The 230,686-nt window shown below is 54.9% G+C and carries 207 protein-coding genes, 3 tRNA genes and 2 pseudogenes (2 of these 212 running past the window's edge); 93 read left to right on the forward strand and 119 right to left on the reverse strand.

Annotated features, from left to right (window positions below):
- From FMF02_RS04610 to FMF02_RS04620, 3 genes are all read right to left on the reverse strand, one after another.
- Nucleotides 1-2,483: the 5' portion of a TonB-dependent receptor gene (locus FMF02_RS04610; RefSeq protein WP_026074992.1), read on the reverse strand. 1,033 nt of this gene lie to the left of the window's left edge; only the first 2,483 of its 3,516 coding nucleotides appear in the window; its start codon is at nucleotides 2,481-2,483; the stop codon falls past the left edge of the window.
- A 128-nt stretch (nucleotides 2,484-2,611) separates the two neighbouring features.
- Nucleotides 2,612-3,613, reverse strand: a complete 1,002-nt coding sequence (locus FMF02_RS04615; protein WP_141412359.1) for a FecR family protein — start codon at nucleotides 3,611-3,613, stop codon at nucleotides 2,612-2,614.
- A gap of 684 nt (nucleotides 3,614-4,297) precedes the next feature.
- Complete coding sequence (locus FMF02_RS04620) at nucleotides 4,298-6,796, reverse strand: excinuclease ABC subunit UvrA (protein ID WP_141412360.1); 2,499 nt, start codon at nucleotides 6,794-6,796, stop codon at nucleotides 4,298-4,300.
- 773 nt (nucleotides 6,797-7,569) lie between these two features.
- Here FMF02_RS04620 and FMF02_RS13770 point away from each other — a divergent pair.
- The 9 genes from FMF02_RS13770 (at nucleotide 7,570) to FMF02_RS04675 (ending at nucleotide 11,418) form a co-directional block, all read left to right on the forward strand.
- Entirely contained in the window at nucleotides 7,570-7,911 is a 342-nt protein-coding gene (locus FMF02_RS13770; RefSeq protein ID WP_227962251.1) for a hypothetical protein, read from the forward strand.
- Nucleotides 7,912-8,072: 161 nt separating this feature from the next.
- Nucleotides 8,073-8,288 (forward strand): hypothetical protein, encoded by a 216-nt coding sequence (locus tag FMF02_RS04640; protein WP_004291535.1) that lies wholly within the window; start codon nucleotides 8,073-8,075, stop codon nucleotides 8,286-8,288.
- A gap of 11 nt (nucleotides 8,289-8,299) precedes the next feature.
- Nucleotides 8,300-8,521, forward strand: a complete 222-nt coding sequence (locus FMF02_RS04645) for a hypothetical protein (RefSeq protein WP_004291534.1) — start codon at nucleotides 8,300-8,302, stop codon at nucleotides 8,519-8,521.
- A gap of 13 nt (nucleotides 8,522-8,534) precedes the next feature.
- The gene (locus FMF02_RS04650) at nucleotides 8,535-8,951 is read left to right on the forward strand and encodes a PcfK-like family protein (protein WP_004291533.1); all 417 of its coding nucleotides are present in this window, start codon (nucleotides 8,535-8,537) and stop codon (nucleotides 8,949-8,951) included.
- Nucleotides 8,948-10,279 carry a PcfJ domain-containing protein gene (locus FMF02_RS04655; protein WP_004291532.1) on the forward strand — a complete coding sequence of 444 codons (1,332 nt, stop codon included), beginning with the start codon at nucleotides 8,948-8,950 and terminating at the stop codon, nucleotides 10,277-10,279. The genes FMF02_RS04650 and FMF02_RS04655 overlap by 4 nt, the downstream gene beginning before the upstream one ends.
- A 24-nt stretch (nucleotides 10,280-10,303) precedes the next feature.
- Nucleotides 10,304-10,561 carry a DUF8466 domain-containing protein gene (locus FMF02_RS04660; protein ID WP_004291531.1) on the forward strand — a complete coding sequence of 86 codons (258 nt, stop codon included), beginning with the start codon at nucleotides 10,304-10,306 and terminating at the stop codon, nucleotides 10,559-10,561.
- A gap of 19 nt (nucleotides 10,562-10,580) precedes the next feature.
- Nucleotides 10,581-10,814 (forward strand): DUF3873 domain-containing protein, encoded by a 234-nt coding sequence (locus FMF02_RS04665; protein WP_004304291.1) that lies wholly within the window; start codon nucleotides 10,581-10,583, stop codon nucleotides 10,812-10,814.
- Nucleotides 10,811-11,056, forward strand: a complete 246-nt coding sequence (locus tag FMF02_RS04670) for a DUF6956 domain-containing protein (RefSeq protein WP_004291529.1) — start codon at nucleotides 10,811-10,813, stop codon at nucleotides 11,054-11,056. Before FMF02_RS04665 ends, FMF02_RS04670 begins: the two co-directional genes overlap by 4 nt.
- Before the next feature lie 53 nt (nucleotides 11,057-11,109).
- The gene (locus tag FMF02_RS04675; RefSeq protein WP_004304290.1) at nucleotides 11,110-11,418 is read left to right on the forward strand and encodes a hypothetical protein; all 309 of its coding nucleotides are present in this window, start codon (nucleotides 11,110-11,112) and stop codon (nucleotides 11,416-11,418) included.
- A 33-nt stretch (nucleotides 11,419-11,451) separates the two neighbouring features.
- On the opposite strand, the gene FMF02_RS14005 is transcribed toward FMF02_RS04675, so the two are convergent.
- The 3 genes from FMF02_RS14005 to erm(F) all read right to left on the reverse strand — a co-directional run bounded on the left by FMF02_RS14005 (nucleotide 11,452) and on the right by erm(F) (nucleotide 14,839).
- Complete coding sequence (locus FMF02_RS14005) at nucleotides 11,452-11,655, reverse strand: hypothetical protein (RefSeq protein ID WP_004316914.1); 204 nt, start codon at nucleotides 11,653-11,655, stop codon at nucleotides 11,452-11,454.
- Between the two features lie 342 nt (nucleotides 11,656-11,997).
- Entirely contained in the window at nucleotides 11,998-13,293 is a 1,296-nt protein-coding gene (ltrA, locus tag FMF02_RS04685) for a group II intron reverse transcriptase/maturase (protein ID WP_007567572.1), read from the reverse strand.
- A 745-nt stretch (nucleotides 13,294-14,038) separates the two neighbouring features.
- Entirely contained in the window at nucleotides 14,039-14,839 is an 801-nt protein-coding gene (gene erm(F) / locus FMF02_RS04690) for a 23S rRNA (adenine(2058)-N(6))-methyltransferase Erm(F) (RefSeq protein ID WP_141412361.1), read from the reverse strand.
- A 190-nt stretch (nucleotides 14,840-15,029) separates the two neighbouring features.
- Between erm(F) and FMF02_RS04700 the strand changes: the two genes are divergently transcribed.
- A complete protein-coding gene (locus tag FMF02_RS04700) occupies nucleotides 15,030-16,316 on the forward strand; it encodes an IS1380-like element IS615 family transposase (protein WP_007567149.1) in 1,287 nt (428 codons plus the stop codon).
- A gap of 396 nt (nucleotides 16,317-16,712) precedes the next feature.
- Here FMF02_RS04700 and FMF02_RS04710 read toward each other — a convergent pair whose 3' ends face one another.
- The 19 genes and pseudogenes from FMF02_RS04710 to FMF02_RS04805 all read right to left on the reverse strand — a co-directional run bounded on the left by FMF02_RS04710 (nucleotide 16,713) and on the right by FMF02_RS04805 (nucleotide 33,094).
- Nucleotides 16,713-17,240: a glycoside hydrolase family protein gene (locus FMF02_RS04710; RefSeq protein WP_004291526.1), complete on the reverse strand. Its 528-nt coding sequence runs from the start codon at nucleotides 17,238-17,240 to the stop codon at nucleotides 16,713-16,715.
- Nucleotides 17,237-17,740: a DUF3872 domain-containing protein gene (locus FMF02_RS04715; protein WP_004291525.1), complete on the reverse strand. Its 504-nt coding sequence runs from the start codon at nucleotides 17,738-17,740 to the stop codon at nucleotides 17,237-17,239. Before FMF02_RS04715 ends, FMF02_RS04710 begins: the two co-directional genes overlap by 4 nt.
- Nucleotides 17,737-18,639, reverse strand: coding sequence for a DUF8464 domain-containing protein (locus FMF02_RS04720; protein WP_004291524.1), 903 nt, complete (start codon nucleotides 18,637-18,639; stop codon nucleotides 17,737-17,739). The genes FMF02_RS04715 and FMF02_RS04720 overlap by 4 nt, the downstream gene beginning before the upstream one ends.
- A 7-nt stretch (nucleotides 18,640-18,646) precedes the next feature.
- The gene (locus FMF02_RS04725) at nucleotides 18,647-19,222 is read right to left on the reverse strand and encodes a conjugal transfer protein TraO (protein WP_004291523.1); all 576 of its coding nucleotides are present in this window, start codon (nucleotides 19,220-19,222) and stop codon (nucleotides 18,647-18,649) included.
- Nucleotides 19,223-19,224: 2 nt separating this feature from the next.
- Entirely contained in the window at nucleotides 19,225-20,211 is a 987-nt protein-coding gene (gene traN / locus FMF02_RS04730; RefSeq protein WP_004291522.1) for a conjugative transposon protein TraN, read from the reverse strand.
- Nucleotides 20,212-20,245: 34 nt separating this feature from the next.
- Nucleotides 20,246-21,598: a conjugative transposon protein TraM gene (traM, locus tag FMF02_RS04735; RefSeq protein WP_004291521.1), complete on the reverse strand. Its 1,353-nt coding sequence runs from the start codon at nucleotides 21,596-21,598 to the stop codon at nucleotides 20,246-20,248.
- The gene (locus tag FMF02_RS13775) at nucleotides 21,579-21,866 is read right to left on the reverse strand and encodes a TraL conjugative transposon family protein (RefSeq protein ID WP_018697145.1); all 288 of its coding nucleotides are present in this window, start codon (nucleotides 21,864-21,866) and stop codon (nucleotides 21,579-21,581) included. The genes traM and FMF02_RS13775 overlap by 20 nt, the downstream gene beginning before the upstream one ends.
- 27 nt (nucleotides 21,867-21,893) lie before the next feature.
- A complete protein-coding gene (gene traK / locus FMF02_RS04740; RefSeq protein WP_004291519.1) occupies nucleotides 21,894-22,517 on the reverse strand; it encodes a conjugative transposon protein TraK in 624 nt (207 codons plus the stop codon).
- A 31-nt stretch (nucleotides 22,518-22,548) separates the two neighbouring features.
- Nucleotides 22,549-23,553: a conjugative transposon protein TraJ gene (gene traJ / locus FMF02_RS04745; protein ID WP_004291518.1), complete on the reverse strand. Its 1,005-nt coding sequence runs from the start codon at nucleotides 23,551-23,553 to the stop codon at nucleotides 22,549-22,551.
- Between the two features lie 3 nt (nucleotides 23,554-23,556).
- A complete protein-coding gene (locus FMF02_RS04750) occupies nucleotides 23,557-24,186 on the reverse strand; it encodes a DUF4141 domain-containing protein (RefSeq protein ID WP_004304283.1) in 630 nt (209 codons plus the stop codon).
- Nucleotides 24,187-24,209: 23 nt separating this feature from the next.
- Nucleotides 24,210-24,590: a DUF3876 domain-containing protein gene (locus tag FMF02_RS04755; RefSeq protein ID WP_004291516.1), complete on the reverse strand. Its 381-nt coding sequence runs from the start codon at nucleotides 24,588-24,590 to the stop codon at nucleotides 24,210-24,212.
- A gap of 260 nt (nucleotides 24,591-24,850) precedes the next feature.
- On the reverse strand, nucleotides 24,851-26,674 hold the full coding sequence (locus tag FMF02_RS04770; protein ID WP_007840013.1) for a reverse transcriptase domain-containing protein: 1,824 nt from the start codon (nucleotides 26,672-26,674) through the stop codon (nucleotides 24,851-24,853).
- Between the two features lie 580 nt (nucleotides 26,675-27,254).
- A pseudogene (locus FMF02_RS04775) lies at nucleotides 27,255-29,642 on the reverse strand (TraG family conjugative transposon ATPase); the annotation flags it as partial.
- Nucleotides 29,639-29,971, reverse strand: coding sequence for a DUF4133 domain-containing protein (locus FMF02_RS04780; protein ID WP_004291514.1), 333 nt, complete (start codon nucleotides 29,969-29,971; stop codon nucleotides 29,639-29,641). The pseudogene FMF02_RS04775 and the gene FMF02_RS04780, both read right to left, overlap by 4 nt.
- Before the next feature lie 10 nt (nucleotides 29,972-29,981).
- Nucleotides 29,982-30,299, reverse strand: coding sequence for a DUF4134 domain-containing protein (locus FMF02_RS04785; RefSeq protein WP_002560983.1), 318 nt, complete (start codon nucleotides 30,297-30,299; stop codon nucleotides 29,982-29,984).
- A gap of 201 nt (nucleotides 30,300-30,500) precedes the next feature.
- Nucleotides 30,501-31,229, reverse strand: coding sequence for a hypothetical protein (locus tag FMF02_RS04790; protein ID WP_004304280.1), 729 nt, complete (start codon nucleotides 31,227-31,229; stop codon nucleotides 30,501-30,503).
- Between the two features lie 16 nt (nucleotides 31,230-31,245).
- The gene (locus FMF02_RS04795) at nucleotides 31,246-31,599 is read right to left on the reverse strand and encodes a DUF3408 domain-containing protein (protein WP_004291505.1); all 354 of its coding nucleotides are present in this window, start codon (nucleotides 31,597-31,599) and stop codon (nucleotides 31,246-31,248) included.
- A 2-nt stretch (nucleotides 31,600-31,601) separates the two neighbouring features.
- The gene (locus tag FMF02_RS04800; RefSeq protein WP_004291503.1) at nucleotides 31,602-32,042 is read right to left on the reverse strand and encodes a DUF3408 domain-containing protein; all 441 of its coding nucleotides are present in this window, start codon (nucleotides 32,040-32,042) and stop codon (nucleotides 31,602-31,604) included.
- 2 nt (nucleotides 32,043-32,044) lie between these two features.
- The gene (locus FMF02_RS04805; protein WP_004291492.1) at nucleotides 32,045-33,094 is read right to left on the reverse strand and encodes a ParA family protein; all 1,050 of its coding nucleotides are present in this window, start codon (nucleotides 33,092-33,094) and stop codon (nucleotides 32,045-32,047) included.
- A gap of 421 nt (nucleotides 33,095-33,515) precedes the next feature.
- Between FMF02_RS04805 and mobA the strand changes: the two genes are divergently transcribed.
- From mobA to mobC, 3 genes are read left to right on the forward strand one after another with little or no spacing between them, the layout of a single operon-like run.
- The gene (gene mobA, locus FMF02_RS04815) at nucleotides 33,516-33,944 is read left to right on the forward strand and encodes a conjugal transfer protein MobA (protein WP_010538257.1); all 429 of its coding nucleotides are present in this window, start codon (nucleotides 33,516-33,518) and stop codon (nucleotides 33,942-33,944) included.
- Entirely contained in the window at nucleotides 33,923-35,170 is a 1,248-nt protein-coding gene (mobB, locus tag FMF02_RS04820) for a conjugal transfer protein MobB (protein WP_010538256.1), read from the forward strand. The genes mobA and mobB overlap by 22 nt, the downstream gene beginning before the upstream one ends.
- 29 nt (nucleotides 35,171-35,199) lie before the next feature.
- Entirely contained in the window at nucleotides 35,200-37,209 is a 2,010-nt protein-coding gene (gene mobC, locus FMF02_RS04825; RefSeq protein ID WP_010538255.1) for a conjugal transfer protein MobC, read from the forward strand.
- A gap of 52 nt (nucleotides 37,210-37,261) precedes the next feature.
- Here the strand turns inward: mobC and FMF02_RS04830 are convergent, their stop codons facing one another.
- The 13 genes from FMF02_RS04830 to FMF02_RS04890 form a co-directional block, all read right to left on the reverse strand.
- Nucleotides 37,262-38,017, reverse strand: a complete 756-nt coding sequence (locus FMF02_RS04830; RefSeq protein WP_004293874.1) for a UU032 domain-containing protein — start codon at nucleotides 38,015-38,017, stop codon at nucleotides 37,262-37,264.
- Entirely contained in the window at nucleotides 37,986-38,465 is a 480-nt protein-coding gene (locus tag FMF02_RS04835) for a Panacea domain-containing protein (protein ID WP_010538250.1), read from the reverse strand. The genes FMF02_RS04830 and FMF02_RS04835 overlap by 32 nt, the downstream gene beginning before the upstream one ends.
- A 103-nt stretch (nucleotides 38,466-38,568) precedes the next feature.
- Complete coding sequence (locus FMF02_RS04840; protein WP_010538249.1) at nucleotides 38,569-39,174, reverse strand: RteC domain-containing protein; 606 nt, start codon at nucleotides 39,172-39,174, stop codon at nucleotides 38,569-38,571.
- Between the two features lie 238 nt (nucleotides 39,175-39,412).
- Nucleotides 39,413-39,835, reverse strand: coding sequence for a dihydrofolate reductase family protein (locus tag FMF02_RS04845; RefSeq protein ID WP_004291474.1), 423 nt, complete (start codon nucleotides 39,833-39,835; stop codon nucleotides 39,413-39,415).
- A gap of 279 nt (nucleotides 39,836-40,114) precedes the next feature.
- Entirely contained in the window at nucleotides 40,115-41,437 is a 1,323-nt protein-coding gene (locus tag FMF02_RS04850) for a sigma-54-dependent transcriptional regulator (RefSeq protein WP_042987695.1), read from the reverse strand.
- Entirely contained in the window at nucleotides 41,430-43,748 is a 2,319-nt protein-coding gene (locus tag FMF02_RS04855; RefSeq protein WP_004291467.1) for a hybrid sensor histidine kinase/response regulator, read from the reverse strand. The genes FMF02_RS04850 and FMF02_RS04855 overlap by 8 nt, the downstream gene beginning before the upstream one ends.
- On the reverse strand, nucleotides 43,748-45,673 hold the full coding sequence (gene tet(Q), locus FMF02_RS04860; RefSeq protein WP_004291466.1) for a tetracycline resistance ribosomal protection protein Tet(Q): 1,926 nt from the start codon (nucleotides 45,671-45,673) through the stop codon (nucleotides 43,748-43,750). The genes FMF02_RS04855 and tet(Q) overlap by 1 nt, the downstream gene beginning before the upstream one ends.
- Nucleotides 45,674-46,329: 656 nt before the next feature.
- Complete coding sequence (locus FMF02_RS04865) at nucleotides 46,330-52,170, reverse strand: helicase-like domain-containing protein (protein ID WP_141412363.1); 5,841 nt, start codon at nucleotides 52,168-52,170, stop codon at nucleotides 46,330-46,332.
- Entirely contained in the window at nucleotides 52,160-52,612 is a 453-nt protein-coding gene (locus FMF02_RS04870) for a DUF1896 domain-containing protein (protein WP_029425574.1), read from the reverse strand. Before FMF02_RS04870 ends, FMF02_RS04865 begins: the two co-directional genes overlap by 11 nt.
- Nucleotides 52,613-52,774: 162 nt before the next feature.
- Nucleotides 52,775-54,862, reverse strand: coding sequence for a type IA DNA topoisomerase (locus FMF02_RS04875; protein ID WP_010538243.1), 2,088 nt, complete (start codon nucleotides 54,860-54,862; stop codon nucleotides 52,775-52,777).
- 62 nt (nucleotides 54,863-54,924) lie between these two features.
- Nucleotides 54,925-56,493 carry a DUF3945 domain-containing protein gene (locus FMF02_RS04880; protein WP_129732733.1) on the reverse strand — a complete coding sequence of 523 codons (1,569 nt, stop codon included), beginning with the start codon at nucleotides 56,491-56,493 and terminating at the stop codon, nucleotides 54,925-54,927.
- A gap of 20 nt (nucleotides 56,494-56,513) precedes the next feature.
- Entirely contained in the window at nucleotides 56,514-56,864 is a 351-nt protein-coding gene (locus tag FMF02_RS04885) for a helix-turn-helix domain-containing protein (protein WP_010538241.1), read from the reverse strand.
- 3 nt (nucleotides 56,865-56,867) lie between these two features.
- Nucleotides 56,868-57,224 carry a helix-turn-helix domain-containing protein gene (locus FMF02_RS04890; protein WP_029425573.1) on the reverse strand — a complete coding sequence of 119 codons (357 nt, stop codon included), beginning with the start codon at nucleotides 57,222-57,224 and terminating at the stop codon, nucleotides 56,868-56,870.
- A 280-nt stretch (nucleotides 57,225-57,504) separates the two neighbouring features.
- On the opposite strand from FMF02_RS04890, the gene FMF02_RS04900 reads away from it, so the two are divergent.
- Together FMF02_RS04900 and FMF02_RS04905 are read left to right on the forward strand one after the other, a co-directional pair.
- The gene (locus FMF02_RS04900) at nucleotides 57,505-57,804 is read left to right on the forward strand and encodes a helix-turn-helix domain-containing protein (protein WP_004291426.1); all 300 of its coding nucleotides are present in this window, start codon (nucleotides 57,505-57,507) and stop codon (nucleotides 57,802-57,804) included.
- A 31-nt stretch (nucleotides 57,805-57,835) separates the two neighbouring features.
- Nucleotides 57,836-58,141, forward strand: coding sequence for a helix-turn-helix domain-containing protein (locus tag FMF02_RS04905; RefSeq protein ID WP_004293861.1), 306 nt, complete (start codon nucleotides 57,836-57,838; stop codon nucleotides 58,139-58,141).
- Between the two features lie 77 nt (nucleotides 58,142-58,218).
- Here FMF02_RS04905 and FMF02_RS04910 read toward each other — a convergent pair whose 3' ends face one another.
- Together FMF02_RS04910 and FMF02_RS04915 are read right to left on the reverse strand one after the other, a co-directional pair.
- Complete coding sequence (locus tag FMF02_RS04910) at nucleotides 58,219-58,581, reverse strand: hypothetical protein (protein ID WP_004293860.1); 363 nt, start codon at nucleotides 58,579-58,581, stop codon at nucleotides 58,219-58,221.
- A gap of 11 nt (nucleotides 58,582-58,592) precedes the next feature.
- Nucleotides 58,593-59,828 (reverse strand): site-specific integrase, encoded by a 1,236-nt coding sequence (locus FMF02_RS04915; RefSeq protein ID WP_010538237.1) that lies wholly within the window; start codon nucleotides 59,826-59,828, stop codon nucleotides 58,593-58,595.
- 475 nt (nucleotides 59,829-60,303) lie between these two features.
- Between FMF02_RS04915 and FMF02_RS04920 the strand changes: the two genes are divergently transcribed.
- The 6 genes from FMF02_RS04920 to FMF02_RS04950 all read left to right on the forward strand — a co-directional run bounded on the left by FMF02_RS04920 (nucleotide 60,304) and on the right by FMF02_RS04950 (nucleotide 68,941).
- A complete protein-coding gene (locus FMF02_RS04920) occupies nucleotides 60,304-60,513 on the forward strand; it encodes a hypothetical protein (RefSeq protein WP_141412364.1) in 210 nt (69 codons plus the stop codon).
- Between the two features lie 410 nt (nucleotides 60,514-60,923).
- Nucleotides 60,924-61,121 carry a hypothetical protein gene (locus tag FMF02_RS04925; protein WP_141412365.1) on the forward strand — a complete coding sequence of 66 codons (198 nt, stop codon included), beginning with the start codon at nucleotides 60,924-60,926 and terminating at the stop codon, nucleotides 61,119-61,121.
- Nucleotides 61,122-62,589: 1,468 nt separating this feature from the next.
- Entirely contained in the window at nucleotides 62,590-63,762 is a 1,173-nt protein-coding gene (locus FMF02_RS04935) for a hypothetical protein (RefSeq protein WP_141412367.1), read from the forward strand.
- A 7-nt stretch (nucleotides 63,763-63,769) separates the two neighbouring features.
- Nucleotides 63,770-65,437, forward strand: a complete 1,668-nt coding sequence (locus FMF02_RS04940) for an ATP-binding protein (RefSeq protein ID WP_141412368.1) — start codon at nucleotides 63,770-63,772, stop codon at nucleotides 65,435-65,437.
- A complete protein-coding gene (locus FMF02_RS04945) occupies nucleotides 65,430-67,031 on the forward strand; it encodes an ATP-binding protein (RefSeq protein ID WP_141412369.1) in 1,602 nt (533 codons plus the stop codon). The genes FMF02_RS04940 and FMF02_RS04945 overlap by 8 nt, the downstream gene beginning before the upstream one ends.
- Nucleotides 67,032-67,207: 176 nt before the next feature.
- On the forward strand, nucleotides 67,208-68,941 hold the full coding sequence (locus tag FMF02_RS04950) for a radical SAM protein (RefSeq protein ID WP_244611633.1): 1,734 nt from the start codon (nucleotides 67,208-67,210) through the stop codon (nucleotides 68,939-68,941).
- A gap of 174 nt (nucleotides 68,942-69,115) precedes the next feature.
- Here the strand turns inward: FMF02_RS04950 and FMF02_RS04955 are convergent, their stop codons facing one another.
- The gene (locus FMF02_RS04955; RefSeq protein ID WP_141412371.1) at nucleotides 69,116-70,333 is read right to left on the reverse strand and encodes an IS256 family transposase; all 1,218 of its coding nucleotides are present in this window, start codon (nucleotides 70,331-70,333) and stop codon (nucleotides 69,116-69,118) included.
- 390 nt (nucleotides 70,334-70,723) lie between these two features.
- Nucleotides 70,724-71,053, reverse strand: coding sequence for a plasmid mobilization protein (locus FMF02_RS04960; RefSeq protein WP_244611634.1), 330 nt, complete (start codon nucleotides 71,051-71,053; stop codon nucleotides 70,724-70,726).
- Nucleotides 71,054-71,665: 612 nt separating this feature from the next.
- On the opposite strand from FMF02_RS04960, the gene FMF02_RS04965 reads away from it, so the two are divergent.
- Entirely contained in the window at nucleotides 71,666-72,061 is a 396-nt protein-coding gene (locus tag FMF02_RS04965; protein ID WP_162502272.1) for a DUF3408 domain-containing protein, read from the forward strand.
- Between the two features lie 149 nt (nucleotides 72,062-72,210).
- Here FMF02_RS04965 and FMF02_RS04970 read toward each other — a convergent pair whose 3' ends face one another.
- On the reverse strand, nucleotides 72,211-72,459 hold the full coding sequence (locus FMF02_RS04970; protein ID WP_141412373.1) for a helix-turn-helix domain-containing protein: 249 nt from the start codon (nucleotides 72,457-72,459) through the stop codon (nucleotides 72,211-72,213).
- Between the two features lie 731 nt (nucleotides 72,460-73,190).
- On the opposite strand from FMF02_RS04970, the gene FMF02_RS04975 reads away from it, so the two are divergent.
- Entirely contained in the window at nucleotides 73,191-73,853 is a 663-nt protein-coding gene (locus FMF02_RS04975; RefSeq protein WP_141412374.1) for a hypothetical protein, read from the forward strand.
- Between the two features lie 52 nt (nucleotides 73,854-73,905).
- On the opposite strand, the pseudogene FMF02_RS04980 reads toward FMF02_RS04975, so the two are convergent.
- From FMF02_RS04980 to FMF02_RS04995, 4 genes and pseudogenes are all read right to left on the reverse strand, one after another.
- Nucleotides 73,906-75,124, reverse strand: a pseudogene (locus FMF02_RS04980) (site-specific integrase).
- A 251-nt stretch (nucleotides 75,125-75,375) separates the two neighbouring features.
- A tRNA-Gly gene (locus FMF02_RS04985) sits at nucleotides 75,376-75,448 on the reverse strand.
- Between the two features lie 150 nt (nucleotides 75,449-75,598).
- On the reverse strand, nucleotides 75,599-76,096 hold the full coding sequence (locus FMF02_RS04990; RefSeq protein ID WP_141412375.1) for a hypothetical protein: 498 nt from the start codon (nucleotides 76,094-76,096) through the stop codon (nucleotides 75,599-75,601).
- Between the two features lie 99 nt (nucleotides 76,097-76,195).
- On the reverse strand, nucleotides 76,196-77,779 hold the full coding sequence (locus FMF02_RS04995) for a beta-N-acetylhexosaminidase (protein WP_141412376.1): 1,584 nt from the start codon (nucleotides 77,777-77,779) through the stop codon (nucleotides 76,196-76,198).
- 326 nt (nucleotides 77,780-78,105) lie between these two features.
- Between FMF02_RS04995 and FMF02_RS05000 the strand changes: the two genes are divergently transcribed.
- Entirely contained in the window at nucleotides 78,106-79,197 is a 1,092-nt protein-coding gene (locus tag FMF02_RS05000; protein ID WP_141412377.1) for an SGNH/GDSL hydrolase family protein, read from the forward strand.
- Between the two features lie 190 nt (nucleotides 79,198-79,387).
- Here FMF02_RS05000 and FMF02_RS05005 read toward each other — a convergent pair whose 3' ends face one another.
- Both FMF02_RS05005 and FMF02_RS05010 read right to left on the reverse strand, forming a co-directional pair.
- Nucleotides 79,388-80,176, reverse strand: coding sequence for a glycerophosphodiester phosphodiesterase (locus FMF02_RS05005; RefSeq protein WP_141412378.1), 789 nt, complete (start codon nucleotides 80,174-80,176; stop codon nucleotides 79,388-79,390).
- 10 nt (nucleotides 80,177-80,186) lie between these two features.
- Entirely contained in the window at nucleotides 80,187-81,455 is a 1,269-nt protein-coding gene (locus tag FMF02_RS05010; protein WP_019130862.1) for an aminotransferase class I/II-fold pyridoxal phosphate-dependent enzyme, read from the reverse strand.
- Between the two features lie 632 nt (nucleotides 81,456-82,087).
- On the opposite strand from FMF02_RS05010, the gene FMF02_RS05015 reads away from it, so the two are divergent.
- The 4 genes from FMF02_RS05015 to FMF02_RS05030 are packed head-to-tail and all read left to right on the forward strand — an operon-like array spanning nucleotide 82,088 to nucleotide 85,253.
- Nucleotides 82,088-82,858 carry a radical SAM protein gene (locus FMF02_RS05015; protein WP_019130861.1) on the forward strand — a complete coding sequence of 257 codons (771 nt, stop codon included), beginning with the start codon at nucleotides 82,088-82,090 and terminating at the stop codon, nucleotides 82,856-82,858.
- 23 nt (nucleotides 82,859-82,881) lie between these two features.
- A complete protein-coding gene (locus FMF02_RS05020) occupies nucleotides 82,882-83,955 on the forward strand; it encodes a metallophosphoesterase (RefSeq protein WP_162502273.1) in 1,074 nt (357 codons plus the stop codon).
- A gap of 33 nt (nucleotides 83,956-83,988) precedes the next feature.
- Nucleotides 83,989-84,690 carry an immunoglobulin-like domain-containing protein gene (locus FMF02_RS05025; protein ID WP_141412379.1) on the forward strand — a complete coding sequence of 234 codons (702 nt, stop codon included), beginning with the start codon at nucleotides 83,989-83,991 and terminating at the stop codon, nucleotides 84,688-84,690.
- Nucleotides 84,691-84,737: 47 nt separating this feature from the next.
- Nucleotides 84,738-85,253 carry a lipocalin family protein gene (locus tag FMF02_RS05030; RefSeq protein WP_141412380.1) on the forward strand — a complete coding sequence of 172 codons (516 nt, stop codon included), beginning with the start codon at nucleotides 84,738-84,740 and terminating at the stop codon, nucleotides 85,251-85,253.
- 56 nt (nucleotides 85,254-85,309) lie between these two features.
- Here FMF02_RS05030 and dxs read toward each other — a convergent pair whose 3' ends face one another.
- On the reverse strand, nucleotides 85,310-87,187 hold the full coding sequence (gene dxs / locus FMF02_RS05035; RefSeq protein ID WP_141412381.1) for a 1-deoxy-D-xylulose-5-phosphate synthase: 1,878 nt from the start codon (nucleotides 87,185-87,187) through the stop codon (nucleotides 85,310-85,312).
- 193 nt (nucleotides 87,188-87,380) lie between these two features.
- Here dxs and pyrH point away from each other — a divergent pair, with 193 nt between their 5' ends.
- Genes pyrH through frr form a run of 3 tightly spaced genes read left to right on the forward strand, consistent with a single transcriptional unit; the run spans nucleotide 87,381 to nucleotide 89,298 of the window.
- The gene (gene pyrH, locus FMF02_RS05040) at nucleotides 87,381-88,088 is read left to right on the forward strand and encodes a UMP kinase (RefSeq protein ID WP_141412382.1); all 708 of its coding nucleotides are present in this window, start codon (nucleotides 87,381-87,383) and stop codon (nucleotides 88,086-88,088) included.
- Between the two features lie 27 nt (nucleotides 88,089-88,115).
- Nucleotides 88,116-88,718 carry a TlpA family protein disulfide reductase gene (locus FMF02_RS05045; protein WP_141412383.1) on the forward strand — a complete coding sequence of 201 codons (603 nt, stop codon included), beginning with the start codon at nucleotides 88,116-88,118 and terminating at the stop codon, nucleotides 88,716-88,718.
- A gap of 19 nt (nucleotides 88,719-88,737) precedes the next feature.
- Complete coding sequence (gene frr / locus FMF02_RS05050) at nucleotides 88,738-89,298, forward strand: ribosome recycling factor (protein WP_141412384.1); 561 nt, start codon at nucleotides 88,738-88,740, stop codon at nucleotides 89,296-89,298.
- Between the two features lie 73 nt (nucleotides 89,299-89,371).
- Here frr and FMF02_RS05055 read toward each other — a convergent pair whose 3' ends face one another.
- A complete protein-coding gene (locus tag FMF02_RS05055) occupies nucleotides 89,372-90,724 on the reverse strand; it encodes an MATE family efflux transporter (RefSeq protein WP_141412385.1) in 1,353 nt (450 codons plus the stop codon).
- 568 nt (nucleotides 90,725-91,292) lie between these two features.
- Here FMF02_RS05055 and FMF02_RS05060 point away from each other — a divergent pair.
- Nucleotides 91,293-92,972, forward strand: coding sequence for a PL29 family lyase N-terminal domain-containing protein (locus FMF02_RS05060; RefSeq protein WP_141412386.1), 1,680 nt, complete (start codon nucleotides 91,293-91,295; stop codon nucleotides 92,970-92,972).
- A gap of 95 nt (nucleotides 92,973-93,067) precedes the next feature.
- Here FMF02_RS05060 and FMF02_RS05065 read toward each other — a convergent pair whose 3' ends face one another.
- The 34 genes from FMF02_RS05065 to rpsL all read right to left on the reverse strand — a co-directional run bounded on the left by FMF02_RS05065 (nucleotide 93,068) and on the right by rpsL (nucleotide 113,749).
- Nucleotides 93,068-93,868: a DeoR/GlpR family DNA-binding transcription regulator gene (locus tag FMF02_RS05065; protein ID WP_019130851.1), complete on the reverse strand. Its 801-nt coding sequence runs from the start codon at nucleotides 93,866-93,868 to the stop codon at nucleotides 93,068-93,070.
- 518 nt (nucleotides 93,869-94,386) lie between these two features.
- Nucleotides 94,387-94,962, reverse strand: coding sequence for a 50S ribosomal protein L17 (gene rplQ / locus FMF02_RS05070; RefSeq protein WP_019130850.1), 576 nt, complete (start codon nucleotides 94,960-94,962; stop codon nucleotides 94,387-94,389).
- 2 nt (nucleotides 94,963-94,964) lie between these two features.
- On the reverse strand, nucleotides 94,965-95,957 hold the full coding sequence (locus FMF02_RS05075) for a DNA-directed RNA polymerase subunit alpha (RefSeq protein ID WP_026074984.1): 993 nt from the start codon (nucleotides 95,955-95,957) through the stop codon (nucleotides 94,965-94,967).
- Between the two features lie 21 nt (nucleotides 95,958-95,978).
- A complete protein-coding gene (gene rpsD, locus FMF02_RS05080) occupies nucleotides 95,979-96,587 on the reverse strand; it encodes a 30S ribosomal protein S4 (protein ID WP_019130848.1) in 609 nt (202 codons plus the stop codon).
- A 53-nt stretch (nucleotides 96,588-96,640) separates the two neighbouring features.
- On the reverse strand, nucleotides 96,641-97,030 hold the full coding sequence (rpsK, locus tag FMF02_RS05085; protein WP_019130847.1) for a 30S ribosomal protein S11: 390 nt from the start codon (nucleotides 97,028-97,030) through the stop codon (nucleotides 96,641-96,643).
- Between the two features lie 15 nt (nucleotides 97,031-97,045).
- Complete coding sequence (gene rpsM, locus FMF02_RS05090) at nucleotides 97,046-97,426, reverse strand: 30S ribosomal protein S13 (protein ID WP_019130846.1); 381 nt, start codon at nucleotides 97,424-97,426, stop codon at nucleotides 97,046-97,048.
- Between the two features lie 32 nt (nucleotides 97,427-97,458).
- Nucleotides 97,459-97,575: a type B 50S ribosomal protein L36 gene (gene ykgO, locus FMF02_RS05095; RefSeq protein WP_010262443.1), complete on the reverse strand. Its 117-nt coding sequence runs from the start codon at nucleotides 97,573-97,575 to the stop codon at nucleotides 97,459-97,461.
- Nucleotides 97,576-97,596: 21 nt separating this feature from the next.
- The gene (gene infA, locus FMF02_RS05100; RefSeq protein ID WP_004329489.1) at nucleotides 97,597-97,815 is read right to left on the reverse strand and encodes a translation initiation factor IF-1; all 219 of its coding nucleotides are present in this window, start codon (nucleotides 97,813-97,815) and stop codon (nucleotides 97,597-97,599) included.
- Nucleotides 97,816-97,830: 15 nt separating this feature from the next.
- Nucleotides 97,831-98,607: a type I methionyl aminopeptidase gene (gene map / locus FMF02_RS05105; protein ID WP_019130845.1), complete on the reverse strand. Its 777-nt coding sequence runs from the start codon at nucleotides 98,605-98,607 to the stop codon at nucleotides 97,831-97,833.
- 29 nt (nucleotides 98,608-98,636) lie between these two features.
- Nucleotides 98,637-100,022 (reverse strand): preprotein translocase subunit SecY, encoded by a 1,386-nt coding sequence (gene secY / locus FMF02_RS05110; protein WP_019130844.1) that lies wholly within the window; start codon nucleotides 100,020-100,022, stop codon nucleotides 98,637-98,639.
- Nucleotides 100,023-100,046: 24 nt separating this feature from the next.
- Nucleotides 100,047-100,493, reverse strand: coding sequence for a 50S ribosomal protein L15 (gene rplO, locus FMF02_RS05115; protein ID WP_019130843.1), 447 nt, complete (start codon nucleotides 100,491-100,493; stop codon nucleotides 100,047-100,049).
- A gap of 25 nt (nucleotides 100,494-100,518) precedes the next feature.
- Entirely contained in the window at nucleotides 100,519-100,701 is a 183-nt protein-coding gene (rpmD, locus tag FMF02_RS05120) for a 50S ribosomal protein L30 (protein ID WP_141412387.1), read from the reverse strand.
- Between the two features lie 17 nt (nucleotides 100,702-100,718).
- The gene (gene rpsE / locus FMF02_RS05125; RefSeq protein WP_019130841.1) at nucleotides 100,719-101,237 is read right to left on the reverse strand and encodes a 30S ribosomal protein S5; all 519 of its coding nucleotides are present in this window, start codon (nucleotides 101,235-101,237) and stop codon (nucleotides 100,719-100,721) included.
- Between the two features lie 5 nt (nucleotides 101,238-101,242).
- On the reverse strand, nucleotides 101,243-101,605 hold the full coding sequence (rplR, locus tag FMF02_RS05130) for a 50S ribosomal protein L18 (RefSeq protein WP_026074981.1): 363 nt from the start codon (nucleotides 101,603-101,605) through the stop codon (nucleotides 101,243-101,245).
- A gap of 18 nt (nucleotides 101,606-101,623) precedes the next feature.
- Nucleotides 101,624-102,211 carry a 50S ribosomal protein L6 gene (gene rplF, locus FMF02_RS05135; protein WP_026074980.1) on the reverse strand — a complete coding sequence of 196 codons (588 nt, stop codon included), beginning with the start codon at nucleotides 102,209-102,211 and terminating at the stop codon, nucleotides 101,624-101,626.
- A gap of 49 nt (nucleotides 102,212-102,260) precedes the next feature.
- Nucleotides 102,261-102,659 (reverse strand): 30S ribosomal protein S8, encoded by a 399-nt coding sequence (rpsH, locus tag FMF02_RS05140; protein ID WP_026074979.1) that lies wholly within the window; start codon nucleotides 102,657-102,659, stop codon nucleotides 102,261-102,263.
- A 938-nt stretch (nucleotides 102,660-103,597) separates the two neighbouring features.
- Nucleotides 103,598-103,894 carry a 30S ribosomal protein S14 gene (gene rpsN / locus FMF02_RS05145; protein ID WP_026074978.1) on the reverse strand — a complete coding sequence of 99 codons (297 nt, stop codon included), beginning with the start codon at nucleotides 103,892-103,894 and terminating at the stop codon, nucleotides 103,598-103,600.
- A 5-nt stretch (nucleotides 103,895-103,899) separates the two neighbouring features.
- Complete coding sequence (gene rplE / locus FMF02_RS05150) at nucleotides 103,900-104,460, reverse strand: 50S ribosomal protein L5 (protein WP_019130836.1); 561 nt, start codon at nucleotides 104,458-104,460, stop codon at nucleotides 103,900-103,902.
- Nucleotides 104,460-104,783 carry a 50S ribosomal protein L24 gene (gene rplX / locus FMF02_RS05155; RefSeq protein ID WP_019130835.1) on the reverse strand — a complete coding sequence of 108 codons (324 nt, stop codon included), beginning with the start codon at nucleotides 104,781-104,783 and terminating at the stop codon, nucleotides 104,460-104,462. Before rplX ends, rplE begins: the two co-directional genes overlap by 1 nt.
- Nucleotides 104,784-104,805: 22 nt before the next feature.
- Complete coding sequence (gene rplN / locus FMF02_RS05160; RefSeq protein ID WP_026074977.1) at nucleotides 104,806-105,171, reverse strand: 50S ribosomal protein L14; 366 nt, start codon at nucleotides 105,169-105,171, stop codon at nucleotides 104,806-104,808.
- 2 nt (nucleotides 105,172-105,173) lie between these two features.
- The gene (rpsQ, locus tag FMF02_RS05165) at nucleotides 105,174-105,428 is read right to left on the reverse strand and encodes a 30S ribosomal protein S17 (RefSeq protein ID WP_026074976.1); all 255 of its coding nucleotides are present in this window, start codon (nucleotides 105,426-105,428) and stop codon (nucleotides 105,174-105,176) included.
- Nucleotides 105,429-105,436: 8 nt separating this feature from the next.
- Entirely contained in the window at nucleotides 105,437-105,631 is a 195-nt protein-coding gene (gene rpmC, locus FMF02_RS05170) for a 50S ribosomal protein L29 (protein ID WP_019130832.1), read from the reverse strand.
- A gap of 11 nt (nucleotides 105,632-105,642) precedes the next feature.
- Nucleotides 105,643-106,071 (reverse strand): 50S ribosomal protein L16, encoded by a 429-nt coding sequence (gene rplP / locus FMF02_RS05175; protein WP_026074975.1) that lies wholly within the window; start codon nucleotides 106,069-106,071, stop codon nucleotides 105,643-105,645.
- Between the two features lie 32 nt (nucleotides 106,072-106,103).
- On the reverse strand, nucleotides 106,104-106,853 hold the full coding sequence (rpsC, locus tag FMF02_RS05180; RefSeq protein WP_019130830.1) for a 30S ribosomal protein S3: 750 nt from the start codon (nucleotides 106,851-106,853) through the stop codon (nucleotides 106,104-106,106).
- A gap of 4 nt (nucleotides 106,854-106,857) precedes the next feature.
- Nucleotides 106,858-107,268: a 50S ribosomal protein L22 gene (gene rplV, locus FMF02_RS05185; RefSeq protein ID WP_026074974.1), complete on the reverse strand. Its 411-nt coding sequence runs from the start codon at nucleotides 107,266-107,268 to the stop codon at nucleotides 106,858-106,860.
- Nucleotides 107,269-107,275: 7 nt separating this feature from the next.
- Complete coding sequence (rpsS, locus tag FMF02_RS05190; RefSeq protein ID WP_009597568.1) at nucleotides 107,276-107,545, reverse strand: 30S ribosomal protein S19; 270 nt, start codon at nucleotides 107,543-107,545, stop codon at nucleotides 107,276-107,278.
- Between the two features lie 16 nt (nucleotides 107,546-107,561).
- A complete protein-coding gene (gene rplB, locus FMF02_RS05195; RefSeq protein ID WP_019130828.1) occupies nucleotides 107,562-108,386 on the reverse strand; it encodes a 50S ribosomal protein L2 in 825 nt (274 codons plus the stop codon).
- 5 nt (nucleotides 108,387-108,391) lie between these two features.
- The gene (rplW, locus tag FMF02_RS05200) at nucleotides 108,392-108,682 is read right to left on the reverse strand and encodes a 50S ribosomal protein L23 (protein ID WP_019130827.1); all 291 of its coding nucleotides are present in this window, start codon (nucleotides 108,680-108,682) and stop codon (nucleotides 108,392-108,394) included.
- A 13-nt stretch (nucleotides 108,683-108,695) separates the two neighbouring features.
- Complete coding sequence (rplD, locus tag FMF02_RS05205) at nucleotides 108,696-109,322, reverse strand: 50S ribosomal protein L4 (RefSeq protein WP_026074973.1); 627 nt, start codon at nucleotides 109,320-109,322, stop codon at nucleotides 108,696-108,698.
- Nucleotides 109,323-109,324: 2 nt separating this feature from the next.
- Entirely contained in the window at nucleotides 109,325-109,939 is a 615-nt protein-coding gene (rplC, locus tag FMF02_RS05210) for a 50S ribosomal protein L3 (RefSeq protein WP_026074972.1), read from the reverse strand.
- A 475-nt stretch (nucleotides 109,940-110,414) separates the two neighbouring features.
- Nucleotides 110,415-110,720 carry a 30S ribosomal protein S10 gene (gene rpsJ / locus FMF02_RS05215; protein ID WP_019130824.1) on the reverse strand — a complete coding sequence of 102 codons (306 nt, stop codon included), beginning with the start codon at nucleotides 110,718-110,720 and terminating at the stop codon, nucleotides 110,415-110,417.
- 10 nt (nucleotides 110,721-110,730) lie between these two features.
- Nucleotides 110,731-112,845, reverse strand: coding sequence for an elongation factor G (gene fusA, locus FMF02_RS05220; RefSeq protein WP_141412388.1), 2,115 nt, complete (start codon nucleotides 112,843-112,845; stop codon nucleotides 110,731-110,733).
- A 15-nt stretch (nucleotides 112,846-112,860) separates the two neighbouring features.
- Nucleotides 112,861-113,337, reverse strand: coding sequence for a 30S ribosomal protein S7 (gene rpsG / locus FMF02_RS05225; protein WP_026074970.1), 477 nt, complete (start codon nucleotides 113,335-113,337; stop codon nucleotides 112,861-112,863).
- Between the two features lie 28 nt (nucleotides 113,338-113,365).
- The gene (rpsL, locus tag FMF02_RS05230; protein ID WP_026074969.1) at nucleotides 113,366-113,749 is read right to left on the reverse strand and encodes a 30S ribosomal protein S12; all 384 of its coding nucleotides are present in this window, start codon (nucleotides 113,747-113,749) and stop codon (nucleotides 113,366-113,368) included.
- Between the two features lie 523 nt (nucleotides 113,750-114,272).
- Here rpsL and FMF02_RS05235 point away from each other — a divergent pair.
- A tRNA-Ala gene (locus FMF02_RS05235) sits at nucleotides 114,273-114,349 on the forward strand.
- 1,169 nt (nucleotides 114,350-115,518) lie between these two features.
- Here the strand turns inward: FMF02_RS05235 and FMF02_RS05245 are convergent.
- On the reverse strand, nucleotides 115,519-117,450 hold the full coding sequence (locus FMF02_RS05245; protein WP_141412389.1) for a SusE domain-containing protein: 1,932 nt from the start codon (nucleotides 117,448-117,450) through the stop codon (nucleotides 115,519-115,521).
- Nucleotides 117,451-117,893: 443 nt separating this feature from the next.
- On the opposite strand from FMF02_RS05245, the gene FMF02_RS05250 reads away from it, so the two are divergent.
- The 14 genes from FMF02_RS05250 (at nucleotide 117,894) to FMF02_RS05315 (ending at nucleotide 138,697) form a co-directional block, all read left to right on the forward strand.
- Nucleotides 117,894-119,870 carry a retaining alpha-galactosidase gene (locus FMF02_RS05250; RefSeq protein WP_141412390.1) on the forward strand — a complete coding sequence of 659 codons (1,977 nt, stop codon included), beginning with the start codon at nucleotides 117,894-117,896 and terminating at the stop codon, nucleotides 119,868-119,870.
- A 26-nt stretch (nucleotides 119,871-119,896) separates the two neighbouring features.
- Entirely contained in the window at nucleotides 119,897-121,087 is a 1,191-nt protein-coding gene (locus FMF02_RS05255; RefSeq protein ID WP_019130816.1) for a glycoside hydrolase family 130 protein, read from the forward strand.
- The gene (locus tag FMF02_RS05260; RefSeq protein WP_141412391.1) at nucleotides 121,084-122,526 is read left to right on the forward strand and encodes an MFS transporter; all 1,443 of its coding nucleotides are present in this window, start codon (nucleotides 121,084-121,086) and stop codon (nucleotides 122,524-122,526) included. Before FMF02_RS05255 ends, FMF02_RS05260 begins: the two co-directional genes overlap by 4 nt.
- Nucleotides 122,526-123,731 carry an AGE family epimerase/isomerase gene (locus tag FMF02_RS05265; RefSeq protein WP_141412392.1) on the forward strand — a complete coding sequence of 402 codons (1,206 nt, stop codon included), beginning with the start codon at nucleotides 122,526-122,528 and terminating at the stop codon, nucleotides 123,729-123,731. The genes FMF02_RS05260 and FMF02_RS05265 overlap by 1 nt, the downstream gene beginning before the upstream one ends.
- 19 nt (nucleotides 123,732-123,750) lie before the next feature.
- Nucleotides 123,751-124,644, forward strand: a complete 894-nt coding sequence (locus FMF02_RS05270) for an AraC family transcriptional regulator (RefSeq protein WP_019130813.1) — start codon at nucleotides 123,751-123,753, stop codon at nucleotides 124,642-124,644.
- A gap of 26 nt (nucleotides 124,645-124,670) precedes the next feature.
- Complete coding sequence (locus tag FMF02_RS05275; RefSeq protein WP_244611635.1) at nucleotides 124,671-125,774, forward strand: glycoside hydrolase family 26 protein; 1,104 nt, start codon at nucleotides 124,671-124,673, stop codon at nucleotides 125,772-125,774.
- A gap of 26 nt (nucleotides 125,775-125,800) precedes the next feature.
- Nucleotides 125,801-126,958: a glycoside hydrolase family 26 protein gene (locus FMF02_RS05280; protein ID WP_141412393.1), complete on the forward strand. Its 1,158-nt coding sequence runs from the start codon at nucleotides 125,801-125,803 to the stop codon at nucleotides 126,956-126,958.
- A 12-nt stretch (nucleotides 126,959-126,970) separates the two neighbouring features.
- On the forward strand, nucleotides 126,971-128,311 hold the full coding sequence (locus FMF02_RS05285; RefSeq protein WP_141412394.1) for a trehalase family glycosidase: 1,341 nt from the start codon (nucleotides 126,971-126,973) through the stop codon (nucleotides 128,309-128,311).
- Nucleotides 128,312-128,323: 12 nt separating this feature from the next.
- On the forward strand, nucleotides 128,324-131,401 hold the full coding sequence (locus FMF02_RS05290) for a SusC/RagA family TonB-linked outer membrane protein (protein ID WP_141412395.1): 3,078 nt from the start codon (nucleotides 128,324-128,326) through the stop codon (nucleotides 131,399-131,401).
- 9 nt (nucleotides 131,402-131,410) lie between these two features.
- Nucleotides 131,411-132,895 carry a RagB/SusD family nutrient uptake outer membrane protein gene (locus tag FMF02_RS05295; protein WP_141412396.1) on the forward strand — a complete coding sequence of 495 codons (1,485 nt, stop codon included), beginning with the start codon at nucleotides 131,411-131,413 and terminating at the stop codon, nucleotides 132,893-132,895.
- Between the two features lie 4 nt (nucleotides 132,896-132,899).
- Nucleotides 132,900-133,808 (forward strand): hypothetical protein, encoded by a 909-nt coding sequence (locus tag FMF02_RS05300; protein WP_141412397.1) that lies wholly within the window; start codon nucleotides 132,900-132,902, stop codon nucleotides 133,806-133,808.
- Between the two features lie 373 nt (nucleotides 133,809-134,181).
- The gene (leuS, locus tag FMF02_RS05305) at nucleotides 134,182-136,935 is read left to right on the forward strand and encodes a leucine--tRNA ligase (RefSeq protein ID WP_141412398.1); all 2,754 of its coding nucleotides are present in this window, start codon (nucleotides 134,182-134,184) and stop codon (nucleotides 136,933-136,935) included.
- Nucleotides 136,935-137,822, forward strand: coding sequence for an alpha/beta hydrolase (locus tag FMF02_RS05310; protein ID WP_141412399.1), 888 nt, complete (start codon nucleotides 136,935-136,937; stop codon nucleotides 137,820-137,822). Before leuS ends, FMF02_RS05310 begins: the two co-directional genes overlap by 1 nt.
- A 2-nt stretch (nucleotides 137,823-137,824) precedes the next feature.
- Nucleotides 137,825-138,697, forward strand: coding sequence for an alpha/beta hydrolase (locus FMF02_RS05315; protein WP_141412400.1), 873 nt, complete (start codon nucleotides 137,825-137,827; stop codon nucleotides 138,695-138,697).
- 73 nt (nucleotides 138,698-138,770) lie between these two features.
- Here FMF02_RS05315 and FMF02_RS05320 read toward each other — a convergent pair whose 3' ends face one another.
- Both FMF02_RS05320 and FMF02_RS05325 read right to left on the reverse strand, forming a co-directional pair.
- The gene (locus tag FMF02_RS05320; protein ID WP_019130802.1) at nucleotides 138,771-139,148 is read right to left on the reverse strand and encodes a DUF2023 family protein; all 378 of its coding nucleotides are present in this window, start codon (nucleotides 139,146-139,148) and stop codon (nucleotides 138,771-138,773) included.
- Nucleotides 139,149-139,161: 13 nt separating this feature from the next.
- On the reverse strand, nucleotides 139,162-139,656 hold the full coding sequence (locus FMF02_RS05325; protein ID WP_141412401.1) for a flavodoxin: 495 nt from the start codon (nucleotides 139,654-139,656) through the stop codon (nucleotides 139,162-139,164).
- A 232-nt stretch (nucleotides 139,657-139,888) separates the two neighbouring features.
- Here FMF02_RS05325 and prfA point away from each other — a divergent pair, with 232 nt between their 5' ends.
- On the forward strand, nucleotides 139,889-140,974 hold the full coding sequence (gene prfA / locus FMF02_RS05330; protein WP_141412402.1) for a peptide chain release factor 1: 1,086 nt from the start codon (nucleotides 139,889-139,891) through the stop codon (nucleotides 140,972-140,974).
- 291 nt (nucleotides 140,975-141,265) lie between these two features.
- Nucleotides 141,266-143,092: a YgiQ family radical SAM protein gene (locus FMF02_RS05335; RefSeq protein ID WP_141412403.1), complete on the forward strand. Its 1,827-nt coding sequence runs from the start codon at nucleotides 141,266-141,268 to the stop codon at nucleotides 143,090-143,092.
- Between the two features lie 142 nt (nucleotides 143,093-143,234).
- Here FMF02_RS05335 and xerD read toward each other — a convergent pair whose 3' ends face one another.
- The gene (gene xerD, locus FMF02_RS05340; protein ID WP_019130798.1) at nucleotides 143,235-144,131 is read right to left on the reverse strand and encodes a site-specific tyrosine recombinase XerD; all 897 of its coding nucleotides are present in this window, start codon (nucleotides 144,129-144,131) and stop codon (nucleotides 143,235-143,237) included.
- A 111-nt stretch (nucleotides 144,132-144,242) separates the two neighbouring features.
- Here xerD and prmA point away from each other — a divergent pair, with 111 nt between their 5' ends.
- From prmA to FMF02_RS05360, 4 genes are all read left to right on the forward strand, one after another.
- Nucleotides 144,243-145,070, forward strand: coding sequence for a 50S ribosomal protein L11 methyltransferase (gene prmA / locus FMF02_RS05345; protein WP_141412404.1), 828 nt, complete (start codon nucleotides 144,243-144,245; stop codon nucleotides 145,068-145,070).
- A gap of 102 nt (nucleotides 145,071-145,172) precedes the next feature.
- On the forward strand, nucleotides 145,173-145,898 hold the full coding sequence (recO, locus tag FMF02_RS05350) for a DNA repair protein RecO (protein ID WP_019130796.1): 726 nt from the start codon (nucleotides 145,173-145,175) through the stop codon (nucleotides 145,896-145,898).
- A gap of 105 nt (nucleotides 145,899-146,003) precedes the next feature.
- Nucleotides 146,004-146,480, forward strand: coding sequence for a hypothetical protein (locus FMF02_RS05355; protein ID WP_141412405.1), 477 nt, complete (start codon nucleotides 146,004-146,006; stop codon nucleotides 146,478-146,480).
- A 135-nt stretch (nucleotides 146,481-146,615) separates the two neighbouring features.
- Nucleotides 146,616-147,689 (forward strand): porin, encoded by a 1,074-nt coding sequence (locus FMF02_RS05360; RefSeq protein ID WP_141412406.1) that lies wholly within the window; start codon nucleotides 146,616-146,618, stop codon nucleotides 147,687-147,689.
- A gap of 68 nt (nucleotides 147,690-147,757) precedes the next feature.
- Here the strand turns inward: FMF02_RS05360 and FMF02_RS05365 are convergent, their stop codons facing one another.
- The 5 genes from FMF02_RS05365 to FMF02_RS05385 all read right to left on the reverse strand — a co-directional run bounded on the left by FMF02_RS05365 (nucleotide 147,758) and on the right by FMF02_RS05385 (nucleotide 154,535).
- A complete protein-coding gene (locus FMF02_RS05365; RefSeq protein ID WP_141412407.1) occupies nucleotides 147,758-148,663 on the reverse strand; it encodes an endonuclease/exonuclease/phosphatase family protein in 906 nt (301 codons plus the stop codon).
- Nucleotides 148,664-148,666: 3 nt separating this feature from the next.
- On the reverse strand, nucleotides 148,667-150,037 hold the full coding sequence (locus tag FMF02_RS05370; RefSeq protein WP_141412408.1) for an FAD-dependent oxidoreductase: 1,371 nt from the start codon (nucleotides 150,035-150,037) through the stop codon (nucleotides 148,667-148,669).
- 126 nt (nucleotides 150,038-150,163) lie between these two features.
- Complete coding sequence (locus tag FMF02_RS05375; RefSeq protein ID WP_141412409.1) at nucleotides 150,164-151,525, reverse strand: FAD-dependent oxidoreductase; 1,362 nt, start codon at nucleotides 151,523-151,525, stop codon at nucleotides 150,164-150,166.
- Between the two features lie 22 nt (nucleotides 151,526-151,547).
- Nucleotides 151,548-152,846 (reverse strand): MFS transporter, encoded by a 1,299-nt coding sequence (locus tag FMF02_RS05380; RefSeq protein WP_019130789.1) that lies wholly within the window; start codon nucleotides 152,844-152,846, stop codon nucleotides 151,548-151,550.
- A gap of 15 nt (nucleotides 152,847-152,861) precedes the next feature.
- Nucleotides 152,862-154,535, reverse strand: a complete 1,674-nt coding sequence (locus FMF02_RS05385) for a ribulokinase (protein WP_141412410.1) — start codon at nucleotides 154,533-154,535, stop codon at nucleotides 152,862-152,864.
- Nucleotides 154,536-155,004: 469 nt separating this feature from the next.
- Here FMF02_RS05385 and FMF02_RS05390 point away from each other — a divergent pair, with 469 nt between their 5' ends.
- Complete coding sequence (locus FMF02_RS05390) at nucleotides 155,005-155,895, forward strand: DMT family transporter (protein ID WP_141412411.1); 891 nt, start codon at nucleotides 155,005-155,007, stop codon at nucleotides 155,893-155,895.
- Nucleotides 155,896-156,054: 159 nt separating this feature from the next.
- Here FMF02_RS05390 and FMF02_RS05395 read toward each other — a convergent pair whose 3' ends face one another.
- From FMF02_RS05395 to FMF02_RS05405, 3 genes are all read right to left on the reverse strand, one after another.
- A complete protein-coding gene (locus FMF02_RS05395; protein WP_019130786.1) occupies nucleotides 156,055-156,495 on the reverse strand; it encodes a PepSY-like domain-containing protein in 441 nt (146 codons plus the stop codon).
- 125 nt (nucleotides 156,496-156,620) lie between these two features.
- Entirely contained in the window at nucleotides 156,621-157,892 is a 1,272-nt protein-coding gene (locus tag FMF02_RS05400) for a sensor histidine kinase (protein WP_019130785.1), read from the reverse strand.
- Nucleotides 157,893-157,940: 48 nt separating this feature from the next.
- Nucleotides 157,941-158,627, reverse strand: a complete 687-nt coding sequence (locus FMF02_RS05405) for a response regulator transcription factor (protein WP_141412412.1) — start codon at nucleotides 158,625-158,627, stop codon at nucleotides 157,941-157,943.
- A gap of 680 nt (nucleotides 158,628-159,307) precedes the next feature.
- On the opposite strand from FMF02_RS05405, the gene FMF02_RS05410 reads away from it, so the two are divergent.
- From FMF02_RS05410 to FMF02_RS05450, 9 genes are all read left to right on the forward strand, one after another.
- On the forward strand, nucleotides 159,308-160,039 hold the full coding sequence (locus FMF02_RS05410; protein ID WP_141412413.1) for a TIGR04255 family protein: 732 nt from the start codon (nucleotides 159,308-159,310) through the stop codon (nucleotides 160,037-160,039).
- Complete coding sequence (locus tag FMF02_RS05415; protein WP_141412414.1) at nucleotides 160,032-160,328, forward strand: hypothetical protein; 297 nt, start codon at nucleotides 160,032-160,034, stop codon at nucleotides 160,326-160,328. Before FMF02_RS05410 ends, FMF02_RS05415 begins: the two co-directional genes overlap by 8 nt.
- The gene (locus FMF02_RS05420) at nucleotides 160,328-160,960 is read left to right on the forward strand and encodes a hypothetical protein (RefSeq protein WP_141412415.1); all 633 of its coding nucleotides are present in this window, start codon (nucleotides 160,328-160,330) and stop codon (nucleotides 160,958-160,960) included. Before FMF02_RS05415 ends, FMF02_RS05420 begins: the two co-directional genes overlap by 1 nt.
- A gap of 544 nt (nucleotides 160,961-161,504) precedes the next feature.
- Entirely contained in the window at nucleotides 161,505-162,107 is a 603-nt protein-coding gene (locus tag FMF02_RS05425; RefSeq protein ID WP_141412416.1) for a metallophosphatase domain-containing protein, read from the forward strand.
- A gap of 241 nt (nucleotides 162,108-162,348) precedes the next feature.
- On the forward strand, nucleotides 162,349-163,863 hold the full coding sequence (locus FMF02_RS05430; protein WP_179952785.1) for a tyrosine-type recombinase/integrase: 1,515 nt from the start codon (nucleotides 162,349-162,351) through the stop codon (nucleotides 163,861-163,863).
- Between the two features lie 63 nt (nucleotides 163,864-163,926).
- Entirely contained in the window at nucleotides 163,927-164,853 is a 927-nt protein-coding gene (locus tag FMF02_RS05435; RefSeq protein WP_141412417.1) for a hypothetical protein, read from the forward strand.
- 114 nt (nucleotides 164,854-164,967) lie between these two features.
- Complete coding sequence (locus FMF02_RS05440; RefSeq protein WP_018695626.1) at nucleotides 164,968-165,240, forward strand: helix-turn-helix domain-containing protein; 273 nt, start codon at nucleotides 164,968-164,970, stop codon at nucleotides 165,238-165,240.
- Between the two features lie 5 nt (nucleotides 165,241-165,245).
- Nucleotides 165,246-166,604: a DUF3987 domain-containing protein gene (locus FMF02_RS05445; protein ID WP_162502274.1), complete on the forward strand. Its 1,359-nt coding sequence runs from the start codon at nucleotides 165,246-165,248 to the stop codon at nucleotides 166,602-166,604.
- Nucleotides 166,605-166,714: 110 nt separating this feature from the next.
- Nucleotides 166,715-167,584 (forward strand): DUF6371 domain-containing protein, encoded by an 870-nt coding sequence (locus tag FMF02_RS05450; RefSeq protein WP_141412419.1) that lies wholly within the window; start codon nucleotides 166,715-166,717, stop codon nucleotides 167,582-167,584.
- Nucleotides 167,585-167,631: 47 nt separating this feature from the next.
- Here FMF02_RS05450 and FMF02_RS05455 read toward each other — a convergent pair whose 3' ends face one another.
- A complete protein-coding gene (locus FMF02_RS05455; RefSeq protein WP_141412420.1) occupies nucleotides 167,632-167,880 on the reverse strand; it encodes a helix-turn-helix domain-containing protein in 249 nt (82 codons plus the stop codon).
- 106 nt (nucleotides 167,881-167,986) lie between these two features.
- On the opposite strand from FMF02_RS05455, the gene FMF02_RS05460 reads away from it, so the two are divergent.
- The 13 genes from FMF02_RS05460 to FMF02_RS05520 all read left to right on the forward strand — a co-directional run bounded on the left by FMF02_RS05460 (nucleotide 167,987) and on the right by FMF02_RS05520 (nucleotide 184,790).
- A complete protein-coding gene (locus tag FMF02_RS05460; RefSeq protein ID WP_141412421.1) occupies nucleotides 167,987-168,403 on the forward strand; it encodes a toxin-antitoxin system YwqK family antitoxin in 417 nt (138 codons plus the stop codon).
- A 36-nt stretch (nucleotides 168,404-168,439) separates the two neighbouring features.
- The gene (locus FMF02_RS05465) at nucleotides 168,440-169,549 is read left to right on the forward strand and encodes a toxin-antitoxin system YwqK family antitoxin (RefSeq protein ID WP_141412422.1); all 1,110 of its coding nucleotides are present in this window, start codon (nucleotides 168,440-168,442) and stop codon (nucleotides 169,547-169,549) included.
- An 85-nt stretch (nucleotides 169,550-169,634) separates the two neighbouring features.
- Nucleotides 169,635-169,946 (forward strand): hypothetical protein, encoded by a 312-nt coding sequence (locus FMF02_RS05470; protein ID WP_141412423.1) that lies wholly within the window; start codon nucleotides 169,635-169,637, stop codon nucleotides 169,944-169,946.
- Between the two features lie 513 nt (nucleotides 169,947-170,459).
- On the forward strand, nucleotides 170,460-171,776 hold the full coding sequence (locus FMF02_RS05475; protein WP_141412424.1) for a site-specific integrase: 1,317 nt from the start codon (nucleotides 170,460-170,462) through the stop codon (nucleotides 171,774-171,776).
- Nucleotides 171,777-171,831: 55 nt separating this feature from the next.
- Nucleotides 171,832-173,673 carry an RNA/DNA-binding domain-containing protein gene (locus tag FMF02_RS05480; protein WP_141412425.1) on the forward strand — a complete coding sequence of 614 codons (1,842 nt, stop codon included), beginning with the start codon at nucleotides 171,832-171,834 and terminating at the stop codon, nucleotides 173,671-173,673.
- A gap of 6 nt (nucleotides 173,674-173,679) precedes the next feature.
- Complete coding sequence (locus FMF02_RS05485) at nucleotides 173,680-174,090, forward strand: MerR family transcriptional regulator (RefSeq protein WP_141412426.1); 411 nt, start codon at nucleotides 173,680-173,682, stop codon at nucleotides 174,088-174,090.
- The gene (locus FMF02_RS05490; protein WP_141412427.1) at nucleotides 174,083-175,186 is read left to right on the forward strand and encodes a competence protein CoiA family protein; all 1,104 of its coding nucleotides are present in this window, start codon (nucleotides 174,083-174,085) and stop codon (nucleotides 175,184-175,186) included. The genes FMF02_RS05485 and FMF02_RS05490 overlap by 8 nt, the downstream gene beginning before the upstream one ends.
- Nucleotides 175,187-175,391: 205 nt before the next feature.
- Complete coding sequence (locus tag FMF02_RS05495) at nucleotides 175,392-175,682, forward strand: helix-turn-helix domain-containing protein (protein ID WP_010262055.1); 291 nt, start codon at nucleotides 175,392-175,394, stop codon at nucleotides 175,680-175,682.
- Between the two features lie 2 nt (nucleotides 175,683-175,684).
- A complete protein-coding gene (locus FMF02_RS05500; protein WP_179952786.1) occupies nucleotides 175,685-176,569 on the forward strand; it encodes a DUF8464 domain-containing protein in 885 nt (294 codons plus the stop codon).
- 245 nt (nucleotides 176,570-176,814) lie between these two features.
- Nucleotides 176,815-178,239 carry a MobV family relaxase gene (mobV, locus tag FMF02_RS05505; protein WP_141412428.1) on the forward strand — a complete coding sequence of 475 codons (1,425 nt, stop codon included), beginning with the start codon at nucleotides 176,815-176,817 and terminating at the stop codon, nucleotides 178,237-178,239.
- 116 nt (nucleotides 178,240-178,355) lie between these two features.
- Entirely contained in the window at nucleotides 178,356-183,290 is a 4,935-nt protein-coding gene (locus FMF02_RS05510; protein ID WP_141412429.1) for a DEAD/DEAH box helicase, read from the forward strand.
- A gap of 4 nt (nucleotides 183,291-183,294) precedes the next feature.
- Entirely contained in the window at nucleotides 183,295-184,293 is a 999-nt protein-coding gene (locus tag FMF02_RS05515) for a hypothetical protein (protein ID WP_141412430.1), read from the forward strand.
- A gap of 26 nt (nucleotides 184,294-184,319) precedes the next feature.
- Entirely contained in the window at nucleotides 184,320-184,790 is a 471-nt protein-coding gene (locus FMF02_RS05520; RefSeq protein ID WP_141412431.1) for a hypothetical protein, read from the forward strand.
- Between the two features lie 143 nt (nucleotides 184,791-184,933).
- On the opposite strand, the gene FMF02_RS05525 is transcribed toward FMF02_RS05520, so the two are convergent.
- The 3 genes from FMF02_RS05525 to FMF02_RS05535 all read right to left on the reverse strand — a co-directional run bounded on the left by FMF02_RS05525 (nucleotide 184,934) and on the right by FMF02_RS05535 (nucleotide 187,161).
- Entirely contained in the window at nucleotides 184,934-186,067 is a 1,134-nt protein-coding gene (locus FMF02_RS05525) for a hypothetical protein (RefSeq protein WP_141412432.1), read from the reverse strand.
- 3 nt (nucleotides 186,068-186,070) lie between these two features.
- The gene (locus tag FMF02_RS05530) at nucleotides 186,071-186,601 is read right to left on the reverse strand and encodes a hypothetical protein (RefSeq protein WP_141412433.1); all 531 of its coding nucleotides are present in this window, start codon (nucleotides 186,599-186,601) and stop codon (nucleotides 186,071-186,073) included.
- A gap of 489 nt (nucleotides 186,602-187,090) precedes the next feature.
- Nucleotides 187,091-187,161: transfer RNA gene (locus FMF02_RS05535), tRNA-Cys, on the reverse strand.
- A gap of 289 nt (nucleotides 187,162-187,450) precedes the next feature.
- Between FMF02_RS05535 and FMF02_RS05540 the strand changes: the two genes are divergently transcribed.
- The 8 genes from FMF02_RS05540 to FMF02_RS05575 all read left to right on the forward strand — a co-directional run bounded on the left by FMF02_RS05540 (nucleotide 187,451) and on the right by FMF02_RS05575 (nucleotide 193,540).
- Nucleotides 187,451-188,548 (forward strand): DNA-processing protein DprA, encoded by a 1,098-nt coding sequence (locus FMF02_RS05540; protein ID WP_019130775.1) that lies wholly within the window; start codon nucleotides 187,451-187,453, stop codon nucleotides 188,546-188,548.
- 162 nt (nucleotides 188,549-188,710) lie between these two features.
- Complete coding sequence (locus tag FMF02_RS05545) at nucleotides 188,711-189,547, forward strand: TatD family hydrolase (protein ID WP_141412434.1); 837 nt, start codon at nucleotides 188,711-188,713, stop codon at nucleotides 189,545-189,547.
- Complete coding sequence (locus FMF02_RS05550) at nucleotides 189,544-189,846, forward strand: TIGR04076 family protein (RefSeq protein ID WP_141412435.1); 303 nt, start codon at nucleotides 189,544-189,546, stop codon at nucleotides 189,844-189,846. The genes FMF02_RS05545 and FMF02_RS05550 overlap by 4 nt, the downstream gene beginning before the upstream one ends.
- 14 nt (nucleotides 189,847-189,860) lie before the next feature.
- Nucleotides 189,861-190,901: an asparaginase gene (locus tag FMF02_RS05555; protein WP_141412436.1), complete on the forward strand. Its 1,041-nt coding sequence runs from the start codon at nucleotides 189,861-189,863 to the stop codon at nucleotides 190,899-190,901.
- Nucleotides 190,902-191,195: 294 nt separating this feature from the next.
- The gene (locus FMF02_RS05560; RefSeq protein ID WP_141412437.1) at nucleotides 191,196-192,008 is read left to right on the forward strand and encodes a MotA/TolQ/ExbB proton channel family protein; all 813 of its coding nucleotides are present in this window, start codon (nucleotides 191,196-191,198) and stop codon (nucleotides 192,006-192,008) included.
- Nucleotides 192,009-192,036: 28 nt separating this feature from the next.
- Nucleotides 192,037-192,456, forward strand: coding sequence for a hypothetical protein (locus FMF02_RS05565; RefSeq protein WP_019130770.1), 420 nt, complete (start codon nucleotides 192,037-192,039; stop codon nucleotides 192,454-192,456).
- 14 nt (nucleotides 192,457-192,470) lie between these two features.
- The gene (locus tag FMF02_RS05570) at nucleotides 192,471-193,070 is read left to right on the forward strand and encodes an ExbD/TolR family protein (RefSeq protein WP_019130769.1); all 600 of its coding nucleotides are present in this window, start codon (nucleotides 192,471-192,473) and stop codon (nucleotides 193,068-193,070) included.
- Nucleotides 193,070-193,540 carry an ExbD/TolR family protein gene (locus tag FMF02_RS05575; RefSeq protein WP_026074960.1) on the forward strand — a complete coding sequence of 157 codons (471 nt, stop codon included), beginning with the start codon at nucleotides 193,070-193,072 and terminating at the stop codon, nucleotides 193,538-193,540. The genes FMF02_RS05570 and FMF02_RS05575 overlap by 1 nt, the downstream gene beginning before the upstream one ends.
- Nucleotides 193,541-193,945: 405 nt before the next feature.
- Here the strand turns inward: FMF02_RS05575 and rnhB are convergent, their stop codons facing one another.
- Entirely contained in the window at nucleotides 193,946-194,542 is a 597-nt protein-coding gene (gene rnhB / locus FMF02_RS05580; RefSeq protein WP_026074959.1) for a ribonuclease HII, read from the reverse strand.
- A 90-nt stretch (nucleotides 194,543-194,632) separates the two neighbouring features.
- Between rnhB and FMF02_RS05585 the strand changes: the two genes are divergently transcribed.
- The 3 genes from FMF02_RS05585 (at nucleotide 194,633) to FMF02_RS05595 (ending at nucleotide 198,714) form a co-directional block, all read left to right on the forward strand.
- Nucleotides 194,633-195,616 (forward strand): hypothetical protein, encoded by a 984-nt coding sequence (locus FMF02_RS05585; RefSeq protein ID WP_141412438.1) that lies wholly within the window; start codon nucleotides 194,633-194,635, stop codon nucleotides 195,614-195,616.
- 159 nt (nucleotides 195,617-195,775) lie between these two features.
- Nucleotides 195,776-196,672: an AraC family transcriptional regulator gene (locus FMF02_RS05590; protein WP_026074958.1), complete on the forward strand. Its 897-nt coding sequence runs from the start codon at nucleotides 195,776-195,778 to the stop codon at nucleotides 196,670-196,672.
- A gap of 392 nt (nucleotides 196,673-197,064) precedes the next feature.
- A complete protein-coding gene (locus FMF02_RS05595) occupies nucleotides 197,065-198,714 on the forward strand; it encodes a hypothetical protein (protein WP_141412439.1) in 1,650 nt (549 codons plus the stop codon).
- 93 nt (nucleotides 198,715-198,807) lie between these two features.
- Here the strand turns inward: FMF02_RS05595 and polA are convergent, their stop codons facing one another.
- From polA to FMF02_RS05630, 7 genes are all read right to left on the reverse strand, one after another.
- Entirely contained in the window at nucleotides 198,808-201,687 is a 2,880-nt protein-coding gene (gene polA, locus FMF02_RS05600) for a DNA polymerase I (protein ID WP_141412440.1), read from the reverse strand.
- 65 nt (nucleotides 201,688-201,752) lie between these two features.
- Entirely contained in the window at nucleotides 201,753-202,205 is a 453-nt protein-coding gene (locus tag FMF02_RS05605; protein ID WP_141412441.1) for a 6-pyruvoyl trahydropterin synthase family protein, read from the reverse strand.
- A 119-nt stretch (nucleotides 202,206-202,324) separates the two neighbouring features.
- Nucleotides 202,325-202,798 (reverse strand): Lrp/AsnC family transcriptional regulator, encoded by a 474-nt coding sequence (locus FMF02_RS05610; RefSeq protein ID WP_019130761.1) that lies wholly within the window; start codon nucleotides 202,796-202,798, stop codon nucleotides 202,325-202,327.
- A 15-nt stretch (nucleotides 202,799-202,813) separates the two neighbouring features.
- Nucleotides 202,814-204,001, reverse strand: coding sequence for a glycine C-acetyltransferase (gene kbl / locus FMF02_RS05615; protein ID WP_019130760.1), 1,188 nt, complete (start codon nucleotides 203,999-204,001; stop codon nucleotides 202,814-202,816).
- 669 nt (nucleotides 204,002-204,670) lie between these two features.
- A complete protein-coding gene (locus FMF02_RS05620; RefSeq protein ID WP_141412442.1) occupies nucleotides 204,671-206,818 on the reverse strand; it encodes a S46 family peptidase in 2,148 nt (715 codons plus the stop codon).
- 82 nt (nucleotides 206,819-206,900) lie between these two features.
- Nucleotides 206,901-207,830 carry a quinolinate synthase NadA gene (nadA, locus tag FMF02_RS05625; RefSeq protein ID WP_141412443.1) on the reverse strand — a complete coding sequence of 310 codons (930 nt, stop codon included), beginning with the start codon at nucleotides 207,828-207,830 and terminating at the stop codon, nucleotides 206,901-206,903.
- A gap of 404 nt (nucleotides 207,831-208,234) precedes the next feature.
- On the reverse strand, nucleotides 208,235-209,293 hold the full coding sequence (locus tag FMF02_RS05630; RefSeq protein WP_141412444.1) for an Mrp/NBP35 family ATP-binding protein: 1,059 nt from the start codon (nucleotides 209,291-209,293) through the stop codon (nucleotides 208,235-208,237).
- A 267-nt stretch (nucleotides 209,294-209,560) separates the two neighbouring features.
- On the opposite strand from FMF02_RS05630, the gene FMF02_RS05635 reads away from it, so the two are divergent.
- Together FMF02_RS05635 and sppA are read left to right on the forward strand one after the other, a co-directional pair.
- Complete coding sequence (locus FMF02_RS05635) at nucleotides 209,561-209,926, forward strand: MmcQ/YjbR family DNA-binding protein (RefSeq protein WP_141413578.1); 366 nt, start codon at nucleotides 209,561-209,563, stop codon at nucleotides 209,924-209,926.
- Nucleotides 209,927-210,127: 201 nt separating this feature from the next.
- Nucleotides 210,128-211,903 carry a signal peptide peptidase SppA gene (sppA, locus tag FMF02_RS05640; RefSeq protein ID WP_141412445.1) on the forward strand — a complete coding sequence of 592 codons (1,776 nt, stop codon included), beginning with the start codon at nucleotides 210,128-210,130 and terminating at the stop codon, nucleotides 211,901-211,903.
- Nucleotides 211,904-211,979: 76 nt separating this feature from the next.
- Here sppA and FMF02_RS05645 read toward each other — a convergent pair whose 3' ends face one another.
- The 5 genes from FMF02_RS05645 to FMF02_RS05665 form a co-directional block, all read right to left on the reverse strand.
- Complete coding sequence (locus FMF02_RS05645) at nucleotides 211,980-213,230, reverse strand: BACON domain-containing protein (RefSeq protein WP_141412446.1); 1,251 nt, start codon at nucleotides 213,228-213,230, stop codon at nucleotides 211,980-211,982.
- Nucleotides 213,231-213,458: 228 nt separating this feature from the next.
- Nucleotides 213,459-214,013 (reverse strand): PepSY-like domain-containing protein, encoded by a 555-nt coding sequence (locus tag FMF02_RS05650; RefSeq protein WP_141412447.1) that lies wholly within the window; start codon nucleotides 214,011-214,013, stop codon nucleotides 213,459-213,461.
- 104 nt (nucleotides 214,014-214,117) lie between these two features.
- Complete coding sequence (locus FMF02_RS05655; RefSeq protein WP_141412448.1) at nucleotides 214,118-214,990, reverse strand: CE1 family esterase; 873 nt, start codon at nucleotides 214,988-214,990, stop codon at nucleotides 214,118-214,120.
- 153 nt (nucleotides 214,991-215,143) lie between these two features.
- A complete protein-coding gene (locus tag FMF02_RS05660; protein ID WP_179952787.1) occupies nucleotides 215,144-217,186 on the reverse strand; it encodes a M13 family metallopeptidase in 2,043 nt (680 codons plus the stop codon).
- A gap of 79 nt (nucleotides 217,187-217,265) precedes the next feature.
- Nucleotides 217,266-218,519, reverse strand: a complete 1,254-nt coding sequence (locus FMF02_RS05665) for a phosphoglycerate kinase (RefSeq protein WP_019130748.1) — start codon at nucleotides 218,517-218,519, stop codon at nucleotides 217,266-217,268.
- 768 nt (nucleotides 218,520-219,287) lie between these two features.
- Between FMF02_RS05665 and metG the strand changes: the two genes are divergently transcribed.
- The 3 genes from metG (at nucleotide 219,288) to FMF02_RS05680 (ending at nucleotide 223,107) form a co-directional block, all read left to right on the forward strand.
- A complete protein-coding gene (gene metG / locus FMF02_RS05670; protein ID WP_141412449.1) occupies nucleotides 219,288-221,330 on the forward strand; it encodes a methionine--tRNA ligase in 2,043 nt (680 codons plus the stop codon).
- A 24-nt stretch (nucleotides 221,331-221,354) separates the two neighbouring features.
- On the forward strand, nucleotides 221,355-222,368 hold the full coding sequence (locus FMF02_RS05675) for a branched-chain amino acid aminotransferase (RefSeq protein WP_019130746.1): 1,014 nt from the start codon (nucleotides 221,355-221,357) through the stop codon (nucleotides 222,366-222,368).
- A gap of 166 nt (nucleotides 222,369-222,534) precedes the next feature.
- On the forward strand, nucleotides 222,535-223,107 hold the full coding sequence (locus FMF02_RS05680) for a GNAT family N-acetyltransferase (protein ID WP_141412450.1): 573 nt from the start codon (nucleotides 222,535-222,537) through the stop codon (nucleotides 223,105-223,107).
- Between the two features lie 106 nt (nucleotides 223,108-223,213).
- Here the strand turns inward: FMF02_RS05680 and mnmG are convergent, their stop codons facing one another.
- From mnmG to pheS, 5 genes are all read right to left on the reverse strand, one after another.
- Nucleotides 223,214-225,097 (reverse strand): tRNA uridine-5-carboxymethylaminomethyl(34) synthesis enzyme MnmG, encoded by a 1,884-nt coding sequence (gene mnmG, locus FMF02_RS05685; RefSeq protein WP_141412451.1) that lies wholly within the window; start codon nucleotides 225,095-225,097, stop codon nucleotides 223,214-223,216.
- Nucleotides 225,098-225,195: 98 nt separating this feature from the next.
- Nucleotides 225,196-225,633 carry an rRNA maturation RNase YbeY gene (gene ybeY, locus FMF02_RS05690; RefSeq protein ID WP_019130743.1) on the reverse strand — a complete coding sequence of 146 codons (438 nt, stop codon included), beginning with the start codon at nucleotides 225,631-225,633 and terminating at the stop codon, nucleotides 225,196-225,198.
- 21 nt (nucleotides 225,634-225,654) lie between these two features.
- The gene (locus FMF02_RS05695) at nucleotides 225,655-226,785 is read right to left on the reverse strand and encodes a murein hydrolase activator EnvC family protein (protein ID WP_019130742.1); all 1,131 of its coding nucleotides are present in this window, start codon (nucleotides 226,783-226,785) and stop codon (nucleotides 225,655-225,657) included.
- Nucleotides 226,782-228,596 (reverse strand): tetratricopeptide repeat protein, encoded by a 1,815-nt coding sequence (locus FMF02_RS05700; RefSeq protein ID WP_244611636.1) that lies wholly within the window; start codon nucleotides 228,594-228,596, stop codon nucleotides 226,782-226,784. The genes FMF02_RS05695 and FMF02_RS05700 overlap by 4 nt, the downstream gene beginning before the upstream one ends.
- Nucleotides 228,597-228,664: 68 nt before the next feature.
- Entirely contained in the window at nucleotides 228,665-229,693 is a 1,029-nt protein-coding gene (gene pheS, locus FMF02_RS05705; protein WP_141412453.1) for a phenylalanine--tRNA ligase subunit alpha, read from the reverse strand.
- 72 nt (nucleotides 229,694-229,765) lie between these two features.
- Here pheS and FMF02_RS05710 point away from each other — a divergent pair, with 72 nt between their 5' ends.
- Nucleotides 229,766-230,686 carry the start of a patatin-like phospholipase family protein gene (locus FMF02_RS05710; RefSeq protein ID WP_019130739.1) on the forward strand. It continues 1,401 nt past the right edge of the window, so 921 of the gene's 2,322 nt are visible here — the first part of the coding sequence; it begins with the start codon at nucleotides 229,766-229,768; its stop codon lies off the right edge, out of view.

The following is a 230,686-nucleotide window of genomic DNA, read 5'->3' on the forward strand; positions in this document are numbered from 1 at the left end:
AGACGGTTGTTCAGGAAGCTCATGTCTACGCCCAGATTGTTGTGGATCGAGGTTTCCCACGAGAGGTTCGAGGCCACGGGGGCCGAAATGGTGGCCGTCGTGGGTTTGTCGCCGCCGAACAAATAGTTCTGGTTGCCGATCGAGATTTTGCGGATATAGTCGTAGTAGCCTACGTTCTGGTTACCCAGCTGTCCGTACGAATACCTGATCTTGAAGTTGTTGAATTTTTCGCGGATGCCCTCGAAGAAAGGCTCTTCCGAGATGCGCCATCCGAGCGAGAACGAGGGGAAGAAACCCCAGCGGTGACCGCGCTTGAAGCGCGACGTGCCGTCGTAGCGGCCGCTCACCTCCACGAGGTATTTGCCTTTGTAATCGTAGTTCAGACGGCCGAAGAAGCCCATCAGGGCGTATTCGTTCTGGCCGCCGCCGACCTCCATGCGTTCGTTGCCGTCGGCGTCCTGTCCCACCAGATTGAGGTCCATCAGCGTTTCGGAGAGCAGGTTGTAGCCCGTGGCCGATACGTCTTTGAGGTACTTGGTCTCCCAGTTGAAACCGGCCATCGCCTTGAAGTTGTGCTTCTCGTTCCACGTGTGTGCGTAGGTGGCGTAGACGTTGGCCTGATAGTAGTTGTGCATCATGGTCTTTTCGTAGAGCTTGTCTTGGAAGCGGCTGCCCGTCGAGAGGGTTTGCACTTCGCCCGGATACTGCGAGTATTCGGTATTGACCTGACGGTTGAGGTTGTGCTGGGTGTTGAACATGTAGGTGAAGTTACCCTTGATCTCCAACCCTTTGACCGGGGTCCACGTCAGCTCCGTGGTGGTCGACATGTTGTCGGTCTTGTCCTTGTTGTAGTGGCCGCCCTTGTTCATGATCGTGGGCAGGCCGTCCATGATCGAGTATTTCGACAGCGAGGTGTAGTAGACGCTCGTGCCGTCGGGGTTATAGGGCATCATCGAGGCCAGTGCGTGTACCGTGCCGAGCGAGAAGGCTGTATTGACTCCGCTGGGGCCGGGGTAGTAGTACTGGTAGTTGTAGTAGCTGGTGTTATTGCTGATTTTTAGCCACTTGTTGATGTCGAACGAAATTTTCGAACGGAAGTTGATCCGCTGCAAGCGGTCGGGGTCCTGACGGAAGAGTCCCTCTTCGCTGTAATAGTTGCCCGAAAGCATGTACTTCACCTTCGAGTTGCCGCCCGACAGCGAGACGCTGTGGCTCGTGCTGGGATGCTCGTCCTTGAACAGGTAGTGGTACCAGTCGAAGTTGGCGTAATAGACATATGTGTCGCGGCCGTCGCGCTGGTCGATCTTCACCCACGGACGTTCGGGATTTTCGACCTTGTCGTTGCGGCGGGCCCATAATTCCATCATGTCCTGCTCGGTATAGTTGGTGTAGTTGGTACCTGCATCGGCATGCCAGAACAGGTCGTTGACGTACACCGAATAGTAGCCGCGGGTCTCGTAATCGGTCGAGGTGGTGGGGGAATTCCACCCCCAGCGTCCGCTGTACGACACGCGGGTTTTGTCCGAATCGTCGCCCTCCTTGGTAGTCACCAGTACGACGCCGTAAGCCGCGCGTGCGCCGTAGATGGCGGCGGCCGAGGCATCCTTGATCACCGAGATCGAGGCCACGTCGTTGGGGTTGAGTTTCATCAGGTCGCCTTCGGCGCCGTCGATCAGCACGAGCGGCGAACCGCCGTTGATCGAGGTGATACCGCGGATGTTCAGGTCGGCCGAGTTGCCCGGACGGCCCGACGAGGTCGAGATCGTCAGACCCGGAACCGCACCTTGAAGCATGTGGGCTACGGACGGCGCCGAACGGTTTGCAAGCTGCGTGTCGTCCACCGTGGTGATGGCTCCCGTCAGATTGACCTTCTTCTGGGTGCCGTAACCTACTACTACGACGTCCTCCATCCTCACGGCGTCTTCTGCGAGGAATACCTCGAGACTGTTCTGCGAGACGGGCACCGAGACTTTCTTGGAGATGTAGCCCAAGTAGGTGAAGCTGAGCACCGCATCGGCGTCGGGAACGGTGATGGTGAAACTGCCGTTGTTCCCGGAAACGGTGCCGCGGGTATTATCGCCCTCCAGCGTGACGGCGACGCCGGCCAACGGCAGTTCGTGGGAGTCGTTGACCGTACCGGTGATCGTGCGCGATCCGGCCGGAGCCTTGCGTGCCGCGGGAATCAGGGCGATCTGGCGTTCGGATATCGTGAAGTCGAGACCCGTCGGGGCGAGCATCTGGCGCAGGGCGGCGGAGATCGGCAGCTGTTTGGCGTGAAGGCTGACGCGCAGGGTCAGATCGGTCTGTTTGGCGTCGTAGAAAAACGTGTATTTGCTGCTCTTCTCGATGCGCGATATGGCTTCCGAAAGGGGTATGTCGGTGAACTCTATGTTGATCGCCGGCTCCTGCGTCTGGCCATGTGCAACCGTTGTCCATTTGCAGACGAGCAGCAATAGAATTGCGAAGAGTCTAAAATGTTTCATGGTTGGAAGTTTTAAGGTTAGCGAGTGTTTGCAGCGGCGGGTGCTGCCGCTGGAGAAATTGCGTGCGATTCAGCTCTGTTCGGTCATAGGCATTCGGGGTTTGGTTGGAGTTTGGTCGGTTTACGGTTTTATTCTACCTCGGAGATGGACACCGAGCGGTTGTCCGAGAAGGTGTAGACGATCGGATTGATGCGGCTCATGATGCGCAGAATCGCTTCGAGCGGTTCGTCGGTAATGGTGAACGTGTAGGCGTAGTTGCGGGCGAGTGCCGGAGAGATGTCGATCCGGATGTCGTACCAGCGAGACAGGTAGCGGCAGATTTCGCCCAGCGACTGCCGCTCGAAGACCAGTTTGCCCGCGGCCCAGCAGGATTCCAGCTCCACGTTGCCGCGACGGATGTCCAGCTTTTGTGTGGCGGTGTTGTAGCGGGCGATTTCACCGGGGTACAGCTGGCGCTGTTCGCCTTTGCCGGAGTCGAGGGCCACCGAACCCTCTACGAGCGATACGGCGACGGTCCGGTCTTCGAGCGAGGTGTTCACGTTGAATTTGGTGCCGTGAACCCGTATGCGCAACCCTTCCACTTCGACCGTGAAGGGGCGTTCGGGATCTTTGGCAATGTCGAAAAATCCCTCTCCGCGAAGCTTTACGTTGCGGCTTTCGGCGCCGAAGGAGCCGTCGCAGGCAAGCGTCGAGCCGCTTTGAAGCCATACGGTCGAACCGTCGGCCAGGTGTGCCAGCGATTTACCGCCGAAGGCGCAGAACTCCTGTCGGGCCGGACTCGGTGTGAGGGCGGCGTCGGGACGGACTGCGAAGAGCGTGACGACGACGCCCGCGGCGACGGCAGCCGCCGTGCGAAGTATCGGCACCCAACGGCGTTTCGGCGCGGGCCGTTCCGTAGGCTGCGGCGATCCGGAAACTCCGATACGTGACTGCAACTGTTCCCAGAGCCGATCGCGGTCGGGAGTGTAAGCTGCGGCGCGGCGCTGTGTGTCGTCCCATATGCGGAGGGCGTTTTCGTAGATGCGGAGGTTGTCCGCATTCGAGACCCACAGGTCGAATTCGCGGCGCGATGCGGTGTCCAGCGTGCCTTTCAGCGCACGGATCAGAAGATCCCTGTTATGTTTGTCCATGACGGTATTCGGGTTTTATCCGAAGACACGAAAAAGGCGGCCGACCCTTACGGGCCGACCGCTTTTTTTGCGATTTCTTAGCGGAATGTCTCCGGATATTCCTCCGCGGACGCTTCGTATGTGCCGGTAACGGCGACTATCGACCCAAAACATGTGGTCGTTCGACACAACGACGCGTTTCGTGATCGTTTAAGGGAATGTTTCGAAATCGACGCATATGAAAGTGTTCTGAAAACGGTCATACGAAATCGCCTGAAAAAGTCTATTACGAGTACCAATGGTAAATACCATACAGAACCCTCGGCCGAAGCATTGAAGGATTTCGACAGACGGCTGTCGGTGCAGGATACGGAGGACAGGCCCGTATTTGATGCTTTGATAGCATATTCCAGAAGCTCGACTTCTCAACGTATACATGACCAAGATATTATCGAAGGATTTACGAAATTCCTTTTGACGGATTTCAGGCAGGATGCCGGACACATATTTTCCCGTTTCATGCTTTCCGAAGAAAACGATAAGGAGTCTGAACCAAATTATATCATTTCCGGACTGAAAGACATTACCGAATCGACAGATCTAAATACGATAGGCAGTCGGACGACCAACCGACGATCTATCTCGATACGGAAGAACCGTTCAGTGCATATGAATAAGGTTGGAATGGGTACCCTGTTTTAAGTTTCAATACAGATATTGTCCTGTTATGCTTTCCTTATTGGCGGCTACCGCTTCGGGAGTGCCCGTCGCGACGATACGTCCGCCGTCGGCTCCTCCGCCCGGGCCGAGGTCGACGATGTAGTCGGCGTTGCGTATCATGTCCAGATCGTGTTCGATGACGACCAGGGTAGCCCCTGCCGAAAGCAGATGCCGGAAGACTTCGAGCAATGTCCTGACGTCGAGCGGGTGGAGCCCGATGGTGGGCTCGTCGAAAACGAAGAGCGAGTCGCTTTGCCGGCGTCCCATCTCCGAGGCGAGTTTCAGCCGCTGCGCCTCGCCGCCCGAGAGACTGGGCGTGGCTTCGCCGAGGGTGAGGTAGCCCAACCCGAGGTCGCTCAGCGTCGCAAGCCGCGGTGCGACGCTCTTGAATCCGGCGCACAACTCCGCTGCATGGGCCACGTCGGTCTCCATGACCTGCGGCAGCGTGAACGAACGGCCGTTCCCGACCGTACAGGCGATTCGTCCCGCAGGTTTCGCATAGCGCGAGCCGCGGCATTCGGGACACGGAATATCGACGTCGGGCAGGAACTGCACGTCGAGGCTGACCGTGCCAGTGCCGTCGCACACGGGGCAACGCAGCCGTCCGGTGTTGTAGGAGAAGTCGCCCGCCTTGTAACCGGCGGCCCGGGCATCGGGCGTGCGGGCGAAGATCTTGCGCAGCTCGTCGTGAATATCGGCGTAAGTAGCCACCGTGGAGCGCACGTTGGCACCGATGGGTGTCGAATCGATAAGCTTGACGTGTTCGATACCCGACGCATCGATATTTTTCACATGGGGTGGCAGCGGCGTGCCCGCTATCGCCGCTTCGAGCGCCGGAACGAGGCTTTCGAGAATCAGCGTGGTTTTGCCAGACCCCGATACGCCCGTCACCACCGTGAGGCGGCCTTTGGGAATGACGACTTCGAGCGGTTTTACGGTGTGAATCTCGGAGGTGGAGAGGCGGATCGCCCCTTGTGCGAAGAGTTCGCCTTCCGGCACGACGGGCAGCACGCGGGATTCGACCTTGCCTGCCAGAAACGGGCCGATGCGCGACGCCGGACTGCGTTCGATCTCCCCGACCGTCCCCTGCGCAATGACCCTTCCGCCGTCGGCCCCCGCTCCGGGGCCCATCTCGACGATATGGTCGGCATGGCTCAGTATCTGCGTGTCGTGGTCGACCAGCACGACGGTGTTTCCGTCGGCGACCAGGTCGTCCATAACACCCGTGAGACCTGCGATGTTGGCCGGATGAAGGCCGATGGAGGGTTCGTCGAGCACATACATCACGCCCGTAGTACGGTTGCGCACTGCGCGGGCCAGCTGCATACGCTGCCGCTCGCCGGTGGATAGGGTCGAAGCCGCCCGATCGAGCGCGAGGTATCCCAACCCCAAGTCCAGCAGACGGCGCGAAGCGGCGAGGAACGACTCGCAGATGCTCTCGCCCATGGGGCGCATCTCCTCCGGCAGCGAAGCGGGGACGCCGCGCACCCACCCGACGCACTCCGCGAGCGTCATGCGGCACGCCTCGTCCAGCCCGATGCCGCGAAGCCGCGGCGCCCGGGCCTCGTCGGAGAGTCGCGTGCCGCCGCAAGCCGGACAGACGTCCTGACGCAGGAACTTCTCCACGCGCTTCATGCCCTTCTCGTCGGTCACTTTGGCGAGCGCATTCTCGACCGTATAGACGGCGTTGTAGTAGGTGAAATCGAGCTCTCCCGCCTGATTGGAATTTTTGGCTTTGTAGAGGATATGTCTCTTTTCGGCCGGTCCGTCGAAGACGATGGCGCGCTCGGCAGGCGTCAGCTCGCTGAACGGCACGTCGGTACGCACGCCCATCGCCCGGCACACGTCGGTCATGAGCGACCACATCAGGCTGTTCCACGGAGCCACGGCCCCTTCGTCGATCGTCTTCGATTCGTCGGGCACGAGCGTCGCACGGTCTACGGTCATGACCGTACCCGTACCGCCGCACCGGCGACATGCTCCGCCGCTGTTGAACGCGAGCTCCTCGGCCCCGGGCGCATAGAACCGATGGCCGCAGTTCGCGCAGACGAGCTCCTTCTCGGCCGCGACGGCCAGCGTCGGCGCATGGTAATGCCCGCAGTTCGGACAGCGGTGCGAAGCCAGGCGCGAGAACATAAGCCGCAGGCTGTTGAGCAGCTCGGTGCCGGTGCCGAAGGTGCTGCGGATACCCGGCACGCCTGGCCGCTGGTGGAGTGCGATGGCGGCGGGAACATATGCTATTTCATCGACCTGCGCCTTGGGAGCCTGCGTCATGCGCCGGCGCGTATAGGTGGACAACGCCTCCAGATAGCGCCGCGACCCTTCGGCGTAGAGCACCCCGAGCGCCAGCGACGATTTGCCCGATCCCGACACGCCGGCGATGCCGACGATGCCGTGGAGCGGAATATTTACATCCACGTTTTTGAGGTTGTGGACGCGCGCACCGCGGATTCTTATTTCGTTCGGTGTTTTCTTCATCTCCATAAAGTCTCGTATCAAACATACAAAAGTACGGAACGGCAAATAACATGCATTGTCACAAATCGGGCGAAACGAAACGCTTTTCGGGACTTATCCCGCCCGCTCCCTGAATCGCAGCGGCGTACAACCGACCGGCCTGCGAAAATAACGGATGAAACAGGAGACGTCCTCGAAACAAAGCCGGTCGGGGATCTCCGTTACGGCCGAATCCGTATAACGCAACAGGCGTTAGGTATTGATTGCATTTTAATTTCATATTCTTGCGTCGCGAAGTTACGAAAAGAGTGTAATTTATTGGAAATGAGCGTAGGTTAATTGCTCTTGATAGTAATAGGTTACGATTTAGTTAGTTATCTACTGCATTATCCTTCTGCGCGTTGCGTAACCTTCAAAGAACTCTTCGTATGCAAAAGTAGCTATTTAATTCGAGATTTTGATATAAACTCCCGTTTTTTATCCCCTCATTCATAAGAATTTTCCGTAAAAGCGGTATTGTCCGTCGGCACACCATTGCCCAAAACGAGTTTGGAACAAACGTGTGCCGACTACCGCATAGCTGGAGAAAAGGGCATTGCCTCACGCCTAAACGATGTTTAGACAGATGAAGCAATGCCCCTTTCTTTTGCGCCTATGCCAAGAGGTGCTTTTACGGGTTTTCAAATGATTTTTCTTTTTTCGCTGTCTCTTTTGCCGGAAGCGGAAAGTGAATGCAGAGTGTGTCAGCCTGCCCCATGAATGAAACAGGCGCCCACACACAGCCGGACAAACCGGGAAGAATGATTGTTGCCACCCGGCTGAACAAGTTCCGTCGGATCGGAAACAATCATACTTCCTTTGTTGTGGTTTGCCCTTTTCACGCTTCCGGTGATGTCTTTTTCCTTTTGGTGATTCTTTTTTTTACGGATTTTCCCCTGAAGTTTTTTTCTACACAATCTGCCTCTGTTTTCGTTTACCTCCATTTTGCGCCTTTCAGTAAGCCGCATCAGTCAGTCATTTTCGTTCTGGGCGCAAAGGTAATTCCGGGATTGGACGGGAAAGCAAGGTCAAGCCTCCTGTTTTCGGTAAAAATCTCCAGCCCTGCGGGTAGTATTTTGACCGAAAAACCTTGCATTCCCTAATCCCTACCTTTTCAAGCACCCGAAACGAAAACGACCGATGCGACAGAAAGACGCATAAAAAAAATGTCGGATAAACGAGAGGCAGATAAGATAGTTTGAAACTCAACTCCCTCAGCTCTTGAATCCGCATTAAAAACAAAAAAATCAAAAACAGCGAAGATATGACGGCAACGGCAAATTTCAGACAAATGGCGCAACACATCGGGTTGGCGATATGCGGCTTGATGATGCGCACCGCCTTCGGGGTGTTCGGCATCCTTTGGGGCATCATCAGAGAGATTGTAAACGGAGTGTTCCGAGTGGCGATAGGTGTAATCGTGGCTATCCTTTCCACCATTGCCTTCTTTGGCTTCATCCTTTGGTTATTCACCCTTTAACCCTTACCGACATGGCAAAAAGAAACAGCAAGACGGCAGCGCAGCAGTGCAGATATTACGAGGTGGACAACATCTTCGTGTATATGGTGGAAACGTACATCAACGGCAATTTTGAAACTTTCCGAAGATTGTACCACGAACTGAACAAGGACGCACGGAGGGATTTCATGGACTTCCTTCTCAGCGAGGTAGAGCCGACCTATTGGAGAGAGATACTGAAACAGATAATCTAAAAATGACAGCGATATGAAAGGAACAGACCATTTCAAGAGAACGATATATATGTACTTGGAACAGCGTGCGGAGGAAGATGCGCTATTTGCAAAGAAGTACCGCAACCCTGCCAAGAACATGGACGAGTGCGTGACCCACATTCTGAACTATGTGCAGAAAAGCGGTTGCAACGGTTTCACGGACGGAGAAATATTCGGGCAAGCCATCCACTACTATGAGGAAAACGAGATAGAGGTGGGCAAACCGATGGACTGCCAAGTGGTTGTGAACCACGTTGTGAAACTCACGGCAGAGGAAAAGGCGGAGGCACGTCAGAACGCTGTCCGCAAATACCAAGAGGAGGAACTCCGCAAGTTGCAGAACCGCCACAGACCGTCAGCGAGAAAAGAAAACCAACCCCAACCCTCATTATTTGATTTAGGCTTATGAAACCGAAGACCAAGATACAGAAAGAGGTGGCAAGACTTTCCGCCAACCTTCGCCCCATATCAGCGACACAAATAGATTGGGCATACCGCCACTGCGTTGAGCATATCGGCTACCGCACCAAGAAAGGGAACATCACCTGTTCCGACTGCGGTCACGAGTGGCACAGCGACAGCGGACTATGCGACACCCTTGAAGGCTGCACCTGCCCCAAATGCCATGCCGAACTCAAAGTGCAGGACACACGCAGACGCATCTACAAGGAAACGCAGAATTTCAGCGTGATAACCACCTGCAAAGGGTATCAGGTAATCCGCGTGGCGCAGGTCAGATGCGAGAGCAGGAAAGGCGAACCGATGCGTTTCTACTGCCACGAGGTCGTGCAGCGTTGGATTTCACCCGACGGCAAGGTTACGGACATGGCGTTGCTCCGTGGCTTCCTTTTCTGCTATTGCGATGTGTGGGCATTAGGCAGCGATATGGAGGTAAGACCGCACAACAGCCTATACGATGATGTGGTGGCAAGAAGCTGTGCATATCCAAAGATGAGGATATTGCCCCAACTCAGACGTAACGGCTTCAAGGGCGATTTCCACGGCATCTCCCCCGTGCGTCTTTTCAAAGCCTTGCTTTCAGACCCAAGAATTGAAACCCTTATGAAAGGCGGTGAGATTGAGGTCATGAAACACTTTCTTTTCAATACCCGTACTGCCGATGAATGTTGGGCATCATATCTGATTGCCAAGCGTCACAAGTATCAGATAGACAACCTCTCAATGTGGTGCGACTATCTGCGTATGCTCAAAAAACTCGGTCAAGACCTCCGTAACCCGAAGAACATCTGTCCCGAAGATTTCATGGCGGCACACGACAACGCAACCCGAAAAATTGAAGCCATACACGAGAAGGAAAGAGCCGCAGAGCAACGCCGTTGGGAGATTGAAAGGCGTGAGCGTGAGCAACAGCGACAACTCCAACGAAAGAAAGATGCGGAGGATTTCATCGCCAACAAATCCAAATTCTTCGGCTTGGTAATCACGGACGAGGAAATAATCGTCAAGGTGCTTGAAAGCATAGACGAGTATTACAACGAGGGCAAGACGCAGGGCATCTGCGTGTTTGGCAGTGGATACTACAAGAAAGCCGACACCCTCATACTATCGGCAAGGATTGGCGATGAGATTATTGAAACCGTAGAGGTGGACTTGCGAACCCTCGAAGTGGTGCAGTGCCACGGCAAGCACAACCAGGACACCGAATATCACGAGCGCATCATAGACCTTGTGAACAAGAACGCCAACCTTATCCGTGAGCGGATGAAAGCGGCATAGCATAACCCCTAAAACAACATTGATATGGAAGTAAGAATTGAAAGTATGATTTGTGTGTGGGATGATGCAATCCCCACGATGTTCCTTGAATTTGTGAACCTCCTCACTCTCACAACGAGTGAGGGGGAATTGAGAAAGAGCGTAAAGGAGTTTGCCGAGAAGCACGAACTTGACAAGTTTTTCCTTTACGGCTTCGGCTCACACCATTTCTACCTGCACCAACGCTACACAAGCAACCCCGAAATGGTGATGAAGAACAGAGTTCTGTCAGTACATTTTTAACCATCTAAAAAGCAACATTATGACAACACGAATGACCATCAACGGAGTAAGCACCTGCGCGGAAGCAGGTACGGAGAAATACGAGCGTTTCCAATCGGGTATCGGAAGACGCAGGCGGACACTTGTGCAGTACGACTACCGCCACCCCATAGACAGAGAATTGTTCTCTTGTGTCAAACCCACGTTGGACGAGTGCCGAGCCGCACGGGACAAGTGGCTGAACGCAAAGAAGGGAAAGGAGGACAGACTATGAACACGACCTATCAAACGCTGATAGTCAAGTTCAGCGAACCTATCACGGCATTGGACGGTATCTTTGACGATACCGGAGCGTGGGGAACGGACACCCTCAAGGGGTGGATAGATGATTACGAAAGCACACGTTTCACCGCCACCGACAGCCATACGGCAGTCATCACGAGCGAGTACAATATGGAATGTGTGAAAGAGTGGCTACAACGGCAGACCCCCATTTCCGAAATGCGAGAATTTTGAACGGGATGGCGGTGTCCGCACCGCCAATACTTAAAACCCTAAAAACAAAAGATATGATAGCCAAGACGATATTACAGCAGATAGGCGGAAAACGCTTCACCGCCATGACAGGTAGCCGTGATTTCATAGATATGGGCAACGGCTTACGGATGAGCCTTGCAAGGAACAAAACAAGTGCCAACCGCCTTGACATCATCTATGACGAAGGGGCAGACCTCTACAATATGCGCTTCTACCGCAGGACGTTCAGCAAAAAGACCTTTGAGTGCAAGACAAAGGACATTGCCGTACACGAGGGTATCTATTTTGATATGCTGGAGGAAATGTTCACGATGGTGACGGGACTTTACACACGCTTTTGAGTGGCGGGGCGGCGAGAGCCGCCCTACTTTCTTTCAGTGAGCATGATGGCGGACAAAGAAAGTAGCAAAGAAACCTTTGTCCAATCTGCGATAACTAAAAAATCCGCAAGTAAAACTTGCGGAGGCTATATATTGGGTCGTTATTTTTTGGTGGAGGGGAATGATAATCTCGAACCGTTGAACTACACATTTCTGCTTCGTCTCCATTTCCCCCAACGATTTGATACGTTCAATCATTTTTGTTGTTGAAATCGTGGAGAAGTGAATAGACAGTATTACCCGACAGAGCAACTATGACAACGTAACGCCTTTACAAAAAAGTCGGTACACGAAACCCATAGACTAATTGTCTTGACCTAAAAGAGATTGGAATTTTCAGGACTGCCTATCACTTAGATAGAAGTCCAAGGTCTGCTGAAATACATAATTCAAAAATTGAAATTGCTTGACTGCAAATTTAGTAACTTTGCTTGACAAATTAACGAGAAAGAAGAGAAAATGAAAACCGACCGCATAATCGAGTAGACGGCTCCGCCAGTAACTGACGGAGTGCGCCTCTCACACCACCGAGCGTACGGGTCACGTACTCGGCGGTTCGCAAAGAGATGGGTTAAGTTGTAAATGTAATTCAGTTAAGGAAACATATCCTCTTTTCTTCAAGCGTTGTAAAGTAATGGTAGTGCCTAGAATAGGACTTTGTGCTATTGCCCAACCGCCTTTCCGTGTTCTGCTCCAAGCGTAGGCATGGTCTTGGTCTACACCTAATCGAATCAGGTTTTTCCTTTTCCTTTCGGGTTTTTTCCAATGATGCCAAATGCAATAGCGCAGTCGGTTGCGAAGCCAACCATCTAAATCTCGTAATTTGCCCAAAATACTCGTGCCTTGGAAATAGTTCAACCATCCGCGTTGCACTTCTTTTATCTTGGCAATACGCTCTTCAAATGTGGCTGGTGTGGTTTTTCGGGTGATTGTTTTAAGTCGTTCTTTTAGTTTCTTCCATGCTTTTTCCGATACAATAAGTTGGTATTGATTTTTACTTCCTTTCTCGTACGTAGGTACGAATCCGAAACCCAAAATTGTGAAGTGGATTGGTTTTCTGATACCACTCTTTTCTTCATTTATAGTTAATTTGAGTTTGTTTTTCAAAAACTTTTCAATTACCACTCTTGTTGCCTTGGCTTGATTGTGGCTTTTGCAATAAATACTAAAATCATCCGCATAACGTACAAATTTGTGTCCTCTTCGAGTCATTTCCTTATCCAGTTGATGTAGTAAAATGTTCGACAATAATGGACTTAAAGGGCTTCCTTGCGGAACGCCTTTTCTTCTCTTTCGTAGCTTTCCGTTGATTTTAATAGGTGCTCTGAGCCATTTGCGTATGAGTTGCATGGTAGCTTTGCATTTCACTTTTTGATAGATTAAATTCAGTAATAAACAGTGGTCAACTTCATCAAAGAAGTTTTTCAGGTCAATATCCACAATGTGGTTTAATCCTGAATGGATGTAATCCCGAGATTGTCCAACGGCTTGTCGGGCATTCTTGTGAGGTCTAAATCCATAGCTGTAATTACTAAATTCGGGCTCAAAAAGTGGTGCAATAGTTTGTGCTAAGGCTTGTTGCAACACACGTTCTGTAGTGGTGGGAACACCCAATAATCGAGTTTTCCCATTTCCTTTCGGAATTTCAATACCTAAAATGGGTTGTACTTGATAGTTGCCTTGTTTGATTGCTTCAATCAGTTGTAGTTTCTTTTCAGAAAACACCTTGCGGAGCTCTCTTATAGAAACACCATCAACACCCGCACTACCTTTATTGGCAATCACGTGTTCCAATGCTCTTTGAAGATTAAACGGATGTACTACTCTTGTTATCATTTTAGTTGTTTTTAACCTGTTTTCGTTAAGTAGGGCTACTATGTGTTCCGTTACCTATTGAAAACCTCTTTACGTTCAGTCCTTCCTTGTTTGTGAGACCTATGCGGTATCTATTCGCACCTCGTTTGCCCTCAAGTACTATGACCTCTGCTGACTTCTTGGATTGATTAACTCGTAATCGCCAAGACCTCCCCTGGTAAATGCTTTTTCCTTCCGTCTATCGCCGGTACATCTACATAACAATAATCTGATTTAATAGCATGTTCAGAACACTGTTTTGGACTTCGTATTGCTGTGGATACTCATCCTTATTGTTATGCCTCTTATGTACTTTCTGTTCGTCGGTACAGACTTTTGCAGTTCTGCTTCCTTCAGTGCATACCTCACGATAAACCACCTTGCAGCTTGCTAACGATTCGGGGTTTCAATCCGCTCGTAAGGGACTTGCACCCTCTGGAAAAATAACACCCCGAAAACTTGGTTCGTAAAACTAAATTTGTATTTTTGAACTATTTGAAAAGCTTTCGGGGTGTGTCCTGCATATGCAGGGCACACACATATGGTAGCCGATAATTGCCGGCTTTCGTGCCAACTTGATACTTTGGTGCTTTTAACGAACCGAAGTGCTAAATTGATACGAAAGTGCTGTAAATCCGGCAACTACGGCTACCATTTTTCGTTATGCGGCAGCTTAAAAGACGACACCAAACCAGAAAAATCATCTTGACAACCACCCGACTTTGAACTACGAAGGATGAAATTTTTCAGGGACAACTTCCAGCATTTCCAAAAAACAGTTTACCCATTGACTTGGAGACAAACAAACAATTTGAGCATTAAGGTTTAAACCGAATTTTTCCGAAATTGACCTGACCTGACTTTTCCTGAAAATCGACTTTAAAGCTGTTTTTACAGATAAATCAGGTTTCTCTAACAGACAGGAAATAAATGCTAAGTATTTGGCTTTAAACTTAAAATCAAAAAATAACTGTTTTCTTTTAATGTTTAACAGGGCTGATTTGACAGTTGGCGGTGGAAAGAAACTTTCAGGACCTACCTCATAGACAAGTTTCAAATCAAAAAAAGTATGATAGAAAACGGTATATGGATTGTAAAGCTTCCTCGAAAATAACTTTTGTGTAGGTTCTAACTGAAGGATAATGGAACCTCCCAGAAAATTTCCAAGACTCTCAAACATCAGGATTTTGAAAATATCGGAAGTAATGCCATAAGGAATATTTGACACCACTTTGAAAGGAAATTTCGGAACTGCAAAATTCCTAAAATCACAACCGACAACTTGAACATTTCGGGCATCAGAAAATAATTTTCGTAAATGTTCAACCAAAGCTGTGTCGTTTTCAATAGCAACAACATTGTTGGCGATTTTTAATAAATGAACAGTAAGAAACCCCTTGCCTGCCCCAATATCTAAAACCGTATCCTGATTACTTATATTTGCTTGTCTTATTGCATCTTTTATTAGCACTTTATCAATAGTAAAGTGCTGACCCGTAAAACGAACGGGCAATTTCTTTTTTGTCATTAGTAACTTCTTACAGGTGAATACTTGAATTGTTCCTTTCTGAATTTTCCTAAACCTTAATTCCGCAACATAATTGATAATTATTTTTATAAGTTCCTGAGCAACATTTTGTTGCCCAGGTTTTTGCCATGTCAGCGTTTTCACTTACCTTAGTGTTGCGAATCCAAAGACAAAGAAAACCGCAACAGGCATGGCAAAGGTAGCAATAAAATCCGAAAGACTCACTCCTTTTGGAGGCATATTTCCAATCATGGAGCAATTTACCTCCCTTCTCTCCTCTACAATTGACTCAACACTTGGGTTGAGATGCAAACTCTATGGTTATCAATACAGCGAAATCATCCGCTCCCTCCTATGCGTTTACTTCTGCGGCGGTTCTTGCGTTGAGGATGTCACCGCCCACTTAATGAGTCATCTTTCCCTTCACCCCACACTCCGCACCTGTAGCGCCGACACCATCCTTAGGGCAATAAACGAACTGACCCGGGAAAACATCTCATACACGTCTGATGCCGGAAAGTCCTATGATTTCAATACGGCAGACACACTCAACACATTGCTCCTGAATTGCCTGTTGTCCACAGGGCAGTTGAAAGAGGGCGGGGAGTATGACGTTGACTTTGACCACCAGTTCATTGAGGCGGAGAAGTACGATGCAAAGCCCACGTACAAGAAATTTCTTGGTTACAGGTCCGGTGTGGCCGTTATCGGCGACATGATTGTCGGCATAGAGAACAGCGACGGCAACACCAATGTACGCTTTCACCAGAAGGACACGCTAAAGAGGATTTTGGAGAGACTTGAAGAGAAGAAGCTGACAGTCAAACGCTTCAGGGCCGACTGCGGCTCATGCTCTGAAGACATTGTGGATGAGGTCAGGAAGCATTGCAGGACATTCTACATACGCGCCAACCGCTGCTGCTCGCTCTATGATGACATCTTCGCGCTCAGAGGGTGGAAGAAGGAAGAGATAAACGGCATCGTGTTTGAGTTGAACTCCATTCTCGTTGAGAAGTGGAAGGGCAAACCGTATCGCCTGGTAATCCAGAGACAGAGACGCATGGGCAGTGGACCGGACCTGTGGGAGGGGGAATATACATACCGCTGCATCCTGACCAACGATTACGAATCATCCATGAGGGACATCGTGGAGTTCTATAACATGCGCGGTGGCAAGGAACGCGTCTTTGATGACATGAACAATGGGTTTGGATGGGACAGACTGCCTAAATCCTTCATGGCGGAAAATACCGTGTTCCTGCTCCTGACGGCACTGATACGCAATTTCTACAAGGCCATCATGCAAAGGATTGAAGTGAAGAAGTTCGGGCTCAAGGAAACCAGCCGTATCAAGACGTTTGTCTTCAAATTCATTTCAGTACCTGCCAAGTGGATTAAGACCGCAAGGCAATGTGTGCTGAATATCTACACCGACAACCATGCATATGCAGAAGCCTTCAAAACTTCTTCCGGATGATTTACATCACTTGATGGCCACTGATTGCGTATTGCCTCAAGTCGCTTTATGGGGTAAGGGGATGGTATGCGCATTGAAACGGACGCGAGGACTTAATGGTTATCTTACGAATCAAAAGTCCATTTCTCTTTATGTAGGTAGCACTTCGGGAATGGAGTTGCGGATTTAAGGCTAAATACTTTCTTCATAATTTCGCTATACTTTTTATGGTTAATAACTATGTTTTGTATTGCTCTCACAACACTTACAACTTGAAGTGTTATTTGGAAACCGATAGGCAAAAATGGCTCAACGATGTCAATTAACGAGAAAATCCTACGATAATCTATCAAGTGATAGAGCAAAAGACGTGCCAAGTTAAATATGGCACGTCTTTTGCCAGTTTTGTCAGTCCTTTTATGGGATATACAACAGCGCAAACTCCGCCTTTCTCCGTTTGAGCAGCATGGCGTGGCGTTTTCCTTTGTAGTTGCAGAAGGCTATATACTCACGGTAGATGTTCCTGTCACCAGCTTCCAGCTTCTTGATTAAGGTGCTTTTGGGGATTGTTTTGCTGCCTAACAGCTTCGCCGGTCCCACATTGTAAGCTAACGTGCCAAGCAAAATCGAATCAACCCCGAATTTACGGAACATGGCGACAAATTTGCGCAGGTCTTTCCGCAAAAGTTCATCCGCATCCCGTTTTGTCATGGTTCGTGCCGAATACTTCTCGTTTGGCAAAAGTTTGTGACCCCAACCGACGTATGGGTAGTGTTTTTCTGAGTGCCAGCCTTCAAAGTAGCGGCAGCATAAAAAAGCACGTTCCATAAGCGGCAGTCGGTAGATTGCCGCCTGCCCGTCCGTTCCCTCTTGGCGGCTGATCTGCGCGGACACAGAACAGACCGTCAGAAGTGAACAGAGCATTGTCATGAATACACGCATCATTTCAACAAGGGGCTGAAGTTGCCGATGGGAACGATGGTAAGATCGTCGTCCTTTACATTCCTGTTGTTGAAGTCAAATTCCAGTTCGTAGGAGTTGCTAAAGTTATCCTCCACCACCACGATGAAATTATGCGCCTCATCACCCGCCGCCGTGTAGTACAGGCGGAATTTTTCGTTCTCCAGCAGGTAGCGGTCGTTAGGCAGGAAGGTGATGCCGTTATCCATTTTGAGCGAGCCTTCCCCCTCGAACTGGAAATAGCGGATGGTATAGAGCGTACCCGAAAAGTCGCCCTCCTTTTTCAGTTCACAGCGGATTTCCACTGTCTGCCCCTTTACTACCTTGTTCGGCACGGGCATGACCTCCACCGTGAAGGGATAGGACTGCTGGATGTCCATGTCATCGTCACATGACACGAGGGTGAATGACATGGCGGCTATCAGGCATAACGCCACTGCCTTGAATATTGATGTTCTCTTGTTTCTGTTGTTCAGTATGTTCATTGTTCTTCGATTTTTAGATGGTTGTTTTTCTGTTTTTTCGTTGTCAGTTGCAGGTACTCGTTCAAGTCCTTGCAACCGTCATAGAGGGAGGAACGGTCGGTGACACGTTCCCCGTATCGCATGGTAAGTGCGGCAAGCGTCCGCCGTCCGGCTTCGTCACGGTCGAGGAAGCAGCCGATGCGCCCGTATCCGTCCAGCAATCCCGCCGCCTTCTCCACGTTGGCGACTGAGTTCAGCACAAGACAGTCAGCGTTACCGGTTACACCAAGCGTCACGGCAGAGAGAAAGTCCATGAAGCCCTCGAACACGAGGCACTCGTCAGCCGGGATGTCATTCGCCTTTACCAGTGATACAGACTTCGGAGGTATGCAACCCTTGAAATATCGGCTTCTGACTTCATAGCCACCTGCCATGTTCGGAAAGCCAACGGCAAAATACCGTTTTCCACGCACACCGTAGTTCAAGCGGCAGCAGTGACGGGATGCGATGGCGTAAGGGATGCCCCGTTCCTCTAAATACTCCGTCAGCAGTGAGCGGAGCAGCGGAGCGACCTCCACATCCTCAAAAACGGATTCGGTCGGCTTCGAGAGATAGACGGGCTTTTCCCATCCGGCAACCGTCATATTGGCGGCTTCCGCTATGAACTTCGCTTGCTTCATGAAGTCATCGCTTTGCAGAAACTCCCCGGCAAGCGTGAAGATGTCGCCGCCCTTGCCCAAACCGAAGTCGTACCAGAGCTGTTTCGCCACGTTCACACGGAAAGAGGATGTGCGCTCGCCCCTGTACGGGGCAAGATACCACAGCTCGTTACCGCTCCTTCTGACAGGCTCATGCCCCAGCCGTGCGAGAAAATCCGCAAGCGGCATCCTTCTGACAGCATCTATTTCCGTCCTTTCCATGCCCGTGTCAGTTGATGATGAACTTGATACCGACCCCGAACTGCGTGTGGAACTTCCGTGTGTCGCCACCCCAAAGGCAACGCTCCCGCAGGTTGGCAAGCAGGGCGATACGGTCTGCCACGTAACACTCCACATCGAGCGTCAGCGCACCGCCGTAGATGAAGGCGTCCCGGTCGTGCAGCGTGGAGCCGTCATGCAGCACCTTCTTCCCCCAATTTACCGCCTCATATCCGGCGAGAGCCGAAGCCCCGGCATAGACGAAAACAATCTTTCGGGCGTCCGACAGTATCTTGAAGTAATAGCCGCCCTCCGCCGTGAACTGCGCCACGGGTATCTTGGTGTCCTTGTAGGGATTGTTCTTCAACAGGTATTCGCCACCGAACACCCACTTGTTCCCCTTCTTCGTGTAGGTGGAGAGAGCCGCCCCGAAGCTGTACCCGCCGTCCTTGCCGCCGAGATTGAAGCCGTCCGCCATGTCCGCCCTCACCTCGATGCCCTGCATCTTCGGCAGACACCGCTGGGCGTGCGCCTGCCCTGTAAAAAGGGCAAGCGACGCGATGATTATTGCGATGTACTTTCTCATGGTCAGCGTACTTGAAGTTCGTTGATGGTACCCGCGCGTACCAAATCCTCGTTCTCAATCACGAAGGACTGGTGACGGCCGCCGTTCTTCTCGTTCAATTCCACCACGAGGCACTTGTCATCGGGGATGGTGAACTTCGCCATCGTGAAGACCGTGCGCTCGCTCTTTTTGCCCGGCACGAGGGTGGCGTAGTTCTGCGCGCGGAGCGGCAGAATAATCTGCTCCTGCACGGCAGTACGCTTCGCAACCTTCTTGTCCACGATTTTCCAAGTGATGTAGTCCACATCGAAAGGCACGTTGCTCTGGTTCTTTATCTCCGTGTGGAAATAAAGCAAGCCGTTGTGCGTGTAGATGCCTTTCAACAGGTATTGGATGCCGAAACGCTTGCAGCCGATATGCTTCACCTCGCGCTTGTTCTGTTTGTGGATGGACTTCATGATAAGGCGCACCAGCATCGGGCTTTCGCTGCCCAGCTCTTTCAGATAGATTTCCTGCGCGTTGTTCGGGCGGTTCACCGTGCTGCCGTCATGGATGAAGTCGCACATCTCCACGTTGAGCAACAGCGGTTCGGCGGCGTACTTCACGTTGAAGGTGTAGAAACTGCCGTCCTCCGTGATGACGGACATATTCGTTTCGTTGGGAAAATTCCTTACGGTAGCCTTCACACGGATGATGTTCTCCGCTCCGTCGGCTTTCCCGGCAATCAGGTCGGGCGAGCCTAAATCGACATAGCGCACCTCCGCCGGAAAAATGACGTGGACGGTCTTGTCGTAGGTCACTTCCAGACCGTGCGGCGGTATCATGCGGTCGAAGGTCAGCTTGCGTGACAGCCCGTGATATAGGTCGCCGTCCGCCTCCTTCTGCGGATAGACCTCCTTCGTCAAGGTCGGTTGTTCACTTCCGTTGGTCGTTTCAACGGTTACATTCTCCTGCGCGTTGGCAGTTATGATGCCCATAGCGAGGGCAAACATGATGATTACTTTTCTCATTACTTTTGGATTTTAGTGGTAATTTTTATTGTTTTCAATATTTTTCTTGGTAAAGCATGACCCTGTACCCGGCTTTCAGATGCACCTTGACGGTTCGCATCTTTTTGGCGATGTACTGGCTCGTGCCTTGTATCAGCCCCTTGCCCAAGTCGGAGGCGAGCTGCGCCCCGGCATTGGTGGAGATGTTGATGCTGCTTCCCAGCGAGCCGCCCATGTTGGCGGCGACCTCCCGGACGGCGTTCATCTCCATCGAGTTCGGGATGAAGATGCCGGGCTGTCCGTCCGTGTCATAGACCGCAAGCTCCACGGGGATAATCGTGCCGTCGTATTCCAGCGAGGTAATCTCGATGTCGAGCCGCTCACCCTGTATCTTGCCCGTGCCGACCACCACCGCACCCCGGGGTATTGTCCTGCCTGCCACCGCCATAGGCTCCAGCAGGCGCAGCCTTACCGTCTGCCCGTCCGTCACGCTCTGCGCCCCATGCACGCACGCCGGTATGGTGTTCCTGTCCAATACCTCCGCCGTGCCGACAGCCGTGTTGAAACCCCGGTTGCGTTCCTGCGATAAGGCGGCGACAAACTCCGCGTTACTCATAGGCTGTGAGAGTGAAGAAACTACTTGATGCTCCACCTGTCTGATAGGCATTGCCTTGTTCTTCTTCCCTTTCTGCACGGTAGTTGGCTCTGCCCTCTGTTCCGCCGATGGCTGTCCTCCGTTCTGACCGCCCATGTACTTTGCCGCCAGCTCGTAGGACTTCTCCATAAGAGCCACCTGCTCGTCCATAGAGGAAGCCTTGCCCCTCTCGCTTTCCAGTTCCGACTCCAGCGATGCGATGCGCTCCAACAATTCGTCCATCTCCGCATTGTCGTTTTTCGGCTGGTCGTAGAAGTTTCCGAGCGTGGCGTTCAGGTCACGGTAGGCGGCTGCGGAGGACTGGATGGTCTGCGGCGTGGCTGGCTTTGCCCTTTCTTCCTTGCCGCCCGGATTGGCGAGGTCGAAGTCCACTCCGTTCTCCGTTCCCGCTATCTCGCGGTCGAACATGTCGCCCAGCTGCCCGATGGCACGGTTGCGGCTCTCCTGACGCTCTTCCATCTCCCCATGCTCGTAGGCTTTCAGCTTGTCGCCGATAATCTGCCGGTTCGCCTTGTCAGCGTCGGGCATCTCGGTGTTGTATCCGTCCGTTCCCGGCGGTTGCTCCTTGCCGGAGGACGGGGCGAATATCAGCCACATCGCCCCGATGAACACCAACACCATAGCGGGCAGCACGATCATCTTCTGCCGTTTCAGCCGTTGCGCCTCTGTCAGCGGTTCGCGCTCCTTTTTCGGTTTCCCCGTTTCGGGAGCAGCTTTGTTCTCTTTCGTCGGTTCATTCTTTGTCTGTTCCATATAAATAAGGTGTTAAGTGATTGCCTGTTTCCGCCGGGGTCGGCAGTTCCACCCGTCCGGCGTGTCCCGTTTCCATATGTGAGCCGTCGTTCCTGCCGATGTCATAGACGGCTCTGCCGAAGGTGTAAAGGGCAAGCACCGCGAAGGCGGCGAACATCCCCAGCACGATGCGGCGGCGTGTTTCCGGCGGCAAGCCGTCCAGATACCCTTTGAGACTTGCCGCCAAGCGTTTCCGTTTGTCGTGGAGTTTCCAATACATGCCCCACATTGATTTTCTGATACTTTTCATGTCCTGTTACCGTTTGATAGTCTGTAAATCCTTGTTCTCAATGATGGTGAAACCCTCGATGGTAAAACCGTTCGGGTTGTCATCCGACCGCGATGCGTTCAGCAGGCGGCAGGTGGTCACGAGGCTGCGCTCGGTGACGTTGCTCTGCCGGATGATTTTCTGTGTGGCGTAGGTCACGGCACGGTAGGGATAGGCGTTGAAGTCGCACACCACGCTGTCCACCTTCAGCACTTGGTTGATGTTCCCGGCGATGATGCGGTTGTAGTACCCCTTCTCCGCGAAGTCCGAATAATAGTGGTACACGCTCTTGTCCGCCAGCAGCAAGGCACGTTTCACGTTGTGTTCAATCGCGCTTTTTTCAGGTGATAGCGTGAAGAACATCTCGTGGAAACGGCGCACATGTTCCCGTGCCTCCGCCGGGCGGTTCTGCGACAAATCCTGAGACAAGGCGAGCATCAGGCTCTTGCCGTTGTCCAGCACATAGATTTTCTCCCGTTGCTTCTCTGCGAAACGGTAGGAGTTCCACACGCTCCACACCGTCACCACGGCGCACAGCGAGAGGAAGACGATACCGAACAGGCGTATCTGCCTGAACGACGATTCGATGTTTCTAAGTGATTTGAATTCCATTTATATTTTCCAATTTATGATTGCACATTGATTATTTCAGCAATTTGCCGACACGTCCGACTGCGTTTCCTGCGGCTGCACCCGCCACGCTGCCCGCCATGCTTCCGGCTCGTCCCGCCATCTGGTTCACGTTGCGACCGTAACCGCCCATGCCTCCGGCTTGGATAATCCAGCCCGCAACGGTGGGAATGGTAAAGTAGCCGATGATGCCGATGCAGAGGAATACGATATACACCCCGTCGCTCGAATCCAGCGAGAAGTTCGGGTCTGCCTGCATCCGCTCGATGTCGTTTTGCAGCATCAGAACCTGTATCTTCGCCAGTATGGTGCTGAACATGTCCGATACCGGTAGCCACAGATAGACCTGTATATAGCGGCATATCCACTGCGTGAGCGTGTTTTGGAAACCGTCCCATACCGACAGGGCGAAGGCTATCGGACCGAGAATCGCCAGCACCACGAGAAAGAAGGTGCGGACGGTGTCTATCACGAGGGCGGCGGCTTGGAACAGCAGTTCGAGTATCTCGCGGAAGAAGTCGCGGATGCTCTTCTTCATGTTGTACATTCCCCGGTCGATATACATTCCCGCCATCGTCACCATGTCGGAGGGCGACCAGCCGAGTTCCTCCAGTTGCTTGTCAAATTCCTCGTTGGACACGAGGTAGGCGGTTTCGGGGTTGCGTACCATCGCCTCGTATTCCAGTTTGTCCTTCTGCTCCCGGTATCGGTTCATGTCCAGCGTTTCCGCCTCCAGCATCTTTGCCGTGCCCTGTACGACGGGTGAGAGGATGCTGTTTATCGTGCCCAGCACCACAGTCGGGAAGAACATGATGCACAGACCGATGGCAAAAGGACGGAGCATCGGGAATACGTCTATCGGTTCAGCTCTCGCCAGCGACTGCCATACCCGGTAGGCGACGTAGAACAGCGCACCCAGCCCGGCGATGCCTTTCGCCACACCAGCCATGTCCCCACACAGCGGCATCATCTGCTCATAAAGTGAACGTAAAATCTGATGAAGGTTGTCGAACTTCATAGGCTACCAGTATCTTTCGTTCATGTTCCCGTACAGCCCCATGATGCGGTCGAGGTCGTTCTTCTTTTTCGCACGCAGGTAACTCACGGAGATGTTCTTGTTCGTGTAGTAGCTCACGAGGTTGCGGTAACGCTTCATCTTCGAGTGGCAGCGTTCCACCACGTCCATGCGCTCCTTGTCGGTCATGGAGAGCGTGGTGATGTTCACCACGTTCCTGAGTTCCGTCAACACTTCGTTGCTTTCCTCCAGCAGTTTCGTGTAGCCGAAAGCGATTGCGGAAAGCTCTTCGGGTCTGAAATTCCCGTCACGGAGCATCCGTTGGAAACTGTTCACATAGATGTCTGTGATGTCGCCCACCATCAGGATGGTCTGCTGCACCTTGCGGGCGTCCTTGACCAGATTGTTCACCGATTTGAGGGCATCGTAATACTTCTTGCCCTGCTGATAGATTTTCACCGTCTCCTGAAAGTTGCTCACCATGTTCGTGGCGGTCTTGGAGGTATGGATGATGTTTTTGGAGGCATTGATGATGCCCTGCGCTAGATTGCCCGGATCGCTTACGACCCACTGTGCGCTTGCCCTGCCCGCGAAAAGCAGGCACAGGCAGATAATCATTGTTATTCTTGTTCTCATGTTACTTTGGATTTTAGTGGTTGTTATTCTTCGGTCGGATGTCCCGGCTGCGGCTTCACCCGCACATAGTCCCCGTTTGGCGAGAAAGTCAGCACATCCGTGGCCTCGTTGTAGGACACGTCGATGCGGAAGCCGGTGTTCATGAACAGGTTGCCGTTCTCCTCCTGCAAGAGATAGGTTTCCGGCTTGAGCTTGCGGCGCAGACCGCTACGACGGAACACCGTCACTTTGTAGGCTTCGCCCTCCTTGTAGATAAGCACGTCAGGTTTTCCCTCCACGCTCTCCCAGTTCCCGCACAGCATGTCGCGGCGGTTGTCGGCCACGTCGCAGGATTGCAGCATCATGACCGCCAATCCGATAAGGCACTTGCTGACTTGCAGCATTTTCACTTTTGGTAAATTCATACGCGTTTTTCTTTTTTGGTTGATACATTCTGTTTTTTAGTTATTCCTTGTTTCTCCGCCTTTCGGCAAGCTGCCGGATGGCGGCTTCGATGTCGTCGCCCAGCTTCTCCGCCAGACGGTAAACCTCCACTTTTTCCGTTTCCTCGGTGGTGTACGCGTAGGCTAAGCACCCAGCGCCTTGTCATATTTCTATGATAGGTTTCCGAGTACTCGCCTCCGAACCGGACTTACAAGTCTCCCTGTATCCGGCTCTCCACTAATTAATTCAGTCTGATTCTTCGGTCAGGGTCTATCTTTGCATGACACTTTGAGCAGACAGCCAAAGTTTTTCGTCTTCGGGCTATCATTCTCTTTTCCCAGTCGGATTTACCTTTCAAGTCTTTAAGTTTGCGAACGTGATGCATTTCGAGTTTATCGGTAGCACCGCATAATTCGCAGACTTGGAGTTTCAGCCTTTCCATAAGGCTGTTACGTCCACCTGTTATAGAAACTGTCCGTGGAATAGTGTCACAGTAAATATTACCTGCAACCTTTTTGCGTTTGAAACCATCATGATAGAATGATTGATAAAGTGTCTTACCCTTACTATTTTCATATGCCACTTGGAAAACCTTATTCTTTTTATATTTCAGAAGTATTTTCTTTACAGATGATTTGTATTTGTTCGCAAATACCTTATACATGCTGTATGACATAATGTGATAGAAAGAATTGATGACATAGCTATTATTGGCTATTGAGTAGTAATTATAGAACCCTCGGATTTCGGCATTGAACTGACTGACTATTTCCAAGTCATCCAAGTTCAGCATGTACGTTCTGACGATAGATTTCCAAACCTCTTTACCATTGACAACCGCTATTCTTGCGACCTTATAATCAAAGAGTTTCTTCCGCATCGTTTCAAAATTCAGATACAAGACAGGCTTGTGTCCGAATGCCCTAACCGTTCTACCGAACTTATCCTTGCGTAAATCATTACTCCTGCGGATAAATACGTCATATCCGAGAAATTTCGCTGGTTTTTGCGCATTGGTTATCAGCGTCTTTTCGTCTGACAGTTCCAGTTTAAGAGTTTCGTTCAAATAGTTCTTAATATCCTCTTTTACTGTTTTACAGTCTTCCAGACTACCGGTAATTCCAATCAGAAAATCATCTGCGTATCTCACATATTTTAACCGTTTGATACTGCTGTCCATTTCATTACGTGCCGGATAGTTGTTCCGTTCTTCTCGTAGCCGCTTAATTTCAGCGGTCATCTGTTCCCTTACCTTTACATCTTTCTCATTCTTTAGTTTCTTTGCCAGTCGGTATCTCCGCTGTTCGTATAGCTTGTATCGAGCATCGCCTTTTCTCGTTTTCCCTTTATTAAACCGATTGATGTATTCCTTGATGTACTTGTCGAACTTGTCAAGGTAGATATTAGCCAGTATTGGGCTGATAATCCCGCCTTGCGGAGTTCCACTGTACGTTCTATGAAATACCCAGTCTTCCACATATCCGGCATTCAGGAACTTTCTGATAAGCCGCAAAAATCTTTCGTCAGCGATACGTTCCCGAAGAATATTAATCAATACGTCATGATTGATATTGTCGAAGAATCCTTTAATATCGCCTTCAATAAACCATTTCACGGCAGTGAATGTCTTTTGTATATCTATAAGAGCAGTATGACAACTTCGTTTGGGACGAAACCCATGTGAAGTATGTTCAAAACTACCTTCATAGATTGCTTCAAGTATCATTCTAACTACTTCCTGTACCAGCTTATCATCAAAAGAGGGTATGCCAAGCGGACGTTTTTTCCCGTTTTTCTTAGGTATATACGTCCTTTTGGACGGGTTAGGCTGATAAGTCTCATTTTTTAGACTATCAATCAATTGTTCAACTCGGTCAATGCTCATTCCGTCAATGGTTTTACCATCAGCTCCTGCCGTCATGTTGCCTGTCTTGCTGTAAATATTCTGATAGGCTACATAAAACATTTCTTCGTTAAACAGCACTCTATACAGCCGCTCAAACTTATAGTTCAAGTTACCGCTGTGTTTACTCAGACTGTTCAACACATTTTCTGGATTTCTCATGTCTCTCACATCTTCCTTTAAATTGTTAAACTTAATTAGCTGCTCCCTTTCGCCATGTACAGGGCGTTACCCTGCTCAGACTACTATGGAAGCTCCGTTGCCATGCCGGATATTCAGGGGCAGACCCCATAGCCCTACAACTGGCTTTCCGGTTTAGGCAATCCCCGTTTAGAAATTTGACGACTATTTGGCTTGATAGATTGTCGGATACGACTTTCGTCCTTTACTACTTATGGTAGTTGCCTTGCGGTAAGTTTATGCTACTCCTGCTACCTCTCATCAGTGTAGTACCGCAACATGACGGCATAATTCCGAAGAATTATTCAACTGTCTTCCGTCATTGTCCAAGGATACGACTGCTCAGACTATCGTTCAACCAATACAGGCTTTATCCTCATATCTATCATTTTAACTTGCCATTCGGTCGCAGCCTGACAGTTGGCTGACTTATGGCTTTACCAGCGTGCTATGTTCCCTTGTGGGGTTTTCCCCTCCGGTTAGCGGTTGTTAATGGGCATTTTAAACACTTGCCCAGTCGCTTGCCAAAGCGACATTCGTCAAATTCCCTTTACGGGCGCACCAGATACTCTTCCGCGCTGACCTCCGTGGCATAGACCGCCGACTGCGTGCCGCCCAAGCCTATCCACACCTCCTTGTAGAGCCGTGAAGGGTTGTTCGCCATGTTGATGGAGAGTATCTGCGACTTCTCCTTTTCCGTCAGTCCGAGCAACGCCTGTATCTGGTCGAACTTGTTCATATATTTCCTTTGGTCAAGCAGGATTTTACAATCCGAGTTGTTGATAATGCTCTCTTTGACCACCGGAGAACTGATAATGTCGTCCACCTCCTGCGTCACCACGATTGCCTCGCCGTAATATTTTCTGACCGTCTTATACATATAGCGCAGATATTCAGCCATGTTCGCCGATGAGAGGGCCTTCCAAGCCTCTTCCACGATAAGCTGTTTCCGCACGCCTTTCAGCCGCCGCATCTTGTTGATGAAGGCTTCCATGATGATGATGGTCACGACGGGGAACAGTTCGCGGTTTTCTTTAATCGAATCTATCTCGAAGACGATGAACCGCTTGCCGAGCAGGTCGATGTTCTCCGTGGAGTTGAGCAGGAAATCGTAACGCCCGCCCCGGTAATACTGCCGCATGGTGGTGAGCATGTTGTCGATGTTGAAGTCGGACTTCTCCACCTTGATGTCACGCTGTGCCAGTTCCTTGCGGTAGTCGTCACGCATATACTCGTAGAAGGTGTTGAACGACGGCACGATGCTACGGTCGGATTGGATGCGCTCAATATAGGCACTCACGGCACTGCCCAGCTCGCCGCTCTCCGTCTTTGTCACCTTGTCGTCCTCCGACTTCCAGAGCGTCAGCAACAGGGTCTTGATGCTGTCCTTCTTCTCCACGTCGAAGATGTAATCGTCGGTGTAGAACGGGTTGAAGCTGATGGGCTTATCTTCCGTGTAGGTGAAATACACACCGTCCGCTCCGCCTGTCTTGCGTCGGATCATGCCGCACAAGCCCTGATAGGAGTTTCCCGTGTCCACCAATACCACATGTGCGCCTTGCTCATAATATTGGCGCACGAGGTGGTTCATGAAGAAAGACTTGCCGCTGCCCGAAGGACCCAGCACGAACTTGTTGCGGTTGGTCGTGATACCTCGCTTCATGGGCAGGTCGGAGATGTCAAGGTGCAGCGGTTTTCCCGTGAGCCTGTCCACCATCTTGATGCCGAAGGGCGAGAGCGAGCTGCGGTAGTTGGTTTCCTCTGTGAACAGGCACACCGCCTGTTCGATGAAGGTGTGGAAACTCTCTTCCGCCGGGAAGTCCGCCGCATTGCCGGGTATCGCCGCCCAGTAGAGTGTCGGGCAGTCGATGGTGTTGTGGCGCGGCACGCATTCCATGCTTGCCAACTGGCTGCCCACGTCGTTCTTGATATGCTTCAGTTCCTCCGCATCGTCGCTCCACGCCATGACGTTGAAGTGTGCCCGTACCGAGGTCAGTCCGTAGGAATGGGCTTCGTTCAGGTATTGGTCTATCCACTCGCGGTTGATGCTGTTGCTCCTTGAATAGCGAGATAGCGACTGCATGTTACGGGCGGACTTCTCGAACTTCTGCAAGGTTTCCTCACTGTTGTCTATCAGCACATACTGGTTGTAGATATGGTTGCAGGAGAGCAGAAGCCCCACCGGGGAGGCGAATGACAGTCGGCAGTCACTCCGGTCGGTGGAGAGCTTCTCGTAACGGGTGTCGGTAGCCACCTTGCCCGGCAGGTCTTCCGCGTCGGAGAGGGTGTGCAGACACAGGCGGTTGTCGCCGATGCGCATCTCCCTTGCCGAAAGCTCGATGTCCTGCAAGGTGGTGTCACCTTCCGGCATGAGCGAGAAGTAGCGTTCAATAAGTCCCGTCTTTCCCTCAGTACCCACAATCTCATCGGTGGAGAGGCGGCGCAGCCTGACAAGCCCGCTGTCGTTCATGATGCGCTCGAACTGTTCGCAGGCTTCCAAGAACTTGGTCGTGGTTTCCCTGTCCAGCTCCTTCGGGATGATATGTCCCCGGCACAGCGTGCTGAAATTGCTCTGCATCCGGTTACGCTCCTTTGTTGTCTTGGTCAGGTAGAGGTAGCAGGTGTGTTTCAGGTACGGACGCTCGTTGAAGTGACGCTCGAAAGAGCGGCTTAAAAAGCTCATGTCGTCCTTCTGAAGCTCCGGTTTGTAGCGTTCCTTGATGAACCAGTCCTGTTTGTGGACGACGGAGTAGTCCGGCAGCACCTTGATAGCCTTGCACCAGCAACTGTGTATCGCCTCGTACTCCGCACCCGTCACGGTGTAAAGTTCCGGTAGTTCCACCTCGAAAGCCACCGTGATGTCGGCGTCCTTTGAGATGATGCAGCCATGCTCCACCGCTAAAAGTGGGAACCTGTTTTCCAGTGTTGTCATTTTCGATGTATTCCTCATTGTCTTTCTTCCTTTCGTTGTCGTTTGAACAGACGGGTTATCCGCCGCCGGTTGATAAGGTATCGGGGATGGCTCCGTGCCGCTCCTAATTTCATCAGCCCGTGTTCACCGTACCGGGCGTTCAGCGCGAAGGTCTGCCATACAAGGAGGGAGGACGATGCCGCGCCGAAGCCGATACATATCCACTGGTCGATACCGACCATGTAGAGGATGACGAACAGGACGAAGAGAGCCAGCAGACCTCCGCAGAAGATGAAGAGGTACTGTGCCTTCAAGCCCTTGAACTCTACCGGACGGCCGATACCCTTGTTGATTGGGTATTCAGCCATACATTATTTATTAAAGGAAGAATGAGCGCAGGATGGTGGCGGCAACAATCAGGAAGATGCACGCGCCGAACCACGAGGCGGCTGTCTTGCTGGTGTCGGGGTCGCCCGATGAAAACTTGCCGTACACTTTTACGCCCCCGATAAGCCCGACGACTGCACCGATGGCGTATATCAGTTTAGTTCCGGGGTCGAAATAAGAACTCACCATAGAGGTGGCTTCGTTGATGCCCGCGATGCCGTTTCCCTGCGCGAAAGCGGAGGCGGTTGCGGCGATGACAAGTGCCGCGGAGAGGATTGCTTTTCTGTTTTTCAAGATGTTCTTGTTCATAAACTGTTCTTGTTTTTTGCCGTCAAAAGGGTGGATGGTCCTTTGTCGGGCGGTTGATACTTTGTTTCTTTACTTTGGTTTTAGTGGATGCCCGTTTGTTTCCACGGACGTGGGCGTGTCCGTTGCGGATGGGGATGCGCCTTGCGTTTCCTCGCCGCGTGGGTTGATGTCATTCTTTCATGTTCATTTCTTTTATTGTTGTCATACATAGTTGCGAATGTCGAACTCCTCGATGTTGTCCGGCACGACGAACTCCTTTTCAGATTTCTTCAGCCGAATCTCGATAAGCCCCTTGATGCGGATGCCTATCTCCGAAGAGCCTTCCATCATTTTCTCGTACAACTCCGTGCCCTCCATGTCGGTGAACACCTTAGCCGCCTTTTCACGTTCCGCCTGTGTCGCGTCCGGGTTTTTGGCGGTCTTGCAGGCGTCGTCAATCTCGTCAAAGCTGCTGCCCGAAGCCCGTGGCGTGTCCGAGGCGTCCTCTTCCGGTTCGTCGTCCCCGTATCCCAGTTCCTCCGGCGGTATGCTCGTGAAGGTCTCATCGAGTTTTTCCTCCGGGACTTGTGCCGGGCGGGATGCGTTTCCCGTTTTTCCGTCGTCAAAAGTAGCCTCTTCCTCCGACAGCTCAATGCCTTTTTCAATAGTGGCGGCTTCTTGCGTCGGTATGGCAGCGGTTGTCCGGGTGGATGCCATCCTGAAACGGCTCTTGCCGATGATGTCCGCCTTTTCCGCAGGGACTTCCTCGTGTGCCGCTATGCGTTTAGCCTCATTCCCGTCCAGTGACCGCCATAATCCGACAATGCCCTTGAAGAAGCGGACAATCCGCGTGTCCATGATGCGCTCGTAAAGGAGCAGGAACAGGAACCAGAGGTTGCAGCCGACCGATACCGCCAGCAGAATGTCTGTCATGCTGATTGTGTAATTCATATCCTTCCGTTTTTGGTTAGAATACTGAATTGTAATTTCGGGCATAAAGGCTCTTTATCGCATCTTCGCACTGGTTGAAGTGGTGCGTCAGCACATGGTCGATGTAAGCGGACAGCGTAAGCCGGTCATGCCCGATTACACGGGTGATACGCATGATACGCTCGTGGTACTCCGGGCGCACATACGCCATCTTCCCCTCACGTGCCTTTACTTCCGGGTCGCGGATGAACAGGCGTTCATAGTCCTTCTCACTGCATTTGCCGCTTACCGGGACAGGCGACAGTATTTCCACACTCGCCTGCACTTGGGTAAACATACCTCCGCAGTCTTGCTGTGGTCTTTTTTCATTCGGTGTCATTTCTTTTTCCATTTTCAAATCAGATCTTCACGTTGTTTCTTGTACAGTTCGTTGATTCTCTCCTTGTGCTGTTCCAGATGCTGGCGCAGCACGGTATCCACATATCCGCCTACTGAGATTTCCCCTCCGGCGATGTCGTTCACGATTCTGAGGATCTTGCCGTGGACGTCACGGCTGATATAGACACATTGGCGGGTCTTTATCTCGTTGCGGCGCAGGAATAGCTCGTTGTAGTCCTCGTCCTGCCTTTTCCGGCGTCCACTTTCCCTCTGCGCTTTTTCCCGTGTTACGGGTTGCACAGGAGATGGTTCCGGTGCGGCGGTGTCCTCTTCGGTCGGTGCAGCTGCGGGTACTTCCTGTGCGGGGCGCAGTGTCCCGTCCTGTGTGCGCCGCCCGATGGAGGCTAACAGCAGTTCCTCGTCGATGCCTTCCGTGTTCACTTTCCTGCTGCCCATGCTCACTGCGGTCTGATGATGTCGCTTATCTCTTCGGAAAACTCCCGGATGCCACTCCCTTTCAGCAGTGCCGTGTCCATCGGGAAGATGGTGGAGCGGAAAACGCTCTTGCGCTCTTCCGAAAGGTCACGGCGGAACTTCTTGCTGTCGGGCAAGCGGGTGGAAAGTACCGGAAAGCCCATTTCGGCTATCACTTCCTCGTAGATGCCGTACAAGTCGTTCCTCTCCCTGCCGTCCACCATCGTCCAGAACAGATGCAGCCCCTTTGTTTTCGCCTGTCCGGTAGTCATCAGCCTGTCGCGGAACATCGTGACGAATTTCAGGGTACTCTCCACGACAAAGCGGTCGGCACTCAGCGGAGTGAAAATGTAGTCCATCTGCGAGAGCGTCTTTATCACGCCGTTGCTTCGGAGTGTGCCGGGCATGTCGAAGAACACCACGTCGGGTTTCACGTCCTCAGTGGCAATCATCCTCTCGGCATCGTCGAGGGCGTTCACCGCATTGCTTTTGACGATGGTGTAGGCGTTCTTTTTGATCCGGCGGAAATGGTCGCAAGCGAGAGCCTTGAAGTAGGTGCTGCTGTCGATAAGCCCCATTTCGTGTTCGCGCAGCCCGTGGATGCTGTGCTGCGGGTCGTCGCAGTCCACGACGGCGACATTGTAGCCTTTCACGTTGTGCAGGTAGCTGGCGGCAAGTGCCGTGACAGTGGATTTGCCGATGCCACCTTTCTGTGTTGCGAATGCAACGAAGATTTCCTTACTCATAGTTCCATTTATTTTAATTGTTGATGATTTGTTTTTCTGTTTCCATACGGATTTGGCTGTCGCACCATCCGCTTCCGTGACTACACACGCAGGCGGGTCGTCGCGTATCCGGTTCTGTGGTGAAGCGGTGCGTCGGACAAATGGTGATTGACGACATTGCGTCATGAAGTCATTGAATCCATACGTCACCGAATTGTCGGAGAACCGGGTTTCCGACGGTTCGGGTATCCGTTTCGGCAAGTATCCGAAGAAGCGGATTTCCGGGTATTTGAATGTTCCGTTTATCATATCTTCAAATCGTTCGTTTCTTGAATCATGCTGCAAATAAACAAGTATATTTTGGAACCTGTATCACTTCTCCGGCAAGTGGCGGCACGTTGCGCCGGTTGGCAGTCATTGACCGGGTCAAGCATCTGTCCGATACCGCTTTAAGGGCGTAACTTTGCACCCGGACAGCAGGGTTCGCCGATGACGCGCGGCCCGGAGTCCTGAAAGGTATTTTCCCAATCCGTCCCCTGACGGATTTTTATGTTCACCTGAACATAGCAAGGTATGTTTTCAGCCGCTCAAAATATTTTGAGCATCCCGGAAAACGCCTTGCCTTTGCAGGGGGCGGGCTTTCCCTCCGAAGTCGGGAAGCCTTTCAGAACTGCGGTGCTGTGACCCGAAGCGGCGGCTTATGCCGTCAATCCGCTAAATCCAAAGTAATATGAAAGAGAAAAGGAAAAGCAAAGCAGGGAGAAATCCCAAACTTGATCCGGCGGTGTACCGGTACACCGTCCGTTTCAACGAGGAGGAACACAACCGTTTCCTCGCCATGTTCGGAAAATCGGGTGTCTATGCACGGTCGGTTTTCCTCAAGGCGCACTTCTTCGGGCAACCGTTCAAGGTGCTGAAGGTGGACAAGACGCTGGTGGACTATTACACCAAGCTGTCGGATTTTCATGCGCAGTTCCGCGCCGTGGGTACGAATTACAACCAGGTAGTGAAGGAACTGAGACTGCATTTTTCCGAGAAAAAGGCGATGGCGTTGCTCTATAAACTGGAGCAATACACCGTCGAACTCGTGAAACTGAGCCGTCGGATTGTGGAACTTTCAAGGGAAATGGAGGCGAAATGGTCGCAAAAATCAGTGTAGGAAACTCGTTGTACGGCGCGATTGCCTATAACGGGGAGAAGATTAACGAGGCGCAGGGGCGGTTGCTTACGACCAACCGCATCTACAATGACGGTTCGGGAAAGGTGGACATCAACAAGGCGATGGAGGGTTTTCTCACCTTCATGCCGCCACAGATGAAGGTGGAGAAGCCGGTGGTGCATATTTCGCTCAACCCGCATCCGGAGGATGTGTTGACCGATGCGGAATTGCAGGATATAGCCCGCGAGTATCTGGAAAAACTCGGTTTCGGCAACCAGCCTTATCTTGTTTTTAAGCACGAGGACATCGACCGCCACCACCTGCACATAGTGACGGTGCGGGTGGACGAGAACGGGCAATGTATCAGTGACCGGAACAACTACTATCGTAGCAAGCAGATTACCCGTGAGCTGGAAAAGAAATATGGTCTGCACGATGCGGAGCGCAGGAACCGACGCCTTGACACGCCGCTAAGCAAGGTGGACGCATCGGCAGGTGAGGTGAAGAAGCAGGTAGGTAACACCCTAAAAGCTCTGAACGGGCAGTACCGTTTCCAGACGATGGGCGAATACCGTGCGCTCCTTTCCATCTATAACCTGACGGTGGAGGAAGCGAGGGGCAACGTGCGCGGACGGGAGTATCACGGGCTGGTCTATTCCGTCACGGACGACAAGGGCGACAAGGTGGGCAACCCGTTCAAGTCCTCGCTTTTCAGGAAGTACGTCGGCTATGAAGCCGTACAGAATAAGTTTGCCCGTTCCAAGCTGGAGATCAAGGACAGGAAACTCGCCGACATGACGAAACGCACCGTTCTTTCCGTGCTGCAAGGCACTTATGACAAGGACAAATTTGTGTCCCAACTCAAAGAGAAGGGCATCGACACCGTGTTGCGCTACACGGAGGAAGGGCGCATCTACGGGGCTACCTTCATCGACCACCGCACAGGATGCGTGCTGAACGGTTCGCGTATGGGCAAGGAACTTTCGGCGAATACCTTGCAGGAACACTTCACCCTGCCATACGCCGGACAACCGCCGATACCGCTCTCCATCCCGGTGGATGCCGTGGACAAGGCACACGGGCAGACCGCATACAACGGTGCAGACGTATCGGGCGGAATGGGCTTGCTCACTCCCGAAGGTCCGGCGACCGATGCCGAGGAAGAGGCTTTCATCCGGGCGATGAAGCGCAAAAAGAAGAAAAAGCGCAAGGGCTTGGGTATGTAATCAGAGTATCAACAATTAAAAATCAATGTATGTCACAACAAGAAGACGATTTGAGGGCATTGGCGAAAATCATGGATTTTCTGCGTGCCGTGAGTATCATTTTGGTGGTCATGAACGTGTACTGGTTTTGTTACGAAGCCATCCGGCTGTGGGGCGTGAACATCGGTGTGGTGGATAAAATCCTGATGAACTTCGACCGCACGGCGGGGCTGTTCCGTTCCATTCTGTACACGAAGCTGTTCGCCGTCCTGTTGCTTGCGCTGTCGTGCTTAGGAACGAAAGGTGTCAAGGGCGAGAAAATCACATGGCGTAAAATCTGGACGACACTCGCCGCCGGGTTCGTGCTGTTTTTCCTGAACTGGTGGATACTGGCTCTGCCGCTGCCGGTTGAAGCGGTGACGGGGCTGTATATCCTTACCATCGGTACGGGCTATGTCTGCCTTTTGATGGGCGGTCTGTGGATGAGCCGTCTGTTGAAACACAATCTGATGGAGGATGTTTTCAACAACGAGAACGAGAGTTTCATGCAGGAAACAAGGCTCATCGAAAGCGAGTATTCGGTCAATCTGCCGACACGTTTCTATTACAGGAAACGCTGGAACAACGGTTGGATCAATGTAGTTAATCCCTTCCGTGCGTCCATCGTGTTGGGTACGCCGGGCAGCGGAAAGTCATACGCCGTTGTAAACAATTTTATCAAGCAACAGATTGAGAAGGGCTTTAGCCAATACATCTACGATTTCAAGTATCCCGACCTTTCGACCATCGCATATAACCATCTGATGAATAATCCGGAGGGCTACAAGGTGAAGCCGAAATTCTATGTAATCAACTTCGACGACCCGCGACGCTCACACCGTTGCAATCCCATTCACCCGGATTTCATGGAGGATATTACAGACGCTTACGAGAGTGCCTATACAATAATGCTCAACCTCAATAAAACGTGGGTGCAAAAGCAGGGCGACTTCTTCGTGGAGTCACCTATCATTTTGTTCGCCAGTATTATATGGTATCTTAAAATCTATCAGAACGGGAAGTATTGCACGTTTCCCCATGCCATCGAGTTTTTGAACCGCCGCTACGAGGATATTTTTCCGATACTGACTTCCTATCCCGAACTGGAGAATTACCTTTCCCCGTTCATGGATGCTTGGCTCGGAGGGGCTGCGGAGCAGCTCATGGGGCAGATAGCGTCGGCAAAAATTCCGCTGTCGAGGATGATTTCACCGCAGCTCTACTGGGTGATGTCGGACAGCGAGTTTACGCTGGACATCAACAATCCCGAAGAGCCGAAAATCCTATGCGTGGGCAACAATCCCGACCGTCAGAACATCTACGGGGCGGCTCTCGGATTGTATAACTCCCGCATCGTGAAGCTCATCAACAAGAAGGGAATGCTGAAGTCATCGGTCATCATCGACGAGCTGCCCACGATATACTTCAAGGGGTTGGACAACCTTATAGCCACCGCCCGAAGCAACAAGGTTGCCGTGTGTCTGGGATTTCAGGATTTCAGCCAGCTGGTGCGCGACTACGGTGATAAGGAGGCGAAAGTGGTGATGAATACGGTCGGTAACATTTTCTCCGGGCAGGTGGTAGGTGAAACGGCAAAGACACTATCGGAACGGTTCGGTAAGGTGTTGCAGAAACGGCAGTCTATCTCCATCAACCGGCAGGATGTTTCCACCTCCATCAACACGCAGATGGATGCGCTCATTCCGCCGAGCAAGATTTCCGGTCTGACGCAGGGAATGTTTGTCGGTTCGGTGTCCGACAACTTCAACGAACGTATCGAACAGAAAATTTTTCACTGCGAGATTGTGGTGGATGCCGAGAAGGTGAAGCGGGAGGAACGTGCCTACAAGAAAATTCCGGTCATTACCGATTTCACGGACGAGGACGGCAACGACCGCATGAAAGAAACGGTGCAGGCGAACTACCGGCGTATCAAGGAAGAGGTGAAGCAGATTGTGCAGGAGGAACTGGAGCGCATCGCGGGCGATGATAACCTGAAATATCTGTTGCAGCAGAAGTAAATAAAAAAATGAAGAAAGGCTTACCATAAACCTTTCTTCATTTTTTTAGAACTTAAGCATTATCCATACTTACTAAGATTCCGTTTTCCAAAATTTTTTGCAATGGAATTTTCTTTAAGATTTCTTGATAAGTGCTATAGAAGTCATTATCAAGTCCTATATAAACAATATTGTCATGTAATTCTTCTATAACACTAATATGTGAATGCAATTTGCACTTTTTATCAGAACAATCTGATACGATACTTTTAATTCGTTCCAACTTATTTAATAAATCATCATATTGAGATAACCCTTTTGTAGTTGGTTGTATTTGATAATTAGTTTTCTTTGCCGGTTGTATATTATGTTCAGGATCTAATAATACTATGTGAAATATAGAAGAATCCCGATCAAAATAACCTACAATACGCCCCGTACTTTTTGTTATCGAAAATTGCATTATTGGAAAATCTGTCTCATTGTCCAATATTTCTTTTGGTAGCCAATCTAAATCTTTTCGTTGAATAGGAATGTTTTTAGCACTCCAATCTATTGGATGACATCTTAATGCAATACTACCTCTATTTTCTTCTAATACTTCTTGCGGTGTCATAGTACCCAAAGCACCTAATCTTTCAAGAAGCCCAATATGCCATCCCTTAGAACACTCTCCAATCTGAAAATTAGGTATCTGCTTAAAGTAAGAGAAGGAAAAAGTTATCTTCCTTCTCTTTAACTCATTTTCTTGTTCTTTGGTAACTAATGATTTGTTTCCGTATTTAGGAGAATCTGAATTAAGATTTAATAGTTTCCCATTTTTTCCCATAATACTCAATCATTAGTTCTGGAGTAATAACCTTGTCACAACGCTCATTTACATTTAAATCTCCACGTGTTTTAATCCAAGGCATCTCATTGTGGGACAATCGTTCTAATTCAGCACCGCTATATTTAAGATAATTCTCCAATATAAAGTCAATGAATTCAGCGTCTTCTGATGATAAACTCACATTGTGATTCATGCAATCATCAATATTGATTTCTGAATAGAGATATTTTGTAGAATTAAATCGATTGTAGATTTCTCGATTTACCGGACCATGAATCCATGCTTCAAACTCGCCGTCAAACATAGGTTTTTTATTGATACCATAAGACCATGCTTGAACATAATACAATAACTTCTGCAACTTTAAATTTATTAAAGACGCAAATCTATCTTCCGATTTTACTCGTAAGATAATGTAGTCTGTTATATCGTGTATTGAGTTCATCTGAATTATGACTATATCAATTTCAATGCAAAGTTAATATCTTTTTCTAATATAACAAAATAATGAATTGAATTGATGTGATTTATTCTAATGAATTTGTTTTTTATCTCCTCATACGATCCAACTCATCATCGCGCAGCATCCTCTCGTTCAATTTCTCCTGCATTCTGTCAAGGAAGTAGGTGCGGCTTTCGTTCTTCCGGCGTTTGATATCGGTGTAGAAACGGTAGCAGTCCTTCGACTCAACCCCGAATATCTTGTAAAGGAGCGGGGCAAGCTGTTTGAGCGGCATGTTGCCGTTGTTGATGCAGCCCATCTCGTCGATGCCGTAGATAAGTTCCACGAGGTCGATGGCATTGCCCGTCCATTGCAGGAGGCTGGTGGCGGTTTCTGTTGTGTTGTTGGCGGATATCAGTGGCGGCACTTGGGGCGTGGCAAGGAATTTCTGCATCTTTCTTACGAAAGACAGAGCCTTGCTGACGTAGGCGGCAATCTCTCTTTTTTCTTCTGACAGATTACGTACGGGATGGTGCTGCAACTCGATTTCGATGTAGGCAAGCGCGATGACGGTAAGGTTCATGTCCATGCCGCCGTTGCACAGTTCGATCACTTGGGTGGCGAAAGCCGTGTATGCCGTTTCCATATTGCAGTCGCCGGCTTCGTTTATCAGGCGGAAAAAATCGGTTTCCGCCAGCAAGAAATAATTCATGGTTCTGTCAATTTTGAAAATTACACTTTGTTTTCTGCGTGCGCACATGAATATAATTGGCAAAAAACGCGGCAGAAAATAAAAAATCCAACACTCAATTTTACAAAGTGCTGGATTTCAGAGGTGTAAAATTCAGTATTTTTTCACAAGGACAAATAATCTCCGACTTAAATTGTTTGTAATCAGAACATTTATTCTATTCCTGAAAATAGAAATGTATGCTTGCCGCACATTTTGGCTATCTTGCTTTTTTATCAAGGATATAGATAATGCGACATACACCGTTGGGATAGCTTTTCAAAGAGGAAAGCGTCCAGTGTTGCTCTGGCAGAGCCGACTTAAAAAAATGTCGTCCGCTTCCGGATATGAAAGGAACGGTGTATAGTATGATTTCATCCACAGCGTGCATCCGCAGCAGTCCGTTTATATAGTCTGCCGTGTCCGGTGTGGCTTCCGCGAGGTAACGGATGTTTGTGCAGTCTTTTCTCCATTCGTGCAGCATTGAAATGGAATAGTCCGGTGTCACACGGTAAAAGGCTTTCTTCCTGATTTCATCAAGACCGCAACGGTCAAGGCACAAATCCTGATGTGCTTTATCATATAACTCTGAAGAAAGACATCCGTCCATCGTCAGTACGGCGAGAATCTGAACTTTACCCATAATCGTTTCCTTTCGTTAGGCAAGGGTAAAAAAGTAGCGTGCAATTCACACTACCTTCAAGCGATGGCTCTGGTAAAGCCTTTACGGAGAGTACGTGAATGCACGCTATGCGTAAGCATAGCATAAGCATCACGCAATCGTCTCCGTAGTTCCAATTTACCAGATTTTCGCTTGAAACGCCTTGCGGTCTTATCCTATATGTTGGCGGCGAAAAGCTCCTGCCAATCGCCGTTTTTCTCAAATGTTATGCAAAGATAGCCAAATTCAGTGAATTACGGGCTATGATTGCTTGAATTTATATTTAAGTCCATACTCTTCAAGTTTGCTGTATAGTGTTGTCCTGCCTATGCCGAGCAGTTCTGCGGCGACACTCCGGTTGCCGTTTGCCTGTTTCAACGCACGCAATATCCGCTCCTTATCCTCCGCGTCATTGCGCAAGGCGAAGCTGACAGTAGAGGTCGGTTTCGTCACGGCAAGTTCCAGATGCTCTTTCATGACAACACCTTCCTGCGCCTGCAATACAGCACCCATAACTTTCTGCCGAAGTTCCCGCACGTTGCCCGGCCATGCGTGTGTCAGCAACGCTTTACGTGCTTCGGAACTGAACCCGCTCACGCTACACTCCAGCTCTCTGTTTGCCATATCACGGAAGAACTCTGCCAGCGGCATAATGTCTTCTTGACAGTCACGCAACGGAGGAACGGTTATCCCGAAGTCGTGCAGGCGGTACAGAAGATCCTGCCGAAAACGCTTTTCATTCACCGCTACTTCCAAATCTTCATTGGTAGCAGCGATGATGCGGACATTGAAATTCCGGTCTGCCTTGTCTCCGACCGGGCGATACCGCCTCTCCTGTATGGCACGGAGCAACATCTGTTGGGTTTCCAACGCGAGGTTTCCTACCTCGTCCAGAAACAACGTGCCGCCTTCCGCCTCATGGAAATATCCTTTCTTGGCATTGTCCGCACCTGTAAATGCACCTTTGACGTGTCCGAAGAAAGCCGACGGTGCAAGCTCTTTGGAGAGTGAACCGCAGTCCACCGCCACAAATGGCTTGCCTGCACGTTTGCTCTTGTCATGCAACAGGTGGGCAATATGCTCCTTGCCCGTGCCGTTCTCACCAAATATCATCACGCTCATATCGGTGGCGGCTACCAGCCTTATGCGGTGCATGATTTTCTGAAAGGCGGAACCTTCACGGGCGAATACAGGCATACGGCGTTGTCCTGCCTGACGTTCTTTCAGTATGGAACGGATCAGGGGGACAAGTTTATCCTCCACAAGCTGTTTGGGAATATAGTCTATCGAGCCGAGTTTCATGCTTTCCACGGCGGTATTAACTTCGGCGTAGTCGGTCATAATGATGAAGGGCTGCATCTTTCCCTCCTTTCGCATCCAGCACAAAAGGTCTATGCCACTGCCGTCAGGCAGACGCAGGTCGGCAACCACGATATCATTATCTGTTGCCTGTTGCAGATGTTTCTTCGCGGTTGAGAGGTGGTAAGCCTTCATATTGCGGTAGCCCTCCCGTGACAGCATATTGCAGACATATTCGCAATACACGATGTTGTCTTCCACCACAATTATTTTTGTCTTATTCATCTTCGTATTTTCTCCTTTCCTCTTCTGCCAACCGTATTATTTCCACTCCCTTATCCAGCACGGCAGTCACGGCATGGCTTAACGCTTCACCATCCGGGAGAGCATCGCCACGAAGCAATCCGTAAAGTACATTCAGCGGTTGGTCGGCACGGAGCACCTCCCACGAACTGCGCAGGTGGTGGATCAGGGAATCCAGCTTTTGCAGGTCTTTTTCTTTTGCTGCATCCCGTACCGCCTGCATTTCCTTTTCTGTTTCAGTTATCAACTTTTCCAGCATGACGGCTTCATTGCCATAGGACAATAAGGCGGAAAAGTCCGGTTTCCCGTCCGGTGTCGCTTTTATGGCACACCTGTCGGAAACCTCCATCAGTTCCGATATGGAGAACGGTTTGAACAGGCATCCGGCAAAGCCTTTTGCCAATAGTTCCCCTTTGTTACAACTGCCCGAAGCGGTTGCCACAACCACCGGGATTGTTGGTGAATTGCCCACGTTGGACGAACGCAACAGTTCCAGCAATTCGAAACCGTTTATATCGGGCATATTCAAGTCTGTCAGCAACAGGCTGTATTCTTTCTGGCGTATCATTTCCATCAGTGCCGCAGCATCGGTGCAAGTGTCGCAGTGTATTCCTTCTTGGGAATACATCTCTTTCAGCATCAGAAGTAATACCTCATCATTGTCAATGGCGACAACATCATGGAATTTATTGTTATGATAAACAGGTGTATTGCTTGTATATCCAAGCTGTTCTTCAGCTTCCTGCATAGAAATTTCAACTGTGAAACGACTGCCTTTCCCTTTCTTGCTGTCTAAACGGATTGTTCCGCCAAGCATCGACACAATATTACGCATTATGGCAAGCCCAAGCCCGAAACCCTCCTTTGCGGCGGCATTTGATAGACGTTCAAACGCACCGAACGCTTGTTTCTGTTCCTCTTCTGTCATGCCTGTACCTGTATCTTCAACGACCAGTGTCAGAACTCCATTATCATATTCAGTAATCAAAGAAACACCGCCTTCTTCTGTGAACTTGACAGCGTTTGACAGCAGGTTATTCCCGATTTGTATTATTCGCTCTTTGTCGGTCAATACAATGGCATCGTGTCCAGTCTTCACGGACAAGGACAGCCCTTTGTTCACGGCAACAGGCATGAACTCCGTTTCAAGTGTGTGCGTGATTGCTGAAATCCGGCAGGGTGACAGACGGGGCTGTTCCTTGCCGTTGTCCAGGCGGAAGAAGTCAAGCAAAGTGTTAAGCATATCCCGCATACGGTCGGAGGATTGCAGTATGTTTTGGATATACTGCCCGGACTTATCCTCACACTGTTCTTTCCGTATCAGTCCGGCATAGCCTGTTATTGCTGTCAGCGGTGTGCGCAGTTCATGGGTGATAGTATGTACCGCCTTCTTCCTTGACGTTATCAGTGCCTCGTTCCGTTGTACGGATTGTTCCAGTTGCCTTATCAAATCAGTTGTCTTGTGCTTGTATTGTTTAATGCTTTTTGCATCACGATGTATGATGATGTAGGAAATTAACAACAATAGAAGAACGAATCCCATTAAACCGCCTACTTGCATAAATGACTTTTCACGCATGGCAACTATTTCGTTTTCCCGGCTTTGCAGTTCGGTTTGTACCTTTTCTTCTATTTGGCAAATCAATTCTTGCAGTTGTCTGTTAAGTTCTGCATTACGAGCTGCAAGGCTGTCGGCTTGTTCCGACAATTGGCGATCCTGCACTTTCTGTTCGCTGATTACGTTTCTATTGACCGAATGAAGGATAGTGGTTGATACTGCTGGAGTTACTTCCTTTTTTTTGCCGAATATGCCTAAGAAACCTTTTCGTTTTGGCTTTTTGGACTGTTCCTGCACACTTTTCTGTACAATAACCGGAATTTGATTGGCTATCTTCTTGTTAATAGATTGTTGTTCATCCATTAACCGGACTATCTGGAACATCTGTCGTTCCTTATCCTCTAAAAGACTGCGCACACTATCGATGCGCTCTGCTGGATAGGTGGCCTTGAAACGGCAGAGCATACTGTCCATTGCCATACGCCGTGCATGGTAATGCTCGATATCTTTATCGTTCCATTCCAGTATTGTTTCACCCAATAGAGAAAATTTTATCATTTGAATATTGATATTGTTTATTTCTTTTCGGAGCTCGTCTATTTTTTTATTGCCAAGTTCTAATGCTTCTATCTCCTGCCATTCATAGAGGCTATTATATGCCATACATCCGATAAGAATGGAGATAAGTATATATCCCAACCGTATTGCCTTATAGAAATTTCCTGACCGCTCCATTATTTTAATGACATTGATTTTTGGAACATGAATAAAAGTTTATCTTTTTCGTTCATGCGGATATTATCAGAATAACCGTCTTTTGTTATTTGATACCCACATGGCTTAACCATAAAAATGCCTAAGCCCTTAGTGTACGAACTTACTTCTGAGGCATAGTCTTTACTTGTATTTAATGGAACTTTCCCTTTAATATGACACCACTCATTATTACAACTGATGTCTTCAATCTCAGACATCAGTTTTTGCAAATCTGTAATAGCTTTGGAACTCGCTACTTGGGGTATCTGCAACTCAAAACAGAGCATCGGTTCGAGAATGTCCACACCTGACTGTTGCAAAGCCAGCCTGAAGACATAAGGGGTCAGCTGTCTGAAATCAGCAGGTGTACTTACCGGGCTATAATACTCGGCTTGAGTAAAAGTTACTTTCAGATCTGTCACTTCCCATCCATGTAAACCAGATTGGCAAGACATACGAATCCCTTCAAAAACGGCATTTTGAAAAGAATGGTTCAGATAACCATAGGAGATGTCACTTTCGATTTGCAACCCTGCCCCTAACGGTAAGGGTTCAAGAGTCAGCCCTATTGTGGCCCAGTAAGGGTTGGGTGGTACTTCGATCTGAATAATCTTATTGACCTTTTTTATAGGTCGTTCTTTGTAGATAGTCTTGATCTCATCAAAATGGACCTTTACGGAAAATCGTTCTTCCAGCAATGTCTGTATGATTTCCTTTTGGGTCAAACCATATAACGAGATTTCCAATTCATCACTATATGAGTTTATGGAAAAGGACAAAGACGGGTCTTCAATCCACAATGTATTCAGAGCGGATATCACCTTGCTTCTCTCTTCGGGCTTATTTGGCCGGACGGAGGATTTGAGAGCGGGATGCTGATGAGATAATCCTTGAATCAAACAAGGTTTAGCACCTAAATAATCTCCGATTCGAAAATCTTCTATATCTTCTACAATCGCGATATCATTGGCACCCACTTCATCAACATTTATCTCTCTGCCCTGATAAATAGTCTTTAGATTTTTAATCTTGATGAATTTTTCCGAATCGTTGATTCTTACAACGTCTCGAAGTCTCAGACTTCCGTCAATTATTTTAAGAAAACTTCTTTTATGCCCTTTGGGGTCATGCTCTATCTTATAGAGATAAGCTGAAAGTCTGTTTGAGACTGATGCCGGAGGAAGTATAAAAGAAGAAATGGCGTCCAACAACTCATTGATACCGATATTGAACATTGCTGATCCATGTAGCACCGGATAGACTTTGGCTTTTGCCACAAGAGCGATTATCGTATTCCAATAATCAGCCGGTGAAATTTCGCTATCCGCCAAATATCGTTCTAATATATCGTCGTCATGGTTGCATACAAATTCTTTGTATTCTTCCTTTATATATGTTTGGGAGCAAACCGGATAAACCGATCCATCGACAACAGTTTGCATAAACAGGACATCTTGCGACAGATTTGTTTTTATATCCATATACAAACGCTCCAAATTCACACCGGCACGGTCAATCTTATTGATAAATATAATTGTCGGGATTTGCAGCTTCTGTAAAGTACTGAACAGCAACTTTGTCTGCGCTTGTATGCCTTCCTTTGCGGATAAGATGAGGACTGCTCCATCAAGCATTTTGAATGTCCGCTCCACTTCCGCAATAAAATCCATGTGTCCCGGAGTGTCAATGATATTGCATTTCACACCATTCCAGATAATAGATGTCGTAGAAGCCCGAACAGTAATTCCTCTACGTTTCTCTATATCCATAGAGTCCGTTATGGTGTCACCATTATCCACACGGCCGCACTTTTCCGTTGCTCCACTGGCAAACAGCAGATTCTCGGTTACGGAAGTTTTTCCTGCATCAATGTGAGCAAGAATTCCTAAATTTATAATATTCATTTGGATTAAGCAATAATATACTACAATAGATGCATTGTCGAAACGCACCTTTTAATACCTCCTCGTAGCATATGAGAACTACAGGATTCCTAACTCGTATTAATATGTATATTATTACTGCCGCATAACGATTACAAAATTACACAAAAAAATATATCTAACAAAAGTAGGAGGATTTTTTAACTTTTTACCATAGACATTTTATTAGGGAAACGTAGGTTCAACTGGCAAGTACAAATAAGTAGAAATGTTTGAACAACACCGTTTTAGGAAGTTGAAAAATCAAGTTTCTCTCTCGGTATAGCGTTTATTTTGGCCAATATCTTCTTTAGTTTGGCATTTGTGTATTTCCCATTCGTGTTCTATTTAGCTCCTTATTATGAGTATGTAGCAAGTTGCTTATCAAATTCAGCCTCTTTGAGGGTCAAATATGGTTTTGCAAATGGTGACTGACAAGACATAAACAAGGTCAGCAGGATTTTTTACATAAATGGACATGAATGTATATAACCTAAAATAAGAATAAATTTTAATAAGGGCTGCCCAAAAAGAAAAAAATGCAGTTGCCATCCTATAGATACTTGCAGAAAGGATAAAATTTACTTTTAGACCTTTTGGGATAGCCCTTATTAATACTTCAGATAAAATTCCTTAGGTTATATTTTCAATCCTTTGAACCGGGTTTCCTCCTTGGCATACAGTCCCGGACGCCCGATTATGACATGGTTGGCAACGATACTATCCGCCGGACTGCGTATCTGCGGCGGTGCATTTTCGGGATATTGCGCCTGCCTGTTCCTCACATCTTCCGCTTCCGGCTTGACCTGTTGCCCTTCATTCTCCTTTTCTGCGACTTCGGGCGTGGGTGGCGCAAGCTCCAGCTGAATTTTTCGGTCAAGGGCGGCAAGTTCGGATTTCAACTGCTTCAGCTCGTCCTCCTTCTTCCACACCTTACCCGCTATCTCCTGTAACTGCGGTATCTCCATCTCCAGCACCTCGTTCTTCGCCTTGTACTGGTCGATGATGGAGGGTATCCTCTCCATCGCGTTGAGGAAGTTGCGGGCGGCGGCCAACGGGTCAGCCATCGCCAGATGCCCGTTGTTGTAGGTGTACTTGTAGTTCCCCTCGACCACGAAGCGGTTGTCGGTGAACTCCAATCCCTCTTTGAGTATCCTTTCGCTCACCACCTTTATCGGAAAACCGTACAGTTCACCGACCTGCGTGTACAACCCTCCGGTCGTGGCATTCTTGGCTATCTCCTGCAAACGCTTTCCGATGACCTTCTCATCGGCGGAATCCACTCCGTCCACCTTTATTATATTAAGGCGGTTGCCCTCCTTGTCGGTCTGCACCACCGAAAGGAAGCGGTTCCAGTCCTCCGTCATGGCATCTATGAAAGCCGTGTTGTTACGCAACTCGCCCGTCTTCGACTCTAACTTGAACTCCGAATCACGCTTGCCCTTGTTAAACGACTTGCGTTCCCCTTCGAGCGATGCGATCCGCTTTTCCAGTTTCGCCTTGTCCAACAGGTCGGTATTGCCGGATAGCAACGCCATATATTCCGAGAAATTCATGCCCGATTTTTCGTCCATTGCCCCCTCGTCGATGGTACGCGCACCCATCGCACCGCTTTTGAGCTGGCTTATGAAAGTCTGCTTGCAGTGCAGGAGGTTGAACTTGTAGCTGTCCAGTGACTTCTCCACCGCGTAGATGATTACGTCCACGTTGTTCCCGGCGAAATGCTTGGCAATTTCGTTTCCGGCTCTAACTCCGCGTCCGTCACGCTGTTGCAGGTCGGACGGTCGCCACGGCGTATCGAGATGATGAATTGCCACACACCTTTTCTGTGCGTTCACACCCGTTCCGAGCATGGAGGTGGAGCCGAACAGAACACGCACCGTTCCGGCATTCATGGCGTCTATCACCGCCTTCCGCGCCTTGTCGGTCTTGCACTCCTGAATGAAGCGCACCTCGCTTGGCGGTATGCCGTAGTCCTCCGTCAGTTTGCGCTTGATTTCCGAATAGACGTTCCACCCGTCGCCCGGCTGATATGTCCCCAAGTCCGAGAAAACGAACTGCGTGCCTTTCTGCGCGTCGTATTTTTGGTAATACTCCGCGATCATCTTGGCACAGTGGCTCGCCTTGTTATCGGGGTGGTCTTCATAATGCGGGTCTATCATGCGCATGTCGAGTGCCATCTTGCGGGCGTAGTCGGTGGCGATAAGCATCTTCGCCTTTTCCTCCGTTTCCGAAAGCGGCAGCCTGCCCAGAAGTGTGGCATCGCCAGTCTTGGCGAACTGCATCAGCTTCTGTATGAAGTCCTCCTGTTCCGGCGTGGGCGGTATATGGTGCAGTATCTCGTTCTTGGCAGGACGGTCAACGCCCACATCCTCCGCCGTGCGGTAGTCCGTGATTTCATTATAGAAGGCGGCAAGCTCCGGCACTTTGATGAAGTAGCGGAAACGCTCCTTCTGGACCACATTGTTCGTCACGTTAAATTCAAAATCCGTCGTCTTCTTGGCGAATATCGCCGCCCAAGCGTCGAAACATCGGATGTCCTGCCGTTCCAGCTCCTTCGGACGCAAATACTTGAACAGCAGATACAACTCCGTCAGCGAGTTGCTGATGGTAGTACCCGAAAGGAAGGTCGCTCCCAAGTCTCTGCCCGTGCGCTCCTGTATGGTGCGTATGGCAAAGAGCATGTTCAGTGCCTTCTGGCTTCCCTCGCTGTTGCCCAGTCCCGCCACACGGTCATGGCGCGTGTTGAACGTCAGATTTTTGAACTGGTGGCTCTCATCTATGAAGATGTGGTCGATGCCCATCTGCTTGAAATCCACCACGTCGTCCGTGCGTGACTTTATGGCGTGTTCCACCTTCTCCAGCTTCGCTTCAAGGTTGTGCTTGCGCTTCTCCAATCCTTTCAGCATCGCCCGCGACACGTTCTTTCCCTGCTGCCGTAGCACTTCGAGGTTTTCCTCCACCGTGTCAAGCTCCGCTTGCAGGATGCGCTGCTGCAACTCCGGCGACTGCGGTATCTTGCCGAACTGGTCGTGCGACATGATGACGCAATCGTAGTCGTTGTTCTTTATATTATTGAAGAAGCGCACACGGTTGGCGGTCGAAAAGTCCTTCTCCGAAGCGTACAGAATACGTGCGTTGGGATATGCCGCCTGATAGGTGGCTGCAATCTCCGCAACGTTGGCTTTCAGCCCGATAATCATCGGCTTGTGTGCCAAATTCAGACGCTTCATCTCATGCGCGGCGATGCACATTATCAGCGTCTTACCGGTTCCCACCTCGTGGTCGCAAATTCCGCCGCCGTTCTGTTTCAACATCCAGACGCAATCCATCTGTGAGGGATAGACGCTCTTGATACCCCGGCTTGCCAGCCCTTTCAGGTTGAGGTCGGGAAAAGTCTGGTGCGAGCCGTCATACTTCGGGCGCACGAAACAGTTGAACTTGCGGTTATACATCGTCACAAGCCGCTCCTTGAACTGCGGCGACTGCTCTTCCAGCCATTCGGAAAAACCGTTTCGTATCTCGTCAATCTTGGCGTTGGCGAGCTGTATTCCCTCGCTGTCGCGCACCTTGATGTCGTTGCCATGCTCGTCCTTGCCGATGGACTTCATCATGTCAGGGCAGGTGTTGTGCAGGGCGTGTTTCAGGAGGTGCATACCGTCATAGTTCCGGTAATACCCCTTCACCAGAAACTCGTCCGTGATTTTCATGGTGCGGTAGCCGCACGCCACCGAAAACTCGTCCATGCTTGCGGAATAGGCGATTTTCACCTCCGTGTCGAACAGCCGGCTCATGTAGGCGGCATAGACACCCGTCGGAATCCATCGTTCCCCGAAATTGAAGTCCAGATCCTCGAAGGCGATGCGCGGCGGTTCGGCTTCTTTCAGAGCTTCCAACGCCTGCTTCACCTCCGGCATACGCTCATTTTCGGGATTGTCGCCCATCCAAGCCTCTATGCGTTCCGCCTTCTCTATCACGTTCCCGGCAATGAAGCGGTCTTTGATCTCGTAACCGGTCACGAGCGGATTATAATAGATGCGCCCTTGCAGGGCTGTGAGCAATTCCTCCGCCGTGCTGTCGGTTATCGTTCTCATATAGTCAATATCGACAGTGCCGAACTTGTTGAGCGACGCGGACAGGGCTTCTTCGGGTGTGCCTACGTTGGCATGGCTCTCCACCGCGAAGGAAACAGGATGCTCGAAGATGTCCGCCTTGACGAACTTTCCGTTCTCCACCCGTTCCAGCGAAAGGATGTCGCGCCCGCCCGCATCCATCATCACTAACTTCACGTTCTGCTTGGCGTTGAGGTTGCCGTAGCGCATGACAAACTCATCGTAACAGGTATTCAGATGCTCTCGCCACGGAACATTTGCCTCGCGCCGGAGCGATTCATAACGATACAGACGCTCGTAGGCGTCACGCAGTGACACATACAACAACGCCTTTTCCTTCTGGTATCCTTTCAGGTTGAGCGGCTGGAATGTCGCCCCGTATGGCGTGATGTCTTTCAGGTAGCCGATGTTATGACGCCCCCGGTCAGCCACCAGCGACCCTTCGCGCAGGTGCATCTCCGGCGTGCGGTGGTAGGCACGCGGAGAAAGGTCCACGATTTCCTCCTTCGGCTTTTCCGCTTCGATGTCGGGGAAAAGGGAGGTTGCCACCGCTTCCGATGGGGTATCTGTAACGGCAGGTGCTGCGACTGCCTCCGGCTGTGTTTCCTCCTGTCGAGGTTGCTCACGGGGCGTTTCCGACATAGCTTTCACTTCCGTCTTTTCCGCCGCCGCTTGTTTCTCGTTATGCTGTCTCGCCAGCTCCCGAAGTTCTTTCCTGCGTTCCGGTGTCAAACCCATCATCATTTCATAGAAGCCGTTGATGGGAGGATTGGTATCCCAGTCCAACGTGGCATAGATGTCGTCCGGGTCGGCAGGCTTGGCGGTGTTCTCCGTTTTAGCCTCCTTGTTCTCTGTTACAGTCTTAGGGGTGGTAGCCGTCGGCACAGCCGTAACATTTTGTGTGACATGCACCTGTGGCTTGGGTAGAACGCGCCTTGCCGGGCTTTCCTTTTTCGCCTCCTTTTTCTTTTTGGCGGTTTTCGGTTGTTGGCTGACTTCTTCCGTCATCCCCCAGAGGTCGAGCAAGGATAGCTGCACACCGTCAAAATATTTCGGACGTGGCTCTATCTCCGGCTTTTCCTCTGTGGGTTGCGGTTTCTCCGTCGGAGTTTCCACCGCCTGCATCGAAGATGTTGTTTCCATCTTTATGGCAGTACGCTCCACCTCCTTTTGAACGGTAACTTTTTCTTCCGTTCCCGACTGCCGGATTGAACCCGAATACAGACGCATGGCGAGCCTGTAATGGAAATCCTCGTCGAGCATACGGTGCAAATCCCCGGCGATGCCTGCTGCCTTGCCCTCGTGCAGATAGACCATAGCGGGCTTCCCGTATGGGTCGGTGTCAAGTTTCGACGTCGTATGCACGATGCGTTCCGGGTGGTGGATGAAATAGGCGTTGTCGGTCAGGTCGGTTTTCGTGTCCGTCTGTATTACGGTCATCAGCCGCTCGTCCTGCGACATTTCCTTCTTGCTGAGGTTCTTTTGCAGGACAATCAGGTCACTGCCCACTTCTGTCCCCGCGTTGTCCGTGAACAGGTTGTTGGGCAGGCGTATCGCGGATACCAGATCAGCCTTACTGAACAGCTCGTTACGCACGGAGGTCTTGGTGCTGTTCAATACCCCTTGCGAGGTGATGAACGCCACGATACCGCCGTCACGCACGGCATCCAGTCCTTTGAGAAAGAAATAGTTGTGGATGGCTTTCTGGGCGGAGCGTCTGCCGAATGAGTCGCTCCGCTGAAACTCAGGGTCGAACACGGTTATGTCTCCGAACGGAATGTTGGACACCGCCAAGTCGAAATAATTGTTGAACGGTCTTTCGATTTTCTCAAAACCGCAGGTGCGCATTTTCTTGCCGGGATAGAGATGCCTCAGGATTGTACCCGTGAGCAGATCCTTCTCGAAAGCCATCACATCCGCATTGGGGTTGTGCCGCAGCATGGAATCCACGAACACGCCAACACCCGCCGACGGTTCGAGCATACGGGCGGGGCGGATGCTGTAATCTGCCAGCACGTCCGCGATGGTGTCGGTTATCTCTTTGGGGGTGTAGAAAGCGGTCAGCACGGACGCTTTCAGCGAATCCACAAACCGCTTGTACTCTGTTTCGTCCTTGCTGTTCTCACGGATAAGCCTGTGCAACTCCACCGTCGGGGCGAACAGTTCGAGGTCGGATTTCGCCCACCGGACGGCATCCGTCAGTTCCTTTGCAGGGTTGAGGATACATTTCAGACCGCCGAAACCGCAGTACCTTTGAAGTATGGCACGCTCTTCGGTTGTCGCTGTCCTGTTTTCCCTGTCAAGGATGAATGCCGTCCGTATCGCCTCGATGTTGTCCCGCAGTTTCTGTTTGCGGTTAAACGCCATATTCCCCGATATAAAGGACGGTTGCCCCCGTCAGCTCCGTGTAGAGCAGGTCGTAATCGGAAGACAGGGCGAAATTGTCATCCGAGAGGTCATAGACGGAGAACACGTTGCCGACAAGCGGCAGCAGTTTCAGGACAAAGGCTTCACGCTTCTCTTCCGGCACTTCATCGGCAAACTCGTTTTCCACGACTTCGCGGAGGATGGCGTAACGGGAATAATGCAGCCCGCGCAGCAGCGTGTCCATCGCCAGTTCCTGCGCACCATCGGCGGGATAGCCTTCAAGCCGTGCCCTCTCATACGTTTCGGCGGCACGGTCGGCCCGTTCCCGTATGAAAGCGGTGTCGTCAGCCTGTTCAAACTTGTTCGTGCGGAGATAGTCCAGCAGGTACAGACCGTAATAGGAAAAGTCGGTCTGACCCTCGTTTTTCTTCTTGTTGTTCATTACTTTGGATTTAGCGGATTGATAATTAACGGGATAATCGGTTGGAAAAAGGAAGAAAAAGGCACTCGGTATCCCTCCGAGTGCCACCACTAAATCCAAAGTATGAGTGTAATCCGGTATCGAAGAACAATTCATTACTCTGAACAAGTGGCAAAGTTAATACTATTTCTTCCGTCCTGAAAATTTCTTGCCCTTTTTAGCCTCCGGGAACACGAAAGTCATGTTATATTCCCCGTCAAAGGCTACGACGGCATCGAAACTCTTGCCTTGTTTGCTCTTGAAGCCTTTGAGCAACTTGGTATGTCCTTCGGTGAGCAGGTCTTTGATTTCGTCGTCGGACAGGGTGCGTCCCGCTTTCAGCCGGAACACGGGCAGACCGCACTCGGCGTTGTCGCATCTGACGACCTTCCCGTAGAACCGCATCCTGCCCGTGCCACACTTGGGACAGGCACAGCCGGAATCACGGCTGCCGAAGAGCTTGTCGCACGAGAGCAGTTCGGAAGTGATTTCCCGTGTGTACGCCTCTATCTCCCTGTGGAAAGCGTCGGCGGACACCTCGCCGCGCTCGATGCGGGCAAGCTCCCGTTCCCATTCGCCCGTCATGGCTACGTCGGCTATGCGCATCGTCTTGACGACGGAGTTGAGGGCAAGACCTTTTTCGGTAGGCACAAGCGATTTCTTGCAACGTTCCATGTAACCGCGCTTGAAGAGCGTTTCGATGATGGAGGCGCGTGTGGCGGGAGTGCCGATGCCGCAGTCCTTCATTGCCTGACGCAGCGCGTCGTCCTCAATTTCCTTGCCAGCCGTTTCCATCGCTGAAAGCAGGGTGGCTTCGGTATGCAGCGGTTTGGGCTTGGTTCTTCCTTCTGTGACGGATACGCCCTTAATCGTCAGATAATCGCCTTCATGCAAATCAGGCAATATCACATCTTCCTTCTCCTCGCCATAGACGGCACGCCATCCGGCTTGTTTGACAACGCTACCTTTCACGGTGAACTCCACTCCGGCACATTCCGTCGTGATAATGGTCACGTCTTTGACACATTTTTCGGAGAATGCCTCGACCATGCGTCCGGCAATCATGTGGTAGAGGATGCCGTCCTCTTTGGAGAGGAAGAGCGGCTTCTCGCCCGTGACGAGCAGGGCATGGTGGTCCGTCACCTTTCCGTCGTCCACGCTGCGGCGTGTCGGTGTAGCTTTCGCCCGCACCTTGTCTTTCCATTCTGGCTGCGTGCCGATGAAGGCGAGCAGCTTGGGGATTTCGGCGTACACGTCTTCGGGGATGTAGCGGCTACCCGTTCTCGGATAGGTTATCAGTTTCTTCTCGTAGAGTTTTTGCGCAGTTTCAAGCGTCTGTTCCGCCGTGAAACCGTGCTTGGTGTTGGCTTCCTTCTGGAGGGTGGTCAGGTCGTACAGCAACGGAGTGTCCTCCGTCTTCTCCTTGCGTTCGGCTTTCGTTACTGTTGCGCAGCCTGCCTCCTTTACCTTGTTATATAGTTCCATCGCCGACTCTTTCTCCTTCCATTTCTCGGAGGATGAGAATTTCACGATCTCGCCGTCGCAACCGTCCGTTGCGATATGGAGCTGCCAGAAGGCTTCGGGCGTGAAACGGCGGTTCTCCCAGTAGCGTTCACACACCATCGCCAGCGTGGGTGTCTGCACCCGTCCGACGGAATACGTGCCGTGTCCGGCGGCGATGGAGAGTGCCTGCGTGCCGTTGATGCCCACGAGCCAGTCGGATTCGCTCCGCGCTTTGGCGGTGAGGTATAGGTTGTCATACTTGCTGCCGTCTTCGAGTTTCCGCAGTCCCTCGCGGATAGCCTTGTCGGTGAGAGAGCTGATCCACAGGCGCACGAAAGGAGTGGTGCTGCCCGTGTAGTGGTAGAGGTAGCGGAAGATAAGCTCTCCCTCGCGTCCGGCATCGGTCGCCACGATGATTTGTTCGCTTGCATCGAACAGTCTTTTGATGACTTTTATCTGCGACACCACGCCGCTGTCGGGCTTGTAGCCCTTCTCTGTCCTGACCTGACGGGGGACGAGCGTGAAGGTGTCGGGGATAATCGGGAGGTTGTCACGGACAAAGCCGCGCACGCCGTAGCCGTCGGGCATGGCAAGCTGGACGAGGTGTCCGAATGCCCATGTCACGGCATAGCCGCCTCCTTCGAAATATCCTTCCTCTCTTTTTGTCGCGCCCACGATGCGGGCGATTTCACGTGCCACGGAGGGCTTTTCTGCAATGATTGTCTTCATGTTTTCTTGCTTTTGTTGTTGATACTTTGGATTTTATTTTGGATTCAGTGGTGGACACGGGATTACATTTTCATGCCTTTGTTGTTTTTCTTCGGTTTGTCCTGCTGCTGTTGCTGGCGGGCGGTCTTCGGGGCTGTCTGACCTTTCTGCAAAGGCTCTTTCAGGTTCTTTGTCGCCTCGTTGGTCTTGCCCTCGTTGTTCACCGCCACCTGCGTGCGGCTCTCGTTGGACGAGGCGACCTGCTGCCCGATGTCGGGATTTGTTTCGTAGCGGTACGGGCGACCCTTCTCCGGGTTGAACTTGATATACATCGTGGCATGGAAGCCCTGCTTGTCGGTCACGTTCTCCAGTTTCACGGCTTTGCCCGCCACGTAGTCGGCTTTCTGCTGGTCGGTGAAGTTCACGTCGCTCCATTTGCTGATGGGGCGGATGCTGCCGTCCTCGTTCGTCCACGTGTTGCGGCGTTGCTCCTTCTTGGTCCGGTCGGCATTTTCCCCGCCCTGCGCCTGACTTTTAGAGGTGTCGCCTTTGGCTTCCTGTGTCTGTGCGGTACGGGGCGACTTGCCGGTTCCCGGCACGAACTCCACGCCGCGCTGCTCCACGTTCACTTGCAGGGTGGTGACGAACTTCCTGCCGTCGTTGCGCTCGATGAGCTTGTCGCGCACGGGCAGTCCGGCGCGGAGCATGTCCCGCTCCTGCGCGGTGATTTCCGTCTTGCCGATGCGCTCCGGGATGCGCACCTTGCTCGCCGGAATGTCCGTGATTTCATTCGTCTTGCGGTCGATGCTGATGTAGGAGGGGATGATCTCGCTCGTTTCCTTGTCCACGATGTCCACGACCCTGCCGAGGTTGCCCGTCTCGCACAGGTTCTTCCGGTCGTCGTCGGAGAATTTGTGTTCTTTGTACTCGTCCAGTTTCTGCTCCTTGCGGATGAAGTGCGGCACGAGGCTGACATTCCCCTCGCCGTCCTTCTTGAAGGAAAGGCGGGCGTCCAGCTCGAATGATTCACCACCGAAGGTGGGCTTGACCTTCACCAAGTCGGACTTGCCGTAGTGGAGCATTTTCGTAAGGTCGCCGGACTTTTCAAGGTCGTCGCGCTTCACGCCCCATCTGTCCTCCAGTTCCTGCCAGTTGATTTTACCCTCGTCGATGGGCCGGTAGCCCCGTTTCCCCTGCGTCTGTTCGGAAGTGTCCTGTTGCTGTTCTTTCTGTTGTTTCATGTTCTCCTGTTTTTGAGGTTCTTGTTTCTCTGTCTGTTGCGCAGCTTGCTCTTCCATCACCTGCTGTTGATAGGGGAAGGTGTCGATTTTGTGCGGTGCGAGGATTTGTTTGTTCTGGTACGGATGCTGGAGCAGGTCTTTCATCACGCCCAGCATGGAATCCACTTGGTCCGCCGCGATGCGGTAGAAACCGAAGCGGCTGGGTTCCTTGCACTGTCGGAAGAAGTTCTTGAAGAAGTTGTCCAGCACGTCGCCATGTCTGTCGAATTGCAGGAAACTCTGCGCGTTCTCCGCTTTCGCGGGGGTGCGCTTGGGTGTGCCGTCCGCGTTCAGCCCGGCTACCACGCTGATCTCGCCCGTCTTTTCGTCACGGACTACCAGCACGTCCTTTTCGTCTTTTTTCTTTGCCATCTGAAAAATGTTTTAATGGGTTATTTATGAAAGAAATTATGGATACGCGCCTTGTAGAAGGCTATATCTTCCTTTTTGAAGTCCTTGATATGGTTGGAAAGGAATGTCAGCACGTCTTCCTCGCTGTAATAGGTTTTCTTGCCCAGTGTCTTGTAGGGCAATGCGCCGACACTGCGGTAGCGTTGCAGGGTGCGCTTGCTTATCTGGAGCAGCATACACAAGTCCTGATTGTCGAAAAGGCGGATGCTTTCCGTGATGGAGGGCTGTCGTTCCTCCACCTTCATCGCCAGCAGCAGTTCGTCCTGACGGTCGAGCCGTTCCATCAGCTTCTGCATCCAGCCCTCGAAGTTGTTTCGTGTGAGCAGTTCCATGACCTATGTCCTCCTTCCTTTGGGGCTGCCTCCAGTGCGCAGCGTGTGGTTGCGTTTCAGCTCCTGCGGTGTCGCGGCGTCCTCGTTGACGGTACACTCATCAAGCAGGCGGTCTATTTCAGACTGTCGGTAGCGGCATTTGCCGCGAAGCACGACATAGCCGATGCGTTGCTCGCTGCGCATACGCTGGAGGGTGCGGGTACTTACGTTAAGCAGGTGCGCCGCTTCGCGTGTGGTGAGCAACCTGTCGGGCGATGCCGCTTTCTTGTCGCCGGAGACGGCACGGACGTGTGCCGCAATCTCTGCTATCTGTTCCGTCAATGACCGGAAGACGGAACTTTCCATCGTTATCACTTTCATATTCAGTCCTTTCTTTTTGTTTATTTTCATGAACATAAGCTGCTCCTCGGCATATCGTTCAAGCAAGCTTGACGCTCTGCACTCGGCTTGCTCTATGTTTCTGCGGCAAAAATCGGCAATAAACAAAAGGGGCTTTAACAACTCACTACGTGACTCACGTAAGATTTTTACGGAAGATGGCTCCGTAACCCGGTCAAACGGCGCAACAGGCAGCCTTTCAGCGGAAAACGGCACATGTTCGGAACCGTACCGTTACCTTTGCGGGCAAACCGATAATTGCATGAATATGGAAATAGTATCTATCGAGAAAAAGACTTTCGAGATGATGGTGGCGGCATTCGGCGCACTCTCGGAGAAGGTCGCCGCCCTGAGGCGCAAAAGCGACACGGGGCGCATGGAAAGATGGCTCACGGGCGAGGAGGTCTGCGGGCAGTTGAGAATAAGCCCACGCACGTTGCAGACGCTGCGTGACAGGCGGCTTATCGGCTACTCGCAGATAAACCGCAGGTTCTATTACAAGCCGGAGGAGGTGAAGCGGCTGATACCGCTTGTCGGCACGCTCTATCCGCATGGCAGATGATTTGATTTATTCACCCACTGAATCCGAAGTTATGATGAACGAGAACAACGATGTTTTTACGATGGAAGACGAGCCGATAGCCTCTGTGATGCAGGATATGCGCAAAGGTTCGAAATGGCTGTCCGCCTTTCTGGAAAGTTACCGTCCTCCGCTGGACGGGGAGCGTTACCTGACGGACGGCGAGGTGTCGGAACTGCTCCGCGTGAGCCGGCGCACCTTGCAGGAATACCGCAACAACCGCGTGTTGCCCTTCATACTTTTGGGAGGGAAGGTGCTTTACCCGGAAACAGGGCTGCGTGAGGTGCTGGAAGCGAACTACCGCAAGCCGCTGGAGTGAGGCGGTTTCATGAAAAAGTAAACGGGTGACACCTTTTGTGGTGCTACCCGTTTACTTGTCTTATGGGGTATGTGCAATCAGCAATACCCGGCTTTTCCGTTCTGTATGAACATCACGTATGTCTGCCGTTTCTTTTGTGAGAGTGCCTTTCCCACCAGCCATGTGCGGAACAGGTGGGTGTTGTAGGTGTTCAGCCGGAAAGCGACCGGGATGATGATTTCAAGCGCGTACACGTCCGCGTACAGCCCGTTTTCAAGCTGCATGTAGCGGCACACCTCGTAGTCGTTCAGCACGTCCGACTTGCGGACGGCTCTGATGGCGGCGTTCACTGCCGGGACGGTCGTATGGAACAATCCGGCTATTTCTGTGGCGGTCATCCACACGTCGTTACCGGTTACGCTGACTGCCTTGTCCTCGATGATGATTGTGTCACGTTTCATGGCTTTTCTTTTTAGATGGTGCAACCTGCAAATTCCTCGACGCCGTTCAATCTTGCGGCAAGGTTCTCCATGTCCTGATTGAGCTTCTCTTTGGTTATCTTTGCGTAAATCTGCGTCGTCTTTATGCTCTTGTGTCCGAGCATGGAGCTGACGGTTTCGATGGGAACACCGTTGGAGAGGAATATCGTCGTGGCTGCCGTGTGGCGGCTCTGATGCCACGTGATATGCTTGGTGATGCCGCAACGCTTGGCGACGGCACGGATACCGGCAAGGCACGTGTTATAATGCGGAACGGGGAATATCTTGCCGTTCTCGCACAGCCCACGGTATTTGCCGATTATGCGGTTGGCGATGTCAAGCAGGCGGATGTTGGACACCACGCCCGTTTTCTGGCGGTTGATGTTTATCCACTCGTGTTCGTCGAAGTAGGTGCGGATATTCTCTTCCGTGAGGTTGCGCATATCCGAGAACGACAGCCCGGTGAACGCGCAGAACAGGTAGAGGTCGCGGTACAGTTCCTGTTTGGCGTTTTTCAGTTTCCCGTCCATCAGCAGGCGTATTTCCTCTTTGGTCAGGAAACTGCGTGTCGTTTCCTCCTTCTTGATTTCATACTCGCGGAACGGGTCGCGTGTCAGCCACTCGTTGTTGATGGCGATGAACACCATCGTCCGTAACGGGCAGACGTACAGCCACACGGTATTGGTGCAGCAGTGCTTGTCCGTGCGAAGGAACATCTCGAAGTCGGAGATGAAAGCCGGGGTAAGCTCTTTCAGGGCGATGTCCTTCACATGGTAGCGGATGTCAAGGAACTCTTGCAGGTGCTTGTAAACGATACGGTACTTTTCCAGTGTACCTTTGGCTTTCATGCCTGCCTCCACCTGTTTCTCATAGTCCTCGTTGTGCTGGCGGAACACCTGCATCAGCGTGTGGTAGCGGTGTTCCAGTCCGAGAAAGGCATTTTTCACCTTTTCCGCCGTGACGAAGTTGTCACGCTCCATGATTTCCTGATAGTGTCTGTTGATGCGTACCCGCATTTTGTCAAGCATACGGTTCGCTTCGAGAGCCGCCGTGCTTCTGCCCGTGACACGTCCCCCTTTGGTGTCCCACAGTTTCGGATCGACGGTCAGCTTGCAACTGAACTGCGTCTGGCTGCCGTCCACCGTGATGCGTCCCATGACGGGAACTGTCCCGTCTTTCTTCACTACCTGACGTTTGAGGTAGTAGATTACTGAAAATGTACTCTTCATCGTCCTTAATTTTTTTTGGTTTCAAAATTAGTTGGTGAAGAGTCCGGTATCGGTACGCAAAACGGGGAGGAACGGAGCAATCTTTTTCCGTAACCGGATTTTTCGCGTGAGTTGTGAGTAACTCACTATAACATAGTGCCTTGTTTCGCCATTCGTGCCCGTTTGTCGCATTTTCGGGCATGGTTACGAACAAGTAACGTTGCGGCGTCAAGATTTGGCTTCGGCAGGGATTGTAATGGCTTCACGAATTATCGCCACTTCAACTAAAACCCTTGTAACTCAATTCTATCACTATATCTTTCCGCATTTCACTTTTTTGTAGTAACTTTGCGTTACAAAAATACAGTTTTTTGTATCTTGTTCCAATTGCTGTCTGCATTACATAAACCGGATTTTCATTTTTCATATCCGGCCGATGTCATAAATATTAAAAAGAAACAACCCTCTATTATTCTTTTGCCCATAAAAAGCATGCATGGCAAAAATTCCCGTCGCCCAGGAGCAGGCGGCCATCTATGTACAGAAGGACGGTTATACCCTTACCCTGCCGCTCGGCGAAATGTATTTCCTACTGACAATCAGGGAAGTTCCTTTCGCCCCAAGCTTTTCGCAGGTACGAAAAACGGTGACGGCACCACTACGCATGGGTCGTGTGCATTGTATGAAACATCGACCTGCACTTTGAGGCCGCACCGAGGATATGGAGCGTGACGTTCAGCATCGTAGTTTCCGTACCAGCAGCCGGACAAATGCTGTACTCGCCGCCGGAAAAGGATGTCGAATTGCGCAGGACGACCAGCTATTTCTTGTTGAAGAGGTAACCGGTCCGCATGTTGAGCCCCTGCCCCGTGTAGGCAGCCGGTACCGTTTTTCAGTTCAGAATCAATCCATGCTGTTTCGGGTCATAATCGTAAACCAGAATTACGAATGCTTTTGGGGGTTTGTCGTCCCGGTAATGCTCGTACAGACCGGGCAGCACCCATTGCCGGAAGACCCGCGCTCAATGGTAGCACAACGGAAGCTCAGGAAGATGAACGCTTCGAGGTTACAGAACGTATCGCTATATTTCGTCCCCGCCGGAAATCGGCGGCTGACATGCTTCTCGAACAGTACACCGCTTTTGGAGATCGCACGCAGGTTATTGCAGACGGTAGCCGAAAAGCCCCCGAACAACCGTGCGATCTCGTGCTGGGCCAACCATACACTGCCATCAGCGAGCTGGGCTTCCATCTTCCGGTTGCCGATGGGTTCTTCGGTAATTTTGATATACTCTCAATTCTCCATGTTTCATAATTTTTGTTAACGTTAAGATATTTTGCCGGCTGCCGTAAATAATCTACAACACGAAAATCTATCGAATATTTTCGAGCTGCCTGGCAAGGACCGTAAATTCCGCTTCGATACTATCCTTTTCTTCTGTTCAAAAACGGAGTCGACATTATCGCCCATCAATCTGGACATACGCTCCATCGACACCCGCGGGCATAGACGACAGTGCCGGCAAAGGCATTTCTCGCCATCGTGAAACAGAGATTCCTGTCGAGTCCGTATCCCGATCTATCCGTTTCAGGTAAGGCCGTAACTTCCGTCTTCAAACTGAACTTCGCCTTGTCCCCGTCAATCGTGATGCGCGCATGCAAGGGGAACCTTTCCGTCATCCTTCTCCGCCTCCCAGCGTGCGAAGAACAGAATTCTGAATGTACTCTTCATCTCGTTTACCAGTTCTGTATAGGGAAACGCAGTAAAACAGTTTGTAAGAAAGGCAGGTGTCCCGCATTTTTTGCCAACTGTCCCCGAAACAAGGTCGCAATTCCTATCCGGGACACTTCTGGGACACCCGTTTTCACTGAAAAGGCCCCGGAATTTGCTCCGCTGACCGCTGAAAACCCTACGGGAAAACCCCGCTGGAATGCATTCCAGCGGGGTTTTCCCGTAGTTTGGCCTTCATCGTCTTGGCTTTGGAGCGGAAAACGGAAATCGAACCTCCGATTTCTTTCCGTTATGTATCAATAGTTTGCGAGATTTTTCCGATCTCGAGGTCACCGATGCGCCGGAGTTGATTTGCGCTTCAATACCTCTCCATACTACAATACAAAGATAATGTTAATTTCTTGAATTTGCAAGTCTTACATGACATGGATGAGAAGCTGCCGAATCTGCTATTCAACGGCTCTATTCTTACTGCTATTTTATGATTGATTAAATATTGACACTTTAAATTCTTATATATCGGAAATTTTCCCTGTCTTTATAGTAAATATCGATAATCAAAACGCTGACACAAAAGCTGTCAAAGGAAACGACATTGACCGAATTCGAAACTGCCGATTGAAACTGCAAGATTTTTCGAATGAATTATAAATGATTGATTAACAGGAAATAGTAAATATATGCCAACGCTAACTTGGATAGGAAAAGATAAAGTCGTCAATCATCAGGAAGTGCCATACCGGGTACTAGAACACAAATACGGATTCCAAGCGAAAGATGATAGCGACAAGCCCCTGACGCATAGGCGTCGAACACTACAGCGCATTCACCAAGTTGCGAGGCTTGTAATGAGAAACATATTATTCGGTAGCTCGCTCTCTGTATCATTCCCCACTTCCCATTATAAAATAGACCAGAGGGAAGTTGACTACGAGAATATATTCCGATGCAGATATATGGCTAATCTATTTCTTTTATCTGAATTGACAGATATCCGATAATGTGTGATTGTGATAAAGGACCTTGATATTAACAGTGTCAAATGAGATATATGGGCAAATTACTGAAATACATTGCAGAAGAAACACAAGGTACGTGTTTCTCCTCATTCAAATACTGCTATGACACGATAACCACACCTGCTATTGAGTACGGAGAGGCCGAAATGGGATATATCAACCTGAAAGAGTATGCAGAAGACGTTCATGATCCAATGCCAAGAAATATGCGACAAAGAGCAAAAATCTGTCTGCAAGGTGCGCCTCTATTCAAATTCTTTCTGGATGGTTCTCGCCGAGTATATAAGGTTGACGACATTCAGTATGACAAAAAGGTATTTCCGATAGTAAGCGGGCAAATTTCCGTGGCATGTTGTGGCAGAGAAATGCATGAGAATAATGCATTCAAGAGTTTTCAGCATGTTTATGAAGAATCATACCCTGTCCTCTGTTTACCTGTAACAGCCAATGGAGAAGGTATGGACAATGATGTATTCTTCCGTAATCTTTGCAATAAATTAAATGAACGCTTGCAGAGGGTCAATGCAGAAGTTCAATTAAAAAGAATCCTTTATTATCTAACTAAGCTCAATGAAAATGAAACTTTTGAGAATAAAGGTATAGCAAAAATACAAGATGAGATGATAGAATGTGAAAAACGTATTGTTTCATACCTTGTAAGCAAAAATCTTTTGAATCAAGACAGCTACCTTATTAAAGATGGCTCTATTCAGTATAAACCCATGAAAACAGGTAATTTCAAAGATTTAGCTCATATCCGCAACAATTATCGTCATGTTATTGGTGTTTCGAAAAAGTTTAACCCTAACATAATGAAAGACAATAAAGACCAAAGTAGTGCCGGACAGATAGCAAGATTACCTCTCTATCATCGTACGCCGGCTTTCCTTTGGCAGCCAGGAGAACAATGGGGCAACGTGAATTTTGCTATTTGGTATGTACGCATTCGAGACATTGGCAAAACAGAATCTCCATATGCAGGCATTCTCAAGGTGGAGAAAATGTTAATGACAGGAAAAGAGACTGAATATGGTTTATCATCTGATGAGGTTGACACAATCACAGCTAATCTTATCAATGAGCGTAATCCTGTATGTTATGGTACGGATGCACGATGGGCAAATCACCTGTACCCTGTTTACATGACTGAATGTTATTGCAAAAGCCGGTTCAAAAGCGACTATTATTTTTTGAATTTATTTTAATTAGGTTATGGACATAATAGGAAAAATTATTGCTACTGAAAAACAACCTTCAACAATAGAAGACTTTACATTTTGGACTAAGAAGGACTTAAAATTAAAGCCTTTTGATGTTGTTGCTGTTGAGCATATCAATAATTCAAAGACATTTGGCGTTGTCGAAGAAATTTCTCACATGACAGATTCTCCAAGTGCATTAGCTGGTTTCATTTCAAGTGATTTTGGTGATGTTGACTCTAAATCATATACTGACCGTATAGGTATGAATTATGTAAAATGCAAGGTTGTTGGCAATACTGCCGGTGTATATATTCCTGTGCAAGAGGGTAAAAAAGTATATTTAGCTACAGCAGAAGAAATCAAGATGGCGCTTGGCCTAGATCAGGTGAAGAACCCCATCCCCGCTGGTTACATCAAAATGTATGAAGGTAAAAACGAACAGATTTTGCCAGTCAACTTCAATTCACACTTTTTAATTGGGCCAGAAGGTGCTCATCTGAACATCTCCGGTATTTCTGGATTGGCATCAAAGACCTCGTATGCGATGTTTTTGATGAAAGCCATTCAAGATATGGCCATGAAAGAAAAGAACGAATCTGTAGCTTTCATCATGATGAATGTCAAAGGCACGGATTTACTTAAAATTGACGAAATGAATGAGCGCGAAGATGAGTTGAAACAAATAAAACCTATCTATGACATATTGGGTATGGAGATGTCTGCTTTTAAACAAGTGAGCTACTATTACCCTTATTCCAAAGATTACACAGCATACACATACGAAAAACGAACAACGATTCAAGATCGCTTACACACCCAAAAAGCATTTCAATATAAATATCTATTTGAAACGGATGAGGACAAAGAATGCCTAGATCTCTTATTTGCCAATGTAGACGACCCTAATGATACGATAGAATCAATCATCAACTTCATTATTTCCAATGGTGGAAAATTTAATGGTATAGGATGTTGGGATGATTTTAGGCAAGCTCTTTTAGAACAAACGCAGAGCCAGGGAAAGAGTTCTGGAGCTGGGAAGGAAATCTCTGTTCTAAGTTGGCGTAAGTTCTATCGTCTATTTAATAAGAGTTTCCAAAAATGTCGGCAGATGTTTACGGAAAAATTAGGCAATGATGGCAAGAGCGTTCGTTTGAGAGATAAAATCGGCCAAATCAAGAAAAACGATATAATGGTTATTGATGTGGCAAAATTGGATGAAGAGTCGCAGGGATTTGTGTTCGGAGACGTTATGCGTGCTGTATATAACCTGAAACTTGGGCCATCCGTACGTCTGGATGAAGACATTCCTGATAGGATTATTATTTTTATCGATGAGTTAAACAAATATGCGTCAAACGATGTGCCAAATTCGTCTCCTATTTTGCGTCAACTACTTGATATTACTGAACGTGGGCGTTCTTTAGGTATAGTACTGTTTGGTGCAGAGCAGTTTGTAAGCGACATCCGTAAACGAGTAAAAGGTAACTGCGCCACACAGGCATTTGGCCGTACAAATGCTATTGAAATAACAAAGGAAGATTTTCGTTTTGTACCGCAAGTCTACAAAACTATGTTGACGCGACAAAAGCAGGGGGAGTATATTATCCAAAATCCTGTATTCCGGTCTATGCTGAACGTGAACTTCCCATTGCCAATTTATAAATATTATGAATGACAAGATGAATACAAACCACCCACAAATAGGCAAAGATGTCATAGAATCTTTGACACTTGGAATGTATGAAGATTGTAGATTCATCTACAGAGAGTACATCCAAAATGCGGCAGATGCAGTGGATAAAGCAATTAATCATAATCTTCTCAAAAAAGGCGAGGAGACCATTCATGTAAGAATTGATGCGGATGAAAGAACTATATCTGTTCATGATAATGCGACAGGCATACCACAGAATCAAGTGATGGCCATACTGCGAAACATCGCACATTCGACTAAAAAGCGAGGTGAGGATAAGGGCTTTCGTGGCATCGGTCGTTTAGGTGGCCTTGGTTATTGTTCAAAACTGATTTTCGAAACCTCATATTATGGAGAGCCCGTCAAGTCTGTTATGACGTGGGATGCAGACCTCTTAAAATATATCATCAATGACCGGGAGAATAGTGAAGAGGCGACAGACGTTCTCTCTAAAGTAACCAAGGTGGAAACCGAAAAAGAAAGTATTGATGCGCATTATTTTAATGTTATAATGGAAGATGTATCATCAGATGATTTACTTGATGTGGAAAGTGTCACTGATTACCTGTCCATGGTTGCTCCTGTTGACATCTCATCTTCTTTCATCTTCCGTCAAAAGATAAATGACTTCAAGAAAGAGAACGGTTTGACTGTTGACACATACAATATTTTTGTTAACAATGACCAAATCTATAAACCATATACAGGAGCCATCTACGAGGACAACAATGGAGGCAAGAAAAAAGTCGATGACATCATTGATGTGAAATTCTTGATGGCAAAAGATGATTCTGGCTCAATCATCTATTGGGGATGGTATTCTATTTCCACTTTGAAAGGGCAGATGAAGCCCAAGAATCTTGCCAGAGGCATACGCTTGCGTAAAGAGAATATACAGATAGGAGATGAGGAAATATGCAAGAAGTTCTTTACGAAAACAGAAGATCAACGCTTTTCTTTCTATTATTTCGGTGAAATTCATGCGCTTAGCAAAGGATTAATTCCAAACTCCAGACGGGATTACTTTGGTGAAAGTAAGGAGTGTGTGGAGTTTGAGCAAAAAATTCGGCAAGATTTCCTCAAACTTAAAGAACTTTGTTATGATGCCCAACGATTACGTTCAAGTACATCTACTATCGCCAAGGGGAAAGAATTGAGAGTAACCATTCAAAATAAGGAGAAGAATGGCTATATCAGTCAAAAGGAACGAGATGATTTGCATCGCCGTTTAGAGGAACAAGAGAAGAAAGAAGAACAAGCCCAAAAGCTATTGGCCAACGTTAAGGCAAAGATTTCCTTAAAAGATTCGCCTCTAAAGGCGGTTCTTGAGCATTTTGAAACTTCGGAGCTAATCAAAGAAAAGAAACAGCTAGAGACGGATTCCGAGAAATCTGTTAATGAGACTGTTAAAGAGACTAAGACTCGATATAGGACTGACAAGCCTATCTACTCTAGATACTCAAAAAATGAGAAGAAGTTGATTAGTAAAATTTACACCGCAATTGGTAATGCTATTGCAGATGAATACTTGCGAGAGGCGCTTATCAGCAATATTGAAGACTATATAACAAAATGAATCGGAATATACTTTTATTAGAACCTAATTATAAAAACAAGTTCCCTCCAATAGGCTTAATGAAATTAGCCACATATTTTCGTTTAAGGGGTGACAATGTTGTTTTTTATAAAGGCGACTTAAAAGAATTTTTAATTAATGACATAACAAGTGATTGTGTTGAAAAACTCAGTCGAATGGATAATACCATTAACTGGAAATTACGCTCAGATAAGATAGCTACATACATTAAGTATCGAAGAAAAACTGATATTGATAAAATAGGACTTGAAGATTCTGCTTATGGTATTTTACTAGCACCGTGGGTTGACTATTACAAGGACTATTATCATAAGAAAGTATACCTGAAACACCCTAAGTGGGACTGGATAGGTGTTACTACACTATTCACATTTTATTGGTCTATAACTATCGAAACCATTCTTTTTGCTAAGGATTTAGTTAAGGATATACGAAATATTATGGTGGGCGGAGTATTGGCCTCTATTCAGCCCAAAGAAATTGAAGAAGCAACAGGCATTAAACCACATTGCGGAACACTTCACACACCTTATAAAGATATTGATGAGGACAATCCATATGTAATTGATGAATTGCCATTGGATTACTCCATATTGGAAGAAATAGATTATGAATATGTAGATGGCAGAGCATTTTTCAGCTATGCCACACGCGGTTGTATTCGTAAATGTCCTTTCTGTGCTGTACCGATTTTAGAGCCTAATTTTCAGTCTTATCTTCCTCTAAAAGAAAGGATAGAACGAACTAGAAGGTTATATGGGGATCAACAAAATCTCTTACTTATGGATAATAATGTACTTGCCTCAAAAGATTTATCTAAAATCGTAGAGGATATTCGCTCGTGCGGATTTATTCCAGGTGCAAAATATATTGAGCCGAACCAATATGAGATAGCTATTCGTAATCTTCGTCTCGGGATGAACGACCGTGGATATATTAGAAAATGCTGGAAGCTCTTAAAAGAAATAAACGAAATGAGGCGTCTTAGTGAAGAGGTCAGAACATACATTTATCGATTGAGAGAAGAAAATGGTTTATTATCGCCCATAACCTGCACCAAAGAAGCATTAATTCGCACGTACAAAGATTTCGCACCATATTTTGAAAAGAAATATGCAAATCAGAAAGGACGTAGTCGTTACGTTGATTTCAATCAAGGTGTAGATGCAAGGTTGTTTACGGAAGACATCGTTTCTTTGCTGGCTCAGGTGCCTGTTCGTCCATTGCGTATTGCATTTGATGATGTCAAAACGGAAAAAGCATATACAAAAGCGTTAAAGATGAGTGTAGAACATGGTATTAAAGATTTCTCCAACTATTTGCTTTATAATTTTAAAGAGCATCCAAAAGACCTTTATCATCGAATGCGGGTGAATGTTGACTTATGTGAGGAACTTAATATTAGTATTTATTCATTCCCGATGAAATATCACCCTATCAAAGGTGAACACAGCCACGATAGAGACTATATTGGCGAATATTGGAATCGTAAATATATACGTGCTGTGCAAGCTATTTTGAATGCTACAAAAGGAAAGATAGGACGTGGAGTATCATTTTTCGAGAAAGCGTTCGGCCGAAATGAAAATGAGTTCATGGAGCTGTTAATAATGCCTGAAACATTTTTGCTGTTCCGCTTTTTCTTTGAATATCTTGGCTATACAACAGAATGGAGAAAAGCAATGTTACAATTATCAGAAGAGGAAAAGGAAGAGATAATGCCTATTATCTTTAAAAATAATTTTACAGACATTGATAGTCTTACAGATAATCTTAAATTAAAACAAATATTAATGTTTTACAAGAACTATCGAGCAGATATTGCAGACCCCAAATCTGAATTGTATAAGCTGAAACAAGAATTTGAAAAGAGGAATCGTAAAAATTAATTTACGCACAAGTCAAGTAATAATTACTTGACTTGTGCGTGTAAACTCGATCTGTGGTAGTGTAAACTAAACTGTGTCAAGTTATATTTCGGAGCTGTTTTGGAATATTGAAGGTTCCAAAACAGCTCTGCTAAGTTATCAATATCGTCAAAGAACTCCAAACAAAAGATGTTGTCAGGCTAAGATCCTGAACCTGTCCGGGAATAGGATAGCCAATTGCTGGGCCGTCTGCCCCCAATTCTGTACCGGTTGGGGCCACTTCTTCCTTATCCTCGTAAATGCAAGATAGACAAGTTTTTCCAGGGCGGTATCAGATGTAAACACGCCCTTGTTCTTGGTTACCTTGCGTAGCTGGCGGTGATAGCCTTCTACGGTGTTTGTAGTGTATATTATCCTTCTGATATGCTGTGAGTACTGGAAGTAGGCGGTCAGACGATCCCAATTGTCTCGCCAGCTCTTGATGACAATCGGATAGTCCTCGCCCCACTTGATTTCAAGGTCGTCAAGAGCCTTCTCTGCGGCATCCTTATTGACGGCCTGATATACAAGTTTCAGATCCCTCATGAACTCTTTCTGATTCTTGCTGGCGACATACTTGATTGAGTTGCGTACCTGATGTACGATGCAAAGCTGGACCGTTGTCTCCGGAAAGACGCTTGCAATCGCATCGGGAAAGCCCTTGAGACCGTCCATGCAGGCGATGAGGATATCCTGGACTCCTCTGTTCTGGAGATCCGTAAGGACACCGAACCAGAAGTTGGCTCCCTCGCTCCTGGATATGTACATGCCCAAAAGCTCTTTCCTTCCCTCGCATGTAAGGGCCAGTACATTATAGATGGCTTGTGTCACTGGATGGTTCTTCTCATCCATTACCTTGTAATGTACCGCATCAAGCCATACGATGGGATACACCCGGTCCAGAGGCCGGGGTTTCCAGCTTTGTATCTCAGGAAGGACACGATCCGTAATGCTGCTGATGGTCTCTGCCGATATGCGGTTGCCGAACTGCTCTTCTAGGATGTCGCTTATCTCTCTTGTGCTGTTACCGATGGCGTACAGGCCTATGATTCTGTCCGCAAGTGAGTCCGCAAGGATCTTCTCGCGTTTGCGTACAACCTGAGGATCGAAAGTGCCGTCCCGGTCGCGCGGTGTGTTTATTGTCACTTCGCCCATCGAGGTCTGCACCTGCTTGCTCATGTGACCGTTGCGGCGGTTACCCCACTCGCGTTCACTGCCTTCCAGATGGCTGTCCATCTCTCCTTCAAGGGCGCTGTTAAGCAGATTCTCCAACAAAGGTGCCAATACTCCTTCCTTGCCGGAAAGAGGAACACCGGCCTTCAATTGTTCAATGGCATTCGCCTTGAACTGTTCAAAATCAAATGAATTACTCATAATTAAAGTGTGTCTGTAAAGTTAATATTTTCTTTTTCCTTTACTTGACACACTTTAATTTACAGTCTCCGATCTGTTATTTTTTACACTTTCATTTTTCCCTCAACCAATCATCTGCGCCCTATCGCTACTAATACCGACATAGGCCTGTATGACCACCGCTTCCTAGTATAAAAGCGATATGTAGTGTGGTTTATATTTCACTTACCAACTCCTATCGTTCAAAAATTACATTGACAAATTCTTCGTCCATCAGTTCGTCACGGAAATGCCGCTAGACTATTTTGTATGATATGCCGATTTTCGTATTTTCAAAAAGTTCATTTCAGACTTTCATCCAAATGTGCAGGAGAGTGATACGAAAACTACATCTTAAAAAATTATCGATAGTTAATTTTTATTATTAATTACTGTTATCAGCCACTCCTCCCGCAATTGTCTGGTCAGCTCCGACACCTGCTCCGAAAGAGATTTCAATTCTCGCGTGCAGGCTACCAGCGTGTCGATCTGGCGGGGCAGCATGTTACGCGAGAGGTACGTGTTGATCGCCTTGACGACCTGATTGTAGTTGTTCCCAACGCGGGAAATCTGGGCGATGTACTCGTTCAGCCGGACGAGGTAACGCTGTTTCGTGGGGTCGCCCTGACCACGCGGAACGTCTCGTCGAAGATTCGCCCGACAATGAAGCGGCTGCGGTTGTGCTCCAAGCCCGCCCTTCACAGCATCCGCTCGAAGCGGATATGCTGCTCCTCGGTCAGCTTGAAGTTGTACCGATGAATCTTCGGATCGGTCGCACGAGGCCGGCCGATCTTTCCTTTAATCTTTCCCATAATCCTGATTCGTATTTAGCATTCAACATAAGTGGCGGCCGCAGCCCCGCAGGGCGAGCTGTACCTTTGTATGCCGAAAACCTTTTCGGCATACAAAGGTACAGCTCGCTGTTCCCGCTGCGGGAACAAAACGCCGCACTGCGGATCGCTCGTTCCCCGCATCGAAAATCCTACGCGGATCACGCCGGCGACACTCGGTTTTCAGGGTGCAATATTACGACGCCGCGGCGAGAGCGGCAAACCCTGCGGACGGCCTCCGGCGGTCAGGAGCGGCCAGCCGATTCGGGGGCCACGATGGCGTATTATCTTGCGGACGGAAGCACGAAAGAACGGATGCGGGATCGTCCGCCGCCGTGCTTCCGCCCGTGCGAGCCGGCAAGACCGATTCGCCGCGAACATCTTCCGACAAATTCGTGAATGAATGATCGCTCGAACGGGGCAGGGCCGTAAAGCCTTTTCGTTCGTCGCCGACCGTTCATTCGCACAAAACAGACTGCATACCATGACGAAGAAAACCGTGATCGATGAAGAGCTGGTACGCCGTGCCATCGGCAACACCCCGTCGATTCTCGACGCCGACCCGCCGCCCTTCGACGAGCGGATCATAAAGACGGTGGAGGATTCCGACGAGGCTCCGCAAGCCGCCGAACGGCGCAGGAGAATCCTGCTTCCCGATTTCGAGCGGAGGTTCATGGCCCGCACGGAGATCCGCTTCCGCGCGGCGATCTATGTCGATGCCGAAACCAAGCGCAAGATACTGGACGTCGTGCGAAAGATCGGACCCGACCGTATGACCGCAACCTCCTATGCGGACAACATTCTGCGGTGGCACCTCGAAACCTACCGCGAAGAGATCAACCGTCTGCACAACGACCGGAACTCCCGCGAGCTGCTCTAACCCTGCCCCGAGGCTCCGGCCGGCCCGAACGGACATCCTCGAAAATGTCGGTGAGGGGCGGCCGGAGACGAACGGAAATCAAGCAACGCCGGTTTGATTCATACAAAAAAGAGACGGAACATAATGTTCCGTCTCTTTATATCATATGGTTATTCTTTTTTAGGCGGGTATTCCATTGGAGCGAAAAATTCATCCAAAGAAATATTGTAATACCTACAAATAATAGCAATAGACGTGAGGTTAGGAAAATTCTCGCCTGTTTCTAAATTTGGAATATTCAGTCCGGTTGCCTCTTTCAGTTTTTCTTGTGTATGCCCATGAATACTACGGAGCTCTTTGATCCGCAGTACTATTTTTTGAAGAAGTATTTCGTCGCGTCGTTGCTTTTTCCGTTTCATTGACGCAAATAAAAAAGCTAACCTTAATTTTTGCGCTAATACTTGTTTGAGTTATCAAGAATAATACCTATATTTGTGACACATACATTACGAAAATTATGCTACCTTTGCGATTGAACGACTCGGCATAACCGACGGACATAACATTATAGAGGGTAAACAACTCTTTATACCTACCGTGAAATTAGGAACTTTATTGGTAATCAGGTATAATGGTTGTCAGTCTCAGTTATGTCCTACCCATTAGGGTAGGACACGGCTGGGGCGCAGGACGATCAACTGATTACGGGTTTCCTAATACCTACGGTAGTTGATTGACACCGCGCCCCTTTTTCTTTTCCCTGCGGGCGCATGATCCATCGCTCCGAACGTTATGCGCCGTCCCGCCCCGAATACAATAAAATATACGAACTGCATCTGCCGAATCCTCGGCCGGCGGAATCGGCATGCGGGTATGACGCCTTTGTCCGCAACGGTTCGGTCGCCCTTCACGCTCCGCCGATCTTACAGGCGGCGGCATCGCCTTGTTTCTTTTTCAAGTAAAAGTTTTAGGTTCGGCGATGTCGCTGCCCTTCCCATACGGTCCCCGCGATCCGTAACTGACGAGTACTGGTACGTCGCCTCCGCCGCACGATCGGTGCGGCGGAGTGGCGGGCGGGGCAGCTCCGATATACTCCGCAAATTGCACTTAATATGACCCCTGAACAACGAACCCGATACTTAAAACTACAATGAAAAAGGAAACGACACTCCCCGACGAGCTGGCCCGACTCCTCCTGCTCGAAACCGATGAAGACGTGAAAACCGAGGACGATTCCCCGAGCCTCGACTACCGGCGGGACATCCGTTCGATCCTGACGGCCCTGTACGAGCGGGCGCCCTACATCTATGCCCTCTTCAAGGCCGCGCCGAAGACGGAGTTCCGCATCGCGCTGACCGAGGATTTATCGCGTGGCGACCTCCCCGATGAAACCTATACCATCCCCGAGTTCTGCGCCCGTTACGCCTCCTTCAAGCCCAAAGGGCAGATCTTCCTTATCAGCTTCTCGGTCTACTGCACGGAGAAGGAGCGCGAGGAGACGTACCGTAAATACGGCGAAGTGTTCTGCTCGCCCGAGGGCACGGCGCTCTGCGAGATCGGCAGCGAAGACCTCGATACGGCGGTCGAAGAAATCGTCAGCGAGTTCCCGAACTACATGATGTGTCGCTGCCGCGCGGCGATTCTCGCGAACGAGCCGCTGACGATCGACGAGGAGACGATCGCGCGCTATGCGCTGACGGCCGAAGACGCCGCACGGCTCCGGCGGATCGTCAAGCGTTGCAACACCGAGATCGTCGCCGAGCTGCGCGGGCAGTACGAACGTCTCGCGGCCATCGACTGTCTGAAACGATAGAATAAACACAGACAAGGGGCGAGGCTTCGACGGCCCGCCCCTTTGTCTCACGTTATAATGACAGCATCTCTCCGATTTTTTTCATCTCGCGACTGATATTCGCCTCCGAAATCTTCGCATAGCGCCGTGTCATGTTCGTATTCGTATGGCCCAGTATCTTGGCGATGATGTCGATCGGCATCCCGTATTCGATCGCAAGCGTCGCGAACGTATGTCTTGCACAGTGCGTCGTCAGGTTCTTCGGTATGTTGCACAACGTCGCAATTTCTTTCAAATAGGCGTTCATCTTCGCGTTCGACGGCACGGGAAGCAGCTTGCCTCTCGCCCTGCACGTTTCATCCCGCTCGTATTTCCGCAGCAGTGCGATCGGATGCGGTAGCAGCGGCACACGACTCATTACCGCCGTCTTTTCCCTCGGCTTGTGGATCCACTGCGTCCCGTCCTCGTCGGTCGTGATATGCTCCCTGCGCAGGTGATCCACATCCGTAAAGGCCAGCCCCGTCAGGCAGCAGAACGAGAACACGTCGCGGATGCGGGCCAGCCGGTCGTTCGGCAGCGGCTTGTGGATAAGCGTTTCGAGCTCCTCTTTCGTCAGCGGAACCTTGACGTTCGTCCGATCCACCTTCATCTTGTAGTAGCGGAACGGATTCTTTTCCAGCCACTCGTTCCGTATCGCATAGAGGATAAAGTTTTTCAGACAGCACAGCAGGTTCACGGCGCCGTTGTTCTTGCAGTTATGCGCCGTCTGCATGAACGTATTCAATCCGTCGATATATGCATAGTCGATCGCATCCAGCGGCAGGTCGTCTTTCCTGTACTGTTCTCTCATGTATTCGGTCATATAACGCAGCAGACGGTGGTATTTGTTCGCCGTGAGTTGCGTAAGGCGGATACCCACCTCCCTTTGCCGTTTGTCGCAGTATTTCGAAAACTCGACAAGGAACATCCGCGAACTCGCTGCCGCATGTTCCAATCGGTGCTTGATGGCGAAGCAGTCCGGAGTCTTGCCCTCCTTAATAAGGCTATCCGTAGGCAGCGAGGATGTTTGTGCGGTAAGTAGCGAGAATCCCGTTGATCTGCGTAGAAACGGGGTCTCGCAACATGCAACGTTCCAAACGCTGGTTCCAATGCTCCGGTTCGATCCGGCACTGGGTATAAATCTCCGTCGACCGGCCGGAGGTCGTGATACGGGCATAGATCGGCGCTGTGCCCTTCTTCGTGAGTTTCGTCTTCTTGCAGAAGAAGACCACGCTGAATGTCGTGCGTTTCATAATGCTGCTTGGGTTGGATCGGTTAAACGTATGCAGCATAGAGATTATTGGACGCAAAACAATGTAATTCAACGCATTGATCGTAAATCGTGACCTATTTTCGGTTCGAGCGAAACAGGTCACGATTTCGGTCCGGGCAACCTGCTTTTTTATACGCTCGAATACATCGCCTAAAAAACGAAAAAACCTTACATATCGCTGATACATAAGGTTTTTTACTCGTTCTTGCTCCTCCTTTCAAAGAAGCCCGGAGCGGAAAACGGGACTCGGACCCGCGACCTCAACCTTGGCAAGGTTGCGCTCTACCAACTGAGCTATTTCCGCAAAATGTTATCTGCTACCCCGTTCGGGGCTTTTTGCGAGTGCAAAGATAAACCGAAATTTTTATTCTGCAAAATATTTCCGCAAAAAAATCGCAGGCCGCCCGACTCCGCATTCGTCCAAAACCGTTCCAATGCACAAGCCGTACGGCAATTACTGAAATTCGACACGCGGATACAATTTTCCATTGTACCTATACTGCCGCTGCACGCCCCACACGATGCGCCACTCGCCGACGCGCTCCCCGATCTGCGTACCCTGCTCGGCCGCATAGCGGTAACGGAAATCGGCTACCAGGTAATTCCCGCCGGCGGCATCGGGCAAAAAACTCAATGCGGTCGTCGCGGCAGCACAGTCGACGCCGTAGGCCCGGTCGATCAGTTCCGCGGGCGGAACGTCGCTGCCGTCCAGATGCAGAAACATATATTGTACCGGCGCCGCCGGACTCTCGCCGAGAATGTCGGTCGGAAAGAGCAGACAATTCCCTCCGGGATAGTAAAAACGCACGTAGAAGGGTTCGACATACACCTCGCCATGCTCATGCAGCGGGAAGAGATCCAGAAACTCTTCGCGCGACAACCCCGGATCTTCGGTCTCCTTCCCGCACGCAGCCAGCGACAAAGCCAGCAGGACACAAAACAGATATTTCATGGCAATTCGATATTCGGTAATCGCCCGGATCGTCCGGCGGCGAGACTCCCGCAGACAGGGCGCACACCACCGTGCATCCCGTCTGCGGGAGAAACGGAATTATTCGTCCTTTCCGTCGAAGAAATAGGTCGCGTAGTTGTAGCCCGCACGATCGTAGACCTTGCGGAACTGCCGCATGCGTCGGCTGAAATCCTCGAAATCCTTGCGGTCGTAGGCCCAGCCCGTCTCGGCGATCGCCGCCAGACGAGGCAGCAGCATGTGTTTCACCTGCCGGAAATCGGGAATGTACTCCGTCCAGAGGTTGCCCTGCACGCCGAGGATGTACTTACGTTCGTCGGGAGTCAGTTGTTCGTAGGGATCGAGCGCATAGACCTGCCGCATGGGCAGGTACTTCACCTGTCCCAGCGGCTCGAACTCCTGCTGCTGCGTCTGACGATAGTCCAGATAGCAGTGGGTGTTGGGCGCCATGATGACCGTGTTGCCCGCCTTGGCTGCGGCGATTCCGCCCTTCGAACCGCGCCACGACATCACGGTGGCCGTTTTCGAGATTCCGCCCTGTAAGATCTCGTCCCAGCCAATGATGTTGCGGCCGTGGTCGTTCAGCCACTTCTCGATCCGCTGCATGAAATAACTCTGCAACTCCTCCTCGTTTTTCAGGCCGTTCTCCTTCATCCGCCGCTGGCAGAGCGGGCACTCCTTCCAGCGGGCCTTGGGGCACTCGTCGCCGCCGATATGGATGTATTTCGAGGGGAACAACTCGATCACCTCCGCGAGCACGTCCTGCAAGAATTCGAAGGTCGAGTCCTTGCCGGCGCAGAAAACATCCTTGCTGATGCCCCAGCGTGTCCAGACCTCGTAATTCTCGCCGCGGCAGCCGAGCCACGGGTAGGCGGTCAGCGCCCCCAGCCCGTGGCCGGGCATTTCGATTTCGGGAATCACCTCGATATGGCGTTCGGCGGCGTAGCGCACGATCTCGCGAATCTGTTTCTGCGTATAATACCCGCCGTAGGGAATCCCGTCGTATTCGGTCGAAGTACGCAGATTGCCCACGAGCGTCTCCTTGCGGACGGAGCCCTTGCGTGCCAGGTCGGGATATTTCTTGATCTCGATACGCCAGCCCTGGTCGTCGGTCAGATGGAAATGGAACCGGTTGAGTTTATGCATGGCCAGAATGTCGATGAAGGCCTTCACATCCTCCACGGGCATGAAATGCCGGCAGACGTCGAGCATCGCGCCGCGATAGCCGAAATAGGGTTTGTCCTTCACCGTCACGGCCGGAACCGTCCCCTCGCCTTCGATCACCAGCTGGCGCAGGCTCTGCAAACCGTAGAGCACCCCTTTCGGCGAACCGCCGCGCACGTCGGCGCCCGCAGGCGTCACCCGCAGCACGTATTCCTCCTCGCCGAGCTCGGGATCGACCGCCAGGTCGATCTTCGCGCCGTCGGCCGCGGTCTTCACCTTGACGGCACGCCCTGTGACCGGCTCGATCATCGCGGCGAAAAGTTCCCCCACGGAGCGCAACGAGGCGTCCCTGCCCACCGTGACGACGGTCGCGGCATCGACCGTGAAGGAGCCGTCGCCCATCTCGACGTTCAGCGGTTTGGGTACGATATTCACTTCGGGAGCCGCCCAGGCCGCCGCCCAGAGTCCCAATGCACACACAAGCACAAAAAGTCGTTTCATATTCGTTGAATTTTTCTTCGTTTAAATCAGCAGGTCAGCAAGCATCGAATTTCCTTCTTCGTTTTCTCGCCCCGGCACAGCCCGAACAAGTTCGGCTCTGCGCTCGGCTTGACGAGAAGTTTCATAAGTCGAACAAAGATAGCTTTTTTCCGCCAGCGGACAAAGAGGGAGGAAAAAATTCCGCACCGGACGTCCGCAATTCGCCGCGAAATCCCGCCGTCGGCTTCGCCTTAGATACTCCGCCCCGGCAAAACCAAATAAATTTGGTTCTGCTCTCGGCTTTTCCTATCTTTGTATCGACGAAAAAACTAACCAATCTTCCGGATATGAAAAACTTCCTGTTCTCGCTCGGCGCGCTGCTCTGCGTGCTCTGCATCGGCCCGGCATCGGCTGCCGAAAAACCCGAACCGAACTACGTCGACGCCGCGACGCTCACGCTCGTGAACAAGCCTCATGCGACGAAGCAACCCTTCCACCGCGTCGAGGTGGCCGACTATCCCGATCTGTCGAAGACCGTGCGGCTCTATTACACCTATTCGACCGGCGTGGCCGTGGTCTTCCGCACCGACAGCCGCACGATCTCCGCCCGCTGGACGACGACCGACCGCAAACCCAGTACCCACATGACGGGGCTCTCGCAGAAGGGAATGGACCTCTACATCAAGCGCGACGGCGAGTGGGTCTTCGCCGGCATCGCCCGTCCCGGTCTGGGAGCCGACCACAAGGCCACCCTCGTCGAGCACATGGACGGCACCGAGAAGGAGTGCCTGCTCTACCTGCCGCTGTTCGACGAGGTGAAAACGCTCGAAATCGGCGTCGACGCCGGCGCCCGCATCGAAGCCGCACCCAATCCCTTCCGCCACCGGATCGTGGTGATCGGTTCGAGCATCACCCACGGTACGGGACTCAGCCGTCCGGGCATGGCATATCCTGCACAACTCGAACGTGCGACGGGCTTCGAGTTCGTCAATCTGGGCGCCAGCGGCCAGTGCAAGATGGAACAGTTCTTCGCCCATGTAGCCGCAGCGTGCGAGGCCGACGCCTTCCTCTTCGACAGCTTCTCCAACCCTTCGGCACAGCAGATCGAGGAGCGTCTCGAACCCTTCGTAGCGACGATACGCGCCGCACATCCCACGACGCCGCTGATCTTTCTGCAAACCGAGGTGCGCGAAAGCCGCAATTTCAACGACAAGATCCGCAAGTTCGAGGACGACAAACGCGCTGCGTCCGAAGCGGGGATGCAACGTCTGCTCAAACAGGACAAGAACATCTATTTCCTCAATCCGGGGATGCCGCTGGGCGACGACCACGATGCGACCGTCGACGGCGTACATCCCTCCGATCTGGGTCACGGCCGTATTCTGGAAGTGATCCGGCCGCAGATCGTCAAGATCCTCAAAAAACACGACATCCGCTGATTCCGCCGAAATACGAAAAAAAGCTGCAACGCGTTGTGTTGCAGCTTTTTTATTCCCCAGTAGAAACCGTGTAACCGGCGACTGTCCCGAACAGACCTTTCCTTCCTGCGTTTCCCGTCCGATCCGCAAACAGCAAAGACTTTGACACGGCAAAAGGACGGCCGGAACGGAGGCGCGGTCGGACAGAAAGTCATCGACCGCCAATCGATTCCGGATCGTCGGTCACGATGAAATCGACGCCATAGGCCCGCATCGCGGCGGCATCCCCGGCCGAATTGACATCCCAGACCACGATCCGCCGGCCGCCTTTGTGCAACCGCTTCACGTCGGATTTCGATCCGACACGCATCCGGTGCAGAAACAGCCCCCGCACACCGCCCCTGCCCGTCCCTTCCGGCGACAAGCCGCAGAGGGGGACTTTGGACGATCTGCCGCCGTAACGCGCGAACACCTCCGCATCGTCCGCGATCAGCCAGACATCCCCCTGCCGGAACCCGGCTCCATAGGCCGTCCGCAATGCGGTTTCGGCCAGTGCGCAGCAACCGCACGATGCATCGGCCGCAGCGAACGCCCCGCACGTCGCAGCGTCGGCACGCCGCAGGATCAACTCCCGTTCGGCACGCTCCTCCTCCGAAAGCGGCTCCGCCGCGGACGGGCAAAGTTCCAAAAAGAGGCGAAGATCCCGACCCCGCCACTGCCGCACGACGTCGTCCAGCCTCGGAACTCCTCGTGCCGCCAGTTCGTCCGCCGACAGCGCCGCCACCCGTTCGCCCGTCGGAAGCTGTGCATCGTAGCCGCAGACCGCCACGCCGTCGCATGACAGCCGGACGGGAAGGCAGATGCCGTAAGCCTCTTCGGGCACGGATCGGCCGGCGGCAGGACGGACGATCACCTTCGTGCGGGCGCCCAAAACGGGTTCACCCTGCACCGTAAGGAGCAGGGTGAACAGAACGAACAGGATCCGTGCCGGCGATCGCATGGCCCGGAGATTAAAGTTCCTGAGCGAAACCTTCGGGAATGGGTTTGTCGCGGTAGAAGCCCGATTCGAGCTTGTCGCGCACCGACTTGAAGGCTTCGATCGTATAGTTCACGTCTTCCAGCGTATGGGCCGCCGTCGGGATGACGCGCAGGATGATCTCGCCGCGCGGAATCACGGGATAGACCACGATCGAGCAGAAGAGATTGTGGTTTTCACGCAGGTCGACGATCAGGTTGGTCGCCTCCGTCACGCCGCCCTTCATGTAGACGGGCGTCACGGGCGAATTGGTCGGACCGATGTCGAATCCGTTCTTTTTCAGACCGCCCTGCAACGCGCGGGTGATCTCCCACAGTTTCTCCTGATATTCGGGATGCTTACGGATCAGATCGAGACGCTTCAACGCGCCGATGACCATCGGCATCGGGAGCGACTTGGCGTAGAGCTGCGAGCGCATGTTGTAACGCAACAGATAGATCAGCCATTTCGGCCCGCTGACGAAGGCACCGATGCCGGCCATCGACTTGGCGAAGGTGTTGAAGAGTACGTCCACGCCGTCCACCACGCCGTAGTGCGCCGCCGTACCGCGGCCGCCGGGACCCATCGTGCCGAATCCGTGGGCATCGTCCACCAGCAGACGGAACGGGAACTCCTTCTTCAACGCCACGATCTCGTCCAGTTTGCCGCAGTCGCCCTTCATGCCGAAGACGCCCTCGGTGATGACCAGCACGCCGCCGCCCTGCTGTTCAGCCAATTCGGTGGCGTGTTTCAGTTGCAGGCGCAACGACTCCATGTCGTTGTGGGCGTACATGAACCGCTTGCCCTTGTACAGACGCAGACCGTCCATGATGCAGGCGTGCGCTTCGGCATCGTAAACCACCACGTCGAGCGCACGCGGCGAGAGCAGGCAGTCGATGATCGAGATCATGCCCTGATAGCCGAAATTGAGCAGGAAGGCGTCCTCCTTGCCTACGAAGGCGGCCAGCTCGCGTTCCAGCTGCTCGTGATACTTGGTCTGGCCGCTCATCATGCGGGCACCCATCGGAGCCGCCATGCCGAACTCGGCCGCGCCCCTGGCATCGGCTTCGCGCACCTCCGGATGATTGGCGAGGCCCAGATAGTTATTCAGACTCCAATTGAGCATCATCTTCCCGCGGAAACGCATGTGCGGCCCCAGTTCTCCTTCGAGCTTCGGAAAAGCGAAATAACCGTGTGCCACCCGCATGTACTGACCGATCGGGCCGCCCGCATTTTTTTCGAGACGGGCAAAAATATCCACCATATCCTGTTTGAATTTTAGTTAGTCCCAATTTTTTGGTACACAAAGGTATGAAAAACTCCTAAAAGGCAGGCTGCGAAACGCTTCTTTTTGGCATTCGCCGGCTCGAAATACGCATTTATACTTACTAAGGTTCGGGAAAGCCCATCCGAAATCGCCGCTGTTGCCGGTTCCCGAACGGCGCCGTCGCAGCCTCCGGCCGCGGTTGCAAATCCGACCCCACCCCAAACCCCTCCCTCAGGGGAGGGGCTTTATAGCCGCCGCCCCCCCCAACGGTTCGGGAAAGCCCATCCGAAATCGCCGCTGCTGCCGGTTCCCGAACGGCACCGTCGCGGCCTCCGGCAACGGTTGCAAATCCGACCCCATTCGAAGCTCATCCCCGAGGGAAGGTCTTCGAATTCCGCTCACCCCGAATCGAAGTCAGCAAGCAGGCACAAACGTTTGCACTTTACCGCGTCGACGCGACGAAAGCAAGGATGCGCTCCGCAACCGCGCAAATTCGAACCACCCTTCCACCGGAGCGCCGGTCGATCCGGGACTCTTCCCGACACGAACCGGAACACCCTTCACCGACAACAGCGACATTTATGCACGCCCGATGGCGATTCTTCGCTTTTAATTCTTAATTTTGTCGCATGACATCGCTCTATCACGACATCATCTTCGGGCCGGTGCACTCGCGGCGGCTCGGTCTCTCGCTGGGCGTCAATCTGCTGCCCACCGAATCGAAACTCTGTTCGTTCGACTGCATCTACTGCGAATGCGGCTGGAACGCCGACCATCCCGGCCGGCGGCGGTTCAATCCGCGCGAAGAGGTGCGCCTTCAACTCGGCGCCGTACTGCGCCGCATGACGGCCGACGGAACCCCGCCCGACGTGATCACCTTCGCCGGCAACGGCGAACCTACGCTCCACCCCGATTTCGAAGCGATCATCGACGACACGCTCGCCCTGCGCGACGAACTGTGCCCCTCGGCACGGGTTTCGGTACTGAGCAACGCCACGCAGATCCACCGCGACGACGTGCGCCGCGCATTGCTGCGCGTCGACAACAACATCCTGAAACTCGACTCGGCGTTCGACGCCACCGTGCGCCGCATGAACAATCCGGCGGGCGACTACTCGGTCGCACGGACAGTCGAACTGATGAAACGTTTCGAAGGCCGCATGATCCTCCAAACGATGTTTCTTGCGGGCGAGATCGAAGGCGAACCGATCGACAACACCGCCGAACGGGAGGTGGAGGCATGGCTGCGGCTCGTGGAGGAGATCCGCCCGTCGAAAGTGATGGTCTACTCGCTCGACCGCGACACCCCGTGCCGGACGCTGCGCAAAATTCCCCGCGAGGAGCTGCAACGCATCGCCGCACGGGTCGAAGCGCTCGGCATCCCCTGTCCCGTAGCCTGAAACCCGTTTAAAACTTCCCGATAATGAACCGAAAACTACTTCTCTGCTGCATGGCGGCGCTCGTCGCCTTCGCCGCTCAGGCGCAGGACCGCGCCGACCGTCAGGAACTCACCGATCCCGATTCGTTCACCATGATCCTGCTGGGCGACCCGCAGGGCTATACCAAATACGACATCAACCAGCCGCTGTTCGACCTCTGCACGGCGTGGATCGCCGACAACGTCGACCACCTCAACATCAAGGCCGTGCTCTGCACGGGCGATCTGGTCGAACAGAACGAAAACATCGTTCTGAACCGCAAGATGCTCAACCAGACCAGCCGCGAGATGTGGGAAGCGGCCTCGCACGCATTGGCACGGCTCGACGGCAAGGTCCCCTACATCGTCTCGCCGGGCAACCACGACTACGGATACCGCAAGGCCGAAAACAGCCGCACGTGTTTCCCCGATTACTTCCCCTTCGAACGCAATCCGGCGTGGCGCGACGTCTGCGTCGCGACGTATCCCAACCGCAACGGCGCCATCTCGCTGGAAAACGCCGCCTTCGCCTTCGACGATCCGGCATGGGGCGGCCTGCTCGTCGTCACCACGGAGTTCCTGCCCCGCGACGAAGTGCTCGACTGGGCGGCGGCGCTGATCGACAAGCCCGAATACCGCGACCGCAAGGTGATATTCATGACCCACGCCTTCCTGCACGAACGCTCCGCCAAACGGATCGAAAAGAACAGCTACGAACTCACCCCGGGCAACACCGGCGCCGAAATCTGGCGCAAACTGATCGAACCCTCCCCGAACATCCGTATGGTCGTCTGCGGCCACACGGGCAAGCCGGGCGACTACGAGGACGCCGTTGCCTACCGCGTCGACAAAAACCGCGCGGGACATGACGTCCACCAGATGATGTTCAACGTCCAGATCCTCGGCGGCGGCTGGGAGGGCAACGGCGGCGACGGCTGGCTGCGCATCCTCGAATTCCTGCCCGACGGCCGGACGATCAAGGTGCGCACCTACTCGCCCCTGTTCGGCATCTCGTCGCTTACCAAACATCTGGCGCACCGCACCGGCACCTGCGACCGGTTCGACATGGTGATCGAATAACTCCGGTCCGTACCGGAGCCACACCCTTCCGCCATGAAATGCCTGCCGTTCGCCCTGACGCTCTTCGCCGTCCTCGCGGCGGTAAGCCCGTGCAGAGCCGACGGGGAGTTGCGCGCATTGCAGGACAGCGTCGTACAGTGGCTGGCCGCGCATCCCGACGACCTGCTCGCCGAAGCCTTCACGACGGCGTGGAGCGACGAGGCCGACGGCCGCGTCGAGGTACATCTGCTGCGTGCCGATTCGGCGATGAAGGCCCGCTTCCGCCGCTGCGTGCACGACAGCCGCCGGATCCGCCTCGCAGGATTCGATCCCGGCACCGTCCCCTATCCGCCCGCGCCCGAAGGCGGCACGGCACCCGCCGCACTCTTCTCCATGCACGCCGAATACGCCCTTTACCCCTGCGATGCCGACACCGTGCGCCTCACGATCCGCAACGCCGGCCGGCAACGGCTCTGCTTCGGAACGGACTACGCCGTCTGCCGCCTGCACGGCGACCGCTGGGAACGGCTGCCCGACGGCGGCATGTGGCACTCCCTGCTGATCTGTCTCGAACCGGAGAACGGCGCCGCAGAACACCGTTTCACGGCCCGTCTGCACCCGCGCCTCTTTCCGGCCGCATTCGGCCGCTACCGCATCTGCAAACCGGTCTACACCGAACACCCCCGCCGCGACTATCTGTTGACAGCCGAGTTCACCGTCATGCCCTTCGTCCCCTTCACCCGTTTCGTCCGATAGGAGTTTGCGGCGCGGATTTTGCACCTTCCCGCCGTAAATTTCCGATCGTGATTACACTCTACGTTTTGGCTTTCATCATCGCATCGCTCCTCTACCGGCGTCGGCACCGACACATCGACATGCGCACCGTGCGGCGGCTGGAACTGGAACGCTACATGGGACGCTGGTACGAAATCGCCCGCTACGACCGTCCGTTCGAACGGCGGCTGCGCAACATCGAAGCCCGCTATACGCTGCGGGCCGACGGGAACGTCGAGATGGAACGGGCCGGCATCGACATCCGCACCGGACACCGGCACACGTCGTGCCGGCACGCCCGGCGAACGCAGCGGAGCGGACGGCTGCGGGTAAAAAACTTCATTTTCCTCCACACCGATTACTGCATTCTGGAACTGGACGATCAGTACCAGTGGGCGCTCGTGGGCAGCACCGCACCGCTGCACCTGCAAATCCTCTCGCGGCAACCCCGCATCCGGCGCGACACGCTGCGTCACATCGTGGGGCTGGCCGAACGGCGCGGCTATCCGCTCGACCGGCTGCGGCTCCTGCGGGCGCCGCAATGACGAAAAGCGGGGATCGGCAGCTGCCGATCCCCGCTTTCGATCGCTCCGATCCCTACTCAGCGCTCCAAAATCGCCCGCAGGATTCCCTCCTCGTCGAATCCGCACTGCGCATACAGCTCCGCCGGCGTACCGTGTTCCACGAACCGGTCGTCGGGAATACCGAGCGAACGTACCTGCGTACGGTAACCGCGCCGGTCGAAAAAGTCGCGCACGGCGCTCCCCACGCCGCCCCGCACCACGCCGTCTTCGACGGTCACGACCCGCTCGAAGCGACGCCCCACCTCGTCGAGCAGCTCCTCGTCGAGCGGACGGGCGAAACGCAGGTCGTAGTGCGCAGCCGAAACGCCCTCTGCGGCGGCCCGCTTCACGGCGCGCGCCGCGACGTTCCCTACCGGCCCGATCGTCAGCACGGCCATGTCGTCGCCCTCCGTCAGCCGGCGGCCGCGGCCGATCGGCAACCGCTCGAAGGCCTCGTCGCGCCATGCCGCCCCCTCGCCCTTGCCGCGCGGATAGCGCACGACGAAGGGCACACCGCTCTGCAAGGCCGTATAGAGCAGGTTGCGCAGTTCGCGCTCGTCGAGCGGAGAGGCCACCGTCAGGTTGGGAATGCAGCCGAAATAGGCCAGATCGAACGCCCCGTGGTGCGTCGCACCATCCTCGCCCACCAGGCCGCCCCGATCCAGACAGAGGACGACGGGCAGCCGCTGGATCGCCACGTCGTGGATCACGTTGTCGAAGGCGCGCTGCATGAAGGTCGAATAGATATTGCAGAAGGGGACGATCCCCGCGGCGGCCAGTCCGGCCGAGAAGGTCACGGCATGTCCTTCGGCGATCCCGACGTCGAAACAGCGCTCCGGCATCGCACGCAGCAGCAGGTTCATCGAACAGCCCGAAGGCATCGCGGGCGTAATCCCCACCACGCGCCGGTCGAGCCGCGCCAGGTCGACGAGCGTCTGCCCGAAGACATCCTGATAACGGTCGCGGCCGTCGGCCGAGGCGATCCGCTCGCCGGTCTCGGGATTGAACCGACCGGGCGCATGCCACTCGCACTGGTTATGCTCGGCGGGAGAATAACCCTTGCCCTTGACCGTCATCACGTGCAGCAGCTTCGGACCGTCGATCTCTTTCAGCGCACGGAGCACCGTGACCAGCGCCCGCACGTCGTGACCGTCCACCGGCCCGAAATAACGGAAGTTGAAACTCTCGAAGAGATTGCTCTTCTGCAACAGGCCGTGCTTGACCGCATTTCCCGCGCGGCGGCAGAGCGTCAGCAGCGGCGGCACGTGGGCGAACCAGCGCCACAACCGGTTCTTGAACGCATTGTACCGCTTCGACGTGGAGATGTGCAGCAGGTAGCTTTTCAGGGCGCCGGTAGCCTGGTCGATAGCCATGTTGTTGTCGTTGAGAACGACCAGCATGTTGGTCTTGCGGCTCGCCCCGGCGTTGTTCATCCCCTCGAAAGCCAAGCCGCCCGTCATGGCGCCGTCGCCGATCACGGCGATCACCTGCCGCTTCTCGCCGCGCAGCTCGGCGGCCTTGGCCATACCGAAAGCGGCCGAGATCGAGACCGACGAATGGCCCCCTCCGAAAGCGTCGTAGGGACTCTCGGCGATGCGCGGAAAGCCGCTGATGCCCCCCAGCTTGCGGTTGGTGCGGAACGCCTCGCGGCGCCCCGTGATGATCTTGTGCGCATAGGCCTGATGGCCGACGTCCCACACCAGCCGGTCGTCGGGCGTGTCGAAAACGTAATGGACCGCCGCAGCCAGCTCCACCGCACCGAGGCTCGACGCCAGATGGCCGGGGTTGACCGCGCACTGTTCGATGATATAGTGCCGCAGCTCGTCGCAATAGAGACGCAATTCGTCGAGCGAGAGCCGTTTGAGATCCCGCGGCGAATCCACTCGATCGAGCCAGTTGTATTCCCGCTTTTCCATGAACTACAAAGGTAGCACTTTCTGCGGTAAAGTGAAAGGGTTCCCCGAAAATTCCTCCGGCAGCGACACTCCTCCGTGGCGACGACACGCCCCGCCCGCACGATCCGACAGGAAAGATCGCGGCCGGCGAAGGATAATTCCGGATTTTTTCGTACCTTCGCCTAACGGATAACTTGTAAAAACAGGCAACACCATGAAATACAACCGAATCCTTCTGAAACTCAGCGGCGAATCGTTGCAGGGCGCACAAGGCTACGGTCTTTCGACCGACGTTCTCCACTCCTACGCCGCACAGATCCGACAGGCGGTCGAAGCGGGCGTCCAGGTCGCCGTCGTGATCGGCGGCGGCAACATCTTCCGCGGCCTGCAAGGCGCCGGACGGGGATTCGACCGCGTAAAGGGCGATCAGATGGGGATGCTGGCCACGATCATCAATTCGCTGGCCCTGCAATCGGCGCTCGAAAACGACGGCGTGCGGGCCCGCGTGCTGACGTCGATCCGCATGGAGCCTATCGGCGAATACTACGCCAAGGCACGCGCTTTGGAGTACCTCGCGGCAGGCGAGGTGGTCATCATCGGCGGCGGGACGTCGAATCCCTTCTTCACGACCGATTCGGCGGCGGCGCTGCGCGCCGTGGAGATCGAAGCCGACGTCCTGCTCAAAGGAACCCGCGTGGACGGCGTCTACACGGCCGATCCGGAGAAAGACCCCACGGCGGAGAAGTTCGACGCGATCTCGTTCGACGAGGTATACAGCCGCGGCCTGAAAGTCATGGATCTGACCGCCTTCACGCTCTGCAAGGAGAACCGGATGCCGATCAAGGTCTTCGACATGGACACCGAAGGCAACCTGATGCGGCTGCTCGCAGGCGAGAAGATCGGCACGCTGGTACACCTTTGATTTCTAAGAATATAACATTTCGGAAATATGGCACGTAAGAAAGCGAACAACCGGATGCTCGTCATCCTGCTGGCCCTGATCGCAGTGGTCTGCATCGCATTGTGGTACGCCGACAAGGTGGAACGGGAGGGTAAAGCCGCAGCAGCAGCGGAACAGCCCGCCGACGAAGCGGCCGAAGCCGCCGCCGCGACGCTGGCCGGGGAGGGCGCCGAGGCCCCCGATTTCACCGTCGAGATGATCGACGGCAGCAAGGTCGCCCTGAGCGAACTGCGCGGCAAGGTCGTGCTGCTCAACTTCTGGGCGACGTGGTGCCCGCCCTGCCGCGAGGAGCTGAGCCACGTGCAGCAGCAGGTCATAGACCGCTTCGCGGGAGAGGAGTTCGTCTTCCTGCCGATCTCGCGGGGCGAAGAGCGTGCAGCGGTCGAGGCCTTCCGCGCCAAAACGGGCTACGCCTTCCCGATGGGGCTCGACACGGACGAGACGATCTACAAGCGCTATGCGACCCGTTTCATCCCGCGCAACTTTCTGATCGACCGCACGGGGCGCGTGGTGAAGGCCACGGTGGGTTACGACGACGAGGAGTTCGCCGAACTCCTGTGTGCGGCCGCCGCGGAGATTCAGCAGAAATAATTCAACAAACGACAAGGATATGGCAGATACAAAGACGATTATGACCGACGTCGAAGGCCGCATGCAGCGTGCTATCGACCATCTCGAAGAGGAGCTGAACAACGTCCGCGCCGGCAAGGCGTCGCCGAACGTTCTGAACGGCGTCATGGTGGACTACTACGGCTCGATGACCCCCGTATCGGGCGTCGCGAGCGTCACCGTACCCGATGCGAAGACGATCCTGATCCAGCCGTGGGACAAGAAGATGATCAAACCGATCGAAAAGGCGATCATCGATTCCAATATCGGCCTTACCCCCTCGAACAACGGCGAGCAGATTCTCCTGTCGATCCCGCCGCTGACCGAGGAGCGCCGCAAACTGCTCGTGAAACAGATCCGGCAGGAAGCCGAGACGGCCCGTGTGAGTCTGCGCAACGCCCGCCGCGACGCGGTCGAAGCCTTCAAGAAGGCGCAGAAGGAGGGAATGCCCGAAGACGAGTCGAAAGACGGCGAAACGCAGGTACAGAAACTGTTGGAGAAGTTCTCCAAAACGCTCGACGCCGCACTCGACCGCAAGGAGCGGGAGATCATGACGGTCTGATGCCGCCGGAACGAACGAAACGGGATGCTGCCGACGGCAGCATCCCGTTTCGTTCGCAATCGGACGGAGCCGATCAGCCGATCCGCTGACGCCGCCAGAGGCTGACGCCGAGAATGACCAGCGCGGTCAGCAGCTCCGACAACGGCATGGCCAGCCAAATGCCCTCCGTACCGCAGAGCCGCGGCATGAAGAGGAAGCTCGGAACGAGAAAGACGAACCCGCGCAGGAGTGCGAAACCCGAAGCGATCCCGACCCGTTCGAGGCTCTGGTAGTATCCGATCGCCGTCAGATTGACGATAAAGCAAATGAAGCCCAGGGCGAACCACGGTAACCCCTCGATGGCGATGCGTGCAGCGTGCGTCGCCGGATCGAGGAAGAGCCCGACGAGCAGGCGCGGGCTGCCGATGAAGACCGCCGTGACGACCGCACCGCAGACCACGGCCGTCGCCAGCGCGATCTGCGCAGCCTCGATCACCCGTTCGCGGACGCCTGCACCGAAGTTGTAGCTGATGATCGGCTGCGCCGACTGCGCGATAGCGTTGCCGACCATGAAGACGAACGGAATGTAATAACAGGCGATGCCGAACGCCCCGACGCCGTCGTCGCCAAGATAGTGCATGAAAGTCAGGTTGCCGACGAACATCAGCATCGCCAGCGTCGCCTCGCCCAACAGGGCCGACGAACCGATGCGGCACTGGTAACCGACGTTGCGCAGCGACAAGCGCAAGCTCTTGCGGCTGCGTTTGAGCGGACAGAAACGCAGCGTGCGTGCGAAAAACGACAGGTAGACGACCACGATCACACCGCCCACCGAGACACTGATCGCCGTGGCGAACGCCGCCCCCATGACGCCCCAGCCCAGCGGAAAGATGAAGAGCCAGTCCAACACCACATTGAGCAGCGCGGCGACGACGCTGCACCACATGGCCAGCTTCGGGGCTCCGTCCAGCCGGATGACGAACAGCCCGACGGCCGTCCACATCTGGAAGACCAGCGCCGGTGTGAACCAGAGCAGGTAGTCCTTCACCAGCGGCAACAACCGGTCGGACGAACCGAGCAGGCAGGCCGTCCGATCCGGAAAAACCACGATCAGCAGCGAAAGGAGCAGCGTCAGCGCCGTCACGATAATCATGGCCTGTGTGACGTTCAGGCGGGCCGCCTTGACCTTCGCCCGCGACAGATGAATGGAGGCGACGACCGAACAACCGATGCCGATCATCAGCCCCACCCCCTGGAAAAGCATCAGCAGCGGGACGTAGATGTTCACGGCGGCGATGCCGTCACTGCCGACGCCGTGGCCGACGAAAATCCCGTCGGCCACCGTGACAGCCGAGATGCTGAGCATACCGAACAGCGTCGGAATGAACAGTTTGCGGAACAGTACGGACACTTTCAGCGTTCCGAAGTCGATCTCATCTCTTTCCATACCTACTTTATTTTACGATAGTTTTCCAAAACCGGCACAAAAAAGGCCGGACAAGCTGATTGGTTTTACCCAGTCATCTTATCCGGCATATACTGCCCTCCGATGAGGATTACAAAACGTTCGTTTTCAACTGTCGTTTTCCCGCCTCGGCATAGCCTGCACAAGCGCGGCTCTGCTCTCGGCTTATCGAAAACGTTTGAAAAAATTCCGACGACAAAAGTACGACTTATCTTCGAAGCATCCAAATTTCGGAGATCGATTCACTGCACGGTATATCCGATTGCAAACGCCCTCCTTATCCGACAGAATGCCCGGCACGACCGGAAAGTCGCAAAAAATCCGAAAAATTACGAATCGCAACCGAATCGCCCCCGCACGCCGCGGATCGTTGCCCATCGTGCGCATTCGGCTTCCGAATCGGTCGGAAATCCCTGTCCCCGCATGCGAAACAGTCAATCCAACCGACAGACGAACAGCCGGTTGCGGCGTTCGATTCCGCAAATTTTATATTATATTTGTAAAACAGCCGTAATAGTACGCCTGTTCACCCTTAAACCCTCTCTTTTCCATGAAAAGACTGTTTACCCTTTTCACCGGCCTGTGCGTGATGCTGCTGGCCGGCTGCAACGACGAGTACGACGATTCGGCGCTCGTGAAACGACTGGACGATTTCGAGCAGCGGCTCGAACGACTCGAACGGCTCTGCAACGACATAAACACCAATCTCGGTTCGATGCAGACTATTGTCACGGCACTCGACCGCGGCGACTACATCACCTCCGTCGAACCGCTGACGGAAAACGGAAGCATGGTAGGCTACACGATCCGGTTCGCCAAGGGGACGCCCATCGTCGTCTACAACGGCAAACCCGGCACGGCGCCCGTCGTCTCCGTTAAGAAGGATACCGACGGCATCTACTATTGGACGCTCGACGGCGAGTGGATCACCGACGGCGGCAAGAAACTCCCCGTCTCCGGGCAAAACGGCACCTCGCCCAAACTGAAAATCGAGGAGGAGTACTGGTATATCTCCTACGACGACGGCACGACATGGACGAAACTCGACAAGGCCACCGGCGAGAAGGGCGACGACGGAGCGGGCATACTCGTCGACATGGACGAGAACTACGTCTACTTCACCCTGCCCGACGGCAGGACGGTCACCGTCCCGAGAGCGGAGGGCGGAAGCGAACCGCAGCCCTCGGTGCCGCACATCCTCTACGCCGTGGGACAGGAGCTCGTACCCGGTCAAGGGCATTACTATGCCACCTTGTGGAAGGACGGCAAGCGCCAGTTGCTCACCGACGGCTCGGCGGACAGTTTCTGCAACGGCGTCTACGTCGACGGAAACAAGGTCTATGTCGTCGGCTGCGAAGCGATCGGCGATCTGTTCGACGACGGATACTACGAACCCTATCCGCTGAACGTCGGCGTCATGTGGCAGTTCGAGGTCGGCAACGAGACGCAAGTGACGCGCTCCGTCCTGAGCGACGGCAAACGCGCGACCTCCCCCGTCGCCGTCGCGGCGGCGGGCGAAAACATCTACGCCGCAGGTTTCGAAACGCTGGAAAACTCCGACCGAAAGGCCGTCTACTGGCGTAACGGGCAGATGGAGTACCTGAGCGACGGCTCGACCGACGCATTGGCCTACTGCGTGGCAGCCGAAGGCAACGACGTCTATGTGGGCGGTTACGTCCAACCGGCCGACAACAAGAGCGGCGGCATCGCCTGCATCTGGAAGAACGGCGTGGCGCAGAACCTGACCGACGGCTCGACGCTCGCCAAGGTCAACGCCATCTGCATCGACGGCGGCGTGCTCTATGCTGCCGGAGCCGAGAAGGTGTCGGGCGGCCGCTGGAAGGGCGTGCTGTGGAAGGACGGCCAGCCCACCTATTTCACCGAAGAGGTCGGAACCGAAGTGACGGGCCTCTACGTCAAGGAGGGGAAATACATCATCGAAGGCAACATGACGGCCGATTCCGGCGATATCGTCACCTGCATCTGGACGGAAGAGGGCGTGCAAGTCATCTCCGAAGGAATGGCCTTGTGCCAGGGGACGGGCCTCGCCGTAGCCGGAAGCGACATCTACGTCGCGGGCAACGCCTACGACATGGACTACGGCACTTACGAGGAGATCTACCGCTCGCCCGTCTGGAAAAACGGCACGGAAATAGCGCTCGAAGTCGTCAGCTCCGACAACTTCACCGTGTGGGGGCTCGCCTGCGCCTTCGTCGACACGCAAGAGTAACTCCGCAAGAAGGCCGCCCTTCACGCGGCCGGACACCCCGAACGCAACGTCCCGGTACGGAATCCGTACCGGGACGCTCTTTCCTATGGCGCAGTCTATTCGCGGCGGCCGACCGGTACGACCGTCACGTCGACGCCCGACTCCTGCAACCGCTCGATCACCGAAGCGGGCGCCTTGTCGTCGGTAATGATCTGATCGACGGCGCTCATGTCGCAGATCTTGCTGAATCCGCGACGGCCGAACTTCGACGAATCGGCCAGCACGATCACCTTCTGCACCGAGGCGATCATCTGCTTGTGCAGGCTCGCCTCGATGTGGTTGGTCGTCGTCACGCCGTAATCCAGGTCGACGCCGTCGACGCCCATGAAGAGCTTGCTGCACGAGAGGCTGCCCAGCATCTGCTCGGCAAAGGGACCCAGCACCGAGAGCGAACTGCGCCGAACCATGCCGCCCAACTGGATGACATCCACCGAACGGCGCGTGGAGAGTTCCGAAGCCACGCTGAACGCCGACGTGATGACTGTCAGACGGTCGTTCTGGCCGATCTCGCGCGCCATGGCCAGCGTCGTCGTACCCGACGCGACCATGATCGTATCGTCGGGGCCGATCAGCCGCGCGGCATAGACGCCGATGGCGTGTTTCTCGTCGGCATAGAGCTTCTCCTTCTCGGCCACCGAGCGGTCGTTGATGTAACGGTTCACGAGAATGGCCGAACCGTGCACGCGGTACAGCATGTGCTGCTCTTCGAGCATCGTGAGGTCCTTGCGGATCGTCACCTCCGAAACCTTCATCAGCGAGGAGAGCGTCGCCACCGATACGGCGTTCTGCTGACGCATGATCTCCATGATGCGGTTCTGACGTTCGTTCAGATGAATCACCTTGTCCGTATCTTTCATCGTTCGTCGTAGGTTTGGGTTCCGTCCCGCCGCGACGTCGCCCGAGAGGGGCGGCGGCGGAACTATTCTTTACAAAAATAATGAAAAATATCGGATTCGGAACTCCGCGGCGATTTTTTACGCTCCCGAAGCTCTCTTTTGCACGCGGCCGCCCCGCAATCGCGGCAAGGTCAGCCGGATATGCAAAGCTCCCGCGCGCCGTCCGAAAGAGATCGGACTCCTTGAAACGCACTGCTGTTTCTCGTTCGATGCGAGTCCGGTACCGTTCGCCGGCCCGCACCTCCGCTCACCGCCGTCCCACGCAGCAGACATCCTCTGCCGGCACGACCTGACCTCCATACGACAGATCGGAATTCATCGACCGGCGGCTTTCCCCACCACCCGACGCCGATTCTTCACCCTGTCCGGACCGCTCCGACCGCCGCTGACAGACGGAGGCCCCTGCCTGCATCCTTCCCGAAAAACACATACGGGCGATCCTCAGCGGATCGCCCGTATGAATCGGGATCGAAACAAGATCACATCTTCTTGCCGACGTTGGTCTTCTTGGCAACCTTCGCAGCACCGGCCTTCGTAGCACCGCCGGCCTTGGCAGCGACCTTCTTGGGCTTCGCCTCGACGATCTTCGCATCCTCGACGGCATCCGCCTTCTTGGCGGCGGGCTTGCGCGAACGGCGGGTCTTGGGCTTCGCCTCGACGGCCTGTGCGGCCGGCGTTACGCCCAGCGTGTAGGCCTCGTTGAAATCCACGAACTCGATGATGCACATGTCGGCGGCGTCTCCCAGACGGAAGCCCGTTTTCAGGATGCGGGTATAACCGCCCGGACGCTCGGCGATCTTCGGAGCGATCGTGCGGAACAGCTCCGTCACGGCCTCCTTCTGCTTGAGGTACGAGAATACCATACGACGCTGGTGCGTGGTGTCCTCCTTGGATTTGGTCACCAGCGGCTCGATGAACTGACGCAGCGCCTTGGCTTTGGCCACCGTCGTCTCGATGCGCTTGTGCAGGATGAGCGACGATGCCATGTTCGACATCAGGGCCTTGCGGTGTCCCGCCTGACGCCCGAGGTGATTGAAATTCTTATTATGTCTCATAGTTAGTCTTTATCAAGTTTGTAAATAGATACGTCCATTCCGAACTTCAAGTTGAGCGAGGCGAGCAGCTCGTCGAGCTCCGTCAGCGACTTCTTGCCGAAGTTGCGGAACTTCAACAGGTCGTTGCGGTTCAGACGCACCAGGTCGCCCACCGTGTCGACATCGGCCGCTTTCAGGCAGTTGAGCGCGCGGACGCTCAGATCCTGATCCGACAGCTTGGTCTTCAACAGCTGGCGCATGTGCAATACGTCCTCGTCGAACTCCTCGGCACCGTTGCTGTCCTCCATGTTGAGCGTGATCTTCTCGTCGGAGAAGAGCATGAAGTGCTGAATGAGAATCTTAGCCGCCTCCTTCAACGCATCTTTCGGATGAATCGAACCGTCGGTAGTAATCTCCAAATTCAATTTCTCGTAGTCGGTCTTCTGCTCCACACGATAGTTTTCGATCGAATACTTCACGTTCTTGATCGGCGTGAAGATCGAATCGATGGGGAGCGTACCGAATTCGCACTCGGCAGGGGTATTCTCTTCTGCGGGAACGTAGCCGCGCCCCTTACCGATCGTAAGGGTGATCTGCATCTTGGTTCCCGGTGCGAGATGGCAAATGACCAATTCGGGATTCAACACCTTGAAGAACGAAAGATAGTTCGAAATGTATCCTGCGGTCAGCTCCGTTACGCCCGCCACGTTGACCGACACCTTCTCGGCGTCCTGGTTGTCGACCGTACGGATGAAACGGATTTTTTTGAGATTCAGGATAATATCGATCATACCCTCCATCACCCCAGGGATAGCGGCAAACTCGTGGTCTACACCGGCTACTTTGACCGTCGTAATCGCATAACCCTCCAACGAAGAGAGCAGGATACGGCGCAAAGCGTTGCCGATGGTCATTCCGAATCCCGGCTCCAGCGGTCGGAACTCGAACTTCCCGAACGATGAAGTGGACTCAAGCATGATAACCTTTTCAGGTTTCTGGAATGCTAATATTGCCATAATGAATTTGTTGTTAAATTACTACTTAGAGTACAACTCGACGATCAGCTGCTCTTTGATGTTTTCGGGAATCTCCTCGCGTTCGGGCTTCTGGAGGAACTTGCCACTCATCGTGGCGCCGTCCCATTCGAGCCATGCGTAACGGCTCTTCGAAGCTCCCGACAACGACTCGGCGATCACCTCCAAACTCTTCGACTTCTCGCGAACCGACACTACGTCGCCCACACGGAGCGAATACGACGGAATGTTCACCACATTGCCGTTGACGCAGATGTGACGGTGCGATACGAGCTGACGCGCAGCAGCGCGGGTCGGAGCGATACCTAAGCGGTAAACAACATTATCCAGACGGCATTCCAGCAACTTGAGCAGGTTCTCACCCGTGATGCCGCCCATGCGGGACGCAGCCTCGTAGGTACGGGCGAACTGCTTCTCCAGCAGCCCGTAGGTGTACTTCGCCTTCTGCTTCTCGCTGAGCTGCTCGCCGTACTCGGACACCTTCTTGCGCTTGCGCATCAGACCGTGCTGGCCGGGAGGGAAGTTACGCTTCTCGAGCACTTTGTCCGCACCATAAATAGCCTCGCCGAAACGACGGGCGATCTTCGATTTAGGTCCTATATATTTAGCCATTGTTCTTAACTTTTTAAAAATCCTTTGATAGAAGTTACTTCACGCAGTCCCACTTACACGCGGCGGCGGTTGGGAGCGCGGCAGCCGTTGTGCGGCATCGGCGTCACGTCGATGATCTCCGTCACTTCGATGCCCGCGCCGTGAATGGTGCGCACGGCCGACTCACGGCCGGCACCCGGTCCCTTGACATAGACCTTCACCTTGCGCAAACCCATATCATAGGCGACCTTCGCGCAGTCGGCGGCAGCCGTCTGAGCAGCATAGGGAGTATTTTTCTTCGAGCCGCGGAAACCCATCTTACCGGCCGAAGACCAGCTGATAACCTCACCCACCTCGTTCGTGAGGGTGATGATTACGTTGTTGAAAGTCGAGTGGACAAAAGCCATGCCCTGAGCACCCACCTTGACGACCTTCTTCTTAACTGTTCCAGTTTTCTTTGCCATAACTCTCTTCTGCTATTACTTAGTTGCCTTTTTCTTGTTTGCGACCGTCTTCTTGCGGCCCTTGCGGGTGCGCGCATTGTTCTTGGTGCTCTGACCGCGAACGGGAAGACCCAAACGGTGACGGATACCGCGATAGCAGCCGATGTCCATCAGACGTTTGATGTTGAGCTGAACCAGCGAGCGGCATTCGCCCTCGACCTTGATGCCCAGTTCGGCAATTTTCGAACGAATGGCGCTCACCTGCTCGTCGTTCCAGTCCTGAACCTTCACATCGTAGCTGATACCTGCCTCGTCGAGAATTTTACGGGCGGTCGAACGGCCTATACCGTAGATATAGGTCAGGCCGATCTCACCGCGTTTGTTTTTTGGTAAATCTACACCAACTATACGTGCCATAAATTACTTTCTTTCTGATTAATCGTTAAAAATTACCCCTGGCGCATTTTGAATTTGGGATTCTTCTTGCAAATCACGTAGAGTTTCCCCTTACGCTTGACGATCTTGCAATCCTCGCTACGCTTCTTGATTGATGCTTTTACTTTCATGATTTTCAAGCAATCTTTTGGTTATTTGTACCTGAAAGAGATCCGCCCCTTCGACAGATCGTAGGGGGTCATCTCCACTTTTACCTTATCCCCGGGAAGAATCTTGATGTAGTGCATCCGCATCTTCCCCGAGATATGAGCGGTGATTACGTGGCCGTTGTCCAGCTCGACGCGGAACATCGCGTTCGACAGCGCCTCGATAATCGTACCGTCTCGTTCAATCGCAGTCTGTTTTGCCATAGAGTCTTTTCTTGCTTACTTGTTAATTGCCTCCTCGATAATACTGAAATCGGTCAGGACATCCGCGCCGCCCTTGCGCACAGCCACCGCGAACTCGTAATGAGCCGCCGGCTTGCGATCGCGCGTACGCACCGTCCATCCGTCGGGTTCGAATACCACCGCTCGGGTTCCCATGTTGATCATGGGTTCGATACAGATGACCATGCCCTCGCGGAGCAGGGGTCCTCTGCCGCGGGCGCCGTAGTTCGGAACACCGGGGTCTTCGTGCATCTTCCGACCCAAACCGTGTCCCTCCAACTCGCGCACCACGCCGTAGCCGAATTTTTCGGCATACTCCTGCACGGCCGCCGAGATATCGCCTACGCGATTTCCCGCCCTGGCCTGTGCCGTACCTTTATAAAGAGCCTCTTTGGTGACTTCCATGAGCTGTTTCACCTCGTCGGAAACGGCTCCTACGGCAAACGTGTAGGCCGAATCACCAACAAACCCCTTCATAAATGTACCGCAATCCACCGAAACGATGTCGCCCTCTTTGAGAACCTGCGACGTCGACGGAATACCGTGGACCACCTGCTCGTTGACCGAAATGCACAACGATGCCGGATAGCCCTGATACCCCAGAAAAGCCGGAACTGCTCCGTGGGAACGGATAAACTCCTCGCCGATGCGATCCAGCTCCTTGGTCGTGACGCCGGGCCGTATGTGGCGCCCCACTTCGGCCAGCGTCCGGCTCACGAGAAGGTTGTTCTCGCGGAGCAGTTCGATCTCTTCTTCGTTCTTTAAGTATATCATTCGGTTCAAAAACTCCTACGAACAAACAATTAGTGGCGCCCCTGGATGCGTCCGGTCTTCATCAGGCCGTCGTAATGACGCATCAAGAGGTGGCTCTCTATCTGCTTGAGAGTGTCGAGGATCACGCCGACCATGATCAGCAGCGACGTACCGCCGTAGAAATAGGCGAAGGCCTGCTGCACGTTGAGGAACTTCATCGCCAGCGCGGGCAGAATCGCCACGATGGCCAGGAAGAACGAACCCGGAAGGGTGATCCGCGTCATGATGGTGTCGATGTAGTTCACCGTCTGCTTGCCCGGTTTGACACCCGGGATAAAGCCGCCGTTGCGCTTCATGTCGTCCGCCATCATTTGAGGATTGACGATGATCGCCGTATAAAAATAGGTGAAGGCGATCACCAGCACGGCAAGCGTAAAGTTGTACCAGAAGCCCGTCATGTCGGCGAAGGCGCCGGCGAAGCCCGGGGCGATCTTGGTAAAGAGCATCGGAATGAACATCAATGCCTGCGCGAAGATGATGGGCATCACATTCGCGGCATTCATTTTCAGAGGGATGTACTGACGTACGCCTCCGTACTGTTTGTTGCCGATGATACGCTTTGCATACTGGACAGGCACCTTGCGGACGGCCTGCACCAGTGCGATTGTTGCCATAAATACCAGCGCGAGCAGCACCAGCTCCAGGATAATCATGATCGCGCTGCCGTCCGACGTCTGGAAACGCGCGTTGACCTCGGCCAACAGGGCGTGCGGCAGACGGGCCACGATACCGATCATGATGATGAGCGAAATGCCGTTCCCGATACCCTTGTCGGTGATCTTCTCTCCGAGCCACATGATGAACATGGTGCCGGCGATCAGGATCACCGTGGCGTAGACCACGAACCAGAACGAGTGGCCGTAGATGAACGCCGTGGCAGGCAATGTATGGAACAAGTTAGCGACATACGCCGGTCCCTGGATTGCGAGGACGACAATCGTGAGGAAGCGTGTCCACTGATTCATTTTGCGGCGCCCGCTCTCGCCCTCCTTCTGCATCTTCTGGAAGTAGGGAATCATGATTCCCATCAACTGGATGATGATCGAAGCGGTGATGTAGGGCATTACTCCGAGTGCGAAAATGGCGGCATTGCCAAATGCACCGCCGGAGAATACGTCCAACAGGCCGAGCAGGCTGTTGTCGCTCATCTGGTTGGCCAATGCCGACCCCTCGCCCAGGGCGTTGGGGTTGATACCCGGAATAACCACAAAACTGCCCAAGCGATATACGAGAAGGAGGCCCAGCGTGTAGAGAATACGTTTGCGCAGCTCCTCGATCTTGTATATGTTCTTGAGGGTTTCGACTAACTTTTTGTTGGTCGCCATGAGCGCCACGATGACGATCAGGACGATACCAACGGCGATGTAGTGATTCATAAATATAGGTTTAGGAGGGTTCCACTAGATCTTCTCCACGCTGCCGCCGGCAGCTACGATAGCCGCCTCGGCACTCTTGGAGAACGCATGTGCCTTCACCGCCAGCCCCTTCGACAGCGTACCGTTACCCAAAATCTTCACCTTGTCGTTCGACGATACGAATCCGGCCGAAACCAGCGCCTCGAAATCGACGGCCGCGAGTTCCTTCTTCGCAGCCAGCTCATCGAGCGTCGAGAGGTTGATGGCCTTGTACTCCACACGCTTCAGGTTCGTGAAACCGAACTTCGGCAGACGGCGCTGCAACGGCATCTGACCGCCCTCGAAACCGAGCTTCGACTTGTAGCCCGAACGCGACTGAGCACCCTTGTTACCGCGGCCCGAATAGCCGCCGCGACCCGAACCGGCACCGCGGCCGACACGCTTGTCGTGGTGTGTAGCGCCTTTTGCGGGTTTGAGATTATGTAATTCCATTGTTGTGAATTCGAATGTGTTAGACTTATTTTACCTCCTCGATCTTCACGAGGTGCTTTACGCGATCGAGCATCCCCTTGATGATGACCGAATCGCTGTGTTCCACGCTCTGGTTAATCTTTTTCAGACCCAAAGCATCGAGGTTCTTGCGCTGCTGTGCCGAGGCACCGATGCGGCTCTTGACCTGAGTGATCTTCAATGTTGCCATGATTTGCGTTTTCAAAATTAACCGTTAAACACCTTGCTCATCGAGATCCCGCGCACCTGAGCCACGCTGTAAGCGTCGCGCAGCTCGCACAGAGCGGCGATGGTCGCCTTCACGAGGTTGTGGGGGTTCGACGACCCCTTGCTCTTGGCCAGCACGTTCTTCACGCCTACCGACTCCAACACGGCACGCATGGCACCGCCGGCGATGATACCCGTACCGGGAGCGGCCGGACGAATCATCACCTGCGAACCGCCGAAACGCATCTCCTGCTTGTGGGGAATCGTACCGTTGATGACCGGCACCTTGATGAGGTTCTTCTTGGCATCCTCGACACCCTTGGCGATGGCCGCCTGCACCTCCGAAGCCTTACCCAGACCGTAGCCCACGACGCCGTTTTCGTTACCCACGACGACGATCGCCGAAAAGCTGAATGTACGACCACCCTTCGTTACCTTGGTAACACGCTGGATGCTTACGAGCCGGTCTTTAAGCTCGAGGTCGCTTGTACGCACTTTCTTTATGTTCGTATTTGACATATCGCTTAGAATTTAAGACCGCCTTCACGTGCGGCATCCGCTAACACTTTAACTCGTCCGTGATACAGATATCCGTTGCGGTCGAACGCCACGGTCGAGATACCCTTTTCGACAGCACGCTGCGCGGCCAGTTTTCCGACCAGCGCCGCGACTTCGCACTTGTTCTTGCCCGCCGCCGCTTCGGCAACCTCCTTGTCCAGCGAGGAAGCCGCCGCCAGCGTAGTGCCTGCGAGGTCATCAATGAACTGCACGTAGATCTGCTTGTTGCTACGGTAGACAGTCATACGAGGCTGAGCCTGCGTACCGCTCACGATCTTGCGGATACGCATCTTGATACGCTCTCTTCTTTCGATTTTATTCAATGACATAGCTGATTTCGGTTTTTACTATTTAGCACCTGCCGACTTGCCGGCCTTGCGACGCAGAACTTCGCCTACGAACTTGATACCCTTGCCCTTGTACGGCTCCGGCTTGCGCAGCGAGCGGATCTTGGCAGCCACCTGGCCGATGAGCTGCTTGTCGATGCTTTTGAGTGTGACGATCGGGTTTCCTTTCTTCTCCGTAACGGCCGTGGCGGTCACTTCGGGCGGCAGCATCAGATACGTGTCGTGCGAGTAACCCAGGCTCATTTCGAGAATGTTGCCCTTGACTTCGGCCTTGAAACCGACGCCCACGAGCTCCTGTTTGATTTCGTAACCTTTCGATACGCCGACGACCATGTTGTTGATCAGCGCACGATACAGACCGTGCAGCGAGCGGTGACGCGGCTGGTTGGTCGGACGCGATACGAGCACGGCAGGAACCTCCTTGCCGGTGTGTACCTCGGTGTGGGTGCCTACCTCGACCTTGATGTCCGAATCAACCTTCTGACTCAGTGTCCCAAGAGGCCCTTTCACGCTTACCACGTTGTCGGGCGATACCGTGACGGTCACGCCGGCGGGCAAGTTTACAGGTAATTTACCAATTCTTGACATTTGTACTAAGTTGTTTAATTAAAAATTCCAGTTTCCGGTTGCACCGCCCTTAGAAGACGTAGCACAGCACCTCGCCGCCGACGTTCTCCTTGCGCGCCTTCGCATCGGTCATGATCCCCTTCGAAGTCGAAAGGATGGCGATGCCCAGGCCGTTGAGTACGCGGGGCATCTCAGCCACCGACGCATACTTGCGCAGACCCGGACGGCTCACGCGTTTGAGCCCCTTGATGGCGTTGCATTTGTTCTGGGCATTCCATTTCAGCGCGATCTTGATCGAAGGGTGGCCCTTCTCATCGGTGTCGAACTTGTAAGCGAGGATGTAGCCCTGCTCGTAGAGAATCTTGGTGATCTCCTGTTTAATTTTGGAACCGGGAGCTTCAACCACCTTGTGGTTGGCTTTCACCGCGTTTCTAATTCTGGTCAGAAAGTCCGCAATAGGATCAGTCATGATAATTAGAAGTTAAAATTAAAAAAATAAAAGTTTGTCGTTAAAATTTGTAAGTCAGCGTCTTACGACATCTAACCGTCGCCCGCGTCCTCGTTTTCCGCTTCCCGCGCATACGCATACCGCGCACGACAAGCGCGCAAATATACGCATAAAATCCGGAATAAACTAATAATCAGCCCGTTTTTTGCCGATTTCCGCCCGTGCCGTTATCCGGAACAGAATCCCTTGCATCCGACCGTGCCGTCATGGTGTCGCGACGTGCCGTCATGCCGTGGATCCGTTCCGCGCCGCCGCGCCCCCGATCCGAAAGCCGCCGGTCTATACGGACAATGTTAGCACACGCATCGTGAACTAACATATCCGTACGGAACAGCCTGCCGTAAAACCGCCTTTCGGGCGGTTCGCCTCAGCGAACGGCTCCCGCTTCCGACACCGGAACCCGAAGACCGTCGGGGGATTCGCCCCGTCCGCTTCGTTCCGGCCTCTCCGGAGCACCTCCGCACGGGATTCCGTAACCCGATGCCGAATCTTTCGTCGACGTCCGCCACCGCGAAGTTACCGTCAATCGGACGGCACTTTCCCCGGTTTTGCGACCTCTCCTACACGGATTCCGCACCCGTATAAGGCTCAACACTTCCGAAACCGGCTCCGACGGAAATCCGGCAAAAGACGTCTCCATTTTTCACGGACTATCTCCGCCTCCTCAACGCCTTCTCCGTCTCTCCTTATCCGTCACTCCCGACGGATCGTCGCTGCGGCACGTCCTTTCGGACCCGCTCTTGCGGCGGCACTCCGATGCGGAGGTCGCCTCTCGGCCCCCTCCTCTCGCGCCGCACCGCATCCGGTTTCACAGGCTATGGCACCCTCGGTGCTTGAACCTCGTTTATCAGGAACATCCGATCCGGCGCAGAGCATCTGCGCCGGATCGGACGAATATACTACCAGCTCGCCTTCTTCACGCCGGGGATCAGACCCGCCGAAGCCATCTCGCGGAACTGGATACGGCTGATACCGAACAGACGGATATATCCCTTCGGACGGCCGGTCAGCTTGCAGCGGTTGTGCTGGCGAATGGGATTCGAGTTGCGCGGCAGTTTCGACAGTGCGATCCAAGCCTCCTCGTGATCCATTTCACCGCTCTTGACCTTCGCAGCGATCTCCTCACGCTTGTGAGCGTAACGCTTCGCAAGTTTCTCACGCTTTACCTCGCGTGCCTTCATTGATTCCTTTGCCATAGAGCTTAGTTGTTCTTTTTAGCGTTCTTGAAAGGCAGACCGAACTCGCGCAGCAGCGCATAAGCCTCTTCGTCGGTCTTGGCCGTCGTTACGAAGGTGATCTCCATGCCGAAGATCTTGGTGATCTTGTCGATGTCGATCTCCGGGAAGATGATCTGCTCGGTGATGCCGAGGGTGTAGTTGCCCTGGCCGTCGAACTTCTCGTTGATACCCTTGAAGTCGCGGATACGGGGCAGCGCCACGGCGATCAGGCGCTCCAAGAACTCGTACATCTTCGTATCGCGCAGCGTGACGCGCACGCCGATGGGCATCCCCTTGCGGAGTTTGAAGTTCGAAATGTCCTTGCGCGACTTGGTCTGGACGGCTTTCTGACCTGCGATCTGCGTCAGCTCCGCCTGTGCGACGTCGATGAGTTTCTTGTCGGCGACGGCCTGGCCCATACCCTGATTGATGACGATCTTCTCGAGTTTCGGGCACTGCATCACGCTCGTGTAACCGAACTCCTTCATAAGGGCGGCGATGATCTGCTCCTTATACTGTGTCTTGAGTGTAGGTACGTATGCCATTATTTGATCTCCTCCCCTGACTTTTTAGCGTAACGAACTAATTTACCTTTTGCATCGGCCTTGCGACCTACGCGAGTGGGCTTGCCGCTCTTGGGGTCGAGAACCTGCAAGTTAGAGATATGGATGGGAGCCTCTTTCTCGACGATTCCTCCCTGCGGATTCTTCGCATTGGGCTTCTCGGCCTTCTTGCACATGTTCACGCCCTCGACGATGGCACGCTGCTTTTCGGGATCGACTGCGAGCACCTTCCCCTGCTGGCCGCGGCTGTCGCCTGCGATGACATAAACCATGTCGCCCTTCTTGATATGTAATTTGACTGACATAACTGTTCTGTGTTTTTTTTAATTACAATACTTCAGGTGCCAGCGAGATGATCTTCATGTACTGGTCGCGCAGCTCACGGGCGACGGGACCGAAGATACGCGTACCGCGGATTTCACCCTGGTTGTTGAGCAACACCACGGCGTTGTCGTCGAACCGGATATACGAACCGTTGGCACGGCGGATCTCCTTGGTGGTACGCACCACGACAGCTTTCGACACGGCACCCTTCTTGACGTCGCCCGAGGGCGAAGCGCTCTTGACGGCCACCACGATCTTATCGCCGATCGATGCATAACGACGCTTCGTGCCGCCAAGCACCCGGATACAAAGGACCTCCTTCGCACCGCTGTTATCAGCTACTACGAGTCTACTTTCTTGTTGTATCATAACTACTTCGCTCTTTCAATGATTTGTACTAATCTCCAACGCTTCGTCTTACTCAGCGGGCGGGTTTCCATGATGCGAACGGTATCACCTTCCTTGCAGGTCTCGTCCAGGCACTCGGCGGCGAACTTCGTCGTCTTGTTCACGAACTTGCCGTAAATGGGATGCTTCACCTTACGCGCCACTGCAACCACAATGGTCTTCTCCATCTTGTTGCTGACAACCACCCCGATACGTTCCTTTCTAAGATTTCTTTCCATAACGGTCATTAACATTTAGGGTTCTTCTGTCGCAGAATTGTCAGCATACGAGCGATGTCTCTGCGGGATTTCTTGATGATCGAGGGGTCCTCGACGGGCGATACGGCATGCTGTACCTTCAGCTTGGTGAGCTGCGCCTTCTGGGCTTCGATGCGCTCCTGCAACTCCTTCACGGAGAGCTCCTTTATTTCAGCACTTTTCATGTCTTACACTCTTAGATTGATGATTCGACGTAGTCACGCCGTACAATAAACTTGGTCGTAATAGGCAATTTCTGAGCGCCGAGACGAAGTGCCTCCTGTGCAATCTCCATGGGTACGCCCTCCGCCTCGAAGAGAATACGTCCGGGCGTAACGGGTGCCACGAATCCCTCGGGATTACCTTTACCTTTACCCATACGAACCTCGGCGGGTTTCTTGGTGATGGGTTTATCGGGGAAGATGCGGATCCAGATCTGGCCCTCACGCTTCATGTAACGCGTGATGGCCTGGCGGGCAGCCTCGATCTGACGACCCGTGATCCATGTAGATTCCAGTGCCTTGATGCCGAACGAACCGTATGCAAGTTGGTTGCCTCGCTGAGCGATACCCTTCATACGACCCTTCTGCATTCTTCTAAATTTGGTCTTTTTTGGCTGTAACATACTTGTACTTTCGCTTTAAAAGGTCCTACTTACTACTTATTGTTGTTGTTACGACGCTTGTTGCGCGGAGCGCCGCCACGCGGACCACGACCCTGGGGAGCCTGCTGCCCGCCGTGCTGCGAAGCCGAAGCACCGGCGATCTCGAACAGGTCGCGCTTGCCGTATACCGTACCGTGGCAGATCCAGACCTTCACGCCGAGGATACCGACCTTGGTCAGCGCCTCGGTGAGACAGTAGTCCACATCGGCGCGGAAGGTGTGCAGCGGAATACGTCCCTCCTTGATCGTTTCGCTGCGGGCCATCTCGGCGCCGCCGACACGACCCGACACCTGTACCTTGATGCCCTCGGCACCCATGCGCATCGTCGAAGCGACGGCCGTCTTCACGGCACGGCGGAACGATACGCGGCCCTCGAGCTGGCGGGCGATGTTCTGACCCACGATCACGGCGTCCACCTCGGGACGCTTCACCTCGAAGATGTTGATCTGTATCTCCTTGCCGGTGAGCTTCTTCAACTCCTCCTTCAACTTGTCGACCTCCTGACCGCCCTTGCCGATGATGATACCCGGACGGGCCGTCGAAATGGTGACGGTAACCAGTTTGAGCGTGCGCTCGATGATAATCTTGGAAATGCTAGCTTTGGCCAGACGGACATTCAGATACTTGCGGATTTTGGCGTCCTCGACCAGCTTGTCGGAGAAGTCCTTGCCGCCGTACCAGTTGGAGTCCCAACCGCGAATGATACCAAGACGATTTGCTATCGGATTTACTTTCTGTCCCATTGTGCTACTTGTTTTCTGCGATTACCATTTTGTCCACTACGATCGTCACGTGATTCGAACGCTTGCGAATACGGTGTGCGCGACCTTGGGGAGCTGCCTGGATACGTTTGAGCATCCGGCCGCCGTCGACGAAGATCTCCTTGACGCACAGCTTCGTATCTTCCAGACGCTCCGAAGGATTCTTGGCTTCCCAGTTGGCGATCGCCGACTTGAGCAGTTTCTCCACACGGATCGAGGCCTCCTTCTTCGAATAACGGAGGATACCCAGTGCCTTATTGATTTCCACGCCGCGGATGATGTCTGCGACCAGACGCATTTTGCGGGGCGAGGTCGGGCAATCGCGCAGAACGGCTATGGCCTTCTGCTGCTTCTCGGCCTTGTATTTCTTGGCCATTTCAGATTTTCTTGCACCCATTGTCTACCTATTTTTTCTTGTTACCCGCATGACCACGGAAGTTACGCGTCGGAGCAAACTCGCCGAGCTTGTGACCGACCATGTTCTCTGTTACATAAACCGGAATGAACTTGTTTCCGTTGTGGACAGCGATCGTCTGACCTACGAAGTCAGGCGAAATCATACTTGCTCGCGACCAAGTCTTGATGACAGACTTCTTATTGCCTTCCGCCTGAGCGACGACTTTCGCCTCGAGCTTCGGGTCGATAAACGGTCCTTTCTTTAATGAACGGCTCATTATGTTACTCTTTTAATTATTTTTTCTTACGTGAAATAATAAACTTCGAGGTCGTCTTCTTCGGGTTGCGAGTCTTATAACCCTTAGCCAACAGACCCTTGCGCGAACGCGGGTGACCACCCGACGCACGACCTTCGCCACCACCCATCGGGTGATCCACCGGGTTCATCACGACACCGCGGTTGCGCGGGCGACGGCCGAGCCAACGCTCACGACCTGCCTTGCCCGAACTTTCGAGCGAATGGTCGACGTTCGACACTACGCCGATCGTCGCACGGCAGGTTACGAGTACCATACGAGTCTCGCCGGAAGGCAGTTTGATGATGGCAAACTTGCCCTCGCGAGCCAAAAGCTGAGCATACGAACCGGCCGAACGCGCCATGGCGGCACCCTGACCGGGGTAGAGTTCAATGTTGTGGATGATCGTACCCAGCGGAATCTCGCTCAGGAAAAGCGTATTGCCCACTTCGGGCGCCACGCCTGCGCCGCTGCACACCGTCTGGCCGACTTGCAGGCCGTTGGGAGCGATGATGTAGCTCTTCTGACCGTCGGCATAGACGATCAGCGCGATACGCGCGGTACGATTCGGGTCGTATTCGATCGTTTTTACAGTCGCGGCAACGCCGTCCTTGGCACGCTTGAAGTCCACGTTACGGTACATCTGCTTGTGACCGCCGCCGATGTAGCGAACCGTCATCTTGCCCGTATTGTTGCGACCGCCGGAGCTCTTCTTGACGCTCAGCAGCGACTTCTCGGGAACGCTGGTGGTAATCTCGTCGAACGTTCCGCCAATCTTATGTCTTGTACCTGCGGTTACAGGCTTAAACTTTTTTACTGCCATCTTCCTTAGATATTACTGTAAAAATCGATTTTGTCCCCATCCTTCAAGGTGACGATCGCCTTCTTGAAGTTGTTAGCACGACCTTCGAGCAAACCGGCCTTCGTATAACGGCTTTTGAGTTTGCCCATGTAGTTGATGGTGTTGACGTCCGTAACGACCACGCCGTACATCTGCTCGACGGCGTTGCGGATCTGCAACTTGTTAGCTCTTACATCAACGATGAAACCGTAGCGATTCAGTTTTTCGCCCTGAACCGTCATCTTCTCGGTCAAAATAGGCTTAATAATGATTTCCATGTCTGTTTACGTTTTAAGCTAACATTACATTCAACACATTCTCGGCGCCCTCGACCATCACGACGGCCGAAGCGTTCATCAGATCGTAGGTGCAGACGTTCTGTGCCAGCACGGGTTTGATCGACGGAATGTTGCGGCAGGAGAGCTGCAGGTTGACATTCGTCTCGGGCAGTACGAGCAGCACCTTCTTGTCGGCCACTTTCAACGCCTCGGTCAAGGCGATGACCTGCTTGGTCTTCGGAGCCTCCATCTTGACGGCTTCGAGGATCTGGATGGCGCCGGCCTGAGCCTTGTACGTCAACGCGCTGCGGCGTGCCAGTTGTTTGAGTTTCTTGTTGAGCTTGAAGCTATAATCGCGGGGAACCGGACCGAAGATACGACCGCCGCCGGGAAACAGAGGCGACTTGATCGAACCGCAGCGGGCACCGCCCGTACCCTTCTGACGCTTCAGCTTGCGGGTCGAACCTGCGACTTCGTTGCGCTGCTTCGACTTGTGGGTACCCTGACGCTGGTCGGCCAGATACTGCTTCACGTCGAGGTAAATAGCGTGGTCATTAGCCTCCACGCCGAATACCGAGTCCGCGAGGACAACCTTGCGACCCGTCTCTTTTCCTTCAGTGTTCAATACAGCTAATTCCATGACTACTTCTCGATTGTTAAATAAGAACCTTTTGCTCCCGGAATCGACCCTTTGACGAGGATCAGATTGTTCTCGGGGATTACTTTCAATACTTTGAGGTTGAGCACCTTCACCTGCTCGCCGCCCATCCGGCCCGGAAGACGCTTGCCAGGGAATACGCGCGAAGGATACGACGAGGCGCCGAGCGAACCCGGCTTGCGCTGGCGGTTGTGCTGACCGTGGGTCTGACCGCCGACGCCGCCAAAACCGTGACGTTTCACAACGCCCTGGAAGCCGCGGCCTTTCGAAATCCCGGTCACGTCCACCCAGTCCTCTTCGGAGAAGATGTCCACGGTGAGCGTGTCGCCGAGGTTCACTTCCGGCATGTCCTTGAACTCCGCCATCTTACGCTTGGGAGTGGTGCCCGCCTTCTTGAAGTGTCCTAACAAACTGCTGCTGGTGTGCTTTTCACTTTTGTCGTCATAGGCAATCTGGACGGCCTCGTAAGCATCCTTTTCGAGGGTCTTGATTTGCGTAACCACACACGGACCAGCCTCAATAACAGTGCATGGTATGTTCTTACCCTCGGCACTGTAAACGGAAGTCATTCCGATTTTTTTACCAATTAGTCCTGACATTTTAGTCTTTAAAGTTTGTTAATAAAGTGATTTCCATTTTTTCGCAGGAGTCGGGAGCCACCCCTTCGGGGACTCCCTCTCCGGCTTTCGCATTCGGGGAGGAATCGGCGGACTACCGCTCACCTCCCATATCGGTTTCGTTGAATTTCATCCTTCGTTTTCTCGCCTCGGCATAGCCCGAACAAGTTCGGCTCTGCACTCGGCTTAACGAAAACGTTGAATCCCATCCTTCGTTTTCCCGCCTCGGCATAGCCCGAACAAGTTCGGCTCTGCGCTCGGCTTAATGAAAACGTCGAATCAATTGTTTCCGTCCGCGGCATCCGCCTTCCGGTGGCGGCGGCACCGTCCGGCCCGACCTCGCGGCTGCAATCCGGCGCGCTGCGTCCGCTCCGGCGGAAAACATCCGCCCGCATTCGGCGCTCCCGCTACGCCGACAGGCTCCAAGCCCGCCTCGATCTTCGGGAGCGGTCGAAAATCAGACCTTGATCTCCACCTCGACACCCGACGGAAGCTCCAGCTTCATCAGCGCGTCGATCGTCTTCGCCGTCGACGAGTAGATGTCCAGGATGCGCTTGAACGTGCAGAGCTGGAACTGCTCGCGGGCCTTCTTGTTCACGAAGGTCGAACGGTTGACGGTAAAGATCTTCTTCTGCGTGGGAAGGGGTACCGGACCGCTCACTACCGCGCCGGTGCTCTTCACGGTCTTGACGATTTTCTCGGCCGACTTGTCAACGAGATTATGGTCGAAAGACTTTAATTTGATTCTAATTTTCTGACTCATATCGGTTTGCTTATTCTATATCCTTATTCTTGTGACCGCTCTTCTCGATGATCTCCTTGGCAAGGTTAGCGGGAACCTCCTCGAAGTGCGAGAACTCCATCGACGACGTGGCGCGGCCCGACGAAATCGTACGCAGCACGGTCACGTAGCCGAACATCTCCGACAGGGGAACCTTCGCCTTCACGACGCGGGCGTTGCCCTTCGACTCCATGCCCTGGATCTGACCGCGACGCTTGTTCAGGTCGCCGATGATGTCGCCCATGCTCTCCTCGGGAGTGAGCACCTCCACCGACATGATCGGTTCCAGAATGACCGAACCGGCCTTCGGAGCCGCATGGCGGTAGCCGTTGCGGGCTGCGATCTCGAACGAAAGCTGATCCGAGTCGACCGGGTGGAACGAACCGTCCTTGAGGGTAACCTTCATCGAGTCCATCGTATAGCCGGCCAGCGCACCGTTGGCCATGGCGGCCTCGAAGCCCTTCTGAACCGAGGGGATGAACTCCTTGGGAATGTTGCCGCCCTTGACCTCGTCGACGAACGTCAGACCCATCTTGCCCTCTTCGGCAGGGCCGATCTCGAAGATGATGTCGGCGAACTTACCGCGGCCGCCGGTCTGCTTCTTGAAGACCTCGCGGTGCTGGACGGTCGTGGTGAGCGCCTCCTTGTAGTTGACCTGGGGCGCACCCTGGTTGATCTCGACGCCGAACTCGCGGCGCAGACGGTCGACGATGATGTCGAGGTGAAGCTCGCCCATGCCGCTGATGATCGTCTGTCCGCTCTCCTCGTCGGTACGAACCGTAAAGGTCGGGTCCTCTTCGGCCAGCTTGCCCAGTGCGATGCCCAGCTTGTCGAGGTCTTTCTGCGTCTTGGGCTCGACGGCCAGACCGATCACCGGCTCGGGGAAGGTCATCTGTTCGAGCACGATCGGCGCATTCTCGGCGCAGAGCGTATCGCCCGTGCGGATCTCCTTGAAACCGACGGCGGCGCAGATGTCGCCCGCAACGACCGTCTCGATCGGGTTCTGCTTGTTGGAGTGCATCTGGTAGATACGGCTGATACGCTCGCGCTTGCCGCTGCGCGTGTCGAGCACGTAGGAACCGGCATCCAGTTTTCCCGAATAGACGCGCACGAACGCCAGACGGCCAACGAAGGGGTCGGTAGCGATCTTGAACGCCAGACCGCAGAACGGATCGTCCTCCGAAGCGTGGCGCACGGTTTCCTCGTCGGTCTTGGGGTTGATACCCGTGACGGCAGGCAGATCCAGCGGCGACGGCAGGAACGCGATGATGCAATCGAGCAGTTTCTGCACGCCCTTGTTGTGGAACGACGAGCCGCAGAGCATCGGCACGAGCGTCATCTGGATCGTCGCCTTGCGGATCGCGGCGATCAGCTCTTCGGGTGTGATCGACGCGGGGTCTTCGAAGAACTTCTCCATCAGCGCGTCGTCGGTAGCGGCGACCTCTTCGATGAGCTTGTTGCGCCACTCCTCGGCCTCGGCCTTCATGTTGTCCGGAATCTCGCGGATATCGAAATTGTCGCGGACGGTCTTGTCGTCGTAGTAGTAGTACGCCTTATTATATATAAGGTCAACGATTCCTTCGAATTTATCCTCCGCACCGATCGGCAGAACGATCGGAAGCGCCGTAGCGCCGAAGTGCTCCTTGATCTGGCTGCATACGGCGAAGAAATCGGCGCCCGTGCGGTCCATCTTGTTGACGTAACCGATACGCGGCACGTTGTATTTGTCGGCCTGACGCCAAACGGTCTCCGACTGGGGCTCCACGCCGCCCACAGCGCAGAAGGTAGCCACGGCGCCGTCCAGCACGCGCAGCGAACGCTCCACCTCGACGGTGAAGTCGACGTGTCCCGGAGTGTCGATCAGGTTGATCTGATACTGGTGATCCTTGTAGTTCCAGAATGCGGTCGTAGCCGCCGAGGTGATCGTGATACCGCGTTCCTGCTCCTGAGCCATCCAGTCCATCACGGCCGACCCCTCGTGCGTTTCGCCGATTTTGTGAGTCTTGCCCGTGTAGAAAAGGATACGCTCCGAAGTAGTGGTCTTACCGGCGTCGATGTGAGCCATGATACCGATATTGCGAACGTAGTGTAAATCTCGTGTTGCCATCTGTCTCTACCCGTTTTAGAATCTGAAGTGTGCGAACGCCTTGTTGGCCTCGGCCATGCGGTGCATCTCCTCCTTGCGTTTGAAGGCGGCACCCTGCTGGTTGTAGGCATCCAGTATCTCGCCCGAAAGCTTCTCAGCCATTGATTTGCCGGCGCGCTTACGCGAGTAAAGGACAAGGTTTTTCATGGAAATCGAAATCTTGCGCTCCGGACGAACCTCCGTAGGAACCTGGAATGTCGCGCCACCGATACGCTTCGATTTCACTTCGACTTGGGGCGTGATATTCTCGAGAGCCTGTTTCCAGACCTCCAGCGGAGATTTATCAGCATCCTTCATCTTCTTGCCCACGATTTCCAGCGAGTCGTAGAAAATCGAATAGGCAATACTCTTCTTACCGTCCAGCATAAGATTGTTCACGAAACGCGTTACGAGCACGTCGCCGAACTTGGGATCCGGAAGTAGAATTCGCTTTTTTGGCTTAGCTTTTCTCATTGTCGTTTATAGTCTTTTCTTTAACCGATTATTTCTTTCCTGCCTTGGGACGCTTGGCACCGTACTTCGAACGACGCTGCAAACGGCCGTCCACGCCCGCCGAGTCGAGCGCACCGCGCACCAGGTGATAACGCACGCCGGGGAGGTCCTTCACACGACCGCCGCGGACCAGCACGATGGAGTGCTCCTGCAAGTTGTGGCCTTCTCCGGGGATATAGGCGTTGACCTCCTTGCCGTTGGTCAATCTTACACGCGCCACCTTACGCATCGCCGAGTTCGGCTTCTTCGGGGTCGTCGTATACACACGGGTGCAAACGCCTCGACGCTGGGGACACGCAGCGAGTGCCGGGGACTTACTCTTGTCCTGCAAGGCAACTCGTCCGTTTCGTACTAACTGTTGAATAGTTGGCATTTCTTAAACGTTTTTGTCCTTTAATTTGTTAATTTTCATCAGGCTTCTCGGCCCGACTCCGGTTTCCATAACATCCGAAATGGACTGCAAAGGTAATGAAAAAATTCGAATAACCATATATATGCCCGCTTTTTTCGCCGTTTTTTCAGCGAATTAGCTGCTTTGCGATTCTTTTTGCTTATTATTTTTAAACAATTATATAATTTGACTTATACAGTTTTATTCCCGATGCCGGCAAACCGGACTGCGACAACCGGTTAGCAGAGGGAAACGCCCCTTCCGGACCACCTCGAAAACACCCTCTGCAAACGCACTCCGCATCGGGCCGGAAGCGGCTCCGCCCCGCCCGTCTGCCGCCGTATCCGCCGCAATCGTCGTACACCCGATTCCGACTGCCGGCACCGCGAAAGAGCCGGACAACCTCCGCCGGCATACTCTCCGGAGTGAAGGAGTGAAAAAATTACAAATTCTTCGACGAGGTTATTGGGCATTTCGAAAAATTCGCTATCTTTGTCCCGCAAACGGGGGATTAGCTCAGCTGGCTAGAGCGCTTGCATGGCATGCAAGAGGTCACGAGTTCGAATCTCGTATTCTCCACCAAAGCGACGGAGACGGAAGCCCTGCAAAATATTCATTTGCAGGGTTTTATATTTTCGAGAGTAACGCGACCAAATGTAGACAAACGCATATTACCCGCAGCCTATTCGGGGCACCTTGCGTCTCCGAAAAAACAGGCAGGCCGAATAAGGACTCAATGCGTTGTATTACATAATTTTACACCGGCCTACATATCCGGGGGGGGGTAATATTCTGGCTATAAGCAAAAGTGCAAGTCATCCTGCTTTTTTTGTCGTCTCACGGTATAAGGAATCCGACTCGATACCGGAGCCGTGAAACGATGAGCCGGCTGCAAGCGCGGACTCAGGGGACGGAGCGCGTGCGTCCCCGCGAATAGTCGCCCGACGCCGGTGTCAGACGGTTCGTCGTAGGCGGAGGTAGCCGACTGAGAGACCGATCTTGTTGGGATGCCACACCGAGGAGCTGTCGAATGGATCGGGGTATTCGGGCTATACGGGACGACGGAGCTGTGTGTATCGATCCGGCCGTCGTCCGAATAGCCGTTGTAGCGGCTGTCCATCCAGACCTACCGAAGTAAGCCGCCAGCAGCCATCGCCCGGCGAACCGGTATTCGCAATTCACGCACAGGCCGATCGTCATGCCGTAACCCTTGCAATAGCAGTTTCCGAATTTAAGTTTCCAGTTTTCGATACAGGGTTTCGACATGTCGAAGGCCATCATCCCGACATTGTCCCCGAGGTGCCACCCACGGTTATATTCCTCGAAGAAGCGGCGGGATTCGCTCATGAAAATGGCGAAGGTCACGTGCTCGCTGTCGAAGGGTTTCAACAGGGGAGACGACGATTTCGCTCCGGAGCGTCGACTCGGACGTGATGACGAACTCTACGGCCGGACAGACACTTCCCACCCACGCATAAAGGCCGTTGAGTTCGACGTATCCCCGAGGGAGTGCGTTCCGTATGCCGAAGAGTATGAATAGGAGCGCGCAGGCCTCGAATTCGTAGATTTGTTTTTCTTTATTTGCAAAATTCAGCCGATACGAAGGTATAAGTCTACCATCCCAAAACCGTCTTGCTTGCGATTTTGGCAGGACTTTCCGACGGATAAAAGTCGAGCCGAAGGTAAGAAAAAATCCGGCCGATGTACAATCGGCCGGATTTTCACCATAATACTCGGACGCCGGAAGTTCGTTACATCGCTTCAAACCGGACTGTCATGGTCGTAAGGTCCGCCGTGATCCGGTAGTTTCCGTCTCCGAATCCCATCAGCAGGGGATAGAACTGGTTGCTGCTTTGCGCAAGTTCCCAGCCGCGGTAGCCCGTCTGTCCGTCGTGGTCGTCGAAAGCCTCCTTGGCGCCGTATTCGGTGCTCCATTCGCTGTTCGAAATGATGAATTTGAATCCGTTGCCCTTGTTGTCGTCCGGATTCGCCGTGCCGACCTTCACCGGAACGTTCTCCGCCGTAAAGATTCCCGGAGCGGTTTGGGTCATCGCCACGGCCTGACCCAAATCCCAACCGTGAGGCATCGCATCGCCCAATATGTAGAGTGCAGTCGGGTAATCAGGGTCCTGAGACGGTTCGAAGCGTACCACCATCGTCGTGAAGTCGACGGTAATGTCGTATACTCCGGAAGCCTGTCCCATCAGCAGGGGATAGAACTGATTGCTGCTTTGCGCAAGTTCCCAGCCGCGGTAACCCTGTTGTCCGTCGTGGTCGTCGAAAGCCTCCTTGGCGCCGTATTCGGTACTCCATTCGCTGTTCGAAACCCCGAATTTGAATCCGTTGCCCTTGTTGTCGTCCGGATTGGCCGTGCCGACGTCGATGTTTACACCTTTGACCTGAAATACCCCGTTGCTCGTTTTCGTCAGGGGAATGAAGTTGCCGAGATCCCATCCCGCCTCCGTAGCCGGCCCGAAGAGAAACAGCGTTTCGGGATAGGAGGGCGCAGTGCCGCCCGTGAGGGTGACTTTCAGGGTGTTGAGATCGACGCGCACGGTATAGTAGCCTTCGCCTAGGCCCTGATCACCCGGGATGAAGCGGATGTCACCGTCATCGCCGCCCTTTTTCATAAGGGTCCAGTATTCGCCGGCTGCCTCGTCACGGATGTACTCCGTCCAGTCGTAGAAATAGAATTTGAAGCTGCTCTCCGGTTTGAGATAAATATTGGTGTTTTCATAAATATTCTCCCCGACAAGCAGCAGGGCATTCGCCTCGACCATATCCCAGCCATTCTCCATGTTGTCGCCCAGTATGTAGAGCGCCGTTTCGGGGTCAAATTCCGTGACGTCGCCCGTCCGGGTCAGCGTGAGCAGCATGGTATTGAGGTCGACGTGTACGGTGTAGATGCCGCTCGTGTAGTCGTACTGCAAGGGATAGAACTGCGAATCCCCGTCGTTGGCGATGGCGAAGGTCTGGATCTGACCGAATTCGCCGTCGATCTTTTGCCCGTAGAACGGATAGCTGCCATTCTCCTCGACGTAAAATTTGAAGCCTTTGTTGTCTGCGGGTTTGCCGAATTTCAGCACGACGTTCTCTGCCGTGTAGGTGCCTGCGTCGCCTTGCGGCAACTCGATCGCCTTGTCCCAGCCGTATTCGCAGGCGCCTCCCTTCATCCAGAGCGATGCGGGCTTCACCACTTCGGCAGCGTAGGCCGTGGCAGCGAAAGCTACCTCCTCCGAGGTTTTGTCCTCGATAAGGTAATTGTCGGTGTGTGCATAGACGCATGCCCGGAAGGCGAAACGTTCGCCGCTTTTACCGCCGAAGGTCGTTATGATGAGGTCGTTGAGTTCCTCGTGCGTGAACGAGATCGTCAGGCCGGCTTCCCCTCCCCACTCCCGTTTTATCCCTTTGAACAAATCCTCGCCTTCTATGTTCAGGTACAGATCATACTCGACCGATGAACTGCGGGTCACGACCGAAGCAGCCGTCCACGAGAATTTCAGGGCCTCCTGATCCGCTTTATTGGCGTCAAGCGTTATCTCCTCTTCCGAGACCGTGAGCACGGGAGCCGTCAGTTCGCCCCATTCCTTGTCGGGAAAGTCCGACGTGTTGTCGTCGCTGCACGAGGCGACGGGGAGTGCAAAAGCCAACGCGCCCGCGATGTATTTCCAAAGATGTTTCATACTGGCTGGTTTAGGTTCGTTAACGAATTTATTTACAAACGTAAAAATAGAGGATAAAAACCGGATAACCATGAAAAGCGTCGCATGGTACAAGCATTTGATGAAAAAGTATCATTCGTACGGTTCGCTGTCTCCGGGACTTGGAGATAAAAGCAGGGCGGTTCGGGTTATTTCGGGCTGTTAAGGAACTTTGAGGAGGTATTTTGATGACGTCGGGTGTATCTTTCCTGCCTCATGGGTGTTAAAATGGTATTATCCCATCCAATTATAATACTTTTCAATCCTTCTGCATCACATCCGTTGCAGAACCCTTGTGAAACCTTTATTTTTACACAGCACAAACGGGAGACGCCTGTTGTTTTATTCGTGTATCCGGAATTTTCCGTAAACCTGTTTATTACCTATAAGCCATGAAAAGAATAGTCGCAATCTATTTATTTACAATGCTTTCTGGCATTGCTTCCGCCGCCTGCGAAAAAAGTTATACGATCCATTCTCCCGACAGGACGATCGGGATTACACTGACGGTCGGGAACCGGATCGCCTATGAGGTCCGTGTCGACGGTCGAACGGTCGTGGCTCCTACGCCGGTGGCGATGACGCTGGACGACGGGACCGTGTGGGGAGGTTCGGCGCAGCCGTCCCGCATCCGCAAAGGGATGGTCGATACTTCTTTTGCGACGCCTTTTTATATTAAAAAGCGGGTCGCAGACCACTATAACTGGCTGCGGGCTGATTTCCGGCAAGGTTTCGCCATTGAACTTCGAGCCTACGATGATGGAGTCGCCTACCGATTCATTTCCACGACGGACCGGTCGCTGGTTGTCGCTTCCGAAGAGGCGGGCGCCGCTTTTCCGGAGGACTGGACATGTTGGGTACCCTATGTGCGGGACTGCGACGGTACTGAGATCGTCCCTTTCGGGAGCCAGTTCAAGACTTCGTTCGAGAACCTCTATACCGTAACCCGACTTTCGAAGCTCGATCCTGCACGACTGGCTTTCCTGCCACTGGTCGTGGCTGCCGACGACGGTGTGAAACTCTGCTTTACCGAGGCCGACCTGCAAGCCTATCCGGGCATGTACTTCAATTATCCCGGTCAGGGGTACTCCCTGCGCGGTATTTTCGCACCGTATCCGAAGCGTACGCATGACGGCGGACATGACAATCTCCAAAACGTCGTGGATGAATACGACAATTTCATCGCCAAGGCCGCACCCCAGACTTCGTTCCCGTGGCGAACGATCCTCATTGCCCGCGAGGACCGGCAACTGCTCGATAACGACATGGTCATGCGGCTGGCCGAACCGTCGCGTCTCGAAGACGTGTCGTGGATACGCCCTGGATTGGCAGCTTGGGAGTGGTGGAACGACTGGGGACTCCACGGCGTCGGTTTCGAGGCCGGGATCAATACGCCGACCTATAAGCATTACATCGATTTTGCGGCCCGCAACGGAATCGCATATCTGGTGATGGACGACGGATGGTCGAAAGACAAGACCGACCTGATGTCGGGCGGTAGCGACCGCCTCGATCTGGAAGAGGTGCTGCGTTATGCGAAGGAGAAGGACGTCGGCATCATCCTATGGGCGGGTTACCGCGCCTTCGACCGCGACATGGAGGAGGTTTGCCGCCATTACTCAGCATTGGGCGTCAAAGGATTCAAAGTCGACTTCATGGACCGTGATGACCAGCAGATCGCCGAATTCCTCTACCGCGGGGCGGCTACCGCCGCCAAATACGGACTATTGCTCGACTACCACGGTATATATAAGCCTGCCGGTCTGCAACGCACCTATCCCAACGTCGTCAATTTCGAAGGCGTACATGGACTGGAACAGATGAAATGGTCGGAAGAGTCGGTCGATCAGGTGACCTACGATGTGACGATGCCGTTCATCCGAATGACCGCCGGCCCCGTGGACTACACGCAGGGAGCCATGCTCAACGCCGCGAAGGGGCACTTCTTTCCGCGTCGCAGCGAGCCGATGAGTCAGGGCACCCGCTGCCGCCAGCTGGCTGAATACATCGTTTTTCATGCGCCGCTGTCGATGCTCTGCGATTCGCCCTCCAACTACGACCGGGAACCCGAATGTACGGCTTTCATCTGCGGCGTTCCCACGGTGTGGGACCGGACCGTGGCGCTTGACGGATGCCTCGGGGAGTATGCGGCCGTCGCCCGCTGCAAAGGGGATGTCTGGTACGTCGGCGGCCTTACGGGGCACGAAGGCCGCACGGTGACGCTCGACCTCGGATTTCTTGGCGACGGAAACTTTACGGCCGAGATCTTCTGCGACGGCACCAATGCCGCTAAGTATGGACATGATTACCAGCGTGTAACCCGTACGCTGGGAATGGATCGCACGTTGGAAATAACGATAGCTCCCGCCGGGGGATTCGCCCTGCGGATCACACGGGAGTAAAATAAATACTCTATTTTATCCGTTTTATGACAAATTCTGATTTCGAGAAGCGTATTTCAGCCCTGCGTTCGGCCCATGAAGAGTTGATCGGCAGGAAGAATCCGGCCGCGGATTCCAACGGCGTATGGACTCGTTACACCTACCCGATCCTTACGGCCGCACATACGCCGCTCTTCTGGCGCTACGACCTGAACCCTGCTACCAACCCTTTTCTGCTCGAGCGGTTCGGGATCAACGGAACGTTCAATGCCGGAGCAATCAAGTTCGACGGCAAATACGTGCTGGTAGTCCGGGTCGAAGGGAACGACCGCAAATCCTTTTTCGCTTTGGCTGAAAGCGATAACGGGATAGATGGATTCCGTTTCCGCGACCATCCGCTGACGATTCCCCCGATTGACGAGAGCGAAACGAATCTTTACGACATGCGCCTTACGGCCCATGAGGACGGGTGGATTTACGGCATCTTCTGTGCCGAACGGCACGATCCGTCGGCAGCCCCGGGCGATCTGTCGTCAGCCGTGGCGACGGCCGGTGTGGCCCGGACGAAGGATCTCGTGCATTGGGAGCGCCTCCCCGACATCAAGTCGCCCACGCAGCAGCGCAACGTCGTGCTCCACCCTGAATTCGTGAACGGGAAATATGCCCTTTACACCCGCCCTCAGGAGGGGTTTATTGCCGCCGGAGCTCTCGGCGGCGGGATCGGATGGGCATTGGTGGACGACATGACCCGCGCGGAAATCCGCGATGAAAAGATTATCGACGTGCGGTTCTATCACACGATCAAGGAGGTGAAGAACGGCGAAGGTCCCCATCCGATCCGCACTCCGCAGGGGTGGCTGCATATGGCCCACGGCGTACGCGCCTGTGCGGCGGGACTCCGCTATGTACTTTACATGTATATGACGGCCCTCGACGATCCTTCGCGACTGATCGCCATGCCGGCCGGATATGCACTGGCACCGGAGGGCGAAGAACGAGTGGGCGACGTGTCGAACGTCTTGTTCTCGAACGGCTGGATCGCCGATGACGACGGCTGGGTATTCCTCTACTATGCGTCGAGCGACACCCGCATGCACGTGGCGACATCGACTGTCGACAGGCTTGTGGACTACTGCCTGCATACGCCGTCCGACGGCCTTACAACGGCTGCTTCCGTTGAGCGGTTGAATGAACTGATCGACCGGAATCTGGATTACGAAAGAAAGAATAACCGATGAAAAACAGCGTCACATTCCGGGAGAAGATCGGATACGGTTTCGGGGACATGGCTTCGAGCATGTTCTGGAAGATATTCGGCATGTATCTGCTCTTTTTCTACACCAAGGTGTTCGGCATCACGCCGGCTGCCGCCGGGACCATGTTCCTGGTGACCCGTATCTGGGATTCGCTCAACGATCCCATCATGGGCCTGCTGGCGGATCGTACCCGCAGCCGATGGGGGCGTTATCGTCCTTACCTGCTGTGGGGTGCCTTTCCCTTCGCCGCGGTCGGAGTGCTGACGTTCTGGACTCCCGATTTCGGGATGACGGGGAAACTGGCGTGGGCCTATATCACCTATACGGCCATGATGATGGTCTATACGATGGTCAACGTCCCCTATGCCTCGCTGCTCGGGGTGATGACGCCCGATACGAAGATACGCAATACGTTTTCCTCCTACCGGATGTTCTTCGCTTATGTGGGCAGTCTGGTGACCTTCATGCTGTTGCAGCCGCTGGTGGATTTCTTTGCCGGACGGCTCGGCGGCGGAGATACCGACCGGTTGAGCGGGAGCGTCGCGGGGAGCGACGTGGCCATATCGGGGATGCCGGAGGCGTGGACTTGCGCCGTGGCCGTTATCGGAGCGATTTGCGCCCTGCTTTTCTGGTTCTGCTTCCGCTGGACGCGCGAACGGATTCGGGTCGACGACGCGCAGCTGGCGGAGGGATCGGTCGGCCGCGACCTAAAAAGCCTGGCCCGCAACGCTCCGTGGTGGATTCTTCTGGTCGCAGGAGTGGCGGTGCTGCTGTTCAACTCGATCCGCGACGGGGTAGCGATTTTCTATTTCACGGACTATGTTCGGAGCGCTTATAAACTGCCCCATCTGGGTTGGACGCTCGGAACGCTTTACCTGCTGCTGGGTCAGTTGGGCAACATGGCCGGAGTGGCACTGGCCGTGCCGTTGGCGGCGCGCATCGGCAAGAAAGGAGCATTTGCCGCGGCAATGGGTGCGGCAGCGGTACTAAGCCTCTTCTTCTTCCGGCTGGAGCCTTCCGAACTGGGATGGCTGTTTGCCTTGCAGGCGCTCGTCAGCGTTGCGGCGGGCGTCGTGCTGCCTTTGTTGTGGAGCATGTATGCCGATATCGTTGATTACGAGGAATACCGCAGCGGCCGACGGCCGACGGGACTGATCTTCTCCTCTTCGTCGATGTCCCAGAAACTCGGCTGGGCGTTGGGCGGGGCTGTGACGGGTTGGCTGCTCGCAGCATTCGGTTACGATCAGTCGGCTGCGGTGCAGAGCGGAGAGGCGATAGCGGGCGTACGGCTAATGATGAGCTGGTTTCCGGCCGCCGGATGCTTGTTGGCCGCAGCGGCAGTCCTTTTCTACCCGCTCGGCGAGAAACGTATGGAGCGAATAACGACGGAACTCAACCTCCGTCGGAAAACGAACGAATGATGGAAAAGATGCTTGTACAATGGCGGGAGGAGCTGTCGGAGGAACTGACCTGCGACATCCTGCCTTTCTGGATGGCATTTCTGGGCGACGGGGTGCATTTCGCGGGACGTATCGACGGCCGCGGAAAAGCGCATCCCGAAGCCGGGAAGGGCGCAGTCCTGATCGCGCGGATGCTGTGGACCTTCTCGGCAGCTTACCGAATGACCGGACGGCCTGAATACCTGCACGCAGCCGGCAAGCTCCGGAAGTTTCTGGCTCTCTGGTTGATCGACCCTGTACATGGTGGGGTCTACTGGGAGATAGCTCCCGACGGAAGTCCGGTCTGCGGCAAGAAACAGAGCTATGCTATCGGTTTCGCAGTTTACGGATTGAGCGAATATGTCCGGGCGACGGGTGATCCGGAGGCGTTGGACGAAGCCGCCGCTTTGTTCGGATCGCTTGAGGAGCATGTCTGGGATGCAATGCAGGGCGGATACGTCGAAGCACTGACCCGGAACTGGAAGCCGCTGGAAGACATGCGTCTGAGCGAGAAGGATGCCAACACCTACTTCAGCATGAATACGCACCTGCACCTGCTCGAACCTTACGCGAACCTGCTGCGGGTCTGGCGTGAAGATCGGGTTGCGACGGCGGTCCGGAAACTGATTCACATCCATACCGACCGGCTTTTCGATCCGCAGACGGGGCACCTGAATCTCTTTTTCGATGCACGGTGGCAGCCACAGGGACGGAAGGTCTCTTACGGGCATGACATCGAGGCATCGTGGCTCATCGACGAAGCCGCCCTCGTACTCGGAGAACCGCAGGTTACGACAGATGTCGGTCCCGTGGTCGAGGCACTGGCAGCCGCGGCCGTCGAGGGATTGAGACCCGACGGAAGTCTGATCTACGAATACGATCCGCAGACGGAACGCATCGATGCGGACCGTCACTGGTGGGTACAGGCCGAAGCTGTCGTCGGTTTTTTCAATATGTACGAACGAACCGGCGACGAGGCATTCCTGCGGCGGAGCCACGATGCATGGCAGTATATCCGGACGCACCTGCTCGACGGCGGAAACGGTGAATGGTTCTGGAGCGTCCGCGCCGACGGCTCGGTCAATCGTGACGACGACAAGGCAGGATTCTGGAAATGCCCCTATCACAACAGCCGGATGTGCATGGAACTGATCCGGCGTATCGAACGGCTGCTTACAAAAAACTGAAATCGGAAAGCGAACGACTATGGCAAATTACAATATCCTTACGGAGGTACCTCCCATCTCGAAGCAGGACAGCTTCGTCGTGTTCGAACGGCGGAAGAGTAACTTCAACTTCCCGATACATATCCATAGTGAATACGAACTCAACTATATCATCGGAGCGCGCGGCGCACGGCGCATCGTCGGCGATCATGTGGCCGACATCGGCGACCGTGAGATGGTGCTCATCACGGGCAGTAATCTGGAACATGCGTGGATGGACGGCAATCTGGCCCCGGGAGCGGAAATCTACGAGGTGACGATTCAGTTTTCGCCCGAGTTGTTCCAGGGCAGCGGACTGATCGACCGGAAGCAGTTCGCGCCGATCAAGAAGATGCTGCAGGATGCCCAGCACGGGATCGCATTTTCCGAAAAGACGATCCTGCAAAGCGAATCCGGGATTCACCAGTTGATAAATAGCACGGATAATTTCAACTCGATCCTGATCTTCCTTTCGCTGCTCAACCAGCTGGCCCACGATCAGGCGTATACCGTGTTGTCGCATTCGCATTTCAGCAAACTGGAGGATACCTACGACAGCCGGCGCGTGCGGACCATTATGGAATATCTCAACAGCAACTACCACCGTCCCGTGCGACTCTCGGAGATGGCGGCGCTGGTCAACATGAGCGAACCGTCGTTCAGCCGTTTCATCAAGCGGCGTACGGGATACAACTTCATCGATTGCCTGAACAATATCCGCATCAGTGCGGCTTCCCGACGGCTGATCGACGAACCGGCCAACACGATCGCGGAGATCGCCTTCAAATGCGGGTTCAACAATCTATCGAACTTCAACCGGATCTTTAAGAAATACAAGGGCTACACACCCCACGATTTCCGGGAATACTACGATAAAAAGAAGATCATCATCTGACGAACCGCTTTAACCTGCTTTAAACAATGAACAAACTGCTTTTTATAGTCTTTGCCGCATTTTCAGCCGCTTGTTCGGACACTCCGCCTCTTCCGGCGGATCCACAGGCCACGCCTGAAACGCGGGCCCTCTACCGCAACCTGTTCCGGATTGCAGACGAAGGGGTGATGTTCGGGCATCAGGACGACGCCCTCTATGGACACGACTGGAAATACGAGGAGGGACGCTCCGACGTCAGGGAGTGTTGCGGTGATTACCCTGCTGTTTTCGGGTGGGAGCTCGGAGGACTTGAAACAGGGGCCGACCGAAGCATCGACGACGTTCCTTTCGCCGAGATCACCCGTCTGTTGTGTGCCGCCTACGGGCGCGGAGCCGTGAATACGGTCAGTTGGCATCCGCAGAATCCCGAGTCCGGAGCCAGCGCCTGGGACGGCAAAACCTCCACGGCCGTGAGTTCCATTCTCCCGGGCGGCGCCAACCATGCCCAATTCCGGCTGTGGCTCGACCGTCTGGCCGGATTCTTCGTCGGGTTGAAGAGTGCCGACGGAACGTGTGTTCCGGTGCTGTTCCGTCCGTTCCACGAGCACACCGGCAGCGGATTCTGGTGGGGCGAAGCGCAGTGTACCCCCGACGAATACAAGGCTTTATGGCGCTTCACGGTGGAATATCTGCGCGATGTGAAGGGAGTGCACAATCTCCTCTACGTCTATTCACCAGACCTGTACCGCGATGCGGAGCACTATACGGAACGCTATCCGGGCGACGAATGGGTCGACGTGCTCGGGCTCGACGCCTACCACCGCCCGCAGGATTGGGATTTCCTGTCGGGCGGAGAACGAATGCTTTCGACCTTGCAGCGATTGGGACGGGAACACGGTAAACCGACGGCCTTCACCGAAACCGGACTCGAGGGCATCCCCGATACAGCGTGGTGGACCCGGCGGCTGCTGCCGGTCATCCGCGGCAAGGGGCTGAGCTATGTTCTGGTATGGCGTAACGCCCACGACCGTCCGACGCACTTTTTCGGTCCCTGGCACGGACACGCTTCGGAACCCGATTTCAGGAAGTTTGCCGCCAATCGGGAACAGCCCGTTCTGTTCGAAAGTCAATTACCTGACATGTATCACTGACAATTAACCTAAAATAGCTGATAATTATGTGGAAACAAATTCTTTATCTGTCGTGGCTGGTCGCGGCCGGATGCAGTGATATTGCCGACCGCGAATATCCGGAACCCCAGCCGGCTCCCGCTGCGACGACCGACTCGCAGGCTACGGTGCAGACCCGTAACCTGCTCGGCAACCTGCGCAGCATTGCCGAAAACGGCGGTACGCTTTTCGGACACCAGTGTTCGTCGCTCTACGGTATCGGCTGGTCGGGCGATGTCGACCGCTCGGACGTGAAGAGTATCTGCGGCGACTATCCCGCAATGATGGGCTGGGATCTGGCCCAGATCGAATTGTGGGATCTGGATCCCAACTCTCCGACCGGGGTGGACAACGATGCGAAAAACATCGACGGCGATAAATTCACGGACATCCGCAACCGTATTCTCGAAGCTTATGCCCGCGGAGGCGTGACCACCATCGGCTGGCATACGACCAACCCCGCTACCGGCGGCACGGCCTGGGACGTGACTGCCGCCGTAGGACGGATTATTCCCGGCGGCGACCTGCACGAAAAATACTGCGGCTGGCTGGACAAGGTTGCCGCTTTCATGCTCTCGCTCAGGACCGATGCCGGAGAGTATGTCCCGGTGCTGTTCCGTCCGTTCCATGAACACACCGGCAACGGTTTCTGGTGGGGTAAGGGCAACTGCACCGCAGAAGAGTATATCGCCCTGTGGCGTTTTACGCTCGAATACCTGCGCGATACGAAGGGCGTGCATAACCTGCTGTATGTCTACTCGCCCGATATCGTCAGTTCGCAGGACAACTATCTCGAATTCTGGCCGGGCGATGCCTATGTCGACGTACTCGGTCTGGATGCCTATGACCGCAGTTCCTGGGCCATCGAGACCAACGGCCTGCGATTGATGCGCCTGCTTAAACATATCGCCTACCTGAAAAACAAGCCGTTCGCGTTTACGGAGACCGGGCTCGAAAACAATACCTCCCAGTCGAAATGGTGGACCGAAAAACTTTCGAAAGCCATTGCGGGCATTCCCGTAGCCTATGTGCTGGTCTGGCGGAACAAGGATACGAATCATTTCTTCGGCCCTTATCCGGGCTGCGTTTCGGAGGAGGATTTCAAGACCTTCGTCGCAGGGGAGCAGATATTGCTGGAGAAGGACATAGCCGGCATTTATGAATAATCCCCGCCAGAGATGAACGAAATACGAACTTTTCTGGGGAGCATGCTGGCACTGACCGCTGTTTCCTGTGGACATCATCCGTCGGTTTCGCAGGAGGAGATCGCCTGCGTGCGCGATTTCATCCGCACGTCGTGGGATGCGTCGGTACAGTACAATCCGGCCGATTCGCAGACGCTGATCGGGCTGCCGCGCCCCTATACGGTTCCCAGCGTCAGCCAGACCTTTCAGGAACTCTATTATTGGGATACCTATTTCACCAACGAGGGGCTCGTTCGCGACGGACGCCTCGATCTGGCGAAAAACAACACTGAGGACATGCTCTATCTGGTCGACCGATACGGCTATATGCCCAATGGCAGCCGGACGTGGTATCTCAACCGCTCACAGCCTCCTTTCCTCTGCATGATGGTCGACCGGATCTTCGAACAGACCGAAGACACGAACTGGCTGGCCGGAGCTTTTACGACCTTGCAGAAGGAGTATGACTTCTGGATGACGCAGCGCATTACGCCTGTCGGGCTCAACCGCTACTCCTCGTCTGCAAGCGACGAACTCAAACAGGAGTTCGTCACTACCGGAGGGCAACGGCTCAATACCGATTTTCGCAACCGGGGACTTTCCGACACGGAGATTCTGCGACTGGGGACGCATTTTGCCGCCGAGGCAGAGTCGGGCTGGGACTTCAATCCCCGTTTCGAACGCCGTTGTGCAGATTTCTGTCCGGTAGACCTCAATGCCAATCTCTATATTTACGAAACGCTCTTCGCCCGCTACGCCCTTCTGTTGGGCGATTCCAAGGCTGCCGGAACGTGGAAGGCACGGGCCGAAAAGCGTCGCGGGCTGATAAACCGCTACTGCCTCGGGGAGGATGGTGTTTATTATGACTACGACTTCGTCAACGGCCGCCGTTCGACGGTCGTTTCGGGTGCAGTGTTCAGTCTGCTTTATGCCGGAATTCCGGATGCGGAACAGGCCCGAATCCTCGTGAAAAAGGCGCTCGGACGGTTAGAGTTCGAATACGGAATCGCCGTATGCGAGGACAAACCTTATGACTACGACTACCAGTGGTCTTATCCCAATACGTGGCCTCCGGTCGTCTATCTGGCCATCCGGGGGCTCGATGCCTACGGTTACAGGCAGGACGCACGGCGTATTGCGGAGAAATACGCTGCGATGGTCGTGAAGACCTTCGGCGAAACCCATAACCTGTGGGAAAAGTACAATGTCCGGGAGGGGAACATCAATGTCAGCAACGAATACGACATGCCCACGATGCTGGGATGGAGCGCCGGAACATTCATCTATGCCAGCGACTATCTCGACGGTAAAATTGACAATCAAGCAAAACACTAAAACTCAGACACCATGAATACAGCAAACCTACGCCTGCGGGGCAGATGGCTTCTGGCGCTTTTCGCCTCCCTTTTCCTCGCTGTCGGCGCATCCGCCCAGAATGAGGTTGAGATTCAGGGGCGCGTGACGGCCGACGGACAGCCGCTCGTCGGAGCCAGCGTCATTATCAAGGGAACGACAACCGGAACCAGTACCGACATTGCGGGTAATTTCACGGTCCGCGCCAAGAACGGAGCCGTGCTCTCCGTCGGATTCGTCGGCTACAAAACCCGCGAGGTCGCCGTTACGGCAGGAGTGACCTTCCTCGATATCGTGCTCGAGGCCGAAGAGGCACTGATCGACGACGTGGTCGTCATCGGTTACGGCAGCATGAAAAAGAGCGACCTGACCGGATCGGTCGTTTCCGTGAAGATGGATGCCATCAAGGACATCTCGGCCCCGTCGATCGAGGGACTGTTGCAGGGCCGTGCCGCCGGACTGCAAATCATGAACACTTCGCAGGATCCCGGGGCGGGCGCCGTAGTGCGTATCCGCGGCAACAGTTCGCTCAACGGTTCGAACACCCCGCTGATCGTAGTCGACGGATTCCCCATCGGCGACGCCGGCAACCTGTCGCAGATCAACCCCTCGGACATCGAATCGATCGAGATCCTGAAAGATGCCTCTTCCTCGGCCATCTACGGTTCCCGCGGCGCCAACGGCGTGATCCTGATCCAGACCCGCACCGCCAAAGGCGGGTCGACTCAGGTTTCGGTGAACCACCGGACCACCATCGGGCAGTTCACCGACAAACTCAACGTCTGGCGCAACCCGCTGCAAATGGCGCAGATCGCCAACGAGGAGCTGACCAACGCCGGGCTGCCGGCCCTCTACACAGGTCAGTACAACAACGGCACCTACTATCCGTCACTCATCGAGATCCAACAGGGCAAGTGGTCGAACACCGATTGGGCCGACCTCTGCATGCGTACGGCCGTGGTCAACAATACGACGGCCACGCTGTCGCACTCCACCGACAAGGCGGCGATCAATCTGAGCCTTAATTATTTCGACGACGAAGGTGTCTACAAGAAAGATAATTTCCGCAAAGGCAATGTCACGCTCAACGGTTCGTACAAACTGGCCAAGAATTTCACGCTTCAGACCTCGAACATCCTTTCGATCCACAAGCGTCATGTAAACAACACGCTCGAATACGGCCGCAACCCGTTATGGCCCGTTTACGATGAGGACGGCAATTATTTCGTCGCTTCGGAAACCGACTTCGGCCATCCGCTCATTATCTCCGACAACGTCAAGAACGAGACGCAGGGCCGCGACCTCATTTCGTCGCTGGCAGCCGAGTGGGAGATCATCGAGGGATTGAAGATCCGCACGCAGCTCAATTACAACTATTCGACCTCCGTGCAGGATGTCTACAACGCTTCGAACACTTCACAGGAGGCGCACGACATGAACGGTATCGCGCAAATGAACAATTCCCTGTCGCAGGATGTGCTGAGCGAGACCTATGTTACTTTTCAGCGGACTTTTGCCGACCGGCACAACCTGTCGGTCATGGCGGGACACTCCTTCGACTACAACATGGGCCGGACGCTCGGCACTACGGCCTATGATTTCGTGAACGACGCCCTCGGCAATGAGAACATGGGTGCGGGCAATCCCCAGAAGAACGTGATAAACAACACGTATCAGAACAGTAAACTGCTCTCGTTCTACGGCCGTTTGAACTACGTGCTCGACGATAAATATCTCTTCACGTTCACCATGCGTGCCGACGGTTCGTCGAAATTCGGCAAAAACAACAAGTGGGGCTATTTCCCTTCGGGCGCCGTGAGCTGGAAACTCCACAATGAGCCGTGGATGCAGAAGCTCAACGTTTTCGATGAGTTCAAGATCCGGGCCAGCTGGGGAATTTCGGGCAATCAGGGCATTTCGCCTTACCAGACGCTCAACCGCTACGGAACCGAGAAATACTGGTTCGCGGACAAATGGCAGACGGCCATCGGCCCGGGCTATGAAGCCGGCCGCGAAGGCGCCAATGACCGCTATATCCTCTGGGGCGGCATTGCCAACCCCGATCTGAGGTGGGAATCGACCCGCCAGTGGAACCTGGGTGTCGACCTCGCCTTTTTCAAACGCCGCCTGCGCGTGACGATGGATTACTACGACAAGTACACTACCGATCTGCTGCGTGAGAAATACCTGCCGCTGTCGAGCAGTTATGACAAGATGTGGGTCAACGACGGCAATATCCGTAACCGCGGTTTCGAACTCACGCTCGACGGCGATATCGTCAGCCGGAAGAATACCTCCTTTTCCGCGACGTTCATCTTCTCGCGGAACCGCAACGAGGTGACCGATCTGGGGAATGCCGTTTCGAGTGGCCTGAGCACCGATTACCTCACGGGCATGCAGTACGAGGTTTGCGGCCAGTCGCTGTCGATGTTCAACGGCAATCCGAGCGTCTATGCCATCGGCTATCCGATGTATGTCTTCTACGGCTATCGGGTGAACGGTATCATCCAGCAGGGAGAGGACCCTGGCTTCATGAGTTCCGATGGCAAGGACCAGCCCGGCGAGCTCAAATACGTGGATCTAAACGGAGACTATGCCATCGACGACCGGGACCGCTGCATCATCGGCGATCCGAATCCCGACTTCACAGCCAGCCTTAACCTGGCGTTCCGCTACAAGAATCTCGACGTGTCGGTATTTCTCAACGGCGTATTCGGCAACGACGTCATTTATAACGGCTATACTTACGATCCGCGCGTGAAGATCAAGCGCTGGACGCCCGACAATCCGACAAACGAATACCCGCGCCTGAATTCGACGCGCAGCTACCTGTTCTCGGATTACTTCGTCCACGACGGTTCGTTCGTCCGCCTGCAAAACATCAATATCGGCTATACGATTCCCGTCCGCAAGGCCTTTATTCGCAGCGTGCGCGTGTTCGCCAATATAGAGAACGCCTATACCTTCACCAAATTCGACGGTTACGATCCCGAAGTGGGTGTCGACGGTATCTACTGGGGCGGTTATCCCCGACTGCGGAAATATGCCATCGGTCTGGACTTGAAATTCTAAACTACGATTATGAAAAATCTGCTTTATATCATTTCGCTCTGCGGGTTGCTCACAGCGTGCGACCTGCAGGAGGAGCCGTACGGATTCTATTCCGACGACAATTTTTACAAGAGCGAGACCGATGCCGAGTCGGGTCTTCTCTATGCCTACAATGCCCTGACGTTCCTCGAATATTCACGCGGCATCTTCTACATCGGCGACATCCCCACCGAGACGATGTCGCCCAAGAGCGACGAGGCGGGTGATGTCTATCAGCTTGAGAACTGGATCGCGAACCGCGAGACCGAGCAGTTGCAATACTATTTCAAATACTGCTACATCGCGATCAACCGAGCCAATACGGTGATCGACCATATCCAAAACAGTTCGGTGCTGAGCGAGACGGCGCGCCGCCGAATTCTCGGCGAAGCTTATTTCCTGCGTGCATGGAACTATTTCAATCTGGTGCGTACGTTCGGCATCGTGCCCGTGCAGACAAAGATGGTGGCGGAGCTATCGCAGACAACGCCTCCGATGGCAACGGGCCTCGACCAGCTTTATGATCTGATCTTAGGCGACCTGACCCGGGCGGACAACCTGCTCGAAGTCAACAAAGTTTTCGGACGGGCGGACAAGGTGGCTGCGCAGTCGCTGATGGCAAAGGCCTACCTGACCATCGCGTCTTCGAAGGAGCACAACGTTCACCGTTATACAGAGATGCGCCGTGAGCCTCGGATCATGTACGACAGCGCCGCCTATTGGGCGGGGAAGGTTGTCCGTGATTACAAGAACGTGTATGATTTCGACACCAACCTGCGCGATATTTACGACGTGGACAAACCCACGGGGCCCGAGCATATCTTCATCATGCCGATCGACCGCAGCGGTACGCAGGAGGGTAACTACTCCAAACTGCCCCTGCTTTTCCTGCCGTCGAACAACTCCGTACCGTTCTACATCCGTTACGGCAATGGTGACTTGCAGCGGGCCAACGGCAACGGTTGGGGTGTTTTCCTCTGTAATGACGAATTCGTCGAAACGCAGTTCAGCACCACAGACAAACGTCGTACCGAGTTGATTCACCGCGACATCTACGATGCTTCCGGAAATCCGATCGTACCCAATCAGGTCAAGGGATACTTTTCGAGCAAGTACGTCGACCCTGATTTTATCGGCGAACGCACCAGTGCCCGGCCTTACCTGATCCGTTTTTCGGACATTGCGTTGGTGTATGCCGAAGCGGCGGGACCCGAAGCGGGCTTGGCCTATGTGAACCGTATCCGCGAAAGGGCCGGCGTAACACCGCTTCCGTCCGGAATGACGACGGATAAATTCCGCGAAGCCGTGATTAAAGAACGTGCTCTGGAACTGGCTTTCGAGGGCAACCGGCTCTACGACCTGCGCCGCACGGCCTCGGTTACGACCACCGATATCAAGGCTGCCGGACTGAGCGAGGCCGAAGCCGCCTACTATCCGATCCCGCAGCGTGAAATAGACCTGAATCCCAATTTGTAGCATTATGAAAAATCTGAAACATATTGCATTGTTCCTTTCGTGCCTGGTTATAGCTTCCTGCACGAAGGATATCGACGAAAAGGAGCCGAGCAACGAGTGCTCGATCCTCGACATCCAACTGACGGGACAACTGGGTAAAGCCACCATCGAACGGGTGGACGACAATCAGGGAACCGTGACCCTCTATATCTTCGAACAGGCCGATTACCCGTGGGAAGCGGTCGGGGTCGAGGCGCTGGCCCTTTCGGCCTATGCCACGGCGGATGTCTCCGACGGCGGTACGCTCGATTTCCGGAATCCCGAACGCAAGGCGCGTATTATCGTGCGTTCCCAAACCGGAAAACAGGTGCTTTGGACGGTCTACCTCAAACCCTACAATCCGTTCTATGTCGGCACGTGGGCTGTCAGCGACATCAAGATATACCTGGACCAGAATATCAGCGGCAACGGTACCGGAAAGTGGGATACTTCGATGGGCGGTTCCGAGTTCGGGTTGTTCGCCTCGCCGGAGTTGGATAACATCATCACCATTACGATGAACGAAGAGATGGTCGACGGAAAATTTACGGGCAAGATCATCAATGCCGCCGGAGCCGACGGGCTATACGGGTCGTTCAAGGGTGTTTATCCGGGCGAGTACACCGAGGATGCTCCGCTGGATATGGACCCGCGCCTGCGACATCTGATCCCTGCCGGAGAGTCCGACTGGATGTTGGATCTCTCGACCAACCAGATGAAGATTTCGAAGAACAATATTACCTCGACGATGACTTTCAGCAGGGATACTTCGGGCAATCTTTTCTTCGATTTCGCCCTGCCGGATGCGTCGGGCGATACGCCGGGCAACAATTTCTACAACAACTTCTGGCGCAGTTCGTACAAGTTCTCGTATATCGTACGGGCCGCCGAATAGGTCGGACCTGGCTGACTTTAACAACCGGACTTGCTGTCAGCAGGTCCGGTTGTTAGGTTATCGGAACAAACGGTCAGACCGTCATGATCTCCCTCTCCTTTTTGGAGAGAACCTCTTCGAAGAGTTCGGAGAACTTTTCGAGCAGTTTCTGCGTTCGTATATCCACGACGTTTTCGGGGCGTCCCTTCCGTACGAATTGCCATATTGAGGCCGCGGCAGGGTCGATTCTTCATTTTATTTTATTATTTTTGCCGGAAGATAAATTTCGGCACGGACAGACGGCGTTTCGGCACGGATCGGACGGAATCCTCGATAACACGCGCCACGCGCATAAGTCCTCGCACTCGAACCGGAAAATTAGCTCTTACACTATATGGAATACAATTTCAAGGAACTGGAACCCAAATGGCAGCAGCGCTGGCGGGAGCGCGGAACCTACCACGTCGAAGTCGACCCCGCACGTCCGAAATACTACGTTCTCGACATGTTCCCCTACCCGTCGGGCGCCGGCCTGCACGTCGGGCATCCGCTGGGGTACATCGCTTCGGACATTTTCTCACGCTACAAGCGCCAGTGCGGTTTCAACGTGCTGCATCCGATGGGCTACGACGCCTTCGGTCTGCCGGCCGAACAATACGCCATCCAGACGGGACAGCATCCGGCCGTCACCACCGAACACAACATCGCCCGTTACCGCGAACAGCTCGACAAGATCGGCTTCTCGTTCGACTGGGACCGCGAAGTGCGCACCTGCGACCCGGGCTACTACAAGTGGACGCAGTGGGCCTTCCTGAAAATGTTCGGCAGCTACTATTGCCGCGACAGGCAGCAGGCGCGCCCGATCGGGGAGCTGGAAGAGGCGTTCGCCCGCAGCGGCACCGAAGGGGTGAATGCGGCCTGCACCGCCGAACTGCATTTCACGGCCGCCGACTGGGCGGGCATGGACGAGCACCGGCGCGAACAGGTGTTGCAGAACTACCGCCTGGCCTACCGCGCCGACACGATGGTCAACTGGTGCCCGCAGTTGGGTACGGTGCTGGCCAACGACGAGGTGAAGGACGGGCTGTCGGTGCGCGGCGGCTATCCCGTCGTACAGAAACGCATGAAGCAGTGGCTGCTGCGCGTGACGGCCTATGCGCAGCGAATGCTCGACGGGCTGGAAACGCTCCAATGGAGCGAATCGCTCAAAGAGATCCAGCGTAACTGGATCGGCCGCTCGGAGGGTGCACAGGTCTTCTTCGACGTGCGCGGTTTCGACCGCAAACTCGAAATCTTCACCACGCGCCCCGACACGATCTTCGGCGTCACCTTCATGGTCATCGCTCCCGAACACGAATGGGTCAACGAGCTCACCACGCCCGAAAACAAGACGGCTGTCGAGGATTACCTCGAACAGACCCAGAAACGCTCCGAGCGCGAGCGCATCGCCGAGACGCGGCGCGTGAGCGGCGTCTTCACCGGTTCGTATGCCGTCAACCCCTTCACGGGACGCGAGATACCGATCTACATCTCGGACTACGTGCTGGCGGGATACGGCACCGGAGCGATCATGGCCGTGCCGGCGCACGACTCGCGCGACTATGCCTTCGCCCGTCATTTCGGGCTGGAAATCACGCCCGTCGTCGCAGGCGGCGACATCAGCAAGGAGTCCTACGACGCCAAGGAGGGCAAACTCATCAACTCCGGTTTTCTGGACGGCATGGAGGTCAGGGAGGCGATCGGAAAGATGTTCGACGCCATCGAGCAGCGCGGACTGGGCAAACGGCTGGTCAACTACCGGCTGCGCGACGCCATCTTCTCGCGCCAGCGTTACTGGGGCGAACCCTTCCCGATCTACTATCGCGACGAAATCGCCCGCCCGCTGCCGGAATCGGCGCTGCCGCTCGAACTGCCGCCCGTCAGCGACTTCGGCCCCACCGAAGAGGGCGAACCGCCGCTGGCCCGCGCAGCGGGGTGGACGACGGCCGACGGCGATCCGCTCGAACTGTCGACGATGCCCGGGTTCGCAGGTTCGTCCGCCTACTACCTGCGCTACATGGACCCGCACAACGACCGCGCGCTCGTCGGCCGCGAAGCGGACGAATACTGGCGGTCGGTCGACCTCTACGTGGGCGGCATCGAACATGCGACGGGCCACCTGATGTATTCGCGCTTCTGGAACATGTTCCTCTACGATCTGGGCTGCGTGTGCGAACCCGAACCCTTCCGGAAGCTGGTCAACCAGGGCATGATCCAGGGCCGCTCGAATTTCGTCTACCGCGTCGTCGGTACCAACAAGTTCGTCTCGTTCGGCCTGAAAGAGTCCTACGAGACGCAGGAGATCCACGTCGACGTGAACATCGTCCGCAACGACCAGCTCGATCTGGACGCCTTCCGCGCATGGCGGCCCGAGTTCGCCGACGCCGAGTTCATCCTCGAAGACGGGAAATACATCTGCGGCTGGGCGATCGAGAAGATGTCGAAATCGATGTTCAACGTCGTCAACCCCGACTATATCGTTGACCAGTACGGCGCCGACACGTTGCGCATGTACGAGATGTTCCTCGGCCCGCTCGAACAGTCGAAGCCGTGGGACACGAACGGCATCGACGGCGTGCACAAGTTCCTGCGCCGTTTCTGGCGGCTCTTCCACGCCGGCGACGCGCTGGCCGTGACGGACGAGGCCCCCACTCCGAAGGAGTTGAAGACGCTGCACAAGACCATAAAGAAGGTCCGCGAGGACATCGAGAACTTCTCGTTCAACACGTCGGTGGCAGCCTTCATGATCTGCCTCAACGAACTGGGCGAATGCCGCAAGCGCGCGATTCTCGAACCGCTCGTCGCCCTGCTCGCACCCTTCGCGCCGCATATCGCCGAAGAGCTCTGGGAACGGCTGGGACATACCGCGTCGGTCTGCGACGCCCCCTATCCCGTCTGCGACGAAAGCTATCTGGTCGAGCAGTCGTTCGAATATCCGGTCATGATCAACGGCAAGCTGCGGTTCAAGCAGGAGTACGCCCTGACGGCGTCGCCGGATGAGATCACGGCCGACATCGTCGCACGGCCCGCCGCACAGAAATGGCTCGACGGCAAGGCGCCGAAAAAAGTGATCGTCGTCAAAGGCAAGATCATCAATATCGTCCTCTGATGCGACGACTCCTCGTACTGACCGCACTCGCCGCCGCGTTGACCGCCGGCGCGCAACAGCGGATCGTCCGGCTGTGGAACAACGCCTCGGCACCCCACGACAACGGACTGCGGGGCGGGGAGCGGGTCGAGGAAAACCGATTGTTCAATACGACCGAAGCCGTTCTGTACGTCTATGCGGCCGACCCGGCACGTGCAACCGGACAGGCGGCGGTGGTCTGTCCGGGCGGCGGCTACCGCTTCCTCTCGATCGGAGGCGACGGCCACGCCGTCGGACGCTGGCTGGCCGAACACGGTGTCACCGCCGCCGTGTTGAAATACCGCCTGCCCAACGGCCGATGCGAGGTACCGCTCGAAGACACCGAAGCGGCGCTGCGCTATCTGCGCCGCACGGCTCCGGACTTCCGCGCCGACTCCGCGCAGGTGGGGATCGTGGGGTGTTCGGCGGGCGGCCACCTGGCCGCTTCGGCCGCCACGATGCTCCCCGAAGAGGTGCGCCCCGCCTTCGCCGTGCTGATCTATCCCGTCATTACGGCCGAACCGGGCAAATGCCACAAAGGGTCGTTCGACCACTTGCTGGGCACCGACCGCACGGCCGGCGACGAGGCGCAATGGTCGCTGCAAAACCGCGTGACCGCCTCGACGCCGCCCGCATTGCTGCTGGCGGCCGACGACGACCGTTCGGTGCCGCCGGTCAACAGCGTTCTGTTCTATGCGGCGCTCAAACGCCACGGCATACCGGCCTCGCTGCGAATCTACCCCAGCGGCGGCCACGGCGGCGCACTCGACCCCGCCCATATCTACCGTGCACAGTGGCGCGCCGACATTCTCGACTGGCTGGCCATGCTTGCACACGAAAATCAGAAACCAACTTCTAAACCCCGATAACCATGAAACGATTGCTGACGCTCGTCGCCCTCGCGGCGACGCTGACCGCCTCCGCCCAGGTCAAGGTGGTCAAATTGTGGGACAATGCCTCGGCACCCCACTCCAACGAGGATGCAGGCCCCCAGAAAGAGAAAAACGGCAACCTCTACAACACGGTCGACACCGAACTCTTCATCTATCCCACAGCGCCGGACAAGGCGACCGGACAGGCCGTCGTCGTCTGCCCGGGCGGCGGCTACCGCTTCGTCTCGATGCCGCGCGAAGGGCACGAAGTGGGCGAGTGGCTCTCGGCCGAAGGAATCACGGTCGTCGCACTCAAATACCGCCTGCCCAACGGACATTGCCAGGTGCCGCTCGAAGACGCCGAAGCGGCACTGCGCTACATCCGCGACCATGCCGCGGAGTACGGCGTCGATCCTTCGCGCGTGGGCATCATGGGCTTCTCGGCGGGCGGCCATCTGGCCGCTTCGGCCGCCACGATGCTCCCCGAAGAGGTACGCCCCGCCTTCGCCGTACTGGTCTACCCCGTCATCACGGCCGAGCCGGGCAAATGCCACAAGGGATCGTTCGACAACCTGCTGGGCACCGACCGCACGGCCGGCGACGAGGCGCAATGGTCGCTGCAAAACCGCGTGACCGCCTCGACACCGCCCACGCTGCTGCTGCTCGCCGACGACGACCGCACCGTGCCGCCCGTCAATAGCACGCTCTTCTACGAAGCGCTCAAACGCAACGGCGTGAAAGGGTGTTCGCTGCGCATCTATCCCAGCGGCGGCCACGGCGGCGGTTTCAACCCCGACCGCATCTACCGTACCGCGTGGCGCGCCGACGTGCTCGACTGGCTCGGAACGCTCCCGAACAGCGCCTCGCATTGACCTCGTCCGGCCGAAACGAAGCGGGGGCGGAGATCGGATCTCCGCCCCCGCTCTTCTATGGCAGGAATTCCGGTCAGCCTCCGGCCCCGACGGCAGGAAGCGGGCGCCGTTTGCGGGTACAATAGCGCTCGCACTGCATCGGAAGGTCGTAGCCGAGCATCACGCCCAACATGAAATCCTCCTCGGCCGACAACTCGTTGAGCGGCTTGTGGACGAACATCCGCACGGCATCCAGACAGGCGCGGTGGCCGAAATAGAGATTGACCTTGTCCGCGGTCACCGGCTGCACCAGATAGTCGATCCGGCGCGCCTGCAACCGCTCGGCCATCAGGCGGGCGCACGTCGGGCAGATCGTGCAGAGCACCAGCCGGCGAACTCCTTTCTGAAATTCGTAGATATGGTGCAGCAGCATTTTCAGATCGGTGTGGCGGTTGAAATCATCGGCGCTCATAAGAATTTCTATTTCAGAATCCGACGGCGGCGATCCACTTCTCCATGCGGGCGTCGCTGACCGCCTCCGACGCCCCGTCGTCGACCGCCAGCCCGATGACCTTCCCGTCGCGGCAGATGCGCGAAGCGCAACCGTCGTACTCCGCAGCGTCCAACGCTCCGACGAAGGTGCAGCCCGTCGCTTCCAGCCCGTCGCGGATTTCGGCCAGCGCATCGCAGAACGAATCGGGGTAGGAGGCGCTGTCGCCGCAGCCGAACAGCGCCACGCGCTTGCCAGACAATGCCTTCCGTTTCAGTGCATCGAGAAAATCGTACCAGTCGTCCTGCAATTCGCCGCAGCCCCAGGTCGACGACCCCAGCAACAGCAGGTCGTACCCTTCGGCCTCGTCGGCCGAAGCGTCCGCGACATTGTGCACATCGGTTTGCGCGACGCCCGTGCGGGCGGCGATCTTCGCAGCCAGCGACTCGGTCATACCGGTCGTGCTGCCGTAGAATATTCCTGTTCTCATCGTATGAAAGTTTATCCGTAAATCCTCTCTGCAAAGATCGTACATCCGTCCTGCGGGAACAATCCCTGCAAATAGGTATTTTTCCGTACTCCGCCGGCCCGCCCCCCCGTCGAGGGTTTCCGCAATCGGCGGCGGCACAGCAGATACCCCGCCTCGGCAAAACCAAATAAATTTGGTTCTGCCCTCGGCTTTTCGTATCTTTGTCCCCGAATCGACAAGAGAAAGGGAGACTATGGCAGACAATTCGATCCTCCAACGTCTGGACGGACTGAAACTCAAATACGAGGAGTTGGGGCAGAAGCTCACCGACCCCGAAGTGATCGCCGACGTGAAACAGTTCGTGCAGCTGAACAAGGACTACAAGGAGCTGGAACCGATCATCGAGACGTCGGAACGTTTCCGCACGGCCCTGGCCAATCTGGCCGAAGCGAAGGACGTGCTCGCCAACGACAAGGACGAGGAGATGCGCGAAATGGCGCGCGAGGAGATCGCCGAACTGGAACCGGCCATCGTACGCATGGAGGAGGAGATCAAACTGCTGCTCATCCCCAAAGACCCGCAGGATTCGAAGAACGCCATCATGGAGATTCGCGGCGGTACGGGCGGCGACGAAGCGGCGCTCTTCGCCGGCGACCTGTTCCGCATGTATACGAAATACATCGAATCGAAGGGGTGGCGCTACGAGGTGACCTCCTTCTCGGAGGGTACGGCCGGCGGATACAAGGAGGTGGTGATGAAGGTCACAGGGCAGAACGTCTACGGTACGCTCAAATACGAATCGGGCGTCCACCGCGTGCAGCGCGTCCCCGCCACCGAGACGCAGGGGCGCGTCCACACCTCGGCCGCTTCGGTGGCCGTGCTGCCCGAAGCCGAGGAGTTCGACGTCGAAATCTCGATGAACGACGTGCGCAAGGACATCTTCTGTGCATCGGGTCCGGGCGGGCAGTCGGTCAACACGACCTACTCGGCCATCCGACTCACGCACATCCCCACGGGAATCGTCGTGCAGTGCCAGGATCAGAAGTCGCAGCTCAAAAACTTCGACAAGGCCTTCGAGGAGCTGCGCACGCGCGTCTTCAACCTCGAATATTCGAAATACCTCGACCAGATCGCATCGAAACGCAAGACGATGGTCTCGACGGGCGACCGTTCGGCCAAGATCCGCACCTACAACTATCCTCAGGGGCGCATCACCGACCACCGCATCAATTATACGATCTACAACCTCGCGGCCTTCATGGACGGCGACATCCAGGACTGCATCGACCACCTGATCGTGGCCGAGAACGCCGAGCGCCTCAAAGAGAGCGAATTGTAACGGTTGCGCACACTCGCAGCCGAACCTCCCTGCCCCGACGGGGCGGGGATTTTCGTAAACGGGATGCGCTGCCGGCGACAATCGGAAAAGATCGCACCCGAGCCGCCGTCAGCCGACCGCACCCGTTCGCGGGATGTCGGGGTGCCGCCGCAGAAAGCGGGCGACGCGAGGGTAAAGGGAAGGGATAGAAGGAATAAGGAATGTCGAAACGAAAATAGAAAAGTCCGCGCACGACACTCCGCAACGGACGGACGCGGATCGAAAACCGTAAAACGAAAACAACCGATCTCTATGGCTTTTCTGCCGACCACAGTCAAAGAGGCCCGCCAGCGGGGCTGGGATTCGGTGGACGTCGTTCTCTTCACGGGCGACGCCTACATCGACCATCCGGCTTTCGGCGCGGCGGTCATCGGCCGCCTGCTCGAAGCAGAAGGTTACCGCGTAGCGGTGGTTCCGCAACCCAACTGGCGCGACGACCTGCGCGATTTCCGCAAGTTCGGCACGCCGCGCCTCTTCTTCGCCGTGACGGCCGGGGCCATGGACTCGATGGTCAACCACTATACGGCCAACAAACGTCTGCGCAGCAACGACGCCTACACCCCGGGCGGTGCGGCGGGCTTCCGCCCCGACTACGCTGTCGAGACCTACACCCGCATCCTCAAACGGCTCTATCCCCGCACGCCGGTGGTGGTGGGCGGCATCGAAGCGTCGCTGCGGCGGCTCACCCACTACGACTACTGGCAGGATGCGCTCAAACCCTCGATCCTCGTCGACAGCGGTGCCGACCTGCTGATCTACGGCATGGGCGAGCGCGTCGTGCAGCAGGTAGCCGCGGCGATGCGCAACGGCTACAACGCCAAGCTGCTGCGCAAACTCCGGCAGGTGGCGTTCCTCGCCGACCGCACCTACGTCGACCGGCTCGAAGACCGGCTGCTGCTGCACTCCTACGAGGAGTGCACGGCCGACCCGCACGCCTTCGCCGAAAATTTCCGCCGCATCGAGACGGAGAGCAACCTCATGGAGCCGCACAGCGTACTGGTCGAACCCACGGGCGACCGCTACGTGGTGGTCAACCCCGCCAACGCGACGCTCTCGACCGAAGAACTCGACCGGTCGTTCGACCTTCCCTACGAACGGGCGCCGCATCCGCGCTACCGCGGCAAGGGCGACATCCCGGCGTGGGAGATGATCAAGCATTCGGTCAACATCCACCGCGGCTGCTTCGGCGGCTGCGCCTTCTGCACCATTTCGGCGCATCAGGGCAAGTTCATCCACTCGCGGTCGGAGCGGTCGATTCTCGACGAGGTGCGCCGCATCGCGGCGATGCCCGATTTCCGGGGTTACCTCTCCGACATCGGCGCCCCCTCGGCCAACATGTACCGCATGGGCGGCCGCGACCGCACGCTCTGCGCCCGCTGCCGGCGCCCCTCGTGTCTGTACCCGCGCATCTGCCCCAACCTGGACAACGACCACCGGCCGCTGCTCGATCTCTACGCCAAGATCCGCGCCGTAAAGGGGATCAAGAAGGCCTTCATCGGCAGCGGCATCCGCTACGACCTCTTCGACGGAAGCGACTACTTGGAGACGGTCGTCCGCCATCACACGTCGGGACGGCTCAAAGTCGCTCCCGAGCACACCGAGGAGCGGGTGCTCGCGCTGATGCGCAAACCGCCCTTCGCCCTTTTCGAGCGGCTCAACGACGACTTCCGCTCGATCTGCCGCAGCAACAGGCTCAACTACCAGCTGATCCCCTACTTCATCTCGTCGCACCCGGGCTGCACCGAACGCGACATGCAGGCGCTGGCCGGCAAGGTGCTGGGCCGGCTGCATTTCACGCTCGAACAGGTGCAGGACCTGACCCCCACGCCGATGACGCTCTCGTCGGTGATGTTCTACACGGGAGAGAATCCCTATACGGGCGAAAAGGTCTACGTGGCACGCTCGCAGGAGGAGAAACGCCGTCAGAAGGGGTATTTCTTCCGGACGGCGGAGTCCGGCGCACGACCGCCGCAGGGACGGCGGACGACAGCCCCGAAAGGCGTCGGCCGCGACTCCGACACAGGGAAACGCGACGTCCGACGCAGTGCGCCCCCGCACGGAAAGAGCCGCAAGAGATAAAATACCGATCCGCAGCTCCTCCCCGGAAATCGATTCGGGCCATCGCCGGACGGCGGCAGAAAGCGCACGCGCACCGGCGAATCCCGACAGCGACGATCGTCCCGCCGCAACTCGTGTGACGGAGCGCTCCGTCGCAACAGGATCAGATCGGCAGGTGCCGTTCGACGGTTTCACGCAGGTGCTCGTTGTCGAGGTGCGTGTAGATTTCGGTCGTGATGATGTTTTCGTGCCCCAGCATCTCCTGCACCTGCCGGATCGAAGCGCCGCCTTCGAGCAGATGCGTGGCGAACGAGTGGCGGAAGGTGTGGGGGCTGACCTGCTTGTCGATACCCGCGCGCAGTACGGCCTGCTTGATGATCGTGAAGATCATCACGCGTGAAAGCCGTCCGCCGCGATTGTTCAGGAAGAGCGTCTCCTCGCTCGAACTGCCGCCTTTGCGGCAATCGAGATAGGCGTAAATCTTTTCGCGGGCCGTGTCGCTCACCGGAACCAACCGCTGCTTGTCGCCCTTGCCGATCACTCGGATGTATCCTTCGCCGAAGAAGAGATCGCACAGCCTCAGCGAGATCAACTCCGAGACACGCAGTCCGCACGAATAGAGCAGTTCGAGCATCGCGTCGTCGCGCACGCCCTTGGGCGTCGTGCGGTCGATTGCGGCGAGAATCCGGTCGATCTCGGCGGTCGACAGCACGTCGGGCAGCCGGCGGCTGAACTTGGGCATCTCGATGAACTCCAAGGGCGAACTCTCGATCGCATCGGTGAGCAGCAGATAGTTGAAAAAACTTTTCAGACCGCTCAGCGCACGCGCCTGCGAACTCTTCTCGCAGCCGCGGTCGTAGAGCCACGCCATGTAACGCTCGATCATCTGCGACTCGACCTTGCGCGGCGGCACGTCCCACATCCGCAGCACGAAATGGGCGAACTGTTCCAGATCGCGCATGTAGGATTCGACCGTATTGGCCGACAGCCGCTTTTCGAGCTTGATGTAGGTACGGTACCTGCGGGAGATTTCCGCCCACCGTCTGCTGTTTTCTGCCATATTATCCCTAACTTTGTCTGATGGAAACCCCGAAGCCGAACGCAGCGGCAAACCCCGTTTGCCCGCTGCCGAAGCCGGTGTACAAAGATAGCAATAATTTTACATAATATTATGGATTACATCGAACTGACGCTGGATGCGGCCGACGCCGAACAGGCGGAGATTCTGACGGCCGAACTGGCCGATTTCCCTTTCGAGAGTTTCGAGCAGGAGGGCGCACGGCTCAAAGCCTACATCCCCCAGGAGCGGCTGGCCGACTGCAAAGGCGAAGTGGATGCACTGCTGGCGCGTTACGGCGTCGGACGCGCCACCTTTCTGAGCATCGAACCGCAAAACTGGAACGCACTGTGGGAAAGCAACTTCACGCCCGTCGAAGTCGACGGCCGGCTCACGATCCGTGCCCCGTTCCACGCTCCCGCCGCCACGGAGGCGGAGGTGGTCATCATGCCCAAAATGTCGTTCGGCACGGGCCACCACGCCACGACCTGCCTGATGGCTTCCGGATTGCTCGACCGCGACGTGACGGGATTGCGGGGCCTCGATATGGGCAGTGGCACGGGCGTATTGGCCATCGTGGCCGCCCTGCGCGGCGCCGAAACGGTCGATGCGGTCGACATCGACGAATGGGCCTATGAGAACTGCGTCGAAAACATCCGCGCCAACGGCGTCGAAACACGGGTCACGCCCCTGCTGGGCGACATCGAGGCGATCGCCGGACGGCGGTACGATTTCATCGCGGCCAACATCAACCGCAATATCCTGCTGGCGCAGCTGCCGGCCTATGCCGCAGCGCTCGACGCAGGCGGCTGGCTGCTCATGAGCGGGATTCTGGAAGCCGACGTCGCTCCGCTCTCCGAAGCGGCGCGCGCTGCGGGCTTCTCCGTTACGGGACATGCGCTGCGCGACGGCTGGGCACGCGTGGACGCCGTGAAAAATTGACAAATTCATAGCTGAAAACGACAATTATTTCGGAGCGGATACGTTAGATCGATAGATACCGAAAGCGAACAGAATCCCTGTCGAGGCCGGACGGTCATGAGTATGAAATCCTACAAGGCGCGCGGCATCGTGCTGCACACGCTCAAATACGGCGATTCGGGAATGGTCGTCTACCTGCTCACCGACAGCGGCGGGAGGCAGAGCTACATGGTGCAGGGCGTCCGGTCGGCACGCGGCCACGGGTCGAAGCTGGCGCTGTTCCAACCGATGTTCGCCGTGGAGTTCGAGGGGTTGGAGTCGTCGCGCATGCAGATGCACCGCTTCCGCGAGGTCCGCAGCGGGATCGTGCTGCAATCGCTGCCGTTCGACGTCCGCAAGTCGACCATCGCGCTCTTCATGGCCGAGGTGCTCTACCGGCTGGTCAAGGAGTGCGAACCCAACCAGCGGCTCTTCGACTTCGTCTGGGGTTCGGTGGCGGCACTCGACGCGCTGGACGAGGGGGTGGCCAATTTCCACCTCTGGTTCCTGACGAACCTGAGCCGGTTTCTGGGCTTTTCGCCGGGCAACGCCTACCTGCCGGGGGCGTGGTTCGACATCCGCGAGGGTTCGTTCACGCCGCTGCGGCCGCCGCACGGCGAGGTGCTTTCGGCCGACGACGCCCGCATCCTGCACGACCTGTTGGAGTGCGACGTACGCTACATCGCCGAGATCGGACTCAACCGCCGCCAGCGCGTGGCCTATCTCGACGCCCTGCTGGTCTACTACGGCTACCATCTCGACGCGATTCACGCCGTGCAGTCGGTAAGGATTTTGCAGGAGGTATTTTGACGAACCGCAAACCGGAATATAGCTATGATGAACAAGAACGTTTTCGTTAAGCCAAATGGGCAGAGCCGCGCTTGCGCGAGCTATGCCATGGCGAAAAAACGACTGTTGAAAACGAATCTTTTCCTATCGATCCTCTTCCTGCTCGCCGCAGGTGCCGCAGGAGCGCAGGAGCCTCCCGTGACGGAGGCGGAGATCGAACGGCAGGAGCAGCAGCGGGCCCGCGAAACGACGGAGCAACGTGTCGAACAGGCGGTCGAGGGAGAGTTGCAGGAGTTGCTGGAACGGATTCCCGATTCGCTGCGCGTCGACAAATGGATACCCGGAACGGTCGTCGTCGACGGACATATTCTCGAACCCGTTCCGCTGCACAAACCCGAAATGGAGCGTTGGAGTATGCCCCGCCAGCAGCAGGTCACGCCGATCGAACGCGACTTCGTGCGGCGGCTGACCAACGGTTGGCTCGCCGTCTCCAACGGACAGGCCTTCAACTGGGAGTACGGCCGCCGCATCTGGGGCGTGGGAAGCATCTATCCGGGCAGCTATCTCGACGCCCGCACCCTCTCGTTCCCTCTGCCGCGATAAAACCGACCCTCGCAGATCTTCGCAAAAGCCGCCGGACCGACACACCGGCGGCTTTCGTGTTTTTAAGTATTTTCACGTAGGGAAATCCGGGAATATCTTTCGAACTTTGCGGCTGCAAAACAATCCTTACGATCCATGAAGAGACTCCTCCTTGCGCTGGCGGTCGCCGCCGGCCTCTTTCCGGCGACACGGGGCGCCGCGCAGCAGCGCGACTCGCTCGCTGCTACCGTCGAACGCCTCTCGGCGGAGGTCGAAACGCTCAAAGGCCGGTCGGCGGCCGCCGACCGGATCCTGTCGCGCCTCCCGCGCATCTCCGGCTATCTGCAACTGGGTTACGAATGGAGCGACGACGCATCGACCTTCTTCGTCAAACGCGCCCGCGTGGACTTCCAGGGCGACATTTCGCCCAAGATCGACTACCGGCTGCAACTCGAATTCGCATCGCCCAAGATCGTCGACATCTACCTGCGCTACAAACCGCTGGAAGCCCTCAACGTGCAGGTCGGACAATTCAAGGTTCCGTTCTCGATCGAGAACACGCACTACGTGCCGCTCAAATACGAATTCATCGAATATTCGATGGCGGTCTGCCGCCTGATGGGGTTCACCGACGTCTGCGGCGTCAACGCCACGGGACGCGACCTGGGCGCACAGCTCTACGGCGGATTGATCGACCGCGACGGATACAGCATCCTCAACTACAACGTCGGCGTATTCAACGGCGAAGGGATCAACACCAAGGACAAGAACAAGAGCAAGGACGTCGTGGCGCGGTTGATGGTTCAACCCCTGCGCGCACTCTCCTTCGCGGGATACTACTACTGGGGCGAAGTAGGCGCCGATTACGCCCGACGCACGCGCTACGGCGGCGGCGTATGCTACGACGACGGACGCTGGATCGCCCGCGGCGAGTATATCGCCGGCCGTACCGGCATCGTCTCGCCCGACGTGGCCACACCGTTCGACAGCCGCGGCTACTACGCGATGGCCGCCTGCTGGGTGACCCCCAAGTGGCTGCCGGCCGCGCGGTTCGAGCAGTTCGACGAAGTGGCGGGACGCTCCGCATCGCGGCAGACCAACTACACGGCGGGCGTCACCTGGCAGCCCTTCAAGCATCTGCGCTGCCAGCTCAACTACATCTATGAACAATACGGCGGCACGAATCCCGACCGCAACGTCGTAAAGGCGATGCTCACGGGCATCTTCTGAACACACCCCCGAAACGGAAACGGGCCGGTCTTCGAAGACCGGCCCGTTTTTCAATCCCTTCGCGACGCTCAGCGAAGCGTGAACTCCGAGAAGAGGAAATAGTGGTCACTGGGATACATCGCCCCCTTGCGGTCGCGCACGATCTCCGCATCGCACACCTCCACGTCGCCGCGATAGAAGATGAAATCGATGCGGTGCGACTTCTCGGGCTTGTACTCCTCGCCCTTGAAGGCATGGGCGGTGAAGCCCGTCTCGCCCGACCCGTGGACGCTCTCGTACATCTCGCGCCAGCCGTCGACCGTACGGATGTAGCCGATCGGCGCGCTGTCGATACCCGCGTTGAAATCGCCGCAGAGAATCTGCGGGAAATCGGGAGCGTACTGCGCGCACTCGTCCATCACCATGCGGATCTGCTCGCGGCGCGCCTCGTCGCTCTTGTGGTCGAGGTGCACATCCAATACGCGCAGCTCGCGGCCCGAACGTTTGTCGCGCAGCCGCACCCAGTTGCAGTGGCGCGCCCGCGTGGTGTTCCACGAACAGCTGCCGCCAATGAGCGGCGTCTCCGACAGCCAGTAGCACCCTGCCGAGACGAACTCATAACGGTCGCGGCGGAAGAAGATCACGTTCTTGCCGATGAAATGATACCCTTCGGTATAAGGATCCATCTCCGGCCCTGCGAATCCGTAGGGCACGTAGCCGCGCAACTTCTCTTTCAGATAGGCGTAGGAGTCGTAGATCGCCTCCTGCAAGCAGATGATGTCGGGACGCCGCGAAAGGATCGTCTCGACGCACAGATCGCGGCGGTTCTCCCAGACCCGTTCGGGGTAGGGAGCGTCGGCTTCGAGCCCCGTGATACGGATGTTGCACGTCATCACGCGGTGGATGCCGTCGTCGGATTCAGCCTTTTCGCCGGCTTCGGCGGTACCGGCGAGCGACAGCAGCACACCGGTAATTATCAGAATCCTGCGGAACATACGCTACTCTCTGAAATATACGCCCTCCGCTTTGAGCGACTCTTGCAGTTTTCGGACGTCGAGGTCGCGCAGTTCGACATTCTCCTTGACGGAGAGTGCCGCAGCCTTGCCCGCAGCCTCGCCGAGAGCCATTGCAGGAGCCATGACGCGGGCGGAAGCCAATGCGAGATGCGTCATCGACACGTTGCGTCCGGCGACGATGAGGCCGTCGATTTTCTGCGGTATCAGACAGCGGTACGGGATGTCGTAGCAGTCCGGACACCAGTAGAGCGAGCAGTCGCCGCCCACCGGATGGTGAAGGTCCACCGGATAACTTGCGACGGAGATGACGTCGTCGAATCTGGCGCAGTTGAAGATGTCGTCCTCGGTCAGAATGTATTCCCCGACGATGCGACGGGTTTCGCGGATGCCCATGAACGGAGCGACGCGGTCCACGTATGCGTTCTCGAAACCGGGGATGTATGCTTTCAGATAGCGTACGATCTCCTCGTTCTGCTCGGCGCAGATGATCTCGCCCTGCGTGTACTGTGCAGGGTCGGTTGCGTCGATGCCGTTGACGCGCGACATGTTCACCCACCACTCGTCGGGAGCCATGCCCGTCATGAAGATGGTACGCTCGACAGGGAGTTTGTAGCCTGCCTCGCGGGCCTTCTTGATTTGGTTGCGGAAGCCGACGAACGTACAGTTGTCGTCCGCGCGGAAGAACTCGTTGGGGATGAAGTCGATGTCGTATACGTCCGGATGGTCGGCCACGGCGTCGCGCAGTTTGCGCGAATCGACTCCGCGCATCGAAAACATGAGCGTCGGAGGCTGCGGGATGCCCTTTTCGTTGCCGTAGTTCATCGGTGCGCCTGCACGGTAGGCGATGTCGCCGTCGCCCGTACAGTCGATGACGCGCTTGGCGAGAATCGCTTCGCGCCCCTTTTTGGAGTCGATGATTACGCCTTTGACGGTGTTGCCCTCCATGATGACGTCGGTTGCGAAGGCGTACATCAGCAGGTCGATGCCGCACTCCTTGATAATCTGGAATGCCAGATGTTTCGTTCCCTCGGGGTCGATCATCGTAAGGCTGACGTGGAGCGGACATGCACGGTGGTGCGTAGCCAGCCCCTTCTCTTGCAGACGCTCGACGAACTGCAACGGCAGACCCTTGATGACGACGTTGCCTTTGCGCCCGAGGAATCCGAGCAGCGGCAGACCGATGGTCATGTTGCCGCCCAAGAAACCGCGGCTCTCGACGAGCATTACTTTGGTGCCTTTCTCCAAAGCAGCCGCCTGGGCTGCCATAAGTCCCGCAGGGCCTGCGCCCACGACCAGGACATCCACCTCCGCACGCACCGGAATCCGCCGGGCCGGTTCTTCAATCTGTTTCATTTTCGGTATCGGTTGATGTTTTATCTTGAATTTATTCTTCATTTTTCTCGCCATGGCATGGCTCGCGCAAGCGCGGCTCTGCTCATTCGGCTCAGCGAAAACGTCGGATGAATTAATCGGGTAATTCTATCCCAAATAGGCGCCCGTCGCACGCAGTTCGGCGCGCAGCGCCTCCACGTCGAGGTCGGCGGGCTGCACGCCCGCCTTCAAGGCCAGCCGTGCGGCGCGTCCGGCCGCTTCGCCCAACGCCATGCAGGTCGACATGACGCGCGTCGAAGCCATCGCCTCGTGGTTCATCGACGAGCAGCGGCCCGCCACCAGCAGTCCCGCCACCCGTTCGGGCAGCAGGCAGCGGTAGGGAATGTCGTAACTGTCGTCGCAGAAGTGCATCGTGCAGTCGCCGCCCTTGGCGTGGTGGATGTCCACCGGATAACCCGCCACGGCGATCGCATCGCCGAAGCGGCGACACGCGATGATGTCCTCGGCCGTGAGGACGTATCTGCCCACGATCACGCGGCTCTCGCGGATACCCATGAAGGGAGCGACCTTCTCGATACGGGCGTCGGCGAAGCCCGGCACGAATTCGCGCAGGTAGCGCGCGATCTCGTAAATCTGTTTGCGTCCTTCGATCTCCCCGTAGGTATAGCTCTCGGGACGGGTCGAATCGACGCCGCTCACGCGCGTCATGTTGACCCAGATCTCGTCGTCGGCAAGTCCCGTGATGAGGATCGTGCGCGCCACCGGAATACGGTATCCGGCCGCCTGCGCCTGCCGGATCTGCGTGCGCAGCCCCACGGTGATGAATTTGCCCGTGCGGAACTGTTCGGGCGGCATGACGTCCATGTCGTAGACGTCGGGATGTCCGACGATCGCGTCGCGCAGCCGCTGCACGTCGACACCCTTCATGCAGAACATCAGCGTCGGCGGCTGCATGCCGCCTTCGGCGTCGCCCTTGCGGCACTCCACGCCCGCGCGGAAGGCCACGTCGCCGTCGCCCGTGCAGTCGATGACCGTTTTGGCCAGGATCGCTTCGCGGCCCGCCTTGCTCTCGACGACGACGCCCTTCACCGCATCCCCCTCGCGGATCGCATCGGCGAAAAAGGTGTAAAGCAATACCTCGACGCCCTTCTCCTCCATGATTTCGAGCGCCGTGCGCTTGACCTCCTCCTCGTCGATGATCGTCAGGCTCATGTGGTTCTTGCAGGGGCGGTGTTCGCTCGCCGCGCCGCGTGCACGCAGCCGGTCGATGAACCGCTGCGCCGACCCCTCGATGATCTGGTTGCCCTTGCGGCCCAGGAAACCGAGAATCGGCAGACCGATCGTAAGGTTGCCGCCCAGAAAACCGCGGCTCTCGACGAGCATTACGCGCAGGCCGTCGCCCGCAGCCGCCTCGGCGGCCATGATGCCGGCGGGGCCGCCGCCCACGACCAGAACGTCCGCCTCGGCGCGGACGGGAATGTCGCGTGCGGGTTCTTTTATCGTCTTCATAGCAATTCGACAGTTTATTCGTTTATTTCGTCTCCGGCGACTCGGGACGCACCATCTTCCACAACACGACGGCTGCGATGATGTGGAGCGTACCCATGATCGCGAAGAGCGTATACCACGCTTCGGACGGGATCGACCCGACGAACTGGTTGAACACCACGCTGCCCAGTGCGCCCGCACCGCAGCAGATGCCCATCACGCTGGCCACGTTCTTGATCGGGAAGGTCTCGGCCAGCACGACCGGCAGCGTATAGAGCCAGCTGAGGCACATCACCGCCACGAGGCTGAAAATCGCCACGACCAGCCCCACACGCCATGCGAACGAGAGCGTCTCGCTGGCGCCGACATAAGGCACCGCCGCACAGAGCGGTGCGACGACGACCACCGCCATCAGCATGACCTTGCGCGCCGACAGTGCGCTGCGACCCCGCTTTATCATCGAATCCGACCAGACCGAGGTGAGGATTCCGCCCAGCGCACCGACGAGGAACGGGATGCCGCCGATCCACTGGATCATGTTGAGCGTCTGTTCGTGCGTGAGGTTCTGCGCCTCGCCCATGCCGCGCAGGTAGCCCGGCAGCCAGAAACAGCAGAAATACCACACGGGGTCGCTTATCAGACGGATCAGGAAGGCGCCCCACAGCGTGCGCGTACGGAAAAGCCCGCCCAGCGTGAAGGACTTCTGCTCCTCGCCGGAGGAGGTCATCCGGTCTACGTTGACCGTACGGTCGAGAATCTCCTGCGACGGCGTGCGGTAGACGACCATCCACAGCCCCGCGATGACGAGACCCGCCACACCGGCCACGAGGAACACCTCCTGCCAGTTCGAAAACCAGCGCATGAGCCATGCGATCACCAGCGGTGCGATCACCGCGCCCAGCGATCCGCCGACCGTACAAAGGCTGTTGGCCGTCGCACGCTGCCGCTTCTCGAACCAGAGCGTCACGGCCACCAGCTGTCCGGCGAAGATCGTCGGCTCGGCCAGTCCCAGGATGCCGCGGCACACGGCAAACTGCCAGACCGTCTGCGCCAGGCCGCCGCCGATGCAGGCCAGCGACCAGACGGCGATGCCCGCGAGCATCACCCGCTTGGGGCCGAACCGGTCGACCAGAATCCCCGATACGGGGTACATCAGCGCGTAACAGATCAGGAAGACGTTGACGATCCATGCGTACTGCATGTCGCCGATGCCGAAATGTTCCAGAATTTCGGGTTTGAGGATCGAGAGCAGCTGCCGGTCGAGGTAGTTGCAGATGATGGCGATGAACATGGTCGCCACGATCACCCATTTGCGTTTGTTCGGGTCTTTGAGTAGATTCATTGGTTGATTGAAGTTCTATCGGTTGTTTTTCAGTCGTTCGGTGAAGGCGCCCACGGCGCGGTAACGGGTATAACGTTCGTTCAGCACTGCCTGCCGCGACACGTCGGGCACGTAGCTGCGCGACGCGGGGGCGCAGAGCGCCTGCTGCGCTTCGGTGACCGAAGGGTAGAGTCCCGCGATGGTAGCCGCGTGGACCACCGCCCCCATCGCTCCGGCCTGTTTGCAGTCCGAGACGTCGATCCGCATACCGGTCGTGTCGGCCAGCAGCTGCATCACGAAGGGCGACTTCTGGGCGATGCCGCCCACGCCGATCAGCCGGTCGATGCGCACGCCGTTGTCGCGCATGTGGTCGAGGATATGTTTCGTGGCGAAGGCCGTCGCCTCGGCGAATGCGTAGTAGATCTCGGAAGCCGAGGTCGAGAGGTTCAGCCCCGTGAGCGTTCCCGTGAGCGAACTGTCGGCGAAGGGCGAACGGCGGCCGTTGAGCCAGTCGGTAGCCAGCGGCGCGTCGGCGCGCAACGGCAGTGCGGCAGCGCCCTGTGTGAGCGCATCCATGATCCCCGCCTCCGTTTCGGCGATCAGCCGGTCGCGCGTCGGCGCGTCGACCAGTTCTGTACGGGCGAGAATCTCCCGCAACGGCCAGCAGAGCAGCCGCTTGAACCAGGCGTAGACGTCGCCGAAAGCCGACAGACCCGACTCGAATCCGATCATGCGCGGCAGAATCGATCCGTCGACCTGTCCGAAAATCCCCTCGACGATCTTATCGCCCATCGCTTCGGGCGGCATGACGGCCATGTAACAGGCTGAGGTGCCGAGGTTGAGCACCACCGTCCCGTAGCGGATGCCGGCGCCGACTGCTCCCGAATGCGAATCGATGCACCCCACGCCGACGGGAATACCCGCCGGAAGCCCCAGTTCGGAGGCCCACTCCCCGGTCAGGGTGCCGGCCGCGACGTCGCAGCCGTAGTTGACGTTCGGCAGATGATGCAGCACGGGCAGCAGCACGGGATCGAGCTCGGCGAAGAACTTTTCGGGCGGATAGCCGCCCCACTCCTCGGCCCACATCAGTTTCGAACCGCAGACGCAGTGGCCCATCTTGACGCTCGCGGCGTCGGGGCACCCCGTCAGCACGGCGGGAATCCAGTCGCACAGTTCGACGACCGACCAGGCGTCGCGCCGCAGCGCTTCGTCCCGGCGCAACAGGTGCAGCACCTTCGACCAGAAACATTCGGCCGAGTAGTAGTTGCCCGAATGGCAGGCGTAGTTGATCTCGGAGCGGGCACAGAGAGCGTTGATCTCCTCGCATTCGGCCTGCCCCGTATGGTCCTTCCACAGCACGAACATCGCGTCGGGGTTTTCGGCGTACTCCTCGTGCAGCGAGAGGGGAACTCCCGCCCTGTCGGTCAGGCAGGGGGTGCTGGCCGTCGTATCGACCGACAGCGCCCGGACGTAGGGCGCCAGATCGGCATGGCGGCCGGTCACGGCACGCACCGCCTGACGCAGCGCTTCGAGATAATCCTTGGGATGTTGGCGGAAACGAGCCACGCGGGGATCGCTGTAAAGCCCCTTGTTCCAGCGGGGATAGAGCGCCACTTCGGAGTCGATCTCCCGCCCCGTGAGGGCATCGACCAGCAGGGCGCGCACGGAATCCGTTCCGTAGTCCAAACCTATTACATAGGCGTGTTCCATGGGTAGCAGTTTTAATCGGGGCGCAGCGCTTCGGACGACCGGACGCAGCGCGATGGTTTTCAGGTAAACAAATGTACAAAAAATTTTGATCCCGAAAGCGCAATATTCGTTTTTTTTGCGTTTCGCATCACTTTTTGCGGAAAAATGTACCGGAAAACGTTTGCAGAGAAACCGCAGTATCCGCGTTTGCGCGACCGCCCTCCCGACGCAGGAAACGATCCGTGCGGCCCTGCCGCCGAAAATCGGACGGAGAACCTCGGCTTTTCCGAAAAAGGTTTCCATCTTTGGCTGACGCCTTAGATACTCCCGTTCGGCAGAATCAAGCTGGCGCTTGCTTCTGCCCTTGACTTTTCGTATCTTTGGCTGACGCCTTAGATACTCCCGTTCGGCAGAATCAAGCTGACGCTTGCTTCTGCCCTCACTTATTCGTATCTTTGTATGCCGCACGCAACCGTGCGGCATCCGAACCATGAACAATCCCAAAGGAATCGCCTACGCCGCCCTCTCCTCGTCGACCTTCGGACTGGCACCGCTGTTCACCGTCACGCTGCTCCGCGACGGTTTTTCACCGTTCGAGGTGTTGACCTACCGCTGGGGCGTCGCCTCGGCGGCGCTGCTGCTCTTCGGGCTGGCGACGGGCCGGCGGCTGCGCATCGCCCGCAGGGACTTCGGCGTCGTCTTCCTGCTGAGCCTCTTCCGGGCCGGCTGTTCGCTGAGCCTCGTCTTCGCCTATGCCAACATTGCCACAGGCGTCGCTTCGACCATTCATTTCCTCTATCCGCTGGCCGTCGCGCTGGCCATGACGCTCTTTTTCCGCGAACGCTGTTCGCGGCGGCTGTTCTCGGCCATCGCCGTTTCGCTCGCCGGCGCCGCACTGCTCTCGTCGGGCGACATCCGTTCGAACGGCGGCGACGCGACGTTCGGCATCGCCGCGGCCTTCTTTTCGGTGATCTCCTACGCGGGCTATATCATCGGCGTGCGCAAGAGCCGCGCCGCACAGGTCGAATCGACGACCCTCACGCTGCTGGTCATGGCCATCGGCGCCGCGCTGTTCGCAGCGGCGGGCAGTCTGACATCGGGATTGCATTGGGTCGACGACTCCCGCACCTGGGGCAACATCCTCGGACTGGCGATCCCTGCCACGGCCGTCTCCAACATCGCACTCGTGAAGGCCATCAAGGCCATCGGGCCGACGCTCACCTCGATTCTCGGCGCAATGGAGCCGCTCACGGCCGTGCTGATCGGCGTGCTTCACTTCGGCGAGCCCTTCACCGCGGCAGGGATCGCGGGCGTCGTGCTGAGCGTAGCCGCAGTCACGATCGTCGTGACGCAGGGCGGCAAGCCGGCCGGCAACGCCTGAACGGCCGTACGGCGGAAAACCAAACCCATATTCCGAGAAGGCGTGTACGAAACACCTCCGGCTACCTGCACGCCACGAACAAGCCGCCCCTGGCGCAATGTGTTGCGCCAGGGGCGGCTTTCATTTTCGGGCGATCGCCCGACGACCCGTCCGAAAAGGTCAGTCGTCGATGTCGATCAGGTTGAATTTCAGGTCGAACGTCAACTCCAACCCGTTGGTGAGCTTCACCTCGTAATCCCGTTTGTCGCGGTCGATCTGGACGACGGACGTATCGGGATAGTACTGGGAAACGTACTGCGCGATCTGCTGAGGGATGATCGCGGCAGGAACCGTCGAATATTTGCAGTCGACCTCTTTCCAGTCGCCGTTTTTCAGGAATTCGACCTTGGAGCTGCTGGTGAAGATCACCTCGTAGGTCGTATCGAAGAGTTCGCGCTCCATCTTGGCGAAGGAGACCTTTTCGTTGGGGAAATGCTGGCGGATGAACTGCTGCGCCTTTTCGGGCAGTTCGCTGACGCTGATCGGACGATCGTTGTCGGCACTGACGGTAGAGGTGCCGAGGGCGAACACTGCGGCGGCGAGAATCAGAAGCTTTTTCATGGCGTTTCGTTTTTTTAATGAATTGAACATTGTCCTTGTTTGATGATGCAAAGTTCATACGCGATTTTGAAACGAATTTGAAAATTCCCCGTCGCAACGAATTTTTTTCCGTTTTTTCGAAAAAATCACGGCCAACGAACCGAAAAGCGGTGGCGCCCCCCTTCGAAACGATAGTCGATCCGCAATCCGTAATACCGCCCGACGGCACTGACCAGCGCGAGTCCGAGACCGGTGGAACCCTCCTTGCGGGCGCCCTGATAGAAGCGTTCGAAGATATGTTCGGCATCGAGCGGCGCCGTACCGTCGTTGGTCACCGTCAGCGTGCGGTCGCGCAGCTCGACCCCGACCGCACCCCCTTCGGCCGTATGGAGGTAGGCGTTTTTCAGCAGATTGGTCACCAGCGTCGACGCCAGCGACTCGTTCATCCGCACGACGAACGCCTCCGGAGCGGACACTGTGCAGGCGATGCCGCGACCGGCGTAGATCTCGTCATAGAGGGCGACCTGTTCGCCGACGACCGCGGCCAGATCGACCTCCGAGCTCTCGGGGAACTGGCCGTTGTCGATCTTGGTGAGCAGCAGCAGGGTCTTGTTGAGCCGCACGATCTGACGCAGTGTGCGCTGCATTTTGAGCAGCTCTTCCATTTGCTTTTCGGTGGGTTCGGTGTTGTCGAGCAGCCACTCGATCCGGTTGCCCAGCACGGCCAGCGGAGTCTGCAACTCGTGCGACGCATTGCCGATAAAGTGTTTCTGCTGTTCGAACAGCGCTTCGGAACGGTCGACGGCCTGCTGCGCCGCAGCACTGAGCCGTCGGAACTCCACGATCCGCGTGGAGCAGGGGACGGGCGCACCGCGACGGCCGGGCGTATAATCGTCGAGCCAGCGCAACAGTTCGTAGAGCGGGCGCATACTGCGGTGGAAGACCCAGACGGTCAGCGAAATGGTGGTCAGCAGCAACAGCAGGTAGAGGAAGACCACCCAGTAGAGGATCGCCCGCAGCAGATCGTCCTTCTCGAAGGTGGGGGTGGCGACCTTCAATTCGTAATAGGCGCCGTCGGCATCCTGGAAAATCGTTGTCAATACGCGGGCCGGCTCGGTCTCCTCCTTTTCGGGAATGTAGACCTCGGCGTCGTAGTAATCGATATGCGGACGGACGGCGGCTTCGGGAGCGCCGATGGGCACGATCGAATAGCTGTTGTTCGACCCGTTGTTCGGCTTCGGCAGTTCGCGTCCCGCGAGCATCCGCTTGACGATCAGCTCCGAATAGTCTTCCAGCGCATCGTCGGCCTCGTCGTTGATCTCGTCGACCATCGTAAAGTAGAACAATACGCCCCAGAGCGCCATCAGAGGCAGCAGGGCGAGCGACAGGCGCAGGGCGATGCGGGAGATGAGTTTCATGCGGCGGTGCGTATTCGGAAGCGGGTGCGGTCGCGTACCCGCTGCGGGTTATTCGGATTGCGGTGGCGAGAGTTTGTACCCGAAGCCGTAGACGGATTTCAGCTCGACGGTCGCGCCGGCCTCGGCGAGTTTGCGCCGCAGATTCTTCATCTGGGCATAGACGAAATGGAAGTTGTCCGCGTCGTCGGCATGGTCGCCCCAGACGGCTTCGGCCAACACGGCCTTGTCGACCAGATGGTTCGGGCGCTGCATGAAGTAGAGCAGGATGTCGAACTCCTTTTTCAGCAATGCCAGTTCGCGTCCCTCCACCTCCACGCGCCGGCCCTCCGGCCAGAGCGAGACGTTGCCCAGCGAGAGTGACAGATCCCCGCCGCTGCGGCCGCGCCGCAGCACGCTGCGTATACGCGCCAGCAATTCGGCCGTGTGGAACGGCTTGGGCAGGTAGTCGTCGGCGCCCTGCTCCAGCCCCAGAACCTTGTCTTCGAGCGAATTGCGTGCCGATATGATAATTACGTTCTCGCGCTTGCGCAGCTCCTTGATATGCTCCAGCAGCCGCAGTCCGTTGCCGTCGGGGAGCATGATATCGAGCAGGATGCAGTCGTAGCTGTATCCCGCCACCTTGGCGTCGGCTTCGGCGTAGGTCGCCGCCGTTTCGACCACGTAGTGCTCCTGTACGAGGGCGCGGTACATGATCTCGCGCAGCGACGGTTCGTCTTCCACGATCAAAATCTTCATGTGACAAAATTACGAAGCAATTTTGAATTAAAATCAAAACGGCGCACCCTTTTGCAAATTAAATCATACCCATTGCACGAAACCTGCCGGCTGAACCGACCGCCGTCTCCGGCGACCGACCGCAGCGGGAATGAAGACGGCAACTACAACGAACGCCTCGGACGAAGAGTGCGTCAAGGACTGCCGTCGGACGATCGATTCGATCCCTGTAACAGTCTCGTTGCGACCGAGGCAGGCGAGACGTTTCGAGCAAGTACGGTTCACGAAGAAGGCGACGTAGAAATTCACATCGCCGGACAGAACCTGAAAACAAGGTCGCTTTCTACGATGGATTTCGTATCTTCACAAAGATTCACCGGAGTAAAAATCAGACATAAAAACAAGGTGCCTCTCTGCGATTTTGCAGAGAGGCACCTTCGAGGTCTGAAGCGCCCACTAAATTAGACTGTTGTAATATTTGCAGTTCTCTCGTAACACTTGTCTTTTCTGCTGTTTGCAGATAATCATTTTCATGTTAAATCTTGAAATATCGTATCGTGGCTATTATTTGGACACTATAATGGGTCTATGATCGATGAAACACGTAATAACGATGAAAAAAGGAAGTTTATAATAAAAAATACGTATTTTTGCGCGTTTTTTGAGTGAGATGTATTATTTTTGCTAAAAATACATTTATCATGAAATTACCTAAGACTATATTGCCCTGCCCCATTGTTGAATCAACATTGGAAATTAGATTTCAAACAAATCTACCTCCTGATACAATGGTCGGTTTTGTATATAGTCTTTTCCAAAGCAAAGATTCAGAGGTACAACTAACTGCCCTTCCAATTTCGCAAATTCCCGCAGAAATAAGACGTCAAGATCCTAATTTAAAATACAAACCAACTCACAGACTGCATACAAAAGAATATGATGCACTCGTTGGCTCTAATGTGGTAGTTCTGACGATCCCGGGAAAATATGTAGGATGGAATAAATTTAAAAGCAATATCACAGACTTCATTCAAACTATTCAATCTAATATTATTGGCAAGATTGAATATATTGGATTAAGATATTTGAACTTCTTCGCATTTGATATTTTTGATAGAATCAAACTTAATGTTGGAGGGGATAATTTTAGTCGTGGATTTCCATCAGTTTTTAAATCAGAATATAAAAAAGATTATTGTACAAATGTACTACAAATAACCAATGGAGTACATTTGCAAAATCCTCAAATGAATATTGATGCAGATGGCTCATTAATAGATATTACAGTTGTATTGGTCAACAACCATTTGACAGATGTAAATTTCGAGAATATTGTAGAACGAATAGATTCAGCTCATTTGGAAGCAAAAACAGTATTCTTCTCTTTGTTGTCGGATGATTATCTAAACGAATTAGGCCCTCAGTATGAATAATATTTCAACCATAGGGGTTATACCTCAATTAGCAACTTATGCAGCATTACTAACGGGGAGTCCATCTTATGATATTCCTGAGCCGCAATGGAACTATGGCGTAGAGATTCCATATGTAGCAGATGCAAATAAGTTTAGTATCTTACCTGTCTTGGATACATATGACGAGTTAACCAATAATATTGAGCACATTTTAGTTAAGTTTATTCATTCTATTGTTGAAGAAACTACGTATTGGGATGAAGATGTAGCTAATTTTATTAATGAAAATTTCTGGGATTTAATATAATGAAGCTACCAGACGACATTAAGGATTTTCTCCCAAGATATCTAACAGAGGAATCTACACAAGTATTATTGCAGCAAATAGATGACTATGCTAAAGAAGGGACGACAGATAAAGTATACGCATATCCATTAAGTAATGATGAAACAATTTATCAAGGTGATGGTATTTGCGATTTGCCCATTTTCCAATATAAACTAAATGAAGATGGAAAAGGCTCTGCTGCAACAAAATATGCCCCTTGTATAATATTATCAAATACTTGTGACATATCGTTTGATAATACACGAAAGAGACCGATAAATGTCTGCTATGCACCCCTGATTGAATTAGATCGTTTTTACAACGCTTTAAAAGAACAATTTGGAAAAGATCGAGCAGATAATATTATCAATGATGTAAGAAAACAAAAAATAACAGATACATTATATCTACCTGCAGGAGAAAAACTAAAAAAAGAACACATTGTTTTTCTTGATAAAATTTCAAGCATAGATAATCGACTTGTTTGTCGAAAAAACTTGAGAGAAACGCGTTTGTTTACTCTTAGTAATTTTGGATTTTATCTATTTCTATTGAAATTATCAATTAATTTTACACGAATCCAAGAACGAGTAGATCGTGTATTTGCGTAACAAGTCAATTGTATGATTTATCCGACAATTGCTTTTTAGTATTTGGTAAAAACTGTCAATTTGTCGGTCCAACCCTGACCAAACTTAAGGCGTGAAAATTCTTTTTTACGCCTTTTTCGTTGAAAAACCACAAGAGAATTAGATATTCTATAAAAAAATCCGCACAAAACAAAAAACGTGTTATATATGTCTACAATGCCGTTGAGATGAAGTCTGAAGTGCCCACTAAATCAGTCACAAAAATATTCAACATTCAAGATTCAAGGCTGGAGACTTTTATTCGCAAAATAAGAACATAAGAATGACATTTCGTGACACATCACAAAATCCTATTCCTATCACAGAAAAGGGATCATATTATAATCATCCTTGGAAAAGAATATGAACTGTCACAAATTAAAGGAAATTAAATACTAAAAAGCTTACCCCCCCCTCTGTAAGATGGAGATATAAGAAAATACACCCGTTCCGTTTTTCGCGACGAATCATCAAAATTATTGTTCACAATATAAACCGGTTCTCTCAAACATATCACTTATCAAGAATGACAATCGCCTTTCTATCCGACACGCATGGAAAACATCACGAGTTGAAAAACCTGCCGCAGGCCGACATGTTGATTCATGCAGGGGACTTGTCGAGGAACGGGACGGAGGAAGAAATTACCGATTTTATCGAATGGTTCGGGACATTGAATTACCGACACAAAATCTTTATCGCAGGCAATCATGACGATTGTTTGGATGGAGCCGGTATCGAAGAGACGCCGCATAACTGCTACTACCTATGCAACAGCGGTATAGAAATCGAGGGTGTGAAAATATGGGGAATCCCGTTCTTTCTATCCGATGAAATCCACTGGGCAGACCTCTATCCGGAAAAGATCGCCCTGATTCCTCAACAGACCGACATACTGGTTTCGCATTGTCCGCCGTTCGGAATTCTTGATAAATCAGCATTCGGCGCAAATATGGGGAATGAAGATTTACGGAAGCAAGTAGAAATTATCAACCCTCGCTACCACTTGTTCGGCCATATACACGAGGCATACGGCGTATATAAAACATCCCGAACAACCTTTGTGAACGGTGCTGTTGCGGATGCAAATTATGAACTGGTCAAGCGTCCAGTCGTTATTACGACATAACAAAACCTCCGAAGAAACCGCCTTTGTGTCAAACTCCGGCACCCGGTTTCTGACAAAATGCCTGACAAATTTTATTTTGTCAAATATCATAGAAATTTTTAGAAAAATTTTTTACGATTCTCCAGCTTCGGACAGTCCGGGGCTGGAGAACTTTTTCAGTGATATTCGATGACTGACAAATGTCAAGTGGCAGACGGGAAGGTGCGGCTTTTGTGTAGCAACGTGCCAAACAAAAGCCATTATGAAGAAACCGGAAATCATTTACAACATCAACGACCTGACATGCCTGACGTCGGCATCCGACGCCGACGTCATACCGCAGGAGCTATTCCGGACAAATCACCCGGACTGCGACAAGACGCGGCAACTGCAAGGAACGACCCTTGAAAAAAGTACGCAGAAACCATTCAATCGAATGACTATGCGTCAGAAACAAGACCTCTATACCCGCCGGATGATCCGCTTCTCTCTGAAAAATCCGGCACAGCCGCTCACTTCGATCCGGATGCGTATGACCATCAACCACGTACGCATGTCCTATGCCCTTGCTCCGACGTTCAAAATCGAGCCGAAACATTGGGATAGCACGGAGGGCCGTGCGATCGTCGATTCGAAACGGAATGCCGATCTGAAAGGCAATCCCCGTCTGCGTGTCCGGCTCGACAACATCAACACCGAAATCGACAAGATCACCAACGCCGTACTGGCCGTTCTCGCCCGGTTCCAGCAGCAGGGCATCCGCGCCTCGGCGGATCAGGTACGCAACGAACTGCAACGCGAACTCGGACAAGAGGCAAGCAAGGCCCGGACATTCCGCGACGTATTCGAATACATCGACTTTTACATCAACGCCTGCCGGGAAGGAACCATCCTCAACAGCACGGGCACACGCTTGACACCCGGCACGATCCGCAGCTACCTATCGACCAAAAGTGCCCTGCGTCGTTATGCCGAGGCACGGCACATCCGGCTGACGTTGGAATCGCTGACGTTGGATTTCTACAACGATTTCGTCAAATATCTGAACGAGGCGACCCATAGTCGGGGCCGCTATCGTCCGAATGTAATCGGCAAGTTCGTGAAGAATATCCGCACGTTCCTGCGTTACGCGTTCGACAACAACTATACGCTCAACTCCGATTTCAAGCGCCGCGAATTCAAGGTTTTTCAGGAAACGGTCGAAACCATCTACCTGAATGAAGATGAATTGCAACTGCTTTATGATCTGGAATTACCGCCCTCGCAGGCCGAGGTGCGCGACGCCTTTCTGGTCGGCTGCTACACCGGACTGCGGTTCAGCGACATCGGACGGCTGCAACCGCACCACATCCGTTTCGACGAAGGAATCATCGTCATCACGACCCAGAAAACGAACAGGACGATCGCCGTGCCGATCTGCCCGAAACTGCGCAGCATCTTCGCCCGTTACAACAACTGTCCTCCACCGACACAAAGCAATCAGGCAACGAACCGGATGCTTAAACAGCTATGCCGTAAGGCGGGTATTACCTCCAAAGTCTATCTGACAGAGGTATTGGGCGGAGAACGGCAGATGCGCTGTTACGAGAAATGTGACCTCGTAACGACCCACACGGCACGCCGTTCATTTGCCACAAACGCTTTCAAGAACGATATTCCCGCCGCACTTATCATGTCGGCAACCGGGCACACGACCGAGGCCAATTTCCGACGCTATATCCGCTGTACCGCCGAGGAAAAGGCGGTCGCACTCAAACAATACAAATTTTTCAACTGACAACCCATGACTACCATAGAGACCCGCGACGGACAGCCCGTCGTCTTCGAACACGCCGTTGAGATGGCCGAATATCTGTGTGCGCTCGACTTCGGCCTCGACCTGATTGCCAAAGAGGAGCGAGCCACGCCCCAGTCTGTTGCCGACCTGTTCTGCACCTGCTTCCTGCATTGGGAAACAGACTATCGGCAGCAACAAGGCTTTACCGAAGCAAGCTACCTCTATCCCATCTTCGGCGGCTATCTCTTTGCCGACGTTCCGGCCCTGCAACGCTATCGCCTGCTTGCCGGACAGGAAATCCGGCGGCACGAACTGATTCCGGCGGAAAATGGCGAGGCACAGACATTTTACAGGAATAACGTGTTTATCCGATGCAGTCAGGAACTACCGGCCCTGTTCTGCGATCCGGTATTCTATGCCACCCTGCGAAAAAGGGCTTATACGACCATCCGCCAACACGACCAGTTCACGGAGGGATTCCTTGTCGCTGTCGAAAAATTGCAAAACCGGCTTCGGAATATGGAACTTCGGATAAAGAACGCTTACACGAGTGCCGTATTCGATTGTGTAAGCGAGGAGATCAACTCGCATCTATCCCGGTTCACAGACAGAAAATACGGAAAGGGCACAATCGCTATCAACGATACGCAGCGAGTAATCCTGACGCTGTTCCTGTTGCACCGGCTCGGCCTGAACAACCTGCGGGCCACCCACACGGCAACGCTTATGGCCTCGCTGTGGGGTAGCGCACCGGAGGTTTACCGCAAACTGATCGACAAATGCCATCGGGGAGGCCCGACGTGCGGATATGCGGATATAGACAACTATACCGATTCGCGGGAAATGGTCGCCTCCCTCCTGCGACGGGTGGACGGACGATCCGAGAGCTGCGAGAAGATCGAACGCTTCTGCCGGGAGTTCACCGGAGCATGGGACGTTGCTAGCCTTTCGATGATTGCCAGACGAGAAGATATACAGCCGGATAACTGACAAGACGAAGCGGGCATACGGCCACCCGCTTCTTTTTTTGTCCTACCACAAAATTGTGTCTGAGGCGGAGGCAGGTTGTTCCTTTGCACCTGTAAACCAAAAAATTTTTTTATTATGAAAACTTTGATTTTACAGGAGGCCGACCTCACGGCCCTGTACGATTGTCTGAAGGAGCTTCGCTCCGAGATTACGGAACTGCGCCGCATGAAGGAGCCGCCCGAACACCGTTACCTCTCCCGCTCGGAGGTCTGCGACCTGCTCCATATCAGTTATTCAACTTTGCATCGAATGACGCGGCAGGGAGAGATCCGATGCCTGAAAAACGGGAGACGCACCCTGTTCCTGATGTCCGATGTCGAAGCGGCAATGATCCCCGTAAACGCATAAGCCCTATGGAACAGGTTGCAAAATCTCCGGCAGCGGTTCAGACTACCGCTGTCGGAGCGAAACAGAATGTATTTCCGTTCGAGGAAGTTTTTCCCCGCCCGCTGGCCGAACTGATTCATGCCCTGCACTGCGATCTGGGATTTCCGTTCGATTTCAGCGCTACGGCAATATTGACGGCTTTTGCTGCGGCAATAGGAAGCACGATCCAACTGAAAATGAAAAACCTCTTTACGGCAATCGCCTCGCTCAACTGTGTACTGGTCGGCAATCCCGGAACCTGCAAGAGCCATCCCATCCAACGGGCATTCGCGCCGTTCGAATTGATTCGCGCCCGGCGTTTTGCTGCCTACAAAAAGGAGATGGCCGAATACCGGCGTCGCAAAGCCGAAGGGAACCCCGGCCCGAAACCGATTCTGCGTACTCCGATCCTGAATGAACTGACGCTGGAAGCGCTCTACCGAAGCATGGAAGCCAACCCGCGCGGCGTGGCGATCGTAGCCGACGAGATGAACGGTTTTCTGGAAAACATGAACCGCTACAACACCGGTTCTGATGCCGAAGCGTTCAATACGATCTGGTCGGGACTTCCACAGTCGATCAACCGAGCTTCGGTCGATTCCCGTTACATCCATCGGGTCGCCGTGTCTATCATCGGCACGATGCAGACGGCGATCATGCATAAGTTCTTCACGCGCGACAAAGCCGGTAGCGGATTCTCCTCGCGCTTTCTGTTCACCGCTCCGGAGAACCTGGCCATGCCCCACTGGTCGGCCTCGGAGATCGACCCCGCACTGACCGAACAGTATGAAAAAGCGATTCTGCGACTGCTCGACCGTGAGATGGGAAAGGATGCCGACGGAATCCCGCAACCCACAGAGATCGGATTCACACCCGAAGCCCTGCAACGGATGCTATCATGGCATAATGACGAATACCGGCCCCGGACACAGGAGGAGATGGGCGACACCTACGCCGACGCCTGCTGTAAGTTGGACACCTATGCGCTGCGTTTCGCTCTTATCTTGGAGGTAATGCGGGCCGCCCTCGAAGAGCGTGAGCCCGTTGCGGTCGGCATGGATTCGGTCGAAGGGGCGATCCGACTGGTGGAGTATTTCCGGCAAGAGGCAATCAAGATTCACAAACTCGTCTACGGCAAGGATATCCGTATTTCGATGACAGAGCAACAGCGCAAAGCCTACGATGCACTGCCGCCCTCGTTCCGAATCGCCGCAGTTTACGAACTGTTAGAGAAAAAGGTAGGATTCTCGAAGGATCAGGTCAAGAAATTTTTAGGCAAACAGCGCTACTTCACCCGCATCGTCAAAGGTGAATACCGTAAAAATTATGTAGAAATATCCGAATAAGCACTTACGGCACGGCGGGCTCTTACGAATAATTCCCATTGAATACATGGCAATTATCTCACCTACGGAGAGCCTGTCGGGAGCCGCCCGTGCAAAAAAGACACGACACCATGAAAAACAACCATAAACCCATCGCCCGCTTCATCCACCGGGATAGGCTTCGCAGCTCCCGGCTGGGCGACACACGATATTACGAACGAACGACACTGTTTACCTACCTGTCCCGCTATTTCGCAACGGACGCCATCTGCCGCGTATTTTCCCGTTACGGCCTGCTGGCAGACTTGGAGTATGAACAGGACGGATTATACGGCATTGCTTTCCCCTTTCAGGACGACAAGACACGGCAACTGCTCTCGATGCAGTACGACCCCGCAACCGGCAGACAGACCGGCGAGCAACCGATCGGCCAACGGCTGATGAAAGGATACGATCTGCAATCCGCACCGGCATTATGCGGTACGCACTTGTTGCCCGAATATCCCGGCAAGCCCGTCGGAATCCTGCGTGACCTGCGCGACATCCTGATAATGACCCTTGCCGATGATACACGGCTCTGGCTGGCAACCGGCAACAGCAATCGGAACGGATATAGTCTAACCGACCCTGCCATCATGGAGGTACTACGCGGACGATCCATAACGCTCTATCCTGCCTCCGGTCTCTATGACGCCAGTATGCCGATTGCCCACCGCATGCAGGAACAGGGTATCGACACTACGATAAGCAATGCGGCGGAACAACTGACAACCGGTATGACATCGGACGCCCAACTTACGATTGCCGATTTCGTTCTCCAACAGATCGAGGAAGAACAATTCTACGCCTCTTATCCCTTTGCAGCGGATAATCCCGGCTCCGGAATGGCTCCGTACTCCTTTTGTAATTTACAGGAACAGAACGAACCGGCAACTCCGATGCCCCAAGTGCCGGACGTGCCGGAGAGTTTGTTCCCCGTTAATGGAAATCCGACCGAATAACAAGGGAGTAAAATCTGAACAACCCGGAATTATGAAATACACTCTGCTTATTCCTCGCTTTCGAAGCGGGGATCATCCAACGGAGGGAAAAACTCCGCAGGAGAACATCCGAGGTCCTTAGCGATCAGATAGAGTTGATGAACGGTATACTTGGTAGTGAACCGGTCGCTTTCGACCTGCCCCACAAAGCTGGCAGAGCGACCGATGGTAAAGGCGATTGCCCGCTGGGAAACGCCTTGCTCCAAGCGCTTTTCGCGCACACGGGCGATCACATATTTGTCAAGCTCCGATTTCATACCTATTATTCTTTGCAAAAGAACCGATTTTGCTTAATTTTGCGCTCACTATTAGCGAGCAACAACAAATAAAACAGTAGAAACCAGAAACATTCGAACAAATATCATGAAGAAAATTTCATTATTACTGACAGCTCTCTTTTCGCTGGGACTGTCGCAGGGCTATGCGCAGGCGCTCAAGACCGTGCGCACGTATTACGACCTGTTCAGCACCAGACCTTACGAGGTCTACACCGTAAACGCCCGAACCGGGCAGAAGCACGGCACCTACAACCTCTACATGGAGGACGGCACACTGGGTATCACCATGACCTATGCGAACGGAGCCCTCAACGGCCTCTACCGCCAATACGGTTTTGCCGACGGCTCGGCCGCCGACCAAAGCAAGCCCCGCATCGAGGCCAACTACCTCAACGACAAGTTGCACGGATACTATATGGAGTACATGATCCTCAATGGCCAGCGCAAGCCCCGCATCGAGCGGACGTACGACAAGGGCATCATCATCGAGGAGACGACTTGACACGAATCGACCGGTGCAAAGGAAGAGTACAGTTGCATGAACGGCGTCAATCGTTCGTGGTACGAGAATGGCAAGCCATATCGCGAATGTCAGGTCGTAAAGGGATTGCCTAACGGCAAATTCGTCGAGTATCACCCCGACGGGAGTATTGCGGAGATAAGCTATTACAAAAACGGCGAGTTGAACGGCAAGCTGGAAAAATACTATGAAAACGGGCAACTCCGCACCATACAGCACTTCACAGATAGAAAACTCACAGGCGAAATGGTCGGCTATCACCCCGACGGCAGGCTGGCCGAAAAATACACGTTCGAGATACCGGGAGAGGTCGCAACCTGCGTACTTTATTTTGCCAACGGCAACAAGCGCTCGGAGACCACCCGCACGGGAGACAACGAATTCCTGACCATCCGCTACGACAGCATCACGGCCTCGAAAACGGCGGAACTGATACAGAACTGGCACGAAGCCTCCTCCTATTCCGACGAAGGTACGGAAGTGAAAATATACCGCGCCGACGGCACGCTGCACAAGTCATGGACGCGTAACGGATCGAAGAAATACCGCGCCTGCACCTATAACGAAAAAGGAGAGCTGGAATCGCTGTACGACTATGACGGCACGCTGGTTTACGTATTCCCCGGCACGGAGATCGTCTCGCAACGGATAAAACCCGCCGACTACAAAGGACACTATCCCTACGAATGTTATGACCGCGAGGGAAACGTAATCGAAAAGGGGAAAATGGACAGCGATGACAATAAACTTACCGTAACGAAGTACGAAAACGGCAGATCCGTCTACGAACGGGCGGATAACGGAAATGAATATTGGATATATCCCAACGGCAACCGCAAGGCCTATGCATCGGCAGACAGATCCTATATCGTCATGTACGACGAACAGGAACGGTGGATCGGCTGCCGGTCGAAGGAGGGGTACAACTGTGTCTACCGTTATCCCAATTCGTCCGTGAAAGCCAAAGGAGAGGAAGATGCAGCGGGTAACCGCATCGGAAAATGGTATCTCTATTCCGAGACCGGCCGCCTATCCGTCGAGGAAAACGGCGTTGTCCGCAAGCCTACCAAAGAGGAGAAAACGAGCCACGAAAGTTATTTGCATGAGTTGGTCGATGCTAAACGCTGACTGAAAGACCTCTTTCGGTCAATACCGTCGCAATCTTCGGACTGCGGCGGTTTTTTGATTTTACACCCGAATAATGAACTAATCTATGGAACGAACAATGCATCGACTAACCATCCATATCACGGATAACGACAAATTCGATAACCTCGTCGAACTGGACGGACTGCAACCCTATGCCGAAGCGCTGCACAATGCGATAGGGAACAGAGATATTTCACTCTACCGGAATAACCGTCTGCTATTCATTGCAAAAGAGAACCACCCGTTGGATTTCGGAACGATTTACCGCATTTGCGGTGCCATACAAATCCTGTTCGGAGATGGGTTGGTATGGGACATTGTCGAAGATGCCGACGAGCAGGCCGACGCCTTGTTATTGCTGAATTACAAGCAATAACGAAATAGCCGAGGCTGATAAGGGCCCGCATCGGGACCACGATCCACAACCGGAAAGCCAGATTATTACGGAATCGAACAGACTATTGCGAAGACGACATCTTGTGACAATAACTCACATAAAACCAACCTATTCTGCATGCGACAAAGTGGTATATCGTAGCCCCGAAGCGGGCCCGACTTCGGGCCCTGACAAAGAAAAAGTCCTCAGAAGTTATTAGCTTCTAAGGACTTTCTTGGTGGAAAATTGCCGTCCGGCATTGCTCACGCGCCATTTCAGCGCACGCTGTCCGGCGACTTTCCGGCAGCATCCGCTGCCTCAGTTGAGGTCTGAAGCGGACGCCATAAATTTGAATCGAATTTTACCGATTTTAATTTTATTTTATCTGTATTTCAATATTTTACAGCTGTTTTTCATCAACTGCGAGGTCTGGAAGTTTTCGAAAATTCGGCCGGTGCCGTACAAATGCCGTACAAATTTCCTATCTTTGTCCCGAAGATAAAACCCAACCGTATGGCTACTTTCTCCTACCGTATCCGCACAACCCGCAAGGGAATTCTGACCAAGGTACTCATCCGATTCAACGTCGATCGGCACACCTCGTTCTATGCCGATACCCAGTATCTGGTGCTCTCCGACGCCTGGGACGATAAAAAGCAGACGGTCAAGAGCCGCTTTACCTTTACCGACGACTTCACCGAGCAGCAGGGGCGCGAGCTGACCAAGAATCTCTCCGAACTGCGCAGCCACATCCTCGGAGAGATTGCCAAGGATCCCGAGCACGCAATGACGAAGACGCGGCTGGAGAAGATCATCTACAGCTTCCACCACCCGCGCAGCCTCACCACCGGGCGTCGCGTCCGCACCCGCGAATCGCTCGGTGACTACATCGCCCGCTTCACGCGCGAGATGGAGGAGGGCACCCGGCTGAACATCCACAAACTCCGATACGGCCCCTCGACCATCAAGAACTACAAGGGATTCGTCGTGCAGTTCGACGAGTACTGCAAAGCCAAACGCAAGCAGTTCGACTTTGCCGACATTGACCTGAAGTTCTACGATGACTTCGTCGCCTGGTTCACCGCCAAGAACTACTCCGTCAATACGATCGGCCGCCACGTCAAGGAGCTGAAGATCATCATGCGCGCGGCCCGCGAGGAGGGCCTGCACGACAACGGGGCGATCGAGAGCCGCAAGTTCCGCGTGCTGACGGCCGACGTGGAGAACATCTACCTGACGGAGTCGGAGATCCGGGCCATCGCCGCGCTCGACCTCTCGAAAAATCGGCACAAGGATGTTGCCCGCGACATCTTTCTGGTGGGGTGCTACACGGCACAGCGCTTCAGCGACTACTCGACCATCAACGAAGGCAACATCCGCACACTGGAGAACGGACAGCAGGTCATCGACCTCAAGCAGCAGAAGACCGGCAACCACGTCGTCATTCCGGTCCGCCCCGAGCTGCAGGCCATCCTGGAGAAGTACGACAACCGGCTGCCGAGAACCTACGAGCAGAAGGTGAACTACCTCATCAAGGAGATTGCGCGCGAGGCAGGCATCACGGAGAAAGTCGAGGTCTCCTACATCGAGAATGGCGAAAAGAAGAGCCGGCTGGTCGAGAAGTGCGACCTGGTGAAGACCCACACGGCACGGCGCAGCGGCGCGACGAACATGTATCTGGCGGGAATCCCGACCATCGCCATCATGAAGGTTACGGGCCACAAGACCGAACGGGAGTTTATGAAGTACATCAAGATCACCGAGGAGCAGACCGCCCTGGAGCTGATGAGCCACCCCTATTTTTCGGGGGCAAGCAACACAACACGATAATCTGAAAGAGTGTTGTCCGGGAATTTTTTTAACTTTGTTCAAACAGACTGATGCAATGAAAGACGATACGCAGGAATTAACGCTGTTCGACAACTACGATTTTATAGAAAAAATCGAATCTCTGATGGCCGACTGTGAATCGGCCGAGGTGGAGTTCAAATCCGCCAGGGGAGGGTTTCCGGGCAGCTTGTGGGAGACCTACTCCGCTTTCGCCAATACGCAAGGTGGAGTCATCGTATTGGGCGTCAAGGAGAAGGACGGGAAATTCACACTTGACGGCATCACACTGGAGCAGGCGCGCAAATACAAAAAGGAGTTTTGGGACAACGTAAACAACAAGGCTCATTGCAGCGCAAACGTCCTGCAGGAGAAAGACGTGCAGGATGGCGAATACAACGGGAGCTATGTCCTGGTATTCAATGTGCCACGAGCTCCCCGCAACAAGATTCCCGTATATCTGCATAACAACCCCGAGAATACATTCAAGCGGAATTACGAAGGAGACTATCGGTGCGATGCAAGCGAAATACAACGCATGTTCGCCGACGCCGATATCACGGAACATCCCCGTGATTACAAAATTCTGCCCGAATTTACCATCGAGCAGGATATTGACAAGGCAACTCTTGAGCAATACCGCCGGCTGGTCGCAACCAAAAGCCCCGATCATCCGTGGCTGCTGCTGGACGACAAACATTTCCTGATGAAATTGAAAGGTTACCGGATCGATCGGCGAGAAAAGATCGAGGGACTGACACTTGCCGGTCTGCTGATGTTCGGAAAAACAGACAGCATCACCGACGCCTACGGATGTCCGCAATACTTTCCCGATTACCGCGAATATTTCAGTTCCAATCCCGACGACCGCTGGACAGACCGCATCTGCCCGGACGGCACCTGGGAGGCGAATCTGTTCCAATTCTACTACCGGGTCTATCCCAAGCTGGCCGCATCCCTGCCCAAGCCTTTCGCCCTGAAGGACGGTATCAGAGAGGACGAAACACCGACACATACGGCTCTACGCGAAGCGTTTATCAATGCATTGGTCCATTGCGACTATTCGGTTGACTCAAACATTACGATCGAGCTACACAAGGATTGTTACATATTCTCCAATCCAGGTTCCCTGCTGCTCTCCATTGCCCAATATTATCAGGGAGGCAACAGCGTATGCCGCAACAAGGCCCTGCAAACGATGTTCATGCTGATCGGTTCAGCGGAAAAGGCCGGAAGCGGTGCCGACAAGATCATGCAAGGTTGGAAAAAGGCAAATTACCGCAACCCGCGAATCGAGGAGATCACTCACCCCGACAAAGTCGTATTGACATTGCCCCTTGTCAGTTTGTTGTCCGATGAGGTCATCTCCTATCTGAAATCCCTGTTCGGTGAGGAGATAACGTCCATAGAACACAACAAGTTGATGACCCTGGCGACCTGTTGCAGCGAGGGCGAGATCACCAACTACCGGATGCAATTGGTATTGGACAAGCACAGTGCCGATATCACAAAGTTGCTCAAAGAGTTATGCAACGACCGATACCTTATTCCCGAGGGAATCGGCCGCGGCACGCACTACAGAATCAATAAAAAATTCCGGGAGGGGGGACTCCCCGGGAATGTTGCTAGTAATGTTGCTAGTAATGTTGCTAGTAATGTTGCTAGCTCTCCAGATAAGGAAAGGCGCAGAAGATTATCATCCAGCGAATTACACACAGCCATCCTGCAGGCATGTGTTGATTTTGAATCGCTGGAAACCATTGCAAACAAAATAGGGAAGAGTCTACGATACCTGAAAAACAGAGCCATACCCATCATGGTTGCCGAAGGGTTGTTGGAACGTGAATATCCCAATATGCCGAAACATCCCCATCAGCGATACCGTGCAAAAAAGAGATAACCAGCCATGCCGCGCCGTCGAAAAATAACGATCCAGGCCTCCGAACTGGAGAGCTTCGAGACGCTCGTCCGGGAGCTGCACCAGCGGCCGGAGTTTGCCGGATTCGATCCGTCGAGCCTGCACGTCTGGGCTTACGAACGGTATGAGCCGAAGCTGAAGGATGCCGACGCAATCCTGCGCCGCTTCGACTATTGGCTGGGCGTGCACAAGGGCGAGCGCTATCTGATGGCAAACGGCAGCCGGCTCTTCAACAAAAAGGAGCTTGCCGAGGCGCTGGGCGTCGCACGTCCGACACTCGACCGGTGGATTACGAACGGATGGCTGGAGCCGTGCCGCGTTCAGATCTCAAGCAGCGGTGACACCCTCTTTGCAGCCAACGCCGTTCGGGAGGTACTAATAACGTTTTCCGATGAATAATTCGTCAAACAAAGATCAACACTATGCATTGGATTCTTCCGGAAACATTAGACACATAAAAGATGCTAATCCAAGCAATGACGAATTTTTTTGTCTTTTTTGCCATCGTCAAATGATTGCAAAGCAGGGGAAAATACGGCAATGGCACTTTGCGCACAAGGCTCTTTCTCCTAACTGCAGCTATGAAAGTTACTTACATTCATTGGCAAAACTTTTAATCCTACAAAAACTCAGAAGTGAACAACCTTTCGGAGTCGAAATTAAAGTTCCTTTCACTTGTAGAAATAAAGAGACCTGCATATGGTACGAAGATTCATTTGATGAATCTTGCAACTGGACTGGATACAAAAATTATGATTTAAAAAAATTCTATAACACATTTGAAGTTGAAGCCTTCTACGATAACTTTCGTGCAGACATTCTCCTTTCAAATTCCATTAAAAAGTATACACCGGTCTTTATCGAAATATATGTTTCACATCCTTGCGAACATCAAAAGATTGACTCAGGAAATAAAATCATAGAACTAAAGATCAACTCGGAAGATGATATAAAATCAATCATCAATAGCCCCATCATCACAGAAGACGGAGATCTTATCAGATTATATAATTTCAAACCGAAAGGAGACTTTACCGGTCCACCTCAACATCCCAAGCAATTGGTGAAGTTTTCAGTTTTTGAAAGCTATAAAATGTATTGTGGGAATACGGACTGTCAGACATTCTCATGTCACAGAAACAAAGCTATCTTCGAGTTAACCTCCGACTTTCATCCCGACTTTCTCCCAGAATATTCTCTATATGATTATGGAATCGTAGAACTATACGATTTGGATCCTAACCTCAAAGTATGCAACCTCTGCCGCTATTATAGACCCCGAGACATATTATTCGACGATCTGTTCGACATAAGAATCGATAAACGTCCAATTTTTTGCTGCTTATACAAAAAACTCGGGACTGATAAATATCGAGACCCATCAGATGCACGCACTTGCACTGCATTCCGGAAAATAGATGGAAAAACAATGGCAGAGATTAGACAAGAATATAAAATGGTAAAAACAATTATTTGGAAGAAACCAAATGATTAGAAGGCCTATTTTGCATCGGGTGGAATCCGATTACACGGCAGTGCCAACCGAAGCAAACGAATGCCAAAGCCCGGAAACGGGCGGTGGCATGTCCTCGGTGTGGCACCGGTTGGCATCGGTTGGCGCTGATTTGTAACGCCATTCGCCGTTTTTGGAAGGGGCTCGGAAAGCCTTTCTTTGCGTCATCAACCAAATTCGAATCGTTATGACCAAAGAAATCTTTCTGAGCGGCATGACCGCCGACCAACTCTCGGAGATGATTCGCGAATCGCTGCGCGACGAGTTGCGGCAGCTCCATCCCGAACCCTCCGCCGAGACGCCGAACTATCTGACCCGCCGCGAGACGGCCCGCCGCCTGCGCATCTCGCTCGTGACGCTCAACGACTGGGTGAACCGCGGCCGGATCCGCGCCCACAAGATCGGCGGGCGCGTGCTCTTCCGCGACAGCGATGTCGAAGCGGCACTGCACCGGATTGTCCCCATCAAAAGCCGATAGCCATGAAGACGCCCTCAGATTGCATCGGCATCCGGGAGTATCTCCTCCGCCGGGGACTGCAGCCCCACCGCGAAACCGCCACCCACGGCATGTTTCTCTCGCCGCTGCGCAAGGAGCGCACCCCCAGTTTCAGCGTCCGCTACGACAAGGGGCTCTGGTACGACTTCGGGCTGGGTGAAGGGGGCACGCTCCTCCAGCTGGTCATGCGCCTCGAAGGGTGCGGCATGGCAGAAGCCATCCGGCGCCTGCGCAAAGGGGCCGCGAACGAAGCCTCCTACCAGCCCTTGCCGACCGCCTCGCCGCGCAAAGACTCCCCAATGCAGATTCTCGGCGTCGGGGAAATTCGCCACCCGGCATTGATCGGCTATCTGCGCGAACGCGGCATCGACCCCACCGTGGCCGGAGCGCTGTGCCGCGAGATACACTACGCCGTCGGCGAGCGGAGCTTCTTCGCCATCGGCTTCCGCAACGATGCCGGAGGCTGGGAGCTGCGCAGCCCGCAGTTCAAGGGGAGCAGCGCCCCGAAAAACATCACGACCTTCGACCGGCACGGCGACACGGCGCTGCTCTTCGAGGGTTTCTTCGACCTGCTCTCCTACCTGACACTGCAACATGAGCCGGAGCCGGCCGTCGACACCGCCGTGCTCAACTCCGTGGTGAACCTACCCCGCGCCCTTCCGTTTCTCGCACGCCACGCGACAATCCACGCCTTCCTCGATAACGACGAGGCGGGACACCTCACCCTCGAACGACTGCGCAACGCCCTGCCCGGTGCGACCGTCATCGACCGTGCGGAGAGCTACCGCACCCACAAGGATCTGAATGAATCACTCCGACCCTCTGCAAAGGTTTCCCGCACGCCGCGTCGTCGCGGCCGCAAGTTGTAACGTCGCCCGGAATGACGCCGGAACCGTCGCCCACCCATCGGCCGCTTCGCGACCGCGGCTTTTCCCCCGAGGAAAAAGCCATAGCCTATTAGGGCTTTTTCCGACGCATCGGCCCGCCGACGCTGAAAAAGCCCCAATAGGCCAAAGGGTCAAGCCCCTCTGGACACCCCCTGTCGTGCTGCGCACGCCGACCGCCGAGGCGGTCTCCTCTTCAACCACACAACCCTCCGAAAAACGACCGTACCATGGGATATGCCGTCCTGCATCTTGACAAAGCCCCGGGCAACGAGGCGGCCATGACCGCCCACATCGCCCGCACGAAGATACCCACCAACGCCTCGCCCGAACGCACCTGCCTCAACGAGGAGCTCATCGAGTTTCCCGAGGAGGTGGCCGACCGCACGGCGGCAATCAACTACCGCCTCGAACACGCCGGCCTTACGCGCAAGATCGGCACGAACCAGGTGCGCGTGATCCGCGTCATGCTGACCGGTTCGCACGACGCGATGAAGCGCATCGAGGAGGAGGGGCGGCTTCCGGAGTGGTGCGCCGACAACCTCGCCTGGCTGCGCGAGACCTTCGGAGCGGAGAATGTCGTCTCGGCCGTCGTACACCGCGACGAATCGACCCCGCATATCCACGCCGCCGTGGTGCCCATCGTCAAGGGCGAACGCCGCAAGGCCCGCACCGCCGCATCCAAAACACCCGGCAAACGGCACTACCGCCCGAAATCCGCCGCCCGACCGCGTCTCTGCGCCGATGATGTCATGTCGCGCGTCCGGCTCAAGCAGTATCAGGACAGCTATGCCGCGGCGATGTCCAAATACGGGCTGGAGCGCGGCATCGACGGTTCGGAGGCGCGTCACGTCACCACGCAGGAGTTCTACCGCCAGGCCATCGCCCAGCAGCAGGATCTGCAGGAGAACATCGACGCGCTGCTCCGTCTCGAAGAGCAGAAGCGGAAGGCCGTCGAGCAGCTCAAACAACAGGAGCGGCAGGTGCGCACCGAGTATGAACAGACCGCCACGCTCCAGGCGCAGAAGAGCGCCGAACTGAACCGCACCGAGGCCGAGCTGAAGAGTGTGAAGGGCGAGCTGAAGGGTGCCAGGTTGAAAAACGCCGCGGCGGAGGTCGGATCGAACATCGTCGAGGGGATCGGGGCGATGATCGGCACCTCGCGTGTCAAGCGGCAGCAGCAGGAGATCGACCGCCTCAACGCGGAGAACGCCGCCCTGCACGAACAGATCGGGACGCTGAACCGCGCCAACCGCGAGGAGAAGGCCCGGCATGAGCAGGCCGAACAGCAGCTGCAGGCGAAGCTCGACCGCATCGAACACTGGCTGCCCGACACGCAGACGCTCATCAGCTGGGGCGAATACTGCCGCGACATGGGTCTCTCGGAGTCGGGCGCCCGCGAGATTATCGCCATGAAACCTCTCTACGTCTCGGGCGAACTCTATACCCGAGAGTATTCGCGCCGCTTCGACGTCTCGAATACCGAGATCCGCCTGCAACGCGACCCAAACGGTCCCGGAGGCTTCCAGCTGCTCATCGACCGCCAGCCCGCACACGCCTGGTTCCGCCAACGGTATGTGGAGCTCATGACCCGCCTGGGCTACCCCGTCCGCCCCGAACGCCCCGTCATCCGACGACATACCATCAAGCGGTAACTTCACAGCCATCAAACCATCCGATTCACAGAATCGAGGGACGAATAAATCCCCTCGATTCTGTTTTTATTGAGGTGAAATGATTACTTTTGTTAGAGTATATATAATCTTGCACGATGAGCACATTCGCCCAACTTCTGAATAAATTCCGCCAGGACGCCTTTTCCGAGCGCGACAAAGGATACCGTTTCGAACGCCTCATGCAGGCCTATCTGAAAACCACGACCTTGTATGCCAACCTCTTCGAGGAGGTGTGGCTCTGGACGGAGTTTCCCTTCCACGACCAGTTCGGCGGCAAGGACACCGGCATCGACCTTGTGGCCCGTACCGTCGAGGGCGAGTATTGGGCCATCCAGTGCAAATGCTATGCGGCGAATGCCTTCATCAACAAGCCCGACGTGGATACGTTCCTCTCAACCTCGGGCAAACGCTTCGAGACCGAATCCGGCATGACGGGATTCGTGCAGCGGCTGTGGATCTCGACGACGAACAAATGGAACTCCACGGCCGAGCAGACCATCCGCAATCAGAATCCGCCGGTAACCCGTCTGAACCTTATCGACCTCGAAAACGACGATGTCGACTGGAACAGCCTCGAACAGGGCATCTTCGGCATGGCCTCCCGGTCCAAACCCTTTGCCATACGGGAGCACCAGCAGCAGGCCATCGACCAGACCCACGCCTATTTCAAGATTGACGAAGCCACCGGCCAACCCGCCCATACGCGCGGCAAGCTCATCATGGCCTGCGGCACGGGCAAAACCTTCACCTCGCTGCGAATCGCCGAGAACGAAACCGGAGGCCGCGGTCTGGTGCTGTTCCTCGTACCCTCGATTGCCCTGTTGGGACAAACCCTGCGGTCGTGGCTGCAACAGGCTCTGGAGCCGATGATGGCCGTCTGCATCTGCTCCGACCCGCAGGTCTCGAAACAGACCGAAAAGAACGACAACGACACGACAAGTGTCGTCGACCTGGCACTTCCGGCCTCGACCGACGTCCCCTCCATCGTCAAGCAACTGCAACACGCCCGCCGACACAATGCCGAGGGACTGACCGTCGTCTTCTCGACCTACCAGTCCATCGACGTCATTTCGCGGGCCCAGCAGCAGCTGCTCAAGGAGACCGACGACGCCTTCGGCACGTTCGACCTCATCATCTGCGACGAGGCGCACCGCACCACGGGCGTTACGCTCAAGGACGAGACCGAGAGCGCCTTTGTCCGGGTCCACAACAACGACTTCCTGCGCGCCGTGCGCCGTATCTACATGACCGCCACGCCACGCCTCTATACCGACGAGACGAAGAAACGCGCCGAGGAGAACTCCGCCGTCCTCTGCTCGATGGACGACCGCTCGATGTACGGCGACGAAATCTACCGCATAGGCTTCGGCGAGGCCGTCAAACAGGAGCTGCTCTCCGACTACAAGGTCCTCATCCTCGCCGTGGGCGAAAAGGACATTACCCCCACGCTGCAAAAGGCCCTGACCCGCGAGGACGGAACCATCGACGCGGATGACCCCTCGAAACTCATCGGCTGCATCAACGCCCTCTCGAAAAAGGTGCTCGGTGCCGACGAGGAGTTCGTCAAGGGCTCCGACCCGCTGCCGATGCGCCGCGCCGTGGCCTTCTGTTCGAGCATCAAGGCATCCAAGGCAATCGCCAATGCCTTCACCGACTACAAGGACCTCTACATGGAGGATATCCGCGAGGAGGACCGCGCCACGATGGTCGATGTCGTTGCCCACCACGTCGACGGCTCGATGTCGGCTACCAAACGCGACGAGGAGCTGATGTGGCTCAAGGAGCAACCCGAAAACGAACGCGAATGCCGTATGCTGACCAACGCCCGCTGCCTTTCGGAGGGTGTCGATGTCCCGTCGCTCGACGCCGTGGTCTTCATTTCGCCGAAGAACTCGCAGGTCGATGTCGTGCAGTCGGTCGGTCGCGTCATGCGCCGCAGCGAGGGCAAGAAATACGGATATATCATCATTCCGGTCGTGGTTCCGGCCGATGCCGAGGGCGACAAGGTGCTCGAAAACCACCCCAACTTCAAGGTGGTCTGGACCGTGCTGAACGCCTTGCGGGCCCACGACGACCGCTTTAATGCCGAGGTCAACAAGATCGAGCTGTCGAAAAAGAAGCCCAAAAACATCCTCTTCGGCGGAGTCGGGGCCTCGCGCAAGGACGAAGACCAGCACAGCGACGGCGACAGCAAGCCCCGCGCCGAGAGTGCCGCCGAGCAGCTCGCCACCCAGCTCTCGATGAGCTTCAACGACCTGCAGAACGTCTTCTACGCCAAGCTGGTGACCAAGGTCGGCACCAAACGCTACTGGGAACTCTGGGCCAGGGACATCGCCCAGATTGCCGAACAGCACATCGAGCGCATCAAGGCCCTCATCGCCGACAACGGCAAGCACCGCCGGGCCTTCGACCAGCTCATGCGCGGTCTGCGCCGCAACATCAACCCCGGGCTCTCCGAGCAGGACGCCATCGAGATGCTCTCGCAGCACATCATCTCGCGACCGGTGTTCGAGGCCCTCTTCGAGAACTACCAGTTTGCCGCCAGCAACCCCATCTCGCGCTCGATGCAGAAGATGCTCGACCTGCTCGACGACGAGACCAAAACCGAGGAGGAGCACCAGAAACTCCAGAAGTTCTACGACTATGTCCGCGACACGGTCGGCAATATCCACGAGGCTGAAGGCCGCCAACGCATCATCGTCGAGCTGTACGACAAGTTCTTCAAGGTGGCCTCGCCCCGCACGGTCGAGAAACTGGGCATCGTCTACACACCGGTCGAGGTGGTCGACTTCATCATCCGCTCGGTGGGTTACATCCTCCAGCGGGAGTTCGGACGGTCGCTCTCCGACGAGAATGTCCACATCCTCGACCCCTTCACCGGAACGGGCACCTTCATCACGCGCCTGCTCCAGAGCGGGCTCATCTCGCGCGAGGCGTTGGAGCGCAAATACGGCCGGGAAATCCATGCCAACGAAATCGTACTGATGGCCTACTACATCGCCTCGGTCAATATCGAAAATGTCTTCCACGACCTGATGGGCCCCGACAAGGAGTATCACCCCTTCGAAGGCATCTGCCTGACCGACACCTTCCAGCTGGGCGAGGACTTGGAAAACGACAACGAGAGCCGCGCAGCATTGGAGGAAGTCTTCCCGCAAAACTCGCAGCGGGTCAAAAAGCAGCGCAAAAAGCCCATCACCGTCATCGTCGGCAACCCGCCCTATTCCATCGGGCAAAAGTCAGCCAACGACAATGCACAGAACGAATCTTATCCCACGCTCGAAAGCCGAATTGAACATACCTATGTCGCCCAATCGGAAGCCGCCCTCAACAAATCGGCCTACGACAGTTATATCAAGGCTTTCCGCTGGGCTTCGGACCGACTTAACGAAAAGGAGGGCGGTGTCATCGGCTTTGTCACCAACGGGGCATGGCTCGATGCCAACGGGCTCGACGGCATGCGCAAATGCCTCGAACGCGAATTTTCGGCCATCTATGTCTTCAATCTGCGTGGTAATCAGCGCACCAGCGGAGAATTGTCGCGCAAAGAGGGCGGCAAAATCTTCGGTTCGGGCTCCCGTACCCCGATTGCCATTACGATTCTGGTAAAGAAACCGAAGGCATCCGACGACGCGGCCTGCATCTACTACCACGACATCGGCGACTACCTCTCGCGCGAGGAAAAACTGCGTATCATCCGCAATATGGGCGATATCAGCAACCCGCTGATGCAATGGGTCACCATTACCCCCAACGAACATGGCGACTGGCTCAACAAGCGCAGCGAACAGTTCAAACTCTACACCCCGCTGGAGCCCGAAAAGAAATTCAAGAAAGGGAATAAATCCTTCTTTGAAGGATATTCATTAGGACCAGTATCTGCTCGCGATAGTTGGGTTTATAATTTCTCTTTAGAAAAATTAAAAGTAAATATTTGCAAAACGATCTCTCACTATGAGGAACAGCGAATTTTATTACTAAACAAAAAAATATCAGAACCCGAACGTAACCCTTTGTTAGGATCTTGGTCCAGAGACTGGTTAAATCAAATTAAAAAGAATAAAGTTATTGTTGAGAATCCGCAACAATACCGAATATCAGCATATCGCCCATTTACTCGAACTAACAATTACTTTGATGATGATTTAAATCAAGAAAGATATCAAATACCAAAAATTTTTCCAACAAAAAATCATAACAATATAGTAATATGCGTCTCTGGAATAGGTTCTAATAAAGATTTTTCTTCTATTATAACAGATTGTATTCCTGACTACCAATTACAATTCAACGGGCAATGTTTCCCGCTCTATTGGTATGATGACAGCACGGCGGATATTGCCGACCTCTTCTCGGCCCCGCAGAGCGAGATGGACCGCTACGTCCGCCGCGACGGCGTGACCGACTGGATCCTCTCCACGGCCCGCAAGCAGTACGGTAGCCGCGTAACCAAGGAGGACATCTTCTATTATGTCTACGGCATCCTCCACGCCCCGGACTACCGCACGACCTTCGCCGCCGACCTCAAGAAGTCGCTGCCCCGACTGCCGCTGGTCGAGTCGCCCGACGACTTCTGGGCCTTCAGCCGTGCCGGCCGCAGCCTGGCCGAACTCCACCTCGGATACGAGCGTGTGGAGCCCTACGCCGGATGCCGCACCATATACTCGCCGCTGACGAACCGCGGCGACGAGATCAGCTACCTCATAGATGATAAGATGCGCTTCGGCAAGTTGGACAGCAAGACGGCCGACAAGCGCATAATCCATTACAATGCGGGCATCACGATTGAGAACATTCCGCTGGAGGCCTACGACTACGTGGTGAACGGCAAGTCGGCGATCGAGTGGGTGATGGAGCGCTATGCGGTGAAGAAGGACCCGGCGAGTCTCATCACCAACGACCCCAACGACTGGTGCCGGGAGCACGACGACCCGAAATACATCTACAACCTGCTGCTGCGCATCATCACCGTCTCGCTCGAAACGATGAAGATCGTCCGCTCACTCCCGAAACTCAAACTGGAAGAATAAAATTATGGCACACTTTAGAGATATGAAAATATACTACAAAGCCATGCACACTAAGTATGGTGTAGTATTTCTTGTCGTTTTACTCATATTTATTGTTTTATTTATTTGCTTTTTGATATGTTCACAACACAAATTCGAACAATCACAAAATCAAATAAAAGAGCTTTATGTTGAACATATTCAAAAGGCAGATAGCTTATATTTAAATCTGGTCACATATAATAGGAATATAGTTGACGGCATTCAAAATGCAACTGCCAAAACTTTGGCAGACTCTATGATTAAAGTTACTTTGGCGAATACTCGCAGTTTAACCAGAGCTCAGTCGGATAAACTCAGTATGATTATTAAGACCCATTTTGACGAGGTGGAGTCAATACATCAGAAATATGATGAACGATTATTAAGAGATTCATTACGATTGAATACGGAGCGAGAACTTCTCAATGGTCAGACCAAAACAATGATAGATTTACACCTGAATAAGATAGAACATGAATATAGTAATATCACGATGTGGGCTGCGGTTCTGACAATTATATTTTTGGTATTCAGTTTCTATTCTATATTCAAAATGGATGAGTTGATCCAACAAGGCAACGATGGCGTAAAAGAAATACGACAATTAAAAACACAAGGGGAGAAAACCATTGAAGATCTAAACACAAATGGAAATAACCTTTTAGAGGATATCAAAATCAAAATTAGAAGATTCATATTCCAGCAACAACGAAGCATGATGAACTCTAATGCTGAATTTGAAAGAACAAAAGAAAATATAGAGCAGAGATATAATGAATCTATACAAAATCTAAATCAAGCACAAGAACTGTTTAATCAAAGAGGGGGTGAAATTCTTCGGAATTTTGAGATCCAAATGGAAGATTTACGGAGAAAGAAAGAACAAGAATTTGATAATCAGCGAGGTGAATTCAAAAGGCTGATAGAAGAATTAAATAATATTCTTGATCATTTGAAATCTCAAACAACCTCTGGAAATTAATACACCATGTTAACGGGAGAACAACAATGATAAATACATACTATCAGCTTTCATCTCAAGAATTGATGCTAGCTAGAAATGATCAATCTCAAATATCCCAAAAAGGATTCGAACTGAGATTAATGGAAATAAATAAACGATTCCCTTCCAATAACGATATTAATTCTTATTTCAACAATATCCAGGAACAATCTATAAAATTAGATATAAACAGACTCATAAACAGCAGAAACAATCATTTATCCAATGCCATTAACTATGCATTAGACCTTGCCATAAGTGAAAAAAATGAGGACTCCTATTCTACGGCCTACCTGGCTATTAGTTCAATAAATTCATTCCTTAGAATGTTCAATAATAGTGAAATAAATTTCATGCCACCTATTTCTATTATGATGAAATTATCACAAGTTAATTTTGAGTTGACGCATAAATCACGAAATACGTTATTAGCAAAAGAAATCGCAGAATTAAACAAGTTGTGTAAAGGTATATAAAACTCATTCCTCGGCGTACTCCTGTAATACTCACCTGTGAATATTACGTCATTAATATTATGTTGAACAAACTGGTTTTCAAAACAAAATAAATAAGCGCCCAATAATATGATTATCGGGCGCTTATTTTTATTCAGCCAGTTTTACTCTTTGATATGATCTATTGAAATTAACTTAGTGCCTTCATTCGCATCTATATTTACAACAGCCACAACTTTCTCATCAAAGTAATTTTTCACAATGTCAGTTAGCCCATCAGGAACTGATATTGTTACTTTCTTGTTACCCTCCAATGTTATTTTTACAGAGCCAACGGTTGCATCTGCGGCAGAAAGCACTCCTATATATTCTTCTCTCCTTGCTACCTGAAAGTCTTTGTTATCCTCTCCTTTTGTCTTATCAATATATTCTACAATATCCTTAAAACTCTGCTTGTTACGAGTTAATTGAACAGGAACCTCTTTACCATTTTTAATATAAGTTATTCCAACTAAATTAACATCATCGCCATCCGGCGCAAGTTCTTTTGTTAAATTTATAAAGTTATCTAAATATGTGAGGTCCTTAATATTAGTCTTTAGTTGTTCAATATCTCCAGAATTGACTAACGCTATATTAGATGCTATATCCTCAATTATCGCATTTGATTGATCTTGAAATCCCTCAAAATGTAATTGTTGAGCAGATCCCAGCCTAATTGTCATAGCGAAACTTGCAGCACGAGGTACTGAAATATACGACTGAAATAGATCTTTTACATCTTTGGATGTTTTTCCCTGCTTTCTAAAAGGACGGCCTTTTTTACGTTCAATGGTTCGAATAGCAATATTCTTAAATGTTGATATTCGTGCAGAGACATCTTCCTCACGAGCCATTCCATACGCGACACCAGAGCCTGCAATAACTAACTGGAATTCATTTTCTGCAAGAGAAATACCTTTTGTTTGAAGATGTCTCCCGAAATTGACATTTTCCAGCATATCTCTCAATTCTTCCACGATTTCTTCTGGAGGCGTTCCGGACAAAGCCAATCCAATCAATTGCTCACACTCCCTGAATAATTTACATTCTAGTGCAAGACTTGCAGCACTTCTCAACAATATAGATATAGACGGCTCACCTATACCCGAGCGAAAAGCCATAATTGCAGCATCTCGTTCGAGTTCAAATGCTTGCTTATACAGCACAGAACTCTCTTCTAACTGATCTCGCATTTTTGCAATATCAGCTGCGTCTGCAATGTCCATTGCCTGTGTATGTAATTGGTTTATATCCATAACTTACTTTTTCTTTACAAAAGTTACAGAAGGCTCACTAAATTCCACAACCGATACATATGTTGGCAAACCCGTAGAACTAGATTGATTCGTTTGCTTTAATTTTTGTTTAACGCGGGCATCCACCTTATTCTGCCCATTGTAAATACCAGAAACCTCCAAAAGAGCCGAGTCCTGAAATAAATCAGACCCTTTACGACAGAGGAAATAATCTACCCCGGTCTTTTTTCTAGCTCTTTTCAATATTGTGTAATCTGTTAATCTCAGTGAAAGCAAGACGGATAAACAAACGGCACCATGTTCTGTTGCCACTTCTTGATCTTGCCAGCTTCTATCCAACTGATCAGTATATGCCATACTCCATTCTGTCGGAATACTAGCTGTTTTATCCCCTTTTAACGACAATTGTACTCCCGAAGAATGTGATTGTCTATTCATACATACGACACATCCTTCGCAAAGATATGCTCCAGTCGCTTCTGAAATTCCCGGGATACTAATTGTTTTAATATCTTCTAACAAAATCTTCTCCATCTCCTGGAATATTCAATCTTTGCAAAGATAATTTATTCAGAAAGAATTTACCAATATATTTGACAATATTTACCAATATAAGAATCTAGTTCCTATCAAACTTTGATATGAAATTTTTCAAACGATCGGCTACTTCAATTTAAGAGAAGCCTCGTTTTATTGAGTATTTGTGATTATTATCAAATTATGATAATACAAACAGGATGAAATAGCAAAGCATTTATCACCCATCTTCATTTCACAATTATACCCCATTTCGCACCTTTCCGATTTTCCCCATACAATAAAGGCAGATAGAAAGGATTATTCAAAAAACCACCCAAAAATTATTGAATATCCTTTAAAGGAACAAGTGGCAGCAGAATTATAATTGAGCAAACAGCTTGTCTATTTTACCGAATCAAGCTTCATATTTGCTCGCTGCCGTACAAATGCCGTACAAATTCAAACGAAAACCGCGTTGCAGATAGCTGCAACGCGGTTTCTGTGAGGTCTGAAGCGGATTCGAACCGCTGTACAAGGTTTTGCAGACCTTTGCCTAGCCACTCGGCCATCAGACCAAATCGCCGATCTCTCATCCTTCGGAACATCCCGGATCGCGAATATCTCGAAACTCCGGACACTCCTGCCAACCCTCCTTGCAGGCAACTCCGAACGATAAGATCGGTTTTGAGATTGCAAATATACAAACATTTCTCATTTTTACAAAACTTATCGGGGAACTTTCGGTTTTCACTGAAAAATCCCTACCTTTACGTTGAATTTCATCCTTCGTTTTCATGCCTCGACAAAGCCCGAATACGTTCGGCTCTGCGCCCGGCTTAACGAAAACGTTACAAAAATTGCACGATGGCCATCGACGATATTGCGCTCACGCTGGTTCCGGGATTGGGAGTCAAGGGGGTCGTTCACCTGTTGGAGGTTTTCGGTACGGCGCAGGCGATCTTCGCCGCATCGGCCGATGAACTGGCCGGACGGGCGGAGTTGCGTCCCGACGTCGCGCGCAGCATCGCAGCCCGTAAAAGCCATCCGGAGGCCGAACGCGAACTGCGCCATTGCCGCCGGCACGGAATTACGCCCCTCGCGTCGACCGACGACGCCTATCCCGCGCTGCTGCGCGAAATTCCGGACTACCCCCATGTCTTATATATAAAGGGTAATGCCGAAGTCCTGTCGCAGCGCTGTCTCTCCATGGTCGGTACGCGCCGCATTTCGACCTACGGCCAGCGGCTTTGCGACGAGCTGGTGCGGGGGCTGACACGCATCCCGCAGGTCGTAGTGGTCAGCGGCCTGGCCTTCGGGGTGGACGTGGCCTGCCATCGTGCGGCGTTGGCGGCAGGAATCCCGACCGTGGGCGTACTGGCAAACCCGCTGCCCGATGTGACACCGGCGCAGCACACCTCCGTAGCGCTCGACATGATCGAACGGGGCGGGGCGCTGATTTCGGAACTCCACTCGCAGAGCAAACAGCGGGGAACGTTCTACCTCGCACGCAACCGTATTATCGCCGGATTGAGTGCCGGCACGGTAGTCATCGAATCGCCCGCCTCGGGCGGATCGCTCGCCACGGCGCACTACGCCGACGGATACGACCGCACGGTCATGGCGCCTCCGGGACGAACGACCGATGCCAACTCGTTCGGCACCAACTCCCTGATCCGCAACCGCAAGGCACTTCTGATCCGCTCGGCGGACGACATCGCCGAAGAGTTGCAATGGGAGTTCGCGCTCTCCCGCGACGAAAAGACCGCTCCCGCACCCACGCCCGAACTGACGGCCGAGGAGCGGGAGGTGCTGTCGCTGCTGGGCGACGAACCCCGCACGCTGGCCGAACTGATCGCCGCGAGCGGCCGCGACTACGCCGCGCTGAGCGTCCTGCTCATGGGGCTCGAACTCTCGCAGGCGGTCCGGCAGCTGCCCGGCAACCGTTACGAACGTTTTCGATAAGCCGAGTGCAGAGCCGAACTTCTTCGGGCTTTGCCGAGGCGAGAAAACGAAGAAGGAAATTCAACGTTTTCGATAAGCCGAGAGCAGAGCCGAACTTATTCGGGCTTTACCGAGGCGGGAAAACGAAGAAAGAAATTCAACGAATCCGATAAACCGCGCACGATGAAACTGATCGATACCCACTCGCACCTCTACGAACCGGAGTTCGACGACGACTGCGAAGCGGCTGTCGCACGGGCCCGCGAGGCCGGCGTCGCGGCGCTGCTGCTGCCCGCCATCGACACCGCGAGCGACCGCCGGCTCTTCGACCTCTGCCGCAGCCACCCCGAATACTGCTTCCCGATGATCGGGCTGCACCCCACGTCGGTCAACGACAACCCCGCCTGGCGCGAGGAGCTGGCCCGCGTGGAGCGTTACCTGCTCGAACCGCCCGCAGGCATCCGCTTCTGCGCGATCGGCGAAATCGGGCTGGACTACTATTGGAGCGACGCCTTCGTCGCCCAACAGACCGAGGCCTTCGTCGCCCAGCTGCGGCTGGCCGCACGATTCGACCTGCCCGTAGCGATCCACACCCGCGCGGCGTGGGACGACATGTGCCGGATCATCGAAGCCGAGACGGAGCGCGCCCGCGCCGACGGCCGTCGGCTGCGGGGCGTCTTCCATGCCTTCTCGGAGGGTGCCGCCGCCTTCGAACGGCTGTGCGGCTGCGGCGATTTCCGCTTCGGCATCGGCGGTACGGTGACATTCAAAAAGAGCGGCGTGGCCGAGATCGTCCGCACGATGCCGCTCGATAGGATCGTACTCGAAACCGACTGCCCCTACCTGACGCCCGCACCCTACCGCGGGCAACGCAACGAATCGGCCTACGTGCGGCTGATCTGCGACAAGATCGCCGAGCTCAAAGGCCTCGCCGCCGAAACGGTCGCCGCCGCGACGACGGCCAACGCCGAAGCGCTGTTCGGCATCCGTTACACGGAAAAGAATACAGAACGACGATGAAAAAGATAAAAATCACGGTCGTCCGCAAGGTTTGCCACCGCGACCTGATCGAACGCTACGAAAATCCGATCGACCATGCATGCGACATGCGCGAGGGACAGGTCTTCGTCGCCAATGGCTGGCAGCGCCCCGACGGGCTCTGCGAAAGCGCGTGGCAGACGATCTCGCCCTTCGTCATGACTCTGGCGCACGGAGGGACGGACCTCTACGACGGCTGGATGAAGAATCCCGCCTCGGCGATGATCTCGTGCAACGACGGTTTCCGGCCCGTGAGCTTCCTGATAGAAACCTTAGATTAGCAAAGGAAAACGATATGCTCTCCTCCATCCTCATCATCTATACCGGCGGAACGATCGGCATGAAGACCGATCCCGCCACGGGTGTGCTCGTGCCGTTCGACTTCCGCGGCATCTACGACGAATTTCCTGCGATCCGTTCGTTGCAGGTACGCATCGACGTGCAGTCGCTCACGCCGGTCATCGACTCGTCGAACGTCACTCCGGCGCTGTGGCTCCATCTGGCGGAGCTCATCCGCGACAACTACGCGCGCTACGACGGATTCGTCGTCCTGCACGGCACCGATACGATGTCCTACACCGCTTCGGCGCTGAGTTTCCTGTTGGAGAACCTCGCCAAGCCGGTCGTCTTCACCGGCAGCCAGATCCCGATCGGCGTACTGCGCACCGACGGACGCGAGAACCTTATCACGGCGATCGAAATCGCCGCTGCGCACGACGCGGAGGGACCGCTCGTGCCCGAGGTGTCGCTCTACTTCCAGAACCGGCTGTTCCGCGCCAACCGCACCGTCAAGCAGAGCGCCGAGGAGTTCGCCGCATTCCGCTCCTACAACTATCCGGCGCTGGCCGAAGTGGGCGTCAATATCACCTTCCACCGCGACTACATCCACCGCCCGGCACACGCCGACGCCGAACTCCGGGTCGCCGCAGCACTGGACGACCGCGTGCTGGTCATCCGCCTTTTTCCCGGTCTGCGCGAACAGGTGCTCCGCGCCATGCTCTCGATCGAAGGGCTGCGGGCCGTAGTGCTGGAAACCTACGGCGCCGGCAACGCCCCCACGGCACCGGAATTCATCCGCGCCGTGCGCGAAGCCGTCGCACGGGGCCTGCTCGTCATGAACGTGACGCAGTGCAGCGGCGGCAGGGTCGCCATGGAGCTCTACGAAACCGGCCGGCAGTTGCAGGAGGCCGGCGTCATCTGCGGCCACGACATCACCACCGAGGCGGCCGTCGCCAAACTGATGTACGTGCTGGGGCAAAATCTCCCCGCAGAACGGACGCAGCGACTTCTGCGACACGCTTTGCGCGGAGAATTTACCGATGCCGGCATTGCATAAACCGAATTTTTTTTCTATATTTCGCACAGTTTAGCTGCCAAAATGAAAGACTCACCGGTTGCAGACCAGACGAAACGCAAGACAAAATATTGATTCTCAGATTTTTGTCAGGCAGAGTCGTCATGTAACGGGAAACTTGCCTGAAACCGGTGGAACGAAGCATTTCGGGCGAAAACGGACGGAAAATGAAAAATAACCGAAAAAAATTGACGGAATAAGACCCAAAACCGAACTTAAAACAACAGCAAGCAATAGCAAAAAACACTAAACAAATTTTATTAATTAATTAATCGTATGAAAAAACTTTTTTTGATTCTGTCAGTGGCCATGTTCTCGCTTGGCACTGTTGATGCCTTCGCTCAGGACAACGCAAACGAAGGAGCCGCAACCGAGCAGGCAGCTGCAACCGAGCAGGCAGCCGTTGCCGAAACGACGACCGTCGCCGATGTCGACGCCGAAGCCACGATCGCAGGCGAGTCGATGCACCACGTGATGATGCAGAAGTTCCTCGAAGGCGGTTGGGCCTGGATGCTCCCGATCCTGATCTTCCTGATCATCGGTCTGGCTGTCGCCATCGAGCGTATTCTCTACCTGTCGCTCTCGACGATCAACTCGAAGAAATTCATCGCACAGATCGAGGAGGCGCTCAAAAACGGCGGCATCGACGCTGCCATGGAGGTTGCGCGCAACACCCGCGGCCCGATCGCTTCGATCTACTATCAGGGTCTTCTGCGTTACAACCAGGGCCTCGACGCCGTCGAGAAGTCGATCGTATCCTACGGTTCGGTTCAGACGGGCCAGATGGAGTCGGGCCTGACGTGGATCGGTCTGTTCATCGCACTGTCGCCGATGTTGGGATTCATGGGTACCGTCGTCGGCATGATCGACGCATTCGACGCCATCCAGGCTGCGGGCGACATCTCCCCGACGCTGGTTGCCGGCGGTATCAAGGTCGCCCTGTTGACGACCCTCATGGGTCTGATCGCTGCGGTTATTCTTCAGCTGTTCTACAACTATATCGTTTCGAAGATCGATTCGCTCGTAAACGAAATGGAAGATACGTCGATCACGCTGACCGACATCCTGACGGCTTACAACAAGAAATAATCCAGCGTAAAAAGAACATTATTCAATTATGAAGAAGATTTTAAATATCATATTGGGTGTTCTGCTGGCCGTGATGGCGGTTCTCGGAATCTACGCAATAGCCACAGGGGGTTCGGAGGCTTCGATCAGCCTGAACCTGATCTGGTGTTACGTCCTGCTGGCTCTGGCGATTGCTTCCGCTATCTTCTGCGCCATCTTCGGTATGATTCAGAACCCCGCGGGAGTCAAGGGGACGCTCCTTTCGTTCGCCTTGATCGTCGTAGTGGTACTGGTATCCTATTTCATCGCTGCCAGCCACGACACCGTGATCCCGGATTTCGCCAGCGGCGGCGTCTTCCCTCGCACTCCGACGGTGATCGCCGACTGCGGTATCATCGTAACCTATGTCGCAATGATCGCGGCAGTCGTTGTCGCTCTCTATTCGGAGGTTGCGAAATTATTCAAATAAGAGAGGAGTAAACAATGGCAGGAGATAAAAGAAAAGTACAGGAGATCAATGCCGGTTCGATGGCCGACATCGCCTTCTTGCTGCTGATTTTCTTCCTTGTCGCCACTACCATGAACACGGATACGGGTCTGACGCGCGTCTTGCCGCCGATGCCCGATCCCAACCAGAAACAGGAGGATGTCAAGGTGAAGGAACGCAACCTTCTCTTGGTATTCGTTTCGAAAGGTAACAACATCATGGCGGGCGGCCAGCAAATGGACATCCACCAGCTGAAAGACAAGGCCAAGGAGTTTATCCTCAACCCGATGGAAGACGAAAACCTCCCCGAAAAAGAGGTGAAGGAGTTCGAACTTCCCGACGGCAGCAAGTGGAACTATCCCGTCAGCCTGGGCGTGATCTCCCTCCAGACGGACCGCGGCACCAGTTACGAAACCTACATCATGGTGCAGAACGAGTTGACACGCGCCTTCAACGAGGTGCGCAACGAGGTGGCCATGCGCAAGTTCGGAGTGAAATTCGAAGATCTGAACGAAGATCAGCGAAATATATTAACCAAGGCGGTTCCGCTGAAGATCTCGGAGGCCGAGCCGCGTAACGTGGGAGGAAAGAAGTAATGGCAGTAATGAAAAAGAAGGGCGGCAAAAGTCTGCCCCCGATCTCGACGGCATCGCTTCCGGACGTGATCTTCATGATCCTGTTCTTCTTCATGATTTCGACCACGATGCGCGATCAGGAGCTGTTGGTTCGCTACAAGCTTCCGACCGCGACCGAGGTGCAGAAATTGGAGAAGAAATCGCTCGTCAGCTTCATCCACATCGGCCAGCCTACGCCGATCATGCAAGCTAAATTCGGTACGGCACCCCGTATCCAGCTCAACGACTCGTATCGTACGGAGAAGGATATTCTGGACTTCATCGCCGCCGAACGCGACAAACTCAACGAGTCGGACCGAGCGCTGATGACCGTGTGTCTGAAAGCCGACGACCAGACGAAAATGGGTATCATCACCGACGTGAAGCAGGAACTTCGCCGGGCAAACGCCTTGAAGCTCTCTTACGCCGCTTCGAAGTCGATGGGATATTAAATTCCCGATCCTATACGAAAACGATCCGATGCAGCTGCATCGGATCGTTTTTTATATGCCGCGATCACATCCGCACCATCGTTCGGAAGAACTCGCGCGGTCCCGACCGGAGCGGCTCGAACCCCGTCGAGGATTGCTCCGCGACACGGAGCGGCCGTATGCCGGCGGAACGCCGTGCCCGACCGCACCCGAACTCGGACCGTGCGCACAGACCTGCCTTTCGGCGGTGGAACCCGTCCCTTCTCCCGCGACCGCAGCCGTCCCGCTCCGCCCCTCTTGCAGAAGCGGCCACGCAGCACAAGCGGGCGAAAACGATAGCGTCCGCATTCCCACGTCGATCGTCCGTCTGTCCGATTCCTCGAAATACGATAAAATAGGGTAGCCGCACATCCCCGGCCGACCCGATCAGAAAAGTTCCAGCTGTCCCGATTCGTGATTGAACGTCAGCCGGTGATAGGGCGTCACCCCGTAACGCCTCACGGCGAGACGGTGTTCGCGCGTAGGGTAGCCCTTGTTCTTCGCCCAGCCGTACTGAGGGAACTCTTCGGCCAACCGCCGCATATACTCGTCGCGGTGCGTCTTGGCCAGCACCGACGCCGCCGCGATGTCGGCGTACTTGCCGTCGCCCTTGACGATGCACCGATAGGGAATATCGAGCGACGAACGGAAGCGGTTGCCGTCGATGGCGAGAAATTCAGGGCGTGTGCGCAGCTCCCCGACCGCCCGACACATCCCCTCGAACGAGGCGTTGAGGATGTTGATTTCGTCGATGCGTTCGGGCGGGACGGCAGCGACAGCCCACGCCACCGCCTCGCGTTCGATGATCGGCCGGAGCCGGTCGCGGTTGCGCTCGCTCATCTGCTTCGAATCGTTGAGCAGCGGATCGTGGAAATCGGGCGGCAGAATCACGGCCGCTGCGAAGACCGCACCGGCCAGACACCCCCGGCCCGCTTCGTCACAGCCGGCTTCGATCCGTTCGTACTGATAACAGGTTTCCAACATCTTCCGATCGCCCCGCAGATGGATCCGAGGAGGAACAAAGTTACGAATTATTTGCGACCATTCGTCATTTTTCGCTACTTTTGTCTGCGTATGAAATTCGGCGACATCATCCGGCAACCGCTTCCCGTAGCGACCTTCACGTTCCTCGTGGTCGTGATCGTCGCATTCGTGCGCGCATGGGTCACACAGCGTTTCGCCGGCGAAATTCCGGCCGTCAGCGCCCCGCTGGGATACTATACCGCAGCGCTCCGCCTGTCATGGCCGCTGCTGTCGGCGGCAGCGAGCATCGTCATGCTCTTCGTGGCCGGATTCCTCATCGGCCGCAGCAGCGTCCGCGCCGAACTCTACGCGACCCGCTGCTTCCTGGCCATGCCGCTCTTCGGCGTCGTGAGCTGCGGCGTTCTGCTGAGCAGCGACTACCTGACGCAGAGCCTCACGCTGCTGCTGCTGGCACTCGCATCGCGCAACTACTACAACAGTTTTCACCGCCACTACTGTTTCGACCGGATGTTTCGGGGATCGCTCTACGTGGGGCTGATCCCGCTGCTCTATGCGCCGGGCGCGGGACTGCTGCTGCTCATCCCGCTCGTCGTCCTGCTTTTCCGGCGCACGCTGCGCGAAGCGGTCGTCGCGCTGTCAGGCGCGATCCTGCCGCTCTTTTTCGCCGGTTTCATCCATTGGGCGGCAGGCGGGAGATTCGACGGCCCCGTGCGGCAGGTCGCAGCGGCGATAACGAGCGATTCGGGATACCGATTTTTCGACGGGAATACGCTCTTTTCGCTCATCGCATGGGGAGTGATTTTCTTTTTGCTGATCTGTTCTGCCGCCGGCGTCCTGCTGGATATCCGTACGCTGAAAACCAAACCGCGTAATATCCTTTTTTACAATTTATACGTCTTGTGCGTCGTGGCCGGCATCTATTTTGTACCGTATTCTTCACCGGTTACACTGACCCTTGCGGCACCGGCCGCGGCTACGCTCATCCCCGTCGTGCTGACCAAATTCAACAGTGCGGCCGCATCGATGTTCTATACGGTTCTTATTTTACTGAGCCTCGTTCTCGGCCTGATATAGAGACACGAAAAGTCTCAATAGTAGCAAATATAGATTTTTGTATCGTTTGGCGATACATTTGTACAATTACGCATTGTATAATACAATGTTTTATTATACATTTGTCTTGCAAGCATATGGAGAGCCTCTTTTAAGTAGTTGTAATTAAAATTAAATCTTATGGCAAATTACGAACGCCACAGCTCCGGTTTACCGATGATCGTGAAATTCGTCGAGCATTTCCACAACGGAGTCCAGTCGCACACGCTGTCGCGTTATGCGATCGGATATATCGTCCGCGGAGAGAAGCACATTTATAACGGAGACAAACGGCAGACTATCTCGAAAGGGGACGTATTCTTCCTCGGAATCGGCACGCACTACACCGAAGAGGTGCCCGACGAAAGCAATACCTTCGAACAGATTCTCTTCTACTACCAACCGGCGGATCTGCACAAGATCCTGATGTACCTCAACCTCACCTACGGGTTGAACATTTCCTACAACCACGCATGTCCCGAATGCCAGGGCGCCAACGCCGTTTCGACGCCGGCATGGCAACTGTTGAAAGGATTTTTCAGCAATACGGCCAACTACCTCCGCGGCGAAGGGTTCCTCCACGACGAAACGGCGGAAAACATCAAGATGACCGAACTGGTCTACCTGATCGTCTCGCACGACGAATGCTGTCTGCGCAGCAAGATCCTCGGCAACATCGACACGGCGAAGGAGAATTTCGAACAACTGATGTACGACCACATTTTCGACGATATTTCGATCGACGAACTGGCCGCGCTCTGCAACCGGTCGCTCACTTCGTTCAAGAAGGAGTTCAAACGGGTGTTCCTGATGCCGCCGCACCAGTGGTTCATCCGCCAGCGGCTCATGCACGCGCGCATGTTGCTGATCTCGACCTCGAAGTCCATTTCGCAGATCGGCAGCGAGTGCGCGTTTCCCAACACGTCGCATTTCATCAAGCTCTTCAAGAAGGAATACGGGATGACGCCGGCGACCTATCGCAGCCGGCACAATGCCGAATTGAAGCCTACTCCCGAAATCGCAGCGGCGAAAGCCTGAAACACACGAAATCGAGCGCAACGGCCGGGAACGATGATTCCCGGCCGTTGCGCGTATCCGGAGCGTGCCGTCTCCCCACGCTCAGCGAAGGTCGCCGGCACGCTGCCGAAACAGATTTTAAAAAATTATAATTTAATCCGTATTTAAAAAATTTCGATACGATTTGTCGGAAAAGAACGGATTTATCGATAAATTCATTACGAAATATTTGGATTATTGAAAAATCCTCTTTATTTTTGTCTTACACAAAGCGGAAATCTCCGCATCTCATTAACCTAACTAACCTAACCAAGAAATCCCCGAGTCGCCCGATTCCGGGATTTCTCTCTTTTCGTTCCGATATTTTTTCTTACCTTTATGGAACATTTCTCACCCTTTATTCAATGTTCAATATGAAAAAATCGCTTTCTCTGCTCCGGCTTCTCACGGCCGCAATCCTGTTATCCGCTTCGGGCGGCTGTTCCGAAACCAATGACCCCGACCCCGAGGGGGGGGGTGATCCGCCCGTAAAAGAGCCTGTAACTTACACTATTACCCTCGGAGAAACCTCCGAACAAGGAGCTGCGGTGAAGGTCACGCCCTCCGACGAAACGGCGACCTACTACTGCGGCATCCACAGCGAGGCGTCGCTGCTGGGAATCCCCACCGCCACGCTGCTCAGGCAGATCGCGTCGCTCGACGACCTCGACGAACGGCTCCACACCGGCACCGAGGAGTTCACTATCGCCGAAACGCTCACGCCCGTCACCTCCTACAAAATCGTCGTGGCGGGATACGACGACAAGGAGTTCACGGGCGACATCGCCCTGAGCGAAGCCTTCGCCGTCGAACCGCCCGCAGGGCCTGCGGCTTTCACCTTCGAGGTCAAGGAGAAGAGCTTCGACAACACGGTCATCGACATCACGCCGCTGGCGGCCGAAGTCCCCTACTTCGCCGAGGTGAAGGAGGCTGCCGTCTGCGATGCAATGACCGACGACGCGATTATCTCCGAGATACTCAATCTCTACGGCTCCATGGCCGAATGGTTCACCTACACGGGCCCTACGACCATTACGTCGAGCGGCGACTTCGGCACGCTCGTCCCCGGCACCGACTACTATGTGCTGGCATTCGGCTATGCCGACGGAGCAGCTGCGACCGAACTGACCAAACACAAGTTCACTACCGATCCGGAGGGCGATCCCACGGCCAACACCTTCGCCTTCGACATTTCCGGCGTCACGGCGCGCAGCGCTTCGATTCAGGTCGAACCCTCCGACAAGAGCGTCCGCTACATCTGGGACATCGTCACCGACGCCGAATATAAGAAATACGGCAGCAACGCCGAGGGCATCCGGAGCTATCTGGCCGACTACATCAAAGGCCAGATCGACGACTTCTTCACCACGCCGGAGGAGGTCGTTTCGGTCATCGGCGTGCGCGGCGACCAGTGGTTCGACTATGAGCAGCTCAAACCCGCCACGACCTACTACGTGTGGGCGGCCTGCGTCGACGCCGCAGGCAATGCCACGGCCGCACCGGCAGTAAGCCCCGCTTTCACCACCGAAGCCGCCGTCGTATCGACTGCTACCGCCACCGTCGAATTCGAGAAATACTACAACGGCAGCGAACTTTACGCAATCGACGACGTGACCTATAAGAATTACAACAACAAAGCCTACCTCCCCGCCAAGGTCCTCCATTCGGCCGACGCCGTCAAATGGTACACGCTCTACACGGGCACCGACGTGGGCGACACGGAACTCTACACCGACGACCTGCTGATCCAGTACCTCGTCACACAGGGAACCCCCGACGGAGAAGAGCGCCGCTACGGCCTCACTTGGAACGCGAAGGCCTATATCCTCGCCGTGGCGCAGGATGCCGAAGGCCACTACGGCCCCGTCTTCCGCAAGAGCATCACGCCCTCGCTCAGCGGCGTTTCCCCGATCAGCGACCTCGGATTCGTGACCGCCGACGCCGGAACGCAAAGTACACCGGTCATGCTGCGTGCCGTAACACCGGCCGCACCGCTCAAACGGACGGCGCACGTCGTCCGCTGACGGAGCGCCTTCTCCGATAGAAAGCCCCCTGCCGCAGCATTGCGGCAGGGGGCTTTCTATCGGAGAAGGGGATGCCGGACGTACGCCGCCGGATCAGTGTGCGTCGAGCCAGTTCTCGCCCACACCGCATTCGGCGATCAGTTTCACTTTGAGATGCGCCGCCTGCTCCATCGCCTCGGTGACGATTTCGCGCACGCGGTCCAACTCGTTGCGCAGCGTGTCGATCACCACTTCGTCGTGCACCTGCAAAATCATCTGCGAGCGGATTCCTTCGCGGCGGAACGCTTCGGCGATATGCACCATCGCGATCTTCATGATGTCGGCCGCACTGCCCTGAATAGGGGCGTTGACGGCATTGCGTTCGGCCAGCCCGCGCGCCACGGCATTGCGCGACGCGATGTCGTTCAGGTAACGCCGCCGCCCGAAGATCGTCGTCACGTAACCCACCTCGCGCGCCCGCTCGACCACATGCTCCATATACTCCTTCACCTTGGGGTAGGAGGCGAAATAGCCCTCTATGATCTCTTTGGCCTCCTTGCGCGGAATGTCGAGCCGTTGGCTCAACCCGAAGGCCGAGATGCCGTAGATGATGCCGAAATTGGCCGTCTTGGCCTTGCGCCGCTCGTCGCCCGTCACCGTATCGATCGGTTTGCCGAAGAGCCGCGCGGCCGTCGCGGCATGGATGTCCTCGCCGTGCTCGAATGCCGCGATCAGCGCCTCGTCGCCGCTCAGATGCGCCATCAGGCGCAACTCGACCTGACTGTAATCGGCCGACAGCAGCACATGGTCGTCGTCCGACGGGATGAAGGCGCGGCGAATGGGCTTGCCCAGTTCGTCGCGGATCGGAATGTTCTGCAAGTTGGGATTGGTCGACGACAACCGTCCGGTAGCCGTCACGGCCTGGTTGAACGAGGTATGAATCTTCCCCGTGCGGCGGTTGACCAGCTGCGGCAGTGCCTCGACATAGGTCGACAGGAGCTTCTTCACGCCGCGGTATTCGAGGATCAGATCGATGATCCGGTGTTTGTGCGCGAATGTTTGCAGATACTCTTCGTCTGTGCTGAACTGCTTCGTGCGCGTCATCTTGGGCTTCTCGGCGATGCGCATTTTGGCGAAAAGCACCTCGCCCAACTGCCGCGTGGAGTTGATGTTGAGCGACGCCTCGCCCGCTTCGCTGCGGATGTCGGCTTCGAGCTGCGCCATGCGGCGGTTCAGTTCCACGGCGTAATGCGCCAGCGCGTCGCAGTCGATGCGCACGCCGGCCATCTCGACGTCGGCCAGCACCTCGATCATCGGCTCCTCGATGTCGAAATAGAGATCGTGCAGCCCCGCCTCCTCGATCTGGGGAAGCAGCGCCCGTTTGAGCCGCAGCGTCACGTCGGCGTCCTCGGCCGCATACTCGGCCACGCGCTCCACGCCCACCAGATCCATCGTCAGCTGACGCGGCCCGCGCCCGATGAGCGTTTCGATCTCGATCGGCTTGTAGTTGAGGTACTTGGCCGCCAGTGCATTCATGTTATGGCGCGACTCGGGATCGAGCAGGTAATGGAGGATCATCGTATCGTACTTCGGGCCCCTCACCGCCAGACCGATACGCCGCAGCACCATCAGATCGAACTTGATGTTCTGGCCGATCTTGGCGATCGTTTCGTCCTCGAACAACGGACGCAGCAGCCCGGCATACTCCGGCGTCGAACGCTCGTCGCAGGGCACATACCAGGCCTCGTGCGGCACGACGGCGAACGACATGCCCACGATGCGGTCGTTGAAGAGGTCGAAACCGGTCGTCTCCGTATCGAAACAGAACTCCGGATAACGGCGTATCTCGGCGATCATCGCGCGCAGTTCGTCGGCCGTGCGGACGATCCGGTAGTCGTGGGGCGTCGTCTGCGCACTCTCCATCTCGGGTTCGGCAGGCAGCGCATCCGTTTCGTCGACCTCCTCATCGTCCTCCACGGGCGCTGCCGCCGCAGGCGCCGGATCGGCCGGCGCGAAGAGATCGCCCTGCCCGACCAGCGCCGCCTTCTTGGCGGCGGCCGATTTGGCCCGTGCCATCTCGGCCAGCTGACGCTGCGGGTCCTGCCGCGGCCCGTCGCTCTCTTCGAGCGGCGCCACGTTTTGCAGATCGCGCAGGAACATCGTGAAATCCAGTTCGGCGAAAAGCGCACGCAGTTCGTCCAGATTGGGCGGACATATCGTCAACTCCTCGGGGCGGAATTCGATCGGCACGTCCAGCCGGATCGTCGTGAGCCTCTTGGCAAGCAGCAATTTGTCGCCCCACGCGGCGATGCTCTCGCCCTGCCTGCCCTTGATCCGCTCCACGTTGGAGAGAATGTTCTCGACCGTTCCCCACGTCTGCACCAGCTTGCAGGCACCCTTCTCGCCGATGCCCGGCACGCCGGGAATATTGTCCGAGGCATCGCCCCACAACGCCAGCACGTCGCGCACGAGCGTCGGATCGTCGAATCCGTAATGTGCGCGGATGGCGTCGCAGTCGACGATCTCGATGCCGTCGCCCTTCTGCTTGTAGAGCTTGCAGCAGGGGCGCACGAGCTGCCCGTAATCCTTGTCGGGCGTCACCATGAAGACCTCGTACCCTTCGGCGGCAGCCTTCTGCGACAGGGTACCGATCACGTCGTCGGCCTCGAACCCCTCGACTTCGAGCACCGGCACGCACATCGCATCCAGAATCCGCTTGATATAGGGGATCGACAGAGCGATGTCCTCCGGCGTGGCGGGACGGTTGGCCTTGTATTCGGGGTAGAGTTCGCGGCGGAAACTTCCGCCCTTTGGATCGAACGCCACACCCAGCAGGTCGGGATTTTCGCGTTTGAGGATGTCGCGCAGGAACTTCACGAAACCGAAAACGACCGACGTATTCATCCCCGTACGGTTGCGCATCGGCCGCGTCAGAAACGCATAATAGTATTTATAGATCAGTGCGTAGGCATCGACCAGAAACAGTTTTTTCATCACTATCCGATTTGTAGCGCCGCAGTCCGGTCGGGCACAGGTTGCGCGGCCGGCTGCCGGCACCGTTAGTTGTTGTCGTCGGCGACCCACTCGGCGTAGGAGGTGGCCGTCTCGTGGAGTCGGAGCGCATAAAGTTCCACTCCTTCGGGCAGCCGCGGCGCGATGCGGGCGGCGAAGTCGGCGAGCATGTTCTCGCACGTCGGCTGGTAATCGACGCACACGATCCGTTCGAACCGCGTGCCGAGCGCTTCCGCAAACGCCTCGCCGGCAGGCGTGCGGTGCATGACGAAGGCGTGGTCGAGCCGCTGCACCACCTCTTCGCCGACGATCCGTTTGAGCTGCCCGAAATCCATGACCATGCCCAGCTTGGGATTCCGTCCGTCGCAGACCGGAACGCCTCGCACGGTCACGAACAACCGGTACGAATGGCCGTGTATTTCGCGGCACGCACCGTCGTAACCTTCGAGCAGGTGCGCCGCCTCGAACGAGAACTCCTTGGTAAGTCTTATCTTCGTCATACGTTTATCCTTTTTCACGAAGCGGGCCGGAATGACGCTTCATTTCGGCCCGTCGGATCGCTTTCACACCGAACGGACGCCGAAACGTCCGCTCCGAACTTCCGTCCGTCTCGCTGCGGTCAATCGTGGAGGCAATCGACGTAAATCTGACGCTGGAACGCTTCGTTCAGCGAGATGTAGGTCTGTGTGGTCGAAATGCCCGGAATGGCCAGAATCCGGTCGCAGAGCGTCGTCATCAGGTGCTCGTTGTCGACGCAGTACAATTTCACGAAAAGGTTGTACGTCCCCGTGATGAAATGGCACTCCACGATTTCGGGAATCTGTTTGAGCCGGTCGACCGTCTGCATGAGGATCGACACGTCCTGCAAGCGGATGCCGATGTAGGCGCAGACGTCGAAACCGAGCATCTTGGGATCGACCACCAGCCGGCTGCCGAGGATCACCCCCGACTCGTCGAGCTTCTTGATGCGCTGGTGGATGGCCGCTCCCGAAATGCCGCATTTGCGGGCGATTTCCAGAAAGGGCATACGCGCATTGGTAATCAGATATTTGAGAATTTTCCGATCGATCGCGTCGATAACAACCTGTGACATAATTCCTCCTTATTCTTATTGTAACACATTCAGTTCCCTGCCCACCTTGACGAAGGCGGCGATGCAGCGGTCGAGCTGTTCGACGGTATGTCCCGCCGAGACCTGCACGCGGATGCGCGCCTGCCCCTTCGGCACGACAGGGTAGTAGAACCCCGTGACGAATACGCCCTCCTCCTGCAAACGCGCAGCGAAATCCTGCGACAGCTTGGCGTCGTAGAGCATCACGGCGCAGATGGCCGACTGCGTGGGTTTGATGTCGAATCCGGCGGCCATCATCCCCGCACGGAAATGCTCCACGTTGGCCACCAGCCGGTCGTGCAGTTCGTTGCTCTGGCCGAGGATCTTGAACAGTTCGATACCGGCGCCCACCACGGCAGGGGGCAGCGAGTTGGAGAAGAGGTAGGGCCGCGACCGCTGCCGCAGCATGTCGATGATCTCGCGGCGGCCCGTCGTAAATCCGCCCACGGCGCCGCCGAAGGCCTTGCCCAGCGTACCGGTCAGGATGTCTACCTCGCCGCGCAGATCGTAAAGTTCCGTGATGCCGCGCCCCGTAGCGCCCAGCACGCCGGCCGAATGGCATTCGTCGACCATCACCAGCGCGTCGTACTGCCGCGCCAGGCGGCAGATCTCGTCCAGCGGAGCGGCGTTGCCGTCCATCGAGAAGACCCCGTCGGTGCAGATCACGCGGAAGCGCTGCGCCTGCGCACGTTTGAGGCAATCCTCCAACGCCTCCATGTCGGCATTGGCGTAGCGGTAGCGCACCGCCTTCGAGAGCCGCACGCCGTCGATGATCGAGGCGTGGTTCAGCGCATCCGAGATGATGGCGTCCTGCTCCGTGAAGAGCGGCTCGAAAACGCCGCCGTTGGCGTCGAAGCAGGCAGCGTAGAGAATCGTGTCCTCCGTGCCGAAATAATCGGCGATCGCACGTTCCAGCTCCTTGTGAATATCCTGGCAGCCGCAGATGAACCGCACCGACGACATGCCGAAACCCCGCTCGTCCATGGCCCGTTTGGCCGCTTCGATCAGGCGTTCGTCGTCCGAAAGACCCAGATAGTTGTTGGCGCAGAAATTCAGCACGGAGCGGCCCGCGACTTCGATCTCGGCACGCTGCGGAGAGGCGATCACCCGTTCGGTCTTATACAGTCCCGCCGCCTTGATATCAGCGAGTTCCCGTTGGAGATATTCCTTGATTTTCCCGTACATCGACTAAAAGTTTTAAGATTTCATTGGAGATATCTTATGATCTGAAAGCAAAGGTAAAAATTTAAAATGAAAAACGCCGGTTTTCGATCCTGTTTTTGTCCGGAATCATAAAAAACAAATGTTTTAGCCGCGGTTTATCTTTTGCTTTGGCTTGATCCAAAAGCACAGAATAAATCGATTCTTACTTCGGGAAGTATCCCGTACTTTCGATTCGGCGTTTCCTGCAAGGAGCAAGTTTACCACCTTTTGGCACCAAAAGGTGGCGCCAAAAGTGTCCGCAGGGCACCTCCGTCGGGATCGGACAAAGGCTGTCACTGAGCGATCACGAAAGACTCCGCTTGTCGCACGATCGCTCCGGGCGTTCCAGCCTTTGTCCGATCCGTTGCCTCCTCCGGTGCAATGCGGAGGCTGTTGTGCGCTCCACGCAACGATGGTTTATTCCGATGTAATTCTTCTATACTCGATTTAGCAGGCCTCCGGCCTGCCGGATCGCACTGCGAAAATAGCGGATGAAGCGACGGTAATCGGAAAGCAGGGAACAGCGACGTTTTATAAAAGATGATTCATCCCCTGCAAATCTACGGTTCAAGCAGGATCGATCTTTCCGTTTCCCGTGAAAAAACGGCGGAAGGAGACTTCCTTCCGCCGTTCGAAATAGGTTTTCCGAGATCACTCCGCAACGGGCTTGCCGTCGCGCACGAGCGTCATCTCGCGCACCAGATATCCCGCATCGGCGAACTTGTCGATGATGAACAGCACGTAGCGGATATCGACCGAAATAGTGCGTTGCAACGCCGGCTCGAAAGCCACGTTGCCCGACATCGCCTCCCAGTTGCCGTCGAAGGCCAGCCCCAGCAGCTCGCCGCGGCCGTTCATGATCGGCGAACCGGAGTTGCCGCCCGTAATGTCGAGATTCGCCAGAAAAGCGACCGGCAGTTCGCCCCGCCCGTTGGCATAGGCGCCGAAATCCTGCGCGGCATAGAGCTCTTTGAGCTTGTCGGGCACGGAGAACTCCGTCGGATTCTTCGGGTCCTCCTTCTCCATGACGCCGCGCAGCGTCGTATAGTAGTGGTAGGTCACGCCGTCGGCCGGATCGTAGGGCAGCACCTGCCCGTAGGTAAGGCGAATCGTGAAGTTGGCGTCCGCCGCCCACGCGCGGTCGGGGTACTGCCTCATCAACCCTTCGATATAGAGACGATGTCCGTCGGCGTAGTTGCGGTTCGCCTCCTTCTGCGCCTGCTGCAATTCGAGCATCTTGCCCGTTACCGACAGCGCCAGCAGCGCCGCAGGGTCTTCGTCGAGCCGTTCGCGCGAAAAGCGGTCCACGAACTCCAACGCCCGCGTTTCGTCGGCGAACACCGAATTGTCGTAGAGGTAATCGACCGCGGTGTCCAGATCGTCGAACTGCCCTTCGGCCGCAACGAATACGTCGGGCAACTCCTTGACATGCTCCATCACCAGTTCGAACATGCGGCGCGCCACACGACGGTCGGTAGCGGGATTGTAGTCCTTGTAGAAGCCGCGCAACCGCTCTTTGAGCGCCTCCGGATCTTCGAGCTTCTTGCCCTTCTTGCCGACCGCAGCGATCACGTAGGAGGCCGGCGTCATGATTTCGACCGAGCGCTGCAACGCCTCGTTGAGGTACTGCTGTGCAGCATAGGCTTCGTTGCTCGCAGCTATCGCGTCGCGGATCATCCCCAACGCCTCGTCGTAACGCTCCCCGTCTACGCTGTTCGCCTCGGCCCATTGCTGGAAGGCGCGTTCCTGCTCCTGCTTCTTGCGCTTCACGTCGAGCCGTTCGATGCCGCGCGACATCCCCATGGCATTCTTCCAATAGTTCGACGACTGGGCGTATTTCGAGGCGTACTGGATGCGCACCTTGTCGCTCGCGAGCATGTCTTCGGCCAGGATCTTCTGCCGCTCGCCGCGGATGAAGATGCGCTGCGGATTGGTGATCGTGAGCATCCGGTCGATCTCATACGAGGTCATGTACCGCTGCGTCGAGCCGGGGAAGCCCATGATCATGGCGAAATCTCCCTCCTCGTACCCGTCGAGCGAAATGCGCAGGTATTCGTCGGCGCGATAGGGGACATTCTTCGTCGAATACTCCGCCGGACGGTTGTCCTTGCCGGCGTAGATGCGGAACATCGAGAAATCGCCCGTATGGCGCGGCCACATCCAGTTGTCGGTGTCGCCGCCGAACTTGCCGATCGAATTGGGGGGCGTACCCACCAGACGGATATCCTTGTAGACCTCCATCGCAAAGGCGAAATACTGGTTGCCGCCGAAGAAGGGTTTGACCGAGATCTCCATGCCGGGGTACTCCTTGCCGAAGCGTTTGCGCACCTCGGCGACCTGTTTCTTCACCAGTTCGGCGCGCTCCTCGCCCATGGCCGTCGACGGCACGGCACCCAGCACGTCGGCCGTCACGTCGGCGATACGGCGGACGAAACGCACTTCGAGTCCGGGGGCGGGAAGCTCCTCGGCACGCGAACGCGCCCAGAATCCGTTTTTCAGAAAGTCGTGCTCGACCGACGACAGCGACTGGATGGCGCCGTAGCCGCAGTGATGGTTCGTCAGCAGCAACCCCTCGGGCGAGACCACCTCGCCCGTACATCCCGCACCGAAGATGACGATCGCATCTTTGAGCGACGAACGGTCGGCGGCATAAATCTCCTCGGCCGAGAGTTCGCACCCCTTGGCCCGCATGTCGGCGATATTCATCTTTTGCAAATAGGGCAGCAGCCACATTCCCTCGTCGGCGGCCGCCGTCGCGGCGAAGAATGCCGCGAACAAAAACATCGAAAATTTTTTCATAGGTATTGATCTGTCATTTATTTTTCCCTGTCCGATCCGCAGACGGCGAAGACAACCGCAAACGGGCCGCCGCACCGCGCCGTCAGCCGATCTCGATCATGCGGCGGATCGACCGCTCGGCGGCGCGCCGCACCTGCTCGTCGATCACCACCTCGGGCGACTCGTTTTCCAGACAGGCGGCGATGCGTTCGAGCGTCACCATCTTCATGTAGACGCAGTTGTTGCAGCCGCACGTATCGTCGTCGGGCGGCGCCGGAATAAAGCGTTTGCGGGGATAGCGGCGCTGCATCTCCGCGAGGATGCCCGCTTCGGTCACGACGATGAACTCCTGGGCGTCGCTGCGGCCGCAATAGTCGAGGATCGCTGCCGTCGAACCGACGAAATCGGCTACCGCCGTGATATAGGCGCGGCATTCGGGATGCGCGACGACCTCGGCCGCAGGGTGCTCCTCGCGCAATGCGAGCAGTTTTTCGAGCGAAAACTCCTCGTGCACGTGGCAGGCACCGTCCCACAGCACCATGTTGGTGCGTCCCGTGAGTTTCTGCACGTAGGCGCCCAGATTGCGGTCGGGTGCGAAGAGGATCGGCTGTTCGGCCGGAATCGACTCGACGACCTTCAAGGCGTTGGACGACGTGCAGCAGACGTCGGTCTGCGCCTTGATCTCCACCGACGTATTGACGTACGAAACCACCGTATGGCCGGGGTAGCGGGCGCGGAAGCGGCGGAACGCCTCGGCCTCGCAGCCGTCGGCCAGCGAGCAGCTCGCTTCGGGCACGGGGATAAGCACCTTCTTGTCGGGACAGAGCACCTTGGCCGTCTCGGCCATGAAATGTACGCCCGCGAAGAGAATCGTGCGGGCCTCCACTTTCTGCGCCTCGATCGACAGTGCGAGCGAGTCGCCCAGAAAATCGGCGACGGCCTGCACTTCGGGCAGCGTATAATAGTGGGCGAGGATCACGGCTCCCTTGCGGCGTTTGAGCTCTTCGATGCGGGAGAGGAGGTTATCGACCATCTTTTGTTTTTATTTTTTAATTCAATTTTAATTTAATAAAGAAAAAGAAGATTAATAATGCCTGTTGACAATGTCGATAAGTTTTCCGCGGAAAAAGTTATGCCGGTTCCGCAGTGGCATTTGTCGATTACTGTTTTTCCTTCTTTTCATTCAAATTATTGAACCGTAGATCGTTGAACTGAAAATTCAAAAGTAATCGACAATTGTCCGTAACTCTTTTCAACAAGTCGACAGCTATTTTTTCTCAACATTCCTTCATCTTCCGGCGGGTCGGGCGGCGCAACAAGTTTTCAAAACTTTTTCTTGTTTTTTCCGAAGTTTCGTACACACGGTGTTCTGTGCGATTCTGCAACTTTTCGACCCTCTTTTTTATTACGAGTTATTGCGGGATTGTACACAACTTCTCAACAGGTTTTCGCCATGTTTTCAACAACTTTTTCGGCGATCGAACGATAGAGGGATTCGACGGCCGGATCGGTTCCCGCGGCCGGACGCCCCTCTTCCGATCCGTCCATAACGGATTGAACGATCGGAATATCGCCCAGGAAAGGCACGTCGTTCTGCTCGGCGAAGGCGCGCGCACCCCCGTGGCCGAAGATGTAATAACGGTTTTCGGGGAGTTCCTTCGGGGTGAACCAGGCCATGTTCTCGATGATGCCCACGACGGGAATTTCGATCTTGTCGGCGCGGAACATCTCCACGCCGCGCCGCACGTCGGCCACGGCTACCTGCTGGGGTGTCGAGACGATCACCGCACCCGTGACCTTCAACTCCGAAATGACGGCCAGATGCACGCCGCCCGTGCCGGGAGGAAGATCGACGAGCAGGAAGTCCAGCCCGCCCCATTTGGTCTGGTGGATCATCTGGCGCAGGGCGTTGGTCGCCATGGCGTCGCGCCAGATCAGTGCGTCGGAGGGTTTGATGAAGAAGCCGATCGACATGAGTTTGATCCCCATCGCATCGGCCGGCAGGATGCAATCCTCGCCGTCGATGCGTTCGGCATCGGGCAGGTAGCCCTCCACGCCGAACATCTTGGGCTGCGACGGTCCGTAAATGTCGGCGTCGAGGATGCCCACGCGGTAACCCATGTTGCGCAGCGTGAGCGCCAGATTGGCCGTGACGGTCGATTTGCCCACGCCGCCCTTGCCCGATGCGACGGCCAGCACCTTGCCGATACCGCCCGTGAAGGTATGCTGCGATGCCGCCGGCGCCGCTTTCGGCGCGGCTTCTCGGACGATGACGGCGACGTGTTCCCGGTCGAGGGAGAGCTCTCGGGCGATGGCCTCCTCGACCTGGCGTTTGATCTTCACGGCGAAGGGGTCGCGCGCCTTTTCGAACCGGAGCGTGACGGTCACGCGGCCTTCGCCGGCGTCGATATGCTCCACCATGCCGCTCTCGACGATGTTCCGCCCGCTTTCGGGGTGGACGATGCGTGAGAGCAGCGCTTTGATTTTTTGCTCCATAACGTATCCGGAATATGACTTTTCCCGACAAAGATACGGATAAGCGAGGGCAATGTCAAATTTATTTGAACATTGCCGAGCGGGAGTATCTAAGATGAAGCCAAAGATACGAAAAGACGAGTGCAATGCAAATTTATTCGAACTTTGCCGGGCGGGAGTTTTTTCGGCGAAGCCGGAGGAGACGATATTTTTCGGGATACGGGTATGTGCGGCCGTTTGAAAAATTTCGTAAATTTGACGGAGGTGAAATCGAAAACCGAAGACGCGATGAATATCGAGGAGTTCAGGGAGTATTGCCTGTCGCTGCCGGGTGTGACCGAGAAGATGCCGTTTACTGCATTGAACGACGCTTACAGCCGCGACGTGCTCTGTTTTTATGTCGGGAGCAAGTGGTTCTGTTACGTCAATATCGTGCTCTTCGACCGCTGCTGCGTCAAGTCGACGCCCGAGGAGGCCGCGGAACTGCGTGCGCGGTACGAGGGCGTGCGTCCGGCATGGCACATGAATAAGCGGATGTGGAGCGATGTCTATTTCGGCAGCGACGTATCCGACGCATTCGTCTGTCGGCTGGTGGAGAACTCCTACCGACTGGTACGCGATTCTCTTCCGGCGAAGGAACGCGAAACGTTGTAGTGCGAAGCGCCGCAAAACGGATTGTTTCGGCCGGGATACGAAATATTCCGGTGGCTTTTGCGTATATTTGCCTGCGGGACATCCCGATGCGGAACGTCCGAGGCGTTTTCGACCGGTGGAAGCGGTGCTTGCCGGCGGCGGGAAAACGACTGTTGAAAACAAAACATAAAATTCGATAATTATTTGTAAAACAGTTTGAATATGAATTTTTCGAAGACCTTTCTGGCCGGCCTGCTGGCCTTCATCGTGGGCAATATCCTCATTGCCGTGTTGTGGAGCCTCTTCGTCATGGGGATCGTCGGTGCGCTGTCGGCGACGACTGGTATCGACGACAATTCGATTCTGCGGATCGACCTTTCGGAGAACATCGTCGAGGCGCCTCCCGCCGATCCTTTCGCCGGCGTCGATTTCCGTACGATGACTGCCACGCCCCACGTGACCCTGTTCGAGGCGCTGCGCGCGATCGATGCCGCCAAGAGCGATCCCCGCATCAAGGGAATCTATATCCGGCCCAACGGGCAGGGTACGGTCTCGATGGCCGTGTTGGAGGAGTTGCGTGCGGCGATCCTCGACTTCAAGCAGGAGAGCGGCAAGTTCGTGCTGGCCTACAACGAAGCCTACGGGCAGGGAGGCTATTACCTCGCCACGGCGGCCGACGGCGTCTATCTTCAACCCGAAGGATTGCTCGACTGGCACGGAATGGCCGTCAACACGCTATTTTTCAAGGGGCTGCTTGACAAACTCGATCTCAAAGTCGAGGTATTCCGTCCTACGGCCTGCAAGTACAAGAGTGCCGTGGAACCCTACATCCTCACGAAGCTGTCCGATGCCAATCGGGAACAGTTGGGGCAGCTGGTGCACTCGATGTGGAGCGTCATTGCGGGCGACGTGGCCGAATCGCGCGGCCTGACGATCGAGATGCTCGACGAATACGCCGACGAGCTGTCGGCGATCCAGCCCGAAGATGCGTTGGCGAAGGGAATGGTCGACGGATTGAAATACGAGGACGAGATGAACGATCTCTTCGCCGAGGCGGGTGTCGAGGCGGACGGTGACGGTCAGTATCGTTTCGTATCGCTCGGCCGGTATGCTGCACAGGTAGGGCCCGACATGCGGCACATGGGAGCGGATCGCGTGGCGGTGCTCTATGCCGACGGCCAGATCGTCGACGGCGAGGGCTACGACGCCGTTTACGGCAATACGCTGGCGGAGAAGATCCGGCAGCTGCGGCTGGACGATGGGGTGAAGGCGGTCGTCGTGCGGGTGAATTCGCCCGGCGGCAGCGCTCTGGCCTCGGACGTGATCTGGCGCGAAATGGAACTGCTCAAAGCCGAAAAACCGGTGATCGTTTCGATGGGCGCCTATGCAGCCAGCGGCGGATACTACATCTCCGCTCCGGCGGATGCCATCGTAGCCGACCGGCTCACGCTGACGGGTTCGATCGGCGTATTCGGCATGTTGCTCGATGCGGGCGACGCCATGGAGCGGAAATTGGGCGTCACCGTCGATGCGGTCAAGAGTAACCGCTCGGCCGATTTGAGCATCTTCCGCGGACTGACTCCGACCGAGCGCGCCATGATGCTCAAAAGCGTGGATCGGGTCTACGAGACCTTTACGAACCTGGTCGCCGAAGGACGCAATCTGCCCGTCGAGAAAGTGCTCGATATTGCAGGCGGGCGCGTATGGAGCGGCGTCGATGCGCTCGAAATCGGGTTGATCGACTCTTACGGCGGCTTGAAGAGCGCCATTGCCGTTGCGGTCGACAAGGCCGGCCTGGGCGAGGAGTACTTCATCGAGGAAGTGCGCGAAGCGCCGCAGGGGCTGGCCGCCATTCTGGCCGCCCTCAACGCGCAGGTCGAGGCACACGTCGAACACACGGAGCTTTTCGATCTCTACGACGAGTACCGCCACGTCCGCAACGCGCTTTCGCAGCAGGGTGTCCTGACCTATTGTCCCTACGTCTTCTCGTTCGAGTAGCGCGTTCGTATTCCGAAACGGGATTCACCCCTGCCGCAGCATGTCGCGGCAGGGGTGAATTCGTAAGGGAAAGGGCTCAAAGAGGCGACGATCCGGCGTCGCGGACGAGATTGGTAAATTCGACGGTACCGGCATAGCTGCCTGCGATCGTATGCGGCCGGGCCTCGTTGTCGTCGACGAAGCGGTAGACGATCGAATATCTCTTTCCGTTGCGTTCGACGACGATTTCTCCCTCCGTACAGGGAGCCATTTCGGTCAGCCGTACCTGGTTCGCTTCATTGGTCAACATTCGGTACCAGCTTCCTTCGAAGAGCGGATCGCCGCCGGAAGGCCGGATCAGGGTGCCGGCTATGACCGCTCCTTCGCCGAGTTCCGGTAAATCGGGCGACGTATTCCCTTCTCCGGCGATCGCATACCGACCCTCGATCGCACCCGTCCGTTGCGTATCGGCGCCGACGCACAGCGTCAGCATCAAGTTATCGATTTCATGCTGCGCAAGGTCGCCGTAAAGATTCAGTTGCAGCAGCCGCAGCGTATTCGGCAGTCGGTCGTCGGCATAGAAGGTCGCGCTCGCGACGGCGAGCGAAGGGCGTACGTCGCGTTCGAGGGTGGAGAGCGGTGAAGACGATTCGGAGTGTGCCGCCTGTGTCACGGAGACTTCGAAAGGTTCGGCGTCTTCTCCTGTGAACAGAATCGTCGCCGAACGCGGCGAAGCCGTTCGGTTGGGCATGGCTGTCGCCCGGAGCGTCGCGTCGTTGTCGCTCGTGATCGTTATCCACGCGGCTTCGCAGGTCGCCGTCCACGCGGCGGCATCGGTCGTGACGACCAAGTCGAACGACTCTCCGTCGGCTTTGAATGTCAGCGAGGAGGGTTCGACACTCAGCGAAGGGGTGTGGGACTCCCCGAAAGCCTTCTGTTCGACCGGTATCGTGACGGTGCCGGCGTCGTTGCCGCTCACGCGGATCGAAGCGGTGCGCCGTGCATCCGTTTCATTGGATGTCGCGGAGATACGGATGGAAAAGTTACCGGCACCTCCTCCGAGCGAGCCGTGCGGACTGCCGTCGGAAGATTCCACTTTTATCGTCAGCCATTCGCTCGGCGATTCGATTTTCCATTCGGCGGTTGTCGTCGCGAGGTTCAGAACGAGAGTTCCTCCCTCCGCATCGAAGACCAGCGTATCGGGCGTGACGCTCAATGGCGGCGCAGAAGCGTCGGGCGGTTGTGGATCGTAACGGAGCGTAGTGCTGTCGCCGCATCCGCCCGCGACGGCGCAGACGATGCAGAGAAGGCGCTTTGCAAGTCTTGCTTGAACGGTTTTCGTGTTCATTTCAGGTCGTTTTCGAACAAAAATAATGAGAATTTGTTTGAAAACGATATAAAATAATATAAAAAGACGTTAAAATAACTGTTTTGGTTTATGGGATCGGATGCCGGATGTATGCGACGGCGTTCCGGATTTCCGCAGAAATAAAGCGAGCGCTCCGTCTGCAAATAGTTGCAGACGGAGCGCTCGCTTGCGGACAGAGGTCGGGGAATTCATCCGGAAACCGGTGTGCTATCGCGAGTTGCCGTGGTGCCGCATCATGCGGTCACCGGAGCCTTTCGTCCGTGTGCCGGCCATGTGTTGCCGGAGGTTGTGCTCGTCCGAATCGAAGAGCAGCTCCGTCTGATCGGCGAGCCGCACCGAAATTCCGTTGCGTTCGAGCCCGATGTCGGTGACGGTCTGGCCCGGGTATTTGTTCTTCACATAGTCGGCGACCTGTTGAGGAATCAGCTTCATCGGGATGCCGTCGGCACTCTCGATGTCGGTCCATGCACCGTTTTGCGAAAACATGATTTCATCGCCGTTGTCGAGCCGCACCTTGTAGGCGAAGAGGTGCGCCGAAGGGTCGAAGCGGATGCGTTCGACACGGTCTTTTGCGTAGAAGTCGCGGATGAAGGCCTGTGCGGCTTCGGGCAGCGCATCGAATTTTACCGTGCGGTTTTCGACCATCCGCCCTTTCATGGGCGTCCGGTCGGGGCGTTTGTCGTCGTCGGGAGCGTTTGCCGCCGCCGTTGCGGCCGTCGTGAAGACGAAGAGTGCGGCGGCCGTCAGAATCCAGTTTTTCATAGTCGTATGATTTTAAGACGTTGACCGCTGTCGTCCAAATACCGCACCAAAAACGGCGGGACGGGGCATCGCACCCCGTCCCGTCGTCGTACAGCCGCCGCGGACTATTTCACGAACCGGCCGAAGAAATGCCATATCTCTTCGGAGGTGTCCATATCCTTCTCGGCCCAACTGTGGCCGCCGTCTACGACCTCGTAGAGCCAGACTTCGTTGCCGCCGGTGCCCCCGACGAAGCGGTGCGCCACCACGGGATGCCGCCGCAGGGCCAGCGTATCGGTCTGTTCGCGCACGCAGCGGTTGGCGGCGACCCAGTAGCCGACGGCGATCTCGACGGGCAGGTAGGCGCCCCAGCCGCCCTTGTTTTCCAGATCGCCCTCCCACGCGGAGGTGCGATCTTCGGTACCGTGGATCTCGAAGAGCGGGATCGGCGCCGGCGTGTCGCAGTCGCGGTACATCCATTCCAGCGTCAGTCCCGAAACCGGTGCGACGGCAGCGAAGACGTCGGGACGGGAGTAGGCGAGCAGGTAACACATCTCGCCGCCGTTCGACATGCCGGTACAGAACGTGTTTTTCCGGCTCAGGCCGTACTTGTCCTGCAACAGACCGGCCAGTTCGCAGAGGAACGACACGTCGTCGACGGTCATGTCGGCCTGGAACGGGTACCCGACGTTCCAGCAGGTTTTGCCGCGGCCGTCCTTCATGCCCTGCGGGTAGCAGACGGCGAAGCCGTGGCGGTCGGCCGCTTCGTTCATGCCGTAGCGGTCGAGGTTGAAATTGCCTCCGTAGCCGTGCAGCACGAAGACGAGCGGCGCGTCGTCGGGCACTCCTTCGGGCAGATAGAGGCGGTAGGTGCGTTCTAGTCCGTCGACCGTGCAGGTCTCGACGGTCATCCCGGCGGGTCTCGGCGAGGAGGTTCCGAAGGCCGAAAGGGAATACGACAGCATCAGCAGAATGCCGATCGGAAGAATACGTTTCATTTCGGATGGATTTAGGTCGTGTAAATATAGGGATTCTTTTCCGGAAAGCGAATGCGGGAGCCTAGCTTTGTCGCCGTCCCGTGCCGTAAGAAAGCCCCGAAAGTCTCCGCGGAGGGACTTTCGGGGTGGTTGCGTACCGGATTTTCGGAGAGGTTACCAGATGATCACGCGCTCCTCGACGGGCATGTACATCGCGCCGTCGGTGATCGAGAAGGCATCGTAAAAGTCTTGCAGGTTGCGCAGCGTGGCGTCGACGCGCCACTTGCCCAGCGAGTGTACGTCGAGCTTGGTGAGACGTGCGATCTCTTCGTCGCGGATGTTCTGCGCCCAGAGTTGTGCGTAGGCCAGATAGAAGCGTTGTTCGGGGGTGAAGCCGTCGATCGGTGCGGGCTTCTCCTTGCCTTCGAGCGAATTGTGGTAGGCCGTGTAGGCGACGCGCAGACCGCCCTGGTCGGCGATGTTCTCGCCCAGGCAGAGCGCGCCGTTGGCGAAGAGGGCCGGTTGATCCCCCTTGGCGGGCAGTACCTCGATCGCATCGAACTGCTTGACCAGAATGTCGGTCTTGGCCTTGAACGCGGCAGCGTCCTCTTCGGTCCACCAGTTGTTCATGTTGCCGTCCTTGTCGAAGTTGCGGCCCTGGTCGTCGAATCCGTGGGTCATCTCGTGGCCGATCACCACGCCGATGGCGCCGTAGTTGACCGCGTCATCGGCATCGGGGTTGTAGAACGGCGGCTGGAGAATGGCCGCAGGGAAGCAGATCTCGTTGGTCGTGGGATTGTAGTAGGCGTTGACCGTCTGCGGCGACATGAGCCATTCGTCCTTGTCGACCGGCTTGCCGAACTTGCGCAGATTGTCGAGCGTGCCCCACAGGCTCGCGGCCTTGATGTTCTGCCAGTAGCTCTCGGAGGGATCGATCGTGAGCGTCGAATAGTCCTTCCACTTGTCGGGATAGCCGATCTTGACGTGGAACGACGCCAGCTTCTCCTGCGCCTTGGCCTTCGTGGCGTCCGACATCCAGTCGAGAGCGGCGATGTGCTCGCCGAGCGCCGTTTGCAGGTTCCCGACCAGTTCGAGCATCCGCTCCTTGTCCTTGGCAGGGAAGTATTTGGCGACGTACATCTCGCCTACGGCCTCGCCCAACACCGAGTTGGGGATCGACATGGCGCGTTTCCAGCGGGGACGCTGCTCCTCCTTGCCGGCCATCTGACGGCCGAAGAAGTCGAACGAAGCGGCATAGAAGTCGTCGCTCAGGTAGGATGCCGCGCTGGTGAGGTATTGAGCGGCCAGGTAGTAGCGCAGCGTCTCGATCGGGGTCTGTTTGACCAGTTTGTTCATCCCCTCGAAGAAACTCGGCTGTCCGACGATGGCACGGTCGATCCCTGCGACCTGTACCTTGCCCAGTTCATCGAAAAGCACCTCCCAGTCGATGGCGTCGTATCTCTTTTTGAGGTCGGCGACGCTCATCGGATTGTAGCTGCGGGCGATGTCGCGCAACTCGACGTTCGACCACGAGGCGCGGGCCAGTTCGGTTTCGAAGGCCACGACGTCGGCTGCGGCCCGCTTCGCCTCGGCCTCCTCCGTGCCCGAAAGGACGAAGAGTTTGGCGAGCAGCTCCTCGTAGCCTTTTTTCAGGGCGGCGTTCGACTCTTCGAGGTAGTAGTCGCGGTTACCCATGCCCAGACCGCTCTGTTCGAGGTAGAAGGCGTTGGTGTTGCTGTCCATCAGGTCGGCCATCACGCCGAAGGCGAAGAGCGGATTGCCCACGTCGAGCATCATCTCCGTGAGCGCCTTGGTCAGCGTGGGTCCCTTTTCGACCTGCATGATCGCGGCCAGGTCGGCCTTGACCGGTTCGGCGCCCTCCTTGTTCAGACGTACCGAATCGAGCCCCATTTTGTAGAGGTCGGAGATCTTCTGGTCGACCGAACCCGGCGCGGCCTCGATCTTGGTCATCTCCTGAAAGAGGTCGTTGATGCGCACCTCGTTGTTCTCGCGCAGTACGTCGAACGAGCCGAAGCGCGAGAATTCGGGTTTCAGCGGGTTCTTGGCCTGCCATCCGCCGGTGGCGTACTGGTAGAAACCTTCGTTCGGGGCTACCGACAGGTCGAAATTCGACGGGTCGATGGCCGGCGTTTTGGCTGTTTTGTCGTTGCAACTCATCATACAGGCGAGCGTTGCAAAAAGAATGACTTTTTTCATCTGGGTTCTTTGTTTTAAACATGAAAGAGCCGCCTTCGGCAGAAGGACAGCTCTTTCGGACATCAGCGTTCGGGACGCATTATTTCTTGCAGATAGCGGCTACGCCCGGAAGTTCCTTGCCCTCGATGGCTTCGAGCAGCGCGCCGCCGCCGGTCGAGATGTAGGATACCTGATCGGCCATGCCGAACTTGTTGATGCATGCCACCGAGTCGCCGCCGCCGATGAGCGAGAAAGCGCCCTCGGCCGTCGCCTTGGCGATCGCTTCGGCGATCGCGCGCGATCCTTCGGCGAACTTGTCGAACTCGAATACGCCGGCAGGGCCGTTCCACAGAATGGTCTTGGCGCCTTCGATCGCGGCGGCGAAAGCCTTGCGCGATGCGGGACCGGCATCCATGCCCTCCCAGCCGTCGGGGATGTCGTTCACGGGGCAGATCTGCGTATTGGCGTCGTTCGAGAAGGCGTCGGCCGCCACGCAGTCGGTGCCCAGCACCAGATTCACGCCTTTGGCCTTGGCCTTGGCGATGATGTCGAGCGCCAGTTGCAGTTTGTCGTCCTCGCAGATCGAGTTGCCGATCTTGCCGCCCTGCGCCTTGGCGAAGGTGAAGGTCATGCCGCCGCAGAGGATCAGGTTGTCGACCTTGTCCATCAGGTTTTCGATGATGCCGATCTTGGTCGATACCTTCGAGCCGCCCATGATGGCCGTGAAGGGACGTTTGATGTCGCTCAGGATGTTGTCGACGGCTTTCACCTCCTTCTCCATGAGGTAGCCCAGCATCTTGTTGCCGGCGTCGAAGTAGTCGGCGATCACGGCCGTCGAGGCGTGCTTGCGGTGCGCCGTTCCGAAGGCGTCGTTGATATAGCAGTCGGCGTACGAAGCCAGCGTCTTGGCGAACTCCTTCTGCGAAGCCTTCATCGCCTTCTTGGCCTCCTCGTAGGCGGGATCCTCCTTCTCGATGCCCACGGGCTTGCCCTCCTCTTCGGGGTAGAAGCGGAGGTTTTCGAGCATCAGCGCCTCGCCCGGTTTGAGCGCCGCAGCGGCCTCGGCAGCCTTGGCGCAGTCGGGAGCGAACTTGACGGGCACGCCCAGTTTTTCGCTCACGGCGTCGACGATCTGGCTCAGCGAGAACTTGGGGTTGACCTTGCCTTTGGGCTTGCCCATGTGCGACATGATGACGAGGCTGCCGCCGTCGGCGAGCACCTTTTTCAGCGTGGGAAGCGCCCCGCGGATGCGGGTGTCGTCGGTGATTTTACCGTTTTCATCCAGAGGCACGTTGAAGTCCACGCGGACGATCGCGCGTTTGCCCTTGAAATCGTAAGAATCGATTGTTGCCATAATGCGTTGAATTTTAAAGTATATCTTAATGCGTTGAATCCCATTCTCTTGTCAAATTCGGGTTTCGAGCCGGCGCCGGAGCCTCCCGCTGCCCGATGCGGCGGAATCCGCAGGCGGTCGCCGTCTTCGTCCGGCGGCTCCGGTCGCGTCCCGCAAATGTACGCATTTATTTTCAGAAATACGCACTCGTCTGTTTGTAAAATAACACTGCGGCGGGATTTCCTTACCCTGTTGCGGCGGTGCGTCCGGTCCGGCTTCGGCTGTTCGGCTTTCCGCACGGCTCGGCCGGGTCGCCGCAGAACTGCTCTATTTGCGGGTCGATGCCTGCGTAGGAGGCATATTGCGGCAGAGGCTTCGGCCACGGCCGACGAACGAATATTTTTAGCAGAATTTGTCTGTGAACATGTCAGAAATATCCCGCACTTCAATTCGATTTTTCCTGCGAGGAGCAGTTTTTGCCACCTTTTGGTGACAAAAGGTGGCGCCAAAAGTGTCCGCAGGGCACCTTCGTCGGGATCGGACGGCGGTTCTCACTGAGCGGGCACAAAAGACTGCGCTGTTTTGCACACCCGCTCCGGGCGCTCGAACCGCTGTCCGATCTGATTCCTCCTCCGGTGCAATGCGGAAGTGTTGTGCGCTGCGCGCAACCATGATTATTTCATCTCTTGAATTTCATTCTTCTTTTTCTTAGGCTTTTTGATGCGGATTTCGTAATTTTGTCACATAGTATTTCGAAAAAGAGGAAAACGAAGAGAGAAATTCAAGAATATGGCAAAAGAGTTCAAACGCTATCTGGTGACGTCGGCGCTCCCCTATGCCAACGGGCCGGTGCATATCGGTCATCTGGCGGGGGTCTACATCCCGTCCGACATCTACACGCGCTATCTGCGCCGCCGCGGGCGCGACGTGCTGTCGATCTGCGGCAGCGACGAGCACGGCGTGGCGATCACGATCAAGGCGCGCAAGGAGGGGGTCTCGCCCAAGGAGATCATCGACCGCTACCACAACCTCATCAAGCGTTCGTTCGAACGGCTCGGCATGTCGTTCGACATCTATTCGCGCACCTCGTCGCCCGTCCATGCCCAAACGGCGTCGGATTTCTTCCGCAAGCTCTACGCCGAGGGCAAGTTCATCGAGAAGACCTCCGAGCAGTACTACGACGAGGAGGCGCAGCAGTTTCTGGCCGACCGTTATATCGTGGGCACCTGTCCCCACTGCCAGAACGAAAAGGCCTACGGCGACCAGTGCGAGAAGTGCGGGTCGACGCTTTCGCCCGACGAACTGATCGCACCCCACAGCGCGTTGTCCGGTTCGCCGCTCGTCAAGCGTGAGACCAAGCACTGGTACCTGCCGCTCGACAAGTACGAGGGATTTCTGCGCGAGTGGATTCTCGAAGGGCACAAGGAGTGGCGTCCCAACGTCTACGGGCAGTGCAAGAGCTGGCTCGATCTGGGATTGCAGCCGCGTGCCGTGAGCCGTGATCTGGACTGGGGCATCCCCGTTCCGGTCGAGGGGGCCGAGGGCAAGGTGCTCTACGTGTGGTTCGACGCGCCGATCGGCTATATATCCGCCACGAAGGAGCTGACGCCAGACTGGGAGCGTTATTGGAAGGACTCCGGAACCAAGATGGTGCACTTCATCGGCAAGGACAATATCGTCTTCCACTGCATCGTCTTCCCGTCGATGCTCAAAGCGCATGGCGAGTACATCCTGCCCGAGAACGTGCCGGCCAACGAGTTCCTCAATCTCGAAGGCGACAAGATCTCCACGTCGCGCAACTGGGCTGTCTGGCTGCACGAATACCTCGACGAGTTTCCGGGCAAGGAGGACGTGCTGCGCTACGTGCTGTGCGCCAATGCGCCCGAATCGAAGGACAACGACTTCACGTGGAAGGATTTCCAGGCGCGCAACAACAACGAACTGGTGGCCGTGCTGGGCAACTTCGTCAACCGCGCGCTGGTGCTCACGCAGAAATACTACGGCGGCGAGGTTCCCGCATGCGGCAGCCTCACCGATTACGACCGCGAGACGCTGGCCGAATTGCAGGCGGTGAAGGCGACGCTCGAACAGAATATCGAGAACTACCGCTTCCGCGAGGCGTTGAAGGAGGCGATGAACGTGGCGCGCATCGGCAACAAGTATCTGGCCGACTGCGAGCCGTGGAAACTCGTCAAGACCGATCCCGAACGGGTGAAGACGATCCTCAACATCGCCTTGCAGATCACGGCCAACCTCTCGATCGTCGTCGAACCCTTCATGCCCTTCACCGCGGCCAAGTTACTGGCGATGCTGCGGCTCGAACCGTTGGACTGGGAGCGTATCGGGGCGACCGATCTCGTTGCCGCCGGTCACCGGATCGGGACGCCCGAGTTGCTTTTCGAGAAGATCGAGGACGACGTTATCCAGGCGCAGCTCGATAAGCTGGCGGCGACCAAAGAGGCAAATTTGGCGGCAGAGTCGTCTCAAAATATTGATCCTCAGAAAGATAGTATATCGTTCGACGATTTCCAACGCATGGATATACGTGTTTCGACCATTCTTGCGGCCGAGAAGGTCGCCAAGACCAAGAAGCTGTTGAAGCTGACTGTCGACACGGGTATCGACCGGCGTGAGATCGTGTCGGGCATCGCCGAACATTATACGCCCGAGGAGCTGGTCGGTCGGCAGGTGTTGGTGCTCGTCAATCTCGAACCCCGTACGCTCAAAGGAATCGAGTCGCGCGGTATGATCCTCATGGGCGAGGATGCTGCGGGCAAACTCGTGCTGCTGGAACCGGCGGCTCCGGTAAACAGCGGTGCGGTCGTTGGATAAAAACCTCTTAAACTCTTTAAGATTATGGAAAACGTGGATTGGGCGGCGTTGCCGTTTAACTATCACAAGACGGATTACAACGTCCGCATCTCCTACAAGGACGGCAAATGGGGCGAGCCGGAACTGACGCAGGACGAATATATTTCGGTGCACATGTCGGCCCCCTGCCTGCATTACGGCGTCGAGTCGTTCGAAGGGTTGAAAGCCTTTCGCGGCGCCGACGGCAAGGTGCGGCTCTTCCGTCCCGACGAGAACGGCAAGCGTTTCGCCGCGACGGCCCGCAAACTCTGCATGGCCGAACTGCCCGTCGAAACCTTCGTCGAGATGTGCCGCATGGTGGTCAAGGCCAACGAGCGGTTCGTACCTCCCTACGGGACGGGTGCGACGCTCTATCTTCGACCCTTGGAGATCGGCATGGGTGCTTTCCTGGGTGTACACCCCGCCAAAGAGTTCATGGTGTGCGTCTTCGTCTCGCCTGTCGGAGCCTATTTCAAGGAGGGCATCAAACCGATTCGCGTGATCGTGAATCCCGATTATGATCGTGCTGCTCCACGTGGAACGGGCGATGTCAAGTGCGGCGGCAACTATGCCGCCAGCCTCGAAGCGGGCGAGGAGGCCAATCGGGAGGGATATGCCAATTCGATGTTCGTCGATGCAGTCCACCGGAAATATATCGAGGAGTGCGGCGCCGCTAATTTCTTCGGTATCAAAGACAATACTTACATTACGCCGAAATCGACCTCGATCCTGCCTTCGATCACCAACAAGAGCCTGCGGCAGTTGGCGAAGGATATGGGGATGAAGGTCGAGGAGCGTCCCGTTGCGGTCGACGAGCTCTCGACGTTCGAAGAGTGCGCCGCCTGCGGAACGGCTGCGGTGATCTCGCCTATCGGCTATATCTACGACAAGGAAACGGGTCGCGAATGGAAGTTCGGTGACGAACCGGGCAAGCGCTGCTTGGAGATGTACAACAAATTGCAGGATATTCAGTACGGCCGCTGCGACGATCCCTACGGCTGGACGTTGGTCGTCGAGTAGTATATAGTATAAGGAGTGTATTTCGGGAGGTAGTGTATGAATTTCTCTTGACCTTCGGAAATACGAATTTTGGTACGGAAAACGTGCGGTCTCCTTGTGTGACCGCATGTTTTTTTTTGGAAATACGGTGATTTCATACGTATGTATGAATTGAATTCAAGAGATCATGATTCGTATTGAGATCGAGCGGTTGATTTTACGCCCTTTTTCTGACGGCGATTTGTCCGCTTTATTCATGCTTTTAAGCGACGAAGAGGTCACTGCCTTTCTGCCGATGTTCCCGTTAAAAGATATGGCGGAAGCTCGGTCTTACCTCCGGTATATCGAGACGTGGATTCGAAACGGCGGTTTTTATTATGCGATTTGCCTGAAAGATAGCGATTTAGCTGTTGGTTGCATTCATGTGAGCGGTGACGATAGCCATGATCTGGGGTACTGCATTCGCAAAGAGTTCTGGCATAATGGGTTCTGCACGGAGTCTTGTCGGGCTGTCGTCGACCTGCTGCGGCGTATGGGGCTTCCCTATATTACGGCGACACACGATGTGAACAATCCGCGAAGCGGAAGGGTGATGCAGGCCATAGGGATGCATTATTGTTATTCTTATGAGGAGTTGTGGCAACCCAAGAATTTTCCGGTTATCTTTCGTATGTATCAGTTGAATTTAGACGGACAGATGGACCGGGTGTATCGTGAGTATTGGGATCGCTATCCGGTGCATTTCGTCGAGACATTTTGACGACCCCCCCCTATTCTCCTTGGGTGGATTGTTCCACGTGGAACACGAGAGAGGCGAACCTTCGCGGTTCGCCTCTCTCGTGTTTTTTTTCGTGGTCGAATCGGCGTTATCTCCCGAATTTTACAAGCAGGACATTCACGTCGGCGGGCGAAACCCCGGGGATACGCGAAGCTTGGCCGATCGTCGTCGGGCGGATGCGCGTGAGTTTCTGCCGTGCCTCGATCGTGAGCGATTGCATCGAATGATAGTCGAAATCGGCAGGGATGGCGATATTTTCGAGCCGATGCAACTTTTCGGCGATGAATTTTTCCCGCTGGATATATCCGTTGTACTTGATCTGGATCTCTGCTTCTTCGATCGCTTCGGTCGTCATTCCCTCTTCCTCGATCAGTTGCGCGAGCTTGGGGAGGACGCGGGACAGGCCGGCGAAGGTGATTTCATTGCGAAGCAGAATGTCGTAGAGCTTCCTCCCCTGCTTCATCGGTTCGGAATCGACTGATTTCAGATAGTCGTCGATTTCGCCTGCACGCACGCTCGTGCGGCGGGCGAAGGAAATAAGCGATTCTACGCACGACTTTTTTCGCTCGAAATTCGCAAAGTCTTTTTCCGAAATCAATCCGATTTCATGTCCGAGCGGAGTGAGTCGCAGGTCGGCATTGTCCTGTCGGAGCAGAATGCGGTACTCGGCGCGCGAGGTGAACATCCGGTAAGGTTCGTCGACGCCCTTCGTCACCAAATCGTCGATCAACACGCCGATGTAGGCTTCGTCGCGTTGCAGAACGATCGCCGACTCCCCTACCCGTTTGCGATGCGCGTTGATCCCTGCCAGCAGGCCTTGCGCCGCAGCCTCCTCGTAACCTGTCGTGCCGTTGACCTGGCCGGCGAAATAGAGTCCGTCGACGAGTTTCGTTTCGAGCGTATGGCGCAACTGGGTGGGCGGGAAGTAGTCGTATTCGATCGCATAGCCGGGCCGGAAGATATGGACGTCCTCCAACCCCCGGATCCGGTGCAGCGCCTCGTACTGTACCTCCCACGGCAGCGACGACGAGAAGCCGTTGAGATAGTATTCATTGGTGTTATCTCCTTCTGGTTCAAGGAATAACTGATGCTGTTCCTTGTCGGCGAAGGTGCGCAGCTTGTCCTCGATCGAGGGGCAGTAACGCGGTCCGATGCCGTGGATCGTGCCGTTGAAGAGCGGCGACCGGTCGAAGCCTGTACGCAACGTGGCGTGCACTTCGGGCGAAGTGTAGACCAGAAAACAGGGACTTTGATGTTTAACTTGCTGTGTATCAGTGGAAAATGAAAACTTCGACGGATTTTCGTCGCCGTATTGCGGCTCCAATGCCTCGAAGTCGATCGTGCGGGCGTCGAGTCGTGCGGGGGTACCGGTCTTCATGCGCCCCGTTTCGAATCCCATCGCGGCGAGCGATGCGGTGATGCCCGTCGAAGCGGGATCGCCGGCGCGTCCGCCCGGCGCGTGCGCTTCGCCGCAGTACATCATGCCGTCGAGGAAGGTGCCGGCCGTGAGGATTACGGCGCGCGCCGTGAACTCGACGCCCATGCACGTGCGCACGCCCGTCACGCGGGGACGCTCCCCTGCCGTGTCGAAGAGCAGTTCTGCGGCCGTATCCTGCCAGATATAGAGGTTCTGCGTATTTTCCAGTTCGTGCCGCCATTCGGCCGAAAAACGGCCTTTGTCGCACTGCGCGCGCGGGCTCCACATGGCCGCTCCCTTCGAGCGGTTGAGCATCCGGAATTGGAGTGTCGTGCGGTCGGTGATACGCGCCGTGCGGCCGCCCAGCGCGTCGATTTCGCGGACGATCTGCCCCTTGGCCACGCCTCCCACGGCGGGGTTGCACGACATGTTGGCCAGCTTGGTCATGTTCATCGTTAGGAGCAGCGTGCGCGAACCCATGCGCGCCGCCGCCGAAGCGGCTTCGCAGCCGGCGTGGCCGCCGCCGATGACCAGAATATCGTAGTCGAGCGTCATATCTTGTCGGTTTTCGTGTTCGGAATCGCGAATGTCGCGCGCAGGCCGTGCGGAAGGTCGCCCCGTCGGACGGGGCGGCACGCGGACTGTCGGCGGCGTCACTTTTGCGGGGTCTCCCAGAATCGGAGGTATTTGTCCTCCTTGCGATGCATCTGCCGCTCGGTGCGCGGCGTCTTGTCGCGCTGTCCGCAGAGGTGCAGCAGTCCGTGCACCACCACGCGGCGCATCTCCTGCAAGGTCGTGGCGCCGTAGATGCGGGCGTTGTCGGCCACCGTCTCCACGTCGATGAAGATGTCGCCGGCGACGGTGCGTGTTCCGCGGCGGTCGCTGTAATCGAAGGTGATGACGTCGGTGAAGTAGTCGTGTCCGAGGTACTGACGGTTCATTTCGAGCAGCCTCTCGGCCGAGCAGAAGATATAGTCGACCTCGGCGAGCGTGTAGCCCTCCTGTTCGGCCACGCGCCGCAGCCACGCGGCGGTGAGCCGTTTCTGCGGCAGCCGGTAGGAGCATCCGTCGGTATGGTATCGTACAGCCATTGTCGTGCAGTCTTTATGGGGTTATTTGCGGAAACAGTCCGAGGCGCGCATCTTCTTGGCTCCTGCGGGCGGATAGATGCCGAATACGAGCCTGTATTCGGTCTTCATGGTCTGGATGTCGACCGCGGGGCCGATGACGCCGATCGCGCTGTTTTTGGCCACTGTCTGCCCCTTGGCGACGCTCACCGAATTGAGGTTGGCGTAGGAGGTGATGTACTGGCCGTGGGCGATGTAGACGTCGAATCGGTTGGTGATGCGATTGCGCTTCACGTCGACCACCTTCCCTTCGTAGATGGCCGTGATGCGTGCTCCCTTGGGACCCGTGATCTCGGCCATGTTGTCGCGGTAGCGTTTCACGCGCCCGCCCTCGACGGGAAGGTTCAGGTTCGACGTGCGCGTGGAGAACGAGGCTCCCGCCTTGTTGCCCTTGGTGAGTTTCTGCAATTCGGCGATGGCCGTGTCGAGCTGCTCCTCCTGCCGCTCCTTTTCGCGCAATACGGCCTTTTCGCGCGCCGACATGCGTTGCAGGCGTGCCTTGGCGTTGCGCTGGTCGCGTTCGTAACGGGCCCGTTGGGCGTCGATCTTGCGGCGTGTGGAGTCGAGCGCCTGCTGCTGCGCGGCGAGCAGCTCCTGCTGCCGTCCCACCTCCTGCGCTGTCTCGGCGATCTCGCGCAGCTTCGCTTCGCGCAGTTTGGCCACGCCGCGGATGTTGGCGATGCGACGCGCCACGTCGGCGAAATCCTTCGAGGCGAAGATATAGGTCAGGTAGCTGTTCTGCTTGTAGTTGCGGTAGGCTTCGCGTACCATCGCCGCATATTGGGCGCGGTAGCGTTCCAGCCGGACGTTGAGTGCACCGGCCGTGCTGTCGCTCGCGGCGAGTTGTTCGGCGAGCAGCGACAGCTGGCTTTCGGTTTCGTCGAGCAACTGGCGGCGCGATGCGATCTGCCGCGAGAGCCGCTGCACGCTCTGCTGTTCCGAATTCTTGCCCTTCTTGATCGAGGTGAGCTCCTGTTCGCCGCGTGCGATCTGCTTTTCGAGCGCATCGATGGCACGCTGCTTCTCGGCGATCTGCCGTTGCAGGTCGCCCTTTTGCCCTGCTGCCGGAACGGTCAGACAGAGCAGCAAGCCGAGGATCAGTGCGAAGCGTGTCATGGCGCGGCGGGCGTTTGCGCCGCCTCTTTCAGGCGGCGGAACCGTTCGACGATCGCGTCGGGGTCGTCGTAACCCCCTTCGAGCGCCTTTTTCCAGTAGACTTCGGCCATGAACTTCTCGCCCAGCGCGGCCAGGATGTCGCCGTAGTGGAGTTGCAGGTCGGGACTTTGGCTGCGGTCGAGCGAAAGGGCCTGCTGCATGGTTTTCTTCGCTTCGTCGTAACGTCCCAACCGGTAGAGCACCCATGCGTAGGTGTCCAGATAGGTCGGGTTGTTCTCTTCGAGCACGATCGCGCGCCCCGCCATGGCGAGCGCCCGTTCCAGGTCGCGCCCTTCGAGCGAGAGAAAGTAGGCGTAGTTGTTGAGCACCATCGCGTTGTCGTAACGCAGCGCGAGCGAACGGTCGTAGGCGTCGTAGCACTTGCGCATGCAGCGTGCCGCGGGGCCTTTGCGGCTTTCGTAGAGCGATGCTTTGGGCCGTCGATCCTCCGACTGCTTCTGCAACGCCTGCTGGCCCATCAGGTGATAGGTTTCGCCGATGATGCCCCAGACGGCGCCCCGCAGCGAGTCACCCGGTGCCAGGCGGAGCGAGTTCTTGTAGAATTTCAGCGCTTCGTCGTACCGTTTGGCGTAGGAGAGCATCTGTCCCTTGCGCAGGTGGAGGTCGACGTTTTCGGGGAAGAGCTTCATCGCGCGGGAAGTGTAGTGCTCCACCGAGTCGGGCCGCTGCTTGTAGCTCTCGATGTCGATCACCATGTTGAAGTAGTCGATCCGGGGCGGGAGGTCGTCGAGATGCGTCTTGTAGTAGGTCAGCGCGTCGTCGAGCTGCCCCGAGGCGATCAGGTGGTCGCCGTAGAGCTTCACCACGCGCGGATCGTGCGGATATTTCATCGCCAGCGTCGTAGCCAGGTCGTTGATTTGCAGGTAAAAGGTGCTGTAAAAATTCCGGTCGCCGGTGATCCGGTCGAAATAGGCGAGCTTGTCGTCGAGCGGCATTTCATCGCTCGCGAAGAGCCGCCGCGTGTAGTTGAGCGAGGAGGCGTAGTCGCGCCGTTCGTTGTAGAATTCGCTGTACGTGGCCAGTACGGCGACGCTCGTCGAATCGATGCGGTAGGCCTCGGCGAATTGTACCAGCGCCAGCGAATCTTTCTTCTGGCGGGCATACAACTCGCCCAGCAGCAGATAGTTCTCGGCCTTGTAGGGGGCGGCTTCGATGAGCGCCTGCGCTTCGGCTACGGCGCGGTCGTATTGGCGGGTTCCCACCAGCAGGCGGCGTTTGAGTTCCGACAGGGCGTCGATCCTGCCGAAACGCACCTCCGCCGAATCGAGCACAGCGATCGCCGAGAAGGGCTGCCCCTCCTGGTCGTAGAGCATCGCCAGCACGCGGTAGGAGTCGGGATTCTGCGCGTCGACCTCGCGCAGCCGGTTGTAGGTGCGGATCGCGTCGCGGTAGCGGTCGTTGAGAATCTGTGCCTGCCCCAGTTGCAGCAGGTACCATTTGTCGGTCGTGTCGGTGCGGAAGGCGCGTTCGGCATGGCGCAGGGCGGCGGGAGCATCGTTGTAAAGCAGCAGTTCGGCCAGTTCGTACCATGCGGGCCCGTAGGTCGAATCGGCTTCGACGGAGCGTTCCAGCGACGCGCGGGCCGCGGCGGTGTCCCGCTCGATGAAGGCCTGCTTGATCCCTTCGGTGAAGAGGTAGAAGCCCCGGAGCGAGTCGGGCACCTGCGGCGCCGGCGCGACCTGCGGGGTTTTCCGGGCGAAAGCGCCGCAGAAGACCGCAGTGAGCAGGAGCAGAAGGAGTGTTTTTCGCATCGTCGGGGGTGTCATATGCTGTTAAACGGAACGGGGGCGGCGCTTCGTATGCGTCGCCCCTCGCGTTTTCAATCCAACTCGGTATCGAACTGGCGGAGGAAGCGCACGTCGTTTTCGAAATAGAGCCGCAGGTCACCCACGCCGTATTTGAGCATGGCGATACGTTCGATGCCCATGCCAAAGGCGAAGCCCGAATATTTCTTCGGATCGATGCCGTTGGCCTCCAATACGTTGGGGTCGACCATGCCGCAGCCCAGAATCTCCAGCCAGCCCGTGCCCTTGCAGACCGGACAGCCCTTGCCGCCGCAGAGGTTGCACGAGACGTCGACCTCGGCCGAGGGTTCGGTGAAGGGGAAATACGACGGACGCATCCGGATGGCCGTCTGTTCTCCGAAGAGTTCTTTGGCGAAGAACAGCAGCGATTGTTTCAGGTCGGCGAACGAAACCCCTTCGTCGATGTAAAGCCCTTCGATCTGGTGGAAGATGCAGTGGGCACGGTAGGAGATGGCCTCGTTGCGGAAGACGCGGCCGGGGCAGATGACGCGGATCGGCGGGCGCTGGTGCTCCATCGTGCGCACCTGGATCGACGAGGTGTGGGTGCGCAGCAGGATGTCGGGGTTCTTCTCGATGAAGAAGGTGTCCTGCATGTCGCGCGCCGGATGTTCGGGCGGGAAGTTGAGTGCCGAGAAGACGTGCCAGTCGTCCTCGATTTCGGGCCCGTCGGCCACCGTATAGCCCAGCCGCGAGAAGATCTCGACGATCTGGTTCTTCACCAGCGAAATCGGATGGCGCGACCCGAGCTGCTCGGCCGAACCGGGACGGGTCGGATCGCCGATGGCTTCGGCATCGTCGGCCCTGCTCTCCTGCAATTCGGCGCGCAGGGCGGCGACCCGCTCGGTGGCGGCCTGTTTCAGGGCGTTGAGCCGCTGCCCCACTTCGCGTTTGAGTTCGGGAGCCACCCTCTTGAACTCCTCCATCAGCGCGTTCAGTTCGCCCTTTTTCCCCAGTACCTTGATGCGGAACTCTTCGACTTCGGCCGCCGTTTTGGGGCGGAACTCTTCGACACGCCGCAGAAGTTCTTCGATTTTGCCAATCATATTTTGCGGTTTTATACTTTTTGCCTAATTTTATACGCTATATAAAATGCAAAGTTATAAATTTTTTGAGATATGTTGCGCAAATCGCTCGCTTTTGTCGTCGTTGCACTCCTCCTCGCCGCGGGGGCGTCGGCCCAGAGCGTCGGGCTCGTGCTGAGCGGCGGAGGGGCGAAGGGACTCTACCATATCGGGGTGATCCAGGCGCTCGAAGAGAACGAGATTCCGATCGATTACGTCGCCGGAACCTCCATGGGTTCGATCATCGCGGCGCTCTACGCGGCGGGCTATTCGCCGGAGGAGATGCGCGCGATCGTCGATTCGGGGCAGGTTCGGGAGTGGGTTTCGGGCCGCATCGATTCGCGTTACGCCTCCTATTACCGCCAGATGCAGGATCAGCCCTCGATGCTTACGCTGCGGCTCAATCTGCGCGACGAGGAGAAGCGCAGCGATGCCAAGAACAAGTCGCGGCTGGTGCTGCCGAGCCATCTCATTTCGTCGTCGCAGATCGATCTGGCGCTCGCCGAACTGCTGACGCCGGCTTCGACGGCCTCCGGCGGCGATTTCGACCGGCTCATGGTGCCGTTCCGGTGCGTGGCCAGCGACCTGGTGGCGCGCAAACCCTATGTGCTCAAAACGGGCGACCTGGGCGAAGCGGTGCGTGCCTCGATGGCCATTCCGCTGGCGTTCAACCCGATCGAGAAGGATTCGATGCTGCTCTACGACGGCGGTATCTACGACAATTTTCCGTGGAAACCCCTCGACGAAACCTTCCGTCCCGACTACCTGATCGGCAGCAAATGCACGTCGGGCAACACCGAACCCAACGCCAAGAGCATCATGGACCAGGTGTGGATGCTCACCATGGAGAAGACCGATTACGACATGCCGGCCGGCCGCAGCACGCTTATTGAGCGGGCGGTCGACGTTTCGATGCTCGACTTTTCTCAGGCCGACGCCATTATCCAGTCGGGTTATGACGATACGATGGCGCTG

Origin of the sequence: Alistipes communis (assembly GCF_006542665.1) — a bacterium.
GTDB lineage: Bacteria > Bacteroidota > Bacteroidia > Bacteroidales > Rikenellaceae > Alistipes > Alistipes communis.

What these genes read in the sequence shown, in the direction of transcription:
- mobA (WP_010538257.1), top strand. Translation starts at nt 33,516, where the DNA reads ATGAAAGAGAAAAGGAAAAGCAAAGCAGGGAGAAATCCCAAACTTGAT.
- FMF02_RS05495 (WP_010262055.1), top strand. Translation starts at nt 175,392, where the DNA reads ATGACCAAAGAAATCTTTCTGAGCGGCATGACCGCCGACCAACTCTCG.
- FMF02_RS05375 (WP_141412409.1), bottom strand. Translation starts at nt 151,525, where the DNA reads ATGAAGACGATAAAAGAACCCGCACGCGACATTCCCGTCCGCGCCGAG.
- FMF02_RS04845 (WP_004291474.1), bottom strand. Translation starts at nt 39,835, where the DNA reads ATGGGTAAAGTTCAGATTCTCGCCGTACTGACGATGGACGGATGTCTT.
- FMF02_RS05260 (WP_141412391.1), top strand. Translation starts at nt 121,084, where the DNA reads ATGAAAAACAGCGTCACATTCCGGGAGAAGATCGGATACGGTTTCGGG.
- FMF02_RS05290 (WP_141412395.1), top strand. Translation starts at nt 128,324, where the DNA reads ATGAATACAGCAAACCTACGCCTGCGGGGCAGATGGCTTCTGGCGCTT.
- polA (WP_141412440.1), bottom strand. Translation starts at nt 201,687, where the DNA reads ATGAAAAAACTGTTTCTGGTCGATGCCTACGCACTGATCTATAAATAC.
- FMF02_RS05660 (WP_179952787.1), bottom strand. Translation starts at nt 217,186, where the DNA reads ATGAAAAAAGTCATTCTTTTTGCAACGCTCGCCTGTATGATGAGTTGC.
- FMF02_RS04835 (WP_010538250.1), bottom strand. Translation starts at nt 38,465, where the DNA reads ATGAACTCAATACACGATATAACAGACTACATTATCTTACGAGTAAAA.
- kbl (WP_019130760.1), bottom strand. Translation starts at nt 204,001, where the DNA reads ATGTACGGGAAAATCAAGGAATATCTCCAACGGGAACTCGCTGATATC.
- FMF02_RS05275 (WP_244611635.1), top strand. Translation starts at nt 124,671, where the DNA reads ATGAACAAACTGCTTTTTATAGTCTTTGCCGCATTTTCAGCCGCTTGT.
- FMF02_RS04640 (WP_004291535.1), top strand. Translation starts at nt 8,073, where the DNA reads ATGACGGCAACGGCAAATTTCAGACAAATGGCGCAACACATCGGGTTG.
- rplX (WP_019130835.1), bottom strand. Translation starts at nt 104,783, where the DNA reads ATGTCAGTCAAATTACATATCAAGAAGGGCGACATGGTTTATGTCATC.
- FMF02_RS04710 (WP_004291526.1), bottom strand. Translation starts at nt 17,240, where the DNA reads ATGATGCGTGTATTCATGACAATGCTCTGTTCACTTCTGACGGTCTGT.
- rpsQ (WP_026074976.1), bottom strand. Translation starts at nt 105,428, where the DNA reads ATGGAAAGAAATCTTAGAAAGGAACGTATCGGGGTGGTTGTCAGCAAC.
- FMF02_RS04720 (WP_004291524.1), bottom strand. Translation starts at nt 18,639, where the DNA reads ATGGAAAGGACGGAAATAGATGCTGTCAGAAGGATGCCGCTTGCGGAT.
- rplQ (WP_019130850.1), bottom strand. Translation starts at nt 94,962, where the DNA reads ATGAGACATAATAAGAATTTCAATCACCTCGGGCGTCAGGCGGGACAC.
- FMF02_RS05520 (WP_141412431.1), top strand. Translation starts at nt 184,320, where the DNA reads ATGATAAATACATACTATCAGCTTTCATCTCAAGAATTGATGCTAGCT.
- map (WP_019130845.1), bottom strand. Translation starts at nt 98,607, where the DNA reads ATGATATACTTAAAGAACGAAGAAGAGATCGAACTGCTCCGCGAGAAC.
- FMF02_RS05265 (WP_141412392.1), top strand. Translation starts at nt 122,526, where the DNA reads ATGGAAAAGATGCTTGTACAATGGCGGGAGGAGCTGTCGGAGGAACTG.
- FMF02_RS04785 (WP_002560983.1), bottom strand. Translation starts at nt 30,299, where the DNA reads ATGAACAAGAACATCTTGAAAAACAGAAAAGCAATCCTCTCCGCGGCA.
- FMF02_RS05525 (WP_141412432.1), bottom strand. Translation starts at nt 186,067, where the DNA reads ATGGATATAAACCAATTACATACACAGGCAATGGACATTGCAGACGCA.
- FMF02_RS05245 (WP_141412389.1), bottom strand. Translation starts at nt 117,450, where the DNA reads ATGAAACATCTTTGGAAATACATCGCGGGCGCGTTGGCTTTTGCACTC.
- FMF02_RS05700 (WP_244611636.1), bottom strand. Translation starts at nt 228,596, where the DNA reads ATGCGAAAAACACTCCTTCTGCTCCTGCTCACTGCGGTCTTCTGCGGC.
- FMF02_RS05000 (WP_141412377.1), top strand. Translation starts at nt 78,106, where the DNA reads ATGAAAAACTTCCTGTTCTCGCTCGGCGCGCTGCTCTGCGTGCTCTGC.
- rplO (WP_019130843.1), bottom strand. Translation starts at nt 100,493, where the DNA reads ATGGAATTACATAATCTCAAACCCGCAAAAGGCGCTACACACCACGAC.
- rplN (WP_026074977.1), bottom strand. Translation starts at nt 105,171, where the DNA reads ATGATACAACAAGAAAGTAGACTCGTAGTAGCTGATAACAGCGGTGCG.
- rpsL (WP_026074969.1), bottom strand. Translation starts at nt 113,749, where the DNA reads ATGCCAACTATTCAACAGTTAGTACGAAACGGACGAGTTGCCTTGCAG.
- FMF02_RS04665 (WP_004304291.1), top strand. Translation starts at nt 10,581, where the DNA reads ATGACAACACGAATGACCATCAACGGAGTAAGCACCTGCGCGGAAGCA.
- FMF02_RS05490 (WP_141412427.1), top strand. Translation starts at nt 174,083, where the DNA reads ATGAATAATTCGTCAAACAAAGATCAACACTATGCATTGGATTCTTCC.
- FMF02_RS04885 (WP_010538241.1), bottom strand. Translation starts at nt 56,864, where the DNA reads ATGGAACTGCTCACACGAAACAACTTCGAGGGCTGGATGCAGAAGCTG.
- FMF02_RS04750 (WP_004304283.1), bottom strand. Translation starts at nt 24,186, where the DNA reads ATGAGAACAAGAATAACAATGATTATCTGCCTGTGCCTGCTTTTCGCG.
- FMF02_RS05635 (WP_141413578.1), top strand. Translation starts at nt 209,561, where the DNA reads ATGAATATCGAGGAGTTCAGGGAGTATTGCCTGTCGCTGCCGGGTGTG.
- pheS (WP_141412453.1), bottom strand. Translation starts at nt 229,693, where the DNA reads ATGATTGGCAAAATCGAAGAACTTCTGCGGCGTGTCGAAGAGTTCCGC.
- FMF02_RS05485 (WP_141412426.1), top strand. Translation starts at nt 173,680, where the DNA reads ATGCCGCGCCGTCGAAAAATAACGATCCAGGCCTCCGAACTGGAGAGC.
- FMF02_RS05435 (WP_141412417.1), top strand. Translation starts at nt 163,927, where the DNA reads ATGGCCGAATATCTGTGTGCGCTCGACTTCGGCCTCGACCTGATTGCC.
- rpsM (WP_019130846.1), bottom strand. Translation starts at nt 97,426, where the DNA reads ATGGCACGTATAGTTGGTGTAGATTTACCAAAAAACAAACGCGGTGAG.
- FMF02_RS05255 (WP_019130816.1), top strand. Translation starts at nt 119,897, where the DNA reads ATGACAAATTCTGATTTCGAGAAGCGTATTTCAGCCCTGCGTTCGGCC.
- FMF02_RS05405 (WP_141412412.1), bottom strand. Translation starts at nt 158,627, where the DNA reads ATGAAGATTTTGATCGTGGAAGACGAACCGTCGCTGCGCGAGATCATG.
- FMF02_RS05400 (WP_019130785.1), bottom strand. Translation starts at nt 157,892, where the DNA reads ATGAAACTCATCTCCCGCATCGCCCTGCGCCTGTCGCTCGCCCTGCTG.
- FMF02_RS05645 (WP_141412446.1), bottom strand. Translation starts at nt 213,230, where the DNA reads ATGAACACGAAAACCGTTCAAGCAAGACTTGCAAAGCGCCTTCTCTGC.
- mobB (WP_010538256.1), top strand. Translation starts at nt 33,923, where the DNA reads ATGGTCGCAAAAATCAGTGTAGGAAACTCGTTGTACGGCGCGATTGCC.
- FMF02_RS04905 (WP_004293861.1), top strand. Translation starts at nt 57,836, where the DNA reads ATGATGAACGAGAACAACGATGTTTTTACGATGGAAGACGAGCCGATA.
- prfA (WP_141412402.1), top strand. Translation starts at nt 139,889, where the DNA reads ATGGCAGACAATTCGATCCTCCAACGTCTGGACGGACTGAAACTCAAA.
- FMF02_RS13775 (WP_018697145.1), bottom strand. Translation starts at nt 21,866, where the DNA reads ATGTGGGGCATGTATTGGAAACTCCACGACAAACGGAAACGCTTGGCG.
- FMF02_RS05530 (WP_141412433.1), bottom strand. Translation starts at nt 186,601, where the DNA reads ATGGAGAAGATTTTGTTAGAAGATATTAAAACAATTAGTATCCCGGGA.
- traM (WP_004291521.1), bottom strand. Translation starts at nt 21,598, where the DNA reads ATGGAACAGACAAAGAATGAACCGACGAAAGAGAACAAAGCTGCTCCC.
- FMF02_RS05025 (WP_141412379.1), top strand. Translation starts at nt 83,989, where the DNA reads ATGAAATGCCTGCCGTTCGCCCTGACGCTCTTCGCCGTCCTCGCGGCG.
- ykgO (WP_010262443.1), bottom strand. Translation starts at nt 97,575, where the DNA reads ATGAAAGTAAAAGCATCAATCAAGAAGCGTAGCGAGGATTGCAAGATC.
- rpsG (WP_026074970.1), bottom strand. Translation starts at nt 113,337, where the DNA reads ATGAGAAAAGCTAAGCCAAAAAAGCGAATTCTACTTCCGGATCCCAAG.
- FMF02_RS04650 (WP_004291533.1), top strand. Translation starts at nt 8,535, where the DNA reads ATGAAAGGAACAGACCATTTCAAGAGAACGATATATATGTACTTGGAA.
- FMF02_RS04670 (WP_004291529.1), top strand. Translation starts at nt 10,811, where the DNA reads ATGAACACGACCTATCAAACGCTGATAGTCAAGTTCAGCGAACCTATC.
- FMF02_RS05015 (WP_019130861.1), top strand. Translation starts at nt 82,088, where the DNA reads ATGACATCGCTCTATCACGACATCATCTTCGGGCCGGTGCACTCGCGG.
- rplW (WP_019130827.1), bottom strand. Translation starts at nt 108,682, where the DNA reads ATGGAAATCATTATTAAGCCTATTTTGACCGAGAAGATGACGGTTCAG.
- FMF02_RS05270 (WP_019130813.1), top strand. Translation starts at nt 123,751, where the DNA reads ATGGCAAATTACAATATCCTTACGGAGGTACCTCCCATCTCGAAGCAG.
- FMF02_RS05630 (WP_141412444.1), bottom strand. Translation starts at nt 209,293, where the DNA reads ATGGAGCAAAAAATCAAAGCGCTGCTCTCACGCATCGTCCACCCCGAA.
- FMF02_RS05300 (WP_141412397.1), top strand. Translation starts at nt 132,900, where the DNA reads ATGAAAAATCTGAAACATATTGCATTGTTCCTTTCGTGCCTGGTTATA.
- secY (WP_019130844.1), bottom strand. Translation starts at nt 100,022, where the DNA reads ATGAATCACTACATCGCCGTTGGTATCGTCCTGATCGTCATCGTGGCG.
- FMF02_RS04950 (WP_244611633.1), top strand. Translation starts at nt 67,208, where the DNA reads ATGGATAATACCATTAACTGGAAATTACGCTCAGATAAGATAGCTACA.
- rpsK (WP_019130847.1), bottom strand. Translation starts at nt 97,030, where the DNA reads ATGGCAAAGAAAACTGGAACAGTTAAGAAGAAGGTCGTCAAGGTGGGT.
- FMF02_RS05055 (WP_141412385.1), bottom strand. Translation starts at nt 90,724, where the DNA reads ATGGAAAGAGATGAGATCGACTTCGGAACGCTGAAAGTGTCCGTACTG.
- rplF (WP_026074980.1), bottom strand. Translation starts at nt 102,211, where the DNA reads ATGTCAAGAATTGGTAAATTACCTGTAAACTTGCCCGCCGGCGTGACC.
- FMF02_RS05395 (WP_019130786.1), bottom strand. Translation starts at nt 156,495, where the DNA reads ATGAAAAAGCTTCTGATTCTCGCCGCCGCAGTGTTCGCCCTCGGCACC.
- FMF02_RS04790 (WP_004304280.1), bottom strand. Translation starts at nt 31,229, where the DNA reads ATGAATTACACAATCAGCATGACAGACATTCTGCTGGCGGTATCGGTC.
- FMF02_RS13770 (WP_227962251.1), top strand. Translation starts at nt 7,570, where the DNA reads ATGATTGTTGCCACCCGGCTGAACAAGTTCCGTCGGATCGGAAACAAT.
- FMF02_RS05545 (WP_141412434.1), top strand. Translation starts at nt 188,711, where the DNA reads ATGAAACTGATCGATACCCACTCGCACCTCTACGAACCGGAGTTCGAC.
- FMF02_RS05510 (WP_141412429.1), top strand. Translation starts at nt 178,356, where the DNA reads ATGAGCACATTCGCCCAACTTCTGAATAAATTCCGCCAGGACGCCTTT.
- FMF02_RS05370 (WP_141412408.1), bottom strand. Translation starts at nt 150,037, where the DNA reads ATGAAACAGATTGAAGAACCGGCCCGGCGGATTCCGGTGCGTGCGGAG.
- FMF02_RS04910 (WP_004293860.1), bottom strand. Translation starts at nt 58,581, where the DNA reads ATGAAACGTGACACAATCATCATCGAGGACAAGGCAGTCAGCGTAACC.
- FMF02_RS04940 (WP_141412368.1), top strand. Translation starts at nt 63,770, where the DNA reads ATGGACATAATAGGAAAAATTATTGCTACTGAAAAACAACCTTCAACA.
- FMF02_RS04975 (WP_141412374.1), top strand. Translation starts at nt 73,191, where the DNA reads ATGAAAAAGGAAACGACACTCCCCGACGAGCTGGCCCGACTCCTCCTG.
- FMF02_RS04855 (WP_004291467.1), bottom strand. Translation starts at nt 43,748, where the DNA reads ATGGAGCGGTCAGGAAATTTCTATAAGGCAATACGGTTGGGATATATA.
- FMF02_RS05590 (WP_026074958.1), top strand. Translation starts at nt 195,776, where the DNA reads ATGGCAAATTACGAACGCCACAGCTCCGGTTTACCGATGATCGTGAAA.
- FMF02_RS05020 (WP_162502273.1), top strand. Translation starts at nt 82,882, where the DNA reads ATGAACCGAAAACTACTTCTCTGCTGCATGGCGGCGCTCGTCGCCTTC.
- rplR (WP_026074981.1), bottom strand. Translation starts at nt 101,605, where the DNA reads ATGTCATTGAATAAAATCGAAAGAAGAGAGCGTATCAAGATGCGTATC.
- FMF02_RS05595 (WP_141412439.1), top strand. Translation starts at nt 197,065, where the DNA reads ATGAAAAAATCGCTTTCTCTGCTCCGGCTTCTCACGGCCGCAATCCTG.
- FMF02_RS05475 (WP_141412424.1), top strand. Translation starts at nt 170,460, where the DNA reads ATGGCTACTTTCTCCTACCGTATCCGCACAACCCGCAAGGGAATTCTG.
- FMF02_RS04755 (WP_004291516.1), bottom strand. Translation starts at nt 24,590, where the DNA reads ATGAATTTACCAAAAGTGAAAATGCTGCAAGTCAGCAAGTGCCTTATC.
- rplP (WP_026074975.1), bottom strand. Translation starts at nt 106,071, where the DNA reads ATGTTACAGCCAAAAAAGACCAAATTTAGAAGAATGCAGAAGGGTCGT.
- FMF02_RS04915 (WP_010538237.1), bottom strand. Translation starts at nt 59,828, where the DNA reads ATGAAGAGTACATTTTCAGTAATCTACTACCTCAAACGTCAGGTAGTG.
- FMF02_RS05455 (WP_141412420.1), bottom strand. Translation starts at nt 167,880, where the DNA reads ATGAAATCGGAGCTTGACAAATATGTGATCGCCCGTGTGCGCGAAAAG.
- rpmD (WP_141412387.1), bottom strand. Translation starts at nt 100,701, where the DNA reads ATGGCAACATTGAAGATCACTCAGGTCAAGAGCCGCATCGGTGCCTCG.
- FMF02_RS05420 (WP_141412415.1), top strand. Translation starts at nt 160,328, where the DNA reads ATGAAGCTACCAGACGACATTAAGGATTTTCTCCCAAGATATCTAACA.
- FMF02_RS05315 (WP_141412400.1), top strand. Translation starts at nt 137,825, where the DNA reads ATGAAACGATTGCTGACGCTCGTCGCCCTCGCGGCGACGCTGACCGCC.
- FMF02_RS05075 (WP_026074984.1), bottom strand. Translation starts at nt 95,957, where the DNA reads ATGGCAATATTAGCATTCCAGAAACCTGAAAAGGTTATCATGCTTGAG.
- metG (WP_141412449.1), top strand. Translation starts at nt 219,288, where the DNA reads ATGGCAAAAGAGTTCAAACGCTATCTGGTGACGTCGGCGCTCCCCTAT.
- FMF02_RS05440 (WP_018695626.1), top strand. Translation starts at nt 164,968, where the DNA reads ATGAAAACTTTGATTTTACAGGAGGCCGACCTCACGGCCCTGTACGAT.
- FMF02_RS05480 (WP_141412425.1), top strand. Translation starts at nt 171,832, where the DNA reads ATGAAAGACGATACGCAGGAATTAACGCTGTTCGACAACTACGATTTT.
- FMF02_RS05515 (WP_141412430.1), top strand. Translation starts at nt 183,295, where the DNA reads ATGGCACACTTTAGAGATATGAAAATATACTACAAAGCCATGCACACT.
- FMF02_RS04780 (WP_004291514.1), bottom strand. Translation starts at nt 29,971, where the DNA reads ATGGCTGAATACCCAATCAACAAGGGTATCGGCCGTCCGGTAGAGTTC.
- FMF02_RS05310 (WP_141412399.1), top strand. Translation starts at nt 136,935, where the DNA reads ATGCGACGACTCCTCGTACTGACCGCACTCGCCGCCGCGTTGACCGCC.
- FMF02_RS05045 (WP_141412383.1), top strand. Translation starts at nt 88,116, where the DNA reads ATGGCACGTAAGAAAGCGAACAACCGGATGCTCGTCATCCTGCTGGCC.
- FMF02_RS04805 (WP_004291492.1), bottom strand. Translation starts at nt 33,094, where the DNA reads ATGATAAACGGAACATTCAAATACCCGGAAATCCGCTTCTTCGGATAC.
- ybeY (WP_019130743.1), bottom strand. Translation starts at nt 225,633, where the DNA reads ATGGCTGTACGATACCATACCGACGGATGCTCCTACCGGCTGCCGCAG.
- fusA (WP_141412388.1), bottom strand. Translation starts at nt 112,845, where the DNA reads ATGGCAACACGAGATTTACACTACGTTCGCAATATCGGTATCATGGCT.
- FMF02_RS05460 (WP_141412421.1), top strand. Translation starts at nt 167,987, where the DNA reads ATGAAGAAAATTTCATTATTACTGACAGCTCTCTTTTCGCTGGGACTG.
- FMF02_RS05675 (WP_019130746.1), top strand. Translation starts at nt 221,355, where the DNA reads ATGGAAAACGTGGATTGGGCGGCGTTGCCGTTTAACTATCACAAGACG.
- FMF02_RS05695 (WP_019130742.1), bottom strand. Translation starts at nt 226,785, where the DNA reads ATGACACGCTTCGCACTGATCCTCGGCTTGCTGCTCTGTCTGACCGTT.
- FMF02_RS04955 (WP_141412371.1), bottom strand. Translation starts at nt 70,333, where the DNA reads ATGAGTAATTCATTTGATTTTGAACAGTTCAAGGCGAATGCCATTGAA.
- mnmG (WP_141412451.1), bottom strand. Translation starts at nt 225,097, where the DNA reads ATGACGCTCGACTACGATATTCTGGTCATCGGCGGCGGCCACGCCGGC.
- rpsJ (WP_019130824.1), bottom strand. Translation starts at nt 110,720, where the DNA reads ATGAGTCAGAAAATTAGAATCAAATTAAAGTCTTTCGACCATAATCTC.
- rpsS (WP_009597568.1), bottom strand. Translation starts at nt 107,545, where the DNA reads ATGAGCCGTTCATTAAAGAAAGGACCGTTTATCGACCCGAAGCTCGAG.
- sppA (WP_141412445.1), top strand. Translation starts at nt 210,128, where the DNA reads ATGAATTTTTCGAAGACCTTTCTGGCCGGCCTGCTGGCCTTCATCGTG.
- FMF02_RS04925 (WP_141412365.1), top strand. Translation starts at nt 60,924, where the DNA reads ATGCTTCTCGAACAGTACACCGCTTTTGGAGATCGCACGCAGGTTATT.
- FMF02_RS05500 (WP_179952786.1), top strand. Translation starts at nt 175,685, where the DNA reads ATGAAGACGCCCTCAGATTGCATCGGCATCCGGGAGTATCTCCTCCGC.
- FMF02_RS05560 (WP_141412437.1), top strand. Translation starts at nt 191,196, where the DNA reads ATGAAAAAACTTTTTTTGATTCTGTCAGTGGCCATGTTCTCGCTTGGC.
- traJ (WP_004291518.1), bottom strand. Translation starts at nt 23,553, where the DNA reads ATGAAGTTCGACAACCTTCATCAGATTTTACGTTCACTTTATGAGCAG.
- FMF02_RS05380 (WP_019130789.1), bottom strand. Translation starts at nt 152,846, where the DNA reads ATGAATCTACTCAAAGACCCGAACAAACGCAAATGGGTGATCGTGGCG.
- FMF02_RS05335 (WP_141412403.1), top strand. Translation starts at nt 141,266, where the DNA reads ATGGCTTTTCTGCCGACCACAGTCAAAGAGGCCCGCCAGCGGGGCTGG.
- FMF02_RS04655 (WP_004291532.1), top strand. Translation starts at nt 8,948, where the DNA reads ATGAAACCGAAGACCAAGATACAGAAAGAGGTGGCAAGACTTTCCGCC.
- FMF02_RS04850 (WP_042987695.1), bottom strand. Translation starts at nt 41,437, where the DNA reads ATGAATAAGACAAAAATAATTGTGGTGGAAGACAACATCGTGTATTGC.
- FMF02_RS04935 (WP_141412367.1), top strand. Translation starts at nt 62,590, where the DNA reads ATGGGCAAATTACTGAAATACATTGCAGAAGAAACACAAGGTACGTGT.
- FMF02_RS05550 (WP_141412435.1), top strand. Translation starts at nt 189,544, where the DNA reads ATGAAAAAGATAAAAATCACGGTCGTCCGCAAGGTTTGCCACCGCGAC.
- rplE (WP_019130836.1), bottom strand. Translation starts at nt 104,460, where the DNA reads ATGGCATACGTACCTACACTCAAGACACAGTATAAGGAGCAGATCATC.
- xerD (WP_019130798.1), bottom strand. Translation starts at nt 144,131, where the DNA reads ATGGCAGAAAACAGCAGACGGTGGGCGGAAATCTCCCGCAGGTACCGT.
- FMF02_RS14005 (WP_004316914.1), bottom strand. Translation starts at nt 11,655, where the DNA reads ATGATTGAACGTATCAAATCGTTGGGGGAAATGGAGACGAAGCAGAAA.
- mobC (WP_010538255.1), top strand. Translation starts at nt 35,200, where the DNA reads ATGTCACAACAAGAAGACGATTTGAGGGCATTGGCGAAAATCATGGAT.
- FMF02_RS04945 (WP_141412369.1), top strand. Translation starts at nt 65,430, where the DNA reads ATGAATGACAAGATGAATACAAACCACCCACAAATAGGCAAAGATGTC.
- FMF02_RS05430 (WP_179952785.1), top strand. Translation starts at nt 162,349, where the DNA reads ATGAAGAAACCGGAAATCATTTACAACATCAACGACCTGACATGCCTG.
- traN (WP_004291522.1), bottom strand. Translation starts at nt 20,211, where the DNA reads ATGAGAAAAGTAATCATCATGTTTGCCCTCGCTATGGGCATCATAACT.
- FMF02_RS04900 (WP_004291426.1), top strand. Translation starts at nt 57,505, where the DNA reads ATGAATATGGAAATAGTATCTATCGAGAAAAAGACTTTCGAGATGATG.
- FMF02_RS04660 (WP_004291531.1), top strand. Translation starts at nt 10,304, where the DNA reads ATGGAAGTAAGAATTGAAAGTATGATTTGTGTGTGGGATGATGCAATC.
- FMF02_RS05470 (WP_141412423.1), top strand. Translation starts at nt 169,635, where the DNA reads ATGGAACGAACAATGCATCGACTAACCATCCATATCACGGATAACGAC.
- FMF02_RS05285 (WP_141412394.1), top strand. Translation starts at nt 126,971, where the DNA reads ATGAACGAAATACGAACTTTTCTGGGGAGCATGCTGGCACTGACCGCT.
- FMF02_RS05655 (WP_141412448.1), bottom strand. Translation starts at nt 214,990, where the DNA reads ATGAAACGTATTCTTCCGATCGGCATTCTGCTGATGCTGTCGTATTCC.
- rplD (WP_026074973.1), bottom strand. Translation starts at nt 109,322, where the DNA reads ATGGAATTAGCTGTATTGAACACTGAAGGAAAAGAGACGGGTCGCAAG.
- rpsH (WP_026074979.1), bottom strand. Translation starts at nt 102,659, where the DNA reads ATGACTGATCCTATTGCGGACTTTCTGACCAGAATTAGAAACGCGGTG.
- leuS (WP_141412398.1), top strand. Translation starts at nt 134,182, where the DNA reads ATGGAATACAATTTCAAGGAACTGGAACCCAAATGGCAGCAGCGCTGG.
- FMF02_RS05360 (WP_141412406.1), top strand. Translation starts at nt 146,616, where the DNA reads ATGAAGAGACTCCTCCTTGCGCTGGCGGTCGCCGCCGGCCTCTTTCCG.
- FMF02_RS04990 (WP_141412375.1), bottom strand. Translation starts at nt 76,096, where the DNA reads ATGAAATATCTGTTTTGTGTCCTGCTGGCTTTGTCGCTGGCTGCGTGC.
- FMF02_RS05425 (WP_141412416.1), top strand. Translation starts at nt 161,505, where the DNA reads ATGACAATCGCCTTTCTATCCGACACGCATGGAAAACATCACGAGTTG.
- FMF02_RS04865 (WP_141412363.1), bottom strand. Translation starts at nt 52,170, where the DNA reads ATGGCGTTTAACCGCAAACAGAAACTGCGGGACAACATCGAGGCGATA.
- FMF02_RS05620 (WP_141412442.1), bottom strand. Translation starts at nt 206,818, where the DNA reads ATGAAAAAATTTTCGATGTTTTTGTTCGCGGCATTCTTCGCCGCGACG.
- traK (WP_004291519.1), bottom strand. Translation starts at nt 22,517, where the DNA reads ATGGAATTCAAATCACTTAGAAACATCGAATCGTCGTTCAGGCAGATA.
- FMF02_RS05365 (WP_141412407.1), bottom strand. Translation starts at nt 148,663, where the DNA reads ATGTTCCGCAGGATTCTGATAATTACCGGTGTGCTGCTGTCGCTCGCC.
- FMF02_RS04890 (WP_029425573.1), bottom strand. Translation starts at nt 57,224, where the DNA reads ATGAAAGTGATAACGATGGAAAGTTCCGTCTTCCGGTCATTGACGGAA.
- FMF02_RS05585 (WP_141412438.1), top strand. Translation starts at nt 194,633, where the DNA reads ATGAAATTCGGCGACATCATCCGGCAACCGCTTCCCGTAGCGACCTTC.
- prmA (WP_141412404.1), top strand. Translation starts at nt 144,243, where the DNA reads ATGGATTACATCGAACTGACGCTGGATGCGGCCGACGCCGAACAGGCG.
- FMF02_RS04795 (WP_004291505.1), bottom strand. Translation starts at nt 31,599, where the DNA reads ATGGAAAAAGAAATGACACCGAATGAAAAAAGACCACAGCAAGACTGC.
- FMF02_RS04875 (WP_010538243.1), bottom strand. Translation starts at nt 54,862, where the DNA reads ATGAAGACAATCATTGCAGAAAAGCCCTCCGTGGCACGTGAAATCGCC.
- FMF02_RS05390 (WP_141412411.1), top strand. Translation starts at nt 155,005, where the DNA reads ATGAACAATCCCAAAGGAATCGCCTACGCCGCCCTCTCCTCGTCGACC.
- dxs (WP_141412381.1), bottom strand. Translation starts at nt 87,187, where the DNA reads ATGGAAAAGCGGGAATACAACTGGCTCGATCGAGTGGATTCGCCGCGG.
- FMF02_RS05250 (WP_141412390.1), top strand. Translation starts at nt 117,894, where the DNA reads ATGCTTTCTGGCATTGCTTCCGCCGCCTGCGAAAAAAGTTATACGATC.
- infA (WP_004329489.1), bottom strand. Translation starts at nt 97,815, where the DNA reads ATGGCAAAACAGACTGCGATTGAACGAGACGGTACGATTATCGAGGCG.
- FMF02_RS04965 (WP_162502272.1), top strand. Translation starts at nt 71,666, where the DNA reads ATGACGAAGAAAACCGTGATCGATGAAGAGCTGGTACGCCGTGCCATC.
- FMF02_RS05320 (WP_019130802.1), bottom strand. Translation starts at nt 139,148, where the DNA reads ATGAGCGCCGATGATTTCAACCGCCACACCGATCTGAAAATGCTGCTG.
- ltrA (WP_007567572.1), bottom strand. Translation starts at nt 13,293, where the DNA reads ATGATAACAAGAGTAGTACATCCGTTTAATCTTCAAAGAGCATTGGAA.
- FMF02_RS04615 (WP_141412359.1), bottom strand. Translation starts at nt 3,613, where the DNA reads ATGGACAAACATAACAGGGATCTTCTGATCCGTGCGCTGAAAGGCACG.
- rpsE (WP_019130841.1), bottom strand. Translation starts at nt 101,237, where the DNA reads ATGTCAAATACGAACATAAAGAAAGTGCGTACAAGCGACCTCGAGCTT.
- FMF02_RS05450 (WP_141412419.1), top strand. Translation starts at nt 166,715, where the DNA reads ATGAAAAACAACCATAAACCCATCGCCCGCTTCATCCACCGGGATAGG.
- FMF02_RS05555 (WP_141412436.1), top strand. Translation starts at nt 189,861, where the DNA reads ATGCTCTCCTCCATCCTCATCATCTATACCGGCGGAACGATCGGCATG.
- FMF02_RS05680 (WP_141412450.1), top strand. Translation starts at nt 222,535, where the DNA reads ATGATTCGTATTGAGATCGAGCGGTTGATTTTACGCCCTTTTTCTGAC.
- rplV (WP_026074974.1), bottom strand. Translation starts at nt 107,268, where the DNA reads ATGGGTGCAAGAAAATCTGAAATGGCCAAGAAATACAAGGCCGAGAAG.
- FMF02_RS05010 (WP_019130862.1), bottom strand. Translation starts at nt 81,455, where the DNA reads ATGGTGGATATTTTTGCCCGTCTCGAAAAAAATGCGGGCGGCCCGATC.
- rnhB (WP_026074959.1), bottom strand. Translation starts at nt 194,542, where the DNA reads ATGTTGGAAACCTGTTATCAGTACGAACGGATCGAAGCCGGCTGTGAC.
- rpsC (WP_019130830.1), bottom strand. Translation starts at nt 106,853, where the DNA reads ATGGGACAGAAAGTAAATCCGATAGCAAATCGTCTTGGTATCATTCGC.
- FMF02_RS04620 (WP_141412360.1), bottom strand. Translation starts at nt 6,796, where the DNA reads ATGGAGATGAAGAAAACACCGAACGAAATAAGAATCCGCGGTGCGCGC.
- FMF02_RS05410 (WP_141412413.1), top strand. Translation starts at nt 159,308, where the DNA reads ATGAAATTACCTAAGACTATATTGCCCTGCCCCATTGTTGAATCAACA.
- frr (WP_141412384.1), top strand. Translation starts at nt 88,738, where the DNA reads ATGGCAGATACAAAGACGATTATGACCGACGTCGAAGGCCGCATGCAG.
- FMF02_RS05065 (WP_019130851.1), bottom strand. Translation starts at nt 93,868, where the DNA reads ATGAAAGATACGGACAAGGTGATTCATCTGAACGAACGTCAGAACCGC.
- FMF02_RS05005 (WP_141412378.1), bottom strand. Translation starts at nt 80,176, where the DNA reads ATGCGATCGCCGGCACGGATCCTGTTCGTTCTGTTCACCCTGCTCCTT.
- FMF02_RS05385 (WP_141412410.1), bottom strand. Translation starts at nt 154,535, where the DNA reads ATGGAACACGCCTATGTAATAGGTTTGGACTACGGAACGGATTCCGTG.
- FMF02_RS04995 (WP_141412376.1), bottom strand. Translation starts at nt 77,779, where the DNA reads ATGAAACGACTTTTTGTGCTTGTGTGTGCATTGGGACTCTGGGCGGCG.
- rpsD (WP_019130848.1), bottom strand. Translation starts at nt 96,587, where the DNA reads ATGGCTAAATATATAGGACCTAAATCGAAGATCGCCCGTCGTTTCGGC.
- rplC (WP_026074972.1), bottom strand. Translation starts at nt 109,939, where the DNA reads ATGTCAGGACTAATTGGTAAAAAAATCGGAATGACTTCCGTTTACAGT.
- FMF02_RS05575 (WP_026074960.1), top strand. Translation starts at nt 193,070, where the DNA reads ATGGCAGTAATGAAAAAGAAGGGCGGCAAAAGTCTGCCCCCGATCTCG.
- rplB (WP_019130828.1), bottom strand. Translation starts at nt 108,386, where the DNA reads ATGGCAGTAAAAAAGTTTAAGCCTGTAACCGCAGGTACAAGACATAAG.
- rpmC (WP_019130832.1), bottom strand. Translation starts at nt 105,631, where the DNA reads ATGAAAAGTGCTGAAATAAAGGAGCTCTCCGTGAAGGAGTTGCAGGAG.
- FMF02_RS04830 (WP_004293874.1), bottom strand. Translation starts at nt 38,017, where the DNA reads ATGGGAAAAAATGGGAAACTATTAAATCTTAATTCAGATTCTCCTAAA.
- FMF02_RS05665 (WP_019130748.1), bottom strand. Translation starts at nt 218,519, where the DNA reads ATGGCAACAATCGATTCTTACGATTTCAAGGGCAAACGCGCGATCGTC.
- FMF02_RS04700 (WP_007567149.1), top strand. Translation starts at nt 15,030, where the DNA reads ATGGCAAAGGTAGCAATAAAATCCGAAAGACTCACTCCTTTTGGAGGC.
- FMF02_RS05540 (WP_019130775.1), top strand. Translation starts at nt 187,451, where the DNA reads ATGGCCATCGACGATATTGCGCTCACGCTGGTTCCGGGATTGGGAGTC.
- pyrH (WP_141412382.1), top strand. Translation starts at nt 87,381, where the DNA reads ATGAAATACAACCGAATCCTTCTGAAACTCAGCGGCGAATCGTTGCAG.
- FMF02_RS05325 (WP_141412401.1), bottom strand. Translation starts at nt 139,656, where the DNA reads ATGAGAACAGGAATATTCTACGGCAGCACGACCGGTATGACCGAGTCG.
- FMF02_RS04800 (WP_004291503.1), bottom strand. Translation starts at nt 32,042, where the DNA reads ATGGGCAGCAGGAAAGTGAACACGGAAGGCATCGACGAGGAACTGCTG.
- FMF02_RS05605 (WP_141412441.1), bottom strand. Translation starts at nt 202,205, where the DNA reads ATGACGAAGATAAGACTTACCAAGGAGTTCTCGTTCGAGGCGGCGCAC.
- FMF02_RS04715 (WP_004291525.1), bottom strand. Translation starts at nt 17,740, where the DNA reads ATGAACATACTGAACAACAGAAACAAGAGAACATCAATATTCAAGGCA.
- FMF02_RS05295 (WP_141412396.1), top strand. Translation starts at nt 131,411, where the DNA reads ATGAAAAATCTGCTTTATATCATTTCGCTCTGCGGGTTGCTCACAGCG.
- FMF02_RS04675 (WP_004304290.1), top strand. Translation starts at nt 11,110, where the DNA reads ATGATAGCCAAGACGATATTACAGCAGATAGGCGGAAAACGCTTCACC.
- FMF02_RS05570 (WP_019130769.1), top strand. Translation starts at nt 192,471, where the DNA reads ATGGCAGGAGATAAAAGAAAAGTACAGGAGATCAATGCCGGTTCGATG.
- nadA (WP_141412443.1), bottom strand. Translation starts at nt 207,830, where the DNA reads ATGGTCGATAACCTCCTCTCCCGCATCGAAGAGCTCAAACGCCGCAAG.
- FMF02_RS04840 (WP_010538249.1), bottom strand. Translation starts at nt 39,174, where the DNA reads ATGAATTATTTCTTGCTGGCGGAAACCGATTTTTTCCGCCTGATAAAC.
- FMF02_RS04870 (WP_029425574.1), bottom strand. Translation starts at nt 52,612, where the DNA reads ATGAACAACAAGAAGAAAAACGAGGGTCAGACCGACTTTTCCTATTAC.
- mobV (WP_141412428.1), top strand. Translation starts at nt 176,815, where the DNA reads ATGGGATATGCCGTCCTGCATCTTGACAAAGCCCCGGGCAACGAGGCG.
- FMF02_RS04920 (WP_141412364.1), top strand. Translation starts at nt 60,304, where the DNA reads ATGGCAAAAATTCCCGTCGCCCAGGAGCAGGCGGCCATCTATGTACAG.
- FMF02_RS05415 (WP_141412414.1), top strand. Translation starts at nt 160,032, where the DNA reads ATGAATAATATTTCAACCATAGGGGTTATACCTCAATTAGCAACTTAT.
- FMF02_RS04645 (WP_004291534.1), top strand. Translation starts at nt 8,300, where the DNA reads ATGGCAAAAAGAAACAGCAAGACGGCAGCGCAGCAGTGCAGATATTAC.
- FMF02_RS04880 (WP_129732733.1), bottom strand. Translation starts at nt 56,493, where the DNA reads ATGGCAAAGAAAAAAGACGAAAAGGACGTGCTGGTAGTCCGTGACGAA.
- FMF02_RS05565 (WP_019130770.1), top strand. Translation starts at nt 192,037, where the DNA reads ATGAAGAAGATTTTAAATATCATATTGGGTGTTCTGCTGGCCGTGATG.
- FMF02_RS05465 (WP_141412422.1), top strand. Translation starts at nt 168,440, where the DNA reads ATGAACGGCGTCAATCGTTCGTGGTACGAGAATGGCAAGCCATATCGC.
- rpsN (WP_026074978.1), bottom strand. Translation starts at nt 103,894, where the DNA reads ATGGCAAAGGAATCAATGAAGGCACGCGAGGTAAAGCGTGAGAAACTT.
- FMF02_RS04970 (WP_141412373.1), bottom strand. Translation starts at nt 72,459, where the DNA reads ATGAAACGGAAAAAGCAACGACGCGACGAAATACTTCTTCAAAAAATA.
- FMF02_RS05445 (WP_162502274.1), top strand. Translation starts at nt 165,246, where the DNA reads ATGGAACAGGTTGCAAAATCTCCGGCAGCGGTTCAGACTACCGCTGTC.
- FMF02_RS05280 (WP_141412393.1), top strand. Translation starts at nt 125,801, where the DNA reads ATGTGGAAACAAATTCTTTATCTGTCGTGGCTGGTCGCGGCCGGATGC.
- FMF02_RS05060 (WP_141412386.1), top strand. Translation starts at nt 91,293, where the DNA reads ATGAAAAGACTGTTTACCCTTTTCACCGGCCTGTGCGTGATGCTGCTG.
- FMF02_RS05610 (WP_019130761.1), bottom strand. Translation starts at nt 202,798, where the DNA reads ATGTCACAGGTTGTTATCGACGCGATCGATCGGAAAATTCTCAAATAT.
- FMF02_RS04770 (WP_007840013.1), bottom strand. Translation starts at nt 26,674, where the DNA reads ATGAGAAATCCAGAAAATGTGTTGAACAGTCTGAGTAAACACAGCGGT.
- FMF02_RS04725 (WP_004291523.1), bottom strand. Translation starts at nt 19,222, where the DNA reads ATGAGAAAGTACATCGCAATAATCATCGCGTCGCTTGCCCTTTTTACA.
- recO (WP_019130796.1), top strand. Translation starts at nt 145,173, where the DNA reads ATGAAATCCTACAAGGCGCGCGGCATCGTGCTGCACACGCTCAAATAC.
- FMF02_RS05650 (WP_141412447.1), bottom strand. Translation starts at nt 214,013, where the DNA reads ATGAAAAACTGGATTCTGACGGCCGCCGCACTCTTCGTCTTCACGACG.